The sequence below is a fragment of the Pseudomaricurvus alcaniphilus genome (genome assembly GCF_011440395.1).
Lineage (GTDB): Bacteria > Pseudomonadota > Gammaproteobacteria > Pseudomonadales > Cellvibrionaceae > Pseudomaricurvus > Pseudomaricurvus alcaniphilus.
Genome location: NZ_JAAOIX010000003.1, coordinates 1 through 230,686 on the forward strand (window position 1 = coordinate 1; position 230,686 = coordinate 230,686).

Genomic DNA, 230,686 nt, shown 5'->3' on the forward strand with positions numbered 1-230,686 from the left:
ACCAATCAGGTCGCGTTTAGGCTCTCCGCGCTTTTCGGGTTTTCGCGGACGGATGTTTGAGCGCTAGCGAGTTTCCGGGAGCGCGAAAAGCGCGGAGAGCCTGCGGCCGGTCTGGCGGGGCACACCCACCGGGCCGCCGCGCTACACCTGGTTTATCATTGCTACACTCTCCGGGCCGCCGCGCTACACCGGTTTTTTACGAACGTACGCTTAATTGAACCGGCGCTACTTAAATTGCCTGGTACATTGCCAGCAGCAGCGGGTGCAGGCTTTTTAATTGCTGCCGCGCCGGAACTTCATCGGCACCGTCGTGGCGGGCGCGCAGCAGTGCCAGCATGGCCTGGTTGGCGGGCTCAGTCAGTCTGCTGTCAGGGTGGCTGGGGTCCAGGTGGTGACCGTCGAGATGGTGGATGAGCCCCGGCCGTTTGGCCAGCACAAAGGCCCCGAACCAGGAGCTGGCTAACTCCTGGTCAAGTTTGTCCTCCAGCTCACCGAAATCCTGCCATAAATTGATGGCAGTGGAGCCGCTGTGGACGCGGATGGCTTTTTCGGCGTAATTTGGCGCGTGCTCGAACAGCAAACACCAGTGCAGTAACGCCTGTTCATCTTCCTGCAGGGCGGCACAGGCCTCGGCCATTCGCTCCAGCAGCAGCGGTTGCCGGTACAGTGCCGGTTCGGCTTGCAGTTGCTCGCGCACGGCCTGCCAGTCGGGAATTTGGGCGAGGGCGAAACTGGCGTGCAGCTCCGGCTGTTGCGGGTCAAACACCTGTGGCAGCAGGTTATCAGCCAGCCGCCGCCAGGCGAAGGCGAGGTAATCCCGCGCGGCCACACCGAGAACATCCCGGGCCAATGGTGCGACCTCCTGTTGCAAGCCGGCCAATTCAGCAGCGAGGTGAGCCGGGTCGATGTGCGGGTTGGCCAGCAAGTGCTGGCCGTAGTTGACCAGATCCTGGTAGCTGCCGAGGCGGGCGTGTTCCGAGTTGAGGCGCGTCAACTCCAGTAATTGCTCTGCGGCCCGGTCGAACTGGCGTCCAGCCAGTGCGTCACAGAGCAGGTTTTCCGCAATGACTGCGGCGTTGTCCATAAACAGGTCGAATTGGGGCACGTCCCGGGGTCGCAGCCACTTGCGTGTCAACTGGCGATGCATATCGGCCTGGCGGCTGGCCAGCAAGCGGCCGGGGGACTGCGCGCTCCAGCTGTTAAAGTCCTGCTCTTCGCCGCTGAGACCGAGGGCGTCGCAATGCTCTTGCGCGGCCTGCAGCAGTGTAGCCAGCTGGGCCTGGTCGAGGTGCAGGCTATCGTCCAGATAGGTCTGGTCGCCATAGCGCCAGGCTTCGTAGTGGGCGTAGGGCAGGGTATTTTCCGCCAGCAGCCAGTCAATCAGGCAAAAGTGGCCCTGGCGGCTGAGAAAGCGGTCGATGTCGGCGATGCTTAACATGGGCGGTTGCTCCTTATTCTGCTGGCGGGTGGACGGTTGATAGGGGCTCGGTGGCTTCATCACGGAACAGGGCCAGCAGGTCGTCCAGCTTGAGGGCAAATTGCTCGGCACTGGCCTGGGCCTGTTGATTGACGTGCTGGCTGAGCAGGGCCTTGCGCTGTTGCAGTTCGGCTATTTTTTCCTCGATGGTGTTTTCAGCGATCAGCTTGTAGACAAACACCGGCTTGTCCTGGCCGATGCGGTGGGCGCGATCGCTGGCCTGTTGTTCGGCGCTGCTGTTCCACCAGGGGTCGTAGTGAATCACGGTGTCGGCCCGGGTCAGGTTGAGACCGACACCGCCGGCCTTGAGACTGATCAGGAACACCGGCGCGGCGCCGGTTTGAAAGGCATCCACCAGGGCCTGGCGCTGGCGGGTCTTGCCGGTCAGCATGAAATAGTCGATCCCCCTGTCTTCCAGGTCCCGGGCCAGCAAATCCAGCACGCTGGTGAACTGGGAAAATACCAGGATGCCGCGCTGTTCCGCCACCAGTTCCTCGATCATCTCCATGCAGTGCTGGCGCTTGCTGGAACTGACCTGATGTTCGCCCAGCAACTGCGGGTCGCAGCAGGCCTGGCGCAGGGTCAGCAGGGCGGTCAGAACTAACATTTGCTGTTCACCGGCGTGACTGGTTTCTGCCAGCCGCTCTTGCAGTGCGCGCCAGCCGTCGCTTTTCAGGTCGTCGTAAAAGGCTTGCTGGTCGTCGGCCAGGCTGATGGTTTGGACGATCTCCGTTTTCGCCGGCAGGTCGGTGGCCACTTGATCCTTGCTGCGACGCAGCATAAACGGCGCGATGCGCTGCAGCAGCAATTGCAGCCGGTCGCTGTCGGCCTCCTGTTCGATGGGCTTTTGAAAGTAGCGCTTGAAATCACTGCGAGCGCCGAGGCAGCCGGGCATCAGGAAGTCCAGCAGCGACCAGAGCTCGCCGAGGTGGTTTTCCAGCGGCGTGCCGGACAGGCACAGGCGCTGGTCGCTGTGCAGTTGACGCAGTGCCTGGCTGGCCCGGGTGCGGGGGTTCTTGATCCACTGGGCCTCGTCCAGCACCACCCAGCTCAGGGGCTGTTGCTGCCATTGGGCCAGGTCGTTGACCACGGTGGGGTAGCTGCTGATTACGATATGAAAGTCTTGCAGCTGCGACCAGTGCTGGTGACGCTGGGGGCCGTGGATAACCAGCTGGCGCAAGTGCGGCGCAAAGCGCTGGATTTCCGCGGCCCAGTTGTGCAGCAGGCTGGTGGGGGCGACGATCAGGGCCGGTTTGGCGAGACGCCCCTGGCGCTGCTCAAGGCATAAATGGGTGAGAGCTTGCAGGGTTTTACCCAGCCCCATGTCATCCGCCAGCAGGCCGTTGGCGCCGTGCTGGCGCAGGTGTTGCAGCCACAGCACGCCCTGCCACTGGTAGGGGCGCAACTGGGCCCGAATGCCGCTGTCGCCGGACGGCAGCTGTCGGGGTGGGCGATGCAGTTCTGCTGCCTGCTCCAGCAGGGCTGTATCCCCCTGCCAGCGGGTGTCTTCCGGCAGGTGCCGGGCGAGGCTGTGCAGGCGGCTGATTTGCGCCGTGGGCAGGCAGTAACCACTGCTGTTGTGCCGGCCCTGTTGCAGCTTGCCCTGTTGGATCAGGTCACCGAGCTCTGACATTAGTCCGTTGACTTTATCGGCGGGCAGTAACAGCAGGCGACCATCCGCCAGGCGGCAACTCACTTCTCCGTCGCGGCCGAGGTGGTCCAGCTCGCTCAGCAGGGCCAGCAGGTCGACCGATTCACCCCGGGTCGTGACCTGCACCGCCAGCCGCCACTGCTCGGCACTGTTCCGCTCGACCGCCACCTGCCAGCTGGCGGGAACAATATAGTGATGGCGAAAATCGGCGGCGATGGCAAATTCAAAGCCCAGTGCCTCCAGTGCCGGGCGCGCCTCGATCAGCAGGTCGCGCCAGGCCTGGCCGTCGCGGGCCTGCCAGCTCAGGGGCCGGGAGGCGACGCTGAAAGGCTCGAGGTGGGCTTGCAGTTGCTGCTGCCAGGTTTGCTCTTGCTCTCTGTGGCGAGGGATCAGGTTCAAATGCGTGCCGTCCCAATAGGTCACTGCAGCGCTGTCGCTGCCGACAACTTCGCAGTAGCAATCGCTGCAGTAGCGAAACTGCAACTGCAAGGTGTCTTGCAGTTTGCCGTCCGCGCCGGTCGGCAGACAGCGCAGCACCGGGGTTGCGCTGGCGGCCACGGTTCGCTGCGGCACTTCCCGCGGCAGTGGCAGCTGCAGTGCCTGCCACTGGTCTCGCAGCTGCTGCAGCGCCTGCACAGCCGCCGCGGGCCGGGGCTGGAACCAGGCTTGCGCCAGGGCCAGGGCCGCGGCGCTGTAGGGGTGTTGGCAGGGCCCGAGGCGCCGCTGCGCGGCTTGATAGTAATAGGGCTCGGCGGAGGTCGAACTGGTTACCAGGGCGCCGCCGGCGCTGGCTTGCTCTGGCTGGCGTTGCTGGCCGCCGCTGAGCCGCCATTGCAAGTGCTGGCTGCCGGCGCTGTCGATGCGCCACTGCAGCTCCACCGGTTGTGCTGCTGCCGCGGCCAGTGCAACCCAGTGCTGTGGGGTTTGCTGCATAAAACAGCGTCCAGCGTCGAGCAGACCAGCCAGGTGGGGCCAGCTGGAGGCGGGCGGCAGGGGGCCGCTGCTGTGTTGCAGCCAGTGTTCGTCGGTCGTCACCAGCTGTTGCAAAGCTTCTATGTCGGCGCGATTGAGGAAGGGCGGCGGTGTGTGCAAGTGCGGGCGCTGGATGACATAGGGTTTACCCGGTACCAGCGGCTGGCCCTGGCGAACTTCGGCCAGCACTAAAGACAGCACCAATGTCTGGCTGGCACCGGGCTGGTCGCGGTCGATGCGCAACAGGTAGCAGAGGGCGAGGCTCGGACCGCCTGCTGGCTGCTGCTGTCGGAGCTGGGCAAGAAAACTCATGGGTGTTTGGGGGTCGGCTTCGGCTGGCGTCAGGTAGGCATTGAGGGGAGTGGATTATAGGGGAATCGTCGGCAGAGGGCTAACCGCTGTTGGCCTGGAATCATACTTGCTGACCGTTTGCCCGGGGCAACAGGCGTCGCGGCGAATAAAGGCGGGAAATCCGCCGCCAATGCTTGCCCTTGCTGCGGCGTTGTTAAACAATTGCAAACAGACAAACCCATAGCCCTGCGCGAGAGTGTCGGTAAATACAAGGACCAAACCGTGAGCAACAGCACTAACGACAACAACAATAACAACAATCATGATGCCGACAGCATTGATCCGCAGGCGTTTCGCCAGGCGCTGGGGGCGTTTGCCACAGGCGTCACCATCGTCACTACCCGGGACGCCAACGGCGTGGATGTGGGCTTGACCGCCAACAGCTTTAATTCCGTCTCACTGCAGCCGCCCATGGTGCTCTGGAGCCTGGATAAACAGGCCCTGAGCCTGAAAGCCTTTACCGAGGCGGAGTTTTTTGCCGTGCATATATTGGCGGACAACCAGCAGCCGCTGTCGGACCGGTTTGCCAAAAAGGGCAGCGACAAGTTCGCTGGCCTGGCGCTGACGCGTGGCAAGGGTGGCATTCCCCTGCTGGATGATTGTGCAGCGCGCTTTGAATGCAAGACCGCGTTTAAATACGAGGGGGGCGACCACGAAATATTTGTCGGCGAAGTGGTGGAGTTCGTCAATTTTAACAAGCCGCCTCTGGCGTTTCTGGGCGGCAAATACGCGGTGGCGGTACCGCGGGTGGCGGCCAGCACCGGCGTCGAAGACAAGCGTGAGCTGGACGCGAGTTTTACCCGCGGCTCGCTCAGCTACCTGGTGAGCAATGCCCATTACCTGTTTGACCGCCAGTTGCGCGACATCATGCAGCAGCACAGTCTCAGTCGCGGCCAGTTTTACACCATGTCGCAGTTGGGCAATGAGTCGCCGTTGCAACTCAAGCTGATTCGCGCCAACCTGGATTTTGCCGGTTTAAAGCTGTCGGCGGCAGAAACCCGGGAGCTGGTGGCGAAAAACCTGGTGCAGGAGGTGCCGGACGCGCCGGCCCCTAGCCTGGCGTTGACCGAAACGGGGCGCAAAATGATGATCGAGACCTCGGCGGTGATCAAGGCCATGGATGAAGATGCCCAGGCGGGCATTGGCTACAGCGAAATGCAGTTGTTGCACCAGTTGTTGCGCAAACTGGTGCAAAACCTGATGTCGGGCTCCTCCAGTTGAGGTTGGGGGCCAGGTTCATCGGGTGACGCGCTGGCATCGTACCCGGGCCAGTTAAGGTGCGAGCGGATGGCCGGGTAACCGATACTTCCGGGCAAGGCAGTTGAATTTATGCAACCGGTTGCGAATTTTTCTTTTTCCACTATAATGGGTCGGCAAATTTAAGTTACCGACCCTAAAATAACGCAAATTCAATCTGGCAGCTGCAGCCTTGGCCCTGGGCATAGGGGCGAGCGCAAGCGGTGCGCCGGGAGAGGGAACAGAATGAATAACAACAATAGCGCGAATGCTGGCGCCGACCACTTTGGCCATGTCCGTATGCTCACCTACGCGATGTTTTTTATCTTTGCGGTCACTACCGATGCGGTAGGGGTTATTATCCCGGTGATCATCGAACAATTCTCATTGACCCTGTTGCAGGCCAGTACCTTTCACTATGCGCCCATGATCGCCATCGCCGCGGCTGGTATCGGTCTCGGTTTCCTGGCCGACAAGCTGGGCAGGAAGATTGTTATCCTGCTGGGGCTGGGGCTGTTTTCCCTGGTGTGTATCCTGTTTGCGGTGGGCAGTACCTTTGGTGTTTTCCTGATATTGCTGATCTGCATGGGCATATCGGTAGGTCTGTTTAAAACCGGTGCCCTGGCCCTGATCGGCGATATATCCACGTCCACCAACCAGCACACCAAAACCATGAATTTTGCCGAGGGTTTTTTCGGGGTGGGCGCCATTATCGGGCCGGCGCTGGTGACCTATTTGCTGCGTAATGACGTGGATTGGAAGTACCTGTACGTCATCGCCGGCGTGGTCAGCGTGATGACCCTGTGGCTGGCATCCACGGTCAAGTATCCGAAGAAAATCGTTACCGAGACACACAAAGTGGACTGGCGCTCGTCCATGCGCCTGATGAAAGACGGTCACGCCCTGTTTTTCTCCGCCGGTATCGGGCTCTATGTGATTATCGAGTGTGCGATCTATGTGTGGATGCCGACCCTGTTGTTGGGCTACGACGGCCCGGCCACATTTCTGGCGGCCTATGCCTTGTCCATTTTCTTTATTTTTCGCGCCATTGGTCGTTTCCTGGCGGCCTGGATCCTGAACTTTATCAGCTGGCAGGTGACCCTGGTGCTGTTTAGCGGCACTATCTTTGCGTTCTATTTGATCAGCTCGGTCCAGGGGGTAGAGGCGGCGGTTTGGCTGTTGCCGATCTCCGGCCTGTTTGGCTCGGTGATTTACCCGACCTTGAACTCCAAAGGTATCAGTGGCTTCCACGCTGACCAGCAGGGCGCCGCCGCGGGCCTGATCCTGTTCTTTACCGCGGCCTCGGCGGCCCTGGGGCCATTGATTATGGGGCTGATTGGCGACATCTTCGGCCACGTGTCCTACGGCTTTATGTTTGCCACCGCCTGTACTGCGGTGCTGTTTTTCGGCTGTGTCTACAACTTTATCAAGGATCCTACCGCCCATCGTCTCAAGCTGATGGACCGCGATATCGCTGCGACTATACCGGCCGCAGAGTAAAAGGCAGTCTTCCCGCCCTCCACAATATGCGGGGGGGTGGGCTACTCCCGATTGTCGGCTGGGTGCTGGGTGACAGTGGCCTGCGTGGTTTTTTTCGAGCTTTTGCGCACCACCAGGTTGGTGGGCATGGTAAAGGATTCCACCTCCTGCCCATCGATTAGCTGTAATAATTTTTCCACCAGCAGGCGGCCACCGATTTCCCGGTCCTGGTGAACGGACGTAATGGAAGGGGTGTAGTAACGGGCCAGGGAGATGTCGTCGTAGCCGACGATCGCCACGTCCTTGGGCACGGCAATACCGTGTTCATCCAGGGCGCTGATGGAGGCCATGGCGAGGGCGTCACTGAGCAAAAAGATGCCGTCAAACTTTACCCCCCTGGAGAGCAGCAGCAGGGTTGCATCGTAACCTTCGTTTTTCTGTGAGCCGATACTGATTTCCAGCGCCGGGTTGCGCTCGATGCCGGCGTCTTGCAGGGCGCGCAGGTAGCCCTGGTAGCGCAAATTGCCCTCCGGCACCTCACGGTCACCAATAATGGCGATGTGTTTGCAGCCGCGCTCGATCAGGTGTTGGGTGGCAAGCAGGCCGCCACGCAAATTGTCGCCCCCCACACAGCAATAGTCCTGGTCCTCCATTCTTGCCCCCCACACCACCAATTGCGGGTGGGAGCGGGCGTATTCGTTCAGGCCCTTGTGAATATAGGATTGGCCGATGACGATAATGCCATCGCTGTTGATTTTGCTCAGCCCGCTGGTCTTGTCGGGCAGGTGAAAGTCCACCGCGGAGAGCAGCATCTCGTGCCCCTTTTCCATCAGGCAAACCGATATGCTGCCCAGCAGTTCGAGAAAGAAAGGGTCGGATATTTGCCACTTTGCCGATTCGGCCGAGGGAATGATGACCGTGATGGTCAGGGATTCCTTGAGGCGAAAATTGCGAGCCTGGGTGTTGAGGCGGTAGTTGTACTGTTTCGCCAGTGCCTGGATTTTCTCGCGCGTGGCGGGGTTGATCAGTTCGCTGCCGCTGAGGGCGCGGGACACGGTGGCCTTGGAAACGCCGGCAAGTTTCGCCAGGTCGGACATTTTTACGACGGCTGGTTTTTTGGATTTGGCGGGTGGCGTCTTCATTGGCTCGGCATTCGGTAGTTCTCCTGCCAGATTTTACCGCTTTCGCGGGGAAAAGACCAAGTCTGGATTTTTTACCACAAATATCCACACGATCGCTGCAATAGCAGCTCCCAGGCGCGGTTTTCTCACCAGTCAGTGCAGCCTGGTGATAAAACCGCGCTCGGAGGGCCCGGGCTTACTGCGCGTCTGCGCTCAACCACAGGAACTGGTAGGGCTCCAGCTTCAGCGGCTGGTGCAGGGCACTGGCCAGGTTTATATCGGCGCCAGATGCCAGGTCGCGGGCGCTTTGCGCCGGCGCCAGTTGCTGCAGCAGGGCGGCATCCAGCTGTTGCTCGTGATCGCTGAAATTGCACAGGGCCAGCAGTTTTTGCTGGGCATGACTCTGCCGCAGATAGCCGAAAACGTGGACATTGTTAGTTTGCACGATATGGGTTTTGGCGTCGCCCATGATGGGGTTGGTATTGCGCAGCTGGATCAACTGACGCAGCCCCTGGTGGACCCGGTTTTGCACGGTGCCCGGGGTTTGCGCCAGTTCCACCGCCTGTGCCGTGATGCGCGGGCGGTTGACCCAGCGCTCGTCGTGGCGCTTGTGCTCGTCTTCCTTAAAGCTGTAATCATTGTACATGGCCAGCTCGTCGCCGGCGTAGAGCAGGGCAACCCCGCCAATGCTGAGGATGACGCTGTGGATCAGCAGGATGCGCCGAATGGCCATATCGACCAGGTGTTCGTCTTGTAACTGCTCCGCCAGTTCCAGCCCGGCCAGTGAAGCCAGTGAGCCGCACACCCGGCAATCACCGGTTTCCGGGTTGAACTGGAAGCCCATGCCGGTGGCAAAAGAACCCTCGTGCTGGCCGGTGTAAAAGCGGTTCAGGAACTGGCGATGGTCGTAGCCATTGATACCCAGTGCGGCGGCATCGCCGTCGTCGAAGGTCCAACCGATATCATCGTGGCAGCGGGCGTAGTTGACCCAGCTGCAATCCGGGTGAATGGCAAACCGGTGCGACAGTGACTGGGTCATCAGGCGGGTCTTGCGGGTGGCGAGGCTGTTCCAGATCATGGCCATCAACAGCGGGTTGTAGGACAGCTGGCACTCCTGCGGACTGATGTACTGCACCACGTAGTCGGGGTGGACAATGGCCTCGGACTTGAACACCACGGCCGGCGCTGAAATTTGCAGGCAACTGTTGAAGGCCTGGATCAGCTTGTGGGCGTTGGGCCGGTTTTCGCAGTCGGTGCCCATTTCCTTCCAGATAAAGGCCAGGGCGTCGAGGCGCAGCACATCGCAGCCGACATTGGCGAGGAACAGCATCTCGTCGACGATGGCGGTAAACACGGTGGGGTTGGAGTAGTTCAGGTCCCACTGGAAGTTGTTGAAGGTGGTCCAGACCCACTGGCCGGTTTCCTTCAGCTGGGTAAAACTGCCGCGCCGGACCTGGGGAAAAATTTCGCGCAGGGTTTTCTCGTAGGCGTCGGGTACCGAGCGGTCGTCGTAGATGTAGTAGTAGTCCCTGAACTCCGGGTCACCCTTGCGCGCGGCCTTGGCCCATTCGTGTTCATCGGAGGTGTGGTTGAAGACGAAGTCCATCACCAGGCTGATGCCGGCCTCCTCCAGTTCGTTGGCCAGGTCGCGCAGGTCATCCATGGTGCCAAGGCTGGGGTTGACGGTGCGATAGTCGGACACGGCGTAACCGCCGTCGCTGTCGCCTTCGGGGGACTTGTACAGCGGCATCAGGTGCAGATAGGTAATACCCAGGTCGACGAGGTAGGGAATTTTGGTCTTTAAGTTAACCAGGTCATCGGCCATCAAATCCACGTAGCAGGCCATGCCCACCAGCTTCTCGGACTGGTACCACTGGGGGTCGGCGATGCGCTGCTTGTCTTTCTTTTTCAGTAGCTTGGGGCGCTGCTGGTTACTGCGCACCAGGGTTTGTACCAGCTTGAACAGCTGTTCCTCCATGTCGTCGCGGTACTCGTACACGGTACACAGCAACTCATACAGGCGCGGGAAATGCTGTCCCAGGCGCAGCAAGAACTCGGCGTCGTCATTGGATACTTTTTTGGTTAATTGCAGCCGCTCTACGATCCTGTTCAGGCAGTTCTGGCTGTCTTGTTGAATACTCATAATCTCCCTCGCTTTATTGGTTTTTTATGCTTGCTGTTGTACATATTCGAGTGAACAAATTCGAGTGCGCAAATTCGAGTTACAGGCCCGCATTGCGCAGGTCGTGGTTGCCGTAGGCAAAAGTGAAGGCTTGGGCCGGGCAAAAGTACTTCACTGGGTTTCCCCGCTGGTGTTAGCCGCGGCGAGGGAGTTATCCGTTAGCGCGATGGAAGCGCTCAGGCGCCAGGATTGCAACCGGTTACGCAGAACCCGGCAATAGTTTAGCAGAAGCGCAACCGGTTGCAAGGCCTGTCCGCATTTGTCCGAGTCGGTAGCGAGAGAATTTATGGTAATTCGGGGCGCGGCCGCCTGCCGATGCCGACTGGCATCGGTATTTGGAGGTGAGGCGGCCGCGTTGGAGGTGTTAGAGTTCGTTGCGCCAGGGGGGGTTGGCGCCGGCGCGCGAGACTGTGATGGCTGCCACCTTGGCGCCAAAGTTCAGCGCTTGCTCCGCCGCGGCGCGATCGATCTGGTCGACCTTGTCCTTGGTGAGCAAGCCGGCTTCTTCCAGGTTGGCCAGCACCCCGGCGTTGAAGGTATCGCCGGCGCCCACAGTATCCACCACCTCCACTCGCTGGGAGGGCACGTCCACCTGGCTGCCGTCCGCCAGCCAGGCGCTGGCACCCTGGCTGCCGCGAGTGACAATCACCATGGCGGGGCGCTTGGCCGTGAGCCTGGCTACTTTGTCCGCCAGCCCGTCGTCACCTTTGACCAGCCAGTTCAGGTCTTCGTCGGACACCTTGATAATATTGGCCAGCTGCAGGAACTGCTTGATGCGCGCCCGGTAGGTGGATTCATCGGTAATAAAGGGCGCGCGAATATTCGGGTCGATCACGATCACTCGCTGCCCGGCTTCCCGCTCGGCCAGTGCCAGGTAGGTATCGGCTCCGGGCTCGCTGCAGAGGCTGATGCCGCCAAAGTACAGGGCGTTGTAGCTGGCGGAAATTTGCGGCAACTGGCCAACTCCCAACATGCGCCCGGCGGTGTTCTCATCGTAGAAGGTGTAGCTGGCGTGGCCGTCAGTCAGTTCCACAAAGGCGAGGGTAGTGGGACGATCACTGGTAATGACCAGTGAGGTATCCACTTCGCTGTCTTGCAAGGATTGCAGCAATTGCCGTCCGAACAGGTCGCTGGAGAGGCCGGTTAACATGCCGACTTTTATATGCAGGCGCCCGAGGGCAATGGCGGTGTTGAAGATTGCGCCGCCACTCAATGGTCTGAACAATTGATTGCCCTGGCTGTCGCGGGCGGGAATCATGTCGATAAGGGCTTCGCCGTTACAAAGAATCATTGGGGGTTCTCTTTAATTAGTATAAGTAGTGTGTCGTTGTTGGAGAGTGAGCACAAAAGCGTAGAGTTTGCGTGATAGCCGCCATTTTGCCAAGTTGCATCGAACAATACCACCAGCGCGAGGGTATACCCGGTGGCGATCTTGGGCTGTTCTCTGTGAATACGTTTGCACTCGATTACTCCAGTAATACCCTTCTGGTATATTCTGGTCAAATTTATAATCTGATCATGGCCTGCTCCCGAGAGCTTGTGTACCTTTTTTTCATGCACACCTCTTTATTTTTGGTTTCGTTAGGTGGCATGAAACCGCTGGCTTACAATCAATGCCAATTCACCAGACGACCCATTAACCAAGTAGTGTCCAGTCAAAAACCATGCGGGAGTGTTACCGTTACCCACAGCAATATTTAGCCTGCCATACCAATGTATGTTAATTTTTCATTTTTACGCGTAGAGAGCTAGCACTATGACCATAGAGAACCTCACCCAGTCCGCTATATGGCAGCAGTTAACAGCCCACCAACAGGCGGTTGCGCCATTGCATATGCGCGACCTGTTTGCCGACAACCCCGAGCGTTTCGAGCAGTTTTCCCTGCAGGCGGGTGAATTACTGCTGGATTACTCGAAAAACCGCATCACAGCTGAAACCCTGCCGCTGTTGCTGGAGCTGGCGCGCCAGGCAAACCTGGAAAGCCACCGCGACGCCATGTTCGCGGGCGAGGCCATCAACAATACCGAGCAGCGCTCGGTGCTGCACATCGCCCTGCGCAACCGGTCCGGCCGGGCCATCAATGTGGGCGGCCGCGATGTGATGCCCGATGTGACCGCCGAGCTGGACAAGATGCAGGCCTTCAGTGAGCAAGTGCGCTCCGGTAAGTGGCTCGGCCACACCGGTAAAACCATTACCGATGTGGTCAATATCGGTATTGGCGGTTCCGACCTGGGCCCGGTGATGGCCACCGCGGCACTGAAGGGCTACCAGCACCCGCGTTTGAACATGCACTTTATTTCCAATGTCGACGGCTCCCACTGCGCCGACACCCTGGCCTCCATTGATCCGGAGCGGGTGTTGTTTATCGTCGCCTCCAAGACCTTTACCACTCAGGAGACCATGACCAATGCTCGCTCCGCGCGGCAGTGGCTGTTGGGTCACCTGCAGGATGAAGCCGCCGTGGCCCGGCATTTTGTCGCTGTATCCACCAATGCCCCGGCGGTGCAGGAGTTCGGCATTGGCGCCGACAATATTTTCGGTTTCTGGGATTGGGTCGGCGGCCGCTATTCGCTCTGGTCGGCGGTGGGCTTGCCGATTATCCTCGCCATCGGCATGGACAATTTCAAGGCCCTGCTGCAGGGCGCCCACGACATGGACGAGCATTTCCGCAGTGCGCCGCTGGCGCAAAATATGCCGGTGATCCTGGCGCTGCTGGGCGTCTGGTACCGGAATTTCTTCAAGGCCAATAATCATGCGGTATTGCCTTACAGCCAGCGTCTGCATCGCTTTGCTGCCTATTTGCAGCAGCTGGATATGGAGAGTAACGGCAAGTCCACCCGCCGGGATGGCAGCGCCGTGGCTTGCGAGACCGGGCCGATTATCTGGGGTGAACCCGGCACCAACGGCCAGCATGCCTTTTACCAGCTGATTCACCAGGGCACCGAGTTGATCCCCTGCGATTTCCTGGTGGCCGGCATCAGCGATATCGAGGGTGATTCCCACCACAGTATCCTGCAGGCCAACTTCCTGGCCCAGACCGAAGCCCTGATGAAGGGTAAAAATGAGAGTGAGGTGCGGGCTGAGCTGCAGGCCGCCGGTATCGTCGGCGAGGCCCAGGACAAGTTGGCCCCGCACAAGGTGTTCGAAGGCAATCGCCCCAGCAATTCCATTGTCTATCGGCAATTGACCCCAGCGACTTTGGGCAACCTGATCGCGCTGTACGAGCACAAGGTGTTTGTCCAGGGTGTGATCTGGGATATCAACTCGTTTGACCAGTGGGGCGTAGAACTGGGCAAGCAATTGGCCAGTGTGATCCTGCCGGAGCTGGAGGGGGCGGAGCCGGTCAGCGGTCATGACTCGTCCACCAATGGCCTGGCCAACTGGATCAAGAGTGTCGCTGCCAGCAATTAAGTCCTCCCGGTAAACTTCCAACAGCCGCCACCAGCAGCGCCTGCCAGCGCTGTTGCGGCGGGCTGGTTGCAGAGTATACTGCCGGCCAACCTGCGCTCTTGCGCGGCAGCCGGAATCATCATAATAATCATGTCCAGAGATTCAGACAGGGCCAACGCCACTCCATTGTTGCGGCAGCGCGATCAAGCCCGGCGCCAATGGCATTGGTTGCTGCTGCTTGGCCTGCCACTCGGGGTTGCCGTGGTTGCATTGGCGATAATGCTACCCCTGTTGCAGCCGTCGCTGGCCAGTTTTCTCAGCTCACACCTGCCCTACAGTCTGCTGGGTATCTGCGGTGCAATTTTTGCCAATACCACCGGCGCCGGTGGCGGGGTAGTGTTTATCCCGGCCTTTTCCCAGTTGCAGTTCAGCGATGCCCAGGCGGTGGCGACCAGCTTCGCCATACAGTGCTTCGGCATGACCGCCGGGGCCGTGTGCTGGACTCGCCACGCCCGTGCGCTGCGGCAAAATTCCGTGGTTAAAGCTACCGGTTGGCAGGCGTTTACCGCGCTGGTGCTGGTGTGCAGTGTCGCCTCGTGCCTGGGGATCTGGAGTTTGTACACCGACCTGGCCCCCCACAGCGGTTCCCTGAAGCACAATTTCAGCCTGTTTTCCGTCGTGCTGGGGCTGTTGTTGCTGGCCAGTCTCAGCCTGCGTTTGCCCATTGTGCCGGCGCGCAGGTTGTTGCCACTGGACTGGCTGGCGCTGCTGGCGATCAGTCTCGGCGGCGGTTGGCTGACCGCTTCCCTGTCGGTGGGGGTGGGGGAGCTGGTGGCCACCTACCTGATTTTGCGGCGTTTTGAAATCACTTTGGCGGTCGCCGTGGCGGTGTGTGTATCCGCTGTTACCGTGTGGGCGGCACTGCCCCAGCACCTGTTGTTCAAGCCGGAGATCGCCTGGCATGTGGTGCTGTTTGCCGGCCCCGGTGCGCTGCTGGGTGGCCTGCTGGCGCGGCGTATCGCCTGCTGGTTGCCGGTGCGCAAATTAAAGCTGTTGTTTGCCTGCTGGGTGTTGCTGACCGGACTGCTGGGGTTGCTGGCCGGCTAGTTCGCCGCTCAGCCGCAGTTAACTGACTGTCCGCAAAGTGCTGCAAAAAGTATTCGTCGAAAAAGGTATACCGTTGCGGCAAAGCGCTACGAAATAGCGATAGCAATGCCCATAGCAAGCAGCTGCAGCAATCCCTGTTCGGGAAAAAGCAGCAGCAAAAACCGCAGGCAAAAAAGAGCCGGCTTAACGCCGGCTAAGACTTACAGGATGGAAACTAAATGCTCGTAGGTAACAATTAAGGCTGGTTTGCCTGCCAGACCCGGCCGTACTGCCGGGTCAGCTCTGCCAGGCGCGCCATAGGCAGGCGCTCAAACTCGGCCTGGGTCATGCGCCAGCCCCAGTTACCGGTGTTGACGGCGGGGTCATTGATGCGCGCATCGGCACCCAATACCAGCAAATCCTGGGCCGTGACAATGGCGATGTCGGCTCGTGACGACAAGGTCAGCGCCAGCAGTTGATCGACGATGGTGTCAATATCGTCGCCCTCGTTGGCGTCGATAAAGCGTAGCAGCGAGGCCCGGGTCTGCGGGTCGGCCTGTTCATACCAGGCGCGGCCGGTGGTGTTGTCGTGAGTGCCCAGGTAGACCAGCGCCGCCTGCGGGTGTTTGTCCGGCAGGTAGGGGTTGTCGTCGTTATCGCTGAAGGCGAACTGCAGAATCAGCATGCCGGGCAACTGGTAGTGATCCTTCACCTCCACCACATCCGGGGTAATGATGCCGAGGTCTTCCACCACCACCGGAAAGTGCGGGTAGGCGGCCTTTAGACAGTCGAAAAATTCGTAAGCGGGCACGTCCTGCCAGCTGCCGTTGATGGCGGTTGGCTCGCCGGCGGGCACCTCCCAGTATTGCACCAGGCCGCGAAAGTGGTCGATACGGACGATATCGAAACGCTGGAACAAACCGCCCATGCGCTCAACCCACCATTGGTAGTTGGTGGCCTGCAGGCGCTCCCAGTTGTAGACCGGGTTGTTCCAGAGCTGGCCGGTCGCACTGAAGTAATCCGGCGGCACCCCGGACACCGCTACCGGGCGCTGGTTCTGGTCCAGTTTGAACAGTTCGGCATTGGCCCAGACATCGGCACTCTCGTAGCTGACGTAGATGGGCATATCGCCAAACACCACCAGGCCAAGGCTGTTGCAGTAGGATTTGAGTCGCGTCCACTGGCAATCGAAAAAATATTGCAGCACTTTCTGCACCCGAATTGGCTCGGCCAACTGCTGCCGCGCCTGCTCCAGCGCCGCCGGGTCGCGCTGCCGCAAGGGCGCGGGCCAATCGGCCCAGGAGGCGGCTTGCTGCTGTTGCTGGAGGGCGGTAAACAGGCTGAAGTCGTCCAGCCAGGCGGATTCCCGCGCGCAGAAACTGTGGAAGTCCGGTTGCAGCTCAGCCGCGGCCAGGAATCGGGCCGCAGCCAGCTCCAGCATTGCCAGCTTGAACTTGCGCACCCGCGCAAAGGCCACCTGGGTGGGTGGCAAGTCGGCGGGCACCTCAATTTCAGCGCCTTGCAGCAGACCCTGCTGCAGCAATTGCCGCAAATCGATCAGCAGTGGATTGCCGGCAAAGGCCGAGCTGCTGAAATAGGGCGACTCGCCGGACTGGGGATTGGATGGATTGAGCGGCAGCATTTGCCAGTATTTTTGCCCGGCGGCCTGCAGTTGGTCGGCGAACTCATAGGCCGCCGTGCCCATATCACCAATACCGTGGGCAGAGGGCAGGCAGGACAGGTGCAGCAGTACGCCGCTGGCGCGGCCGCTGAGCAGTTGCTCCGGATTCAGTCCCGACCTTGCCGGGGTTGCTGTGTTGTTTGAACCAAGTGTCATGTTATTAGATTTCCTGCGGGTTAATGATAGGTGAAATGGCGAACTATCGCTCTTTGGGTGCTCGCGGTCTCTAAAGCCTCGGTGGTGCCATTGGCTGCCGTTCAATGCCACAGCAGTCATGTGCTTGCACGTGAGCCTACTCTATGCTGATTAGGAATTTTCTCAATCTGTTCCATACCTATTCATTGCCTGTTGCGCAGCGCTGCAAACCTGAATACGTATGCCTTGCCTTGTTGCAGAATCAAGCGTTTGTGTAGTCTGGACTGCGTAACGATAAGCGCCACACTGCGCTGCCGGAACCTGCAGGTCATTGGTTTTGGACCAGCGGCAGCAATGGTTGCCACTGAGCATTCAGTGGGGCGATGGCGGTAAAATAGAATAATTGGGTTCAGCCGATGAAAAATACGATATCCTGCTCTTGTGGCAAGCATTTTTGCCCTGCGAATAACGACTCTTGCCCTGTCAAGAACGTCTTTTACCCCGTTATTAACAAAATAGGGGTCCCGAAAACCCCAGTTTGGGAGTCTTGTAAAATGTTGGTCCTGTTGTGCACGAACTGGTTGCTGGCCGGCCAGTTGTTGGGCCGAAGTCGCGCATCGTGAGACTTTCTAACGAGGTTGTCGCTGACCTGTTTCGAAGCAGCCGGGTCAATCTGGAGCGATTCGTCCAGAGAAGGCTGCCAGATAATGAGTCGGCGAAGGATATTGCCCAGGATGCGTTCCTGCGTCTGCTGCGCTTTAACAAGGCAGATCAGGTCGATAATCCGGAGGCCTATCTGTTTCGAATTGCTGCAAATCTTATCAGTGAATATTGGTCCAATAAGACCGCGAGAATGCCAATGTCAGGTGAAGTTGATGATTTTGATCTTGTAGGCGACGATGAGCAGTCTCTGGACACGGTGGTGGAGAAGCAGCAACAATTTGACGAGTTACAAAAAGCGCTTGAGCATTTGCCTGAGATCCAAAAAAATGTGTTATTACTGCACCGGCAGCAGGGTTTTACCTACGATGAAATTGCGGCCAAATTGGGTATATCAAGGGATATGGTCAAAAAGCATCTGTCCAAGGCCCTGGTGCGTTGCCGGGATTACCTGATGCTTACCCAGGGAAACTGATGTGGAATTGGCGTGGTAGAGAGCAGCACCAAGCAAACCAATCCTGTAGCGGCAGAGGCGGCTGAATGGTTTGTCACTTTGCGCGATGATATGCCGTTGCCGGAAGTTGAGCGCACTACTCAGGAGCAAGCCTTTCTCGCATGGCTGCAGCGCTCGCCGCAGCATGTGCATGAGTATCTGGAAATAACCAGAATCTGGGGCGATGCCGGCGAGCTGAAAGTACCCAGCCAGCTGGATATAGCGGGTCTTGTGGCGCAATCGGATACTAACGACGACCGGGTTGTCGGGGGCACTACTGCGGCGGTTGCGCAGGCTGCTAACGCAACACCAGCAGAAGGGCGCAAGCCCGTCGCAGACACATACGCCATCCATTCCATGACAGACGCTAAATTAGGCGGCTTGAAGCGAGTTATCTATCCCCTTTACGCACTGGCTGCGGGCCTGCTGCTATTCACTGTTGCAACAACGTTTATGACCGAGAAGCCGCAAACCTATACCACCGGGTTGGGGGAGCAGCGCACCCTGATGCTGGATGACGGTTCAACGGTGATTATGAACACCAGTACGGAGTTGCTGGTGCAACTCGATAACAACCTGCGGCGGGTAGAGTTGCGCCGTGGAGAAGCTTTGTTTGAGGTCGAGTCCCAGGTCAGTCGACCATTTGTGGTAGAAATGGATGTTGGTAGCGGCAGGGCGACGGTGGTGGTGACCGGGACCAAATTCAATGTTCACAAACAACCCCAGCAGGCGTCTGTAAGCTTGCTGGAGGGCAATGTTATGCTGGCGCCTCGAAGTTACCAGCGGTCAATTGTCCTGCCGCCCGAGGCAGAGGTGTCAGCTGACGGCGGCTCTGAAGGTCTCACTGCGATGCAGGCGGGGGTGAACTTGCGAGCTGGCCAGCGGGCGTTGCTGGTGAGCAGAGAGCAAGCTGGCAGTGCTGCTCAGGGCAACAGTGGCGGCCTGGGTATAGAAGTCACGGACAACCTGCCGGTCAAGCAAATGTTGGCCTGGACCGAGGGCAAGCTGGTTTTTGATCAGCAGACTCTGGCGGCCATAACCGAGGAGTTTAATCGTTACAACAGTCGAAAACTGAAAGTCGATAGCCCGACACTGGCGGCGATTGAGTTGAGCGGCGTGTTCGATAGCAAGGATCCCAATTCATTGCTGGAATATCTGCTGAAAGTGCGCGATATTACGATAGAAGTGGGTTCGGATGGCACGCGTATAATTAGAGATAAGCCCGCTTCAAAATAGTCGCTTCGGCTATAAAGGAAAATCGGTGTAACTATTTGTAATTTATAGATATAGCTGGTTGTAATTTATAGATATAGCCAGCTTCTGGATCGTTTAGCGTTAGTTGTAATCAGGCATAGTAAAGTGGCTCTAACCAAACGTCGCGATTGCGGTCGATTCCAGCTGCAGGGTTATTGATTTTTCTGTTGCAATTCGACTGGAGCAATATAATCATTGAGGGGGGCTTTTCTCTTTTAATTTTTGCGCCGAGGCAAGTGATTTTCTCAGCTTAAACAGAATCCTCGGAACCTTGTAGTGAAGAAATCAAGCACATTTACCCGGCTGCTTTTTAGCCTGATGCTGGCATTGGGATGTTCGTTATCGGCGGCAGTGACTGAGGAATTGCCTTCTGCCGAGATCGGCGCACAACCCCTTGCCCGGGCTCTGCGCGCGTTTGCCGAGCAGTTTGATGTGCAAATTGTCTACGCTGCGGAACTGGTGCTGGGGAAACAGTCAGCGACAGCTCGCTGGTCGCTGCAAGACCCGGGTGTAACGGCACTGGATGTGTTACAGCTGTTATTGGCGGATACCGGGCTCGAATACCTGTTGGTCAATAAAAATACTATAGCCCTTCGCAGAGTGATCCGCCCCCCCGCGGAATCTGCAGCGCCCCAAGTCGGTGGTACAGCACCGTCATCACAACAAATAATCGAGAATATTATAGTCACCGGTGTCGGCGGCAATGGTTGGCAGACCCGGTTTGATGCCTCTTATGCGATCAGCGCTATAGAGTCTCAGGCCATAGAAAAGCGGGCTCCGAGAGGGTTGGCGGAGGTGCTGGCGGAAGTCCCGGGGATGTTTGTGGAAAGTTCCGGCGGGGTGCTGGGCAACAACGTTTATTTTCGTGGCCTGCCAAACGACAATTTTCGTTACGTGCGGATTCTGGAAGATGGCCTGCCGACTTTCGAAGAGGGCGCAGGGACTTTTACCAATGCCGATATCTTCAGCCGAATCGATGATACCGTCAAAAACATTGAAATCGTGCGCAGCAGTTCAGCGGCGGTGACCGCATCCAATTCTCCCGGCAGCACAGTAAATATCATTACCCGTAAAGGTACTGTAGCGCCAAAAGGCCAGTTGACACTGGGTATGGGTGAGCATGACTTATACCGCGTGGATTTCCAGTTTTCCGGGCCTGTGACAGAGAATTTGCTTTATCACGTGGGCGGGTTTCAATTGTCGGATGGTGGTACCCGGGATCCGGGCTTTAACGCCAACAGCGGCGGGCAGGTCCGCGCCGGCCTGAATCTGGCGCTGGGTGAGAGTGATGTATACCTGGGTTTCAAACGCATTTCCGACACCAGTACCTTTTACCCGGCGCTGCCGATGGCGAGCAGTCGGCGCGGTCTTGCCGGGCTGGATCCGGGCACGGGATCCATGGTCTCGCAGGAGTTCTCGAACCTGTCTATTTATGATGGCATTGGCAACAAGACCGGTATTTTTGACGTCTCCGATGGTGTGCAAACTCGGGTCAATACCCTGGATTTCTTTTTAGACCGAACGCTGGGCGATTGGCAGCTGAGTAATAAATTACGGCATGTGTCGGGGCACGTGGATTTCAATGCGGTTTTTTCGGGAAGTAATAACTTTGAAGATTTGGATGATGAATTGCTCGCCCTGCAGGCGGAGGCGCCGGCTACGGCAGCGCTTCGGTTCAGCTACCTGAATGGTGACGGGGCCCTGCTGCGCCGTGAACAGTTGCCTAACGGGATCCTGGTTGATCAAGGTATTTGGCAGAGTGTGGTAGAGCTCGATAACCTGATCAATGATTTCCGGTTGGTAAGGCGAGCGGTTCGCGCAGACGGCAGCAGTAATGAAGTCACGCTGGGTCTGTATTACAGCCAGTTTGATCAGGCGCAGGCGTGGAATTGGCAGTCGATTATCAGCGAGGCGAGGCACCGGCCGAGGTTGCTGGACCTGGTCGGCGTCGACAGCAGCGGCCAGCAGACCATTAAGTACACCGATCAGGGTATTTGGAATCATCACAGCAATTTGCAGAAATTCGAGGATGATGTGGTTCACAAGGCGTTGTACTTTATCGATACCTGGCAATTGGACGAAGCCTGGCGCATGGATTTTGGCCTGCGTTACCAGCGTGTCAGCAAACAGGGTAAAGTGGCCCTGACGGAAGAGATAAATCTCGGTGACCCCGCAACCCTTGCCGATAACGTCGTCGCAGTTTTTACTGGCGAGCAGCGACGCTATCGGTTCGCGGATGACGAATTGGCCTGGACTCTCGGGCTAAATTACCGCAGCAGTACGCAGCTTTCGCTGTTTGCACGCTACAGCGAGGCCTTTCGGTTTACCCCTGCGTTTGCCCAGTGGTTCTCTTGCTGCCAGCCAACCGAATCAGGCATTACCTTGCTGGAGCTGGGGCTTAAATACAGCGAGAGTCTCCATTCCGCCTATCTGGTGGTGTTTGCCAACGACTTACCTCGCATTGCCGTTTCCAACCAAAGGGTCGATGCACAGGGCAATATAGTGACGGAAACAGCGGATGCAGCCGCGCAAGCACTGGGGCTGGAGTGGGAGCTGGCATGGCATCCGCAGAATTTTCTGGAACTGCAGTTTAGCGGGTTCTACCAGTCGATTCAGTACGCAGATTTCGCCAGAACCGGGGGCGCGGCGGGCGGTGGCTTGTCTCTGGCGCGGGGGTTCGATGGCAACCAGATCCTGCGCCAGCCCAGGTCGGTGATGACCCTGAGGCCGGTGTGGTATTTCGGTGAAAACAATCATCAGTTGTTTGCCGCATTCCACTATACCGGGCTGCGATACGCGGATGCGGCCAATTCCATAAAGCTTCCGGCCTACTCCACACTCGATATGGGCTTGCTGTTTAATCTAACTGACAGCAGTCAAGTGCAATTACTGGCGACGAATTTGACCGATGAAATTGGTATCACCGAAGGTGCGCCAAGAAGGGGGGCTATAGAGTCTTCAGTGTCAAATATTTTCTACGGGCGGCCAATCTTTGGTCGCGATGTTCGGCTGTCCTTGCGGCTAACGTTTTAGCCGGCCCAGTGGATATTCCCGCTCAAACCTGCCGCCCATTCTTAATCTGGAAGGGGCAATTAATCCGTAAAGGGACAATTAATCCGTGAAGGGACAATCAATTATTGAAGGGACAATCAATCCGTGAAGGGGTAATTGCCTAATGTGCTCCAGAATTTGAATGACACAGTCACTTTCCTCATTTTTTTGCATATTGGGGGTCCCTAAATAATTCAAATAAGCGTCTAGAGGGGAGGTGTTGATGTATTTATGACATCTGTTTGATCCCATGCAGGTTTGGCCGAGGGGCTAATAATAAATTTAATTGAAGCGGTTATTGTTTTTGCGACCAGTTGCAGGCGCACGAGACTGTCAGCCGGGAACAAAATAATAAGTACTCTCTGGAGAACAATCTATGCTGCATAAATTCAGACCCAAGCCTATCTGCCTTGCAGTTGCCTTGGCTGCCACTGCCTCTGGTGTGGCGGTGGCCCAGGATCAGGTCCTGGAAGAAGTGGTGGTATCCGGTATCCGCGGCAGTTTGATGCGAGCCCAGGCGGTATAAATGGACAGCTCGTCCATTGTCGAAGCCATCTCTGCCGAAGACATCGGCAAACTGGCGGATTCCAGTATTGCCGAGTCGCTGGCGCGTTTGCCCGGTTTGGCCGGTGAGCGGCGCAATGGCCGCACCAGTGGTCTATCGGTGCGCGGCTTTAAGGAAGATTATGTCGGTACCACCATGAACGGTCGCGAGTTGCTGGGTATCGGCGACAACCGCGGTGTCGAATACGACCTCTACCCATCTGAAATTATGAGTGGCGCAGTAGTCTACAAGTCTCCGGACGCCACCCTGGCACAGATGGGTATTGGTGGTACGGTTGACCTGCGCACCGCGCGGCCACTGGATTCGGCGCCGACGATCACCATCAACGCCAGTTATGAAATGAACGGCGAGCAATCCAACAACCCCGACTTCGACGATACCGGACATCGCGCGGCGTTGAGTTTCTCCCAGCGTTTTGCCGATGACACTATCGGTGTGGCGCTGGCGCTGGCGACCACCGAATCTCCCACCCAGGAAGAGCGCAACGGTCTCTGGGGCTACACCCAGAACCCGTCGTTCGGCAACAATTTCACGCCGGATGGCATGGATACCGCAGTCCGCTCGACACTGCTGGAGCGCGATACAGCCGCACTGGTATTGCAATTCCGCCCCAATGAGAAGCTGGACATCAAGCTGGATGCGCTCTACATCGACTTTGCCGATACCGGTATTTCCCGCGGCTTTATCGAAGCCCTGCCCACCGCCACCGCCGACACCATAGCCAATGGCGCGGTGACGGCTGGCACGACCGCAGGCTTTCACTCGGTGATTCGCTCGGATCCATTGGAAAAACTCGGTGAACTGAAAAGCTTCGGGGCGAATTTTGATTATCAGCTGGCCGATACCGTGGTAGTGAAGATGGATGTTGCCCACAGCGAGACCACCAAAAATGATTTACGGGCCGAGAGTTACGCCGGTGTCGGCCGTGCCGGATTGTCGACCCAGGGTGACCCCACCACCCGTGAGTGGCAGCTCAACTCCAAGGGCTTGCTGTTTTCCAATAACAGCACCGACTTTGGCGATTTCGATATGATCAAGCTGGCCGGTCCCCAGGCCTGGGGTGGCAGCCTGGCGCCGATTGACGCGCTGCAGGAATCGGTCTCCGGTATTCCGGGCGTCGGTTTTGCCCAGGCCCAGGACGGCTTTGTCAACGAGGCGGTGTTTGAAGAAGAGCTGGATACCTTCCGTCTGGAAGCCGTGGTTGAGCTGAGCCACGACTACATCAAGTCGGTCAACTTCGGCGTGCAGTACTCCGATCGGTTTAAGTCCAAGGACAACACTGGCGCCTTTATCACCGCCAGCACCTGGCCACTGGACGGTGTTATTCCCGAGGAGTTCCGTGAAGGCGTCGCCGATTTGTCGTTTGCCGGGCTGGGCAATGTGGTGGCCTACGACGCACTTTCGATCCTGGACTCTGAAGCCTACCGCTATTGGGATGCCGCCAGCCTGGAGCCCGATCGCCTCGGTGACACCTACACCGTGAGCGAAGAGGTGCTGACGCTGTTTGCCAAGTTTGATTTCGAGACCGATATCCGCGGTGTCAATTTCTTTGGTAACTTCGGCATGCAGATGATCGATTCCGAACAGGAGTCCACGGGCTTCAATGCTCTCACCGGCCCCGATTTGCTGGTGCAGGCGGCCCCAATCAAGGATGGCGACAGCTACCGCCACTGGCTACCGAGCCTGAATATGAACTTTGATTTTGGCGACGGTCACATGGTACGGGCGGCGCTGGCGAAAGTTATCAGCCGGGCGCGCATCGATCACCTGGGCCCAGGTTCCTCCATCAAGTTCCGCAACAACATCTTCAACGTGTTGAGCACCGACCCGGAAGACAGCGCCTGGCAGGCGGTGTCGGGTAATGCCCAGTTGAAGCCGCTGGAAGCCAACCAGTTTGATATCTCCTACGACTGGTACTTCGAAGACGATGGCTACATTTCCGTGGGTTATTTCTACAAGGATCTGGTAAATTGGCACGCCAACGGTCGCGAGATCGTCGATTTCTCGCCGTTTTACATACCGGGCTTTCACCAGGCGGTGGACACCGTGCCAACTACCTGCTGACCCTGAACTACTCCTTCTAAGGAGGATTGCAGTAGTAAACCCCGCTGGCATTTGCCAGTGGGGTTTTGCTTCCATTAGTATCGGTAATACCCGTATCAATGCAAAGATGAATACAATGATAAAAAAAGTGGTTGTAGTCGGCGGTGGCACCGCGGGCTGGATGTCTGCAGCGCTGATGCAACGCGTGCTCGGCAAGCAAGTGACGATCGAACTGGTGGAGTCCGACGCCATTGGCATTGTCGGCGTGGGCGAAGCCACTATCCCGCCAATTCAGCAAGTGAATGCGGTATTGGGTATCGATGAGGCCGAATTCCTGCGCGCTACCAAAGCGACCGTCAAGTTGGCCATCAAGTTTGACAACTGGCGAGTGCCCGGTGAAAGTTATTATCACACTTTTGGCGTGCCCGGGAGAAGCCATGCATTTTGTGATTTCCACCACTACTGGCGCCGTGCGGAAAAGCTTGGCTTGCACAGCAATTTGTGGGACTACGATCTTAATTATCTCTGCTGTGAGCAGGGAGTATTTGCCAAGTTACAAGTCAAGGACCCCATCTGGGATGTCCCTTACGCCTACCATTTTGATTCCGGCCTGTACGGGCAATTCCTGCGCAAAATCAGCGAGGCCAACGGTGTCAAACGCACCGAGGGCATGATTGATAATGTCAGCATAGACCCCGATTCAGGTTTTGTTACCTCCCTGTTACTGCGCGATGGTCGCCAGGTTGAGGGCGATTTCTTTATCGATTGCTCCGGTTTTCGCGGCTTGCTGATACAGAAGTTTCTCGGTACCGGTTACGAAGACTGGAGCCATTGGCTGCCCTGTGACAAGGCTATCGCCGTGCCGTCGGAGCGCTTTGAAAAAACCCTGCCCTATACTCGGTCGATAGCTCATAGCGCCGGTTGGCAGTGGCGTATCCCGCTGCAGCATCGCAATGGCAACGGCCTGGTCTACAGCAGCAATCACTACAGCGACGACGAAGCCGCCAGTATACTGCTGGCGAACCTGGATTCCCCCGCGCTGGGTGAGCCGAAAATGATACCGTTTCGCACCGGAAGGGCCCGCAAACAGTGGCATCGCAACGTCTGTGCCGTCGGCTTGGCCAGCGGTTTTCTGGAACCGCTGGAATCCACCAGCATCTACCTGGTGCAGTCGGCTATTGTGCGGCTGATCAAGCTGTTCCCGCACCAGGGCGTCAGCGACAAACTGGTGACCGAGTACAATGAGCAGGCGCGGATCGAATACGAGACCATCCGCGATTTCATAATCCTTCACTATCACGTTAATGAACGCAACGACAGCCAGTTCTGGCGTGATTTAAGGAGCATGGATGTGCCGCCGCGCTTGCGCGATAAGATCGACCTGTTTCGAGCCAACGGCCTGTTGTTCCAGGACCAGCTGGATATTTTCAAGGATGCCTCCTGGCTGCAGGTTATGTTGGGGCAGGGCATAGTGCCGGAGGATTACCACCCGCTGGCCGATGAACCCGGTGAGCAACAGCTGCAAGAAATGCTGGCCAAGATGGCGGCAAGCAAGCGCCAGCCGCTAGCAAAGTTGCCGCAACACGATGAATTTTTACGTATGTATTGCGGGGCCGGGCAATGAGCCAGGCACCGCACCGGATTGTCATTCTCGGCGGCGGTACCGCCGGCTGGATGGCGGCTAACCTGTTCGCCAACAAGTGGCGCGAGGAGCAGGTAAGCATCAGCCTGGTTGAGTCACCCGATGTCGGAATTATTGGTGTGGGGGAAGGCTCCACTCCCACCCTGAAACGATTCTTCCAAATGCTCGATATTGATGACAAGGAGTGGATGCCACGCTGCAACGCCACCTACAAAGTCAATATTCGCTTCGAGGGTTGGAGTCCTGCCTCCGGGCGGCAAAGTTACAGCCACCCGTTCATATCGCAACTCGATGGCTTTACGCAAAACGATTTCATCATGAACTGCTTGAATCGCCGGCACGGACTCAATGTGCATACGCAGCCCGACGACTTTTTCATTAACGGCGTACTGGCGCAACAGCTTAAAGGCCCACAAACACCGGCAAATTTTCCCTTTCGAATGGAGTATGGCTATCACTTTGATTCCGGGATGCTGGGCAAGTACCTGGCTGAGCGGGCTGTCGAACAGGGTGTGGAGCACATTCAAACCAGGATCGTCGATGTCGAAAAGGCTGCTAGCGGTGATATTGCGGCGCTGACCAACGCCGCCGGAGAGAAGATCGAAGGCGATTTTTTTATCGACTGCTCCGGCTTTGCCTCGGTGCTAATGCAAAAAGCCCTCCGGGTAAAATTCAACAGCTATAAAGACAATTTGTTTAACGATGCCGCTGTGGTCATGCCCACTCCCATTACTGCAAACGTGCCGGTTGAAACCCTGTCCTGTGCACTTTCCAACGGCTGGTGCTGGAAGATTCCGCTGACCAATCGCTATGGCAATGGCTACGTCTACAGCTCGGACTTTATTAGTGCCGATGCCGCAGAAACGGAGCTGAGAACAGTATTGGGTAGTCTGGAAAGTGAGCAGCCGGCACGCCACCTGAAAATGAAGGTTGGCCAACTTGAGAAACACTGGCACCGCAACTGCCTGGGTCTCGGTTTGTCGCAAGGCTTTATCGAGCCTCTCGAGGCCACTGCGCTGCACCTGGTGCAAATCTGTATTGAACTGTTTATCGGCATTTACGAGCGGGAAAAGTTCACCGCTGCAGGCAGGGACGAGTTCAACAATAAAATGACCGGGAGGTTTGAGCGGGTGAGGGATTATATCGTTGCCCACTATAAGCTCAATACCCGCGATGACAGCGAATACTGGAAAGCCAACCGGGATAACAAGGTGCTTTCCGATTCGCTGCTGCATATATTGGATACCTGGTTTCGAATTGGCGATGTCAGCAAAGAAATTGAAAGGCAAAAGATTGAATCAAATTTTAATTCGCTGTCGTGGCATTGCTTATTATCCGGCTATGGTGCTTATCCTCCGCTGGTGCAAAAGCAGCTGGATAAAGTCGATTTTTTCAAGGACCATAAAGTCGAGCAGTTTCTCCAGGGTTGCAGCCTGAATTTCAGCTCGCATCAAGAAAATCTGGCCAATGTCCGGTGATCGCATTGCAAGTCGGCGAACCGGAAGTTCGCAAGTCTCCGGGCATGTCGTTGGTGGCTTTACTTACTGCCTGGATTTAGTGGCGGCCATAGTCGCGAGAATAAATGCACTATTAATGAGAGCTTGAAGAAATGAAAAGAAAACTGGGATTAGCAGCCACGACTCATGGACGTAAATTAATTTCTGGTTTACCGGGCTTACTGTGCCTGTCCGTGGTCGCGGCATTCGTACCCGCCCCCGGCCTCGCTAATCACAGCAGTCAACCCGGGAGCGTGGCCCTGGTCGGCGACTTGCAATCCGAACTGGGCTGTTCTGGCGACTGGCAACCCGAGTGCTTAAATACCGTGCTCGATCTCGAAGACAGCGATCAGGTATGGCAGGCAAGCTTTGTCCTGGCGGCGGGCAACTGGGAATACAAAGCGGCACTGAACGGCAATTGGGATGAAAACTATGGCCGCCACGCCGATCGCAACGGCGCTAATATCCCGTTAAACCTCAACGCTCCGGCAGCGGTCAAGTTCTACTACGACCACCGTAGCCACTGGATTACAGACGACCACAATTCGATCATCGCCACTGCGCCGGGCAGTTACCAGTCGGAATTGGGTTGTCCAGGCGACTGGCAGCCGGAATGCCTGCAGTCCTGGCTGCAAGATGCGGACGGTGATGGTATCTACAGCTTTGCCACCACCGCGATTCCCGCCGGTAACTACACAGTCAAAGTAGCCCACAACGAGAGCTGGGATGAAAACTACGGCGCTGGCGGCGCGCGCAACGGCGCTGATATTGCCTTCTCGGTCCCGGAGAATGGCGACCTGGTGGTCTTCAGCTACGATCCGGTCAGCCACCTGCTGAGCATCGGTGGCGATCTGCCGGTGGGCAATATCGCCGAGGCCAAAGCCTACTGGCTGACGGCAGATACCCTGGCCTGGGACGTACCGGCGGATAGCACTGTGCAATTACACTTCAGCGCCAGCGCCGGCCTGGCAGTCACGCCGGGCGGGTTGACGGGCGGTGACGCCATTTCGCTGACTCGCGACGGCGTGGTCGACGGCGCCAGCGCCAGAAAATTCCGTCACCTTGCCGGCTTGCCGGTGTACCGCATTGGCGCCGGCGACCTGGACCTGGTGCCGCAGATTCTGAAATCCCAGTTTGCCGTCGCCGCAACCGACACGGCTGGTGATGCAGTGGCCGCCACCGGCGTGCAACCGCCCGGTGTGCTGGATGATCTCTACGCCTACGACGGTGAACTCGGTGTCAGCTTTGCCGGCGCCGTGCCCGGCATTCGCGTCTGGGCGCCCACCGCCCGCTCGGTGCGGCTGCACCTGTTTGACGATTCCAACGGCGCTGCCAGCGCCATTCTGCCCATGCATTGGGACGCCGTTACCGGTACCTGGTCGATCGAGGGAGACGCCGACTGGAATCGCAAATACTACCTGTTTGAAGTCGAGGTCTACGCCCGTAATAGCGGGCAGATTGTCACCAACCTGGTCACGGACCCCTATTCCCTGAGTCTTTCCATGGACAGCCGGCGCAGCCAGATTGTCAACCTGGAGGATGCCGACCTCAAGCCTCCCCGCTGGGACCGCTTGCGCAAATCCGATCTCGAAGCTCCGGAGGATGCGGCGATCTACGAATTGCACGTGCGGGATTTCAGTATTGGCGATAAATCGGTGCCGGAAGCCCTGCGCGGCACCTTTGCCGCCTTTAACCTGCGGCACAGTCGCGGCATTCAGCACTTGCGGAGGCTGTCCCGGTCAGGGCTCTCCCATGTGCATTTGCTGCCGGCTTTTGACTGCGCCACCATTCCGGAAGCGCGCAGCTTGCAGTTGACCACGGGGGATCTGGGAGGCTTCGCGCCGGATTCAACCGAACAGCAGGCGGCGGTGGAAACCATTCGCAGCCAGGACGGGTTCAACTGGTGTTATGACCCCTACCATTACACGGCCCCCGAGGGCAGTTATGCCACCGACCCCGACGGCGTCACCCGCATCCGTGAATTCCGGGAGATGGTGGCAGGGTTGAACCGAATCGGCTTGCGGGTGGTCATGGACGTGGTTTACAACCATACCAGCGGCAGTCTGCAGGGAGAAAAGTCGGTGCTGGACAAGATCGTGCCCGATTACTACCACCGATTAAACGCCGCTGGCGTTATCGAGACGAGCAGTTGCTGTGCCAACACCGCCACCGAGCACTACATGATGGAAAAGCTCATGCTCGACTCGCTGCGCACCTGGACCACAGCCTATAAAGTCGATGGCTTTCGGTTCGATATTATGGGTCATCACACCAGGGCCAATATCGAAAAAGCCAGGGACATGCTGCAAGCGTTGACAGCTGCTGAGGACGGTGTCGACGGTGCGAGTATCTACCTCTATGGCGAAGGTTGGAATTTTGGCGAAGTGGCCAACGATGCCCGCTTTGTCCAGGCAACCCAGATCAATATGGGCGACCAGACCGGGGTCGGTTCCTTTAACGACCGCTTGCGGGATGGCGTTCGCGGTGGTGGCCCCTTTGATTCCGGGATCGATCACGTGCGTACCCAGGGATTTATCAATGGCCTGTACACTGATCCCAATGCCGAGAATTCGGGCAGTTGGGAAGAGCGGCAGAAACTGCTAGGCCTCACTGACTGGATTCGCATTGGCCTTGCCGGCAGCTTGCGCGACTTCGCGTTTATCGATGCCCGGGGCAACATGACCAGAGGCTCTGAGCTTCCCTATTTGGGGCAGGGCGGTGCCGGCTATACCAGCGACCCCCAGGAAGTCATTAACTACGCTGCCGCACACGACAACGAGACACTGTTTGACATCAGTCAATACAAGCTGCCTGTCACCACCAGCAGCGCCGATCGGGTGCGGGTGGTCAACCTGGCGAACAGCATTATTGCCCTCAGCCAGGGCGTTCCGTTGTTCCACGCCGGACAGGATATGTTGCGCTCCAAGTCCCTGGACCGCAACAGTTACGACTCGGGTGACTGGTTCAATATGCTCGACTGGACCTACGGCGTCAATGGTTGGGGCCGCGGCTTGCCACCGGAGCGGGACAACGCCAATAACTGGCCGGTGGCTGCACCTTTGCTGGCCGATCCAGACATGGGTGTGGATGTGAGGGATATCCGCCGCGCGGCCAGGCACTTGCGCGAAATGTTGCAGATCCGCAGCAGTTCCGGCTTGTTTCGCCTGCGAACGGCAGCGGATGTCATCGACCAGCTGGCGTTCCACAATACCGGTCCGGACCAGATTCCCGGACTTATTGTCATGAGCCTGGGCGGTGGCAATGGCATTGAAATTGTCGTCTTATTCAACGCCAACGCTCAAGGGCGGGGATTTTATTTCCCGGCCGGCGATGGCGACGCTGGATTTAAACTCCACCCGGTGCAGGAGAAATCCCATGACCGAGTGGTGAGAAGGGCCCGATTTGATTCGCACTCGAGAGTGTTTTATGTGCCAGCGCGAACCACAGCTGTTTTTGTGGCGAAGCAGCACACTGTGAAAAGTCCATAGCGGTCAGTTAACGGCCTGTTAACAAGGAGACAATGAGTACATGAAAGAAATTGGTTCGCCGACAATGCTATTGGGTTTGAACGGGCAGCAGCAATAGGAGCGAATGCTGATGGTTTCCCATAAAATTGATTGCGAGGATTTCTATCAGTGTGCCGGAGTCCGGCAGCTATTACATGTGCTCGATTTGATTCCGGATAGTTTGGTCTGGATCAAAGATTCGGAAAGCAGGATTATCTTTGCCAATCAGTATTTCCTGGAACAGGTGGGCATTGATTCTCTCGATCTTGTCATCGGGCTTAACGATTTTGATTTTGCCCCAAGGGATATCGCCGAGCAATTTATTGCCGATGATAAACGCGTACTGCAAGGCGCGGAGGTAAACGAGCGGCTGGAGTTGAATGTTCTGAAATCTGGCGATTTATGTTGGTTCCTTACATCCAAGCGTCCCATCTACGACAGTAATAACCGAATTCTTGGTACCTATGGAATTTCCCGGCATCTCGAAAAAATATCTTATTCCCTGAAAGCCCTCGATCAACTGCGTGTGCCTATCGATTATATTCGAAAATACTATATGACCCAGATTCAAATTCAGGATCTGGCGGCCATATCCCATCTGTCAGTAAGTGCGCTCGAACGACGTTTCAATAAGTTTCTGAAAAAATCGCCAAAGCGGTTTATCAATGAAATTCGCCTGCAGAACGCTCGCCGCTTGTTGGTCGAGACCTTAGTGCCGATTTCGATTGTCGCCAATGAAAGCGGATTCGATGATCCGGCCTATTTCAGTCGACAATTTTGCAAACATTTTGGCGAATCCCCCTCTGCATACAGGGAGCGGGCAACGTCCCCGTGACGTGGTACAGGGTCCGGATTCATGCTTGATGTAATTGATTGTTGTTACTGGCGGCTGCGCCTATCCCCGTTCGGCTAATACGCCATCTAACAATTAACCGGGCACAGGGGGATTTCTCATTTATCCAGCAATCGCTGATTTTGTCCAAGTCTGCTCAGATTAAATACTAATGGTGAATGGGAGGCGTCGGTATAATGCAATCGATTTCAGTAATTTTGTGCCAGAAATTGTGCACACATTAACGGATTGCAGTGCTCTATTCTTCGGCGCTTATCCTGCGTCGCTGAGTACAACAATATAATGTTGAGATGCTAATAATGATAAATGATTCTGTAACTTACGATGCTATTGTAATCGGCAGTGGCATAAGCGGAGGTTGGGCTGCGAAGGAGCTTTGCGAAAAGGGCTTGACCACATTAGTGCTCGAGCGCGGGCGCAAGGTCGAGCATATAAAAGACTATCACACCGCCATGATGGATCCCTGGGATTTTAAACACCGCAGCTATAACACTCCCGAAGAGTTGGCCAGACAACCCAAGCAAGCCAGAACCGGTTTTGTCACCCGGCCGGAAGGCAAGCATTGGTTCGTGGATGATGTCGATCACCCCTATAACGAAGATAAGCGTTTTGATTGGATACGCGGTTACCACGTAGGTGGCAGATCCATAACCTGGGGGCGGCAAAGTTATCGCATGAGCGAAATGGACTTTGAGGCGAACCTGAAGGATGGTATTGCGGTAGACTGGCCAGTGCGTTACAAGGATATAGAGCCGTGGTACGACTATGTGGAAACTCATATTGGCGTGAGTGGGCAGAATATGGGTTTGCCGCACCTGCCGGATGGCAAATTGTTACCGCCAATGCCTTTGAATTGTGTTGAGGAGCATTTGGCCAGTAGTATCAGTAAGAATTATAAAGGCCGACTGTTAATGCCGGGACGAGCCGCCCATATTACCGGTGATAAAGTTTTTAAAGGCAGGGTGAAATGCCAGTTCAGAGATCGCTGCATCAGAGGTTGTCCATTTGGCGCATATTTCAGTAGCCTGTCTTCGACGCTCCCCTATGCAGCAGAAACCGGCAAAATGACGTTGCGGCCCAATTCCATTGTGCACTCGATTATTTATGATGAGCGGCAAGGCAAGGCAACAGGGGTCAGGGTAATAGATACCGAAACCAAAGAGACCTTTGAGTTTTTTGCCAAGGTCATTTTCTGCTGCGCTTCGGCCATCGCGTCTGCCAGTATTCTACTCAATTCCCGGTCTGACCGCTTCCCCAACGGTATGGGCAATGATAGCGGTGAATTGGGTCACAATATAATGGATCACCACCATCGTGTGGGTGCCTCGGGAACGATTGATGGTTTCGAAGAAAAGTACTACAAAGGCCGCAAGCCCTGCAGTGTTTATGTTCCAAGGTTCAGGAACTTGCCTGGCCAAACTGAGAAAGTTGATTTCATCAGGGGTTATGGTTACCAGGGCAGCGCCAGTCGGGAAAATTGGGAAAGGAGTATCCCGGAATTATCCATAGGGCTCAATCTTAAAGAGCAACTTACCCGCCCCGGTCCCTGGAAAATGGGGCTTTCCGGCTTCGGTGAGGTGCTTCCCCATCACGACAATAAAATGTACCTTGACTATAAACGCACCGATCAATGGGGGCTGCCTACGGTCACCTTTGATTGTGAACTCAAAGACAACGAACTAAAAATGAGAATGGACATGCGCGCCAGTGCTGAAGAAATGTTGACTGTGGCGGGCTTTAAAAATGTAGAAAGTTTTGACGATGGCTCACCGCTCGGGGTGGGCATTCATGAAATGGGTACGGCGCGGATGGGACGGGATCCTAACACGTCGGTACTGAATGGCCACAACCAGGTCCATAGTGTGCCCAATGTATTTGTCACCGATGGCGCTTTTATGACCTCCGCCGCCTGTCAAAACCCATCGCTTAGTTACATGGCGTTCACGGCCAGGGCGGCAGATTATGCTGTAGCACAGCTGAAGAAAGGGGCGTTGTAGGATGAACAGACGTCAACTATTAAAATCCATAACGCTGTCCACCGGTGTAGTCATTGCTGCCGGTACATTTTCGGGATTGTTGCAGGCTGCGACCAAGACTGCCAATGCAGATTGGCTGCCGGTTTTTCTGAATCGTGAAGAAGCGTTTGCTGTTACCCAAATCGCTGATGCAATTATACCCGCCAGTGAAATACCGGGTGCTGTTGATGTGGCAGTACCCCAATTTATCGACTTGTTGTTGAAAGATGTATTTAGCATTCCAGAGCGTGAAAAGTTCAGGCAAGGGCTGCAGGTTTTTCTAAAGCAATACGCGCACCAGTATGGCGCAGCCTTCCATAAAAGCAGCGTGCAATTGCAGCGTCAATTTATCGAGAAAAATTACACTCTGTCACCCGAGTCGACAATAAATGTACTCGAATTGGTCGCAGAAATTGATGCGCCTCGCGGAAGGGAGAATGAGTATTTCCTTTCGAGTTTTCTGGTAACCCAGCGCGAGTTGACCATAAAATCGTACTTTACCTCGGAAAAAATAGCCAAGCAGGTGCTTAGCTATGATCCGATCCCAGGGCGCTATGACCCCTGCATGCCGGTGTCAGAAGTCGGTAATGTCTGGACATTCTAGAGTACAAATTCTTAACAGGTAAAATTCCTAACAGGTAAATCAGCAAGAGGTAATAGCCGCGTGAAAAATAATTACAGCCTATTTTGCAATGTATGTCCCTGGTCCCACTATATCGTTTCATTGGGATTCTTGCTGTTGACGGCGGTGGCCAACGGCGCCGGGACGGCGACCGGGCAAGTAGACCCCCAGGCAACTGAAATTTGGAATTCCGTACCGGTAGTAGTTACTCCTGGCGCTGGCAGTGCACCTCCTTCCGATGCCATCATTTTATTCGATGGCAGCAATCACTCAGCCTGGGAAAAAGGCGTAGGGGCTGCCGATACCTATACTGATTTCGCGGAGTTTCTACAAAAGCTGAAAAAGCCCGGTGATCCAATTGCGTGGGATGTAAAAGACGGTAGCATGACCGTTAAACCCGGTAGTGGCTACATTAAAAGCAAACAGGCGTTCGGGGATGTGCAATTGCATGTCGAGTGGAAAAGCCCGAACAAGCTTTTGAAAGAAGGCCAGGATCGAGGCAATAGCGGCATTTTTCTGCAGGGTTTGTACGAAGTGCAGGTGTTGGATTCCTATCAACACCAAACCTACAGCAACGGCCAGGCTGCAGCGGTCTACAAGCAGGTAAGCCCGCTGGTGAATGCCAGTCTGCCGCCCGGGCAATGGCAAACTTACGATATTATTTTCACCGCACCGGTTTTTGGCAGCACTGGCAATCTGGTTGCGCCGGCCAGGGTTAGCGTCATCCACAACGGGGTACTGGTGCAAAATAATGTCAGTATCTGGGGGCCAACTACCTATAGAGGCGTGCCTTTGTATCGGCAACACCCGGCCAAGTTGCCGCTGGTGCTGCAGGACCACAACGAACTGGTCAGTTTCCGCAATATCTGGTTGAGAGAGCTTTAACTTATCGGTGCATTGCACACGACAATAATTAATGAAGGAAAAGCTTGCTCATGAACAGAGTGGGATATCAATTGAGTTTTATGATGTTTCTCCAGTTTTTTATCTGGGGGAGCTGGTTTGTTACACTGGGTACATTTCTCGCCAGTAACCTGACTGCGTCAGGCGCCCAGATCGGCATGGCCTTTGCCACCCAATCCTGGGGGGCGATTATCGCCCCCTTCGTAATAGGTCTTATTGCCGACCGCTACTTCAACGCCGAAAAAATCTTGGGTGTTCTACACCTTGGGGGTGCCGCGTTGCTCTTTCAAATGCACAATTCCACCGAGTTCGCTACTTTTTACCCCTTCGTTCTCGGTTACATGGTGCTCTACATGCCGACTCTGGCGCTGGTCAATTCAGTAGCCTTTCGGCAGATGTCAGATCCGGCAAAGGAATTCTCTAAAATTCGTGTATGGGGTACTGTTGGCTGGATTGTCGCAGGACTGATGATCAGTTATATGTTCTCCTGGGATTCACGCGCCAGTATTGAGCAGGGATTGCTGCGCAATACATTTTTACTGAGTAGCTGTGCGGCTTTTATCCTGGGTGTTTTCAGTTTTATCTTACCGGCGACTGCGCCAATAGCCAAGGGTAAGGAAAAGCTCAGTCTTGGAGAAATTGTCGGGGCGGATGCTTTTCGGTTACTCAAGGATCGAAATTTTGCGGTATTTTTCATCTCCTCGATCCTGATCTGTATTCCATTGGCCTTTTACTACCAGAACGCTAATCCATTTCTGGCAGAGATTGGCGTCGCCAACCCAACTGGTAAGATGACGCTGGGTCAGATTTCCGAGGTTGGTTTTATGCTGTTGCTGCCAGCATTTTTGCATCGGTTCGGTATCCGGATTACCTTGTTATTCGGTATGCTTGCCTGGGTGATCCGTTACCTGATGTTTGCCTTTGGCGATGCCGGTGACCTGGCATTCACGTTAATCGTCGGTATAGCCTTGCACGGGATTTGCTACGACTTTTTCTTTGTGACGGGCCAGATATACACCAATTCGCAAGCCGGCCAGCGCTTTCAGAGTTCGGCCCAAGGCATGATTACTCTGGCAACCTATGGTCTGGGGATGTTGATTGGTTTTTCAGTCGCCGGTTATATCACCGACAGCTTTGCGGCCGGAGCAACCCATAATTGGCAGAGTATCTGGTTATTTCCCGCAGGTTTTGCCGGGGTTGTTGCGGCGATATTCCTGCTGGCTTTCAAGCGCCAAGCAGTTTCCTCACAGCAAATTGGAGAGCCATAATGCATTCAGACAAGATCAGGCTTGGCCTCATTGGCGGCGGTTCCAATTCCTTTATCGGCGTCGTTCATCGTATTGCCGCCAATATGGGAGAGCGCTACCAGTTGACCGGGGGGGTGTTTGGTTCAGACTACCAACTCAGTAAAGAATTTGCCCAGCAGCGGGGATTGGATCTGTCGCGAACCTATGCGGATCTGGACAGCTTTATCCAAGGTGAGTTGACGCGGCCGGCTTCGGAACGCATCGAAGTGGTTTCCATACTGACACCAAATTTTTTGCACTACCCCATGGCGACACAATTGATCAACGCTGGCTTTCATGTAATCTGCGAAAAGCCTATTACCCTGAGCGCTGCTGAGGCGGAGGAAATCGAGTCGCTGGTGCAGCAAAAGCAAACTGTCTTTGCCTTGACCCATACCTACACCGGTTACCCAATGGTGCGCCAGATGCGGGAAATGATTGCCAATGGTGAAATCGGCAAGGTACAAAAAGTCGACGCTCAATACTACCAGGGCTGGATCAATCCGTTTATCCACGAGGCGGAAAAGCGCACTGCTGTCTGGCGCCTCAATCCCCAAAAATCCGGGCTGAGTTGTTGCATGGGAGATGTCGGTATCCATGCATTCAATCTGGTTGAATACACCACGGGGCTGGAGGTCGAGCGCGTTTTAGGCGATATCGATACGCTCTACGACAACAACCCGCTGGATGTCGATGGCACGGCTTTGTTCCGCACCCGGGAAGGGGTAAGAGGTATTATTCGGGCCAGTCAGATTGCCACCGGCGAGGAGAATAACATCGCTATTGCCGTTTATGGCGACCGGGGCGCCCTGAAATGGGAGCAGGAAAGCCCAACAGTGTTATATCACTTGCGAGAAGACAAGCCGCTTCAGATCTATAAGCCTGGCAACGCTTACAACCACGATTTTACTAGGCAAAGTACCAAAATCGCTCCCGGTCACCCGGAAGGCCTGTTTGATGCCATGGGCAATATATATCAGGGGGCTGCCCAGGCGATTAGAGGCGAGCCCTACTGTGGTGGTGCTTTCCCCGGTGTTAAGGACGGAGTGCGCGGCATGAAGTTTGTCGAGGCGGTGTTGCAATCAAGTCGTGCAGGCCAGGTATGGGTTGAGCTGTAATAGACAGGACGTCACACCGCGGTTAAGCAGAGCTCGCTCGAGTATATCGAGTGTATTAATTTACCGGTAAATTATAGAGGGCAACCAGATGGCGAAGATAAAAGGGCCGGCTATTTTTCTGGCACAGTACAGTGCGGACCAACCGCCGTTTGACAATCTGGAGAGTATTTGTCAATGGGCAGCGGGCCTTGGCTTTCAGGCGGTTCAAATTCCGACCTGGGACAGTCGCCTGTTCAATTTGCAACAAGCGGCGGCCAGTCAGGACTATTGCGACGAAGTTGCCGGTACAGTGGCTGCGGCCGGCCTGCAAATCAGCGAGCTCTCGACCCACCTGCAAGGGCAACAGATTGCGGTGCATCCCGCTTATGAAGCACTGTTTGACGGCTTCGCTCCGCCGGAGTTACGCAATCAGCCCGCTGCCCGTGCCGAGTGGGCCCAACAACAGCTGCTTTACGCAGCTACAGCCAGCCGACGCCTTAACCTGACCGAGCATGTGACCTTTTCCGGTGCCTTGTTGTGGCACACTGTGTATCCGTGGCCGCAACGCCCGACGGGATTGGTGGAGGCTGGTTTTGCCGAATTGGCGCGGCGCTGGCTGCCGGTTTTGAATGCGTTTGACGAAGCCGGGGTCAATGTCTGTTATGAGTTGCACCCCGGCGAGGATCTGTTTGACGGGATCACCTTTGAGCGCTTTCTCGATGCGACCGGGCAGCATGTGCGCGCTAACATTCTCTATGACCCCAGTCATTTTTTGTTGCAGCAATTGGATTACCTGGCGTTTATTGATATCTACCAGCAGCGGATTAAAGCTTTCCATGTCAAGGATGCCGAATTCAATCCATCGGGAAGAGCCGGTGTCTACGGTGGTTACCAGTCGTGGATAGAGCGCCCCGGTCGCTTTCGCTCGTTGGGTGACGGCCAGGTTAATTTCAAGGGCATCTTCAGTAAACTGGCCCAGTGCGCTTATCAGGGCTGGGCCGTGCTGGAATGGGAGTGCTGTCTCAAACATCCCGAGGATGGTGCCCGAGAGGGTGCGGAGTTTATCCGGGAACACCTTATCCGTACGACGGACAAGGCCTTTGACGATTTCGCTACAGTGGAAAAAGACGAGTCACAGATTCGAAAGACATTGGGCCTTTAACGTTTGTTGTACAAGCTCATTTCGGCAGCAGCACTCGATTAGCGAGATGCCAATCTTTTACCGAATGCGCTAACTCGGAAAAAATTAAATATGGGAAATGATTTTTTACTTAGGTGGTTTTCCGGGAGGGCAGTGGAGGTGTTGCCAAACTCGGTTGGTCCAGTTTCTGCTGTTAACTTTGAATTTAAAGGTGACGCAGTGTAAATAATTTGAATTTGGGGGTCCCGAAACTATTCAAAAATGCGTCTATTCGATGCAAGCTAATGCTATTTTCAAATTCACTTTATCCCCTCCGGTTATGGATGGGGTTTAATAATATATTCAATTGAAGTAGTTACAGCTTTTATGATCGGTTGTGTTGAGGCGAAACTTCCAGCCGGTAACGAAATAATAAATTTTATCTGGAGAGGAAATCATGATTCATACATTCAAACGCAAGCCCATCTATCTGGCAATTGCCCTTTCTGCAGCAGCTTCAAGTTTGGCTGTGGCACAAGAGCCAGTGATCGAGGAAGTTGTGGTGTCCGGTATCCGCGGCAGCCTGCAACGCGCCCAGGCGATGAAGATGGACAGCTCGTCGGTGATCGAGGCGATCTCCGCGGAAGATATCGGCAAGCTGCCCGACTCCAGTATCGCCGAGTCGCTGGCGCGGCTGCCGGGCCTGGCGGGCGAACGTCGCAACGGCCGCACCAGTGGCCTGTCGGTGCGCGGTTTCCGAGAGGACTTCGTCGGCACCACTATGAACGGCCGTGAGCTGCTGGGCATTGGTGATAACCGCGGCGTTGAATACGACTTGTACCCGGCCGAGATCATGACCGGAGCGGTGGTCTACAAGGCGCCCGATGCCTCCCTGGCAACGGTCGGCATCGGCGGAACCGTAGATCTGAGGACGGCTCGGCCGCTGCAAGCAAAGGCCGGCCTGACGCTGAATGCCAGTTATGAGCAGAATGACCTCAAATCCCCCAATCCGGATTTCGATGATACCGGCCATCGCTTTGCGCTGGGCTGGACCGAGCAGTTTGCCGATGGCAAGATCGGTATATCGTTGGCGGTCGCCTCAACCGAATCCCCCAGCCAGGAAGAGCAATTCAGCGCCTGGGGTTATTCCGACACGGTCATCACCTCCGGTCCCAATGCCGGCTTTTTTGTCCCGGATGGCATGAGCATCTTCTCCATTTCACGGCTGCTGGAACGGGATACCTTCTCCGGCGTGCTGCAGTTCGCGCCCACGGATAAATTGACCGCCACCGTCGATTATTTAAATATCGACTTTACGGACTCCGGCATTATTCGCGGGTTTATCGAGCAGATGCCGTTCGCTGCCGATGGCAGCGGCGTAATCAGTGCCGCTGACGGCGTAGTTACCTCGGCCATGACCACAGGTTTTGCCTCGGTCATGCGCACCGACCCGTCGGAAAAAACCGGTGACCTGGAGTCCTATGGCGTTAACCTGGATTACGTGCTTAACGACGAATGGCAGCTTACCTTCGATGCGGCCCACAGTGAGACCAGCAAGAGCGACCTGCGAGCGGAAAGTTATGCGGGTCTTGGCGGTCGTCCGAATCATCCGAATCAGGGCGCCCAGACCATCCGTACCTTTGAGTCAGGGGGGGCGGGTTTCCTGATTTCCGACGCCGGCGATGACTTCTCCGACTTCGCTATGATTCAGCTGGCTGGCCCCCAGTCCTGGGGTGGCAGCCTGGCGCCTTTCGGTCAGCCAGGTGGGCCACTGGTCGAACAGGCAGGCTTTCCCGGCGTGGGTTTTGCGCAGGCGCAGGATGGCTTTGCCAACGAGGCCATTTTCGAGGAAGAGCTTGATACCTTTCGTCTCGAGGCGGTCAAGCAGATCGAAGATTCGATCATCACCAAGATCCATTTCGGGATGCGCTACTCCGACCATACCAAGTCCAAGGTTAACTTTGGCGCCTTCCTGACGTCACCCGCGTGGCCTGACCAGGAACTGATTCCGGAGAATGTTCGCGAAGGTGTCGCGGACCTCAGCTGGGCGGGGCTGGGTGGTTACGCAGCCTATGACGCCCTGAGCCTAATCAAGGGCGGTTACTACACCCAGTGGGCCGCAGCCGAACTCGAACCCGATCGCCTCGGGGATACCTATGAGGTGTCCGAGCAGATCTGGAGCGAATTTATCAAGATCGATTTCGAGACGGAATATAACGGTATCCAGATTTTCGGTAACGCCGGCCTGCAGGGCATTCACACCGAGCAGGAAGCCACTGGCTTTAATTCTGTGGTCGTCGACACTCTGTTTGTTGAGGCGACCCCGGTGTCTGACGGTCTGCGCTACTCCAACGTATTACCCAGCCTGAACCTGAATTTTGATTTCGGTGAGGGCCATATGGTGCGGGTTGCGGCGGCCAAGGTCATTAGCCGGCCGCGCATTGACGCCCTGGGGCCGGGTTCGTCGATCAAGTTCAGGAACAATATTGCCGAAGTGCTAAATACGGATCCGGAGAAAGGGCCCTGGTTGTCTACCTCCGGTAACGCTCAGTTGCTACCCTATGAAGCCAACCAGTTTGACCTGTCTTACGAATACTACTTCAGCGATCTGGGTTATGTGGGTGCCACCTATTTCTATAAAGACCTTCTGAACTGGCACAAAAAGGCTACGGAGGTCATCGATTACTCCGAGTACTACATTCCCGGTTACCACGTGGGTGTCGATAGCAACGGCAATATTTTCGATCCGGCTATTTTTACCGGGGTCAACACTTTTCAGCAGGATGGCCTGACCGGTGAAGTGGATGGTATCGAAATCCAAGGCAGCATACCTTTCGGCGATCTTGCCGAGGTGCTGGGTGGCCTGGGCATGGCGCTGTCGGCATCGTTTACTGACGGTGAACTGGATGATGGCTCGCGAGTGCCTGGTCTTTCCGATGAGGTCTATTCGGCGACAGTCTATTACGAACGGGGTGGTTTCGAAGTCCGTGTCGCCTGGACCAAGCGCGGTGATTTCGCCTCTGAGGAGCGTGGTGGCAGCAACACCATTGCCGGGGTTACCCGCAACAGCAGCGAGTTGGTGGATGCCCAGATCAGCTATGATTTCGAGGATTCTAGCAACGAGCACCTGGCGGGCCTGCGGATATCGTTGCAAGCGCAAAACCTCACCGATGAAGATGACACCAATCTGCTCGACACAGGCTTTGTCAGCAAGAATCAGCACTTTGGCTCCAACTACATGCTGAGCGTTAACTATTCGTTCTACTAACACAGGGCGATACCAGCAAGCATCACCGGCGTCCGCCGGTGGTGTTTTTTGTTAGCTGCACTTATCAGCTGTCGTTTTCGGGATTCGTTATTGGGATTATTAATCGGAAGTAGGCACACGACAATCTGAACGAGTGAGCGCTACCCAACTTTGAAAAAACTCAAACTCAGGGAATGGCATCTTGTTGCGCATGCACAATTTATTCACGATTCCTCTATTCTTGCTGCTATCCGTGCTGCTGGTCACTGCCCAGGCGGCGGAACCCTCTAGCCAGCAATTGACCTCACCAGACGGCAGCATTGAAGTCACCGTCGAGGTGCGGGACGCCGGTGTGTACTACAGCGTCCAATACAAAAAGCAAGCGGTTATTCAAGCTTCACGGCTGGGTTTCGATATCCAGGGGCAGCCACAATTGGCGGCTAACCTGGAAGTGACCGATGTACAGCGCAACACCACGCACCAAGCATGGCAGCAGGTCTGGGGTGAGCGGGCCGAGGTGGTGGATCACCACAACCAGCTCAGCATCAGTTTGCAGGAGCGGGAAGGTTTGCAGCGCAAGCTGGAACTGGTTTTCCGTGCCTTTGATGACGGCATCGGCTTTCGCTATCACCTGCCTCAGCAGCCCAATCTGCAGGAATTTGCTATTGAGGATGAACTGACCGAATTTGCCCTGGCGCAGAATTACCACGCCTGGTGGATTCCCGCCTACCGCGACCAGCGCTATGAATACCAGTACCTGAAGTCGGCCCTGAGTTCTATTGATGTGGCCCACACGCCGCTGACCCTGACTGACGACGGAATTGCCATTGCCATTCATGAGGCGGCGCTGGTGGACTACGCCTCGATGACTTTGCGCAACGTATCAGACAACCACAAGACCCTGAAAGCTGACCTGGTACCCTGGGCCGACGGTACCAAAGTCTATGCCAAAACCCCGCTGACCACGCCCTGGCGCACCATCCAGATAGCTTCCCAGGCGGCGGAGCTGATCAACTCGGACTTGATCGTCAACCTCAATGAGCCCAACCGTCTCGGCGATACCTCGGCTTACGTCAAGCCGGGCAAGTACATGGGGGTTTGGTGGGAGATGCATATCGGCAGTAAATCCTGGAGTCCAGGTGCCGACCAGGGGGCGACCACCGAGCGAGTAAAAGAATACATTGATTTTGCCGCCGAACACGATATCGATGGGGTGCTGGTGGAGGGCTGGAACAAGGGCTGGGAAGGTGAGTGGTGGCAGCGCAAACCGACTTTTATTTTCGATGAGCCGGTGGTGGGATTTGATATCCAGGCCGCGGTTGACTACGCCAGCTCGAAAGGTCGCCAGCTGGTTGGTCACCATGAAACCGCTGCCGGCATCGCCCATTACGAAGCGCAAATGGAGCGGGCGTTTGCCTATTATCAAAAGCTCGGTATTCACTCGGTGAAAATGGGCTATGTGGGCACGCGCCTGGAAGGCAAGGAGTGGCACCACGGCCAGTTTATGGTGCGTCACTTTGCCAAAGTGGTGGCAACCGCCGCTAAATACCAAGTGATGGTCAATGCCCACGAAACCATCAAGGACACCGGCTTGCGTCGCACCTACCCCAACCTGATGACGCGCGAATGCGTGCGCGGTATGGAGTATAACGGCGGCAGCCCGGATACCGGTAACCTGCCTAACCATACCGTTATCATTCCGTTTACTCGCGGCCTGGCCGGCCCCACGGATTTTACCCCGGGTATTTTTAATTTTGACTACCAGGAGCACCGACCCTACAACCGCGTACCGACCACTCTGGCCAAGCAGCTGGCACTTTATGTGACGCTCTACAGTCCGCTGCAAATGGCCGCCGACCTGCCGGAAAACTACCAGGGCCACCCAGCCTTCCAGTTTATTGACGATGTACCTACAGATTGGCAAGAGAGCAGGGCGCTGCAAGGTGAGATTGGAGAGTTCCTGGTAATTGCCAGGAAAGATCGCCACAGTGAAGACTGGTACCTGGGGGCGACCAGCAATGAAACCCCCCGCCAGCTGTCGATCAAACTGGATTTTCTCGACGCCGGCCGCTACCAGGCGACGATCTACCGGGACGGCGAGCAGGCCCACTGGCGCACCAATCCGGAAGACTACGTTATTGAGAGCAAGAAAGTAAAAGCGGGGCAGGTCCTGAAGCTGGATTTGAAGCCCGGTGGCGGTGCCGCGGTGCGCTTGCACAGGTTATAGCGCCGCTATGTGCCGGATTTACTGCAGTTACAGGCACGCTAGCGAGCCATTACTGGCCAGTGTATTGCAAGGCGCACTGGTGGAGGTTGCAAGGTGAGTAGTGCGCCGCTGATCCATCTTAACGCCAAGCTGGAAATACGGCGCCAGCCATTGGGTGAACATGACTTTTGTGTTGTGGTGGACAATTTTCTGCAAAATCCCGAGGCGCTGGTGGAATTCGCCGCGGCCAATGGCTCGCACTTCTACAGCACCAGGGGTGGCTACCCGGGGGTGATGTTGAATCTCGCTGCCAAGGTTGTCGATGAGCTGCACCGCTTTATTCGCAGCCAAATGGCCCGGCAATTTGCCATTTTACGCGGTGGTCTGAAGCTCAATACCGGGCTCGCCATGACCGTCCTGCCACCGCAGCAACTGGGCAACTTCCAGCGCATTTGTCACACCGATCCGCGCGCTGCAACGGGGCGGCGCAGTTACGCCGCGCTGGTTTATCTGTTTGCCGACGAGCGACTCGGCGGCACGGCATTTTATCGCTGGAAACGCGCCGACATAGTCAAACAGGCGCTGGCGCTGGAACTGCAGGCCCCTGCTGCGGCCACTGAGTTGCTGGCGCAGCACTGTGCAGCGTTTCGCCAGCCGCCGCAGTATATGACTGGCAGCAACGAACTGGCGGAATTGCTGGCGGTTATCCCGGCGCGCTTTAACCGGATGATTTTTTATTCCGGTGAAGTGCCGCACAGTGGCTATATCGCCGTGCCGGAATTACTGAGCACGAATTTCCGCCAGGGGCGCTTGACCTTGAACAGCTTTGTCAGCGGTTTGCCCGCATAAAGGTGGGCGAGCACGACTAGCATTGCAACGAAAAAACCGCAGGCGATGAAAGCTGGTCCCTGTTGCACACAAAACCATGATAATTACACAAACAAGAGAGAAGCTGATATATGAGCACTATCCCACTGGCCACTCCGCGGGCAGGCGCCAACCGGCGCATGATTCTCGCTATCACCGCGGTCGCCGCGTTGGGCGGCCTGTTATTCGGTTACGACACCGGCGTGATTGGCGGCAGCCAACTCTACTTTACCAAGTACTTCCAGCTGACCCCGGGAGAGCAGGGTTGGGCGGTGAGCAGCGCCATATACGGGTGTTTGTTCGGCGCGCTGCTCAGTGGTTACCTGACCAAGGCCATCAGCCGCAAATACACCCTGATTCTGTCGGCTTTTTTGTTCTTTTTGTCGGCTTGGGGCTCCGGTGTCGCCGACTCGCTCACGGAACTGGTGTTATACCGAATCCTCGGCGGGCTGGGGGTAGGCATGGCGTCCATGGCGGCACCCATGTACATCGCCGAAATCGCACCGCCGAAAGAGCGCGGCCAGATGGTGGCCTATTACCAGTTGGCGGTGGTGATTGGTTTCTTTGTGGTGTTCCTGGCAACTTACTTTATCGGCGGCGGCAACACCGCAGGTATGTCAGCTGAAGAGATCGCCCAATTGCACACCTACAACGTCGAGCGAGGCTGGCGGGTGATGCTCTGGTCCGAACTGCTACCGGCCGGGGCCTTTTTTATCCTGCTGTTTTTTGTGCCGCACACGCCGCGTTGGCTGATGATGAAGGGACGCACCGAGGAGGCAAAGCAGGTGCTGGCAAAGATCACCGATGGGCCGCGGGAAGCGCAACTGGAGTTTGATGATATCGCCCTGTCATTCTCCACTACCCGCAATCACCACCCGGTGACACTGGCGACCAAAGGCATCGCCTTTGTGCTGTTTATGGGCATTATGCTGTCGATTTTTCAACAGGTGAGCGGCATCAACGCCATTCTCTATTACGGCGCCGAAATTTTCAGTAATGCCCTCGGTTACGGCCCGGAAGACGCGCTAAAACAGCAGTTGTGGTTGGGCGCGGTCAACCTGGCGTTCACCTTCGTGGCGATCTTTACCATCGACAAGTGGGGGCGCAAGCCGCTGTTTCTGCTCGGCACCGGGGGGATGGTGGTCGGCCTCAGTGTGCTGGCCTGGACCCTGTACAGCCAGCAAATGGGCGTGGTGTCATTGATTGCGGTGCTGGTATTTATCGGTTCCTTTGCCCTGTCCATGGGGCCGGTGGTGTGGGTGATGTTGGCGGAAATCTTCCCCAATAATATTCGCAGTGTTGCCATGTCCATTGCCGTGGCGGTGCAGTGGCTGTTCAACGCCATCGTCGCCAACAGCTTCCCGGTGATCAATGGCAGCGACCTCAATCAGCAGGCCTTCAATGGCGCATTGCCCTACCTGATTTTTGCCGGCTGTTGCGTGGTCGCCATGATATTTGTCTGGAAGCTGGTGCCGGAGACCAAAGGCAAGACTCTGGAAGAGATGGAAGTGCTGTGGACCGGTGAGAAGGCTGCCTTTCACAGTGCCGAGGAGATCGAGCCCGGACGCTAGGAGCCTGTCGGACTTAGGGTTGCCCTGCTGCGAAAAAGCCGAGTTTGGCCATTTTTTAACCATTTTCTCGTTAAATAGAACCACTATTCGCCTCAAAAATGGTTAAAAACTGACTCAAATCGGACTTTCTCTCGCTACGGGCACCTAAGTCCGACAGGCTCCTAGTTTGCGCACTAACCAATACCTATTGGACTAACCAAAACATAACAGGTAACAACAGCATGAAGCGACTATCACACGTTATATCTTGCGCCCTGCAGCCGTTGCAACTGTTTCAACGCGCATGCCTGCTGCTGCTTCTGCTGGCGTCGCAATTGTACGCCGATGCCGGCCAATACGTGAGCCACCAGTTGGATGGTGCAACCCTGAGCATTACCACCAGCACTGGAAAATTGACCCTCAGTGCGCACGGCGAGAAGGCTTTTGCGGTGCACTTTGTACCCCAGGGCAAGCAGCCTTTCCCGTCTTTTGCACTGCACGGCGAAGCCGCTGGCACCAATGTAAAACGGAAGGTAAAGCTGAAGGACAAGCGCAATCAGCTGCAGCTTGGCAACGGTGAACTCACAGCACTGATCCACAAGAACCCGCTGACGATCGAGTATTTGCACAGGGGCAAACCGCTACTGGCCGAGGCCGCAGGGGTGTTTCAGGGCGAAACTGCAGACGGTGAAGCGGTGAGTGGCTTTCGCTTCAAGCTGGATAAAGATGAAAAGTTGCTGGGCGGTGGCGAGCGGGTGCTGGGGATGGATCGGCGCGGCTATCGCCTGCCGCTCTACAATGAGCCGCACGGTGAATACTCCACTCATTCGGAAAAAATGAACTACGGCTTGCCGGCGGTGATGTCCAGCGACAAATATATTTTGCTGTTCGATAACTCGGCCAAAGGCTGGCTGGATGCGGGCAAAACCGAGAGCGATATACTGTCGTTTGAGGCCGTCGGTGGGCGCCTGGCCTATCTGGTGGTGGCGGGGGACACTTATCCCGAATTGATCGCCAATTACGTTGCCGTAACCGGTCGGCAACCCATGCCACCGCGTTGGTCGCTGGGTTATATCGCCTCCCGCTTTGGTTACCGCAGCGAGCAGGAAGCACGGGATACCCTGGCGAAGTTTGAGCAGCAGGAGTTTCCGGTCGATGCCATTATTTTTGACTTGTACTGGTTCGGCAAGGACATCCAGGGCCATATGGGCAATCTGCAATGGGATCGAGAGGCGTTTCCTGAGCCGGAAAAAATGATGGCCGACTTTGCCAGCAAGGGCATCAAAACCATTCTCATAACCGAACCGTTTATTCTCACCAGTTCCGGCAAGTGGGATGAGGCGGTGGCCAACAAGGCGCTGGCCACCGATGCCGAGGGCAAGCCATTTTCTTTCTCCGAGTTTTACTTCGGCACTACCGGCATTGTCGATATTTTTGATCCCCAGGCAGCAGACTGGTTCTGGAGTATCTATCGCGGTTTGATGGAGCAGGGAGCCAGTGGTTGGTGGTGTGACCTGGCCGAGCCGGAAAAGCACCCGGCTGAAGCCATGCATGTGCTGGGCAGCGCTGACGAAGTGCACAATGCCTATGGCCACGAGTGGGCCAAAGTACTGTTTGAGAACCAGTTGCGGGACTTTCCTGGGCAGCGGCCGTTTATCCTGATTCGCTCCGGCTTCGCCGGCTCCCAGCGCTATGGAATTTTCCCCTGGACCGGCGACGTCAAGCGCGGTTGGGGTGGACTGAAACCGCAGGTGGAGTTGTCGTTGCAAATGGGGCTGTTGGGGCTGGCGTATACCCACTCCGACCTGGGCGGGTTTGTCGGCGATCGACTGGATGAAGAGGCCTATGTGCGCTGGTTACAATACGGCGTGTTCCAGCCCATATACCGGCCCCACGGGATCGAGCCGGTGGCGCCGGAGCCGGTGTTTCACAGCGAAAAAGTCCGGGATATCCTGCGCCAGTATGTGCAGTTGCGCTATCGTATGACGCCTTACAACTACACGCTTGCACACATCAATTCCACCACTGGCATGCCCCTGATGCGACCGCTGTTTTTCAGCGATGAAGACAATCTGGCGCTGATGGATAATGCCCGCAGCTACTTCTGGGGAGACGCTTTTTTTGTATCCCCGATAACCGATCCGTCGGTTTCCCAGGCACGTTTTTACCTGCCCGATGGTGTCTGGTTCGATTTCTGGAACGACCAACGCTACAGCGGCGGCCGCAAGATTACTCGCGATGTCGATCTGTCCACCTTACCGGTACTGGTCAAAGCCGGGGCCTTCGTGCCCATGGTCCAGCAGACAGTCAATGCCGCCAGCTACTCAAGCGCGCAGTTAACCCTGCATTACTACCACGATGCCAGTGTCCGGCGCGCCAGCGGGCAGATGTACGAAGACGATGGCGAGACTTATCAGGCCTATGAGCAGGGTAAGTATGAACTGTTGGAATTCTCTGCCAGCAGTGGCGGCAACGGGTTGACCATCGAGTTACAACGGCAGCAGGGGGAGGCAGGTTACGAGGGCATGCCGGACGCTCGGCGTATGCATCTGGTGCTACACAATATTGAGGCTGAGGCCGAAGTTGAAATGGGTGGTACTAGCGTCAATCCTGTTGGCACCGTCGACGCGCTGGATACACAGCCAAGCGCGAGTTATTACGATCCTGTCGCACGGTTATTGACCATTGCTTTTGACTGGGATCATAAACCGCTGCAGTTGCAGATAGGCAAATAAGTATGAAGGGGATATCAAACAAGGTGACACTTTGCAATGAGGCATCAGCAGGTGACAGTTGCGCTATGGCCGCAGCTCGCTGGTCAGCGTTGCGGGCATTGGGCAATTACCGGGGATGAATACGTTGGCTGCATACGTTTGTAGCAAGCTGCATACGTTTGTAGTCATTGTATAAAAACCCCAGTGGCATAGAATATTTTCCACAACAATACCGAACAGGCAATTAATAATGGATAAGAAACCTGCACTCAGTTTTTGGCAAATCTGGAATATGTGTTTCGGATTTCTCGGCATCCAGTTTGGCTTTGCCCTGCAAAATGCCAATGTCAGCCGAATTTTCCAGACTCTTGGGGCCGATGTCGAACATATTCCCCTGTTGTGGATTGCGGCTCCTGTGACTGGCCTTATTGTGCAGCCAATCATTGGTTACATGAGCGATAAAACCTGGACCTCTCTGGGGCGGCGGCGGCCTTATTTTCTTATCGGCGCCATTTTGACCACATTTGCGCTGGTATTTATGCCCAATTCGCCAAGCCTGTGGATTGCCGCCGGTACGCTGTGGATCCTGGATGCCTCCATCAATATTTCCATGGAACCTTTCCGCGCCTTTGTGGGGGATAACCTGCCGCACAAGCAGCGCACACTGGGTTTCGCCATGCAGAGCTTTTTTATCGGTATCGGCGCGATCATCGCCTCGTTTCTGCCTTATATACTGTTTAATTACGCCGGTATCAGCAACACGGCAGCGGCGGGGGAGGTGCCGGACTCCGTCCGTATTTCCTTCTACCTCGGCGCGGCGGTGCTGTTCCTGGCGGTGGGCTGGACGGTGCTCTTCAGTCGCGAATACTCGCCCGAGCAAATGGCCAGTTTCGAGGAGGAGGTCGAGGCCAGTCAGGAAGTTGCGGCAGCCCACGCTGGCCCGCGCCGCAGTAGCGCGAAGTATTTGCGGGACTCCGCCATTTTACTGGTCGCCGGCGCCGCGCTGTGCCTGTTGATCTACAGCCAGGGCTGGGACAAACAACTCTACATTTTGGCCGGTGGACTGCTGACCTTCGCCCTGTTGCAGTTGATCACCTGGCGGATGGCGATGACCAACAGAACCAGTAACGGCTTGTACGAAATCGTCGATGACCTGTTCCATATGCCCAAGACCATGAAGCAATTGGCGGTGGTGCAGTTTTTTTCCTGGTTTGCCCTGTTTGCCATGTGGATCTACGCCACCGCCGGGGTTGCCGAATATCATTTTGGCAGCTCTGATCCCACCACCCGGGCTTTCAATGACGGCGCTGATTGGGTAGGCGTATTGTTCGGTTCCTATAATGGCTTTGCCGCTCTGGCCGCCATCATCATTCCTGTTATCGCCAATCGCTTTGGCCGCCGTACGTCCCACCTGATTAATCTCTGGTGTGGGGGCGCCGGCATGATCTCCTTTATTTTTATCAAGGACCCGCAGTGGTTGTTGTTGTCCATGGTTGGGGTGGGGATTGCCTGGGCGTCAATATTGTCCGTTCCCTACGCCATTCTCTCCGGAGCCCTGCCGGCCCATAAAATGGGTGTGTACATGGGCATATTTAACTTTTTTATTGTGATACCGCAGATTATGGCCGCCAGTGTTATCGGTTTGCTGGTACGTGTGCTGTTCGATGGCGAGGCTATATACGCGCTTGTTATTGGCGGTGTTTTTCTGTTAATCGGTGGCCTGGTTACCTTGTTTGTTGACGACAGCCACGATCCCGTAGTGGAAGAAGCCAAAGTTTAAGAGGAGCTTGCCTGATGTTTACCTGGTCGAAAAATACACTGTTACTGAGTGCCCTGGCGCTGGTCGCTTGTGGCGAAGATACTCGCCAAACTGCAAGCTTGCAGGAAGCGGGGGATGCCGCTAAACCGCTGCCTGAGTTTGTGGGCACCCGTGAACCGTTTGCCGCCGAGGCCGTTTACTTTGTGGTGACCGACCGCTTTGTCGACGGTGACCCGAACAATAACTTTCCCCAGCAGGGCGGCGACTATCCGAGTTTTGATTTGCCGATCCAGTTTGATGGTGAAGCTGCCGCCAATATCGGTTACTTGGGCGGTGATTTTAAAGGCATCGTTGACCACGCCGACTATATCCGCTCGATGGGATTTACCTCGTTGTGGTTGACGCCCATTGTCGATAACCCGGATCAGCACTTTACCGGTGGTAGCCCCATCACGGCAACTACCGGCGCCGATTTGGGCAAGTCGGGCTACCACGGCTATTGGGGCGTGAACTTCTATCAGCTGGACGAGCACCTGCCGTCACCGGGGCTGGATTTTGCCGGCCTCAGTCAACAGTTACACGACAAGGGTTTGAAGGTTGTCCTGGATATTGTTGCCAATCACGGCTCGCCCTCGTTCAGCATGCCGGTGGACCAGCCTCAGTACGGCGAGATTTACGATCGTGATGGCAAGCTGGTGGCCGATCACAAAAATCTGGAACCCGAGCAGCTGGACTACAGCGATCCACTGCAGCGCTGGTTCCACAAGGAGAAGGATCTGGCGCAGCTGTCCAACCTGGATGAATTCAATCGGGATGTGCGCGAGTACATGATCAACTCCTATCTGTATTGGATCGCCCAGGGTGTGGACGCGATTCGGATTGATACCATTCGCCACGTGGACAATGATTTCTGGAAGGAGATGGCGGACCGCATTCGCGCCCAGTACCCGGGTATGTTCTTCTTCGGCGAGCACTTCAGTTATTCCGCGACGGACGTGGCCCAGCACCAGTTGCCGGAAAATGGCAGCATCAGCGTGCTGGATTTTCCCGGGCAAGAAGCCATGGTTAAGGTATTTGGCAACCCGAACAGCGATTTTGCCGAGTTGCTGGACTATCTGCACCTCAATGACGGCACCTACGTTAATCCCTATGAATTGATGACGTTTTACGACAACCACGATATGCCGCGAATGAATGCCACCGATGGCGGGTTTATTGACGCGCACAACTGGCTGTTCACCTCCCGCGGAATTCCAGTGGTGTATTACGGGTCTGAAACGGGTTTTATGCGCGGTACCGGGGAGCACAAGGGCAATCGCAATTATTTCGGTGCCGAGCGAATTGCCGCGGCGAAAACTCACCCGATTCAAAATGCGCTGGCAGAAGTTGCAAAAATGCGCCAGCAATCGGTGGCCCTGCAGCGAGGCTTACAGGTAAACCTGGATTTCAACGGCAACTCGGCAGCATTCCTGCGGGTCTATCAGTCTGGTGATAAGGCTGAAACGGCACTGGTGCTGTTGAATAAAGGCGATGTGCCTGCGACCGTTGCGGCCGCTGGCCTATTGAATGGCGGCCGGTGGCACAACTTGCAGACCGGCGCCTCGCTGGAGGTCCCATTGCAGGGCAGTATTACCCAGGAGCTGCCCGCCCATTCAGTGAGCATCTGGATCAATCGCGACCCGGTCAGCAATGCTGAATTGTTGGCTCGCTTGGCAGCACTGTAACAAAGCCACTACAGATGCCAGATCATCAGAGGATAACAAACGTGATTAAAAACTCCTTGCTGGGCGCCCTGCTAAGCGGCTGCATCGGCCTCGCGGGTTGCGCTGTCAGCAACACTGCAGCTACAACTGCCCGGGTCGAGCCGGATCCCTACCAGCCGCGGGAGTATGTCGAAATATCTCACCCCGAGTGGAGCAAGAACGCCACGCTGTACCAGGTTAACCTGCGGCAGTACACCCGCGAGGGCACCTTCAAGGCGTTTGAATCCCACCTGCCCAGGCTGAAGGAAATGGGCGTTGATATCCTCTGGTTGATGCCCATCAATCCCATTGGCGAGAAAAATCGCAAGGGCCCGCTGGGCAGCTATTACTCGGTGCGGGATTACTTTGGGGTAAACCCCGAGTTCGGCACTGTCGAGGATTTCAAACACCTGGTGGATACCATTCACTCCATGGGCATGTATGTCATCCTCGACTGGGTAGCCAACCATTCAGCGTGGGACAACCCCCTGGTCACCGAGCACCCGGACTGGTACATCAAAACCCGGGAAGGCAACTTCCAGTCTACCCCGTGGCGCGATTATGACGACATTATCGACTTTGATTACAGCCAGCCAGACCTGCGCAAGTACATGACCGAGGCGCTGAAATACTGGGTTAAGGAACTGGATATCGACGGCTACCGCTGCGACATCGCCAGCTTTATGCCCCTGGAATTCTGGGACAATGCGCGCCGGGAGCTGGACCAGATCAAACCGGTGTTTATGCTGGCAGAAGCCGCGGACCGGGATTTGCACAAGCGCGCGTTTGATATGACCTATTCCTGGTCTCTGTGGGACCATTTGCACGCCATTACCACCCAGGGCAAGAGTCTCAGCGGCTTGACTGAGGGGTATATAGCCGAGCATGTCAGCATCTGGCCGGAAAATGCCTACCGCATGAATTTTATCGACAATCACGATAAAAACTCCTGGGAAGGCACGCAATTTTCCAATTTTGGCGACGGCCTGCTGGCGTCAATCGTCCTCACCGGCACCATTGAGGGCATGCCCATGATGTACACCGGCCAGGAGGCTGGCCTCGATCGCTCGCTCGATTTCTTTGACCGCGATACCGTGGTTTGGCGGGAGCACGAGATCGGCCAGATCTATTCCAAACTTTTCCATCTCAAGCATCGCAACCAGGCGCTTTGGAATGGCAGTTGGGGCGGCACCATGGAACGCATCAAAAATGACCGCATGGACCGGGTAATAGCGTTTTCGCGCCAGAAAAACACTGACAAGGTCATTACCATCGTTAACATGAGCGCTCAGCCAGTGACCGCAACCCTGCAGGAGTCCAATTACCACACCGGGGTTTACACCGAGCTTTTCAGCGGTGCATCCTACCGCATGCAAGCTGACGCAGTGGTGCAGCTCAAACCCTGGGAATACCGGGTCTATGTCAAAGACGCCACGAATAATTGATCTCAGGCTTTCCGTCATTTGAGCGGTGCCATTGCAAGACGCCTTGCGAATGAGTCAACTACCAGCATATTCCTTGCAAGCTCTGCGGCTGCCGAGATGCTTTATAGCTCAAACGGAGCAACTAAATAATGAAATATCAATTCGTCGGGCAATCCGACCTCAGTAGTTCCAGGCTGGTATACGGCTGTATGCGTTTGACCAGCAAGGATTACGCCTCCAGCCGCAAGATGGTGGAGGCGGCGCTGGCGGCAGGTTACAACCATTTCGATCACGCCGATATCTACGGCGGCGGCAGTTGCGAAACTGCCTTCGGCAAGATTTGGCGCGAACTCGGGATGTCTCGAGAAAAAATCATCGTCACCAGCAAGTGTGGCATTCGCCTGGCGAACTCTCCGCAAGCGGGTTATCCCAAACGCTACGATTTTTCCCGGGAGCATATCCTGCACTCGGTGGACGTCTCCCTCTCGAGATTGGACTGCGATTACCTGGATATGCTGCTATTGCACCGGCCGGATTATTTGTTCGATGCCAGTGAGGTGGCCGAGGCCTTCGCTAGCCTGAAGAACAGTGGCAAGGTCAGGCATTTTGGGGTCAGCAATTTCACCACGGCACAGGTGGCATTATTGCACTCGGTGTTGCCCATGCCGTTGCTGGTGCACCAGGTAGAAGTCAATCTCAGCAATCTCAACGCCCTGCACGATGGCACCCTGGAGCAATGCCAGCAACTGAAGATTACCCCGCAAGCCTGGAGCCCGCTGGCTGGCAGTATTCTACCCACTGCCTCCCATGCCCTCGGTGCTGATACTGACCTGCGTTTGCAAGAAGAGTTAGCGGCACAGGCGCAGAAATACGGCGCCGCACCCTGGTTGATCGTGCTGGCGTGGATCCTGCGCCATCCCGCCGGCATCGCCCCGATTATTGGTACCACATCCCCCGCAAGAATTGCCGAATCTGTCGCTGCCCTGGGCATCGACTACCGGCGTGAGGATTGGTATCGCTTGCTGGAGGCGCGCAATGGGAGTGAAGTGCCATGAACCGGTTTACGGCTGTATGGAAAACTGAAAATATTTGCCGCTGGAGTATTGCTCTGCTGGCATTATTGAGTGCAGGCTGTCAGCAGGACTTCCGTGAACGAGATAGTCGTCAACAAGACAATCGCCAACAAGAGTACGGCAAGGAGCAGCAAGCTATCGTAGCGCCAGCATTTGAACAACAGATTCTTGCATTCAGCACTTATGATGGACGCAGGGAAAGTGCCACTTTCAGGGTCGAGCGGGAGGAGGGCGACCTGCGCAGCTATTGGCACAGCACTAGCCAGCCGTTGCGTGACCAGCAGCCCCAGGCCGAAAGCTACCCTGAATACCCAGACCAACCGCGCCTGCGCAGCGGCAGCGTGGCGTTTGATGCCCTGTTCGCCCTGGCGGTGCAGGAAATGCAGCAGGACTCGGTCAGTGAAATCAGGGACGAGGCCTACAATGGCGGCGAGGCTATTGCCTGTGACTGTTTCGAGACCGGGGCAAAATGGCACTATGTCTGGACCCGGGACCTGGCCTATGCGGCCTGGCTCGGGCTGGGGTTTGTCGACCCGCAGCGGGTGCGCAATTCACTGCTGTTCAAGACCTCCAGCCTGCGCCCAGGGGTGAGCAAAGCCGCTGCGGTGGCCGGCAGTGCCGATGGCCTGCAAATTATCCAGGACACGGGCAGCGGCGGGAGCTGGCCCATCAGCAGCGACCGGGTCAGCTGGGCCTATGGCGCCGAAGCGGCACTCAATAGCCTGCCTGAGGCAGCGCGACAGAAGTTTGCCAAACAGGCGCTAGCGGCGCTGGCCAACACGCTGGACAATGACCGCCTCGCGGTCTTTGATCCCGCCAGCGGCTTGTACGGCGGTGAGCAATCCTTTCTCGACTGGCGCGAACAGAGCTACGCCAGCTGGATTCCCGGGCAGCTGGCCAGCATGGCGACCGCCAAGGCTCTGTCCACCAATGTTGGTCACTACCAGGCGCTGCAACTGGCCGTGCGCCTGGCCAAAGAGAACGCCGATAGCGGCAGGGCGGTGCGCTACCAACGCTGGGCGCAGCAGTTGAAGGTCGCCATTAACCGGGAGTTGTGGATCGAGGAGGCGGGGCTCTACAGCAGCCTCACCGCAGCGCATTTCGACTACGCGGTTATGCCTCGCTACGACTGGCTGGGCCAGTCCCTGGCCGTTATCAGCGGAATTGCCGATGCCCGCCAGCGGCAAAAAATACTCGCCAACTATCCCCACGGCCCCATGGGGGCGCCGGTCATTTTTCCGCAGCAGCCGGGCATACCCGTTTACCACAACCGCGCCATCTGGCCGTTTGTCACCGCCTTTGGTTTGCAGGCGGCTATCGGCGTTGACGATTCGGCAAGTGCTAATGCGGCAACGACCAATGTAGCGGTGGCCAATAGCGCCATCGAGACGCTGGTGCGCGGTGCGGCGCTGAATATCTCCAATATGGAGAACCTGGAGTGGCTGTCCGCTGAGCCTCTGTTTAACGATTCCCGCGACCCGGCCCTGAGTGGCCCGGTGATAAACTCCAAGCGACAATTGTGGTCCGTGGCGGCCTACCTGGGCATGGTGGTGAACCGCATCGTTGGCCTCAACGCCGACGCCGATGGCCTGCGCATCGCACCGTATGTGAGCACCTGGCTACGGGATTACCTCGGCGCCAGTCCAGCGATTGAGTTACAGAACCTGAACTGGCAGGGCAAGCGCCTGGATGTGCGGTTGCAGTTGCCGCTGCACACTGCTGGCGAAGGTTATTACGCGGTCGATGAAATCCGCCTTAATGGCGAGTTGATCGGCAACCGCATCACGCTGGAGCAACTGGCGGATGTCAATCAGTTGCAGGTCACCCTGGGTAAAGTGGTTGCCGGTGCCAGCGCCATCACCCGGGTGAACTCCGACCCCCGCGAGTTTGACGAACGGGTCTACGCCCCCTACGAACCACACCTCAGTGTTACCGCCGGCAAGGGCCCGCTGCGTGTAAGCATCACAGATGAGCGCAATAAGGGTGGCGTCTATTATCGCCTGTTTCGCAACGGCAAACAGGTGGCGGACCAGTTGGCCGCCGGGCCGTGGACGGATCCGCATCCCGATCCTTACCAGTCCTGTTACGCCGCGGTAGCGGTGTTCAGGTCTTCCGGTCTGGAGTCCCACCACAGCCAACCGGTTTGTGCCCGGGTGGGCATGGAAATCGGCGTCGGCGATGCCCGTATCAGTAGCAGTGTCGCGCCGCGCCAAGCGGCTGATGGATTGCTGCTGCCGCAGTGGGGCAAGCCCGACGATCAGTTTACGGTAAACGATATCCGTATTGAGCAGGCGGGCTCTTATGCGATTCAGTTGAAGTATCGCAATACCCTGAATGGCATCAATACCGGAATTACCTGCGGGGTGAAGTGGCTGCAGGTGTTTGATAGCAATAATCGCCCGCTGGCGGCAGGCGTGATCCAGTTGCCGCACACGATCCCCGAGGCAGCGGTGGCCAATTTCTCTACGCCGCTGCAGCTTGAGTTGGCGCCCGGGCGCTATCGGTTGGAGTTGAAAGATTTCTACAATATGAGTTATTTGCAGAGCAATGCGACTTATAGTGGTAACAGCGGTGCCGGTGGTTTGAACGGGCCGGTCAATGCGTTTGATATTTACGGGGTGCGATTGTTACCGGTTGTTGAGTAGGCGTGTGTGGTAATAATAAAACGGGATTAGCGCGGCGGCCCGGTGGGTGTGCCCTGCCAGACCGGCCGCAGGCTTTCCGCGCTTTTCGTACTCACTGCCTTTGTTAACAGCTAGCTAGGCGCTTTGCGAAAGTATCCGGTTTGTAAAAGTCTGGATTAGCGCGGCGGCCCGGTGGGTATGCCCCGCCAGACCGGCCGCAGGCTCACCGCACTTTTCGCGCTCCCGGAAACTCGCTACGCTGCGCTTCGCTCAAACATCCGTCCGCGAAAGCCCGAAAAGCGCGGAGAGCCTAAACGCGACCTGATTGGTCTGGCAGGGCACACCCACCGAGCCTTGACCAGGCATCGAGCAAGATTCTGGAAAAAGAAAGAATAAAGATAAAGATAATGAGGTCCTCGTGAGAATCAAATATCTCGATCTTCTGCAGGTTTTGGTGGGCATGACGGGCGTACAATCAGGTCTTGAGCAGATTTCAGTTCTTTAAGTCGAAAGTGAAATCACACTGTTCTTAGAAAGCACAATGTAGTCAGCGGTGGGGGGAGCCCGTTGCGGATCAATCAGGCCATGCTTATCCCCCCGACCACATTTGGGGTAGTCGGCAAGGACTGTCTGAATCCCAATTTTTTGCGCGTCTTTATGCGCAAAAAATGGTTGAGTTTCGCAGCCGCCAAATGTGGTCGGGGGGATATGGCCGATCCGCAATGGGCTCCCCCCACCGATGACGGGCAGATTACCCACATCTCAAAAGTACAGATTACCCACATCTCAAAAGTACAGACTACCGACATCTCGAAAGTACAGACTACCGACATCTCGAAAGTACAGACTACCCATACCTAAAAAGGGCAATTCATCGCAAGTGACCCCGGCAACCCAACTGGATTGTGATAAAGTTTGCCCAATACCCTTTTACTCCTTGTTTATTACTTATTACAGGTATCCGGAACTATGCCCAATATCGACAGAAAATGGTGGAAAGAAGCCGTCGTCTACCAGATTTATCCGCGCAGTTTTAAAGACAGCGATGGGGATGGGGTAGGGGACTTGCGGGGTATTATTGAAAAGCTGGATTACATCAAAAGCCTTGGTGTTGATACGGTGTGGCTGACGCCGGTGTACCCGTCGCCCAACGACGATAACGGCTACGACGTCAGTGATTATTGTGGCATTCACCCCGACTTTGGCAGCATGGCCGATTTCGATGAACTGTTGGAAGGCATGCACGCGCGTGGCATTCGGCTGGTGATGGATATCGTGGTCAACCACAGCAGCGATGAGCACCCCTGGTTTGTGCAGTCGCGCAGCTCCCGGGATAACCCCTATCGCGATTATTATCACTGGTGGCCGGCGGAGAAAGGCAAGCCTAACTATCGATACTCGTTTTTTGATGAGGATAACAATGCCTGGCAGTACGACGCTACCACCGACGCTTATTACCTGCATTATTTCTCCGTCAAACAGCCGGACCTGAATTGGGATAACCCCGAAGTGCGGCGCGAAGTCTATAAACTGATGAATTTTTGGGCGGCCAAGGGGGTGGATGGTTTTCGCCTCGATGCCTTCCAGTTGGTGGCCAAGGACCCGGAGTTTCCGCCGTTGCCGGAGAGCTGTGCAGAGGATATCAAACACGTTATCAGCTACCAGGCCATGGATCCCAAAGTGCACGACTATTTGCAGGAAATGCACCGCGAGGTATTTAGCAAATACGACCTGATGACCGTAGCCGAAGGTGCGGGTAATACCTTTGCTGACGCCCACGCGCTGGTGGACGCCGAGCGCAATGAATTGAATATGGCCTATCATTTTGACGGCGTGCATGTGGGCAGCAGCCTGGCGGGTTACACCCTGGCGGAATTCAGGGATGTCTACACGCGCTGGGAGGAAGCTTTTGCGGAAAAGGGCTGGCTGGCGATCTACCTGGCCAACCACGATGTGCCGCGGATGGTGAGTAAATACGGTAACGACAGCCCGGCGTTGCGCGCGGCGTCGGCCAGCCTGCTCAACACTTTTGTTCTCAGTATGCGGGGTACGCCCTATGTCTACTACGGCGATGAGCTGGGCATGACCAATACGGAGTTTGAGGGTATTGCCGACTTCCAGGACATCGCCGCGCGGAACAGCCATAAAAAAGCGCTCAAGGACGGGGTCGATATGGACACCTTTATGGCGCAGTTGAAACACCTGTCGCGGGACAATTCCCGTACCCCGATGCAATGGGACGCTTCGCCCAACGCCGGTTTTAGCAGTGGCACACCCTGGTTGCGGGTCAACCCCAATCACAGCGAGATTAATGTGGCGGTGCAGGAAAACCATGCGACCAGCCCGCTGAACTATTTTCGCCGCCTGGTGCAGTTGCGCAAGGATCACCCGGTGCTGGTGTACGGCAGCTATCAGTTGTGGCTGCCGGAGCACGAGCAGGTATATGCCTACAGCCGCCGGCTCGACGACGCAGCTGTACTGGTGTTGTTGAATTTTTCCGATGCGGAGGCCAGCGTTGATTTGCCGAATGAGCTGGTGCCGCAGGGTTTGTTGATCAGCAACCTGGCAGCGGCGCTACCGGTCGCGGGCAAGCTGGTGCTGCAGCCTTACCAGGCGATTATCTTCGCTTTATAGAGTTCGAGTTGGGAGGTTGAAAGGGTTTGCCACTGCGGGTATGCCAGCGATAGGTTCAGCGCTACTGTAGCCTGTTGACCGCGCTGCCGCCCGGACCGGGATATTGTCCGGGCGGCAGCGCGGTTAAGGCGGCGACCAGCAGCTTCTGCGGCTCACTTAAACACTGGCTTCTGCGGGTGTCGCCTCTTTGACCAGGTGGTCAAAGGCCGCGACGATGGCGTTGGCAACCTCGTAGGGCGGCGTTGCAAAAAACAGTGACCAGGCGTCGGCGTTGGATTTGCCGCTTGCCGCTGTAGCGACAGCAGAATTATTCTCGCTGTGAATGCGCACTGCGTAACCAATCAGGACATCGAGTACGATATAGCTGTCGAGTTTGAGGGAGGGGTTGGCCCGCAAGATAGCAGCGACCACCTGCAGCGCTTCCAAAACCAGTTGGCGATATTCCGGGGCGTGGATGTGATTCAGCTTGTCCTCGATCAGGAGGGCGAAGTTCTTTTCACCCGGGGTCATGTCGGCGCGGATGATTTTACTTTCCAGGCGGTTCTGGGCGCTGAGGCGATCGCCAATTACGATGCCGGCGCACTGGCCAAACCCTTCCCACACCTGGGCGCAAAACGCTTCGCTCAGGCGAATAACGCCGCCGTGGGCCTTGCGCCAGCCAGCCCAGTCAATATCGGTTTGTTCCCCAGTGGCGCCGGACTCCAACTGCGGGTTGTAGTCGGGGGTAAATTTGATCCTGACCATGTCGCTGTCCTGCAGGGCGACCTGCAAGGATTCGATACTGGCCAAGTGGTTGAGGCTATCACCGGTATTGGTGAGCAACTGGTGCAGGCGCTGCATAAGGTTTTGCGGGTTGAGTTCCAGCAGTTCTTCAAAGGCCTCATCCTCGGTAATGCCTCGCTCCCAGGCCAATTCGCCATTCAGCAACAGCAACAGGTGCCAGCACTGCAGGGTATAGGTGTTTTTGAAGGCCGCCGGATCGACCTTGACCAGCTTGCCGAGCAGCAGCACCAGCTCTTGCAGCAACAGTCGGCCGCGGAGGTCGTCGCCGCCGTAGGTGTTGATGCGCTCCATGATTTCGGCGTTGCCCAGCGGCCTGACGATCAGCACCTCGTCACTGAATGAGCGGCCAACCGCCACCCTTATGCCGCGAATGACCAGCCTGGCGAGTTCATCCTGGAGTCGTTCGTCGTACCAGCCGAGCAGGGCTGCGGTCCGTCGCATCACACCCCACAGGCGCCACTGGGCGGCCTGGTGGTAGAGTTCCTCCGCCAGGTCCCGCAAGTTGCGGCCAGCGGCAGTGCTGGTTTTACTGTCCAGTCGCTCCCAGAGAATGCTGATCAATTCAACCTGGGCGTAGGCGTTGGTGCTGAGTTGCAACTGCTGCAGCAACTCCTCGTCACTGCTCTTGCTCCATAGGTTGATCAGTGATGCAGGCACCCGCTGCGCCGCAGCACGGCTGTTTTTAAGTACGCCTTGCAATGGCTCCGGCTTGGCAAACTCATTTTGCTGAATGGCAAAATCGTGCAGGTAATCGATGTTTTCCCGGCTCGCGGTGGGCAGGTGTTCGGTGATCCGGGCCACACGGGTGGAGACACCGTTACAGTCGCCGGCCTGCAATTCCTGCAGCAGGGCGGTGAGCAATTCATGGCCCGGCGACGATAACATGGCCCGGGTGATCATAAAGCTCAACAGCGGTCGGCCGGGTTTGCGCCAGTTGCGCTGGATATGCCCCAGTTCGGCCCGGATTTGTTCCACCAGGAAATAGTTGTCCAGTTGAAAGTAGGAGTGCCGGGTGTGAATAAACGGTGGCAGGAAGATAACTTGTTCACCGCGCAGGGTATAGATCTGGGAGGTGGTCAGGGTATCCAGTTGCCGCAGCGGTCGCCCGGACAGCGACAGTTTGTCATCGCTGCCCACGCCGGTAAATGCGCGCGCCAGCGCCGAGGAACTGGCGACCTGGATGGGGGCGATTTGCTGGGGGGTTTGCGAGGCAATGCCGAGTTCGTGCAGCATCGCCCTGACTTCGCTGTTCTCTGCCAGCAGGGTGACCAGCAAACGGTTTTTGTGCGGCTGTTCCTGCTGCCAGCGCCGGTCCAACGGGTCGATGTCAGAGGGGTAGAGGTATTTTTCCTGCAGCAGTGAACTGAGAATGCTCAGGCTCTGGGCCCATACCAGTGGTACGTTTTCGTTGGCGAGTCGCGGTTGCGAGTGCGGTGCGGCTTTTTCGGCCTCAATATGTTCCGCTGCCACATAGTAGAGTTCGGGCAACAGTTTCTGCCCGTCCTGCTCCACGAACAGCGGCTCCAGCGCCTGCTGGTAGAAATTCGCTTGCTGCTCGTCCATGCGCATTTGCCCGTCGAGTAGCAGGTAGGTGAAGAACAACGGCCATTCCGACTCGATATCTTCAAACGCCTGCAGCTCACCGGTTTTATAGTAGAGGCGCTCGTGGTCTTCCACCACAGTCTGGTGCCCATCCCGCAGAAATCGCTTGCAGCCATAGCGGCCCTGCAACTTGTCGACGATTTCCTGGCGGGTGCGGTTGACCAGTGCTTCGTTTTCGACGGCGTAAGCGGGGAAGCCGATGATGCTGAGCAGGGCGGCGTCAATCTCTTTGGACGCCGACTCCCTCGGTAAAAGTGCCTCGAGGGTGTCCCGGGCGTTGGCGATGTCATCTTCAACCACGTGAATCACCGAGCTTTCGTTACCTTCAGTGCCGTACAGGTCGAAGCCGCGCATGGCTTCCAGGGCTGCCTTGGCCATGCCTACGGAGCTGGCGTTGATCTCGGCGTTGCCCTCGTTGCTCTTGGCGCCGCGTTCCCACAGGCCAAAATCCGGGGTCAGGTAGGCGCGGCTGATATAGTGCACCAGGTTCTGGACGAAGTTGACCTCCTCCTGGTTAAAAATAATGCGCAGGCCGCTGGCGGTCATTTGGGCCAGCATCAACAGGAAGATCGAGGTGGCATCCAGTTGCAGGTGGCCCCATTCATCGTCGCCAACCACCGGGTCGCCGGTCTGGGTATTGTACTTGGCGTGCAGCGCATCCATGGGGTTGAGGGTGTGCTTGAAAGCTTCGACCTTGTCGCTCTGCTTCATCATGCAGATGAGCAGGCCGCGCATGAGCTTGACCACGCTCTGCTCCAACGCGTAGGCGCGGCCGCTATCGCACTCCGCCCGGCGGTAGGCGATGGCCAGGCCCCAGGGGGCGAGAATACTGTAGACGTTGTCACGCACCCAGGCATCGGTGTAGTCGCCGTGGACTGTGACTGCGGTGCTGGCGGGTAGCAAGCCGGTGATGGGGTTTTGCCGGGTCAGGATAATTGACTGTACGTCGCGGTAGTAGCGGTCCAGGCCCAGCTGTCGCTGTTGCTTCTGCGGGGCCTGCTGTATTGCTTTGCGGTCCATAAATAGACTCCTCACAAACGGGTGGCATCGCCACCGGATGCGCCGATGGTGCGAATTTCCCCGGCGCTGTGCAATGGTTCGTTGCTGAATACGTATTCAGCAGCTGTTCTTGTTTGCGCAGATAATGATCTAATACGCGAGCTTCAGTTGCGCTCTCCAGTAGCCTGGGATCAAACCCGGCCGGGAGGGCGAAGCTGGTTTCTACAGCGTGCTCCTGTGGGTTTAATCTCAGGGCTCCCGGTCGGGTAAATACCTGGCTTTCGGCACTGTTTTCCGAATGTCCGCCAGGGGCGTCTGGAACTTGCCAGCCCGTTAATCATGAAGAGCCCCGGTTCGCTAAACTTCCGCCAGATTTCCCTGGCAAATACTTAATCACGACCATTTTCAAAATGGTCTCCCTTGATTTCGCTCACGGAGGCTGAAGTCGATGTTGTCCAATACTTTAATGTTGGAAATGGTTGGCCTGGTGGCCGGCTTTTGTACCACCCTGAGCTTTCTGCCCCAGGCGTTGCAGGTTATCAAGACGCGCAACACCACCTCCATTTCACTGATGATGTATGTGGTTTTTGTTACCGGCGTGACGCTGTGGATCATCTATGGTGTACTGATATCCAGCCTGCCGCTGCTGATGTGGAATTTCTTTACCCTGTTGCTGGCGGGCACCATTTTGCGTTTGAAGTTGCGTTATGGTTGATCGCGACCCGGTCAGTGCCCCCGCGATAAACACTGCATTGGCTGCGCGCCGGGGGTTAACCTCTTTTGACGGTTGATTATTTTGCCAGTGGGGCGCAGGATTGCCGTTCCACCAGGCGGGGGGTGACAAGTTCGGACTGCACGGTCTCACCCTCGATCAACTGGATCAGCTTTGCCACCAGCAGTTCGCCAGAGCGATGGGTATCCTGGTGCACCGTGGTTAAAGGCGGATACATATAGGACGCGGCGGGGATATCATCAAAGCCCAGTACCGAAATGTCGCGCGGGACTTCCAGCTGGTGTTCCCGCAGGGCGCGAATGGCGCCGATCGCAATCAAGTCGCTGGCACACTGAATGGCAGTGAATTTTTTTCCGGAGCGGAGCAGCTTATGCACTCCTTCACAGCCTTCCTCTTCGAAATTGTAGGCCTCGTGTTGCAGGCCGGGCTCAGGCTCGATGCCCGCCTCGCGCAGTGCCTCCATGTGGCCCTGGTAGCGCAGCATAAATTCCGGGCTGCGCTGGGTGTTGCCACCGATAAAGGCGATCTGCCTGTGGCCCAGTTGAATAAGGTGCTCGGCGCCGGCGCGACCGCCAGCAAAATTGTCGCAACTCAGGGACAGCCCCGGCTGCCCCTCTTCTTTGGGGCCCCAGATAATAAAACGGGCGCCGGCATTATCCAGCTGTTCCAGCTTCTCCCTATAGGTCATATAGTCGCCATAACCGAGCAGGATAATGCCATCAGCGCGGCTGGAGACTTCGTAATCAATGTGCCAGTCTTCGCTGAACTGCTGGAACGAGAGCAGCAGGTCGTAGCCGTGGCCGGAAGAGAAGCGGGTTATGCTGCCCAGCAGCGACAGGAAAAACGGGTTGATATGGGAGTCGTCGGTGGTGGGGTCTTCGAACAGCAGCAGGGCCAGGGTTTTCGAGGATTGCGAGCGCAGTCCGGCGGCGTTCTTGTCGACCCGGTAGTTCAGCTCGCGGGCAATCTCCTGAATTTTTTGCCGGGTTTCGGGGGTCACCAGGGGGCTGTTTCTTAACGCCCGGGAGACTGTGGACTGCGACACGCCAGCGCGGTAGGCAATATCCAGGGATGTGGCTCTGCGCTCTTTCAAAAGGGTTGCCTCCAGAGAAGTGTAATTGTTATCGGCTTTCTTTGGGATTTACTAATTTGGGATTGGTTATAACACCAATGGTTACCGGTTGCATAGTATTGGTGTAAGCTGTCGCGACAGGGGGGTTCAATTTATCAATCATCGATCTGCAGGTCTGGTTCGGGCTGAATTCAGCCCTTAAAAGACGACTTGTCCATGAAAACGTATGCATGTAATTTAATTACACAAAATGTGGATTTGAGCTTCGGGTTGATGCAATATGCGTAATATAATTACATTTGTTGGAGGACGATACAAGGCATGAGCAATCTCAATAGCACGTTGGAGCAGGTGACAGCAGAGATAATTGCCCGCAGCAAGGCTGCCCGAGGCGATTACCTGGATCAGATAAGTGCCAATCAAAAGCAACAGCCGGAGCGCCAGCAACTCAGTTGCGGCAACCTGGCACACGGCTTTGCCGCCTGCGATGAAACGGACAAGGGCCGTATTCGCATGCTGAACGCTTCCAATATCGGCATTGTCACGGCCTACAACGATATGTTGTCCGCCCACCAGCCCTATGCCGATTACCCGGACAAGATCAAAGCCTATGTGCGGGAAATGGGTTGTACCGCCCAGGTGGCGGGTGGTGTGCCGGCCATGTGTGACGGCGTCACCCAGGGCATGCCGGGTATGGAGCTGAGCTTGTTCAGCCGCGATGCCATCGCCCAGGCCACTGCCATTTCCCTGTCCCACCAGATGTTCGACGGGGTCTTGTGCCTGGGGATCTGCGACAAGATCGTACCAGGGCTGCTGATCGGAGCCCTGCGCTTTGGTCATGTACCGGTGATGTTTGTGCCGGCCGGGCCCATGGCTACCGGTATGTCCAACAAGGAAAAGCACCGCATTCGCCAGCTCTATGCTGAGGGCAAGGTGGGTCGCGAGGAATTGCTGGAAGCCGAATCGGCCTCCTATCACAGCGCCGGTACCTGTACCTTCTACGGCACCGCCAACAGCAACCAGATGCTGATGGAAGCTATGGGCTTGCAGCTGCCCGGCGGCTCCTTTGTCAACCCGGATACCCCCTTGCGCGAGGCGCTCACCAAAGAGGCCGCCCAGCACATTACCCGTATTACCCGTCAATCTGGCGATCCGCGGCCACTGGGTGAAGTGGTCGATGAGCGCTCGGTCGTGAACGGTATCGTGGCCCTGTTGGCGTCCGGTGGTTCTACCAATCACGCCATTCACCTGGTGACTATCGCCCGGGCAGCCGGCGTGCTGATTAACTGGACCGACTTCAATACCCTGTCTGGCGCAGTACCGCTGCTGGCCAGGGTCTATCCCAACGGCCAGGCTGACATCAACCATTTCCACGCGGCCGGCGGTACCTCCTATTTATTCCAGGAGCTGATGAGCGCCGGTTTGATGCACGCCGACGCCCGCACCGTGTGGGGCAAGAGCATGGCCGACTTCACCGTTGAGCCCACCCTGCAAGACGACAAGCTGGTCTGGAAAACGGGTGTGAAAGAGAGTCTCGCCCCGGATGTTATTGCCCAGGTGGAGAAGCCGTTTGATAAAGAAGGGGGCTTGCGCCTGCTGCAGGGCAACCTCGGACGCGGGGTGATCAAGATTTCCGCGGTGGCGGAAGAGCACCGGGTGATTGAAGGTCCGGCTGTGGTGCTTGCCAGCCAGCATTCACTGCAGGAGAAATTTGATTCCGGTGAGCTCAACAAGGATTGTGTCGTAATCGTCCGCTTCCAGGGACCAAAGGCCAACGGTATGCCAGAGCTGCACAAGTTGACACCACTGCTGGGTGTGCTGCAGGATCGTGGTTTTAAGGTCGCCCTGGTGACCGATGGCCGCATGTCCGGCGCTTCGGGCAAGGTGCCGGCGGCAATTCATGTATCGCCGGAGGCCGCCGCGGGTGGCATTCTCAACAAGGTGCAAGACGGTGACTGGATTGTGCTGGACGGTAACAAGGGCACGCTGGAGTGTCGGGTCAGCGCCGAGGAATTGGCGGCCAGGCCGGCAGCACAACCAGAAGAGCAGAGCAGCCATGGCGTCGGCCGTGAATTGTTTACCAACTTCCGCCGTATCGTCTCTTCCGCTGAGCAGGGCGCAACCGTTCTGTTCGACTACGACGAGGCTTGAAGCATGAGTGTTCAGCCCTGGAACCTGGTCGCTGATATTGGCGGCACTAATGCGCGCTTTGGAGTGGAGGATTACGCCAGCAGCAAGCTGCAGGAGACCCGGCGTTATTCGGTGTCCGAGCATGCCGAATTCAGCGATGCCCTCAATCACTTCCTCAATGACGTCAAGGAAATGGGTGGCTGGGAAGCGCTGCCCCGGGCCGCTTGTTTCGCGGTTGCTTGCGCGGTGGAAAGCGATGTGGTCCAGTTTACCAACAGCCCCTGGACCATCGATCGACACAAGGTGTCCGAGCAGTTGAACTCGGCCAGGTTGAGCCTGGTGAATGACTTCGTCGCGGTGGGCCACGCGGTCACCGCCTTGAAACCGAAGGATTGGCACCAGATAGGTGGCGGCGCGCCGGTTACCGGTCGTCCCATCGCTATTCTCGGGCCCGGCACCGGCCTTGGTGTGTGTACCCTGGTGCCTATTGGCACCGGCTACAAGGTTATCGAAGGTGAGGGCGGGCACGTGGATTTCGCCCCCACCGACGCCCAGGAAATTGCGGTGTTTGAAATCCTTAACCGGCGCTTTGGCCGGGTTTCCGCCGAGCGTCTGTTGTCCGGGGCGGGCATACTCAATATCTACCAGGCCCTGGCGCAGCTGGCCAACCAGTCGCCGGTGCTCCAGGCACCGGCCGAAGTTACCGCGGCGGCCTTGGAAGGGGTTGATACCCTGGCATTGAAATCCTTGCAAATGTTTTGCCGGACACTCGGCGCCGTGGCGGGTAACCTGGCCCTGACCCTGGGTGCCAAGGGCGGCGTTTATATCGCCGGCGGCATCGTGCCGCGCTTTATCGACTTTCTGGAAGCCAGCGACTTCCGCCACGGATTTGAGAACAAGGGGCGTTTTCGCTCCTACCTGACCACAATACCAACCCGGGTAATCACCAAAGATGATCTTGGTCTTGCCGGTGCGGTTAAAAAACTAAGCATATCGGAGCTATAAATGAGCAGAACTTCTCGGGAAATATTGAAGCTGGCACCTGTGGTACCTGTGATTACCATTCGCGACATCAAGGACGCGGTACCCCTGGCCAAAGCCCTGGTTGCTGGCGGCATTCCGGTGCTGGAAGTGACCCTGCGTACACCCCAGGGGCTGGAGGCCATCCGCCTGATGAAGCAGGAAGTAGAGGGCGCCGTGGTCGGTGCCGGTACGATCGTCAATGAGCGCGACCTGGACAATGCCGTGGAAGCGGGTAGCGAGTTTATCATTACCCCCGGCTTGACCGACAACCTGTTGCGCGCTGGCATGAAGTGTGGTGTTACCTTCCTGCCTGGTATTGCTACCATCAGTGATTTGATGCGCTGCATGGAGCACGGCCTGGATACGCTCAAGTTTTTCCCGGCGGAAGCTGCAGGTGGGGCCAAGACCTTGAAAGCTTTTAGTGGCCCCTTCCCGGATATCCGCTTTTGCCCGACCGGCGGCATCGGCCTGAACAATATCGCCGATTACCTGGCTGTATCTTCGGTGCTCAGTGTCGGTGGCTCCTGGCTGACGCCCGATAACCTGATCAACGCTGGCGACTGGGCTGGAATAACCCGGTTGGCGAAAGAGGCAACGGAAAAAGTTGCCAGCATCAGATCAGCGACTTGATTGGCGGAGCCCAACATGAACAAAAATACTGACCTGGTTTTATTCGGGGCCAAGGGGGATCTCTCGGCCCGCAAGTTGTTTCCAGCACTGTATCACCTGCACTATTGCGGGCTGCTGGACAACGAGCTGCGTATCGTCGCCCTGGCTCGAGAAGATCTGACCACCGAGGCTTTCCTGGAGGAAATCAAGCCCAAGATGGCCTCCTATGTGAATAGCAAACGCTGGACTGAAAAGCACTGGGATAGTTTTGCCAAACGCTTTTTATACCTGAGTATGAATTTTGCCGAGGCGGATTCCTATGCCTCTCTCGCGGACGTGCTCGATGAGCAGCGCACCAGCATCTTTTACCTGGCGACGCCACCGCAACTGTTTGACAATATCTGTGAGCACCTCGGCAACAGCGGTTGCCTGACCAAGAGCAGCCGTATCGTGCTGGAAAAACCCATCGGTCACGACCTGCAGAGCTGTATCGAGGTCAACCAGACCGTGGCGAATTATTTCCAGGAAGAAAATATCTACCGCATCGACCACTACCTCGGCAAGGAAACTGTGCAGAACCTGCTGGTGCTGCGTTTTGCCAACCGCTTTATCAACACCCAGTGGGACCAGAGTTCCATCGACCACGTGCAGATCACCGTGGCGGAAACTGTGGGTATTGAAGGGCGCTGGTCCTATTACGACAAGGTCGGTCAGCTGCGGGACATGGTGCAAAACCACTTGATGCAGTTGTTGTGCCTGGTGGCGATGGAGCCGCCAAACTCAATGACTGCAGATGGCATTCGCGACGAAAAAGTGAAAATACTGCGGGCACTGCGCACCATCGATAGCTCCAGCGTGGCGGAACACGCGGTGCGCGGTCAATACTCGGACGGCTGGTATCGCGGCCAGGCAGTACCTGGCTACCTCGGTGAAGAGGGTTGCGAGCACACCCGCAGTGACACGGAAACCTTTGTTGCCATCAAGGCCCATGTGGACAACTGGCGCTGGGCAGGGGTACCGTTTTACCTGCGCACCGGCAAGCGCATGCATGAAAAAATTACTGAAATCGTTATTACCTTCAAGAGTCTGCCGCACAACATTTTTTCTTCCGGTGAGAATATTCCCAATCGCCTGGTGATTCGCCTGCAGCCTAACGAAGGTATTGAAATGCAGATGTCGTCCAAGCTGCACAGCTTGAAAGACAAGATGGCACTGGTAAAACAGAACCTGAACCTGGACTTTCTCGGCACCTCTGGCAATGACCGCATTCCCGACGCCTATGAACGACTGTTCCTGGATGCCATCAAAGGCGACCAGTCACTGTTTGTCGGCCGCGAAGAAGTGGAAGAGTCCTGGCGCTGGTGCGATGCCCTGATCAAGGCCTGGAATGAGCAGGCGCTGGAAGTGAAAAGTTACCACGCCGGTTCCTGGGGGCCGACCAAGGCCGACTTGTTGATCGAGCGCGACGGCAGGAGTTGGCATGAGTGATTTACTGGTGCGGGAATTTGATTCCCGAGCTGCGCTGGACCAGCAGTTGGCCAGTGAAGTCGCGGCCATTTTAACTAATGCTGTCGACGCACGGGGCAAGGCCAGCCTGGTGGTGTCCGGCGGTTCCACACCATTGAATTTTTTCCAGTTGCTGTCGCAGCAGGATTTGCCCTGGCAATACGTGACCATCACCCTTGCCGATGAGCGCTGGGTGGAGGCCGATCACGCCGATAGCAATCAGCGCCTGGTGCAGGAAAAGCTGTTGCTGAACAAGGCCGCCGCGGCCAGCTTTGTGGCGCTGAAAAATTCGGCAGTTAATGCCGAGGCCGGAGTGGAGCAGTGCGAACGGGATCTGGCGCCATTGGGAAAGTTTGACCTGGTTATTCTGGGTATGGGTGGAGATGGCCACACCGCGTCGCTGTTTCCCTGTTCACAGGAACTGCCACAGGGGCTGGATATGAAATCCGGCCGCACTTGTGTGGCGGTTCAGCCGACCACCGCACCGCACCAACGCATGAGCATGACGCTGCCGCGCCTGCTCGATGCGGCAGAGATTGTTGTGCATATCGCCGGGGCCGATAAAAAAGCGGTGCTGGAGCGAGCGTTGCGGGTGAAAGATCAGGCGCAATTACCCATCAGTGCGGTTCTGCAGCAGCAGCGCACGCCGGTATCGGTTTTTTGGGCTGAGTAGTTCTCTGGTGTGTTTTTCCCGGTTTGCGCGAGCCTATGCTGGCGTCAATTGGTGGTAGAGCTTTGCGCCTGTCAGGCAGGTGTTTCGACCGGCTGCAGCTTGTGCTGCAAACGGCGGTGCACCTGGCCATGGCGATAAACCGGTCCAGAATAATTAATTCAGTTTATGGGGCAGGGCACTGGATGTAATGGGTACTGGACGGCCTTCCCGGCTAGGGTTAATAGCTTCGGTGACAAATAAAAATGGATAGTATTGAAAAGCTCTTGTATCTGAGCGGGGTTTCCGCTGATTATCTGGATTATTCGGGTACTCATCACACAGTCCCTCGCAGCGATCGTGTCCGGGTGTTACGCGCTTGCGGCTACTCGGTAGACAGCAGTGAGGCCGTTGAACAAGCGGTTTATGAGCTGGATGCGAAACCCTGGGAATCCTGGCTGCGCCCGCAGTATATCGTCGTTGAGGGGGCGCTAGCGATTTCGTTCAGTTGCCCCCCGGACCGTCTTGACATGCCGTTCCGCTGGCAGGTGCACTGTGAGTCTGGCGAACAGTTGAGCGCCGAATTCTCACCCTCGGCCTGCCCGGAAACCGGCGACTACCACACCAACTCGCTGCGCTACAGCGCGCGCCAATTGCCCTTGCCGCAACATATACCCCTCGGCTACCACCGCCTCACCCTGGAGTGCGGCGCGCAGAGTCAGGACTGCGAGCTGATCGTCTGCCCGCCTCGCTGTCACGAGCCGCTCGCGGCTGACACCCGCCTCTGGGGGGTGACCTGCCAGCTTTACACCTTGCGCTCAGCGCGCAACTGGGGCGTCGGCGATTTCACTGACTTGATGGAACTGGTTGAGCTCTCCGCGGCCCAGGGCGCACATTTTATTGGCCTCAATCCGCTGCACGCCAGTTGCAGTGATTACCCGGAGCCGGTCAGCCCCTACAGTCCCTCTGATCGACGGTTTCTCAGCCCTTTGTATATCGATCCGGAAGCGGTACCGGACTTCAATAGCAGCAAACTGGTGCGCGAGCGGTTTACTGCTGCCGCTTGCCAGGCAGAACTGGCGCAGTTGCGACAGCAGGAGCTGGTGGATTACGCGGCGGTAAATACCCTCAAGTACCAGTTCTTTGAGCTGATGTACCAGGAGTTTTGCCAGCGCCACCTGGCGGGCAAGACAGAGAGAGCCCGGGACTTTGCCGATTTCGTGCAGCGCAAAGGTGAGCCGCTGCAGGATTTCAGCCGCTACGAAACCACTAGCAACAGTTACGCCAGTGCCGCAGTCAACGAACCTCGCTTTTACAGTTACCTGCAGTGGTTGGCGCATTCCCAGTTGCAGCAGTGCCAGCAGGACTCCCTGGCGGCGGGCATGCAGATCGGCCTGTTGGGTGATCTGGCAGTGGGCTCCGTGGGCAGGGGCTGTGAGGTGGTGGCCAACCCCGATTTATACCTGGCGGACGTCACCATTGGCGCGCCGCCGGACCCGCTGGCGGAAAGCGGGCAGGATTGGGGCTTGCCGGTGGTCAACCCGGTGACCTTGAAAGGCAGCGGCTTTCGCCATTTTATCTCCCTGCTGCGGGCCAATATGGAGAGCTGCGGCGCGCTGCGGATCGATCACGCCATGGCTCTGATGCGCCTTTGGTGGTGTTTGCCAGCCGATGAGCACGGACCAGCGACGGGGCTGTACATTTTTTACCCACTGCAGGATTTGTTAGCCCTGCTGCGGCTGGAGAGTGTGCGCAATCGCTGCCTGATCGTCGGTGAGGATTTGGGGGTAGTGCCTGCCGAATTTCGCACCGCCATGGCTGCCAGCGGTATCTACAGCAACAACCTGCTGTACTTTGAACAGCACAACAACCAGTATTTCAAACCCCCACGGGAACATCAGGCCGATGCACTGCTGATGGTGACCAATCACGACGTCTCGACGCTGGCCGATTGGTGGAACAAGACCGACCTGCAGCGGCGCTTCGAGCTCGGATTGCTGGGGGATGAAAACGATCTGCAGGCCCAATTGCAGTGGCGCGACCAGGAAAAACAAAAGATGTTGAATTGGCTGGCGGAGTCCGATTCCCTGCCAGAGAATCGTGGCGCCACTGAGCTGGAGCCAGTATTCGATTACCCCTTGTGCGAAGCCATTCATCACGTCTGTGCAATGGTCAATTCGCAGCTGTTATTACTGCAGTTGGAAGATTTACAACTGCTGCAATCGCCGGTCAATATTCCCGGCACCTACCGGGAGTACCCCAACTGGCAACGCAAGCAAACCAGTAACACCCGCGATATTTTTTCATTGACTCAGGCACAACAAATACTCCAACTAGTGAGTAAGGGAAGAAAATATGACAACCACTAAAAATACTAAAACAGATAAAAGCAGCAAAGCTGCGACTCCTGCCCAGACCGCCGAGACAACCCCCCAGGCGGCAGCGGCAGACAAAGCCAGTGCGGCCGGCAGTGTAAGCGCTGCAGAAAAAGTGACCGCCAGCAAGACAACCACGGCCAAGCCGAAGGCTGCGCGAGCGACCGCGAAAGCGAAAGCGCCAAAGAAAGCTGCTGCGAAACCGAAAGCGCCAAAGGCGGCTGCCACTGACTTACCGGCGGCTGCGGCGGCCAGCGCCGCGACCACCAAGGTCGAAGCGGCAGCAACCACTACGACGAGCAAAGCCGCGGCCAAACCCAAAGCGCCGAGAAAAACAGCGGCGAAAAAAGCACCCGCAGCCAAGGCTGCAGCGAGCAAAGCACCGGTAGCAAAAGCCGTCGAGAAAAACAGCCCCTTGCTGTCGGCGGCGGAGATTGGCGCTATTGTAAACGGCCAGTATGAAGACATTTTTGGCGTTCTGGGGATGCACGCTAGCAGGGCTGGCAAGGGCGTGGTTATCCGCGCTTTTATACCCGATGCCATGAGTGTGGATATCCTGGAGCGCAACGGCAACAAGGTTGCCGCGCTGAAAAAAATTGACGATGCAGGCCTGTTCGAGGCGTTGCTTGCCGAGCGCGAAGAACGCTTCGATTACACCCTGAGTATCAACCAGTCTGAGACTATCGAAGATCCCTACCGCTTTGGCAGTATCCTCAATGAGGGTGATGTCTACCTGTTTAACGAAGGCACCCACGAGCACAACTATCGCTGGATGGGCGCGCACGGGCGCACTATCGATGGCGTCAAGGGTGTCTGTTTTACCGTCTGGGCCCCTTCGGCCAAGCGCGTTTCCGTGGTTGGCGAGTTTAACGCGTGGGATGGCCGGCGCCATGTGATGCGCAAACACCCGGCCTCCGGAGTCTGGGAAATATTTATTCCCGCAGTGAGCCAGTACGCGCTGTACAAATACGAAATTATTGATGGCGGCGGTCACCTGTTGCCACTGAAGTCGGATCCTTACGCCCGTTCCATGCAGCACCCGCCGGAGACTGCGTCCCGGGTGGTGCTGGATGATAACTTCGGCTGGCAGGACAGCGACTGGATGACCTCGCGGGACAAGGTCGATCCCAGGTCAAAGCCCATCACCATCTATGAAATTCACGCAGGTTCCTGGCGCCGCAAGGCCGAGGAGGGCAACCGCTATCTCAGCTACCACGAGTTGGCTGACGAGTTGATTCCCTATGTGCTGGAAATGGGTTTCACCCACGTACAGTTGATGCCGGTCAGTGAGTTCCCGTTTGACGGTTCCTGGGGCTACCAGCCGGTGGGTATGTTTGCGCCGACAATTCGCTTTGGTACACCGGATGAGTTCCGCTATTTTGTCGATCGCTGTCACCAGCATAATATCGGCGTCCTGCTGGATTGGGTACCGGGACATTTCCCCACCGACCCCCATGGGTTGGGTCGATTCGATGGCACCTGCCTGTACGAGCATATGGACCTGCGCAAGGGCTTCCATCCGGACTGGAACACCCTGATTTACAACTACGGCCGCAAGGAAGTGATCAGCTATTTGCTCAGCAATGCCAACTACTGGCTGGAAGAGTTTCACATCGACGGCTTGCGGGTGGATGCGGTGGCTTCCATGCTGTACCTCGATTACAGCCGCAAAGACGGTGAGTGGATTCCCAATGAGCACGGTGGCCGGGAAAACCTGGAGGCGATTCGCTTCTTGCAAACGGTCAACGAGCGGGTCTGCAAGAATCACCCCGGTGTGCTGATGATCGCGGAAGAGTCCACGGCATGGCCGGGCGTATCCCGACCGGTAGATGGCGGCGGCCTCGGCTTCCACTTCAAGTGGAATATGGGCTGGATGAACGACAGTATCGATTATATGGAGCGCGATCCCATCTATCGCCAGCATCACCACAATGAAATGACGTTCAGTATTGTCTACGCCTGGGATGAGAATTTTGTTCTGTCCCTGAGTCACGACGAAGTAGTGCATGGCAAGGGCTCAATGCTGCACAAGATGCCGGGTGATGACTGGCAGCAGTTTGCCAACCTGCGGGCTTACTACGGCTTTATGTGGGGGCACCCGGGTAAGAAGCTGCTGTTTATGGGCTGTGAATTTGCCCAGCGGGGCGAGTGGAATCATGACTTCAGCCTCGACTGGCATCTGTTGAATGAAGACTGGCACCGGGGCATGCAAACCCTGGTCAAGGACTTGAACAAGGCCTACTGCACCATTCCGGCGCTGTATGAACAGGATTGTTCTCCCCAGGGCTTCCAGTGGTTGCAACTGGAGAATCGCGATCAGTCTATCTTTTCCTGGGTGAGAAAAAGCGAAAATGACAAAAGTGTGGTGGTTGTGATCTGTAACATGACACCGCAAACCCATTTTGGTTACAGGCTGGGTGTGCCCAAGGCGGGTTGGTACAGAGAATGCATCAACTCGGATGCCGGCGAATACGGTGGCAGTGGCCAGGGTAATGCCGGTGGTGCCAATGCAGTCGCTGAAGGCTATGAAGGCCAGCCGTGTTCCATGACCATAACGGTGCCGCCACTGGCGACCGTAATTTTTGAATATCAAGAGTGATTTGAATTTGAGCACAACGATGCGGATGGAAGCGGGTTCAGCAAATGGGCTGGGAGCCATTTACGATGGTGAGGGGACCAACTTTGCGCTTTTTTCGGCTCACGCCGAAGCCGTGGAGTTGTGTCTTTATGACAGTGCCGGGCAACAGGAGCTCGGCCGCTTCCTGTTGCCAGAGAAAACCCACGACGTCTGGCACGGCTATCTGCCCGGCGTCGGGCCGGGTACGACCTATGGCTATCGGGTTTACGGCCCGTTCGAGCCCCACGCGGGCCATCGTTTTAATCCCAATAAACTGTTGACCGATCCCTACGCCAGGGGTTTCCAGGGTGAGTTTAAATTACACCCCTCGAACTATGGCTATCGCGTCGACTCGGACGAGCAGGACCTGAGCCTGGACGTCAACGACAATGCCGCGTATATACCGAAGGCGGTGATTACCAGCCCTGGCAAACAGAGCTACTCCCATGTCAAGGCACTCACGCCCTGGCATCAAAGTGTCATCTATGAGGCCCACGTAAAGGGGTTCACTTGCCTTCACCCCGACGTTCCCGAATCCCTGCGCGGAACCTTTGCGGGTATGGCCCAGCCCCAGGTGATTGATTACCTCAAATCCCTGGGGGTGACGGCGGTGGAGCTGTTACCGGTGCACGCTTTTGTCGACGAGTATTTTCTGCAGGAAAAAGGTTTAACCAACTACTGGGGTTACAATACACTGAACTTCTTTAGCCCCCACGCCCCTTATTTGGGCGGTGCCGGGGCCGAGTCCTTCCGCGAGTTTGTCGACCGCTTTCACCAGGCCGGGCTGGAGGTGATCCTGGATGTGGTCTACAACCACAGTGCCGAGGGCAACCACCTGGGGCCAACCCTCAGCTATCGCGGCATTGATAACGCCTCCTACTACCGGCTTCTGCCCGGTGATCGGCGCTTTTACATCAACGATAGCGGCTGCGGTAACACCCTCAATGTCAACCACCCGCGGGTGATGCAGATGATTATGGACAGTCTGCGTTACTGGGCCGGGGAGATGGGGGTGGATGGTTTCCGCTTTGACCTGGCCGCGGCGCTGGGGCGTGAACCGCAGGGCTTTAACTCGCAGGGCACATTCTTTCAAATGATAGCCCAGGACCCGGTGCTTGCCGGTTGCAAGTTTATTGCCGAGCCCTGGGACCTGGGGCCCGGCGGCTATCAGCTGGGGCACTTCCCGCCCGGTTTTAGCGAGTGGAATGATCGCTACCGGGATACGGTCCGGCGCTTCTGGCGCGGTGATGACGGGCAACTGCCGGAATTAGCGCGACGCCTGCACGGCTCGGGGGATATATTTGAGCACAAAGGGCGCAGGCCCTATGCCAGTATTAACTTTATCACCAGTCACGACGGCTTCACCCTGCGTGACCTGGTGAGCTACAATGAGCGCCACAATGAAGACAACAAGGAAGATAACAACGATGGCCACCGCGGCAACCTCAGTTACAACCACGGCCATGAAGGCGTAACTACCGACCCCGAGATTGAAGAGCTGCGCTGGCGCCAACAACGCAATTTTATTGCCACCCTGATGATTTCCCAGGGCGTACCCATGCTGCTGGCGGGTGACGAATTCGGACGCACCCAGAACGGCAACAATAACGCCTATTGCCAGGATAACCCGATCAACTGGCTCGACTGGGGCAACCTGGATGATAACGCTCAGTCGCTGATTGCCTTTACGCGTAAAATGCTGCACCTGCGGCGCGTGTTTCCGGTGTTACAGGCGAATAAGTATCGCCACTTGCCGGATGATCCCCACGATGACAGTATTCAATGGATCAACAGCGACGGCAAGTTGATGCGCGAGGAGCACTGGCACGAGCGGGATTGTTCTACCCTGGGTTACCTGTTGACCGAAAAGGGCGAACATGCCGATGTGTTGCCACGTTATATGCTGATCCTGTTTCACTCTTCGGACTTACCCATTATCTTCAAATTGCCAAAACATCTCGGCAACAAATGGCGGCGGGTGATCAATACCGCAGCCAAGGATTTTCAGCAAGACAGGAGGGCGGTGGAGGTCCACCACAGTGTCACCCTGGCCCCGAAATCCGTCCAAATCCTTACTGCCGGCGAGGTGCCGGATTAAACTTCGATGTACATAGTATTAAGCGGAATAAACTGGAAAGTACATTAATCGAATTAGATAGAGAGTGTTCATGAAAACCGAAAATCAACCATCCAGGAATTCTCAGATTAAGATCAGTGACGATCTGCGCCGCCATTTCGAATTGACCCTCGGCCGGGACGAGGTGGGCGAATCCCACCACTATTTATACAAGGCTCTGGCTATGACCGTGCGCGACCGGCTGGTGGAGCAGTGGCGCAATACCCGCGAGCGCTATCGCAGTGAAGAACCGAAGCGTATCAACTATCTGTCCCTCGAGTTCCTGATGGGACGCAGTCTCAACAATGCCCTGCTCAACCTGGACATCGAAGACGATGTGCGCGAAGCGCTGACGGCCTACGCCTGCAGCCTGGAGGAAGTGGAGAGCGAAGAGCTGGACGCGGGGCTGGGCAACGGTGGCCTGGGTCGCCTGGCTGCCTGTTTCCTCGACAGTTGTGCCAATCTTGAAATTCCGGTAACTGGCTACGGCATCCGCTACCAGTACGGCATGTTTCACCAGAAAATCAAAAACGGCTACCAGGTAGAGAGCCCCGACCCGTGGCTGCGCAACGGCAATGTTTGGGAAATCGAAAGCCCGGACAGCACTCGGCGGGTGAAATTCTTTGGTCGCAGTGAGTACTACCAGGACGAGCAGGGCAAGCCCAAGGTTCGCTGGGTAGATACCCACGATGTGTTGGCAGTGCCCTATGATGTGCCAATTCCCGGTTACAAAAACAACACTGTCAATACCTTGCGGCTGTGGAAATCTGAAGCCACCGACGAGTTCGACCTGGAGGAGTTTAACGCCGGCAGCTACACCGATGCGGTGGCAGCAAAAAATCAGGCTGAGCAGATTACCATGGTGTTGTACCCTAATGATGCCAGCGAGCAGGGCAAAGAGCTGCGCCTGCGGCAGCAGTATTTTCTCGCCTCTGCCAGTTTGCAGGACGTAATCGGTCGCTGGGTGCGCAGAAACGGCAGGGATTTCAGTCGCTTTGCTGAGAAAAACGGTTTTCAGCTCAACGATACCCACCCGACTATCGCGGTGGCAGAGCTGATGCGGCTGTTGATGGACGAGCACGGTATGGACTGGGACAGTGCCTGGAAAATCACCACCGACACCATGGCCTATACCAACCACACCCTGTTGCCCGAAGCGCTGGAGGCCTGGTCAGTAGGCCTGGTGGGGCAACTGCTGCCGCGCCTGCTGGACATTATTTTCGAGATCAATGCCCGCTTCCTGAAGGAGGTGGCCAAAAAATGGCCTGGCGACAGCGATCGCCTGCAACGCATGTCCATCATTGGCGAAGGCGGGCACAAGAGTGTACGCATGGCCTATCTGGCGCTTGTCGGTAGCCACTCGGTCAATGGCGTGGCCGCCCTGCACACGCAGTTATTGAAGGAGGGGTTGTTCAAGGATTTTTACGAGCTGTGGCCGGAGAAGTTCAACAACAAAACCAACGGCGTCACACCGCGGCGCTGGCTGGCTCATTCCAACCCCGAGCTGCGCCAGTTGCTCAACGATACCATTGGCAATGAGTGGATTATGGAGCTGGATCGGCTGGAGAAGCTCAAGCCATTTGCCAGCAAGCGCAAGTTCACCGAACGTTTTATGGCAGTGAAGCGCAAGAACAAGCAAAAGCTGGCCGAACTGGTGCTGGCCGATTGCGGTGTGGAGTTTGACCCTGACATGCTGTTTGATGTGCAAGTCAAACGCATCCACGAGTACAAGCGCCAGTTGCTGAATGTGCTGCATATCATTCACCTCTACGATCGCATCTGCAAGGGCGATACCGATGGCATGCAGCCGCGCTGTGTATTGATTGGCGGTAAAGCGGCACCCGGCTATGTGATGGCCAAGTCCATTATCAAGCTGATCAACAACGTCGCCAAGGTAGTCAATAGTGACCCGAAAGCCAAAGACTGGTTGCGGGTGGCCTTCTTCCCTGACTATCGCGTCAGCGCCATGGAGATCATCTGTCCTGGCACGGACCTGTCCGAACAGATCTCTACGGCAGGTAAAGAGGCCTCTGGCACCGGTAATATGAAGTTTATGATGAATGGAGCGGTAACTATTGGTACTCTTGATGGCGCCAATATTGAAATCCGCGAAGCCGTTGGTGGCGAAAACTTCTTTCTCTTCGGGATGAATGCCGCCGAAGTGGAAGCGATGCGCAGCCACTACGACCCGCAAGCGGTCATCGCCGCTGATGAGGACTTGAACAAGGTCATGGATATGTTGCGCCGCGGGCACTTTAACCTGTCAGAGGTCGGGGTGTTTGATTCGATCATTGCGGCGATTGAAAGCCCCACCGACCCCTGGATGACCGCAGCCGATTTCAGGTCCTATGTGGATGCCCAGCAGCGCGTGGCCAAGGCCTATGCTGACAAGCACCATTGGGCCGAAATGGCGGTACTCAATACGGCCAGCAGCGGTCGTTTCTCAAGTGATCGCACCATTGCGCAATACCGGGATGAAATCTGGTACAAATAACGGTAAATAAACTTTGATCAAGGAGATAACTCATTTAGTTTGGCAAGGCATTTAGTGCAGCGGCTGTACACGTCCCTGGTGGGTGTGTGCAGCCGTAGCAATTCTAATCTGCAAAAGAGATAAAAAATACGGAGTGCCAACATGCAGGATCAAAACCCGCGTTACGTTAGTCGTCTTACCAAGAATACCTTCGCCCTGGTGCTTGCCGGTGGTCGAGGCTCTCGCCTCTATGAGCTCACCAACTGGCGTGCCAAACCGGCACTCTATTTTGGCGGCAAGTACAGAATCATCGACTTCCCTCTCAATAATTGCATCAATTCCGGTGTGCGCCGGGTCGGTGTGCTGACCCAGTACAAGGCGCACTCGCTGGTACGTCATATACAGCGGGGCTGGAGTCACTTTAAAAAGGAGCTCGGTGAGTTTGTTGAGATCCTGCCCGCATCCCAGCGCTATTCCGCCGATTGGTACCAGGGTACCGCTGACGCGATCTTTCAAAACCTGGATATCATTCGGGCGGAAAAGCCGGAGTATGTACTGATCCTTTCCGGCGACCATATTTACAAGATGGACTATGGCCCGATGCTGGTCAATCATGTGGAAAGCGGCGCAGATATGTCGGTCTGCTGCCTGGAGGTGCCCATCGAGGAAGCCGCCGGCGCCTTTGGCGTCATGCAGGTGAACAGCGATAGTCGGGTCATTGGTTTCAAGGAGAAGCCCGCCCAGCCGGCGCCGATACCAGGGGACGACACCCGCTGCCTGGCCTCCATGGGCAACTACATTTTTAACACCGAGTTCTTGTTCGAACAGCTCAAACTGGATGCGGCCAATAGCAAGTCATCCCACGACTTCGGCAACGATATTTTGCCGGCAATCATCGACAAATTTAACGTGCAGGCCTACCCGTTCCGGGATGAGAAGACCGGAGAAAAGGCCTATTGGCGCGATGTGGGAACTCTGGATTCCTTCTGGGCGGCCAATATGGAGCTTATTGAAACGGTCCCGGACTTTAATGTTTACGACCCGGAGTGGCCGCTGTGGACCTACCAGGAACAGCTACCGCCGGCCAAGTTTGTGTTTGATCTCGATGAGCGCCGCGGTATGGCGGTGGATTCCATGGTGTCCGGCGGTTGTATTATCTCCGGCAGCAAGTTGCGTCGATCGCTGCTGTTTTCCAATGTTCGGGTGCACTCCTATTCCACCATTGAAGAGTCCGTGATCCTGCCGGAAGCGGTTATTGGCCGCAATGTAAAGCTGAAAAAGTGCATTGTGGATCGCTCTTGTAATATCCCGGACGGGATGGAAATTGGCTTCGATATCGACCAGGACAAAGCCAACGGTTTTCGGGTTACCGACAAGGGTGTGGTGCTGGTGACTCGGGGGATGCTGGGCCAGCCCGAAGGCTTCGCCTGATCGGCAGATGGGGCGCCCGCCGCTTTTTATTGAATTAATGACGGTGCTAACGGAGCAGTGGCGGTTTGTCCTGAGTGCCCAGAGTCAGGTTGCTGACAAACGTCAAAGTACTCGACCGCAGAGTTTGATAAGAATCCAAACCCGGACAAGTAGTTATTATTTTAAACGGGCAGCTACCCTGGCGCCTGGTCGTGTTGTGAGCGGCCGACATGCCGCAAGGAAAGCTCCAGATGACAATAGCCCCCTTTGATTGCGGCGCCAATTCAACCTGGCCACAGTGCTGCAATCTGAATTTTTATCCTTAGGGAGAGAGCAATGACTGTTGTAAAGGTCAAAACAACCCCGTTTGCCGGGCAGAAGCCCGGCACCTCAGGTTTGCGCAAAAAAGTTACTGAGTTCAAGCAAGCCGGTTACCTGGAAAACTTTGTGCAGTCGGTCTTCAATGTGCTGGACGACTGCAAGGGCAAGGTGCTGGTTATCGGTGGCGATGGTCGCTACTACAATCGTGAAGCCATTCAGATTATCGTGCGGATGGCGGCAGCCAATGGTTTTGGCCGCCTGATCGTCGGCCAGGGCGGAATCCTGTCCACGCCTGCGGCCTCCTGTGTTATCCGTAAACACCAGGCGGACGGCGGCATCATACTCTCCGCCAGCCACAACCCGGGTGGCCCCGATGAAGACTTCGGGATCAAATTCAACGGCGCCAATGGCGGCCCGGCGACGGAGTCCGTCACCGAGGCCATTTACCAGGGCACTCGCACCATCGATCATTACCTGACCCTGGAGAGTCCGGCCATTGACCTGGACCGGATCGGTACCACTCAAATCGAGGGTGCCCGGGTCGAGGTCATCGATTCAGTCGCCGACTACGCCGACTTGATGGAAACATTGTTCGATTTCGAAAAGATCAGGGCACTGGTTAGCAACAAGCGCTTCCACATGTGCTTTGACGCCATGCATGCGGTTACCGGTCCCTACGCTTTGGAGATTCTGGAGAAGCGCTTGGGGGTTGAGCCCGGCAGCGTCATCCACGCAGTACCACTGGAAGATTTCGGCGGCGGTCACCCCGATCCTAACCTGGTTCACGCCAAAGAACTGGTCGCCAAAATGAATGGCGACGCACCACTGGCTTTCGGCGCCGCCTCCGACGGTGACGGTGATCGCAATATGGTGCTGGGCAGCGGCTTTTACATCAATCCCTGTGACTCGCTGGCAGTGTTGGCGGCCAATGCAACCCTGGTGCCCGGTTATAAGGATGGCTTGCAGGGTGTAGCGCGTTCCATGCCAACCAGTCGCGCGGTTGACCGAGTGGCAGCGCGACTGGATATTCCCTGTTTTGAAACTCCAACTGGCTGGAAGTTTTTTGGCAACCTGATGGACGCCGGCAAGATCACCCTCTGTGGTGAGGAGAGCTTTGGTACCGGTTCCGACCATGTGCGCGAGAAAGACGGTCTCTGGGCGGTGTTGTTCTGGCTCAATATCATCGCCGTTCTTGGCAAGCCGGCGCGTTCGATCGTACGTGAGCACTGGCAGGAGTACGGGCGCGACTACTTCACCCGCCACGATTATGAAAACGTTGATTCCGCCCAGGCCGGTTCAGTGATCGATACCCTGAAAGCCTCACTGGCGGATTTGCCGGGTAAGACGTTTGCGGGCTTTGAAGTGGAGGCGGCCGATGATTTCTCCTATGTTGACCCGGTCGATGGCAGCGAGAGCAAGGCCCAGGGCGTGCGTTTGTTTTTTACCAATGGCTCGCGTGTTGTCATTCGACTCTCCGGTACCGGTACCTCGGGAGCGACAGTGAGAATTTACTGTGATCGTTTTGAAAATGATCCGGGGCTGCTGGGCTCTGATACGCAACGGGCGCTGAGTGGTTTGATCGATGCCATTGAGGAGATTACCAAGTTACGCCAGATAACCGGTCGGCAACGTCCGGATGTCATTACCTGAGCCCCTGGGTTGGATAACAAGCTATGAATATTCTGATGGTGGCTGCAGAAAACGGCGCCTTGGCCGGCGGCAAGGTCGGCGGAATGGGTGATGTCATTCGCGATATACCGCTGGCGTTAACGCGCCAGGGGCATCACGTCGATGTGATAATGCCCGGCTATATGCATTTCTCCAAACTGCCGGGGGCGCACTTGCGGGCCGAAGTGGTTGTGCCGTTTCGGGGGCACCAGGAGCGGGTAAAGGTGTTTGAATTGCCCGCTGCGGAAGATGGTTCCCTGGTGCGCTGCTGGCTGCTCGAACACACCGAATTTGCGGCTGCCGGGGCCGGTAAAATCTACTGTGATGATCCGCCGGACCGGCCGTTTGCCTCGGACGCATCCAAGTTTGCGCTGTTTAGCGTTGCGGTGGCGCAGGCTGTTGTGGATGGTGTGCTGGACGACTATCAGGTTATTCACCTGCACGACTGGCATTCGGCCCTGCTGGCGGTGTTGGCCAGATACCACCCGTACTATGAGGCAATTTCGGCCAAAACCCTGGTCTATACCATCCATAACCTCTCCCTGCAGGGCATCAGGCCGCTGCACGGTGACAGTTCATCCCTGCACTCCTGGTTTCCCGAGCTGGTGTGCGATACCACCCAGCTCAGGGATCCCCGCTACGGTGATTGTATCAATCCGATGCGTGCCGCTATTCGCCTGTGCGACAAGGTGCACGCGGTGTCGCCGGCCTACGCCCATGAAATCCAGCGGCCCAGCGACCGGGAGCGCGGGTTTGTGGGCGGCGAAGGGCTGGAGTCTGACTTGCGCCAGGCGTGCTCCGAGGGTCGCCTGGTGGGTATCCTGAACGGTTGTGAGTACCCGGATGTCGCTGAGTCGGACGCTGGGGAGGAGGGTGCCGATTCCTCTTTGGTGGAAGGCTCGCTACTCTCCGAGGGCTCGTTGCAGGTGCTGAAGCAGCAGGTGTTGCAGTGGATTGCGGCGCAGCAAAGTGTACCCAGCGTGCATTACATCGCCGCTGACCGGATCAACGACTGGCGCCAGGCCTCCCTGCCGGACGACGTTGTGCTGGTGACCTCCGTGGGGCGTCTCACTGACCAGAAGGTGCGCCTGTTGCGTGAGCCTTTAGGAGATGGGCGCAGCGGGCTGGAACATATCCTCGATCGACTGGAGGGCAGGGGGCTGTTGCTGCTGTTGGGCAGTGGCGATCCGGTGTATGAGAGCTTTATTGCCAAAGTCGCGGCAGCCAGGAGTAATCTGTTGTTCCTCAAGGGCTATTCCGAAGACCTGGCGGAGCTCATGTACGCCCATGGTGATTTGTTTTTGATGCCGAGTTCCTTTGAGCCCTGTGGCATCAGCCAGATGCTCGCCATGCGTGCCGGTCAGCCTTGCCTGGTGCACGGTGTGGGAGGCCTGCGCGATACGGTGTCAGATAACCTCACCGGTTTTGTGTTTTCGGGCGATAGTCCTCTGCAGCAGGCGGAGAATATGGTCGAGCGTTTCAGCGAGGCGATCGCGTTGCGCAGCGAGGATCCGGATCAGTGGCAGGGCGTGAGCCAGGCTGCTGGTGCCTGCCGTTTCTACTGGTCTGATGTGGCTGAGCAATACGTGAGCCAGCTTTACGGCGGCTGATTGCCGCCGAATCTTTCCGTTTTCCTAATTACCACCTAAGCTAAGCTTCCTGCAGCCGGCACTATGTTAGGTCTGGCTTCGGGGGCTTGCTTTCAAGACCCTCGACAGCAGGGATGCTGTCGTGGAGCCTCGAGCCCGCCCCGCGAGCGGAGCGAGTGCTTTGGGTGCATGGATGGAACCTGAGCCTGCCCCGCGAGCGCAGCGAGTGCTTTGGGCACGGCGAGTCTTGAAAGCAAGTCCCTGGAGCCAGGCCGGGGGCAAAGCTGCTGTCCCAAGGGCTACAGGGCATATGTTTACTATCGCCGATAGCTGGCTTATTCATAGGCGTAATTAGGTCCGTTTTTGATTTCCCCACTGCTGCCCGGTGCTTATATGGGTCAATTATAGAGGCGCAATTAGAGAGGCGCAGGATTTCCGGTACAAGATTACAGGCAAAAAAATGGGCCCCACAAGAGGCCCAAAGCATGACAAAACACGATAAAGAGGATGGAGCGTAAAACTAAAACTTGCGCAAGCCTCTGTTGGGACAACAGCAATTGCCGGGTCGGGCAGAGGCTTGCGGGTACTGCATTTACTGCTTAACCGTCGGGCCGCGCCTGACGATTAAGCAGGGCCTGGCCAATTAAGCGGTCTTTTTCATGACGGCTTGATTCATCAGGGCGAGGCTGGTATCCAGCATACGGTTGGAGAAGCCCCACTCGTTGTCGTACCAGGACATGATTTTCACCAGGTTGCCTTGCACGCGAGTGTGGCTGCTGTCAAAGTTGCTGGAGAAAGTTGTGTGGTTAAAATCTACTGACACCAGTGGTGCCTCGGTGTAGCTCAGCACGTGGCCCAGTGAGCCTTTGGCTGCCTCCGCCATGATGGCGTTGACCTCTGCAGCGGTGGTGTCCCGCTTGGCAACAAAGGTAAAGTCCACCAGGGATACGTTAATGGTCGGTACGCGCACAGCCATGCCGTCCAGTTTGCCCGCCAGTTCCGGGATCACCAGGCCGATTGCCGCAGCGGCACCGGTTTTGGTTGGGATCATGGAGTGAGTGGCGGAGCGGGCGCGGTAGATATCAGAGTGATAGACGTCGCTCAGGTTCTGGTCGTTGGTGTAAGCGTGCACGGTGGTCATAAAGCCCGTGTCAATGCCCAGTGCGTCGTGCAGGGGCTTGACCACTGGGGCCAGGCAGTTGGTGGTGCAAGAGGCATTGGAAACAATGGTGTCTTCCGGCTTAAGGGAGTTTTCGTTGATACCATACACAACAGTGGCATCCATTCCCTTGCCAGGTGCAGAGACCAGTACTTTTTTGGCGCCAGCGCTCAAGTGTGCGGCGGCCTTGCTGCGCTCGGTAAAGAAGCCGGTGCACTCGCAGACTACGTCGACTTTCAGTTCCTGCCAGGGCAGTTTGGCGGGATCGCGCTCGGACAGTACCCGGATTTTGTCGGTACCGATAATCAGGTGCTCCTGATCGGTCTTGACGGGTAAGTGGAAGCGCCCGTGGACGGTGTCGTACTGGGTCAGGTGAGCGTTGATATTGACGTCACCGAGATCGTTGATTGCAACGATTTGAATGTAGTCGTGCAGTGATGGGCGCTCGTAGAAGGCCCTGAGAATATTTCTGCCAATTCGGCCGTAACCATTAATTGCTATGCGTATCATCAGTTGACTCCTGGGCAGTGAGTGGTTTGTAGGTGTAATTTAGTTACGCAATCTATGGATAATATCGTTTTTAGTCAATATTTATTTGGTTTAAGTTACAATGAATAGGATTTCATTACCAGAAACTGGCGATATTTTAATCTTTTCGCGTTTACAAGCGAAAATTATGAAATAAAATTACATTTTTGGCATACTTATCTCACCCAGAGTTGAACAAGGCCGGTATAGGAGTCCAGATGACACCAGGCGCGACCAATCTTTTGGGCATCATTGCCGATGCGCTGCCCACGCTGAACAAGTCAGAAAAAAAAGTCGCGAGTGTGATTCTTGCTGATCCGGAGAAGGCGACCCAATCCAGTATTGCTGTGCTGGCAGTGGCAGCCGGAGTCAGTGAGCCCAGCGTCAATCGCTTCTGCAAAAAATTTAATGCCAAGGGTTTTCCCGACTTCAAGTTAAAGCTGGCGCAGAGTGTGGTCAGCGGGATTCGCTACGTCAGCCAGAATGTGGCGGCGGAAGACGATGTCGGCTCATACACCGGCAAGATTTTCGACAGCACCATCACCAACCTGGCGCTGGTGCGGGACAAGCTGTGCCTCGACCTTGTGGACCGGGTGGTCGACAAGTTGATCCAGGCGCGGCGCGTCTATTTCTTCGGGCTCGGCGCTTCCAGTGCGGTGGCCAAGGATGCGGAGCACAAGTTTTTTCGCTTTAACCTGCCGGTCTCCTTCCATGAAGATGTATTGATGCAGCGCATGCTGGCCTCGGCGGGCACTACCGGCGATGTGTTTTTTATCATTTCCTATACCGGCAGGACCAGGGAGTTGGTAGAGTCGGCGACCCTGGCGCGGGAGAGCGGAGCGACCGTCATCGGCTTGACCGCGCCGAACTCACCGCTGGCCAAGGTCTGCCACCTGGCGATTGAGGTTGCGGTCCCGGAAAATACAGATGAATATATGCCCATGACTTCGCGCATCGTGCACCTGGTGGTGCTGGATGTGCTGGCCACTGGAGTGACTGTGCGACGGGGTCCGGAATTTCAGCCCTACCTGAAAAAGATCAAGGACAGTCTTAAATCCACCCGCTACGCCACAGATGATTGATTCGGCGTGCCGCTGCTCCTGTTAATGGCAACTGGCTTGCTAATTGCTAACTGCTAATTGCTAATTGCTCTAGCGGCTAGCCACTTGCCACTGCAGTGCTGCCCCTGGCATCGTCGGGGGCTGTTAATCAAAAACTAAAATTCACCAGTCAATTTGCGAGACGATATCTATGAATACCCCGCTTAACTCTACCCTGAGAAGCAACGTCAGTATGCTGGGGCATATTTTGGGAGAAACCATCAGCGAGGCTGCTGGCCCGGAATTCCTGGAGAAAATTGAGACCATCCGCAAAATTTCCAAGTCGGCGCGAGCGGGGGTCGAGGAGGACTGGCTGCGCCTGCGCGAGGTGCTGAGAAACCTCAAACAGGAGGAATTGCTGCCGGTGGCCCGGGCCTTTAGCCAGTTCCTGAACCTGGCCAATATTGCCGATCAGCATCACATCCTGGCGCGCGAGATGGATGGGGAGTACTCCGCCACCCGTACCCTCGACAAAACCTTCGACAGTCTGCAGGAGCTCGGTTGCTCGAAAGAGGCTATCGGCGCGGCAATAGATAACTTGCGCATCGAACTGGTGCTCACGGCCCACCCCACTGAGATTACCCGCCGCTCCCTGATTCACAAGCATGGTGAGATAGATACTTGCCTGGCGCGATTGGAGTTGAAAGGGCTTACCGCTGATGAGCAGGCGGCAATTTCCGAGCGTCTGCGAGAGTTGATCGCCCAGATCTGGCACACCCGGGATTTCCGCAGCAGTCGCCCGACGCCGGTGGATGAAGCCCGCTGGGGTTACGCGGTGATGGAGAATTCCCTTTGGGATGCAGTGCCGGATTTTATGCGCCGGCTGGACGCAACCCTGTTTGAAAACACTGGCCGGCACCTGTCCCTCGATGCCCGGCCGGTCTCTTTTGCCTCCTGGATGGGGGGCGACCGCGACGGCAACCCCAATGTGACCGCCACAGTGACCTCCGAGGTGCTGTTGCTGAGCCGCTGGCAGGCAGCTCATTTGTATATACAAGACCTGGTGCTGTTGATTGAAGAGCTCTCCATGTCGGGCTGTAATGACCGGCTGCGTGAACTGAGCAATGACGCCGGCGAGCCCTACCGGGTGGTATTGCGGTCGCTGCGGGATAAGTTGCGCAACACCCTGGACACGTTGACCTTGCAATTGGTCGGCAAGGACTCGGAGCACACCGATATCGTGCAAACCGAAGCCGAGCTGTGGCAGCCATTGCACGACTGCTACCAGTCGTTGCTGGATTGCGGCATGGCCACCATCGCCAACGGCCGCTTGCTGGACCTGCTGCGCCGGGTGCGTTGTTTTGGCGTGCACCTGTGCGCGCTGGATGTGCGCCAGGATTCGGATCGCCACAGCGCCGTGTGGGGCGAATTGACCCGCTACCTGGAAATTGGCGACTACGAGCAGTGGTCCGAGGAGGAAAAGCAGGCGTTTTTACTGGCGGAACTGGCCAGCAAGCGGCCCCTGATCCCGCAGGGCTGGCAGCCCAGTGCCGATGTCCAGGAGGTGCTGGACACCTGCAATGTTATTGCCGCACAGCCAATTAAAGCGTTTGGCTGCTACACCATTTCCATGGCCCGCCAGCCCTCCGACGTACTGGCGGTAGAGTTGTTGCTAAAGACTGCCGGAGTGCAAGGCAAACTGCAGGTGGTGCCACTGTTTGAAACCCTGGACGACCTCAATCGCGCGGAGGAAGTGGTCACCAAATTGACCTCTATCCCCAGCTATCGCGAGCATCTCGATGGCCGCATGATGGTGATGATCGGCTATTCCGACTCGGCCAAGGATGCCGGGGTGCTGGCCGCTTCCTGGGCCCAGTATCAAGCCCAGGAAGCGCTGCTGCAGGTTTGTGAAAAGGCGCAGATCAAGCTGACCCTGTTTCACGGCCGCGGTGGCACCATCGGTCGCGGTGGCGCGCCAGCTCACGCGGCGCTGTTGTCACAGCCCCCGGGTTCACTCAGCAATGGCTTGCGGGTAACGGAGCAGGGCGAGATGATTCGCACCAAGCTGGGCCTGGCGGGTTTGGCCAGCAAAACCCTGGCTCTCTATACCAGTGCCATTTTGCAGGCCAACCTGGCGGAGCCACCGGTGCCCAACCAGCAGTGGCGCACCCTGATGGACGAGCTGGCCGCCAGTTCCTGCAAACACTATCGGGCGCTGGTGCGCGACAACGAAAATTTTGTCGCCTACTTCCGCCAGGCAACCCCGGAGCAGGAGTTGGCCAAGCTGCCCCTCGGCTCCCGCCCGGCGCGGCGCAAGGCCGGCGGTGGCATTCAATCCCTGCGGGCAATCCCCTGGATTTTTGCCTGGACGCAAAACCGTTTGATGCTGCCGGCCTGGCTTGGGGCCGGCCAGGCGTTTGCGGAGGCCAGCGCCGGCGGCAAGGGCGAATTGCTGCGAGAAATGGCATCCAAGTGGCCATTCTTTGAGACTCGCCTGTCGATGCTGGAAATGGTCTACGCGAAGGCGGATATCCGCTTGTCACGCTTTTACGACCAGCGCCTGGTGGAGGAAAAGTTTGCCGGTATTGGCGAGCAGTTGCGGGAGCAGTTGGGCAAGGACACCGCCACTATTCTGCAGCTATTGAATGAAAAAAACCTGCTCCAGTACCAGACCGCAGCGCGGGAATCCATTGAGTTGCGCAGTATCTATACCGATCCGCTCAATGTATTGCAGGCAGAGCTGCTGGAGCGCTACCGGGCCCAGGCCGATGAAAGTGTTGAGCAGGCCATTATGATCACCATCGCCGGTGTGGCGGCGGGGATGCGCAATACAGGGTAAATCTGTGTGCCTCGAATCATAATTTGCGCGTGTTAGGTTAGGGCAGTGCAGTGTCCCGAAGGGAAGAGGGCTCTGTGCTGCCAGTCCCGGCAGTGATTCTATACAGCGGAGTAAAACATGGGTCAGTCTGAAGTCAGTGATTTTTTGCCTCCCCGGCTCAATACAGCGGCCGGGGCACAGCGGCGGGTGGGAATCGAGATTGAAATGGCCGGAATTGAGGCGGACGCCATCGCCCGCTGCCTGCAGGCTGAATTTGGCGGCAGCATAGAGCGCCACACCCGCTATGAGCTGAGCGTTACCGGCACTGAATTCGGCGATTTCAGCCTGGAGCTGGATTCGGACTTTTTCAAGGAGCTGGAGCAGGATTCCGGCGGGCAACTGTCGAAGTTGATCGGCGGTAGCGATGTCGTCGCGGAAATTGAGAATATCTCTGCGGACGTAGTCGCCGCGGCCGCCGAGCAATTTGTCCCCTGGGAAATTGTCTCGCCACCGATTGCGATTGCGCAGCTGGAGAAGTTTGCCGCTATCACCGGCGAGCTGCGTGCGCTGGGTGCGAAGGGTACCCGGCACGCCGCGCGCTTTGCTTTTGGCGTGCACCTCAATCCGGAACTGCCGGATCTCGATGCCGGTACCATTCTGCGCTATTTGCAGGCCTATGTCTGTTTGTATGACTGGATTGTAGCGCGGGAAAAAATTGATCTGTCGCGGCGGCTGACCCCCTATATCAAACACTTCAAACGCAGTTACATCCAGCAGATTATCGATCCTGGTTACCAGCCGGACCTGGCCACCCTGATAGACGATTACCTGGACGCCAACCCGACGCGCAATCGCAGCCTGGATATGCTGCCCCTGTTTGCCCATCTGGACGAGCAGCGGGTCAGGGCGGTGGTGCAGGACTCGCGGGTCAAGGGCCGGCCGACATTGCACTATCGTCTGCCCAATTGCGACATCGACAACCCCCACTGGACCTTGCTAACCCCTTGGTACCACTGGCTGCAGGTGGAATACCTGGCCAATGACAGCGAACAGCTGGCGACAATTTGCCAGGCTTACCAGCAGGAGTTGACCCGTCTCGGCAGCCGCCTCGACGATAAGTGGCTGGCGCAGTGCCAGAGCTGGGTCGAGTCCTGATCCAACTCCGCCTGCTATCCATGCTCATTGCAAACAAGGTGCTGCTGTTGATATGCGTCCCCTGATCGCGGTTACTGGCCCTCACCGGCGCCTGCGTTTCGGTTGGTGGGCAACCCGGCTGATGCTGCTGCTGTGTGGCTTGCGCGGGGTCTATGTGAGTTCCGGACGGGCGCAGTTAAGCCAGCCGGTGCGGGGGGTGATCATCGGCGGCGGCGACGATATCGAGCCGCAGCACTACGGTGAGTCTGGCGATGCGGGGGTCACCTACGACCCGGAGCGCGATGCCCTGGAGATGGATATTATCCGCCGTGCACTGGCGGCCAGGGTGCCCATTATGGGAATCTGCCGTGGTGCCCAGCTGCTGAACGTGGTGCTGGGCGGCAATCTGTGGCGGGACATTCGGCCGCTGCGCAAGCGCACCCCGAACTACAATACTGCGCGCCCGGTAAAGTGGGTGGAGTTGGCAGGTACCAGCCGGCTCGCCGCTTTTCTCCACCAGCAGCCTGAAACCATGCCCGGCAGCTCGCCCCACAGCGCTGATCACCACTCGGCCCGCAATGTTCGGCTCAAGGTCAATAGCCTGCACAGTCAGGCTATAAATCGGTTGGGCGAGGGGCTGCAATGCATTGGCCGGGACGCCGATGGGTTCATCCAGGCAGTGGAGGCGGAACGGCAGTTTATACTCGGTGTGCAGTGGCACCCGGAATATTTGCCCTACAAGCGCACCCAGCGTTTGCTGTTTGCTCACTTCGCCAGCGCAGTGCGGAAGACGCCCGAAAAGTTGTTGCCTGACGCGGGGCAAGGCGGCGCGGATGAATCCTGAGGTGCCGCGCTCACCATGAGCAGCTATCTGGCCCTGTTTGCCAGCGCGTTTTTGGCGGCCACGGTGTTCCCGTTTTACTCCGAGGTGATTCTCACTTCATTCTTAATCGATGGCTTATCCCCTTACTGGTTATGGTTAGCGGCCACCGTGGGTAATACCCTGGGGGCAGGGGTCAACTGGTGGTTGGGCGGTTACTGTCTTCATTTCAGCGATCGGCGCTGGTTTCCCTTTAAGGAAAAGGGCCTGCAGGGCTCCCAAGCCTGGTTTCAACGCTACGGTAAATGGAGCCTGTTGTTCGCCTGGATGCCCGTGGGAGGGGACGCGCTGACCTTTATTGCCGGCACCATGCGCATCAATTTGCTCACCCTGCTGGTGCTGGCTGGAATCGGCAAGGGCATTCGTTACCTGGTGGTTATCTGGCTGGTGATCTGGTCCAGTGACCTGGTGGTGGCAGGCTTGTAGGCCTTTTTGGGGCTTGCATAACCGTTGCTGCCTGCCACAGTTCATTCCTGGCCCTGATGGGCGTAGAATCGAATCAGGAGGTGCTGCCCATGAACCGTGATTTAACCAGCAAAACCCGCACTGAGCGAGACAGCCTGGGTGACGTCGAGGTGCCAGCCGACGCCCTCTATGGCGCACAAACCCAGCGCGCCATCGACAATTTCCCGGTCAGCGGCCTGGTTATGCCGCGCGCCTTTATCCGCGCTCTGGGACTGATAAAGCAGGCTTGTGCGGCGGTGAACGTGCGCCAGGGTCAACTTGACGACACGATTGGCGCGGCGGTGCAGCAGGCCGCCGCCAGGGTCGCCAGCGGCGAGTACGACAGCCAGTTTCCCATCGATGTTTTCCAGACCGGATCTGGCACCAGTACCAATATGAACGCCAATGAAGTCATTGCGGCGCTGGCGCGCAGGGATGCGGGAGTGGCGGTGCACCCCAACGACCATGTCAATATGAGTCAAAGCTCCAACGATGTGATTCCCAGTTGTATTCATGTCAGCGCGGCGCTGCTGGTTTATGAAGAGTTGTTGCCGGCTCTGCGTCACCTGCACCAGGTGCTGGAAGACAAGGGGCAGCAACTGGCGGCGACTGTGAAAACCGGCCGCACCCACCTGATGGACGCAATGCCGGTCACTATGGGGCAGGAACTGGGTGGCTGGGCCAGCCAGGTCGCGCTGGCGATTGCCCGACTGGAGCAGAGCAGTGTGCGCCTCACCGCGCTGGCCATCGGCGGCACTGCAGTGGGCACCGGTATCAATGCCCAGCCGCAGTTTGGTGAGGGGGTTGCCGCCAGCCTGGCGCAGTTAACCGGTATCCAGTTTGTGGTAAAGGATAACTATTTCGAGGCCCTGAGCTGCCAGGACACAGCGGTGGAAACCAGCGGCCAGCTGAAGACCCTGGCGACCGCACTGCTGAAAATCAGCAACGACCTGCGCTGGATGAACAGCGGCCCGCTCACCGGGTTGGCGGAGATTGAGCTGCCGGCCCTGCAGCCGGGCAGCAGCATCATGCCGGGCAAGGTCAATCCGGTGATTCCCGAAGCGGTGGCCATGGCCTGTGCCCAGGTGACCGGCAATGATGTGACCATTACCCTGGCCGGCCAGAGTGGCAATTTTCAACTCAATGTTATGTTGCCCGTGATCGGCTACAACCTGCTGCAATCCATCCAGATAATGGCCAGCAGTGCGCGGCTGCTGGCAGACAAGGCAATTGCCGGCTTCACGGTCAATGTTGAGCGCCTGGCGGCGGCGCTGGATCGCAACCCGATCCTGGTGACCGCCCTCAATCGCGAGGTGGGCTATGAGAAAGGCGCGGCGATTGCCAAGCAGGCTTACGCGCAGAAGCGCCCGGTACTTGAGGTAGCGCTGGAGCTCACCGACCTGGATGAGGACACTCTCAAACGGCTGCTGGACCCCCGCCTGTTAACCGGGTGTAACTAGCAAAATACCTTCACCGAAGGTCGCAGTGGAGGAATTCCCGGTAATGGCCGGGCCAGAATAGGGCCCGGTTGATGCTCATTTGCACTCAATATTGTCGATTGCAGCTGTTTAAACCCTCTCTCCAGAAGCTCTTTTCTCCTGTTTGCACCGTTCACGCTTGTGCCTGTGGCCGGGTGTTTGCCGTGGGTCACGGCAGCCAGGCTGCGGCGACAGGCAATAAAGATGCAAGCTCGGGTTAGGATAATTGCTGGCTTTAGGGTGGGTTCCTGTCTTAAGCTATCATTCTGCCCTAGGGAAATTTCTTACTCAGGTGCTCTCGCTGGGAGGCAGAAGCTGGTATATTTTTGCTCAAAGTCATGCTGAAACGTTGTTTGAGCACTCTAGTTGTACCTTTCTAGTTTTATTTGTTATTGGTAGCTCATTCTTTCAGTTGGATACCGGATTTATGAAAATTCTGATGAAGCCCGTCTCGCTCAGGGATGCAGAACGCCGCATGGCCAAAGCGGAAACCTATGCGGAATGGGCTGAAGCCGCAAAGTGGCATGACAAGGTTTCCGGCGAGGACCGCTGGAAGCGGACTGAGCGCAGCGACTTGTACGATTACCAGATCATCAAGGCCAGGCTGCAAAAATTGCGCAGTTGCCGCCTCAATGGCGATGACAGGGGGCTGCTGTTTACTCTCAACGAAGGTATTCACGGCAATACCGGCGGCATGGGTAATCGGGCACTGTATAACCACGCCAAATTTGGCAGCAAGAAACTGATTAATGAATACGTGGACGAAGTCGCCAGTGCCCTGCGCTACCTGGCCGAGCTGGAAAGCCCCGATATCAGCTTCGAGGAAAAGCTGGATTTCTTCCATCGCGCCAGCCATTGCTTCGGCCGCACAGCGCTGATGTTGAGTGGTGGAGCGGCCCTCGGCAACTTCCACCTGGGGGTGTTGAAGGCTCTGCTGGAACAAAACCTGATGCCAAAAGTGGTGTCCGGCGCCAGTGCCGGCGCTATATTCGCGGCCATGATCGGGACCAATACCCGTGACCGGCTGGTGGAATTGTTTAAAGTGGAGAACCTGATTACCAGCTCCCGGGAGGAGGCCAATATTTTACGGCGCCTCTGGGATCACGGTTATCGCCCCATCGATCGCGATGACGTGGAGGCGATTATCAATAATGTGGTGCCGGATATGACCTTTGAGGAAGCTTACAAGCTGACCGGGTTGTACATCAATATCACCGTGTCGCCGGCCGAACCACTGCAGAAGGCGCGCTTGCTGAACGCCATTGCGTCGCCCAATGTGCTGGTGCGCAGTGCGGTGCTGGCGTCGGCGGCGGTACCCGGCGCATTTCCCCCGGTAACCCTGATGGCCAAGGATAAGGACGGTACGGTGAAGCCCTACTTGCCGTTGCGCAAGTGGATTGACGGCTCTTTTTCCGATGACCTTCCCGCCCGGCGGCTGGGGCGCCTGTACGGGGTGAATCACTATATTGTCAGCCTCACCAACCCCTTTGTCCTGCCATTCGCCTCCGACCCGGCCCAAAGTGGCGAGTTCCGTCGCACGGTTACCCGGCTTGCCAAGGTTGGCTTGCGTGAATACTCAACCATTATGGGGCGCATAAATCGGCGCTTTTTAAAGCATTTTCCCCGTTTGGAGTCGGCCATGAGTTTGGGTTTTTCGGTGATGGGGCAAAGCTATACCGGCGACATCAATATTATCTATCGGTTTTGGGCCAAGGATCCCCGTCGCCTGATGACGCTGCTTAGCCCGGAAGAGATGATGGAAATAATTCGTGCGGGTGAGCGAGCCACCTGGCCAAAAGTGGAAAATATTCGCATTGCCACCAAAATTGGCCGGGTGCTGGAGGATATTATTGAGGATTACGAACAGCGCGAGCTGTCGCTGGCCCGTATGGGCATGCGTTACCGCAAGAGCCTGCAGCGCGGCAAGGAATTAAGCGTGACTGAACCTGTAGCTGACGAGGGCTGATAATTGTCCTGCCGTTGGTGGTTGGGCGGGCGCGGTGCATGCCGGTTTCGGCACCGGTTTGAGGGGGTAGGGAAGGGCCGCTACAACTGCGGTGATTGCGTTGCACGGGTATCTCTCTATATCATGCACGACCCGTGTATAAGGTTGTAGGGCGATGACTGAAAAATCCCGACCAATTACCATAGCGCAGTACGCTGCCCAGGAGGGGTTGGACTTCCAGGCCCATGCCAATCTGGAGAGTCTGCAGCGGATTTTCACCATTCCCGAATCCAGTGGTGCAACTCTCGCCAAAATCGACGCCGATATCTCCAGCAATCTGGACGGTTTTCTGCACGAACACATCGTGGCGGTGGAGAAAGCGCTGGGTGAAATCGAAACTGCCTTCGCCTCTGCGGCTATCCCCGAGCAACCCTACTACGTATCCGCGTATACCGATTTTATTCTCAAGCACCTGGTAGCCCAGTCTGTGCGTACCTCAGCGCCGGGCTTTATCGGGCACATGACCTCGTCACTGCCGTATTTTATGCTGCCGCTGTCGAAAATTGTCACCGCGCTCAACCAGAACCTGGTCAAAGTGGAGACTTCCAAGGCGTTTACCCCACTGGAGCGCCAGGTGTTGGGCATGTTGCACCAGCTGACGTACGGGGAGAGTGAAGAGTTTTACCAGCGCTGGCTGCACGACTCCAATATTGCCCTGGGAGCATTTTGCTCGGGCGGTACAGTGGCCAATATCACCGCGCTGTGGGTGGCGCGCAACCATATGTTGGGCCGGCAAGCTGTGGCCCGCAAGGGCCTGCACGGTGCCCTGCAGGCCAGCGGCCTGAAAGGCCTGGTGATTCTGGGCTCACGCCGCAGTCACTACTCGGTGGCCAAGGCGGCGGACCTGCTGGGCATCGGTCGCGACAACCTGGTAGCCATTGCCACCGACGAGCGCTATCGGGTTGATGTCGACGAACTGCGCCGCAAAGCCCTGCAGCTCAAGGCGGAGGGTTATGGCATTTTGAGTATCGTCGGTCTCGCCGGCGCCACCGAAACCGGCAGCGTCGATCCACTCGACAAGCTGGCCGCTGTGGCGCGGGAAGTGGGTTGCCATTTTCACGTCGATGCGGCTTGGGGCGGCGCCACCCTGTTTTCCGAAAACTACCGGTCGAGGCTGAAAGGTATCGAGCTGGCCGATTCCGTCACCATTGATGCGCACAAGCAAATGTACGTTCCCATGGGAGTGGGCATGGTGTTGTTTCGAGACCCGCAGCAGGTTTCCAGTATCGAGCATCACGCCGAATACATTATTCGTAAAGGCTCCAAGGACCTGGGCAGCCACACGCTGGAGGGCTCCCGCCCGGGGATGGCGCTGCTGGTGCATGCCGGCCTCAATATTATCGGTAAAAAGGGTTACGAGCTGTTGATCGACCAGGGCATCGACAAAGCCCGGTATTTTGCCGAACTGATCGACCAGCACCCGGACTTTGAGTTGGTGGTGCCGCCGGAGCTCAATATCCTCGGTTATCGCTACGTGCCGAGCAAATTGCAGCGCAAGTTGCAGTTGGCCGACCCGGAGCAGCGCCAGCACATTAACCGCGAACTGGATAAGGCCACCCGGCTGTTGCAAAAGGCGCAGCGGGCCGCCGGCCAGAGTTTTGTGTCGCGCACCCGGGTGGATGCCCAGGCCTACGGCGGTGACGTGCTGACGGTGTTTCGGGTGGTGCTGGCCAACCCCTTGACCACCCACGATGTACTTCGCGCCGTGCTCGAAGAGCAGTTGTTGTTGGCGCAGCGCGACGACGTGCAAGCGCTGCTGGCACCGCTGTGTAAGAATGGCGAGAGTAAGGTTTGTAGCGAGGTAAAATAAGCGCGCCGCGTACCAGAGCGGCGGCGCGCTACTTCTTCTCGGCCCGGGTGTGCTCGAGGCTGTCTTTGATCCGCTTCAACTGCTGGTCCACCTGTGGGCTGCGCTTCAGGGCAAGACCGGTCGCCAGTATATCGATGATGGTCTGGATCATGATGGTGGTAGTCATGGGCACGTAGATGGTCGTGTCTTCCAGCTCGCTGCCGGAGGTTATCACCAGGTCGCACACCGCTGCCAGCGGCGACTTGGGGTCGGTAATGGCCAATACCCTGGCGCCACTGTTCTTGGCGGTGGTGGCGGTCTCGATGGTGGCGTAGGTGCGCCCGGTAAAGGAAATAAACAGGATGACACTGTCTTCGTTGGCGGCCGCCGCGGCCATCCGCTGCTTCAGGTTGTCTTCATAGGCGATGGTGGGGGTGCCGAGGCGAAACAGCTTGTGCTGGGCATCCTGGGCCAGGGAGGCACAGCCGCCCATGCCAAAAATTTCAATGCGTTTGGCGTTGTCCAGGCAGTCGACGGCGCTCTCTATAACCCGGGGATCAAGCTCCTTGCGCAGATAATCGAGGGCCCCCTGGTGGGTGCTGATCAATTTGTTGACGTAGGTGTCGGTATCGTCGTCGATTGCCACGGAGCGGGTGACAAAGGAAGTGTTCTTTGCCAGACTTTGGGCCAGTTGCACTTTGAACTCGGGAAAGCCCTTGCAACCGATGCCCCGGCAGAGGCGGGAAATCATCGGGTCGCTGACCCCCGCGCGGCGCGCCAGTTCGGCGGTGGTGGAGTGCACCACCGCCTCGGGGTCGGCCAGAATAGCCTCGGCGATGCGACGCTCTGATTTGCTCAGGTTATTGAGTTTGTGTTGCAAGCGGGTCAAAATCATGCTGTTCTCGATTTGGTCAACGCTTGACAGCGTTTCGTAGCAAAAAACCGGTAGTAAAAAATTGGTAGAAATATAATAGTATGAGCTCAGTTCTGCGGCGTCGGCGGTAGAGTTGCTCAGCGACCGGGAACGTTGCCGCTGAATCTACCAAATATTTAACTAAATTAAAATAAATTCATTGTTTTGTCATTTTTCAGGCCTTATAATTTAACTTAATTAAATTAGCCGGATTGGGTCACCTGTCTAGCCCGCACAGCTAGAGTAAGACGTTAGAGCTACAGTAAGACGTTAGAGCTAGAGTAAGAAAAGTACCGTTAAGCGAAGTAGTATTGCCGTTGGGTTAGGCATGATCCCCGTTGGTTGAGTAGTAACGCGCAATATCCTCAGTAGCAATAAAATGGATTAGATCGCGGCAATTGCGGCAAAAGTCCCCCGGCGCTTTCACATAGGTCATTCACACGTTTCAACGTTCATGCATTCAATGCAGTCATCGCAATTACAGGAAAGTACTTTGAAAAGACGCACTAAAATTGTTGCAACTCTGGGACCATCCACCGACGCACCTGGTGTTTTGGAAAAGATCATCAAGGCCGGTGTCAATGTGGTGAGGATGAACTTTTCCCACGGCAGCCCCGAAGACCACAAGCTGCGTGTTACCCAGGTCAGGGAGCTGGCAAAGAAATATAAGCGCAGCGTCGCTATTTTAGGCGATTTACAGGGGCCCAAGATCCGGGTCGCCCGTTTTGCCGAGGGTCCAATCCAGCTGGCGGTCGGCGATGTATTTTGCCTCGACTCATCCCTGGCCCGAGACGCCGGCAACCAGAACGAGGTGGGTCTTGACTACGCTCACCTGCCCGATGATGTGGTACCGGAAGACCGACTGTTGCTGGACGACGGCCGGGTGGTTTTGCGAGTCACTGCTATCGACGGGACGCGAATCAGCACCGAAGTAGAGGTGGGCGGCAAGCTCTCCAACAACAAGGGTATCAACAAGCAGGGCGGTGGTTTGTCGGCCGATGCCTTGACCGAGAAAGATTTTCGCGATATTCGCCTGGCGGCTGAGCTGGAAGTAGATTACCTGGCGGTTTCATTTGTGCGCAGTGGCGAAGACCTGGAAAAGGCGCGGGCGCTGTTGCGTGAGGCCGGTGGTGACGCCGGGTTGATTGCCAAGGTCGAGCGCGCCGAAGCAGTGCAGCCGGAAATACTCGACGGTATCATCCGCGCTTCTGATGGCGTGATGGTGGCGCGAGGTGATTTGGGGGTCGAGATTGGTGATGCTGAATTGATCGCCGTGCAGAAGCACATGATTGCCCGTGCGGAAGAATTGAACAAGCCGGTGATCACCGCTACCCAGATGATGGAATCCATGATCGATAGCCCACTTCCGACTCGTGCCGAAGTGTTCGACGTCGCCAACGCGGTGCTGGACGGTACCGACGCCGTGATGTTGAGTGGCGAAACCGCCGCCGGCCAATTCCCGCTGGAAGTAGTCGATGCCATGAATCGGGTCATTATTGGTGCCGAGCGCCAGCCGCAAACCAAAATATCGACCCACCGCTTGCACGAGCATTTCGCGACCATCGATGAAGCCATCGCACTGGCCACTATGTACACAGCCAACCACCTGGATGGCGTAAAGGCAATTATCAGCTTTACCGAAACCGGACGCACACCGCTGTACATGACGCGCATCAGTTCCGGCTTGCCGGTATACGCTTTCACTGATCACGCCCGTACGGAGCAGCGCCTCGCGCTCTATCGTGGGGTTGAGCCGGTGACTTTCGACACTGGCAAGCACCAACCGGAAGATTTAAACCAGGCGGTGGTCAATGAGTTGCTGAGCCGTGGCGTGGTGGCCGAGGGCGACCTGGTAATTATTTCCAAAGGCGATTTCCGCAATGTGCACGGTGGCACCAACACCATGAAAATCGTGCGCGTCGGCGACGCCATTCACTAGGAGCCTGTCGGACTTAGGTGCCCGTAGCGAGAGAAAGTCCGATTTGAGTCAGTTTTTAACCATTTTTGAGGCGAATAGTGGTTCTATTTAACGAGAAAATGGTTAAAAAATGGCCAAACTCGGCTTTTTCGCAGCAGGGCAACCCTAAGTCCGACAGGCTCCTAGGATTGTGGGCTGCGGTGCCGGGTTTGTTGGCTTGGCACCGGGGTGGTGCTGTGCTGCCAATGTTTGACCGTCGGCGGCACTGCAGCGCTGCGGTTGACCCATCGCTCAAAGCCTCGCTCGATACCGGCGGCGGTTGTTTCCCGTTTGATAGCCGTAAATAAAATTTCCGCTTCCCGGTAGTGGTTGCGCAGATAAGCCAGCCACTGCTTTACCCGGTTGCCGAGAAACTTTGTCGGGTAGAGCGGTTTTGTAGTCAGATAGTAGTGAAATAACAAAATCGCCACCTGTTGCCAGCTCATGGGCGAGTATTCTCGCCCGGCGGCAGCGGCTTTTATAGCCAGGGCCAGGTCCGGTCGCGCCAGTATGCCCCTTCCCAGCATAAAGTTCTCGCAGCCGGTTTGCTCGCGGCAGCGCTGATAATCCGCTACGGACCAGATTTCGCCATTGGCTATTACCGGGATGTCGAGGGCTGCGCGTATTTTACCGATGTATTCCCAGTAGGCCGGAGGTTTATAACCGTCGACCTTAGAGCGTGCGTGCACAGTCAGTTCGTTGGCTCCGCCGGCGGCCACTGCCAGGGCGTTGTCCAGGTAGGCGCTGCGATCGGCGTATCCGAGCCGTATTTTCACGGTGACCGGTACCTGCTCTGGCAGCGCCGATCGCACGGCGGCGACGATACCGTAAATCCGTTGCGGGTATTGCAGTAGGCAGGCGCCCCCCTCGCTTTTATTGACCGTTTTCGCCGGGCAGCCAAAGTTCAGGTCGATGGCGCTGGCCCCCAGTGAGGCCGCCACGGCGGCATTGTCGGCCAGCGCCTGAGCATCTCCGCCGAGCAACTGCAGCTTCACCGGGGTCCCGGCCCTGGTGCGACTGTTGTGGTGCAATTCCGGGCAGAGCCGGGTGAATACTCGTTCGGGCAATTGCTGCTGGTTACTCACGCGCACAAATTCGGTGACACAACCATCGAGACCGCCTAGAGTAGTAAGCAGGTCGCGCAAGTGATAGTCGACTACCCCTTCCATAGGGGCGAGAAACAGGCGCATGAAAAAACCGGGGGCTGGTGAAGTTGGCGGCATTGTACCGTAAAGTTCCAATAGGTAGCTGCGCGAGGTTGTAATTATCCCTGCCTGTAGTATTTTTACCAAACCGTGTAGTAAATGAGAAAATTTGCTTACAGGGTAAAGTTCGGGCTAAATTCCACGTCCCTTTTACGGGGGGCGGGGTGGAACCGGCGGGGTGTGCGTGAGGCGACCTGGCACCGGTTTATCCTGGCGGCGTGCGAACTTATCGGTTTGGCGTTGCAGAGCGAATAAAAGTGAGCAATGGGTCCAAGAGACAGATTGCTTTTCCAGTGGCAGCGGATTGGACCCCGCGGCCGGTTTTCAGGAGGTTAACTAACCTATGCAAGAAGAAATTTTGCAACAGGGCGTGGATTTGATGCTGTTTGGCATGGGAACGGTGTTTGTGTTCCTGACCGTGCTGGTGATTGCCACGACGATTATGTCCGGTGTTGTGAGCCGCTTGTTCCCGGACGCTGTCAAGCCGCTGCCGGCTGCTGCAGCGCCCCCCCCTAAAGCGGGGGTTGATCCTAAATTGCAGGCCATCATCAAGGCCGCAATCGAGAAACACCGCTCCCGGCACAAATAAGTTTCTTATTGCACACGAACCACAGATTCTGATCTCCACAGAGAAGGCTTACTCCAATGAGTGAAAACAAAAAACCGCTTGGTATCACTGACGTCGTGTTACGCGATGCGCATCAATCCCTGTTTGCCACCCGTATGCGTCTCGACGATATGCTTCCCATTGCCAGTAAACTGGATGATATTGGTTTCTGGTCGCTGGAAACCTGGGGCGGCGCCACCTTCGATGCCTGTATTCGCTATCTCGGTGAAGACCCCTGGGTTCGGATTCGCGAGCTGAAAAAAGCCATGCCCAAAACCCCCATGCAGATGCTGTTCAGGGGGCAAAATATTCTCGGTTATCGGCATTACGCGGATGATGTGGTGGAAAAGTTTGTCGAACGCTGTGTCGCCAACGGCGTCGATGTGTTTCGCGTGTTCGACGCCATGAACGACATGCGCAATATCGAGACAGCGCTGAAAGCGGTAAAAAAGCAGGGTAAGCACGCCCAGGGCACAATTTCGTATACCATCAGTCCCGTGCACACCATTGATATGTGGGTAGAGCAGGGTAAACGCATCGAAGACATGGGCGCAGACTCCATTGCCATCAAGGATATGGCCGGGTTGCTGAAGCCCTACGTGGGCTTTGAACTGGTCAGCAAGTTGAAAGCCGCCTGTGATATTCCCATCCATATGCAGTGCCACGCTACCACCGGCCTTTCCACAGCGACGGCACTGAAGTGTGTGGAAGCCGGTATCGACAATATCGATACCGCAATTTCTTCCATGTCCATGACCTATGGTCACAGCCCTACTGAAGCTGTGGTGGCCATTCTCCAGGGCACCGAGCGAGACACGGGGCTGGACCTGATCAAACTGGAAGAGATTGCCAACTATTTCCGTGAAGTCAGGAAGAAATACGCCAAGTTTGAAGGCTCATTGCGCGGTATTGACGGACGTATTTTGACTGCCCAGGTACCCGGCGGCATGCTCACCAATATGGAAAGCCAGTTGCGTGACCAGGGTGCGGAAGACAAGTTTGGCGAAGTGCTGGCGGAAATTCCGCGGGTCCGTGAAGACCTTGGCTTTATCCCGTTGGTGACACCCACGTCGCAAATCGTCGGTACCCAGGCGGTGCTGAATGTACTGACCGGAGAGCGTTACAAGTCGATTTCCAAAGAGACCCAGGGAGTGCTAAAGGGTGAATACGGCGCTGCTCCCGCGCCGTACAACGCCGAATTGCAGGCTCGGGTGCTGGATGGTGCCGAGCCGATTACTTGCCGGCCGGCGGATCTGTTGAAACCGGAGATGGACAAGTTGACGCTGGAGCTGAAGCAGCTGGCCGAGGAAAAGGGTATTGCCCTGACGGAGGGCGAGGGCGAGATAGACGACGTCCTGACTTACGCGCTGTTCCCCCAGATTGGCCTCAAGTTCCTGCAGAATCGCGGCAACCCGGACGCCTTCGAGCCGGTGCCTACGGGCAAGGAGAGCGCGCTGGTTACCAACGATGCCGGTGAGGAGGTCTACACCGTGACGGTGGAAGGTGCCAGCTATACGGTAACCGTGTCCAACGGCGGAGACCTGACCGGTATCGCGCCGGTGGGTGGTGCCGCAGCAGCACCGGCTGCCAGCGCCGGTGCTGTTCCCAGCGGGGGTGACCCGCTGCCGGCGCCGCTGGCGGGCAACATCTTCAAGGTACACGCGGTTCCCGGCCAGGCCGTGCAGGAAGGTGATCTGGTGGTGCTGCTGGAAGCCATGAAAATGGAGACTGAAATTCGCGCCAACAAAACCGGCACTATCGCCAGTGTTAACGTCAAGGTCGGCGACTCGGTATCCGTCGGCGACATCTTGCTTACCATCGCTTAGGTCCTGGAGACGCATTAATGGATAATTTAATCGGACTCTGGCAGGACTCGGGCCTGTATTTGATGGCACCGGGCCAACTGGTGATGATTGTCGTTGGCTTGTTGCTATTGTATCTGGCCATCAACAAAAACTTTGAGCCACTGCTGCTGGTGCCCATCGGTTTCGGTGGCATCCTGGCCAATATCCCGGGAGCGGACCTGGCTTTGTCGGCAACCGAGGCGGCCATCAGCAGCGCTAATCCCGAGGTGCTGTCGGCACTGGCCCAGGCCATGGGGCTGGAAGTGTGGGAGACCGCCAAGGACATCAAGTACGCCTTTGAGCACCTCAACGCGGCCGAACACGGCGTGATAGCCAACCTGGTGGCTGACATGGGGTTCAACAACGGCATGCTGTACAACTTCTACTCGGTGGCAATCGCCTCCGGTGTGGCGCCATTAGTGATTTTTATGGGTGTTGGGGCCATGACCGATTTCGGCCCCCTGCTGGCGAACCCCAAGACCCTGTTTCTCGGCGCTGCGGCCCAGTTTGGTATCTTTGCCACGGTGCTGGGAGCCGTGGGCATGAGTTACCTGGGCTGGATGGATTTCAGTGTCGCCGACGCCGCCGCGATCGGCATTATCGGTGGTGCCGATGGCCCCACTGCGATTTATGTGTCCTCCCTGTTAGCGCCGGAATTACTGGGTGCGATCGCCGTCGCCGCCTATTCCTATATGGCACTGGTACCCCTGATTCAGCCGCCGATTATGCGCGCCCTCACCACGGCGGAAGAGCGCAAGATCGTTATGACCCAGTTGCGGACCGTTTCGCGGCGGGAAAAAATTACCTTTCCCGTGGTGGTGCTGATTCTGGTGGCCCTGTTCCTGCCCTCGGCGGCGCCACTGTTGGGCATGTTTTGTTTCGGTAACCTGATGAAGGAATGTGGTGTGGTGGATCGTCTTAGCGACACCGCGCAGCACGCCCTGATCAATATCACCACCATATTCCTCGGGCTATCGGTGGGCTCGAAGCTGGCGGCGGACAAATTCCTGGATCCCAAGACAATGGGTATCCTGGCGCTCGGTATCGTAGCCTTCGGTATTGGTACCGCTATGGGGGTATTGATGGCGAAGCTGATGAACAAGTTCAGCAAGCAGCAGCTAAACCCGTTGATCGGTTCCGCCGGGGTTTCCGCAGTGCCTATGGCGGCGCGGGTATCCAACAAGCTCGGTCTGGAGGCAAACCCGCACAACTTCCTGTTGATGCACGCCATGGGGCCGAACGTGGCCGGGGTTATCGGCTCGGCAGTTGCGGCCGGCGTGATGATTTCCATGGTGCAGGGCATGGGCGGTTAATGGCGGACTGCTGCTAACGAGTACAGCCAGTGATTGCGCCAGCAAAGCTGGCTGCCGAGGTGGACGATCTGCACAAAAAAGCCCTGCCAGCGATGGTGGGGCTTTTTTGTCGCTTGCCGCCTGGTTTGCCACAATAGGACAGGATACTCTCGTGCATACTTCTGACTTGGCCAGCGAATGGGCCCTGCTGCAAAATCAATTTGACAGTTATGAAAAATATTCACTGCTGATCAAGCTGCTGGCTATTGTGCTCACGGCGGCGACCTTTCTCGCCGGACAGCTGGGAGGCTGGCTGCTTTTGCTGTTGCTTATACTGTGGGTGCAGGATGCAATCTGGAAAACCTTCCAGTCGCGTATCGATGCGCGCTTGCTGGTGGTTGAGAATTTGCTCTCCAACAAGCCGCAATTGCACGGCGGAGACAGCCACGCCTGGCAGTTCAACAGCCAATATCAGCAAAATCGACCTTCCTTTGCGGGCCTGCTGCGGGCCTATGCCCGCCAGGCATTGCGACCGACGGTAGCCTTTCCTCACGTGCCCCTGCTACTGGGTGTGGCGTTGTTCCTGCTGCAATAGGCGCGAGCCGAAATAATTGGCAAAACACAGTGCCCGGTGCTATCCATCAGGCGCTGTGAGTGAGACTATTGAAGGGCAGCTGTTGACGAGTTAACTCTATGCGCTGCCGCAAGCCAATGCGCTGGGGGAACCTTCCAGCCGGGGTGCATACGAACCAGGAGGCAATATGCGGCGTTACAAGATTTTGCATCGGACCTATTACAACTTTCCCGAGGTTGTGCAGTTACAGCCTCATACCCTGTTGTTGCGCCCCCGGGAAGGCCACGAGCTGCGCATTGAGTCTTCCAACCTGGATATCAGCCCCAAAGCCACTCTGCGCTGGCGGCGCGACGTCGAGGATAACTCGGTGGCGGTGGCCAGTTTTAGCGAGCCGACCAACCAGCTGAAGATAGAGAGCGAAGTAATTATCCAGCATTACAACGAAGCGCCACTGGATTTTCTGGTCGCCGATTACGCCCGGGATTACCCCTTTGCCTATCAGGCAGAAGATCGCTTTGTGCTGGCGCCTTATTTGGCGATTGCCACGCAGCCGGCGGTCGATACCCTCAAGCCATGGCTGGCAGGGGTTTGGCAGGCGGGTGAGAAAATTGAAACCTACTCGCTGTTGCAGCGCCTCAACAAGACCATCAACCAGTCCCTGACTTATCAGTTGCGGGAGGAGCCCGGGGTGCAGGCGCCGGAGGAAACTCTCGCGCTCGGCAGCGGCTCCTGTCGCGACTCCGCCTATTTGTTTATGGAGGCGGCCCGACGGCTGGGGCTGGCGGCACGCTTCGTCAGTGGATACCTGCACACCCCGCCGTCGGCCACCGATTTTGGCTCGACCCACGCCTGGGCCGAAGTGCTGCTGCCGGGCGCAGGCTGGAAAGGCTTTGACCCCACCATCGGCGAGATGGTGGGGGCCGACCATATTCCCATTGCCGTCGCGCGCTCACCGCAATCGGTGCCGCCAGTGGCGGGTGCCTATGTTGGTGCACCCGGCGCCAGCCTGGATGTGGGGGTCTGGGTAACCGAACTGAAATAGGCTGGCGCGCCGGCGGCCCGCTGCAGGGGAGGGGGCTGATATCAATAATATTTATTTTTCTGTGTGTTAATATTCGCTAACTAAATGCCGAACCCGCCTCGTGCAGGCAGCGGCAACTGCAGCGAGTGGACTATGCGGCTTGATAAAATTGATTTGAACCTGTTTGTTGTCTTCGATGCCATCTACAAGGAGCGCAGCGTGACCAAGGTGGCGTTGCTGCTCAATTTGACCCAGCCAGCGGTCAGTAATGCCCTCAGCCGTTTGCGCCAGACCTTCGACGACCCACTGTTTGTGCGTACCCCCGGGGGTATGGCGCCGACACCTGTGGCGGAGAGTATTGCCAGCGATGTGCGCCAGGCCCTGGCGCTATTACAGCGCAGCGTCGGGGCCAACGCCCGGTTCGACCCGGCCACCTCCGATAAAGTCTTTCGCCTGAGTATGATGGGGCTGGCTGAATCCCTGCTGCTGCCCCGTATTTTGGAAAAGATAAAACCGCTGGCTCCAGCGGTCTCCATCACCAGTTATTACTCCGAGCGCGAGAGCGCCGCCGAGGAGTTGAAGGCCGGTGCCATCGATCTATTGCTCGATGCCCCGCTGGTAAACGCCAAGGAACTGGGCGGCTGTCACTTGGCGCAACTGCCCTATGTGGTGGCCATGCGCCAGGGCCACCCCCTCGCCGGCAGGCCCCTGCAAGTGGCGGATTATTTGGCGGCCGAGCATGTGCATGTGTCCAGCCGGCGCAAGGGCCGCGGGCAAATGGACATCGCCCTGCACAAACTGGGATATAACCGGCGGGTGGTAATGCGGGTGCAGAACTATCTGGTGGCTGCGCGGATCGTGGCGGAAACTGACTTGCTGTGGACGGTGCCCAAGGTGCTGGTGGACAGCTTGCCGCTGCAGAGTTCAGCGTTGCCGTTTGCCGCGGAAATGCTCTACTGGAATCTGTTCTGGCACAAGGGTGCTGACAACGATCCCTCCATCCAGTGGATGAAGGGCGTCATCGAGGCGGTGGTCGAGGAACTGGTTGGCTGACGGCCCAGTCGATAAACCTGGTCGGATTTATTCCAGCTCTGCGGTGGCCAGCGCCATGATATTTGCGGCGCCATCCTTGAGCGCTGCCAGATAGCCCAGGTTGCGAGGCAATACCTGGGTTGCGTAAAACCGGGCAGTGGCGATCTTGCGCCGATAGAACGGGTCCTGGCTGGATTGGTCGAGGTAGCCCTGGGCAATGACTGCAGAGCGAGTCAGGAGCACAGCGCCCATGGTGTTCGCAAACAGCATCATAAAGTTATAGGCCACCGCGCCGGCATCCTCAGGGTGCTTTAAAACCCAGGCCAATGCCTCTTCACACTGGCGGATGGCGGCTGCAGTCTGGTGCTGCAGTTCCTGCAGCCCTTTCCCGGCACCGGCGCTTAGCTGCTGCATTTCACTGATTAAACGCTGCACTTCCTTGCCGCCATCGCGCAGGCATTTGCGGCCGATAAAATCCAGCGCCTGGATGCCGTTAGTGCCTTCGTAGATGGGTAAAATCCTGGCGTCGCGAAAATGCTGGGCCGCACCAGTCTCCTCGATAAAGCCCATGCCGCCATGCACCTGCACCCCGAGGGAGGTCACTTCCATGCCCATCTCCGTGCACCAGCCCTTGACCAGCGGGGTCATGACATCGAGGATGCCGGTATTGGCCTGGCGAATTTGCTCATCGGGATGGCGAAAGCTGCGATCTTCAGCGGCGATGGCATAAAAGGACATGGCGCGACCGGCCTCGGTCAGGGCCCGCATCTGCATCAGCATGCGGCGCACATCCGGGTGGTCGACGATTTTGGCCGGCTCGCTGGCACCGGGGGTAGTCCCCTGGACCCGGTCTTTGGCGTAGGCGAGGGCTTGCTGGAAGGCGCGCTCACTGATAGATACGCCCTGTTGGCCGACCGCCAGCCGGGCTTCATTCATCATGGCGAACATATACACCAGACCCTGGTTTTCCTCGCCCACCAGATAGCCTGTGGCGCCGCCGTTGTCGCCGTATTGCAACACACAAGTGGGGCTGGCGTGGATACCCAGCTTGTGTTCCACCGCTACGGTCTTGAGGTCGTTGCGGGGCCCCGGCGTGCCATCCTCGTTGAGCAGGAACTTGGGCACAATAAACATGGAGATGCCGCGGGTACCCTCCGGTGCGTCCGGGGTGCGGGCCAGCACCAGGTGAATGATGTTGTCGGTCAGTTCATGGTCGCCCCAGGTGATAAAGATTTTTTGGCCGCTGATCAGGTAGTGGTCGCCCTCGGGGATGGCGCGGGTCTTGATTGCACCGAGATCGGTGCCGGCCTGGGGTTCGGTCAGGTTCATGGTGCCCGACCATTTGCCGGTGACCAGGTTGTGCAGGTAGGTGTCTTTTTGCTGCTCGCTGCCATACAGTCCCAGCGCGTGGATAACGCCGTGAGTCAACAGCGGCATCAAACTAAAGCCCATATTGGCGCTCTGCAGCATCTCGCTGATGGCCACGCCCACCAGGTTGGGAAAACCCGATCCGCCATAGCGGGGGTCGGCGTTGAGGCTGATCCAGCCGGACTCCGCCAGTTGCTGGCTGATACCATCCAGCGCCGGCGGTGGCACCACTGTGCCATTGTGCAGCTTGCTGCCCTGTTGATCGGCACTGCGGTTGGTGGGGGCAATCACCTGTTCAAAGAAGCGGGCCGCCTCGGGAATAATGGTTTCGACGATATCGGTGGTGGCCTCTTCAAAGCCGGGCATTTGGCAGTGAGCGTCGTAGTCGAGCAGGTCTTTGAGCAGGAACAGGAATTCCTGTTCAGGTGCTTTATAGTTGTTCATACAGCTACTCCGTAGGTAAAAACAGGCAGTAATATATACTGCGGTTCGACAACGATGGTTTTGTTTCTTCTCCAACGGCCAGTGCGGGGAACCGGGTGCTGCCCCGGCAGATAGCCTATCTGCTGGTTCCGACCATGGGTGGCGGGGTGCGAGAGGCGTATAGCCGGATAACCCGATGGCCAAATAATCAGTATGAGGGCTGGCCGCCCGCCGGGCAATCCACAGCGAGGTCAAATAACATTGAAATCGAGTCAGTCAACCGGGTGAGGTAGTAGCCAATGAACGAATTGACCAGCCATCGGATCCACTGCCCCTACTGCGGCGAAGCCATTACTGTGCTGGTGGATTGCTCGGTGGATGAGCAACACTACATTGAAGATTGCCAGGTGTGCTGCCGGCCAATCAACTTTGATGTCAGTGTCGACCCGGACGGCGACGCCAGTGTGGTGGTTAGTCATGAAAATGAGTAGCTGAGTGGGTGAATGGCGCCCGGCGGCCGAGCGCGGCGGATATGGGGCCGGAGGTGTAAATGGGGGCAGCGTGTAATGGCACTTGCTAAAGTTGCGAACAACCCGGCTAGCCATTCCCGCGCAGGCGGCCATCCAGGGGTTCAGGAGCTGGCGTTATAGGGATCCCGAGCCGCTGGATCCCCGCCTGCGCGGAGATGACGGTCTAAAGTAAGTGCCCGACCCGGTCGGAGTGAAATGGCGTCGGAAATGGAAAGTATCCGTCAGTTATCTGGCGCTTGTTCCGCCTCACGCAGGCGCTCCTGGCGAGCCTGTTCTTCTTCCAGAATGGATTTTATCTCCAGCAGTACACCATCCACATCGGCCGCCTCAGTATTTTCCTCGCAGGTGCCGGTGAGCTCGATATCCGGGTGCAATTCACCGGCCTCATACAGGGCCCAGATCTCGCTGGCGTAGCGGCTCTCCTTGAGTTCCGGCGCAAACTCGCTGTAGTACTTGGTAACCTTGTTGACATCCCGTTCCAGCATTGCGCGGGCGTTGTTATTGGCCGCTGCGTCCACCGCCTGGGGCAGGTCGATAATTACCGGCCCGTAGTCATCCACCAGAATATTGAATTCTGACAGGTCACCGTGGACCAGGCCGGCGCAGAGCATGCGCACGATATCCTGCATCACCGTGGCGTGATCTTCCAGCGCCTGCTCGGCTGACATGCTGACCTCACTCAGGCGCGGAGCGACGTCGCCCTCGCTGTCGGTGACCAGTTCCATCAGCAGCACGCCGTCGACACAGGCGTGGGGTTTGGGAACCCGCACTCCGGCGGCAGCGAGCTTGTAAAGTGCATCCACCTCCGCGTTGTGCCAGGTTTCTTCCTGCTGGCGGCGGCCAAATTTGGAGCCCTTTTCCATGGCCCGGGCGCGACGGCTGTTGCGGGTCTTGCGCCCCTCCTGGTAGAGCGCGGCTTTCTTGAAACTGCGTTTGCTGGCTTCCTTGTAGACTTTGGCGCAGCGAATCTCCGCATGGCAGCGCACCACGAAGACGTCGGCTTCCTTGCCGCTCATCAAGCGGCTGATAACTTCGTCAATGAGACCCTCGTCGAGCAAGGGCTGGAGTCTTTTTGGGATTTTCATGGCGTCTTTGTACAGTATTTGCCCGCTTAATGGAACTGAATCTGCTGCGACGGGGCTGCTGCTCGCCGCTGTGGGGTTCTACCCGGCCCGATTATAAATTGCCGCAAGCCCGGTGGTCGCTGCCGCTGGCATTACTTCTTGAGGTATTGCTTCCTGAAGTGAACAAAAGAAAGCCCCGGCGCCGCTATGAGCTGAGTCAGGGCTATAAAGCCGTAGCTTCTCTACACCTCGTGGGCATCTTTCAGGCGCCTGGAGACCTCGTAAGCGGCGTAGCTGTCGCCTTGCTGGGGACGCTCACCCTTGCCCATGCGAATTTCCAGGATGCTCTCAACGTGGCTGCGGCCGCCGTTGTAGCCGGCGTTGTCGCCAAGGTTGATGCCCATGCTGTAGCGGGTGCCGGGGCGAGTGTAAGTGGTGCAGCCGAGCAGACCGCAGTCGCGCACCACTTCCTGCTGGCGGCTGGCACTGAAGCTGCTGAAGCTGTTGCCACTGAAGCTGCTGCCGCTGTGATGAGTGCGATTGCGCTCGCTTATTTGCTCGCGGTCGACCACCACGAACCAGTCGTAACCCTCCAGCAGGGTCAGTTCGGCGGCGCGCAACAAGGCCATATCCATGGCCTCGGCGGTGTCATTACCGCGGGCCTTGTAGTGGACGCGATAGCGGTCAGTGCTGATGGCGCTCTCCTTGTAACCGAAGCCGGAGCCCTGGGCTCGTTGGTAGGGGTGAGTGCTGCTGCAGGCGGCCAGGCTGACGGTCAGTAGAGCGAAGATAAGGGTTGCAGTTTTCATAGTGAGTTTCCTTGGCTGGTTCGAGTTCATTGTTGCTAGAACAAGTTTCTAACATCAGGGTTGCTGGTTTGGGAGCTCAGTGGCTGGCCATTGCTGCCGGCGTTCCACCGAATTCCCCTGCTGTTAATGGGTTAACGGGTGGCGGAGGCGTTTATTCCAGGAAAAATGAATTATTTTTGCGATTGCGCCGTTGGCTGCTTCCCACGGGAAGAAATGGCCCAGGTGAGCCTGCCGGAACGAGGATGGCGGCGGCGCTGAGCAGCACTGCCTGGGGTGCTGGCCCTCTGCAGTACCGCTGGCGGTAGCTGTGGCAGTGCGGAGATGCCGGAGGTGGGAGGTGATTGAGGGCTAAAAGTGACAGGCTTACAACGAAATGCCCCCGGGGAGTGTGGCACCCCCGGGGGCGTTAACAATGGCGGGGCGCGCTACACCCCGTGGGCGGCTTTCAAGCGCTTGGAAACTTCGTAGGCGTCGTAGCTATCGCCTTCTTCCGGGCGCACACCTTTGCCCAGGCGGATCTCCAGGACGCTTTCGGTTTCGTTGCGACCGCTGCCGTCGCCAACGCTGACCCCCACGTCATACCGGGTGCTGGGGCGAGTGCGAGTAGTGCAGCCGAGCAGGCCGCAGTCGCGCACCACTTCCTGCTGGCGGCTGGCGCCGATACTGCTGCCGGTGTGATGATCGCGGTTGTGCTCAGTCATTTGCTCGCGGTTGACGACCACAAACCAGTCGTAGCCCTGCAGCAGGGTCAGTTCAGCAGCGCGCAGCAGGGCCATGTCCATGGCTTCGGCGGTGTCATTACCGCGAGCCTTGTAGTGGACGCGGTAGCGGTCTGCGCTGAGGGCGGTCTCCTTGTAGCCGTAGCCGGAACCCTGCGCCTGCTTGTAGGGGTGAGTGCTGCTGCAGGCAGCCAGGGTGAGGGTCAGTAGCGCAAATACGAAAGTTGCAGATTTCATGGTGAGACTCCATTAAGGGATTAATTTTTTGTACAGTTGCGGTTATAGGTGGTGATTCACAGACCGGGGTTCAAGGTACGGGCTGCCATTGACTGGCGATGGCCGCGGCTTCCCCGTCGGCATCCAGTGGCCCGCTGGCAATCATGTCGTCCAGTAACTGCTCCAGCACATTGTGTGCGGTTGCTGTCTGGTAACTATCCGCTGTGGTCAAGGGTTGTACCGGGACCGAGTTGCGCAACTGCCAGCCGTCGGCATCGCGACAGGCAATACCCTGTGCGGCGCTGCCGCCCCCGGCACGATAGAATTGACGACAGTATTCGCCGTCGTGGTTGACGAAGCTCAACTGCGGCAATACCTCGCTGCCGTCCGCCAACTGCTGGCGAATACCGCTGCGACCGGTCTCCAGACTGGCAGCCACTTGCTCCCAACTGCCATCCGCGGCGCCGTTCTCGCCGCGCTCGATGTTGATAACCAGACCGATGGCGAGGGCAACGGCGGCGGCTGCGGCCATGGGTCGTTGCAGGGCTCGGCTCGCTCTTCGCCAGAGCGGCAACGCGATGATCTGGGCGGTGGCCCCGGTCGGTGCTGCTGGGGAAAGTGCCAGCTCGGGTATGGGCAGCTGTTCGATGGGGGCGTAGGTATCTCGCACCAACTGGTCGACCATGGCCAGTTCGGCCAGGTGGTCGGCCAGGTGTTCATCTTCTGCCAGGGCACTCCGAACCTGTTCCATCTCGGCTTCTGCTAATTCGGCATCGAGAAATGCACTCAGCATGGTATCGGTAATGTTCATGCGTTTACTCCGGTGGCGTTTAAATTCAGAATCTTGCTGAGGGCGGCGCGGGCGCGAGATAAACGGCTCATGACGGTGCCAGCGGGGATGTCCAGGGTGCTCGCCACCTCCTTGTAGGACAGCCCCTCCAGTGCGACCAGTGATAGAATAGAGCGCTGGTCGTCCGGCAGTTGGCGCATGGCGGCATCGACCTGGCGAATGGTGATCTCGCCGCAGATGGCCCGCTCACCGTCCACTATCTGGCTCTCTTGCAGCTCCGGGTCGGCGGCCGCGTTGAGGCGCACCTTGCGCGAACGGTATTCATCCACCCAGAGGTTGCGGCAGATGCGAAACATCCATTTGGCCAGTTCCACACCCTCAGGGGCCGGACTCCTCAGGACCCGCTCGACGGTGCTTTGCAGCAGGTCGTCAGCATCGTGGGTCGAGCCGGTCAGGGAGTAAGCGAAGCGGCGCACAGCCGGCGCTAACTTTACGATTTCTTCTTGCATAACACTGAATTCCCTTGGTTTTACAGGGTTGACGGTTGGGGCAGGAATATATTCCAGGACAAATGAAATTTTTTTGCGGTTGATCCGTTGATCTTTATATTGATACTGAAAAGCGGAGGCGCAGGTTACCATGAAGATATTGGCAATAACGGTACTATTACTGATTTTTACCCGGCTGCCGGCCCAGGCGCAATTGCTTGGTGGCGGCCTGCTGGATGGTGGCCGGTTACCCACCGGTGGCATCGACGGCAGTTTGCAGCGCGCCCGAAAAGAGGCGGAAAAGAGCACCGCCGCGGCCCGCGATGAGGTCGCCAAACAACAGTTGCCGGCAGCGGAGCTGGCCGCCGACTCCGAAGCTGGAGCGCTGGCCGATACCGCCGGTGAGCTCGCCGCCGGTGTGCAAGAACGCCTGGATAAGGTGTTGTCGGCGCGGCCGATAGCGGACCTGCAGGGCAAGGTGGCATTGACTGAAGTCCGGTTGGCCAACGGCTGGCGCGCGGTCGAGCGGGAGTGGTTACTGCTGGTGGATCCAGACCAATGGCAGGGGTTACAACTGGCCGGGGTGGAAGTGCTGGAGCTGCAGCGTATCGATTCGCTGGGCCTGGCCGTGGCCAGGCTGCGGGTCAGTCCAACGATTGACTCCCTGGCGGAGCTGGAGCAACGCCTGCCGGCCGCTGTTGTTGCCCGGCTGGGGCGCAATCACGTCTATGCCACCCAGGCGTCCACTGGCGCAAGCGCCCCTGTAAACAATCCCGTAAACACGCCCGTAAGCATGCCCGTAAATACCGCCGCGGCCGCAGCCAATGATGGCAGCCTGTGCGCGGAGCCGCTGGAATTGGGCATGATCGATACCGCAGTGAATCTGCAGCATCCGGCGCTGGCGGGGGCACAGGTTGAGCAGCGGGCCTTTTTGCCGGAGTCTATGGGCCAGCCCCAGGCCCACGGCACTGCCGTGGCGGGATTGCTGGCTGGCAGCAGTGCCGAGTTGCAGCCGCTGTTGCCCGCGGTGCGACTAAAGGCCGCTTCGGTATTTTATTCCCGCGATGCCTATGAGCAGGGCGCGACACTGATGCACCTGGTGCAAGCCCTCGGTTGGCTGGCGCAACAGCGGCTGCAAGTCATTAACATGAGCCTGGCGGGGCCGCCCAATGTAATCCTGCAGCGCACCGTGGAATCCCTGGCTGAGCGCAATATTACCCTGGTCGCGGCGGTGGGCAATCAGGGGCCGGCGGCTCCGCCCTTGTATCCGGCGGCTTATCCCGCGGTGGTCGGGGTAACCGCGGTGGACGGGGAACAGCGTATCTATCGCTGGGCCAACCGCGGCGACCAGGTGGACTTTGCAGCCCCGGGGGTTTCCATCGTTACCGCGCGCAGTGACGGTGGCATCGGGCGCGAGTCCGGCACGTCCATGGCGACACCAGTGGTCGCCGCGCACCTGGCCTGTGCGCTCAGTGCGGCGGGGGGCGAGCTGAGTCGGGCAATGGCTGTGCTGCGAGGGCGGGCAACCGATCTGGGCGAGCCGGGCCGCGACTCTGTATTTGGTTACGGCTTGCTGCCGCGCTGACGGCGGCTGGTCAGGCCTCTGCAGTAAAAAAGTGATAGGTGTTCTTGCCGGCGTTTTTCGAGCGATACAGGGCACTGTCGGCAGACTTGATCAGGTCCGCCTGGGTAACACCGTTGGCCGGGTAGGTGCTGATGCCGATGCTGACCCCAACTTCAATGGTATGGCCACAGATGTTTTTAGTCGCTTGCACCTTTTCCAGAATCCTGCTGGCCAGGCCTTCGATACCGTCAAAGTCTTCCATGGTGGTGAGTATGATCATAAATTCATCACCGCCAAAGCGCCCGACCACGTCGGATTCACGCACAGTACTGGTCAGGTCCTTGGCGACACTTTGCAGCAGTGCATCACCTGCCGGGTGTCCGTAACTGTCATTGACCTCTTTGAAGCCGTCGAGGTCCAGGGCCATCAAGGCAAACTCGCGGTTGTTCCTCTGCGCCACCTTGATCGTATCGGCCAGGCACTGGTTGAGGTAGTTGCGGTTGGCCAGGCCGGTCAGTGTGTCGGTGGTGGCCAGCCGCTCGATCTCCAGTTCCCGCAGTTTGCGCGGTGAAATATCGGTGTGGGTGCCGGTCATCCGCCAGGGCAGGTTTTCGGAGTGCCACTCGATGACTTTGCCACGGTCCATCACCCAGACCCAATGGCCATCCTTGTGGCGCATGCGATATTCGCATTCGTAATACTTGCTCGACCCGCTAAAAGCGCGGTTGATGGCCAGCCGGAATGAGGCGTTGTCATCCGGGTGGCAGAGTTGGGTCCAGGATTTGATGGTCAGCGGTTTCAGCTCGTTCAAGTCGTAGCCGATAATCTCGGCCCAACGGGAATTGATAAATATTTCACCGGTATCGATGATCCACTCCCAGGTTCCGACGTCGGTGGCCCGAACAATTTCAGACAATTTTTTGTGGCCTAACTCCAGTTGCCGGGCGGTCACCCGCAGCTGGCGCTCGTAGTTGTTGCGTTCCGTTACGTCGACGATTACGGAATAGGTGAACGTCTTTTTATTGATCAGGATCAGGCCGTTATGTACCTCTACATCGTGAACGCGGCCGTTGGCGGTGCGATGTTTAACTCGCAAAAATTCCCGCCCCTCCTGCGCCGCGGCCAGTCGCTCCTGCTCGAGTTCCGCCTCGTCATTGACGACGATATTGGCCATTCGCAACTGCTTGAATGACTCCAGGTCGTAGCCATAGTAGCGGCAGGCTGCGGGGTTGGCGTTGACAACCCGGCCATCGTCGGGATCGACCATGATTTTAATGGCGGTGTTCTGCTGGAACATCTGCCGATAGATATTTTCCTGCTCCACCAGCAGGTGGGCCATTTCGGCCTCCTTGCGCTGGGTAATGTCCTGAGAAATGCCGATGATACTGGCCACTTCGCCATGCTTGTCGAGGACGGCATTACCCTGTTGGTATAGGACTTTCTCCTCGCCGCTGGCAGTAACCAGGCGGTGTTCCAGCTGGTAACTGCGGCCACCGCCTCTGCACCGCTGCAAGGCCTCGGTTACCTTGTCGCGGTCGTCCGGATGTACCAGTGCCCAGAACTGTTTGCGGTCAAGCTGGTCACTGTTGGGGTCGACCTCCATAATTCGGTATGTCTCCCTGGAGCACCAGAAGTCGTCGTCGGCGAGGTCCCATTGCCAGTGGCCAATATGGGCAATTTTCTCGGCTTCATTGAACAGGCGATTGGTTTCATTAAGCTCTCGGGTGCGATGCTCAACTTCACGTTCCACTTCTGTGGTGTGGCCGGTGACAATGATCATAAACCAGCTCAGGATCGCGGCCAGGATTAGCGCTGCCAGAATAAGGATGTGCACTCCCCAGGGCTGGTAAATAAACACCGAATGGCTGCCCTGGACCAGCAGCCAATGGTAGTTGCCGATGGTGATGGGCGCTGCGCGGCGCAGGGGAAAGGTGCTGGCCTCGGTAAAAGCATGACTGGCAACTGTGCCGCGCCGGGCGCCGCCGCGGTAAAACATTATCTGCTTGCTCGCCTCGGCGGCGGGGTCGATAAGTGCCAGCTCACTCTGGGGCAGTGGCCCGGCACGAAAAGCGCTGTTGGCAAGATTGCCTACTTTCATAATGGCGGTGGCGAAACCGGACAGGTTTGCATCGCCCCCTTGCCCCGGCTCTGTGAATACAGGTAAGTAGATCAGCACCGCGGCCTGGTCTCCCTGTTCCTGTACCAAGGTGATGGGCTTGGTCACCGCTGGCGCGCGCTGGGCGATTGCCCGCTCCAAAGCCTGCCGCCTGGAGGGGTGGGACCAGGTATCGAACCCCAGTGCCCGGATATTGGGTGCCAACGGCTCCACAAAGCTGACCACGGCATGGCGCGCCGCCGGAATAAGCGGCCGGCGACTGTCGTCAGGGCCCTGTTGGTAGGTGTCGAAATCAATCTGCCAGTCACGGTAGAGCTGCTGCATATGGCGGTTGAAGCTAGCCAGTTCTGTTCCCGGGAGTACCGTGTTCCAGGACAGACCGTGCAACCAGGACTCGTTGGCGAGGTTGGCCTGGCTGTAAGCCCGGAATTTCTCCGGCGTCAGCTGGTCGGTAGCGGCGATAAAGCCCGCCAGGCCATGCAGGATACTGATGGCGGCGTCGACTCGAGTTTGCAGCGATTGCGCCAGCAGGTTGGTGTGGTTGTTGAACTCATCGGCCTGGCGAGTCATTTCTATGCGGGTAATGGTGTAACAAAAGCCTGCCGTGATAATGACAATGCAGAGCATGGATGCCAGCAGCTGGCTGCGTTTGGGCAGACGCACGCTGGACAATTTTGGCAGCCAAGGTAACAGCCAGGGGATTGCAACCAATACGCCGACAGAGTCTCCCAGCCACCAGTTAAACCAGTTCCAGGCAAAGTCGGTCACGGGCATGACAGCAAACAGCACCAGGGCGCCGCAACTGAGGGTGGAGTTGACCAGGCAGGCGAGAGGGCCGCCCACCGCGATAAAGCGCAGCACCATTTCGACGCGGTGAAACTTGAATGGAAAGCCCACTGCCTGGCGGCAAAGATATGCACCAACATGTGCCTGCAACGCTGCTCCGGCCGCAATTGTGGCCGGCAAGATAAATTGTTGCAGCAGGTTGCCGGCAGCGCTGGAGATATAGAGGTTGACCAGCAGCGAGCCCAGAAATACACCGGGCAGCGCGGTTCTGCCCCAGAGCAGCGTGGCCCCAAGTGCGACGCCCGAGGCAGGCCAAAACACGGTGGCATAGCCCGGGGGAATGGCCAGCAGTTGGCCCACCATACCCAGCGCAAAGTAGCTTAACGCAACCGCTGCGGTGATCACTACGGGGGAGGTTGCGATCATTGGTTTAGGTACTGGCAATTGGTGTTGATGGTGTTTGCCGTATGATCCCAGCTTGCTGACCTGTTCGAAGACCTGTCGCTGTGCTCAAAAAAAGCCTTCATTGGCCGGGGTTCCTGAACTGAAAGGCGCAATCTGGCGAGCAGGTCGCGATATCTAGCCTTAATACTAGCCAAGCCCAAAAGGTCGCGCAAAGTCGCCTTTGTAAATATCGCTAAAGTTGGCGTTTATATCATTGTGGTTGGCCATATTTGCAACTCTGGCGGCAATTTCGTCGCAATTTCCTGTCCGTATTTTTATCGCAATTGTGGCGCTTGTTGCTGTTGCGGCTGTTATTGCAGGTGCTGTTATTGCAAGTACTGCAGCTGCAATAATCGCTGGCGGCTGTGCTCGGCCAGCTCGGTGGCTCCCTGCAGTGACAGCCACAGCCACTCCAGCAGGCGTACCACCGGCCGAAACTGTTCGATGGCGTGCAGGTCGGAGTCAGGTCCGTAGTGCTGGCTTAACAGTTGCAGGTCGCGCTGATCCAGTTGGCCAAACTCAGCCAGCGAGGCGAGATCAAACCAGGGGGAGTTGATGGCTGCGTATTCCCAGTCGAGCAGCACCAGGGTCGAGTCATGCAGCAGCATATTGCCGGGGTTGAGGTCGTTGTGGCAGAGGCACCGGTCCGGGTAGCTGCGCAAAACCTCGTCCAGCTGGTCGCGCCAGGCACGATAAAAATCGTGGTGCCGCTGTGGCTGGCCCAGTTGGGTCCAGTAAACGTCGCAGTGTTGGAGCAGATCAAAATCGGCCAGGCCCGCTGGTGGCGGCAGGTTATGCAGTTCGCGCAGACCGGTGGCGATGGTGCGTAACTGGCCGGGAGGTGTCCACTGGGGTGCCTCGATATAGGCGCTAACCAGCAGCAGTGAGTTTTGAAACACGACTTGTGGCGCGAGGCCCTTGGCCCAGCGCATTAGTGCCACTTCCTGGTGGACTGGCATGGCCAGCTGTCGGTTGTGACTGTTTTCGACCCGCACCACAAAATAGTCGGTGCTGCCGCGGCTGGAGAGGCCGGAAACCAGGAAACTGCTGTGGCTGCTGCCGCCGCTCAGGGCGTGCACCAGTTCCGGCCGGGTCACCAGGTCGGCGTCCCAATTGACCCAGCTGGATAAAATATCGGCCTCTAGCTCAGCCATAGGCAGGCAGGTTGTGGCGCTGGTAGTGTTTTAACCAGCTGACAAAACCAAATACACAGATTACCAAATAGGCGACAAACAGGAGTGCGGTCAGGTAGAGGCCGCGGTCGAGATACAGGTAGATTGACAGGCCGTCGATAACCAGCCAGTAAATCCAGTTTTCAAGGATTTTCTTGGTCACCATATAGGTGGTGAGTACCGCCCCCCAGGTGGTAAACGAATCGAGGAAGGGCAGGGCGGCGCTGCTGTGGTTTTGCAACAGGTAACCGCTGCACAGGCTAATCAGCAGCACAGCAGTGACGGCGATCCCGTGCTTGCGCAGGGGCCATGTGGAAATGCCCGACTCGTTGCTGGCAGCGCTGGCCACGAGCCGGTATTTCCACTGGTACCAACCGTAAACGGCCATGGCCAGGTAGTACACCTGCAGGGCGGATTCCATCAGCAGACTGACGTCCCAGAACAGGAACAGGTAGATGCCGGTGCTGATAAGCGCCGCATACCAGCAGAGAATGTTCTCGCGCATGGCCAGCAGCAAATAGGCAATGGCCAACACGACCGCGACCAACTCCCAGCCCGACATGGCCTGCCAGGCGGTTTGCAACGCGTCCTGCCAGGCGGACATTTAGAGCGCCTCGTAACCGGGCAGGAACTTGACCACGAAGGCTGCCTTGCCGAGGGTGTCGTGGCTCCATTTCATGGTGTCGCCGAGGAGTTGCATCAGCTCGTCGTAGTCGCCGGTGAGAACGGTGCAGGTGGGAAATGTCTCTCGCTTGACACTGGTGTTGTGCGCCAGTTCGTCGATAAATGCCCGGATGCGCGGGCGGTAGTCTTCCTGCAGCGGGTACATGGTGATTTCAGCACTCAGTTTCATAGTGACCTCAGAAGTTGTAGGTGGCGGTTAGGCCGCAGGTGCGCGGGTCGCCCAGTTGGGTGTAGGCCTGGTCGTCTTCGTAGAATTCGCGCGGGTCGTTGGCAAAGTAGAAGCCGCGCACGGTGTAGTCCTTGTCGGTGAGGTTGCGCCCCCACAGCCGCAGGACCAGATCGCCCAGGGTGTAGGTGATGCTGGCGTGCAGCAGGGCGTAGGACTTGGACTGCTGGTCGTGGCTGTCGGAGTAATAAAAACTGTCGCGACCGTCGAGCTCGATGCGCGCCGCGAGCGCGGAGTTGAGCTGCAGATCGGCTCCAATGTTGAACTGGTAATGGGGCGCGTGCGCCTGGTCGCGGCCGGTTTGGTTGATCAGGGTGTCGCCGTCGAGAATAAAGAAGTCCTCGATTTCAGTGTCCAGCCAACCGATGGCGGCGAACAGGTTGAGCGTATCGATGGGTTGGAAACCGGCTTGCAATTCCAGGCCGCGATTGGTGCCGGCAGCGCCGTTGTCGGTGTAGCCCACAAACAGTGGCCCTTCGTTGTACCAGCCCTTGAGCTGCACGTGGTCGCGCTCCATATGGAAGGCCGCCAGGCGCAGTTGCAAGCGATCCTGCAGGTAATCGCCCTTGAGGCCGACTTCGAAGTTGTGGGCGACTTCGGTGTCAAATACCAGGCGACTGTTGAGAAAGCCAATTACAGCCGGGTCAAAGTTGTTTTGTTCCGCCTTGCCGAGGGCGTCGCCATTGACACCGCCGGTTTTGAATCCCCGAGAGACCAATCCGTAAATCATAGTGTTATCGTCGGCCTGGAATTCCAGGCTGATTTCGCCGCCCCAGAGGGTTTCATCGGGGCTGGCGCTGACACCGCGCAGGTCGTCGTAGTCACTGCTGAAATCTTCGACCCGGATCCCGGTGCTAAGGGTCAAGCGCTCGCTTAAAGGGGCAGCCAGTTCGCCGTACCAGGCGATGCGAGTGCTGTCGTACTGGCTGGCAAAGGTAGTGGGGCTGCCCAGGTCCCAGTCGAAGAATTCCCGTCGCAGATCTTCGCGCTGGTCGATGGCGTAGAGGCCGGTGACCCATTCCAGCTGACCAAACAATTTGCCGTCTTCAGTAGAGATCAGGCGCAGGTCGAATTGCAGCGAATCGCGCTCGCGAAAGTAGGTGTCGGTGCTGGAATACCACCAGTCGAAGCCCCAGTCGTCAGAATCGCAGGCTAAACCCTCGCAAATTTCAGTATTGGTCCAATCCTCGTCGTAGCCGTACTCGACTTCGGTCTGTTCCACCGCCAGGGTGGCATCAACCCGGAAACGGGCGTTGGCGTTCCAGTCGGCGTGCAGTGCCAAGGCATGGGTCTGCTGGGTGTCGACGCCCGGCTGGTCGGACAGGGTGTGGCGGTTGTTGTCGAGGGAGAAGGCATCGTAGCCGTTGTCGACATCGATCAGGGTCAGGGTGGTGTCGAGGGTCAGTCGATCGCTGGCCTGCCACAGCAACTTGCCGCGCAGGGTGAGTTCGTCGCGGTCATTGGTATCGTCGCGGCCGAGATAATCGTTTTCGATAAAGCCGTCGCTGCGGTATTGCTGCACGGCCAGGCGGCCGAGCAGGTCTTGCGCCAGTGGGCCACTCAGCACTGCTGAAGCGACGTAGCTGTCGTAGTTGCCCACGCCGGCACTGACGGACCCCTCGAATTCCTCGGTGGGCTCGTTGGAGCGGATATTGATCATACCCGCCAACGCGTTAGCGCCAAAACGGGTCCCCTGGGGCCCGCGCAGGACTTCCACCTGCTGCACGTCGAGCAGGGTACCGGCGTTGCCCAGGCCGCTGAAGTTGACACCGTCGATCATCAGGCCCACGGAGGGGTTGATGGGATCCACGAACTGGCTGCGCTCACCGATGCCGCGCACCTGGTAGAAGCGACCGCGGGAAGCGCCGGCGGCAAAATTGACATTGGGGGCCAGGTTGAGCAGTTCTTCCAGGTGGCGGGCGTCGCGGGCGATCACCTCGGCGCCGCCGATTACGGTGATGCTGCTGGCAAACTCGGTGTCGGGCACGTCGCGGAAATCGGCTGTGACATTGACAATGGGCAGGGGTTCAGCGGCAAAGGCGCAACTGCAAGCGGCCAGCGCCAGCAGGGCGGGGAAGGTGTGTTTCACGATTGGTCTCCAATTATCATAGAGACCCGGATGCGTGCGTATTAGTAAGGGTGAATACATGGTGCTTTATGTATTTTCCTATCCCTACGCCGGTATTATCCGGATCAGGTTCAAAGGGTCTGCGGCGCGTGCCGCATCTCAGGTGCATTACCCCCCCTTAGGACAGGTCGCCATTCTATGCCCTTCAGCCCCAAGCCTCAATAGAGGGCGGTTGGAATTCGTCGCCAACACTGGCAAGCTTGGGGTGCAGGCAACAACATGGCCGCATCCGGCCCGAGCCATATCCTATTCGAACACATGGAGTAAAATGCACAACCACAAGCACAACCCCAGGCACAATCACAACCAGTCTGAGTCAGAGCAAACCGCAATCGAGCAGGGGCTGGAAAAAATCCTCTCGCCGTTCCAGCAATTTATCAAAAATCAAACTACCAGTAGCCTGGTGCTGATCCTGGCCACCGTGGTTGCGCTGGTGATCGCCAATTCCGGACTCGCATCTCACTACCACGCCTGGCAGCACCTGCCTCTGGGCATAGTTGTGGGTGACTGGTCGCTGGTGATGGGCAGCAAGCACTGGATCAACGATGGTCTGATGACGATTTTCTTCTTCCTGTTGGGGCTGGAAATCAAGCGCGAAATGCTGGTGGGAGAAATCAAACAGGTGCAGGTGTTGGTGCCGGTAATGGCGGCTGCATTGGGGGGGATGCTGGTGCCGGCCGGGATTTATTACGGGTTTAATGCGGGCACCGCCTATGTCCAGGGGTGGGGCATACCCATGGCCACGGATACGGCTTTTGCTATTGGTGTGCTGGCGTTTCTGGGGCGTCGCATCCCGGCGACCGCATTCACCTTTCTGGTCGCCCTCGCCATAATTGATGACCTGGGTGCGATCCTGGTGATAGCACTGTTTTACTCGGATTCTATCAATCTGCTGAATCTGTGGGTTGGTGCGGGGCTGCTGCTACTGCTGATCCTGCTCAATGTCATTGGCGTGCGCAATCCCTGGGTGTACCTGGGAGTTGGAACCCTGCTCTGGGGGGCGATGCTGGGCTCCGGGATTCACGCCACGGTGGCCGGCATCCTGATCGCTGCGACCGTGCCGGCGCGGCCAAAGCGCAAGCCGGGCTGGTTCCTGCAACGGGTCACTGAGTTGGTGAGCAAGTTTGAGCGCCTCGAGCGCCGCAAGGACGGTCCGGGGCCAATGCTGGCCGAGGCCGAGCAGCATGCGGTGTTGGAATCCATGCAGGCGGCGGCGGAGAAAGCCACCACCCCGTTGCGGCGTTGGGAGCGTGTGCTGGAGTATCCGGTGGCGCTGCTGGTGTTACCCATTTTTGCCTTTGCCAACGCCGGTATCGAATTGCACCTGGACGCACTGCAGGAGTCGCAGATCAACTCTGTTGCGTTGGGGGTGGTGCTCGGCCTGGTGCTGGGCAAAGGAGTGGGGATCCCCCTGTTTACCTGGGTGGCGCTGCGTTTGGGACTCGGTCAGCTGCCGGCAGGCTTGCAGATGAGCCATGTGGTGGGACTGGGATTGCTCGGCGGTATCGGCTTCACCATGTCGATGTTTATCAGCAGCATGGGCTTCGAGGAAATGCCGGCGGCGCTAAATACGGCCAAGCTGGGCATTTTGGTGGCGTCCCTGTTGGCCGGATTGGCCGGCTACTTTTGGTTGCGTCGCTGCGGGCAAAAGCTCGCCTAGACGCCACGCCGGTTGGGCGCCAGCGGCTGCAGTTGCCGTGGCGCCGGGTGCCCGGCGCTCTTTTCGCGGTGGCAATGGTCTGCGGGAGACTTTTGGCGCAAGTCGGCCGCTAGCTGGCTGCCTTTGGATTGTCGGTCTCTGTGCTATTAGTCTCAGTGCTATCGGTGCTTGTGCTCTCGATAGGTGTGCTTGCGGTCACAGTATTCTCAGCCCAGCAAAAACTTAGTCGCTTCTTGTCCAGGTCGATACTCTCCAGTTTGACTGTCACCGGTTGGTTCAGCGTGTAGGTGATACTCTCCCGGGTCATTGTCATGCGCAGTTCGTCGAACTTGTGCTGCTTGGGGTCGAGTTTTACAAAACCGGTTATGCCCCAGTCGTCGAGCTTGACCATGACTCCCTGGGAGGTGACGCGAAAAATGTGGCCGGCCAGCGCCTTGTCCTGGTGCTGCTGCATAAAGAGACAGTAGAGCCACTGTTCCAGGTCGCGACTGGCCATGCGGGTGGAGCCGATACGGCTCTGCATGTCGACCAGGTCTTCCGCCGTGAGTGCGGGCGGCTTGGTGCCGGCCAGTATGGCGCGAATGGCGCGATGGTTGTGCAGGTCGTTGTAGCGGCGAATCGGGGAGGTGACCGTGGCGTAATGGTGCATGCCCAGGCCGAGATGGGGCCGGGGTTCCAGGCTCAATTGGCCGGCCTGCAGCATAAGCCGGAAAGCGGCCAGCAGGGTGGCGGCATCCGGCCGCGCCTGCAGCGCCCGAATTAACTCCAGGTAGCCGTCCAGTTGGGACGGGTCGATGCTGGCCAGTTCAGGGTAGTCCGCTTCCAGGGTGGTCTTGATGGCGGCAAGCTTTTCTGGCCGGAAGCCGGCGTGGGTGGAGAATATGCCTGAGTTGGGGTGTTTGACGAACAGTTCGCCCGCGCTGCGGTTGGTGGCCAGCATGGCCTCTTCCACTATCTGCTGGGCGCTATTGCGCGACTGCCGCAGGATTTCTGCAATGTGCAGGTCGGCATCGACGACAATGTCATAATCGTCGCGCTCCTCCATCAGTAGCATATGCTGCCGGCGGAATCCGTTGAGGGCGCTGCTGCAGGCTGCAAGGCATTGCAGCAGGGGCTGGCAGTCTGGGGGGCAGGCCTCATTTTGTTGTTGGTCTAGGTAAGCCGCCACCTGTTGATAGCTGAGCTTATGGCGGGATTTGATCAGCCCAAACTCGAATTGATAGTGTTCGATGGCGCCGCTGTGGCTGACGTCCATATGACATAACAGCACCGGCCGCGGCACTTCGGCCAGCAGGGAAAAAGTATCGTGCGACAGCGCTTCGGGCAGCATGGTGAGGGCGCCGCCGGGCAGGTAAGCGGTGTTGGCGCGCTCGCGGGCGGCCCGGTCAATGGGGCTGTTGGCGGCGATGCTGGCACTGGGGTCGGCCACCGCCACGGTTAAGCGCCAGCCCGACTCGGTCTCTGCAGCGTGCAGGGCATCGTCCATGTCCAGGGTGCTGGCGGAATCGATGGTGACAAATGGCAGGTCGAGTAAATCGCGGCGCTGCTGGTCGCCGGTGAGCCCGGTTGGTGGCGTGTGGGCCAGGGTGTCAGTCAGTTGCTGAACCTCTTTGGGCCAGTGGCAGGGCAGATCGTGCTTGAGGCAGGTGATCTTGTGCTCGATGCCGGGGGTGGAGGGTTTGCCAAGGATTTCCAGGATTTTCGCCTGGCCCTTGCCGTCGGCAAATGGATGGCGAGTGAGTTTGCAGAGCAGGTAATCGCCCGCTCCAGCCTTGCCGCGAGCTTTGGGGGGAATAAACACCCAGCGATTTAATTGCGGCATATCCACCGCGACAAAATGCCCTTTGCCCCGCACGACATATTGGCCCACCAGTTTTTGGGTGGTGGATGAGAGCAATTTATCCAGTACCACTTCGATCTTGCTGCTGCCGTTGGCCACCTTTTTCTCGGTGACGCTGACCTCCACCCGGTCACCGGGCAATACGCGAGCCATCTCGGTGGGTGCCAGGAATGCCTCCCTGCCATCGTCCAGGGTGACGAAGCCAAAGCGCCCCTGACTGCCCCTGACCGTACCGTTAAACAGGTTTTTGTCAGCGCGAATGTCTTGTTTCAATTGTGAGAGTTGCTGCAGGGCGTTGGGATCAAGCATGGAGAGTCGCTGTTCTTCGGTGAAGGTGGGTTGAATGACTGGGGTGAGCCGCGGTTTTGCGGCGCAATCATAGCAAAATAAAAGCGGCTTTGGGGATTAACTGGTGAGAATGACGGCGCTGCCGGCATTAAATGGGAATTGCAACGGGTAACCACAGGGTGAGGCTATTGTTTGCTCTCCGGGTTGTTGTCAATGCTGTTATCTGTGCTGCTATCGCTCGGTGAACTGGCCTGGATAAAAGCGTAATAATCTTCCACCAGGGTGCGTTCGGCCCGGCGTTCGGTGCGCTTGCGGCGCTTGCGGTGATAGAGGTCCAGCGGAATATCCCGGCAGGGATCGCTGTCATAACGTCGGTCTGTTCCCTTGCGACGGTTTACAAAGGTTTTGCCCTTGTCCATAAATCTCCTGAAGCTGCAGTTTGTTGCCGGGGTCGCCGCGGTTGGCTCACTGCCAGTGCCGAGCGAATATTTTAACTCTAGCCCAGGGTTTGGCTTTTTCCATTAGGGTGTTGATTGCGACGCCATATTTTGTTTTTTGCGGCTGGTGCCCGGAAACGGAGTATTGCTGCGAGGCCCAGGCGCTGTTCACGGGTTATAATGGCGTCCTGAAAATGTCATACAACGGTTGGTATTATGGAAACGCAAGCAACTATCACGAACAAATTGACCGAGGCCCTGGCGCCTGACCATCTCGAGGTCATAAATGAGAGCCATATGCACAATGTGCCGGCCGGTTCGGAGTCCCACTTTAAAGTTATTCTGGTGAGCCCGAAATTTGCCCAAGTGACCCGGGTCAAGCGCCACCAGATGGTCTATCAGGTGCTCAGTGAGGAGTTGGCCGGCGGGGTTCACGCGCTGGCCTTGCACACCTATGCACCCGCGGAGTGGGCTGCGGCAGCCGGGGCGCCGGATTCGCCCCGCTGCCTGGGCGGATCGAAAGCCTGAGTGATTGATTTTTTAAGGCTTGGCGGTGTGCAAAAAATGAGCGATCCGGTACAATGCGCGCCTTCGGGCTAGCCTGTTCGGGCTCGGCTCGTGCAGTTGCTGCGGCCGGCTGCGCTGGTCAACCGGTCCCTGCAGGTAAGCCCTGCAGAACCAGCCCCGCAGAACATACTCTGTAAAAAAACCTGTAATCCAAGTCCGGTGAAAGAATAGGTCCATATGAATGCTTGATAGAAAGAATAAGGTCGTGGTTGCCGCGCTCTACAAGTTCGTCAGCCTGCCCGATTACGAAGCCTTGCGCGAGCCGCTATTGGAGTGGTGTCGAGCGGCGGGAGTCAAAGGCACCCTGTTGCTGGCCAGTGAGGGTATCAACGGCACGGTAGCGGGCAGTCGCGCGGCCATCGATGGGCTGCTGGACTATTTGCGCCGCGACCCGCGTTTGGCTGATTTGAGTCACAAGGAATCCCTGCACGAGGAGGTGCCTTTCTACCGCATGAAGGTCAAGTTGAAGCGGGAGATAGTGACTATGGGTGTGGAGGGTATAGACCCCGCGCAGGTAGTGGGTACCTATGTGGAGCCGGCCGCCTGGAATTCGCTGATATCTGATCCCGACGTGGTGGTAGTTGATACCCGCAACGACTACGAGGTGGAATTGGGCAGTTTTGAGGGGGCCGTCAACCCGAAAACCGGGTCTTTTCGCGAGTTTCCCGCTTATGTGGCCGAGCACCTGGACCCGGCCAAGCACAAGAAGGTGGCCATGTTTTGCACCGGTGGCATTCGCTGTGAGAAGTCGACCGCCTACCTCAGGGAGCAGGGGTTTGAGGAGGTTTACCACCTCAAGGGGGGCATCCTGAAATACCTGGAAGAGGTGCCGAAGGAAAACAGCCTCTGGCGGGGTGAGTGCTTTGTATTTGATAACCGGGTCAGTGTTGACCACGACCTGGAGCGAGGCAGCTACGATCTCTGTCACGGTTGCCGGGAGCCTGTCTCTGGGCAGGATAAGTTGAGCGACAAGTATGTCGAGGGCATCACCTGCCCGCGCTGCTATGACCGGCAAACGGACGAGCAGCGGGCGCGATTTGCGGAGCGGCAAAAGCAAATGTTGTTGGCCCGGCAGCGGCAGCAGGTGCACATCGGTGCGCCACCGCCACAGCGGCAGCAGCGTCAAAAACCCTGAGCCGCTGCTGACGAAGTCGCTGGGGCCGCGGTGTTCTGGCGGCGCGGCCCGGGAGCAGGCTGCAAACGAGTGAAATGGGGGGCTGGTGGCAGGCCCTGGTGGTAGTTGAATAGTTGTGAGATGAGAACTGGCTTATATGGATTTTTCCGCTTGGAGTGTTGATCTCCCCAAATGCTGTGCGACCCACAGCAGTGGTTTTCGAATTGAGATAGAAGGCAGCCCGCGTGATCCGAGCGCGGTGCATCCGGGCAAGTTTCCCAGTGGTTTGAGCAGCATCGAGCAGGTCAGGTTGTTGCGCATCGGGCTTGAGGCGATCGCGGAGGCGGCGAAAAAGGGGGGCCGGAAAGCAGCGCCTTCCAGACCTGCGTATACTCCCCCGGCGAACCGGCCCCAGCGCCCCACATTGTCCTTAAAAAAGAAGCCCGGCGCATAGCTGAATCGCTGTTATCGCGCTGCGCATCGCCGCGGTACTGGCGGGCCGGATAACTGCCGCCCAGGTCAACTCTCCGAGCCAATGCCCCAAGCCATTACCCTGAGCCTAAGCCAACGCCTGTTGCACCAGCTTGGCCAGATGGTCGGGCAGTTTTGTTTGCAGAGCCGCGGCATGGCCCTCGGCTGACATTTTCTGCCAGGTTTTGCGGATGATGTCTACGACCTTGTCGTCCGGGTGGCGGCGGGCGAAGTCGTCCAGGTAGTGCTGCAGGAATACCAGGCAAGCGACGTCTTCCATGGTTTGGGTCTCCGCATCCTGCTTGATCCGCTTCTTCTGCAAGATATCCATTACTTTGATTCTGTCTGCCTCGGGATAGCCACATTCGCCCATGAGTTCGGCGGTTGTCTCGGCGTGGAATCTGCCCAGCTCGGTGCGCCAGCGCCGGTAGCCAACCCGATTCATGGGGTAGTCGGTGCGGGCGATCTTCCAGCGCTGGATATGCTGGGCCCGGCAGGCGATCTGCAGGTTTTCCGAGGCATCGGGCTTGAATTGTTGCAGGCATTCACTCATGCGCACGGCGTAAAGATGTTCCTTGGGTACGGTTTTATCATCCACCGGCAGCAGATTGGGGTCTTGCTGGTTCTTCTGGTCTATGGCGGCAAAAATACAATTGAGTCGCGACTGATTCATGGCAGGGTGGTCCTTCAGGTAAGCACGCTGGGCTGTGACGGTAAGATTAACGTGTATCCCGGTCCGGATCCATTGTGGCGTGACTCACACTTATGAGTGGTGGTTTGCTGGCTTTCGGGCCGGATTTGCTGGAAGGCTGGATCGCTTCGCGGGCTGTTTTACTTCCAGCGGCTGGATTGCTGCGCAGCTGGACGGTTTGCGTAAACAGCAAAAACCCGGCAATAGCCGGGTTTTTGTCTGCTGGCGCCGGGGCTGGCTCCCCGGATGCTGGCGTTTGTTATGAGCGCTGCTCAATGGGGACGAAGTCCCGCGGGGTGTAACCGGTGTAGAGCTGGCGAGGACGACCAATCTTGTAGGGGTTGCTGATCATCTCGTGCCAGTGGGCAATCCAGCCAACCGTGCGGCCAGTGGCGAAAATCACGGTGAACATATCGGTGGGGATGCCGATGGCCTTCATGATAATGCCGGAGTAGAAGTCGACGTTTGGATAGAGTTTCTTCTCGATAAAGTATGGATCCTCCAAAGCGATTTGCTCCAGGCGCTTGGCGATCGCCAGCAGCGGATCGTCTTCCAGGCCAAGTTCGGCCAGCACTTCATCGCAGGACTCTTTCATAACCTTGGCGCGCGGATCGAAGTTTTTGTAGACCCGGTGACCGAAGCCCATAAGGCGGAAGGGATCGTTCTTGTCTTTGGCCTTGGCGACGTACTTGTCGATGTTGTCGACACTGCCAATCTCTTCCAGCATGTCCAGTACCGCTTCGTTGGCGCCGCCGTGGGATGGGCCCCACAAGGTGGCGATGCCGGCTGCGATACAGGCGAACGGGTTGGCTCCGGAGGAGCCGGCCAGGCGCACGGTGGAGGTCGACGCGTTCTGCTCGTGGTCGGCGTGCAACAGGAAGATCTTGTCCATGGCACGGGCCAGCACCGGGTTGACTTCCGGGTCATCGCAGGGTGTACCAAACATCATGTGCAGGAAGTTCTCTGCGTAGGACAGCTTGTTGTTGGGGTACATAAACGGCTGCCCGACGTGGTGCTTGTGGCACATGGCAGCGATGGTGGGCATCTTGGCGATCAGGCGATGGGCTGAAATCTTGCGATGTTCGGGGTTATTGATGTCGAGAGAGTCGTGATAGAAGGACGACAGGGCGCCGACAACCCCACACATAATGGCCATGGGGTGGGCATCGCTGCGGAAACCGCGGAAAAAGCGAGCGATATTCTCATGTACCATGGTGTGGTTGGTGATCATGCTGACAAATTGTTCTTTCTGTGCCAGCGTTGGCAGTTCGCCGTTTAACAGCAAGTAGCAGGTTTCGAGGTAGTCGGACTGGTCGGCCAGTTGCTCAATAGGGTAGCCGCCGTGCAGCAGTACGCCATTCTCGCCGTCAATGTAAGTCAGCTTTGACTCGCAGGACCCGGTGGACATAAATCCGGGATCGTAAGTGAAGTATCCCTTGGAGGTGAGGCTGGTGACGTCGATAACGTCGGGGCCTACAGTACCTGAGTGAATGGGTAATTCGATGGGTTCATCCAAACCGTCGACCGAAAGGTGGGCTTTCTTATCAGCCATTACGGACTCCTGTATAAAGTATATAAAAGCTGCACTGCATGACAGTACACGTGTAATAAAGATGCCAGAGCCGCAACACTATAAGCTGCGCCAAGCTATTGTCAATTGATATTGTCCACGATACCCCCCGGACTTTGGTCTGATTGCGCTGGACTGAGCCTGTGGCATGCTATGGCGAAGTGGTGCGCAATTAAGGGGCTCGGTGCACTGTGTTTGTGCACTGGGCAAATGCTGGCCGGTTTGTCGGTTTTTGCCGCCGTTTCGCCGCATTTAAATTGTATTTTCCGAGAACTTCAGTCGATCTTCGCGGTCTTCTGTTGTTTTTTGACAGTCGTCTCTCTATAATTTCGCGCGGCCTGCCTAGTGCCGGATGTGCTGCAAGTTGGCGCAACTGGCAGATCATGACGGCGACTTGTGCAGCATCGCTGCAAACGAAAATGCCCATTCCTGGGGAACAGAAGGTGTGACTTACTCGTGAACAAGAACAGACCTGTAAATCTGGACATTTCCACTATTAAACTTCCTATCACCGCATATATATCGATCTTGCATCGCGTTTCAGGCGTAATCCTGTTCGCCGGTGTGGCGATTTTACTCTGTATGCTCGACTCAAGTCTCGAATCGCCGGAAAGCTTCGCGGCGCTGAAAGAAGGTTTACAGAACCCTGTTTACCAATTTCTGATTTGGGGTACTTTGGCGGCGCTCGCCTTTCACCTGGTCGCTGGTGTTCGCCACCTGATCATGGATATGGGTATTGGTGAAACCCTCCAAGGGGGGCAGGATGGCGCCAAAGTCGCGTTTGTGGTGGCCGGAATATTGATTATTTTAGCGGGAGTTTGGGTATGGTAACTGCAGTAACCAGTTTTGGCCGCAGCGGCCTCTACGATTGGGTCGCCCAGCGTGTTAGTGCGGTGGTACTGGCGGCTTACACACTGTTCCTGGTGGGTTTTATTCTGTTGACTCCGGAAGTGGGCTACGCCGAGTGGAAAGAGCTCTACAGTTACCTTTGGATGCGCGTTTTCAGCCTGCTGGCTCTGCTGTCTATGGTGGCGCATGCCTGGATAGGCCTGTGGGCGGTGTTGACCGATTACCTGACGACCCGTTTGCTGGGTACCAAGGGCACGGTACTGCGCGTTTCAGCGCAACTGCTCATGGGTGTGGTCATTTTGACCTACACCGTATGGGGCATTGAAATTTTGTGGGGATTTTAATTAATGGCTAATATGCGTACGATTTCTTTTGACGGTATTGTTATCGGCGGTGGTGGTGCAGGTATGCGCGCCGCACTGCAACTGGCCCAGTCCGGCTACAAAACAGCAGTAATCACCAAGGTTTTCCCCACTCGCTCCCATACAGTCTCGGCCCAGGGCGGCATCACCTGTGCCATTGCTTCTGATGACCCCAACGACGACTGGCGCTGGCACATGTACGACACCGTCAAAGGGTCGGACTATATTGGTGACCAGGATGCAATCGAATACATGTGTTCAGTTGGCCCGGAAGCGGTGTTTGAACTGGATCACATGGGCCTGCCTTTCTCCCGCACTGAAAATGGCCGTATCTATCAGCGCCCCTTCGGCGGCCAGTCCAAGGACTTTGGCCGCGGCGGCCAGGCGGCTCGCACCTGTGCGGCGGCTGACCGCACCGGTCACGCGCTGTTGCACGCCCTGTACCAGGGTAATGTCAAGAATGACACTGTATTCCTGAACGAGTGGTTTGCCATCGACCTGGTGAAGAACCAGGACGGGGTTGTGACCGGTGTTATCGCCATGAATATTGAAGATGGCGATGTGGTGTATGTGAAGTCCAAGGCCACGGTGCTGGCCACCGGTGGCGCAGGTCGCATCTACGCCTCGACTACCAACGCCCATATCAATACCGGTGACGGTATCGGCATGGCTCTGCGGGCCGGTTTCCCGGTGCAGGATATCGAGATGTGGCAGTTCCACCCGACCGGAATCGCCGGTGCCGGCGTACTGGTAACCGAGGGTTGCCGGGGTGAGGGTGGCTACCTGATCAACAAGGATGGCGAGCGCTTTATGGAGCGCTATGCGCCCAACGCTAAAGACCTCGCTGGCCGCGATGTGGTTGCCCGTTCCATGGTGCTGGAAATTATCGACGGTCGCGGTTGCGGACCGGAGGGCGATCACGTGTTCCTGAAGCTCGATCACCTCGGTGAGGAGACCCTGAATGCCAAGTTGCCCGGTATTCTTGAGCTGTCGCGTACTTTTGCTCACGCCGACCCGGTCAAAGAGCCTATCCCGGTAGTGCCTACGTGCCACTATATGATGGGTGGTATTCCGACCAATATCCACGGTCAGGCCCTGACGGTCGATGCTGACGGTAAAGACAAGATTATCGAAGGTATCTACGCCTGCGGTGAAGTGGCCTGTGTATCAGTGCACGGCGCCAACCGTCTGGGCGGCAACTCGCTGCTGGACCTGGTGGTGTTTGGGCGCGCCTCCGGCCTGTTTATCGAGAAGTCCCTGCGTGAAGGCATCGAGCATCGCGAAGCGTCGGAATCCGATATCGAGCAGGCGATGTCACGCTTGAACCGGGTAAACAATACCAACGACGGCGAAGAGGCTCCGGCCCTGCGCAAAGAGTTGCAGACCATCATGCAAAACCACTTTGGCGTATTCCGCAAAGGCGAGTTTATGCAGGAGGGCATTAAAAAGCTGGCGGATTTGCGTGGTCGCATTGAAAACGTCAAACTGACTGACAAGTCCAGTGCTTTTAACACCGCCCGCATTGAAGCCCTCGAGTTGCAAAACTTGCTGGAAGTGGCTGAAGCAACAGCTATTGCCGCCGAAGTGCGCAAAGAGTCCCGCGGCGCCCACGCGCGCGAAGACTTCCAGGATCGTGATGACGAAAACTGGCTGTGTCACTCCATGTTCTTCCCGGAGGAAAAGAAAGTCGGCAAGCGCGCCGTAAACTTCACCCCGAAGACTATGGAACCCTTTGAGCCCAAGGTTCGTACATACTGATCAGGAGGTAGCTAGTTATGTTGAATGTAGAAGTCTATCGTTACAACCCTGAAACTGACTCTGCCCCGTATATGCAGAGTTACCAAGTTGATACCCAGGGTAAAGACCTGATGGTGCTGGACGTACTGGAGCTGCTCAAGTCGCAGGACTCGAGCCTGGCTTTCCGTCGCTCCTGTCGCGAGGGTGTGTGTGGCTCTGACGGCATGAACATCAACGGCAAGAACGGCCTGGCATGTATCAAGCCATTGTCGGAGTGTGTGGAAAAAAACACTTTGGTGTTGCGCCCGCTGCCAGGTCTGCCGGTGATCCGTGACCTGGTGATCGATATGAGCCTGTTTTACGCCCAGTATCGGAAGATCGATCCGTACCTGCAGAACGATACCCCGGCACCGGCCATAGAACGCTTGCAGTCTCCGGAAGATCGCGCCAAGCTGGACGGGTTGTATGAGTGTATACTCTGTGCCTGCTGCTCCACCAGCTGTCCGTCGTTCTGGTGGAATCCGGACAAGTTTATTGGTCCGGCAGGTCTGTTGCAGGCTTATCGGTTCCTGGTAGATAGTCGCGATACAGCGACAGAAGAGCGACTGGCGAAACTGGATGACCCTTTCAGTGTGTTCCGCTGCCACGGTATTATGAACTGTGTCGCGGTGTGCCCCAAAGGCCTGAACCCTACCAAGGCTATTGGGCATATTCGCAATATGCTGATCCAGAGCGCCACCTGATCTCGGTGCTGCGATAGTTTGCGGGGCGGCGTTGGCACAGGGTCTTCGCCGGAGCTCTATCGGGGCAGCCGGGAGTGCAAGTCAACCGGCCTGGCAAGGCCGGTAACAAGCTCTCAGACTGATGTATCAGGCAGGAGAGGGCGGGTAACAAGAAAATAAAGCTGAGTGCACCTGCGATTAGCGCGTTGCGGTAACCAGGATATGCTCAGAGAAAGAGCGAAACCCTATCCAAAAGATTAGGTTTTTACTGTTGGCAAATCGCTGGTAACAGCGGGGGCAATCGGGTGACACCCGAGCTGGCAGGGTGAGTTCGATAAGCAGGCGCGCTTGCTTTTCACGGGTGCAACACTCCCGCGGAATTTCCGATGTTCTGCAGTGACTGACTTAAGCAGTCGCAGCAGGGAAGATATCGGTCAGACATTCCCGGGGTGTGGGGAGGTGCCCGAATGAATAGAGCGGTGTGTTATCCAACTTGCACTGGAGCTAAGGCCCCTTTTTAAGGTGGGCACAAATGCAAGAAAGCATCATGGAGCAATGGTTGCGGACATCCCATATCTCGGGTGGGAATGCAGCTTACGTTGAAGACCTCTACGATACCTATTTACACGATCCCAATGCCGTACCGACAGAGTGGCGGGATTACTTTGATCAGCTGCCCAGAATCGAGGGCGTGGTTACGCAAGACGTACCCCACTCGGTGGTGCGGGAGCATTTCGAACTGCTCGGCAGAAACCGGGCCCGTCCGGTGGTTGCACCCGGCTCAGGCGGCCCCAGCTTTGAGCACGAAAGCAAACAGATCCACGTTGTTCAATTAATTAGTTCTTACCGTTTCCGCGGCCACCAAAAAGCCAAGCTCGACCCTCTCGGATTGATGGTGCGGGAACAAGTGCCCGACCTGCAATTAGGCTTTCACGGCTTGACCCAGGCGGACCTGGATACGGCATTCCAGACGGCCAACACCTTCTTCGGCAAAGACGAAGCCCCGCTGCGTGAAATTATCGAGGCCCTGGAGCAGACCTACTGCGGCTCAGTTGGCCCGGAAATCATGCATATCACCAATTTCGCTGAAAAGCAGTGGTTGCAGCAGCGCCTCGAAAGCGTGCGCAGCAAACCGGTCTACGACCCTGAGTTCCGCACCCGCATTTTGGAGCGCCTGACCGCAGCCGAGGGTCTGGAGCGCCACCTGGACAGCAAGTTTCCCGGCACCAAGCGCTTTGGTCTGGAAGGTGGCGAAAGCTTTATCCCCCTCCTCGACGGCCTGATTCGCCGGGCGGGCGAGCACGGCGCCAAGGAAATTGTGTTGGGCATGGCCCACCGCGGACGCCTCAATACCCTGGTGAATACCCTGGGTAAAAGAACGGCCGATTTGTTCGAGGAGTTCGAAGGCAAGCGCATCATTGACAGTTCCGGTGACGTTAAATACCACCAGGGCTTTTCTTCCAACGTGATGACCCCGGGCGGTGAAGTACACCTGGCGATGTCTTTCAACCCGTCACACCTGGAAATTGTATCGCCAGTGGTGGAGGGCTCGGTGCGAGCCCGCCAGGACCGTCGCGAGGATCCGCTGGGCAACAAGGTGGTGCCGATTTCCGTGCACGGGGATGCGGCTTTTGCCGGTCAGGGTGTGGTGATGGAAACCTTCCAGATGTCCCAGACCCGCGCCTACGGCACCGGCGGCACCATCCATATTGTTATCAATAACCAGGTTGGCTTTACCACCAGCCGGCGTGAAGATGCCCGCTCTACCGAGTACTGTACGGACGTGGCCAAGGTCATTGAGGCACCGATTTTACACGTCAACGCCGACGATCCGGAAGCCGTGCTGTTTGTTACGCTGCTGGCGATGGACTATCGCTACGAGTTCAAGAAGGATGTGGTCATTGACCTGGTGTGTTACCGCCGTCGCGGTCACAACGAAACCGATGAGCCGTCCGCGACGCAGCCGCTCATGTACAAGGCGATTCGCAATCACAAGACCACCCGTACCCTGTACGCGGAAAAACTGGTCAATGAGGGCGTCCTGAGCCAGGCCGATGCGGACCAGATGGCCACGGATTACCGGGCAGCGCTGGACCGTGGTGAACACGTGGCCCAGGGCCTGGTGAGCGAGCCTGACAAGACCATGTTTGTCGATTGGACTCCCTACATCGGTCACGATTGGTATACGCCAGCGGATACCAGTTATGACCTCAAGGCGTTGCAGGAACTGGCAACCAAAATGTGCGAGATTCCCGACGGCATCCAGGTGCAGCGCCAGGTTACCAAGATTTACGATGATCGCCGCAAGATGGCAGGCGGTGCCCTGCCGATCAACTGGGGTATGGCCGAAACCCTGGCCTACGCCACGCTGTTGACCGACGATGTCCGGGTGCGCCTTACCGGCCAGGATGTTGGCCGCGGTACGTTCTCCCATCGCCACGTGGTTATCCACAACCAAAAGGATGGCTCCAGTTACGAGCCTTTGGCCCACCTGAGCGACGATCAGCGCGAGTTTGATATCTACGACTCGCTGCTCTCGGAAGAGGCGGTATTGGCGTTTGAGTACGGCTACGCCACCACCTCGCCCAACGCGCTGGTGATCTGGGAGGCTCAGTTCGGTGACTTTGCCAACGGGGCCCAGGTGGTTATCGACCAGTTTATTACCAGTGGCGAGCACAAGTGGGGTCGCCTGTGTGGTTTGACCATGTTGTTGCCACACGGTTACGAAGGCCAGGGGCCGGAGCATTCTTCCGCGAGGCTGGAGCGCTTTATGCAATTGTGTGCCGAGCACAATATCCAGGTGTGCATTCCCACAACCCCAGCGCAGGTGTTTCACATGTTGCGTCGCCAGGCCATCCGGCCGATGCGTCGGCCGCTGGTGGTAATGAGCCCGAAATGGATTCTGCGCCACAAGCTTGCTACATCTTCCCTGGAAGAGCTGGCCAACGGCCGTTTCCAGAACGTAATCGGCGAGCAGGAGCTGCAGCCTGAGGGAGTCAAGCGCGCGGTATTATGTAGTGGCAAGGTTTATTACCACCTGCTCGAGGCCCGCATGGAGTCCGGCCAAACCGACGTGGCACTGATTCGGCTGGAGCAGTTGTATCCGTTCCCCAGCGATGAATTGGCAGCAGCATTGCAGCCTTTTAGCAACCTCAAGGAGGTGGTGTGGTGTCAGGAAGAACCTATGAACCAGGGTTGCTGGTACAGCAGTCAGCACCATATGCGTCGCGTAGTCGACACGATTGATAAATCGATGCCGCTGCTCTATGCCGGGCGTGAACCTTCAGCCGCACCTGCGGCAGGTTATATGTCAGTGCACCTGGAAGAGCAGAGCCGGTTTGTTGAGCAGGCGTTGACGGTCAGTTAACTCTCGCCAAATAAAGTTATCACCCCAATATTAGACGACCCGATGGCAAATGAAGCGCGCACAGGTTTAAGCTGGAAATTGCCAAAAGCTAAAGGAACACGAGAATGACTATTGAAATAAAAGCACCTACTTTTCCAGAATCCGTCCAGGATGGCACTATCGCAACCTGGCACAAGCAGCCTGGCGAGGCAGTCAGCCGGGACGAGCTGATTGTTGATATCGAAACCGATAAAGTGGTGCTGGAGGTGGTTGCTCCTGCCGATGGCAGTATCGCTGAAATTCGCAAAGGGGAGGGCGATACCATTCTCAGTAACGAAGTCATTGCCCTGTTTGCTGAAGGTGCAGTGGATGCCGCAGCCGCGGCGGCCCCGGCGGTTGCAGAGACTGTCGAAGCTGGAGCAGCAGACGCGGCCGGAGGCGCAATTGCCAGTCCTTCGGCGCGCAAGCTGGCTGGAGAAAAAGGGATCGACCTGGCCAGTGTCAAGGGTTCTGGCAAGGACGGCCGTATCACCAAGGAAGACGTTGTTAATGCCAGCGCCGCCGCACCGGCACCCGCGGCAGCGCCTGCCGCCAAACCCGCCAGCGCGCCAGCGGCGGTCGCGATTAGCGCCAGCGGTGAGCGCGTTGAAAAGCGTGTACCGATGACCCGTATGCGCAAGCGTATTGCCGAGCGTCTGCTGGAAGCGTCCAGTGGTACCGCTATGTTGACCACATTCAATGAGGTCAACATGGGGCCGGTGATGGAGTTGCGCAAAAAGTACAAGGCGCAGTTTGAAAAATCCCACGATGGAACCCGATTGGGTTTTATGGGCTTTTTCGTCAAGGCCGCAGTGGAAGCATTGCGTCGCTACCCGGCGGTAAACGCATCCATCGACAATGATGATGTTGTCTACCACGGCTACCAGGATATCAGTGTCGCCGTGTCCACCGACAAAGGTCTGGTGGTGCCGGTATTGCGCAGTGCCGAGCACATGAGCCTGGCCGGGGTGGAAAATGCTATTCGCGACTTCGGTGTCCGGGCGCAGCAGGGCAAGTTGAGTATGGAAGAGATGACCGGTGGAACCTTCTCCATTACCAACGGCGGAGTGTTTGGCTCGCTGATGTCAACGCCCATCCTGAATCCACCGCAAACCGCCATCCTGGGTATGCACAAGATTCAGGAACGGCCCATGGCAGTGGACGGTCAAGTGAAGATTTTACCAATGATGTATCTGGCCCTTTCCTACGATCACCGCCTGGTCGATGGCAAGGATGCGGTCCAGTTTTTGGTGGCGATCAAGGATATGATTGAAGATCCTGCTCGCATTTTGTTGGAGCTCTAGGAGACTATCGGCCTCAGGTATCTGTACAGCATTATTTGTAACGCGATTAATTATGGCAGCGCGAGCAGTGCTCGCGAGCTGCCGGGAAAATTAAACTTTAAACCATTTAGGGTGTATTACTATGTCGGATAAATACGATGTGATCGTGATTGGCTCAGGACCTGCGGGTTATGTCGCTGCAATTCGGGCGGCTCAATTGGGCCTGAAGACCGCTTGTATTGAAAAGTGGAAAGACGACAAGGGCAAAGGAATCAATGGCGGAACTTGCCTGAATGTGGGCTGCATCCCCTCCAAGGCACTGCTGGACAGTTCGCACAAGTACCATGAAGCGAAAGACTCCTATTCTGCCCACGGTATTAGCACCGGTAAAATGAGTATTGATGTCCCTGCGATGATTGCCCGCAAGGATAAAGTCGTAAAGCAGATGTCCGGAGGTATTACCGGCCTGTTCCAGGCCAACAAGGTCACCCCTCTGTACGGCACCGGCAAATTGCTGAAAGGGCGCAAGGTTGAGCTCACTGACAACGAAGGCAAACAACAGATACTGGAAGCCGAGAACGTCATCCTGGCGTCGGGCTCAATACCGGTCAATATCCCGGTTGCGCCAGTGGACAACGACGTAATCGTCGACTCCACCGGAGCACTGGAGTTTACCGAAGTGCCCAAGCGACTCGGCGTTATCGGCGCTGGTGTGATCGGCCTTGAGCTTGGCAGCGTCTGGGGTCGACTGGGCTCCAAAGTCGTATGTCTCGAGGCTATGGATGACTTCCTGGCCATTATGGACCAGCAAATTGCCAAGGAAACCCAGAAGATCCTGACCAAGCAAGGGCTCGATATCCGCCTCGGCTGTCGTGTTACCGGTAGCAAAGTGAATGGCAAGGAAGTCGAAGTTACCTACACCGACAAGGCCGGTAAAGAGCAGAAGGAAACTTTTGACAAGCTGATCGTCTGCGTTGGTCGTCGCCCTTTCACTGAAGGCCTGCTGGCCCCCGATAGCGGTGTGAACCTGGATGAGCGCGGCTGTATTTACGTCAATGATCTCTGTTCAACCAATGCACCTGGTGTCTGGGCAATCGGTGACGTGGTGCGTGGTCCGATGCTGGCCCACAAAGGTTCAGAAGAAGGCGTGGTAGTGGCCGAGCGTATAGCCGGGCAGAAGCCGCTGGTGAATTATGATATCATCCCCAACGTTATTTACATCCAGCCGGAAGTCGCCTCCGTAGGTCGCACCGAAGAGCAGGTGAAGGCCGATGGCGAAGAATACAGTGTCGGTACCTTCCCGTTCCTGGCTATCGGCCGGGCCGTGGCTACAGGTGATGCCGACGGCATGGTTAAAATCATCGCAGACGCCAAAACCGACCGGGTATTGGGTTGCCACATTGTGGGCCCAAATGCCTCGGACCTGGTCCAGCAAGTGGCGATCGCGATGGAGTTTGGGGCAACTGCAGAGGATCTCGGCATGACCGTGTTTGGTCACCCGACTTTCTCTGAAGCCGTAAAAGAAGCTGCTTTGGCAGTGAATGGTCATGCCATTCATATGCCGAACAAGAAGAAGCGCAAATAATAAAACTGACAGCGCCGCAGGAGAGATGGCTCGCAGTATGAGTACATCTCGTGCCTGGCAATCCGACTGGTCGGGTTGCCTTATTACAATCAAGCGCCATAGGCGCAAGTGGATGGATAGTAAACATGAACTTGCATGAATATCAGGGCAAACTGTTGTTTGCCGAATACGGCTTGCCTGTCTCCAAAGGCATAGCTGCTGAAACCTCAGCAGAAGCAGTTGCTGCAGCCGATATTATCGGTGGCGGTAAATACGTTGTTAAGGCCCAGGTTCACGCTGGCGGCCGCGGTAAGGCTGGTGGTGTCAAACTGGTCACCTCCAAAACTGAAATCAAAGAGTTTGCTGAAAAGTGGCTGGGCAACAACCTGGTGACCTACCAGACAGACGCTAATGGCCAGCCGGTCAGCCGCATTCTGGTTGAACCCTGCACGGATATTGCCAACGAGTTATACCTCGGTGCTGTAGTCGATCGCTCCAGCCGTCGTATCGTTTTCATGGCCTCCACTGAAGGTGGTGTGGAAATTGAAAAAGTGGCGGAAGAAACTCCTGAGAAAATCCTCAAGGCTACCATCGACCCCCTGACAGGTGCGCAGCCATACCAGGCTCGCGAGCTGGCGTTCAAGCTGGGTCTCGAAGGCAAGCAAATCAAGCAGTTCACCCAGATCTTCCTCGGTCTGGCGAAAATGTTTGAAGAAAAAGACCTGGCCCTGCTGGAGATTAACCCGCTGGTTATTACCCCGGCCGGCGACCTGCACTGTCTCGATGCCAAGGTGATCATCGATGGCAACGCAATTTATCGTCAACCGCAAATCAAGGAAATGCACGATCCTTCCCAAGATGATGCCCGTGAAGCGCATGCGGCCCAGTGGGACCTCAACTACGTGGCCCTGGACGGCAATATCGGCTGTATGGTTAATGGCGCGGGCTTGGCGATGGGTACCATGGATATCGTCAAGCTGCACGGCGGCAACCCTGCCAACTTCCTTGATGTGGGCGGTGGTGCAACCAAAGAGCGTGTTATCGAAGCGTTCAAGATCATTCTCTCCGACGACCGGGTTGAAGCGGTATTGATCAATATCTTCGGTGGTATCGTGCGCTGTGATTTGATTGCCGAAGGTGTTATCGGCGCCGTCGAAGAAGTGGGTGTAAAAGTGCCTGTGGTTGTACGTCTGGAAGGTAACAATGCCGACCTGGGTGCCAAAGTGTTGGCTGACAGCGGTCTGAATATTATTGCTGCGACCAGCTTGACCGATGCTGCAGAGCAAGTTGTTAAAGCGGCTAAAGGTTAATAAGGGGCGAGCAAATGAGCGTATTAATTAACAAAGATACAAAAGTAATCTGCCAGGGTTTCACTGGTTCCCAGGGCACCATGCACTCCGAGCAGTCTATCGCCTACGGCACCCAAATGGTTGGTGGTGTGACTCCGGGTAAGGGCGGCACCACTCATCTGGGCCTGCCAGTATTCAACACCGTTGCGGAAGCGGTAGAGGCCACTGGTGCGGATGCGTCGGTAATTTATGTACCTGCCCCTTTCTGTAAAGATTCTATCCTCGAGGCTGCCAACGGCGGTATCAAGCTGATCGTTTGTATCACTGAACACATTCCAGTTATGGATATGCTGCAGTGCAAGGTTCGCTGTGATGAGCTGGGTGTACGCCTGATTGGTCCTAACTGCCCGGGCGTTATCACTCCCGGTGAGTGCAAGATCGGTATTATGCCAGGTCACATCCACTTGCCAGGCAAGGTGGGTATCGTCTCCCGTTCCGGCACCCTGACCTACGAAGCGGTCAAGCAAACTACCGATTACGGCTTCGGCCAGTCCACTTGCGTGGGTATTGGTGGCGACCCAATTCCGGGCACCAACTTTATCGACGTGCTGGAGTTGTTCGAAAAAGATCCGCAGACCGAAGCCATTGTTATGATCGGTGAAATCGGTGGTTCCGCGGAAGAAGAAGCCGCTGCTTACATCAAGAACAATGTCAGCAAGCCGGTAGTGTCGTACATCGCCGGTGTAACTGCACCTGCAGGTAAGCGCATGGGTCACGCCGGTGCCATCATCTCCGGTGGTAAAGGCACTGCCGATGAGAAGTTTGCTGCACTGGAAGATGCCGGTGTTAAAACCGTACGCTCCCTGGCGGGAATCGGTGAAGCACTGAAAGAAGTGACTGGCTGGTAAGATCGGGGCTGCAAATGCAGCAATCGATGTGATCAGTGATTGACACTCGAAAAGCCCTCTTGGTGACAAGGGGGCTTTTTTTGTGGGTCTAACTTCATCTAATAGTATGAAACCCTGGATCAACTGCAATGATTTTGTGCTTGCACGCATTGACACAGGGCGTTGCTCGGGAAAGGATGTAGAGACTCGACTGGAGTTAAAGCATGGACGCCAGAAAAACCCAACCACAGGATGTGGACACCGCTGCCCGATCGCTATTTTTATTGGCCCAGTACCATCAGGTTGCCACCGATGAGGCCGGGGTACTGCATCAGTTCGCCCAGCCCGGGCAGCCAATGAATGACGGTGATCTGCTCAGGGCGGCCGCCGCCCTTGATTTCAAGGCGCGTAAACACCAGAGTGACTTTGCCGGCTTGAAGAACAAGCTGCTGCCGGCAATTGGCAAAACAAAGGCAGGTGATTATTTCGTCATCGCCCGCGTAACCGTCGCCCAGGCGGGAATAAATACCGGTGCTGCCGAAGCGGAAGCCAGGGCTTTGGTATTTTTTCCGGCGGAGTCATCACCGCGAGAAATTCCACAGTCGGAACTGCAAGCGGACTGGTCTGGTGAGCTTTTCCTCTTCACCAGGCGTGGCGCTGCTGGCACAGGACCGGGCCAGTTTGATATCAGCTGGTTTATTCCGGCGCTGCTGAAATATCGCAAACTGTTTGCCGATGTATTGCTGGCGTCGCTGTTTTTGCAGCTGTTCGCCCTGTTGACGCCGCTGTTTTTCCAGGTGGTGATGGATAAGGTGTTGGTGCACCGCGGATTGACCACGCTGGATGTGCTGGCGTGTGGTTTTTTTGTGGTGTTGGTATTTGAGGCTCTGCTCGGTGCTGTGCGCAACTACGTGTTCTCACACACCACCAACCGGGTCGACGTCGAGTTGGGGGCGAAGCTGTTTCAACATTTGCTGCGCTTGCCCATGGCCTATTTTGAAGCGCGCCAGGTAGGGCAGAGTGCTGCCAGGGTCCGGGAACTGGAAACCATCCGCAATTTTATTACCGGCTCCGCGTTAACCCTGTGTATCGACCTGTTGTTTACCTTCCTGTTTTTTGTCGTTATGTGGTACTACAGCCCCACATTGACGCTGGTGGTACTGGGATCAGTGCCTTTTTTCATAGTTTTATCCCTCCTGATTACCCCGGTATTGCGCCGGCGCCTGGACGAGAAATTCAACTTTGGCGCCCGCAACCAAGCGTTCCTGGTGGAAGCCGTCAACGGTATTGAAACGGTCAAGGCCAGCGCGGTGGAGCCGCAAATGCAGCGCCATTGGGAGGAGCAGTTGGCCGGCTACGTCAACGCCTCATTTCGCGCGCAACACGTGGGCAACCTGTCGGGGCAGGTCGCGGGGCTGATCAGCAAGGTGACTACTCTGCTGATCATCTACCTGGGCGCTTACGCTGTTATGGATGGCAAAATGACCGTGGGTGAACTGGTGGCGTTCAATATGTTGGCGGGCCGGGTCAGCGGGCCAGTGCTGAAACTGGTGCAATTGTGGCAGGAGTTTCAGCAGGCCCGGATTTCCATTGCCCGCCTGGGCGATATTCTCAACACCCCGGCGGAGCCCGGCTTTAATCCCGGTCGCAGCTCCCTGCCCAGGTTGCATGGACGTATTCAGTTGCAGCACGTAAAATTTCGCTATGGTGCAGACAGCCCGCTGGTGCTGGATGATGTGTCGCTGGACATTCGCGCCGGGGAAGTCCTCGGTATCGTCGGTCGCTCCGGTTCCGGTAAAAGCACACTGACCAAACTGGTGCAGCGTTTTTACCTGCCGGAAGCCGGCAGTATTCTGGTCGACGGTGCCAACCTGGGTGTTATCGACACCCAGTGGTTGCGGCAAAATGTCGGCGTGGTATTGCAGGATAACTTTCTCTTCAATCGCAGTATCCGGGCCAATATTGCCCTGGTGAATCCGGGCTTATCCATGCAGCGGGTGGTCGCTGCCGCCAAACTGGCCGGCGCACACGATTTTATCCTGCAGCTGCCGGAAGGCTATGACACCACTGTGGGTGAGCAGGGTTGCAACCTGTCGGGAGGCCAGCGCCAGCGCCTGGCCATTGCCAGGGCCCTGATCAACAACCCTCGAATACTTATCCTGGACGAAGCCACCAGTGCACTGGACTATGAGTCCGAGCGCATTATCCAGGAGAATATGGCGGCTATATGCCAGAACCGTACGGTGCTGATTATCGCCCACCGGCTATCAACGGTGCGTCAGTGCGACCGCATTATCGTAATGGAAAACGGACGGATTATCGAGCAGGGGCGCCATGACGATTTACTGGAGGCCAACGGCTACTACACTCAATTACACAGCTATCAAAATCATACCCCGAGAATCCGGCAGGTATAGGGCGAGCTGACGCGGTTAATTATTGGCCGTTAGTAACGCCCTCACTGAAAGGGCAGTTTGCAGCAAGATCACTCATAAAGGGACATTATGGGAACAATACTTACCCGACTGTATAGGGCGATGTTGCACATCCTGGGAGCTCGGCGCCAGCCTGGGGCGACTGAGTGCGGTCGCGAACAGCTGGATTTTCTTCCGGCTGTATTGCAAATACAGGAGCGCCCGGCCTCACCGGCGGGCCGCTTGCTCGGCTGGAGCTTGATGGCATTATTCAGTATTGCCATTATCTGGGCCTGCCTGGGAGAAGTGGATATTGTGGCTGTAGCTGAGGGCAAGGTGGTGTCTGGCAGTCGTATCAAAGCCATACAGCCGCTGCAAAAAGGCTTGCTGAGGGCGATTCACGTACAAGAAGGCGAGTTCGTGAAGCGGGGCCAGCCATTGATCGAACTGGATCAAACCGTTACCCAGGCAGAGCAAGCACGTTTGGCGGAGGAGTTGCGCTTTACCCGAACAGAGCTTTCGCGCAAGCAATATTTTAGCGCCGCGCAGGCGAAATCCGTAATGTTGATCCAGCGGGGTAATGGTGACGTTGCCGCGGTAGCGGCGCTTGACCGTGTGCTGCCAGCAGATCAGGAGGTACCCCAACGCAGTTTGCTGGAGCAGGAACTGATGGACTACCAGGCCAAAATCAATGCTTACCTCAGTGATGAAAAAGAGTTACAAGCTCAATTACAGGCCAATCTCGCGCAAATCAATATGTTGCAGCAAACCCTGCCCCTGATCGAAAAGCGTTTACAGGCACTGCGGCAGCTGGAGAAAGACAAATTGGTCGCGGAAATGGAGCGTCTCAGTGTAGAGCAGGAGTTTATTGAGCAGCAGCAAGCGCTGTTCGCCTATCGCGCACAGCAGCAACAGCACTCGGCAGCCGTGGAGAGCGCGAGGCAGCGACTCATTGGTTTTCAGTCTGAAATGCAGAAAAATACCTTGCTGGAAATCGATAACCTGGAGCGCAGGATACATTCCCTGAGCCAGGAGTTGGCAAAAGCAAGGGACGTAAATCGCCGTAAAATACTCTACGCCCCGGTGGATGGCCAGGTGCAGCAGCTGGCCATCCACACGGTTGGTGGTGTGGTGACCGAGGCGCAGGTGTTGATGCAACTGGTGCCAGGTAATGACTTCCTGGAGGTGGAAGCGACGCTGGCGAACAAGGATGTGGGTTTTGTCTTCCCCGGACAAACCGCTGAGGTAAAAATCAATACCTTTAATTTTACCCGCTACGGGGTCTTGGAGGCCAAAGTCGTGGGCCTTAGTGCCGATGCCATTGCCGATGAGGTGAAAGGTTTGGTGTATAAATTGCGCTTGCAACTGCAACGCAGTGAATTGCAAATCGATGACAGGCTGGTGACTCTGATCCCTGGAATGGCCGTGACCGCAGAGGTGAAGATTGGTCGGCGTCGGTTGATCGAGTTTGTGCTGTCGCCGCTGCTGAGAAAGGCCAACGAGAGCGCCAGAGAGCGCTGAAAACAGACTTTATATTTCCTAATTACGCCTATGAATAAGCCAGCTATCGGCGATAGTAAACATATACCCTGTAGCCCTTGGGACAGCAGCTTTGCTCCCGGCCTGGCTCCAGGGACTTGCTTTCAAGACTCGCCGTCAACCCATCCATGCACCCAAAGCACTCGCTCCGCTCGCGGGGCGGGCTCGAGGCTCCACGACAGCATCCCTGCTGTCGAGGGTCTTGAAAGCAAGCCCCCGAAGCCAGACCTAACATAGTGCCAACTGCACGACGCTTGGCTTAGGTGGTAATTAGATTATATTTTGCACAGCAGATTTTGATTTATTGCAGAATTAGCAACTATGAAAGGATAAATACCTATGATCGGTTTATTTGTAATAACAGTAACACTGTTGTACCCGATTGCGCTTGTTTATTTTCTTTGGTCCGCAGTCAAATCCAAAGGGGAAAAGAGGCTCGGGATGCTGATGTTGTTCTTTGCGCTGATTTTAATTCCTTTTGGTGATGTACCTTTCAATCTTTATCGTTTTAATAAGTTGTGTGAGAAGGAAGCGGGTATTTTTGTCTATCACAAAGTTGGGTTGCCTCCGGAGTATTTCGTGAAAGAAGGAGAGCCAATACGAAAAATCATCTATCGGGAGAATGGTGGTTCAGGATCTAGAGAAGTAAAGGCAAAAGGAAATGAAATTGATATAGAAAAGCTCAAGGCAAGATATCAAATAGAAGATCATTCGAAAAAAGACATTGTTTCCCGAGGCTATGTTTCCAGCTATACCACAACTGTTATGGATGGAGAAAAACTGTTGGGGAAGGCAGTTACACTTTACGGAGGAGGTGGCTGGTTCTTCAGGAAATTTACCCCTGGAGGAGGTGGTAAAAGTTGTCCTGAAAAAATCCGTAGGCCTGGTTATGTGGATATGCATAAGAAAGTACTCTACGAAATTTTTTATAAAATTACCTAATTTCTACCTAAGCTAAGCTTTCGTGCAGCCGGCACTATGTTAGGTCTGGCTTCGGGGGCTTGCTTTCAAGACCCTCGACAGCAGGGATGCTGTCGTGGAGCCTCCATGGATGGAACCTCGGCGAGTCTTGAAAGCAAGCCCCTGGAGCCAGGCCGGGAGCAAAGCTGCTGTCCCAAGGGCTACAAGGTATATGTTTACTACCGCCGATAGCTGGCTTATTCATAGTCGTAATTAGGTAAAATTAAGAGCTAAAGGAATGAGCTATGACAAAACTTACCGATTTGTTTGATTACTCCAGTCTGGCGATGGCTGCCTACGCAAACGGAGAACTGATGTCAGACTTGAAAGCTGATGGTGTCGAGTTTAGTAATTCTCAGGCTGAAAAATTTTTAAAAAAGTTCGAGCATCAAGAAACATCTCCTGACACATTAACTGGGTTTTCTGGCTCGTTTTATATGGTTAAGGCGGGCGAAAGTTCTGGAAGCTTTGTGTTCACTTTAAGAGGAACTGATGGGAATTTCATCAAGAATCCCGTTGAGTTTTACAAGGACTACATATCAGATCTATCGCTGGGTGTTCTCGGGACCGCAACTCTCCAGATAATGGATATGCTGAATTTTTATTTACAAGCAATTACCCCCGCAAATGAGCAGGTCGCACAGTATCAAATTAACGTGGGCGTCAGTACCTCGGATGCCGGCTTGATGCTAGCGGAAAAGGCCCCCGCCAACGGCCTGGGTATTCCAGGCCTCAATGCAACAACGCCAATAATTGTCACCGGACACTCCCTCGGCGGCCACCTCGCCCAGGCATTTGTGCGCCTGTTCCCGAATATTGTCTCTGCCGCCTACACCTACAATGCACCTGGAATTAATTCCGGTGTGGATGGATTCGATCACCTGGCAGAGATGCTCGGTGCGATTACCGATCCGATAAATGTTACCCCAGGCCCATCTGCTGATGCCCGGGTTACCAATGTGATTGCTGAGCCCGGCGCCGAATTCACGGCTATTGTTGGTGACAATTTGGGTGCCTCTGAAATGCTATTTATTGAGCAGGGCAGGGTGGGCGATATTCTTACCAATCATTCCATCAAGAGCCTAACCGACGCCCTGGCGGTTTATGACATGCTGTCCCGGTTAGACAACAGTTTAACAATCGATGATGCGTCTTCCATTCTCTACGCGGCTTCAAACAAGGCAAGCCAGAGTCTGGAGGGTATCGTCAATTCGGTGGTGTCACTATTGGGCGTTGCTGCGCCCCATATCAATAACAATGATAGGGAGGCGCTCTATACTGTCATCGACACAGTGATCAGTGAAAACCTTGCCGCAGAGTTTAGAGTCCATTCTGTCGCCGCACTGGATAAATCCGTCGCCGAACAGGATTCGCCACTCGGTATGGCGTATCGTCATGCGCTGCGCAATCTCAATCCCTTTGTCATAGTTGGTGGCGATGACCTCTACGCCGCTCATAATCAAAACGGCGAGCTGAATGTCGAGAATTTCAGCGACTATTATCTCCAGGATCGCATTTCACTGCTCGATGCCATTGTGCAACGCAATAGCGATGACGCAGTCCATCCCGACAAGATTAACAACCGAGCGATTCGCTATGTGGATGCGGATGCCGGCGAAGTGTTCGCCGGGGGCAATACCACCGGCCAGGGGGGTACCAACACGGTGGATCCCACAACCGTCGCCAATATTGTTTTTGGTGATGAGTCTGACAATGCTAACCTCTATTGCCTGAGCAAAAATGACCATATCTACGCTGGCGGTGGCAACGATACCCTGACCGGTAATGGCGGTGACGACTACCTGGAAGGCGGGTTCGGCAATGATACTTATATCTATAACTCCGGTGATGGCATGGATGTTATTTACGATATCGGTGGCGCCAATACGGTCAGGGTCAACGGTTCCGATATAGGCACGTTGACCGCCATTGCCGGTGCATCGGCGATGTACCAGCAGCTAGATGCCAGCGGCAACCCGCTCAATGACAATCTGTTTGTAGTCGATGACGGAGATCTCAGGGTGCTGGTGGGCGGTGTCGACACCGCAGCAGATGATGTAATTATTATTGATAATTTCAATGTGGCGGATTCGGCCGTATCCTATGGCATTGAACTGCTGGACCATGCCAATCAAACGGACGACGCCAGTGAGTTCGAACTGGTGTTCGACTCCATGTTTTACATCAACCCTTCGCAACCGGAGTGGACCGACGAAGGTCTGCCAAGCTATTTTTTTCGCTGGGTCGACTCAACCTACAACCAACCTTACCCGGTCGATTACGCCCTTTTTTACGATTGGGTCAATAGTGAAGCTCTCGAGATTCACGCTCATGCGGTGCACGGACTGGCGGTTGACCGCTGGACGGACGGCGGCGATAAAGACGATTTGATTTACGGTCGTTTTGGCGCCTATCAAAGCGGCAATATTGTTCGCCAATCACAGCATGACCTGTTGCGGGGTAAGGACGGCGATGATGTGATTTATGGCGATTACGAGATGGTACCCCGGGATTGGTTTTCCAGTACCAACCTTCTTACCGTTCTGTCTGAGCAACCTGGTGATGACACAATTCTGGGTGGAAGAGGATCGGATGCCATCTACGCCGGTGGTGGCAATGACACGATTTTTGCAACGGATGAATATCGGCTGGGGCGCTATACCTGGGAATACGACCAATCAATTTCGGTGAACTGGGACTGGGATACACGGCAGTTTGGCCATACCGTACTTATGTATAGCGAGAGTGATTTGGAAAATGTGGACGACATGGATGTTGTATTTGCCGGGGACGGAGATGACCAGCTTTATGGCGGCAGCTACGCCGATCAATTGTTCGCGGAGTCGGGCGATGATCAAATTCTGGCCGGTGCCGGTTCGGACCTGGTTGAGGCCGGGCAGGGTAATGATATTGTCTTTGGGGATTCCTACGCCCGCTTTGAAAACGTCAACGCGGTGCCCGAGCCCGATTGGGCGGATATCGCACTGGGCAATAATACCCAGGTCGATACCGAGCTTAAGCTCTGGGAGTACGGCAAGTACATAGTGCCGGATTTTGTTGCCAGCGCGACAGATAGCCTGCAATACGATGACACCATTTGGGGCGGCGACGGCAAGGACGCACTCTTTGGTGAACTTGGCGACGATACTCTGTTGGGCGGGGATGGCAATGATACCCTCTACGGTGACCGGGGTAACGCCTGGCAGGACTACATGCCCATTCAAAGCAGCCGGTATTTTGAAGAGGCCCGGGCGCTGGTAGCAGGCATGTACGGAGCCAACCCGGATTTTCCCACCTACATTAGCTGGAAAGAAGCCTTCGATGGGGCCCCGGGTGAAGTGACCGCTGCACACTTTCAACAGCTCCCGGCAGAATTACACGGTAATGACGTCCTCTACGGTGGCGCTGGCAACGATCAGTTACACGGCAACGGTGGCGATGACTTTCTTGCCGGCGGCAGTGGCAGTGACCGCTATTATTTTCAATCCGACTTTGGCCACGACTGGATATCCAGCGAGGGTGCCGCCGCCGGCGATAGAGACGTGATTGAATTTGCTGCCGATATTAGTGCAGCCTCATTGGCTGCGCGGCGTGCAGGGTCGAACCTGGTTCTGGAAGTAGGGTCGAATACAGTCACCGTGGGTGATTTTTTCCTGGCTGCCGCCAGCGCTCCGACCGTTGCTTTTGCTAGCGGCGAAACACTGGACTACAACGATCTGCTGGTGCTGAGTGCCGCTGCTGAAGTTGCACCTGAACCTGAGGTGAGTCCCGAACCCGGCCCCGCTACCGAAGCAGGGCAGCAGATTGCCGGGACCTCCGGGGACGATGACTTGACCGGTACGAGCGGCGATGACGTCATCGTCGGTGGTGCGGGCAATGATGTACTCAAAGGCGCGGCGGGTGACGATACCTTTGTCGTGCAGGGCGTCAATCAGGGCAGCGATCGAATCATCGGAGGCGGGGGAACAGATACCATTGTCGGCGGCAACGAAGATGACGCCATTAGCCTGGTGCGCTTGCTGGCTACCGACAGTGTGGAAGAAATTGATGGCGAGGCGGGTACCAACTCGGTACTGGGTACAGCCAGTAGCGACAGGCTGGATTTCTCCGCTACCCGGTTGCGCAATATCGACCTCATTGATGGTGGCGCGGGGCACGACAGGATTACCGGTTCCGCGGCCGCGGATGTCATCGTGGGCAACAAGGGTAATGACAAGCTCGAGGGTGGGGCGGGTGCTGACGTCTTCGTCGTCGAGGGAGCGAGACAGGGCACTGATCGAATCATTGGTGGCGGGGGTAAAGATACTATTCGCGGGGGCAGCGGCGACGATGCCATTAGCCTGGTGCGCTTGCTGGCTGCGGACAGTGTGGAGGAAATCGATGGCGGCGAGGGCTATAACATTCTGCTGGGTAGCGCCAGTGGTAATGTGCTGGACTTTTCCGCCAGCCAGTTGCGCCATATTGACCTCATCGACGGGGCCGCGGGCAGCGATCGAATAACCGGTTCGGCTGGCGATGATGTCATTGTGGGCGGCACCGACAACGATCTGCTCAAGGGTGGAGCGGGGAGCGACCGCTTTATTTTCAGGGCTGGAGATGGCAGCGACCGGATTGTATTACCGGCAGTAGCAACAGCAGAGACAGTGGAGGGAGAGATCGATACGCTGGTGTTTGAAGGTGTGGCTGCCGAGCAGTTGTGGTTCAGGCAGAGTGGCATGCATTTATTTATAAACGCCATCGGCTCCGGTGATCAGGTGAAGGTGGTGAACTGGTTTGCCGGGGCTCAGGGTGAGCCGCTTATCCAGGCTCAGGGTCAAACCCTGGACCAGGGAATGCTGGGCCAGCTGATAACAGCAATGGCGGCATTTGATGTTCCCGAGGGCGCCGGCTATGTGCTGCCTGCAGCCACCACTGAGGCGTTGACACCACTGCTGGCTGTGGCCTGGTCCTGATCGACCATAGGGCTGCTTAGGGTTGCTGCGGTGCTATGCACAAGACCGTTGCAGCACTCGAGGCCGGCAGTGAGGCTGCATATTTGGAGATTGGCAATATTAGAGGCTGCCAACATTAGAAGATATTAATGTATTTGAGTAGGTGACACTCTCCCTCAGGGGGGCACCGCTACAGGGCCCTTGTCACTGTTGGGTATCTGCCGCTACCGGCGTTTTGCTTTTCAGGTCGCACATCAGGGGTTGAATTATTCCAGTTAGCCCCCATCTCCATTTCCATCCTGTATCTCCCTAATATCAGATACAACATGAAAACAGATTCATCCGTTGAACAGCCTCGACCTAAATTAGGAGTTTATTAGTAATGACTGTGGAAGCGCATAAAGAAACCCGTGGTTTTCAGACAGAAGCCAAGCAATTACTGCACCTGATGATCCACTCGCTCTATTCCAACCGCGAAATTTTTCTGCGGGAGCTGGTGTCCAATGCTTCGGATGCAGCGGACAAATTGCGTTTTAAGGCGCTGTCAGACGACAGCTTGTACGAGAGTGATTCCGAGCTGGCTATTCGCGTCGAATTTGATAAAGACGCAAAAACCATCACTATTATCGATAACGGCATCGGCATGACCCGTGAAGAAGTGGTGGAAAACCTCGGTACTATCGCCAGGTCAGGTACAGCCCAGTTCCTCCAGTCGCTGTCCGGTGACGAGAAGAAAGACTCGAAACTGATCGGTCAGTTCGGCGTCGGATTCTACTCCGCCTTTATCGTTGCCGATCGTGTCGAAGTGTTTACCCGCAAAGCCGGCACACCGATAACAGAGGGCGTGCACTGGGAGTGCACCGGGGAAGCCGAATTTACCGTCGAAACCGTCGAGAAGAATACCCGCGGCACCACGATTACCCTGCACTTGAAGCCCGATGCTGAAGAATTCGCCGACGGCTGGCGCCTGCGCAGCATTATCAAGAAGTATTCCGACCACATCTCCCTGCCGGTGATTATGAAAAAAGATCCGGTCGGCGAAGATGCCGAGAGCAAGGAGCCGGAAGATGAAACCGTCAACCACGCCACGGCGCTGTGGACTCGCTCGCGCTCCGAAGTCAGCGACGATGAGTACAAGGAGTTTTACAAGCACGTCTCCCACGACTTCGAAGACCCGCTGAGCTGGAGCCACAACCGGGTAGAGGGCAAGCTCGATTACACCAGCCTGCTCTATATCCCCGCCAAGGCCCCGTTTGACCTGTACAACCGGGATGCTTCCCGCGGCCTCAAGCTGTACGTGCAGCGCACCTTTATTATGGACGACGCCGAGCAGTTTTTGCCCATGTACCTGCGTTTCGTCAAGGGTATTGTCGACTCCAATGACCTGTCGTTGAACGTCTCCCGGGAAATCCTGCAAAAGGACCCGAACATCGATGCCATGCGCACTGCCTTGACCAAGCGAGTGCTGGACATGCTTGGTAAGATGGCGAAGAACAACCCGGAAGATTACAGCAAGTTCTGGCAGGCTTTCGGCCAGGTGCTGAAAGAAGGCCCTGCTGAAGACTTCGCCAACCGGGAAAAAATTGCCTCGCTGCTGCGCTTTTCCAGTACCCATACCGATAAGCCAGACCAGGACCAGTCGCTGGATAACTACATCGAGCGCATGAAGGAAGGCCAGGAGAAAATCTACTACGTGGCGGCGGAAAACTTTAATACCGCCAAAAACAGCCCGCATCTGGAGGCCCTGCGCAAGCGCGGTATCGAGGTCCTGCTGCTGTGCGACCGGGTCGACGAGTGGCTGATGAGCCACTTGATGGAGTACAAGGAAAAGCACTTCCAGGATGTCGGTAAGGGTCAGCTGAACCTTGGGGAACTGGATACTGAAGAGGACAAGAAAGCCCAGGAAGAGAGCGCCAAGCAGCACGAGGACCTGGTGAAGCGAGTCAAGGACGTGCTGGACAATCGGGTTGCCGATGTGCGGGTGACCAATCGCCTGACTGAATCGCCCGCCTGTATTGTGGTGGGCGAGCATGATATGGGTGCCCAGATGCGCCGTATCCTGGAGCAGGCCGGCCAGGAACTGCCGGAAACCAAGCCGATCTTCGAGTTGAACCCGGAGCATCCGCTGGTGGACAAGCTGGACCACGAGCAGAATGAAGATCGCTTCGCCGATCTCGCCAATATCCTGTTTGACCAGGCCAGTCTCGCTGAGGGTGGTACCCTGGAGGATCCAGCGGCCTATGTCAGCAAGCTCAACAAGCTGTTGCTGGAACTGAGTAACTGATCCGGTCGCCCGGAAGCAAAATATAGTCGTCCGCAAACAAATGTCCCGTTTGTTTGCGGGGTGTATCTCTCCGCGGTAGCGGAAGAGTGCGCAAAGGCACTGCCAGCAGTGCCTGTTCCAACCCCATTCAACTACACCGCACCCGGCCCCGGGCGCGGTGTAGTCACTTGTGTTTTACGCGTTATTTACCGGAGTGTTTTTGATGGACCAACAACTTAAATCCAACCTGTTGTCGAGCGCCCACTGGATAAGGCTGTTATTTATGCTGTTGTTTGCGCTGCTGGTGCAGGTGGCAGCGGCAGTTATGTGGGTGGTAGTGGTGGTCCAGTTCCTGTTTAATTTAGTGGGTGGCACCAGCAATATTCCGTTGCGTGAGTTTGGCCACAGCCTGTCGGTGTTTATTTTCCAGTGTTGGCAATTCTTGAATTACAATTCCGACGACAAGCCGTTCCCTTTCCAGGACTGGCCAGGCGACTCGTCTGACTAAACCGCCGGGCGGTTGCGAGCGTACACAGCGAGGGAATGCTGATATAGTGGCGTTTAAAGCAACTCCAGACAAAAGATCGGTATGAAACTTTTTATTTTACGGCACGGCGAAGCGGAGAGCTTTGCCTCCCGGGATTCAGAGCGGGCGTTGACCGTCGCCGGGGATGCGCAGACCCGGGCAGTATTGCAGGAGTCTGCGACGGAATTGCAGCAGGTAGGCCGTATTTTCGCCAGCCCCTACAAGCGGGCTCAGCAGACAGCCGGGCTCGCAGCGGAGCAATTAGGCCTCGCGGTGGAAAACTGTGAACTGCTTACCCCGGACAGGGACATCTTACCCTTGATCCGGTTTCTCGATGACAATAGCACCGCCGCCTGCCTGCTGGTGTCCCATCAACCGCTGGTCGGCCGCCTCGTCGACTGGCTCACCGGGGCGCCGAGGGGGCGCTACTTTATGGGAACCAGCGCACTGGCTTGTATCGACGCAGAGGTGCTGGCCCAGTCTTGTGCCACGTTGAACTGGTTGCGACAGCCGGGGGAGTCTGCTCGTGATTGATAAATTGCTGTGTCGCACCTATTGCCGCTTCAAATTAATCTGCAGCCAGTCGCTGCTGGCTGTGCTGGCCTTCCTTGTATCCAGCCACGTGGCGGCACTGGCCCTGGTCACTTACCCCCACGCTACGCTGCTGTTTGAGCAGCGCAAGTCGGTGGACGATTATCGTCTCACGCTCGGCAACCTGAAAAAAATCGACAGTCGCTGGCGTGCCGACCGTGAGCAGCGGCTGACAGGTGATTTGCACAGCCGCACCTTTGAACTCAGCGAGGACAACAGCGCAAAGGAGGTTTTTAACTATTACCGCAAGCAGCTGTTGCAACTGGGTGGACGGGAGCTGTTCTATTGTGAATCGAGAAATTGTGGCAGCAGCAACGCTTGGGCCAATACCCGCTTTCACGTCAAGCAGTTGTATGGCCTGGACAGTGATCAGTACTACTCGTCCTTCGAGATTATTGAGGACAATGACCTGCGCTCCTATGTGGCGCTCTACGCCGTGAGGCGGGGCAATAACCGCAATTACGTGCAGCTGGATGTGTTGCAGACGCGGGAGACGCCGCGGATTTCCAGCTCCGTCGAGGCGATCGAGGAGCGCCTGCGGGAGCAGCAGAGCTTTACCTTTGTGGACGCAATCCTGCCCGATGGCGGTCTGGAAGAAGGGCATTTGAAAAGCCTGCAGGGTCTGCTGCGCCGGCACCGCACCTGGGTGATCGGCCTGGTGGGACACAATTATGCAGCGCAGCCCCTGGCCGAACAGCAGCGCCAGTCGCTGGCCATGGTGGTGGCGATTAAAGAGCAGTTACTGGCCAGTGGCGTGGAGGCTGACAGGGTGCAGGTGTTTGGTCTCGGCGGCCTGGTGCCGGCGGTCAGGTTGGGCAAGCGGGAAGCGCTGTTCCAGGTGGTGCTGATCTCGGGATTGTGACAGCGCGAGGTAGTTGCAGCCAGTTGCGGGAAGTTGTGCGGGCCCGCGTTGACGGGCCGGGAAGGGAGCGGGATTTGCTCAGGATATCAGGGAAAGAAACTCGGTGCGGGTGGCGGCGTTGTCCCGGAAAGCACCCAGCATGGCTGAGGTTTTCATAACAGAATTTTGCTTCTCGACGCCGCGCATCATCATGCACATATGCTTCGCTTCAATGATTACCCCAACTCCCTCGGCTTCAGTAACGTTGCGCACGGTTTCGGCAATTTGCAAGGTCAGCTGCTCCTGAATCTGCAGGCGGCGGGCAAACATATCGACGATTCGGGCAATCTTGGACAGTCCCAACACCTTGCCGGTGGGTATATAAGCGACATGCGCCCTGCCGATAAACGGCAGCATGTGGTGTTCGCACATGGAGTAGAGCTCGATGTCCTTGACGATAATCATTTCGCTGGAATCCGAGGGGAAGAGGGCGTCGTTGACGACCTGCTCCACCGTCTCGCTGTAGCCACGGGTTAAAAACTGCATGGCTTTGGCCGCGCGGGCAGGGGTGTCTTTCAGGCCGGGTCGGTCCAGGTCTTCACCAATTGCTTCAATAATCCTGGCGTATTCTTCTTTCATTGGCGGCAATATCTCTTGCTATAAATGTTTTTTACGAGTGCTTGCAGGCTCTGGTTCGGTGGCCTTCATATAGTAAGTATATATAAGTATCAGGGCGTTGACCGCTGCCTCGCTCGATCAGCAGGCTACCCTACTTGAAGGTTTGCAGGGGGTAAAGTGGTTTTGCATTTCTTTAAAGGACGTATTGCGTCAAAATGGTGCTGGTTTCGACGAAAAACGTTAATATTTGGCGCTTTGTTTGGCCAAACCCCTGATCCGACCTGGAGCAACCCTTGATCGAAAAACGCGAATCACCTGTTGGCGAACTGATCACCATTCGCGACTACCTGCGCTGGGCCACCAGCCGCTTTAACGCTGCACACCTGTTCTTTGGCCACGGCACCGACAACGCCTGGGACGAAGCGGTGCAACTGATCATGCCCAGCTTGCACTTGCCCTGGGACAGCTCGCCGGATTTACTCAATGCCCGCCTCACCAGCGACGAGCGTAAATTGCTGGTGGAACTGATTGAGCGCCGCATCAGCGAGCGTATCCCCGCCGCTTACCTGACCGGCAAGGCCTGGTTTGCCGGGCTGGAATTTTATGTGGATGAGCGGGTGCTGGTGCCGCGCTCGCCACTGGCGGAAATGATTGGCGAGCAGTTTCAGCCCTGGCTCACAGTCTGGCCCGAGCGAGTGCTGGACCTGTGCACCGGCAGTGGCTGTATCGGAATTGCCTGCGCCCGGCAATTTGCCGATGCCGAAGTGATTCTCAGCGATATCGATGCCGGTGCCCTGCAAGTGGCGCAGGCGAATATCGACAAGCACCGCCTCGGCGATCAGGTCAGCGCTGTCCAGTCGGATTTGTTCAGCGGCCTGGTGGGTCAATCGTTTGACTTGATTGTCAGCAATCCACCCTATGTAAACGCCGAGGACCTGGACACTATGCCGGCCGAGTTTCGGGCTGAACCGGCCATCGCTTTGGGCAGTGGTAACGACGGCCTGGCATTTACCCGGCGCCTGTTGCGCGAGGCGCGGGCGCACCTGCGGGATGGCGGGTTGCTGGTGGTGGAAGTGGGCAACAGTTGGCCAGCGCTGGAGGCCGCTTACCCCTCGGTACCCTTTACCTGGGTAGAGTTGGCCGACGGTGGCCACGGTGTTTTCACCCTCAGTGCCGAACAGCTGGATCAGTATGCAGAGGCGCTGCAGGCGTCATAAAAATAAGTTAAAGAAGGCAGGGGGCCGCCAAAATTGGCGTATAATGCCCGGCTTTTATAAGTTGCGTAGCTCGGGCTGAGCGCCGGGTGTGCAGTTGGGCGGGGCAATCGCCTGTGAACTTGGGAATGATTGGTTACTTATGTCTGGAAATACCTTTGGTAAATTGTTCACCGTCACCACCTTCGGGGAAAGTCATGGCCTGGCCCTGGGTGCCATTGTGGACGGCTGTCCCCCGGGGCTGGAATTAACAGAAGAAGATCTGCAGGGTGACCTGGATCGGCGTAAACCGGGCCAGTCCCGTTACACCACCCAGCGGCGCGAGGCGGACCAGGTGAAAATCCTGTCGGGCGTGTTTGAGGGCAAGACTACCGGTACACCCATTGGCTTGTTGATCGAGAACACCGACCAGCGCTCCAGGGACTACGCCAATATCAAGGACATCTACCGGCCCGCCCACGCGGACTACACCTATATGCAAAAGTACGGGGTGCGCGATTACCGCGGCGGCGGTCGTTCCTCGGCCCGGGAGACAGCCATGCGGGTGGCGGCCGGTGCCATCGCCAAAAAATACCTGGCCAGTCGGCACGGCATCCAGGTGCGCGGTTACCTGAGCCAGTTGGGGCCGATCAAGATCGACAGCGTGGATTGGGACGAGATCCACAACAACGCCTTTTTCTGCCCCGATGCCAGCAAGGTTGCCGAGATGGAAACCTATATGCAGGCCTTGAACAAGGAGGGCAACTCCATCGGCGCCAAAATCACGGTCACTGCGACCGGTGTGCCGCCGGGGCTGGGGGAACCGGTGTTTGATCGTCTCGACGCGGAATTGGCCCACGCCCTGATGAGCATTAACGCAGTGAAAGGTGTGGAAATTGGTGCGGGCTTTGCGAGCGTGGAGCAAAAGGGCACCGAGCATCGCGACGAAATGACCCCGGAGGGTTTTCTGTCCAACCAGGCGGGCGGTATTCTCGGTGGCATATCCACCGGCCAGGAGCTGGTTGCCCACCTGGCGCTCAAGCCCACCTCCAGCCTGCATTTGCCCGGGCGCAGCGTCAACGTCAATGGCGAAGCGGTGGAGGTGGTCACCAAGGGGCGGCACGACCCCTGTGTTGGCATTCGCGCCACACCCATTGCCGAGGCGATGATGGCGCTGGTGATTGTTGATCACCTGTTGCGCCACCGCGGCCAGAACGGCGACGTTGAGCATGGCATCCCGGTTATCCCGGGTTAAGTTGCCCGCAGTAAGCTCGCCAGCAGCTCGGGCCGCGGCTAACGGTACAGGCGCCAGATTGTGAATCGGATGCAGGGGTTTGCTTCGGTGCCCGCGTTTGCTGCGGTTCCGTACTGGCGCCTGTCGGGTTTTTATTTCTTCTACTTTGCCCTGCTCGGCGTCATAGTTCCCTACTGGAGCCTGTACCTGCAATCGCTGCAGTTTACGCCGCGCCAAATCGGCATCGTCAGTGCAATTCTTATGGCTTCGCGGGTGATTGCGCCCAATATATGGGGTTGGCTCAGCGAGCGCAGCGGGCGTCGCCTGACGGTAATTCGCGCCGGCGCGCTGTGCGCATGCCTCTCCTTTACGCTACTGTTTTGGCGGACTGATTTTATCTGGGTTTGCGTGGTGGTGGCCGCGTTCAGTTTTTTCTGGAACGCCATTCTGGCGCAATTCGAGGTGGTGACCCTGTCCCACCTGAGCGGGCTCAGCCATTATTACAGCCGCATCCGGCTGTGGGGCTCAATCGGTTTTATCGTGCTGGCTGTGCTGCTGGGCGTCCTCTATCAGTGGTACTCCATTAGTACACTTCCAGTAGTGATCGTTTTGATCCTGACGGCCATCTGGCTCAGCTCGCTGGCGGTGCCGGAGAGTCGGCAGCGCCAGCATGAGCCCGAGCACGGGCAAAAATTCTGGGACAAAATCAATCACTTCCCGGTGGCCTGTTTTTTACTGGCGGCGTTTTTTTTGCAGGTCAGCCATGGCAGTTACTACACCTTTTACAGTATCTACCTGGAGCAGCTGTCCTATTCCCGCACCGCGATCGGCCTGCTCTGGGGGCTGGCGGTGGTGGCCGAGGTGGCGGTGTTCTGGTTTATGCATCATTTGATCCAGCTGCTGGGGCCGCGCACCATCATGCTGGCAACCCTGGCCCTGACCATGTTGCGCTGGTTGCTGATTGGCTATTTTGCCGATTATGCCGGGGTCATCCTGTTTGCCCAGTTGTTACACGCCTTTTCGTTTGGTACCGCCCATGCCGTTTCAATTGAATTGGTGCGGCGTTTCTTTCGCGGTCGACACCAGGGCCAGGGCCAGGCGCTGTTGAGCGCCGTCAGTTTCGGTGCCGGCGGCGCCTGTGGCGCCCTGATCAGTGGTTTTGTCTGGGAGGTCAGTCCGTCGGCGACCTTTGCCATCAGCGCCGTGGCCGCCGGATGTGCGCTGGCGCTGGTCTGGGTGGGGCTGCGGGGCGACGCCTGCGAGAAGCCTGACGTGCTCGAGTAAGGGCTTAGTGAGCGTGTTCCTGCAAGGTCTCAATAAAAGCCCGGGCGGCATTGCTCAGTGTTTTGCGGCGGTGATGAATATAGCCCAGGGTGCGGCTCAAACTGGCTGAGTCGATATCCAGCACCCACAGCTTTTCGTCCAGCATGGTGTTGGGCAGGGCGCCCCAGCCCAGACCGATGGACACCATCATCTTGATCGTTTCCATAAAGTTGGTGGTCATGCCGGTGCGCAGGGTTTGTTGCTGGTTGGCAAACAAGGCGTGTATCAGGCGAGTAGTTTGGGTCGACTGGTCCGGCAAGATGGCCGGGTAATTCGCCAGGTCGGCGAGGCTGGCGCGCTCCGTGTGGCGCAATGGGTGATCCGTGGCCACCACAAAGGAGAGTGGGTCCTGCCATAGCGGCCGGTTACTTATGTCCTCACCGGCAAGGCTGGACAGGGTGACGATACCCAGTTCGGCATCACCGCTGGCAATGGCGTCATAGGCGCGCTCGGAGCCGAGAAAGTCCAGGTCGAGCTCGACCTCGGGGAATCTCCGGGTGAACAGCTTCAGGATCCGGGGTAAATGATGCAGGCCGATGTGATGGCTGGTGGCCAGCTTGAGCTTGCCCCCGACACTGCCCGCAAGGTTGGAAATGGCCAGTTCCGTATCGCTGACACTGCGCAGTATTGCCTGCGCCCTGGGCAGCAGCGCCTGGCCGGCCTCGGTGAGGCTGACGCCCCTTTTAACCCGGTCAATCAGGCGGCAACCGAGCTGTTGTTCCAGTGCCGCAATGCGCTTGCTGACCGCGGGTTGGGTTAAATGCAGCTTGTCCGCGGCATCGGTAAAGCTGCCCAGTTGCACGACGGTGGTGAATGCTTTGAGGTGTTGGGTGTCCATGCGCCTATATTAGATACATTCCAGACAGGAATGCAAACAATAAAAAAGATGAATTTGTCTTATGTTTGGAGGCGGTTTAGACTGCTTCCCAAGGTGGCGGCTGGAGCAGGTTTTTTTGTTCTGGCTGCCCGCACAGTGACCACCAGCGAGGTTTCCAATGGCAGGCAAGACTCTTTACGACAAACTCTGGGATGCCCATCTCGTCAAGCAGCGTGATGACGGCTCGGCCCTAATCTATATCGATCGCCACATTATTCACGAGGTGACCTCGCCCCAGGCGTTTGAGGGGCTGCGCCTCGCCGGCCGCAAACCGTGGCGGCTCGACTCTATCGTCGCGACACCTGATCACAATGTGCCGACCACGGTGAAGGAGCGAGCTTCCGGCGTGGCCGGCATCGAGGATCCGGTTTCCCGCATCCAGGTGCAGACCCTGGACGACAACTGTGATGAATTTGGCATTCTCGAATTCAAGATCAACGATCGGCGCCAGGGCATCGTCCACGTCATTGGCCCGGAAACCGGGGCCTGTCTGCCCGGTATGACCATTGTCTGTGGCGATTCCCACACCGCCACCAACGGCGCGCTGGGTGCGCTGGCCCACGGCATCGGCACCTCGGAAGTGGAACACGTAATGGCCACCCAGTGCCTGGTGGCCAAGAAAATGAAGAATATGCTGATCAAGGTGGACGGCCAGCTGGCCGCCGGGGTCACGGCCAAAGACGTCGTACTGGCGATCATTGCCAAAATCGGTACTGCGGGTGGCACCGGTTACGCCATGGAATTTGGCGGCCAGGTGTTTCGCGATATGTCGATGGAAGGGCGCATGACGGTCTGCAATATGGCCATTGAGGCCGGCGCCCGGGCGGGCATGGTGGCAGTGGACGACACCACCATTGACTACGTCAAGGGCCGTACGTTTGCACCCACCGGGGAGCAGTGGCAGGCGGCGGTGGCCAACTGGCGCGAACTGGTCAGTGATGGGGATGCGGTGTTCGACAAGGTGGTGGAACTGGACGGCAGCAAGATCCAGCCCCAGGTCAGCTGGGGCACTTCCCCGGAAATGGTGCTGCCAGTGGATGCCTGCGTACCCGATCCTGCACAGGTCAAGGACCCGGTGAAAAAGGCCGGTATCGAGCGCGCCTTGCAGTATATGGGCCTCGCGGCCGGGCAAAAAATCACCGACATTCACGTGGACCGGGTCTTTATCGGCTCCTGCACCAATTCGCGTATCGAGGACATCCGCGCTGCCGCTGCCGTCGCCAAGGGCCACAAAGTGGCCGGCTCGGTGATCCAGGCGATGGTGGTGCCGGGGTCCGGCCAGGTCAAAGCCCAGGCTGAGGCTGAGGGGCTCGACCAGGTATTGATCGAGGCCGGGTTTGAATGGCGTGAGCCCGGCTGTTCCATGTGCCTGGCCATGAACGCCGACAAGCTGGGCAACGGCGAGCACTGCGCTTCCACCTCGAACCGCAACTTTGAAGGGCGCCAGGGCTACGGTGGTCGCACCCACCTGGTGAGCCCGGCCATGGCAGCGGCGGCGGCGATCGCCGGTCATTTCGTCAACGTACAGGATTTAAAGGGCACGCAGGCATGAAAAGGTTTACCCAGGTGAAAGGTATTGTGGCGCCGATGGATCGCGCCAACGTCGATACCGATATGATTATTCCGAAGAACTTCCTCAAGTCCATCAAGCGCACGGGCTTTGGCAAGAACCTGTTTGATGAGTTGCGCTACCTCGATGAGGGGCAGCCTGACCAGGACTGCAGCGGGCGGCCACTGAACAAAGAGTTTCCGCTCAACTTTCCCCGCTACCAGGGCGCCAGTATTTTGCTGACACGGGAAAACTTTGGCTGCGGCTCGAGCCGTGAGCACGCCCCCTGGGCGCTGGATGACTACGGCTTTCGCGCCGTAATCGCCCCCAGTTTTGCCGACATCTTCTTCAACAATTCTTTCAAGAATGGCTTGTTGCCCATTGTTTTGGAAGAAAATACGGTTGAGCAGTTGTTTCAGGAGCTGTACGCCAACGAGGGCTATGAGCTGGCCATCGACCTGCAGCAGCAGGTGGTCGTTACCCCGTCGGGAGAGCGCTTCAGCTTCGAGATCGACGAATTTCGCAAGCATTGCCTGTTGCATGGCCTCGACGACATCGGCTTGACCCTGCAGGAAGCCGACGCCATTCGCGCCTATGAGGAGCGCAGAAAGCAGCAGGCCCCCTGGCTTTTTGGTGCGGTTAAGTAACTATCCGGGAGCGGGTCCGGCCCAGGGCCCGCCTGAACAATTCTGCGGCGAGACAGTTTCTGCGCCGAAAAAAATTTGAGGAAACAAAAAACAATGACACGCAATGTATTGGTAATGGAAGGCGACGGGATTGGCGCAGAAATCATTTCAGCTGCCCGCAAGGTGCTCGAGGCCGTGGACAAGCTGGATAATCTCAACCTGAGTTACACGGAAGCCATGCTCGGTGGTGGCGCCTACGACAAATACGGCCACCCCTATCCGGAGGAGACCCGGGTCAAGGCACGGGCGGCAGACGCCATTTTGTTTGGCGCCTTGGGCGGGCCACAATGGGACGGCAAAACCGAGCGCCACCTGCGCCCGGAGGCTGGCTTGCTGGATATCCGTTCCGACCTGGGTCTGTTTGCCAATCTGCGTCCGGCCATTACCTATCCACAATTGGCCGACGCGTCGCCGCTCAAGCCGGAGTTGGTGGCGGGGCTGGATATCCTGATCGTGCGCGAGTTGACCGGTGGCATTTACTTCGGTGAGCCGCGGGGTATCCGCACTTTGGAAAATGGCGAGCGGCAGGGTTTTAATACCGATGTTTACAGTGAATCGGAGATTCGCCGCATCGCCAAGGTGGCGTTTGAGGCGGCGCAGAAGCGTGGCAAGCGGGTCTGCTCAGTGGACAAGGCCAACGTACTGGAAGTGACGGTGCTGTGGCGCGAGATAATGGAAGAGGTCAGCAAGGGCTACCCGGACGTGCAGTTGACCCATATGTATGTGGATAACGCCGCCATGCAATTGGTGATCAATCCCAAGCAGTTCGATGTGATTGTCACTGGCAATTTGTTCGGCGATATCCTCTCGGACGAGGCCTCAATGTTGACCGGTTCCATAGGCATGTTGCCGTCTGCGTCCCTGAACGAAAGCAGCAAGGGTTTTTACGAACCCAGCCACGGCTCGGCTCCGGATATCGCCGGCCAGGGCATTGCCAATCCACTGGCAACCATAATGTCGGCCGCTATGATGCTGCGCTATTCGCTGGACGCCAGTGCTTCCGCCGACCGCATTGAGCGAGCAATTGGCAAGGCACTGGACCAGGGGTTGCGCACGGGCGACATCATGTCGGCGGGTATGCGCCGCGTATCCACGGTCGAGATGACCGACGCGGTACTGGCGGCGCTGGCAGACTAGCGGGTTGGCGACCCGCTCCGGCGCCCTGCAAAGTTGGCGGCAAACCCTGCTATTAGCGCTATGAGCAGGGTGATTGGGTCAAAAAATATGCTATGATTTAGGTCTGTTTCAGTACCTTAGATAAACCGTTAAACACCGAGAGAAAGCGATGCGAGTAGGATTTGTAGGTTGGCGTGGGATGGTGGGCTCCGTGCTTATGGAGCGTATGCTGTCGGAAAATGATTTCGTGGATATCGAGCCGGTATTCTTTACCACTTCAAATGTTGGTGGTGAAGGCCCACAGATTGGCAAGGATATTCCGCCGCTCAAGGATGCCAGCGATATCGCCGAGCTGTCCGCCATGGACGCCATTATCTCCTGCCAGGGTGGTGATTACACCAAAGCGGTTTACCCCGAATTGCGCAAGAGCGGTTGGGAAGGCTACTGGATCGATGCGGCCTCCAGCTTGCGCATGGCCGACGATGCGGTGATCGTCCTCGACCCGGTCAATCACCAGGTGATTACCGAGGCGCTTGCCGGTGGCACGAAAAACTTTATCGGCGGCAACTGCACCGTGAGCCTGATGTTGATGGCCATGGGCGGACTGTTCCGCGAGGGCTTGGTGGAATGGGTTTCGGCCATGACCTACCAGGCCGCCAGCGGCGCTGGCGCCCAGAATATGCGCGAGCTGATCGCCCAGATGGGTGTGCTGCACGACTCCGTGCGGCCGGAGCTGGAAGATCCCGCCAGCGCCATTCTGGACATCGATCGCAAGATCGCCGAAATCATGCGCAGCAGCGATTTTCCCACTGATAAATTTGGTCACCCGCTGGCAGGTAGCCTGCTGCCATTTATCGATACCCAGTTGGCCAACGGCCAGAGCCGCGAAGAGTGGAAGGGTCAGGCGGAAACCAACAAGATTCTCGGCAATCGCAACAACCCGATTGCCATCGACGGCACTTGTGTGCGCATTGGTGCGATGCGCTGCCACAGCCAGGGCCTGACCGTTAAAATGACGCGCGATGTGCCACTGGCGGATGTGGAGGCGATTATTGCCGAAGCTAACTCCTGGGTGCGCGTGGTGCCCAACGATCGCGAGCAGTCGCTGGCTGGTTTGACGCCGACCAAAGTGACCGGGACGCTGTCTGTACCGGTTGGACGTCTGCGCAAAATGAGCATGGGGCCGACCTATCTCAACGCCTTTACTGTGGGTGATCAGTTGCTGTGGGGGGCCGCTGAGCCGCTGCGGCGCATGTTGCGTATCCTGCTCGAGTCCTGACTGTTAAAAGCTCTCCGCCGCTCGGGCGGGGAGCCCTTGCCTTTTATTTTGTTGCCATATTCTTGAGTAACGCCCCATCTGTTCTATCCTGAAAGAGATTGTTCCATGCCGCGCCGTGCCCCTGACACCCTTGTAATACCCGGTGTTGTGTTGTGCACTGCAGCATACGATCGGTTAAGCCCGGTTGCCCAGGCAGGCCGGAGCTGGCGGCTTTATTGATAAAACTCTATTTATAATGAATACTTACGAGGATTAGTGAAAAAGTGCGTAAGCTTTGGCCGCGCCCTGGCGGTCAACGGGGGCCTCGGGCTGGCAGTGGTCGGTGCGTACTCCCGCAATTTCGCTTCCCCGGGGTTTCAGCCAGGCAATGCTCAGTGGGACAATGCTTAGCGGGACAATGCTTAGCGGGACAATGCCCCGTCCGGCAGTGTCGAGCGAGGTTGTGCCAGCAGGGACTATGCCAGTGAGGCAATGTCCAGCAGGACAATGTTTAGCAGGACAATGTTTAGCAGGACAATGTTTAGCAGGACAATGTTTAGCAGGACAATGGTTAGCAGGACAATGTTTAGCACGACACTGTTTATTAACAGGAAAGTGTTTAGTAAAAATTGATTGGTGCGTGAGTGCCCAAACATGCAACATGCAAAAAAGGAAGATTTATGCGTCTCCGTAGGCTGGCATTAGCGGTAGGTCTGGCAAGTGCTTTCAGCACAAGCGTGACCAATGCCCTGGGATTGGGTGAAATCAAGTTATTGTCCAACTTGAATCAGCCGCTGGAAGCAGAAATAAAGTTGTTGCAGGTGAGGGATCTCAGCGAAAACGAAATCCTTGTCAGTCTCGCTTCCAAAGATGAGTTTCAGCGCGCCGGCATAGACCGCCTGTTCCTGCTCACCGATTTGAAGTTCAGTGTGCGCCTCGATGCGCCCACAGGCCCGGTGATTCGGGTCACAACTCGCAATCCGGTACGCGAACCCTATCTGAATTTTTTGCTGGAGAGTCAGTGGCCAAACGGTCGCATTCTGCGCGAATACACCGTCTTGCTGGACTTGCCGGTTTTTGCCGATCAGCGTCCGCAGCCTGTTCAAAGCGCCACCACCACCTCCCCGCGGTCAGCTCAGGGCAGCAGCCGACCGGCGCCAGCGCCATCTCGCGCCGTCAGCTCATCTGCCTCCAGTTCATCTGCGGCCAGTGGCGCCGGCGATGTCTATGGCCCGGTATCAGCCACAGACACGCTCTGGGATATCGCGTTAAAAGTCAGGCCGAGTCGCCAGTACTCGGTGCACAAGACCATGCTTGCCTTGCAGCGGCTTAACCCCGAGGCGTTTATCAACGGCAATATCAATATGCTGCGCCGCGGGCAGGTGTTGCGAATTCCTCGCGCCGCGGATATTGATCAGTACTCCCAGCAACAGGCCCTCAACGAAGTTGCCTTCCAAAACAATCAATGGGCCGGCGAGCAGCCGGAGCAGCCTGCGGCAGCGCAGCTGGATGCCACTGGCCGCAGCAAGCCGGCACCGGCACCGACAGCGGCCATTGAAGGTCGGGTCAAGGTGGCGACAGACACGCCCAGCGGCAATTTGCCCCAGGGCAGTGGCAGTGGGCAAGCGGGCGGCAGCGGTGCGCTGTTGCAGAAAGACCTGGCGGTATCACTGGAAGAGCTGGATCGGGCCAAGCGGGAAAACTCCGACCTGCAGAGTCGCGTGCGCGCCCTTGAAGAGCAGATTAAAACCATGGAGCGGCTGGTCGAGGTGTCCAGTCGCGAATTGCGGGCGCTGCAACTGCAGAGCGAACAGGGCAATCAGCAGGCAGCCGCGCCACTGGCTGGCACAGCTGCAACCGCCCCGGACACGAAGCCTGCCGCAGCACCGGCACGAGTTGACGCCGCTTCCGCCACCGCTGCTGGCGCATCCGGCCAGGGCCGGTCGTGGTTCGATTTTATCACCGACAACATTCTGTATCTCGGCGGTGCCCTGGTGGCGGTGCTGGCAGCGGTGCTGATGCTTCTGCGTCGTCGTGAGGAGGAAGAGGAGCCGGAGCTGGCAATGGCTGCGGCCGCGCCGGTGGCAGGTGTGGCGGTCGCTGGCGGGGAAGAGGACCTGTTGGATGTCGACTTGCCCGACGATGATGACGAAGAGTTACTGGCCGATGAATTGGGATTGGCAGAGGCTGAGCCGCAGAAACCTGTAGCCGCCGAACCGCAGACGGACGATGTGGTAGGTGAAGCGGATATTTACATCGCTTATGGCAAACTGGACCAGGCCAAAGCCATGTTGATGAAGGCTTTGGAGGTCGATCCGGACAATACTGTTGCCCGCCTGAAGCTGATGGAAGTGTTTGCCGAGGCCAATGACCTGCCGGCGTTCGATGAGCAGTACGCACAGATATCGGTTACCGGGGATGAGTCATCAATTGCCCGCGCTGATGACTTGCGCATGCACTTTGAAGATGTGCCGCCATTGGCAGAGGCTGGTGCTGCAGGGCTCGGCGCTGTTGATTTAGGCGCGGAAGACCTGGCCGAGCCGGACGTTGACCTTGATGAAGTCGACCTTGATGAAGTCGACCTTGATGAAGTTGACGTGAATGAAGTCGATCTGGATATAGCCGACTGGAGCAGCGCCACCGATACACCGAAAGAGGGGGCTGCAGCAGCCGCGTCGGCCGCTACAGAGCAGGTAGGCTTTGACGTCGCTGATGACGACTTTGGCAAGGCTGATGACAACTTTGGCGCAGATTTACAAGAGGAATCCTTTCCGGACCTGGCGCTGGACGACGATTTTCTCAACGACACATCTCTCGACGACAGTCTTCTCGATGACAGTGATCTTGGAGACAATGTCCTTGGAGACAATGTTCTTGGAGACAATGTTCTTGGAGACAATGTTCTCGACGACATTACTCCTGAAGACAGTTCTCTTGAAGACTTTTCTCTTGAAGATAAGGTTCTCGACGAGAATGCCCTCGAGCAGGAAATTGCAGATTTCGATTTCGACCTCGAACTGGATGAAGAGGATGCACTGGCGGCGCTGGACGACGGCGAATTGGACAGCCTGGCGCTGGATGACGCCGCGCAAAAGGGTGCCACAGAAGATGATCTCGATTTTGATTTTACCCTGGATGATCTCGACACAGGGGAAGAGGGTTCAGCGGCTGTCAGTACCAATGAATTAGCCGCCAGTAATGACAAGTTTGACCTGGATGCCGAGGAAATTGGTCTCGATTTCGTCGTTGACGGTGAAGTCCAGGATGGTGAAGGCCTGGATAGCGAGGACCTGGATTTCAGTCTCGGCGAGCAGGAGGCAGTGGCGGAGGCGGGCGAGGGTGCAACCGACCTTGAGGATTTCGCCGGGGCGTCGGATGAGAAGCCGGAGTTCGATGCAGGCGATGATGAAGCCGGCTTTGAGCTGGATTTTGAAAGCCTTGAGGGCGGCGGTGACCTGGCTTCTTCTGACCTGAATGATGAATTGCAGTCAGTGCAAGAGCCCGCAGAGCCGGAAATCGAAGCGGACAGCGATTTCGACTTGCAGGCAGAAGTGGATGACATTGACCTGGCTGCCCTGGATGAAGAGCTGGGTGCGCTGTCAGGGCTGGCTGAAGCCGATGAGTCCGCACCGGCCACTGAACTCACCACTGATGACCCTTTTGCCGAACTGGCCGGGGATGAGCTTGTTGGAGAGACTCCTGACCGGGACGCGCTTGACCGGGAGGCGATTGTCCGAGAGGCACAGGACGAGGCGGAGTTGACCGACGACGCATTTGCCGCGCTGGACGAGGAGCTGGAGCTCGAGGGCTTTTCCGACCTGGAAGACGATGTTGCCCCGGAAGGTGATGTTGCCCCGGAAGACGTTGCCGCGGAGTTCGGTGCTGAGTTAGCCGCAGCAGAAGAGGCCAGTGCGGCGACACCGGCAGAGGCAGCACCGGAGCCCTCGGATGACGAGCTCTTCTCGGCCGCGCTGGCGGATTTGCCCTCGCCTGAAGATGTGTTGTCCGGCGAGGAAGACGCGGCTGAAGAGGATGATTTTGATTTTCTCGCCGATACCGATGAGACCGCCACCAAGCTGGATTTGGCTCGGGCCTATATTGATATGGGGGATCACGAGGGCGCCAAAGACATTCTCGACGAAGTGGCCGAAGAGGGCGATGAGCAGCAGCGTCAACAGGCACAGGAGTTGATGTCCAGGCTGGGATGATGCCCGGCGTCCGTGCCGGTTGATCCGGTGGCGGGCGCTGACATCCCACAGCGGCCCGCCTCGCAGCGGCTAATTGTAAACTACCCGCGAAGTTAACAGCGCCGGGTACTGCCAAAACCCCTGGCAGGCCAGGTTATTCTTCGACGGCGCGGGATCGACCCGGCCGCCGGAATATGATTTTTGAAACCCCTTTCTATGTCCAACACTTACCCGCCGGTGCAAAAACCCTATACCCGCAACGCCGAGATTCTGGAACCGTCGGCCTTTCCGGCGGGCATGCACCGGGTGGCGCTGTGTGTCGAGTATAACGGCGCGCATTTTCACGGCTTCCAGCGCCAGGCCAGCGGCGTCGATACGGTCCAGCAGAGTCTGGAAAAAGCCTTGTCCAGTGTCGCTGCCGAACCCATTACCCTGGTCTGCGCCGGGCGCACCGATGCCGGGGTACACGGCACCAATCAAATTATTCACTTCGATACCCTGGCGCAGCGGCCGCTCAAGGCCTGGACCCGCGGGGTCAATGCCCTGCTGCCGGACAGTGTCAGTGTCAAGTGGGCGACGCCAGTGCCGCCATCGTTTCACGCGCGCTTCAGCGCGCGCCAGCGGACCTATCGCTATGTGATCAGCAATACCCCCGCCCGGCCGGCGCTGGCCTGTGAGCAGCTGACCTGGGTGCGGGAGCCGCTGGCGCTCGAGGCAATGCAAGATGCCGCGGTCGCGCTGGTGGGAGAGCACGACTTTAGCTCCTTTCGGGCTTCCCAGTGCCAGGCGCGCAGCCCGGTGCGGCGGGTGCACTACCTGCATATTGCCCGCCGCGGTGAGCTGCTGGTGATCGAAGTGCAGGCCAACGCATTTTTGCACCATATGGTGCGCAATATGGTCGGGGTCCTACTGGCTGTGGGCAGGGGCGAGCAGCCACCGGCCTGGGTGCAGCAGGTGCTGCAGGCCAGGGATCGCCGCCTCGCCGGGGTAACGGCCAAACCCAATGGCCTGCACCTGGTCGCGGTGGCCTATCCCGGCGAATTTCAATTGCCGGACTGCGTGCCCGGCCCGGTGTTTTTCAGTGAGCCGCTGGGCGGCTTTAGCGGCGCCTGACCCGATTGCTGGCAGCGCCAGCAAAAGAGCGGCGCAATTGATCCCTCTACAGCATTTTCAACGTAACTCTGGTAGTATTCGGCGCCTGCAACTGCTGTGGCAATGGGCCAGTGCAGTGTCGTGGTCCTCGTTGCAAGGTGAACTCTGTCAGCTATGTCCTCCTCTTCTACTGACTTCAGCACGCGGGTGAAAATTTGCGGTATTACCAGCGTGCAGGACGCCCTGCAGGCGGTGCAGGCGGGTGCCGATGCCATCGGCCTGGTGTTTTATCCGCCCAGTCCCCGTTGGGTTGACGCGCAAACTGCGCAGCGTATTGCCTGCGCGGTGGGGCCGTTTGTCACTGTGGTAGGGCTGTTTGTGGACGCTGAAGTTGCGGCGGTTGAGTCGATCTTGCAAACCGTACCGCTGCAGGTGTTGCAATTTCATGGCGGCGAGAGCGAGGACTATTGCCGCAGCTTTGGTCGCCCCTACCTGAAGGCCCTGCGCATGAAGCCGGGGCTGGACGTCGACGCCGCCATTGAGCGCTACCCCGGTGCGGTTGGTATCCTGCTGGATGCCTACCGCAAGGGGGTGCCGGGCGGCACCGGCGAGACGTTTGACTGGCAGCGGGTGCCCCGGCGCAGCCAGCGCAATATTGTCCTGGCTGGCGGTTTGAACCCGGACAACGTGCTGGCGGCCCTGGAGCAGACCGATGTCTACGGTGTGGATGTGAGCGGCGGGGTCGAGGCGCAGCCGGGCCGGAAAGATTTTGATAAAGTAGCGACGTTTGTACGTCGTGCCAAGACGGGAAAACTCTGAGCGGAGATAACCAGTGAGTAAAACAACCGAAAGTGCGGCTGTGGATTATTCCCAGTACCCCGATAAGAACGGCCACTTTGGCCCTTATGGTGGACGCTTTGTATCTGAAACCCTGATGCCGGCTCTCGACGAGCTGGAGCAAATGTACAATCGCCTCAAAGATGATCCGGAATTCCGGCGCGAATTTGACTACGATCTGGCGCACTACGTAGGCCGGCCGTCGCCGCTGTATTACGCCGAGCGCTGGAGCAAGCAGGTGGGGGGCGCGCGGATTTTCCTGAAGCGGGAAGACCTGAACCACACCGGCGCTCACAAGGTCAATAACACCATCGGCCAGGCCCTGCTGGCCAAGCACAGTGGCAAGTCCCGCATTATCGCCGAAACCGGCGCCGGCCAGCACGGGGTCGCCTCGGCCACTGTGGCAGCGCGGCTGGGTTTGAAGTGTGAAGTCTTTATGGGCGCTGAAGACGTCAAGCGCCAGTCGCTGAATGTCTACCGCATGAAGCTGCTGGGTGCCACGGTGCACTCGGTGACCTCAGGTTCGCGCACCCTCAAGGATGCCATGAATGAAGCCATGCGCGACTGGGTGACCAACGTCGATGACACCTTCTATATCATTGGCACCGTGGCAGGTCCCCATCCGTACCCGCTGCTGGTGCGGGATTTCCAGTGTGTGATCGGGCGCGAAGCGCGCCAACAATGCCTTGATATGACCGGCAAACTGCCGGACGCCCTGGTCGCCTGCGTCGGTGGCGGTTCCAATGCCATCGGACTGTTTCACCCGTTCCTGGCGGACGACAGCGTCAAGATCTACGGGGTGGAGGCCGGTGGCCACGGGGTCGAGACCGGTGAGCACGCGGCGCCACTGAACGATGGTGTGCCGGGTGTGTTGCACGGCAATCGCACCTACCTGATGGAAGATGAAGACGGCCAGATTATTGAAACCCACTCTGTGTCTGCCGGCCTCGACTACCCGGGCGTCGGTCCTGAACACGCCTGGTTAAAAGATATAGGCCGGGTCAAATACGTGGCCATCAACGACGACGAGGCGATGGCGGCATTTCGCACCCTGACCCGGGTTGAAGGTATTATGCCGGCGCTGGAATCCAGTCACGCCCTGGCCTATGCAGCCAAGCTGGCGGCCACCATGGACCCGGAAGAGGTCATTATCGTCAACCTGTCCGGACGGGGTGACAAGGATATTTTAACCGTCGCGCAACTCGACGGGATTGAGGTGTAGAAGTAAATGAATCGATTGAATGAGCGCCTGGCGCAATTGCGCCAGCAAGGACGCAAGGCCCTGGTGGTGTATATCGTCAATGGCGACCCTGCGCCAGAAGTGACCCTGGAGACCATGCACGCCATGGTAGCGGCCGGCGCAGATATTATTGAACTGGGAGTGCCTTTCTCCGATCCCATGGCTGAGGGGCCAGTGATTGCCCGCGGTCACGAGCGGGCGCTGGAGCACAAGGTCTCTCTGCGCGCGACCATAGAGGTGGTGAGGCAGTTTCGCGCCGTTGACCAGGCTACTCCGGTGGTGCTGATGGGGTACACCAATCCGGTGGAGCGAATGGGGTACGAGGCATTTGCCAGCAGTGCCAGCGCCGCCGGTGTGGATGGCTTGCTGACGGTGGACCTGCCGCCGGAAGAGGCCGGGGCGCTGCACAGTGAGTTGAAAAAAGCGAACATGGAAAACATTTTCCTGTTGGCGCCAACTACCAGCCAGGCTCGAGCAACCAGCATTGTTCGACTGGCCGGTGGCTTTCTCTACTACGTGTCGCTGAAAGGAGTCACCGGGGCCGGGCACCTGGATATCGGTGCGGTCGAGCAAAAGGTGGCGCAGTTGCGCCAGCTGACTGACTTGCCAATTTGTGTGGGTTTCGGTATTAAAGACGCTGCCACCGCCAAGGCCATTGCCAGGTCGGCCGACGGTGCCGTGGTCGGCAGTGTGCTGGTGGATAAGATGGGGTCAATGCAGGGGCAGGGTGCCGCGCAAATCGCCGCCGCCGTGGCCGAATTGATCAAGCCTATCCGCCAAGGGCTCGATGAGCTGTAAATTGCGGCTGGATGGCGACAAGGCAGACACCACAGACTGAGACAGGTGAATTATGAGCTGGATCAATAAGATTGTCCCCAACGTGAAGAAGTCGCAGCGCGAGAGAGGCCAGAGCAAGGTTCCCGAGGGGCTCTGGAAGAAGTGCGTCAAATGTGCAGCGGTACTCTACCGGCCGGAGCTGGAAAAAAACCTGGATGTCTGCCCCAAGTGCGATCACCACATGCGCATTGGCGCTCGTCGCCGCCTGGATGTGTTTCTCGACGAGGACAATCGCACCGAGCTTGGCACCGATATCGAGCCCGTTGATCACCTCAAATTCAAGGACATCAAAAAGTATAAAGACCGCCTCAGCGAAGCCCAGAAAAGCACCGGTGAGAAAGACGCCCTGGTGGCCTTTAAGGGCGAGCTGAAGGGCATGCCGGTGGTGGCGGTGGCTTTTGAATTCAATTTCCACGGTGGCTCCATGGGTTACGCGGTGGGGGAGAAATTTACCCGTGCCGCCCAGCTTGCCCTGGAGGAAGACATTCCCCTGGTCTGTTTCTCCGCCACCGGCGGCGCGCGCATGCAGGAGGCGCTGATATCGCTGATGCAGATGGCCAAAACCAGCGCCGTGATCGAGCGCCTGAAGCAGCAGGGTACCCCGTATATTTCAGTTATGACCGATCCGGTGTATGGCGGCGTGTCCGCCAGCCTGGCGCTGTTGGGCGACATCAATGCCGCCGAACCCGGTGCCCGGGCCGGGTTTGCCGGCCCCAATATTATTGAGCAGACCATTCGCCAGAAGTTACCGAAGGGGTTCCAGCGGGCGGAGTTCCTGCTCGATCACGGTGCCATCGATATGATTATTCCGCGTCACCAGATGCGGGAGCGGGTCGGGGCTCTGTTGGCGAAATTTACTGAGCGGCCGGCCGAGCAGCCCGCCGAGCAGCCGGCGGCCTGAGCGGTGCTGTCGCTGGTGGGGCAGCGCGAGTTGCGACTTGGCTGTGAAGGCCCTTGATTTAGCCCCTCGCCCGGGGCTTTTGTTTTTCTGCCCGGGGAGTTCCCCGCTGGCCCTTGTGATCAGACCCCATGTATGACCAGATTTAACAACCTGCAAGATTGGCTCAACTGGCAAGAGGGATTGCACAGCAGGGCTATTGATCTCGGCCTCGACCGGGTGCGGGCGGTAGCGGCCAAAATGCAGCTGTTACAGCCCGCGGCCAAAATCGTCACTGTAGCCGGCACCAATGGCAAGGGCTCCTGCGTGGCGACCCTGGAGGCGCTGCTGGTGGCGCGAGGGGTGAGCGTGGGAGCCTTTACCTCGCCCCATTTCCATCGCTACAACGAGCGCCTGCGGGTCGATGGCCAGGAACTCAGCGATAGCCTGATCTGCGAATCTTTCCAGCGTATCGATAGCGCTCGCGGTGACATCTCCCTGACCTACTTTGAGTTCGGTGCCCTGGCGGCGCTGGACCTGTTTCGCCGGCAGCGGGTCGAGGTGATGTTGCTGGAAGTGGGGTTAGGGGGGCGGCTGGATGCAGTCAATATACTGGATGCGGATATCGCGGTGGTAACCTCGATCGCCCTCGACCACCAGGACTGGTTGGGGTCGGACCTGCAGCAGATCGGCCGCGAAAAAGCCGGTATCTACCGGCCCGGGCGCTGGGCCATTTGTGCCGACCAGCAGGCGCCCGGCTCGGTAGAGGCGACAGCGAAGCAATTGGGCGCCCGCTGGCTGGCGATGGGTGCCGGGATGCAGATCGATGGCGGTGGCAGCGCGGAGCGCTGGACCTGGCGCGGAATAGATGACAGCGGCAGTCCCTTGCAACTGGCGGACTTGCCGCGCAGCGGGCTGCCGCTGGCCAGCGTGGCGGCGGCACTGCAGGCCTATGTGTTGTTGGGTTACCGCCCTGGCCCGGAGCTGGGGGCAGTACTGGCTGGCGTCACGCTGCCCGGCCGCTCCCAGGTTATCGAGCGCGATGGCGTCAGTTTTATTCTCGATGTGGCCCATAACCCGGCCGCTGCCGGTTACCAGGCGCAGCAATTGGCTGCCACTGGCGGGGCGGGGCGAACCTGGTGCCTGTGCGCGATAATGGCCGATAAGGACCAGCGCGGCATATTTGAGGTACTATTACCCCAGGTGGATGGCTGGCATGTGTGCGACCTGCCCGGTGTGGCCCGGGCGGCCAGTGCCACGGACTTGCTGGCGACGCTGCAGCAAACAGGCGGGCATGGCCAGACTCACCCCAGTGTCGAAGCGGGCTTGCAGAGTCTTCTGGCGACGGTGGAGAGGGGTGATCGAGTGCTGGTGATGGGGTCATTTTTTACCGTGGCCGCGGCGCAGTCGTTTTTTGAATCTGGTTCGCCGGTAAAGGTGTAGGTTGTGGATGAAGGGCTAAAACAGCGATTGATCGGCGCCTTTGTGTTGTTGGCACTGGGGGTTATCTTTGTGCCGGTTTTATTCGAGTCGGACTATCGCAATAAAGTCGACCGCACCACTCAAATACCGCCGGCGCCAGAGGTGGGCAGCGTGGTCATCGCGGAGCCGGAGCCGGTCCCGGAGATAGAGTCGGCGCCACCGCCCGAGCAGATGTACAGCTTGAGCCCCGCCGGGGCGACAGAGGGGCCGGCGGCGGTCCGGGATGAGGCGCCGGGCGCAGCGGCTGCACCAGCCCCGGTGCGGACACCGGACCGGGATATCCTCGACAGCAAAGGGGTCGCCAAGGCCTGGGCCGTGCAAGTTGCCAGTTTTAGCGAGCCGGAGCGAGCGACGGCCCTGCGCGACAAGCTGCTGGATGCCGGACACCCGGCCTTTTCCCGGGCTGGCAGCGGCAACCTGACCCGGGTCTACGTCGGGCCCAAAATTGATCGCCACAAGGCGGAGCAGTTAAAGCAGGAGCTGGACCGGGAGTTGCAGTTGCAAACGATGGTGGTGCGCTTTGCCCCCTGACCCGGTTGGCGTCGCGCCGGCGTTTTTTTGCATTGTTGGCCGTGACATGTGCGTCATCTTTGTTAAAATGCCGCCCTTCGAAACGGGCACCGACCTGAATAGCGTGGACTCATGAACTGGGCAGATTGGATTATCATCGGAATTCTCGCTATTTCCTGCCTGATCGGGTTAAAGCGGGGCCTGGTAAAAGAGGCAATGTCGCTGCTCTGCTGGATCGCGGCCTTTCTGATCGCCTGGACTTTCCACAAATCCCTGGCCACGCTGCTCGGTAACCTGATCGACACCGCATCGGTGCGTCACCTGGTCGCCTTTGCCGGGTTGTTTATTGCAACCCTTATTGTCGGGGCTTTGGTAAACTACCTGATCGGCGAGTTGATTCGAATTACCGGGCTGTCCGGCACTGACCGCTTGTTGGGTATGGTGTTTGGGCTGGCGCGAGGCGGTGCAGTTGTGCTGGCGCTGGTATTGCTGGTACCTATGATAATACCGGTGCAGCAGGACTCCTGGTGGCAGCAGTCCCAGGTCATCCCGCACTTTGTTGCCATGGAGGGTTGGGCCAGTTCCACCTGGAGCCAACTGACAAGCGGGGTCGCAGCCCTGTTCCAGTCCGGCTCTGGTTGAGTAAGTGCCTGTCGCGACACCGGCCTTTGGGCGGGATCCATATTCGTGCAGGCATGTCGCTGTGCCACAAACAGTAGGCGTCGCAGTAGGCGGCTACTAACCAAAGATATACTCGTAACCAAAGATTTACTCGAGTTTTGAGGAAAGACCTATATGTGTGGCATTGTCGGAGTCGTCGGGAAAGGTAACGTCAATTTGCAGCTTTACGATGCGCTTACCATGCTGCAGCATCGGGGCCAGGATGCGGCCGGTATCCTGACCTGTCACGGCAATAAATTTGCGCAGCAGAAATCCAACGGGCTGGTGCGCGACGTGTTTCGCACCCGCCATATGCAGCGGCTGGTGGGGCAGGTGGGTATTGGCCACGTGCGCTACCCCACCGCCGGCAGTTCCGGCCCGGCGCTGGCACAGCCCTTCTACGTCAACTCCCCCTACGGCATCGCCCTGGCCCACAACGGCAACCTGACCAATACGGAACAGGTCAGCGACGATCTCTACCGGGCTGACTTGCGCCATCTCAATACCGATTCCGACTCTGAAGTCCTGCTTAACGTGCTCGCGCAGGAACTGTTGAAAATCAACAAGCTAAAGCCCACCGCCGAGGATTTTTTCAGCGCCATCGGGGCCATGGAGAAACGAATTCGAGGCGGCTACGCCTGCGTAGCGCTGGTCGCTGGCTATGGCTTGCTGGCGTTTCGCGACCCAAACGGCATTCGGCCGCTGGTGTTCGGCAAGCGTGAAACCCCCCAGGGCACCGAGTATATGGTGGCATCGGAAAGTGTGGCTTTCGACGTGGTGGGTTACGAACTGATCCGCGACGTGCAGCCAGGGGAGGCCGTCTACATCACCACCGAGGGTGAATTGCACACCAAGCAGTGCAGTGAGGTGGCAAAGCTCACCCCCTGTATTTTCGAGCACGTCTACTTTGCCCGTCCCGATTCCCTGATGGACGGTATCTCGGTGTATAAGTCGCGCCTGCGCCAGGGCGAGCGATTGGCGGCCACCATTCTGGAGCAAAGGCCGGATCACGATATCGATGTGGTCATTCCCATTCCCGACAGCAGCCGGGTTGCCGGCCAGGCTCTGGCCCATTCGCTGGGGGTCAAGTTCCGCGAGGGGCTGGTGAAAAATCGCTATATCGGCCGCACCTTTATTATGCCCGGCCAGCAACAGCGAAAAAAATCAGTGCGCCAAAAGCTGAACCCGATTCGGCTCGAATTTGAAGGCAAGAACGTGATGTTGGTGGACGACTCTATCGTCCGCGGCACCACCTGCCAGCAAATTATCCAGATGGCGCGGGAAGCCGGTGCCAACAAGGTGTACTTTGCCTCGGCGGCGCCGCCGGTGCGCTATCCAAATGTTTACGGTATCGACATGCCCAGCGCCAGGGAATTGATCGCCCACGGGCGCACGGTGGAAGAGGTGTGCGCGGAAATCGGTGCCGATTGGCTGGTCTACCAGAGCCTGGAAGATTTGATTGCCGCCTCCAGCGAGGGCAACGAGAATGTCACCGAGTTTGATTGCTCGGTCTTTACCGGCGAGTATGTCACCGGCGATGTGGACCAGGCCTATCTGGATCAACTGGATTCGGCACGCAATGATGGCAACAAGCGCAAGTCGGACAAAGCTATTGAGCGGGGCTCCAATGCCCTGATCGGTCTGCACAATGACAACGCTGCAGAAGCGGGATAAGAAGCCGGTTTAATTGATTTGCGAACCTTTCCGGCGGGCGTTGCAGTCTGTCGCTGGAAAGGCGGGTCGCCACTGGTGTCGCTGCAGCGAGCACTGGCGGCGGGAATAACGATGCGGCAGCCCTGGGCTGCCGTTTTTTGCTTTGAGCTGGCCGCAGGGCGGTTGTTACTGGCAGGGCTGGCCGGCAGTAAGGAATCTGGACATGACCGATACAGAAAAAGACCTGTTTCTAAATGCAGGTATCGACACCCTGGCGGTGCGGGCCGGGCAGACCCGCTCCGCGGAAGGGGAGCACAGCGAGCCTATCTACACTACCTCCAGCTATGTGTTTGACTCCGCCGAGGCCGCGGCGGCGCGCTTCAGCGGGGATGACCCGGGCAATGTCTACTCCCGCTACACCAATCCCACGGTGCGCATGTTTGAGGAGCGGATAGCGGCGCTGGAAGGGGGCGAGATGGCGGTGGCGACATCCTCGGGCATGGCGGCCATTCTCTCCACCTGTATGGCGTTATTGCAGGCCGGGGATCACGTGGTCTGCTCGCGCAGCGTGTTCGGTACGACCACCGCCCTGTTCAACCGCTATATGCTGAAGTTCGGGGTCACTACCACCTTCGTCAATCCGGTCGACCTGGAAGAGTGGCGCAGCGCTATTGGTGCCAATACCCGCATGTTGTTTCTGGAAACCCCCTCCAATCCGCTCTGCGATGTGGTGGACTTGCGCGCCCTGGCGGCAATCTCCCGCGCCAGCAACTGCTTGCTGGTGGTGGACAACTGCTTCTGCACGCCAGCATTGCAGAAGCCGCTGCAACTGGGGGCCGATATCGTGGTGCACTCCGCCACTAAATACCTGGACGGCCAGGGGCGCTGTGTCGGCGGGGTGGTGGTCGGGCCGGAAAAACTGCTGCAAGACGTGCTGGTTTTCCTGCGCACCGCGGGCCCCTCCATGAGCCCCTTCAACGCCTGGGTATTTCTCAAAGGCCTGGAGACCTTGCGCCTGCGGATGGATGCGCACTGCGCAAATTCCATGGCGATCGCCAACTGGTTGCAGCAGCAGCCGCAGATTGAAAAAGTGTTTTACGCCGGCCTGCCGCAACACCCGGGCCACCAGGTGGCGGCGCAGCAACAGCGCGGTTTTGGCGCGGTCATGTCGTTCCAGGTCAAGGGTGGCAAGGCAGAGGCGTTCCGCTTTATCAATGCCACCCGCTTGTTGTCGCTCACCGCTAACCTCGGGGACAGCAAATCCACCATCGTGCACCCCGGGACGACCACCCACGGTCGACTCTCAGTGGAGGAAAAGGCCCAGGCAGGCATCACCGACAACCTGATCCGGGTAGCGGTGGGGCTGGAAGATGTGGCGGATATCCAGGCCGACCTGGCCCGCGGAATTGCGGCGCTGTAACAGCCATCCGCAGCTTGCCGCAGCAACTTGCCCGCTCTTGCACTATGCTTCAGTTAAGCGGTTCGAGGAAGACGGAAAAGCGAGTGAGGGCAACGGCGGCGGTGATTCGAGTACAGACCTATGAATGAGTTGGTCGATACCCTGGTGCGTCGGGTCGGCGAGGTGGTGTTGGGCAAGGAGCAGCAAATCAAGCTGGCGCTCACCTGTCTGTTGGCGCGCGGGCACCTGTTGCTGGAAGACCTGCCGGGTATGGGCAAGACCACCCTGGCCCACGCTCTCGCCAATGTGCTCGGCCTGTCCTACAAGCGGGTCCAGTTTACCAGTGACTTGCTGCCTGCCGACATACTCGGTGTGTCGGTATTTGAGCGCAACACTAGCAGTTTCACCTTTCATCCGGGGCCGGTTTTTACCCAATTGCTGCTGGCGGATGAAATCAATCGTACCACTCCGAAAACCCAGAGTGCGCTGCTGGAAGCCATGGCCGAATACCAGGTCACCATCGACGGTGAAACCCGCCAGTTACCGCAACCCTTCTTTGTTATCGCCACCCAGAATCCGAGCAGTCAGTCCGGCACTTTTCCGCTGCCGGAATCCCAGCTGGACCGATTTCTGATGCGGGTCGAATTGGGCTATCCCTCGGCGGCGGCCGAGCTGGCGATTCTCCGGGGCGGCGACACTTCTCGCACAGTCGGCCAGTTGGCCGCGGCCATCACTAACGAGCAACTGTTGGCTATTCAGGCCAGCGTCGATGAGGTTCACGCCAGCGATGCCTTGCTGGCCTATTTGCAGCGCCTGGTGCACTGTACCCGCAGCCTGCCGGAAATCGAGCACGGGCTGTCCACTCGGGGAGCGCTGGCCCTGTTGCGCTGCGCCCGCACCTGGGCCCTGATCCATGGGCGCGGGCATGTGTTACCGGACGACATACAGGCGGTTATGCCGGCGGTGGTCGCGCACCGCTTGCGCAGTGCCGCGGATATGAGCGATGGCAGTGGCTACGCGCTGGTGGAGCAGGTTCTCAATCGGGTGGATGTGCTCGGTCACTGAGCCGCACAGTTGGCTTGAGTTGTACTGTGGCATCCAGCTAAAAAAATAAACGCTGCGGGGATGGAAATATGTCGACTTTTTGCCTATGTATTACTTGGTGTAAAAGAGCCTCGGGTAAAAAGCCTTGGATAAGAACGCGATAACTAATAAACCAGAACAGCAAATGGAGTGGCAGTTGTGATCATTGAAGATTATTTGCGGATACTGGCAAAAAACGACGGTTCGGATTTGTATCTGAGCACAGGGGCGCCGCCGTGCGCCAAATTTCAAGGAGTGCTTAAACCGCTGGGCAAGGAGTCGCTCAAGCCCGGCCAGATCGCCGAGATTGCCAGTGCCATCATGGACAGTGAGCAGCGGGAAAAATTCGAGCATGAGCTGGAAATGAACCTGGCCATGTCGCTGCCGGGAGTCGGTCGCTTTCGGGTCAATATTTTTCGCCAGCGCAATGACGTTTCGATTGTGGCGCGCAATATCGTCACCGAAATTCCCAAGTTCGATGACCTCAAGCTGCCGCCGATTCTCAAGGACGTGGTGGAGGCCAAGCGCGGGCTGATCCTGTTTGTCGGTGGTACCGGTTCCGGCAAGTCCACCTCGCTGGCGGCGCTTATCGATCATCGCAACAGCAGCAGTGGCGGCCACATTATTACCATTGAAGACCCGGTTGAATACGTGCACAAACACAAGAAGTGTATCGTCAACCAGCGCGAAGTCGGCGTCGATACGCGCAGCTTTCACAACGCCCTGATCAACACCCTGCGGCAGGCGCCAGACGTGATCCTGATCGGTGAAATTCGTGACCGGGAGACCATGGAGCACGCCCTGGCGTTTGCCGAGACCGGCCACCTGGCGATTTCCACTCTGCACGCCAACAACGCCAACCAGGCGTTGGAGCGGATCGTCAACCTGTTTCCCCAGGAGCGGCGGGCCCAGTTGCTGCTGGGGCTGGGGCAGAACCTGCGCGCCTTTGTTTCCCAGCGCCTGGTGCCGACGGTGGATGGCAAGCGCTGTGCCGCGGTGGAAGTGTTGCTGGGTACCAAGACCATAGAGGAACTGATCATTCGCGGTGAGTTTGAAAGCATCAAGGAGATTATGGAAAAATCCGAAAATCTCGGTATGCAAACCTTCGACTCGGCGCTGTTTCACCTGTTTAAAGAGGGGCGCATCTCCGAGGAGCAGGCCCTGAAAAATGCGGACTCGGCCAACAACCTGCGCTTGCGCATTAAACTGGATCGCAAAGGCCAAGCCCTCGCCGCGGCGACGGAGGGAGAGGCTGCCGCCAGTCCGGAGGATAAGCCCAGCGAGGGCTTTTCCCTGGCGCTGGAAGAAATAGACGAGGAAGAGGAGCCCAACAAGCCGTTTTAGTCGGCGTGCAAGTCGGCACTTTATTTGCCACTTTAATCGCCGTCCTGGCCACACCGGCGGAGTGGGGCGAGCCAGTGATGAGCCGGGCACTTATTCCAGAGTGATGCCGAGGTTGCTGCAATCCAGCTGCCTGAGCGCCCGCCGGGTCTCCTTGATGATGGTGGCAGTGTCTGCGGGTTGTGTCATTTGCTCGCGCAGCCATTGCTGCATCTGCAGTTCCGCGTCGTAGAGTTCGTGTTGTTGTGTGTCCGGATCAAACGACTCCTGTCCGGATATCACTGCGATAAACTGGGCCACTGTGGCGCGCGACAGGTGGGCGGCGGTGTCGCTGTCGTCAATGCTGTCATCGAGAATCATTTGCAGGGCGCTGGTCAGCAGCAGACAGGCGTCCAGCGCGGGGTAGACGCCGTAGCTGTCTGCGTCGCCCGGCTGCGGGGTAATCTCCTCCAGTTGCGGCAGTGACTTCTCCAGGTTTTTCAGGGAGGTTAACTGGCCGGCCAGGTATTCCCACACCTTGTTGAGGATCTTGCGGTAGAGTTGACCCTGTTGGGGCTCGCCCAGTGACTCGCTGTAGAGCTGAAAGTTGGGGTAGTGGCGCTCACACAGGCCACAGATAAAGCCGATGTTCTGCCAGTGCTGGCGAGCGGCCAATGGTGTCGTCATTGCATTCTCCCGAAAAAACGCCGGTATGGTAGCAGAACTCGGGGGGCTTGGGGGCAGCGGCCACAGGCGGGTGGTAAATCCCAGCGCCCGCTTTGGCCGGCGGGCAAACAGTTAGGGGTAGGGGGTGACGTTGTTGGATCAGCTCGCAGTGAAAACCCGCCTGGCGGAACCCGGATGGCGGCGATTGAGAAATTCGGTGCGACGCTGGATGCTGCGTCGCCTGCGGCCAGTCCGGCAGCTGCGCTTAAGCCGCAAAAACCTGTTTATCTTCCCCAGCAGTGCCGGCTTTGGCTATTTGTTTGTCAACCTGCTGCTGTGGTTGACGGGAACCAACTACGAAAACAATTTGATCCTGGCGACCGCGTTTCTGCAGACGTCCCTGTTTGTGGTTTGTATCCACCACACCTTTTTTAACCTGACCGGCCTGACCCTGGAAGTTGTGCATACGGGTAGCTGCTTGCAGGGCGAAAATGCGGAGCTGGAGTTGAACCTGGCGCGGCCTTCCGGCCGGGGCCGGGAAAATATCCAGTTGGGCTACCGGCGCGAGACCTTGTTAACGCTGGACCTGATCGAGCAGTGCTCGGCGGACGTGAAGCTGTATGTGCCGGGCCTGCGGCGCGGCTGGTGCCCGCCGCCGCGGTTGCTGGTGCAGAGCAGCTTTCCGCTGGGCTTGATTCGCTGCTGGAGCTGGGTGGCGTTCGATATGCCCATGCTGGTGTACCCGAAACCCCTGCCCGGTGGTGACTTGCCGCTGGCCTCCGTGGCGCAGCAGGAGGGGGATTTGATTGCCGAGCAGGGCGCGGAAGACTTTTTTGGTTTCAGGAATTATGTCCCCGGCATGCCCACCCGCCATATCGCCTGGAAACAGTACGCCCGCGGCCAGGCCTTGTACAGTAAGGAGTATGTCACCTACCAGGGGCAGAGCCTGTGGCTGGACTGGGATGCCCTCGAGGGCCTGGGCACTGAGGCGCGCCTGTCGCGCCTGTGCTACTGGGTGCTACAGCTCGGCACTGTCAACCAGCCGCTGGGGCTGCGCCTGCCGGATCAGGAGTTGGCACCGGAGCTCGGTCCGGAACAGCAGCAGAAACTGCTGCGCGCCCTGGCCCTGTATCGATGGCAGCAGGCTGCGGCAGAGGCGGTGGAGTGATGGCGGAGCGCCAACGTTTGCTGCCGCGCAACAGTTTACTGTGGCTGCTGGGGGCGCAGACACTGGCCATGGCGCCGCTGTTGCTGGAGTTGCCAATCTGGTTGACGCTGGTGTGGAGCGGGGTGTTGCTGTGGCGGCTGCTGGAATTTCTCGGCCACTGGCAGATGCCCGGCGGCCTCACCCGAATGACCCTGGTTGCTGTCTGTGTCAGCGGTCTGGTGCTGTCTTTCGGTCGCTTCCTGGGCATGGAACCGATGGTGGCGTTGCTGATCTGCGCGGTGCTGTTGAAGCAGCTGGAAGTGCGCCAGCTGCGCGATGCTATCGTCCTCGTTTACCTGACCTACTTTCTCACCGCGCTGCAATTTCTCTTCTCCCAGACCCTGCTGGCCGGTGTGTTCGGGCTCTTGTGTTTTTGCGTGAATACGGCGGCGCTGCTGGCGATTCACCAGCCCCAGGGACACCAGTTTCCGCTTCGCACCCTGCGCCTGGCGGCGGTATTGCTGTTGCACAGTGTGCCCCTGATGCTGTTGATGTTCCTGGTGATGCCGCGGCTGGGGTCCCTGTGGGCGGTACCCAATCCGGGCCACACGGCGACAACCGGGGTCAGTGACAGCATGGCGCCGGGGGATTTTGTCCGCTTGTCGCGCGCCGGAGGGGTTGCGTTTCGGGCCACTTTCCAGGCCGGCCTGCCCGAACGGGAGGAGCTCTACTGGCGCGGGTTGGTCTTTTCCCGCTTTGATGGCCGGCGCTGGCAGCAGGCAGAGGCGTTTGACTACCTTCGCGATGGCAGCCCGGTGAACTGGCAGAGCGAGCGGCCGGCCCCCTGGCGTCGACTGGCGCAGCCCCGGGGCAGGCCAGTGAGCTATCGCGTGGTTATGGAGCCGAGCCAGCAACCCTGGCTCTACAGTCTCGGCCTGGCCACCGATGTGCGTACCTCGGCTTCACTGCCGCTGGGCTTTACCCGGGACTTTCGCTTGTTGAGTGCCGAGCCGGTGTACCAGCGTCTCGCCTACCAGGTCAACTCGGCGCTGGATTACGCGCTGGAACCCGGCTTTCTACCCAACTGGCGCCGGCGCAATGAGCTGGCGTTGCCGGCCGGTTTCAATCCCCAGTCCCTGGCCCAGGCCCGGCAGTGGCGCCAGCAGTGGCCGGATGCGGATGAGTATATTGCGGGGGTACTGCAGTATTTTCGCGCCCAATTCGTCTATTCGCTGCAGCCACCGGCGCTGGGCCGCGACAGTGTAGATGACTTTCTGTGGCGCACCCGGGAGGGTTTCTGCGAGCACTTTGCCAGCAGTTTCGTGGTGTTGATGCGCGCTGCCGGAATTCCTGCGCGAGTGGTGGCGGGCTATATGGGTGGCGAGTTCAATGAACTGGAAAACTATGTGGTGGTGCACCAGTACGACGCCCACGCCTGGGCCGAGGTCTGGCTGGAGGCGCGCGGCTGGGTGCGGGTCGATCCCACTGCGGCGGTGGCGCCGGAGCGAGTCCGGCAAAGTCTCGGTGACAGCCGCGCCGCGGATATTGAAAGCCTGGTCTCGCTGGGTCGCTATCGTCATATTCAGTGGGTGGCGCAACTGCGCCTGCACTGGGACGCGATCCAGTATCGCTGGGACCGGGCGGTGCTGGGTTTTGATCGCAACAGCCAGAGCCAATTGCTGGAGCGTTGGTTGCGCGGCACCAGCCCGCTGAAGATCGTGCTGCTGGTGTTGATTGGCGGCGGGCTGGCACTGGCTCTGCTGACCCTGCACCTGTGGTGGCAGTCGCGGCCGCCACGGCGCTCGGCCGCACAGCGCTTTTACCAGCGCGCCGAAAGGCTGCTGGCCCGGTATGGGCAACGGCGGGCAGCGGGGGAGAGCGCGGCGGAATTTGCCCGCCGTGTGGCGACGGCGCAGCCCGGCCTGGCGCCGGCGGTGGAGCGAGTCACCGCCTGTGTCGAAGCCATGCTTTACGAGGAGCGACCCGTTTCGGCGTTGCAGCTGAAGCAGGCGCTGGCCGAATTAAAGAGGGCTCTGCGCCGCTCGGGCCTGGTAACGAAGGTTTTGTTGTAAAAATAAGTCAGCTTGCGGTGATAGCGGGTTGGTAGTTGGCAGCCCTTGGGTATCAGTTCTTTTCCCGGTCTGGCTCCGGGGGCTTGCTTTCAAGACTCGCCGAAATTCCGTCCGTGGAGGCTCCACGACAGCATCCATGCTGTCGAGGGTCTTGAAAGCAAGCCCCCGCAGCCAGCCCTGCCGTAATGCGTTGAACGACGTTTGGGTTTTGAAAGACAGCCCCGAAGCCAGGTCTGCTGCCCGAAGCCAGGCTTGGTATTGCGCCGACTCAACGACGCCTGGCTTGGATGGAATTTAAAAAAGAGAGCTGCTCAATCGCTCCTTGAGAAATTGCGGCGCTCTGGGCACAATACAGCGCTGTTTGTAAGCCGTTGATTGCTATCGCAATCCGGCTTTTGGGGGCAGGGGTGATCAATTGCCCGGCAGCAGCGGTTTGCCGGCAGTAACCCTCTTGCAAAGAACCTTTCCGGGGAAAGCTTTGCAGGTGAAATCTTTCTTCGTAAAAATAATAACGGTGCACAGAATGAAAAAGTGGTTAACAGTATTGGGGTTGGCTGGGCTGTCGTCGGTAGCCTGGGCTGGAGACGAATTGAGTGGCGCGAACACGGCCTGGATCCTGACCGCCACCGCGCTGGTGTTATTTATGACCCTGCCCGGCTTGTCGCTGTTCTATGGCGGCCTGGTGCGTACCAAGAACGTTCTCTCGGTGTTGATGCAGTGTTTTTCCATTGCCTGTATTGCCTCGCTGATGTGGTTGGTGTTTGGTTACAGTTTGAGTTTCGGCGAGGGCGGCGCCTGGGTCGGCGATCTGAGCCGGCTGTTTATGAGCGGCATGGGGCGCGACTCTCTTAGTGGCGATATCCCCGAATCCCTGTTTTTTATGTTCCAGATGACCTTTGCCATCATTACCCCGGCTTTGATCGTGGGTGCCTTTGCCGAGCGCATGAAGTTTTCCTCGGTGTTGCTGTTCAGTGCCTTGTGGCTGGTGCTGGTGTATTTCCCGGTGTGTCACTGGGTCTGGGGCGGCGGCTGGTTGGCGGAGATGGGGGTTATGGACTTCGCCGGCGGTATCGTGGTGCATATCACTGCCGGTGTTGCGGCGCTGGTGGCGGCGATCGTTATTGGCAACCGCAGCGGTTTCCCCACCACGGCTATGCCGCCGCACAATATGACCATGACCATCACCGGTGCTGGCATGCTTTGGGTCGGCTGGTTCGGTTTTAATGCCGGTAGTGCCCTGGCCGCCAATGGCGATGCGGCCATGGCCATGACAGTTACCCATATCTCTGCCGCCGCCGGCTCGCTGGCCTGGGTGTGCATGGAGAAGATCAAGTTCGGCAAGCCCAGTGTGCTGGGTATCGTGACCGGTATGGTTGCCGGTCTCGGCACCATTACCCCGGCGTCCGGGTTTGTGGGGCCGGCCGGGGCGATGGTGATCGGCATCAGTGCCGGTATCATTTGCTTTTTTATGACGCAACTGGTCAAACGCACCTGGAAAATCGATGACTCGCTGGATGTGTTTCCGGTGCACGGCATTGGCGGGATTCTCGGCAGCTTGCTGGTGGCCTTTTTCGCTTCTCCGGACATCGGCTTGTTCAGCGGGTTTGGCGCTGCCGCCGACAGCGGCTATTCCATTGGCGGGCAGTTCAAGGTGCAGTTGATTGGTGTGGTGGCAACCCTGGTGTATACCGGTGTGGTTACCTGGGTGGTGCTGAAAGTTGTCGGTGTGCTCACTAACGGTATCCGCGTCAGCCAGGAAGACGAAACCGCCGGCCTCGACCTGGTCAGTCACGAGGAGACTGGTTACAAGTTCTGAGCCTACTTGAGCAGGCGAAAGTCCTGCTCTCCAGTACGCAACCGCACAGTTGGCGCTTTAGGCGTCGGCGGTTGCGGGTCCGGCGGCACGGCCCACAAAACGTATGACGGAGGTCGCCGGGCTCCAGTCTTTTACGCTCTGCTGGCGCGCTGCAGTTGCTGGGAGCGCGTGGCTACATCAATCCCGCCATTTCCGGCATTCCCTTTTTGCACTACCATTGCCGCTTTGCCCAGAGGCCAGTCTTGCACCGCGATTTTATACTCTACCTGCTCGTTATCGGCTTTGCGTCCCTGGCGACCGGCATTCAGCTGGTCCTGATCCCGTGGCTGGCCACTGGCCAGCTGGGGCTCTCCGGCGAGCAAGTGGGCTGGGTCCAGGCGGCCAATTTGATCCCCGGGGCACTGCTGTTGCTGTGGAGCGGCGCCTTTGCCGACCGCCGCGGCAGTGCGGGGTACTTGCCGTGGATCTACCTGGGTATGATGCTGTGCCACCTGGGGATATTGGCAGTGATAGCTGCGGATGCCTTGCTGTTGCCTGTACTGCTGTTTTATGGTGCCCTGCTGGGGGTTGGCTACGCCCTGTTGCAGCCGCTGCGGGATCGCTTGCTGCCGCTGCTGGTCGAGCGCCGTTCCAGCCACACAGTCCAGCACGGAGTGGTTATGGTCAGCATGTGCGTCTACACCTGCCAGGCGCTGGGAGTGGCAGTGGCGGGGCAGATGGATCGGCTGGGCTTGTCACAGGTCCTGCTGCTACAGGGCGTTTGCCTGCTGGCTGCGGCGCTGTTGTGCCGGCCAATATTGCGCGGTTTACCCGCAGCTGTCGCAGCCCCGGCGACAGCTGCGGGCCACTCGCCCGAGCCGGGCATAGGGCGCGGCTTGCGTTATATCCGCCGGCAGCGGGTGCTGCGCCACTTGATCCTGTTGGTGGCTTTTAACGGGTTTACCCACCTCGGGGTTTACCTGGTGGCGATGCCGCTGCTGGTAAGGGATGTCTACGCCGGGGATGCGGCGTTTTTTTCTGTCCTGCAATTGTTGTTCGTGGTCGGCAGTATCGTCTCTGCCGTGGCACTGTTGCGCCGCGGTACGGTGGAGCAACCGGGGCGCTCGCTGTTGTTTTGCCTGCTCTATTCGGGCCTGATCATGCTGGCCCTGGCGGCCCGGCCGACGGCCACCGGCCTGGCGCTGCTGGTGTTTGCCTGGGGTGTGGTGGCCGGGGTGTCAACCAATATGGGCAAGGCCCTGCTGCAACAACAGGTGGCGGATGAGTTTCGTGGCCGGGTGCTTTCGCTCTATTTCCTGGCCCTGCTGGGGAGTGCTCCCCTGGGCGCACTGGCCTGTGGCTACTTGATGCACTGGCACGGCAGCCAGTTTCTTTTTTTATTGAGTGGCTCGGTCAGCCTGCTGCTGTTTGCCGCGTATCTGCGCTCCACCGCCCTGTGGCGGGTGCCGCAACACTAGGCGCGCCCAGCCAGCTGCCCCTCACAGCATTTTGCGAAAAGCCAGCAAACTGGCGGTCACCGCCACATTCAGGGATTCGACCCCGTTATTCATGGGGATGGACAGCAGTTGGTTGCACTGCGCGGCAACCTCGGCGGAAACCCCCTCGGTTTCATTGCCCAGCACAAACACATTGCAACCTTCCCCCGGCAAGTCCGCCAGCTGCGTCGGTGCGTGGGAGGAGAGGCCGTAAATGCGACAGCCCCGTTGCCGAAAGTCAGCCAGCGCCCGGGTCAGGTCCTGGCAGCGCAGGATCGAGGCGCGAAACAGGGTGCCGGCACTGGCTTTGATCACCAGCGCATCCAGTTTGGCGCAGCCATTGTCCGGCAGCAACAGGGCGCGACTGCCGCCGGCACAGACCGAGCGAATGATCATACCGAGGTTTTGCGGGTTGGTGATGCGGTCGAGGGCGATGATGTCGTAGTCGTGGGCGGGAGGGGAGGCGAGAAAATCCCGGTAATCCTGGTAACCGCGGCAGATCAGGTCGACGGCCACCCCCTGGTCCTGTTTGCTGTTGCGGGAGATTCGCGCCAGCGCCTTGCGGTCGTGATACACCAGCTCGGCATTTTTGCTTTTCGCCAGCTCGATTATCTCGTCAATAATGGCCGCCGAGCGGTTGCTGTCGGCCAGGTGCAGCCGGTAGACCCGGGTATTGCTGTCCTGTAATGCTTCCAGCACCGGCTTGCGTCCATAGACGGTCAGCAGCTGGTTAAAAAAGGCTTTTTTCTGCAGGTAGTCGTCGCTGTCTCGATCCTTGGGGCTGTTTTTCAATGTCTTACTCCGCGCTCAATCGGCGCCCAGTATAACGGCTTTAGCCGGGTTTATTGCTGTAAGCCGGGGCCGGCGCGCGCAGCAATTGCTCGATTTTATCCAGCTGCGGGCTGGCGCTGGTGCGCCGGCGGGCTACTTGCAGCGTCTGTAATCCCAGTTGTCGGTAAAGGTTGGCCAGCAATTCCGATTTGCCTGTTAACGCCTGCAGTTGTCGCTCGACCGTGTTGCCGTCGGCGCGAGCAATGGGCCCGGTCAGCGCACGTTGCGGCGATTGCAGCAGGCTGTTGTCCACGGTCTGGTGGACAATGGGCAGCAACATCTTGCTGGCGGTTGCCGCGTCGATGCCGGCGTTGGCGTAGCATTCCAGGCTGGCGTCCAGCAGGGCGACCAGGTAGTTGCAGGCCATGACCGAGGCGGCGTGGTAGTGAATCTTGGTGGCCGCCTCAATGGCAATCAGTTCTGCGCCAATGCCCTTGAACGCGGGTAGCAATCCGGCCAGCGCCACTGGCTCGCCTTCGTAAGCGCAGTAGGTTCCGGCAAACCGGGTGACAGATTCCGCGGGCACGGCAAAAGTGTGCACCGGGTGAATGCTGGCCAAGTGGGCAGTGCTGCCGGCCAGGGGGGCGAGGGTGTCGCTGGCCAGGGAACCACTGCAGTGGAAGACGATGCTGTTGGCGCTGACCAGGCCGCTCTCGGCGAGGCGGGCGGCGGTGGCGGCAATGGCATCGTCCGGTGTGGCCAGCAGCCAGCAGTCGGCAGCCGCCATTGCGGTGAGGTCCGACCGCGGCCGGCCGGCGCCGATAAACTCGCAGGCGCGGCTGGCGCTGGCCGGGCTGGCGGTGACAAGGTCGCGGATCTGGAATTGCTGCTGCTGGTGCCAGAGGCGGGCGAGAGTGCGGCCGAGGTTGCCGCAGCCGATTATATTGAGGGTTAACATAACAGCACCGGGGCGTGGATAAGTGGCCGCTCAGCTACAGCAAATGGCCTTGTAGCGCTGCACTGCGGTGCTCATGCCCAGCGCCAGCGAGTCTACCGTCAGGGCGTGGCCAATGGAGACTTCCAGCAGGCCGGGAAGCCGGCGAAAGCGCGGCAGGTTGAGCAGGTTGAGGTCGTGACCGGCGTTGACGCCGAGGCCGAGGGCGCTGGCGGTTTGCGCCGCCAGGCAGTACTGCTCAAACAGCTCGTCCAGGTTGGGCGCGCGCTGTAAAAATGCCGCGGCGTAGGGCCCGGTATAGAGTTCGATGCGATCGGCTCCCACCTGTTTGGCCAGTTCAATTTGTTCCGGCAGCGGGTCCATAAACAGGCTGACGCGACAACCGAGGGCGTGCAGCTCGGCGATGATCGGTGCCAGCCTGGCGCCGGACTGGATTAAATCAAAGCCGTGATCCGAGGTCAGTTGTTCATCGCTGTCTGGCACCAGGGTGCACTGGTCGGGGCGGCTGCTTTGCACCAATGCCATAAACCCCGGGTAGCTGCCGTGACGGCCGGCAAACGGGTTGCCCTCGACATTGAATTCGATGTCCTTCAGGGGGCGGATCATGTCCGCCAGCTCGGTCACGTCGTGGGGGCGAATGTGGCGCTGGTCGGGGCGGGGGTGAACGGTTATACCGTCGGCCCCGGCATCCAGGCAAATCTGGGCGTGCTGGAGAACGCTGGGGTAATTGCCCTCGCGCGAGTTGCGCAGCAGGGCTATTTTGTTCAGGTTGACGCTGAGCGCCGTAGCGGGCTGGCTGGGCATGGCATACCTTGTCGGTGAGTGGCGGGTTATAGGATTGTGACGGCCAGGATACGCACCGGCAAGTCCGGAGCCTGGTCCTGGTATTTGCCCTGCGGCTCCTCGGTGATTTTCCTGACCACGTCCATGCCTTCGAGTACCTGTCCGAATACGGTGTAGCCGGCTTTGTCCTTGTCCGGGTCCAGGTGTTTGTTGTCCCTGAGGTTGATGTAGAACTGGGAAGTGGCGCTGTCCGGGTCGCCGAGGCGGGCCATAGCCACCGTACCCGTGCGATTGCGCAGGCCATTGCCCGACTCATTGACCACCGGGTCGCGAGTTTCCTTGCGCACGTAGTCAAACGTGAGTCCGCCGCCCTGCACCACAAAACCGGGGATTACCCGGTGGAAGATGGTGCCAACGTAAAATCCCTCGCGGCAGTACTGGAGAAAATTGGCGACAGTGGCTGGTGCCTTGTCGGCAAACAGTTCCAGGGTGATGTTGCCCAGGTCTGTCTTTAACAGGACTCGCGGTGGCGTGCCCGGCGCCACGGTCGCGGCGTCGGCGGCAGCGAAACAATTGCCGCCAAGACTGCAAAAAACCAGTGTCAGGGTGAGCAGGGTGTTGCGTATGCAGGTCATAATATCAGTTTCCTGGCGCTGCCGGGCCCAGTCAAGTTCAGTTGGCCCACTCGGAAAAGCGCTTGCGGCGTCTCAGGTGCGGGGCGGTCAGGGCAATCAGGACACCGAGCAATACCGCCCCGGCTCCGTAGAGAAAAAAGGTGTTGCGAGCGTCGCTCTGCAAGCGCGCGTTCCTGGCCTTGAGGACATCCAACTCTGTTTTCAACAGGTCGTAGTTGTGCAGCATCTCCTTGTGCCGCTGGTGCAAGTTTACCGCGCTCTCTGAAATGCGTTTTAACTCGTCGTATTCCTGCTGCAGTGTGCTGGCTTGTTGCTCGCTCTTTTGCAGGGCCTGGCTTAACTCGTTGCCCTCACCCTTGTACTGCTGCAGTTGCAACTTGAGAGCGGCGTAGTCGCTGCGCAGGGCGGCCAATTCCTTCCTCGCAGCTTCCAGTTGCTCGGCGGCAATGGGGGTGTCGCGAAGGTGTTGGCTGAGCACAAAACCGGTGGTGCCGCCGTTGGTCCTGACCTCGACCCATTCACTGTTCGGGTCGGGTGACAGCAGTGTCAGGCTGGTGCCCGTTTTCAGGTTGGCAATGATGCGATACTGGTTGCCCTCGCCGCTGCGCAGCGGCAGGTACATGGAGTCGGCAACCCAAACCTTTTGTTCCGCAAGGCCGGTTTGAGCGAAGCCTAGCAGTATTGTAAGGGCAAACAGAACGGGAAAAATTTTCACTCGCAATTCCTGGGTAATCAAGTTTGAGCGGGTCGAGCAGTGGACATAATTGCCGCTCGGTTCTTTTCTGTAAATAAAGCCATCGCGGTGGCAGTGACATTCATGGCAGGACCACCTTGTAGGGTTTGACGGTTACCTGCGCGTAGGCACCCGCGGCGACGTATGGGTCTTCGTCGGCCCACTGGCGGGCCGCCTGCAGCGAATCAAATTCGGCCACCACCAGGCTGCCGGTAAAGCCGGCTTCACCCGGATCTTCACTGTCGATGGCCGGGTGCGGGCCGGCAACCAGCAAACGCCCCTCCTGCTTGAGTGCTTCCAGGCGAGCAATGTGGGCGGCGCGGGCCGGCTTGCGCAGTGGCAAGCTGTCGTCGACGTCCTGGCTAATAATGGCATAGAACATAGTGTACAGATTTCCAAAGAGGGTGTGGTCAGACAGGGTTATTGGTGGATCAGGATGTCATCCAGATCGAGATGGGTGAGTACCTTAATTTTTTTGAACAGGTAAAACAATGCAAACATCATCACCGCGGTGGCCGGTATGGCGATCACCGGAAAGCTGAGGGCGGTCATTTTTCCCAATTCGGCGTTGAACTGCTCTGTGCCGGGCGGGCTCACCAGCAGATATTTGGCCAGGCCGTAATTCAGGGCCGAGGACAGGAAGAACGACATGGCCACCAGGTAGGAGGCGTTCTTCAGGGCGGCATTAAACTCTACTTCAGTGCCCTCTCGGGCCAGGGCCTGGGCAACCTTGTCGATCTGCAGGATTTTATCGTTGTAGAGAAATGTGCGCACCAGCGGATAGCGGGTTTTCAGTGAGATCAGGGTGGCCAGTCCAAACAGGGCGGGAATGCCTGCTTCCTTAAAGGCGATATATTTGGGATCCAGTTCCAGCAAGCTAATGCCACCGGTAAGAAAGATGCTGATGACGCCGAGCGCGGAAAACAGGTTCAATTTGCCCGTGCGGCGAAAGTCGTTCAACCCGTAGAGAATGGGAAACGCAAGGGCGATTACAATGCTCCACTTGGTGCCGAGATAGTTGTCACCACTGAACTTGGTGAGGATGACGGTGGGAATAATTATGTTCAACAACAGGTTCAACAACAGGCTTTCGCGCTTGGGTTGATTGGCAGTTTGGGTCATGGATGGGCTCGAGGGTAACAACGGGACTGGCGTGCCAGCTTGTTGGTGGTTATAGGGTTGATGGATAAATCGTTGATAGTTAAATGGTTAAACCGGCCGATTAATGCCAACGGCTTAAGCTCAATGGGCCTTTTGGCCCGCACAAGCGGCAATAATTCATGGCGAATCGCCATGGCAGCTGCCATTATAGCCACTTCCCGGCACTAATGGCGCTAATCGATAAAAAGGACAGTCCTTTGTTTGACCTTCATTCTCACAGTCTTCATTCAGATGGTATTTTACGTCCTCAGGCGGTGGTGTCGAGAGCAAAAGAGAATGGTGTGACAACTTTGGCAATTACCGATCACGATAGCATCAGTGGCCTGGCGGAAGCCAGGGTCGCAGCAGCAGCCCTCGATATGCAATTCATCAATGGTATCGAGCTGTCCTGCTTGTGGGATGGGGTGGGTGTGCACGTGGTGGGGCTGAATTTCGACACTGGCAGCGACGTGCTGCTGGCTGCCATCGAGGAACAGGGCCAGGCGCGAGTGGCGCGTGCGGCGATGATTGCCGAGCGATTGGCGCGGCTGGGAATTGCCGACGCCCTGGCTGGCGCGCAGGAGATTGCCGGCATTGGCGCCATCGGTCGGCCCCACTTTGCCCAATTGCTGGTCAATCGCGGCCTGGTGCCGAACACCAGCGCGGCGTTCAAGCGCTATCTGGGGGCGGGTAAGCCCGGCGATGTTAAACAGCTGTGGCCTCCTGTAGCCCGGGCGGTGGAGTGGATCAATGCCGCGGGCGGCGTGGCAGTGCTGGCGCACCCGGAAAAATACAAAATGACGCGCTCCAAGCTGCGGCGTTTACTGACCGAGTTCCGGGCCGCAGGCGGACAGGCGATGGAGGTGGTCAGTGGTCGGCAGGCGCCGGATGTGACCAGGTCGATGGCGCAGTTGGCCGCTGAGTTCGGTTTGTACGCCTCCTGTGGTAGCGACTTTCACGACCCCGCGCAGGCCTGGCAGGATCTCGGCCGCTTCGAACCCCTGCCCGCCAGCTGTGAGCCGGTATGGACTTGCTGGGCCTGAGTCGACTTTACGGCGTCTACTTAGTGGTCAAAAGACGCTGGTTAGTGGTCAAAAGACGCTGGTTGGTCAAATGGCGTTAAATAAGCAAATATTGGCGCTATCGCTAATTTCCCGGTTGTGCCGCAGCTTTTCCCGCGCTATTGTCGCGGCACAATTACGATTCAATTTTGCGGCCAACTGCCCCGGGGTTATGGCCGATATCGAGGACAATAGTGGCCCAGTTTTTCCAGATTCATCCAGAGAACCCGCAAGCCCGCCTGATCAGGCAGGCGGTTGATATTATTCGCGCCGGAGGACTGGTGGCTTACCCCACGGATTCCGCCTATGCGCTGGGCTGCCACATCGGTGATAAAACCGCGCTGGATCGTATTCGCGGGATTCGCAAGCTGGATAAGAACCACAATTTTACCCTGGTCTGTCGCGACCTGTCTGAATTGGCCACCTACGCTCGAGTCGACAACCAGACCTTCCGCCTGCTCAAAGTTCACACGCCGGGGCCGTTTACTTTTATCCTCGAGGCGACCTCCGAAGTGCCCAAACGCATGCTTCACCCCAAGCGCAAAACCATCGGCATGCGCGTGCCCAACAACCCCATTGCGCTGGCGCTGCTGGAGGAGTTGGGGGAGCCGTTGATGACCAGTTCGCTGCTGCTGCCGGGGGAAGAGTACCCGCTGACCGACCCCTACGATATTCGCGAGACCCTGCAACACCAGCTCGACCTGGTTATCGATGGCGGCTATTGCGGCCTGGACCCGACCACGGTGATCGATTTGACCGGGGATGCCCCGGAGCTGGTGCGGCAGGGGCTGGGTGATGCCAGTGACTTTCTCTCCTGAGTGCAAAGCGCGTGCGTTTCTGCTGTCTTGACTTGCCATAACTCGCTATAATCCGCGGTTTGCTGCCAGTTAATCCCCGCGCCTGTCCACCGCTGTCGGCTACTCGCCGCCAGTTCTCTATGGGTCGCTTGTCGATCGGGGCGATTGCCGTTGCCCGGCGCTGCCCGGGCGACGCATGGTCCGGAGAGCAGATAAATCAGCGCCGCGCCGGAAGCAGAATTGTACATAAGTGCGGAATTGCAGAACACTCATAAAGGTATTGCCGTGAACAGTGAGGCTGAGGCCATTATCCAGGACGAGACAGACGCCCGGCAGGCCGCCGACCCGGCGCCGTCAACTGCAGATAATGCCAGTAGTGACGCTGGCAGCAGTGGCCAGGGCAAGGCCCCGCGCCAGGCTGAAATGCCGTTTGCCATCGTGCATGGCAAGGCGTTTACCCAGCTGCCCAAGGATCTCTATATTCCGCCGGACGCACTGGAAGTCATTCTCGAGGCGTTCGAAGGGCCGCTGGACCTGTTGCTCTACCTGATCCGCCGGCAAAACATTGATATCCTCGATATCAATGTGTCCCAGATCACCCATCAGTATGTCCGCTATGTGGAGCTGATGGAGGCCATGCAGTTTGAGCTGGCGGCGGAATACCTGGTGATGGCGGCGATGCTGGCGGAAATAAAGTCGCGCATGCTGCTGCCGCGCAGCAGTGAAGAAGTCGAGGACGAAGAGGACCCCCGGGCCCAATTGATTCGTCGGCTGCAGGAGTACGAGCGCTTCAAGCAGGCGGCTGAAGATATCGACCAGATACCGCGGCTCGGACGCGAGATTCACCAGGCCAACGCCCTGGCGCCGGATCGCAATTTGACCCGGCCGGATCCGGAGGTGGATATCCGCGAGCTGCTGCTGGCGCTGGGTGAAGTGTTGCGGCGCGCTGACATGTTTGAGAGTCACCACGTCGAAAAGGAAAAGCTATCTACCCGCGAGCGCATGGCGCAGGTGCTGGATACCTTGAAAGGCAGGCAGTTCGTACCTTTTGTCAGTTTGTTTATCGTCGCTGAGGGGCGGCTCGGTGTGGTGGTGACGTTTCTGGCGGTTATGGAACTGATCAAGGAACAGTTGGTGGAAATTGTGCAAAGTGAAAGCTTTGGTCCCATTCATGTCAAGGCTCGAAGCTAGTGCAGTGTGCCAGGCGAGAGGTAACTGCAGGTAAGAATGAATATTGACAGAGACAAATTGCGGCAAATCATCGAAGGCGCACTGCTGGCGGCGGGGCAGCCCCTGTCCCGCGAGCGGCTGCTGCTATTGTTTGAAGGCGACGACGAAGTGCCGGAGAAAGACGATATACAGTCGGTGCTGGAAGATATCCAGGCCGATTGTCGCGACCGCGGTTACGAACTGGCCGAGGTGGCCAGTGGCTGGCGCTTTCAGGTAAGGGCGGAAACCGCTCCCTGGGTGAATCGCCTGTGGGAGGAGAAGCCGCAAAAGTATTCCCGTGCCCTGCTGGAAACCCTGGCCCTGATTGCCTATCGCCAGCCTATTACTCGCGGCGATATCGAGGAAATTCGCGGGGTGGCGGTCAGCTCCCACATTATCAAGACCCTGGTGGAGAGGGAGTGGGTCAAGGTGGTGGGGCAGCGCGATGTTCCCGGTCGCCCGTCCCTGTACGCTACCACCCGGCACTTTCTGGACTATTTCAACCTGAAGAGCCTGGATGAGCTGCCGACCCTGAGTGAAATCAGGGATCTGGATGAGCTCAACAGTGAACTGGATCTGCAAATAGAAAGTTCCCTGGCTGATAATTCGCCGGCGCCAAAAGTGCAGCCGGAAATGGATTCGGAAGAGGACAGTGCTGGCGACGATACCGCCGGTGCCGATACTGCCGGTGACGATACCGCCGGCGCTGGCGAAGAAGACACCAGCAACACCGGGGAGGGCGCCAGCACTAACGAAAATAGTGCCGATACCGGTGAAAGAAAGGCTCCCCCGGGTGAGAGCACTGCTGCAGCGATCAACGCTTTGGCACCAACTGCCGATAACGGCTAAGAGTTTGACGTAACGCCACTATGCAAAAAGATGAAAAAATTCAAAAGGTTCTGGCCAGGACGGGGGCGGGATCACGCCGCGAAATGGAAAAGGTTATCGCTGAGGGCCGGGTCAAGGTTAACGGCGAGGTCGCGAAACTTGGTGACCGGGTAGCAGAGGGGGATATTCTGCAGCTCGACGGCAAGCGCATCAAAGTGCAGTCGGAAGAGAAGAGTGCCGTGCGGGTGTTGCTGTATAACAAGCCAGAGGGGGAAATCTGTTCCCGCTCTGATCCGGAAGGCCGCCGCACGGTTTACGAGCGCTTGCCAAAAGTCAGCGGTGAGCGCTGGATCTCGGTCGGGCGCCTGGATTTCAACACCAGCGGATTGTTGCTGTTTACCAATGACGGAGAGCTGGCCAACAAGCTGATGCATCCGTCCAGCATGATCGACCGCGAGTACCTGGTGCGAATCCAGGGTGATGTCGACGACGACATGAAGAAAAGGTTGCGCGACGGTGTGCTGCTTGAGGATGGCGTGGCGCGCTTCACCGATATCGTTGACGGCGCGGGAGAAGGGCGCAACCGCTGGTTCTACTGCGTGGTCATGGAGGGGCGCAATCGCGAAGTGCGGCGTTTGTGGGAGTCCCAGGGGGTCAAGGTTAGCCGCCTGAAGCGCGTGCGCTACGGCAATATTTTTATTCCCTCCCATGTGCGCGTGGGGCAGTGGATTGAGCTCAACGACAAGGAGATCGCCGACCTGTGCCTGACCGCAGGAGTGGAAGCGCCCAAGCCGGCGCCGTCGTCGCGGCAAAAAACTGTGGATCAGGAGCGGCACCAGCGCCGCCTGCGGGCGGGCAAGGGCAGTCGGCCCCGGCGCAATCGTTAGCCAGTTTAGGTTCTAGTTGGCGATTACCACCCGGTTGCGGCCGTCGCGCTTGGCCTGGTAGAGGGCGCTGTCGCCGCGTCGAAACAAATCCTCGCCCTTTTCACCGCGGCGCCAGCTACTGACACCGATGCTGGCGGTGATGCGAATACAGGTCGGTTCAGTGCCAATTATCAAGTCTTCAATTTGACTGCGCACTCGCTCGGCGATGACCGCTGCGCCTTCGGCGTCGGTTTTGTTGAGCAACAGCACAAACTCCTCACCACCGTAACGAAACGTGAGGTCGGTGGTGCGTGCAATTGTGCGAATGGTGCTGGCCAGCAGGCGCAGTACATCGTCGCCACTGCTGTGGCCGTAGTTATCATTGATGCTTTTAAAGTGGTCGACGTCGATCACCAGCATGGACAGCGGCTGCCGGTGGCGGCGGGCGAGGCTGATCTCGCGCGCCAGCGCTTCCTCCATGGCCTGGCGATTGCCGACGCAGGTGAGGGGGTCCAGCAGCGAAGTAAGTACCGCCTGGCGGTAGAGCAGGGCGTTGCGCAACGGAAAGATCAAGGTCGACAACAGGTTTTCCAGGGCCGCGATTTCCAGCTTGTTGAAGCGTTTGCGGCGGCTGAAGGTGATGTTCCCCATATCCTGCTGCGGGGTCTGCAGGCGGTAGTTGAGGGTTTGCGCACATTCCATGCCGAGCTGGACCCGGCTCTCTGAGGCGCCGTTGCCGTATACCAGGCCGCCAACCGGCACTATGGCCCGGGCGTGCTCGAGAAAAATTTCCAGCACAGTGGTCAGGTCGAGGCTGGTTTGCAGCGCCTGGGTAAGCCGGATGCGGGCTGCAGCGTGTTCTTCATAGCTCGCCGGATTGGTTAAGATGGCTATGTTGTCTTTCGCCGAGACGGCGTTGTTTCCATTGCCAGCGGTTATCGCCATAATTCTGTCCTGGCCATTGGGCATTATCTGCCGGTGAGTTGGGGCGCTTTGAAATCTGTTACAGGGTCGATTGCGAAATGTGTGCCAATTGCAGAAGATATTAATAACTTCTTATAAATCAATAGGTTAATATTGTTGAGAATATTTTCATGGCGCAGGTGACAAGAAGTCGACGGCTCGAGCGGCAACTCCGCAGGCAACTTCTTGCCGCCGGCAACTTCTTGACGTACTCGCAGTGACTGTCGCAACAAAGCCGCAGTGACTGTTGCAACAAAGCTGCAGCACCCGTTTTAACCAGGTCGCAGTGGCCGGGCTCCGGGGCAGGGCGGGAGAAGCTAACAGGTGGTATTTTACTTTGCCGGTGCAGTGGGATTTTGGGGGCCAGCCGCAGCGCTGTCGCTGCCGGTTTTGCTGCTGTGTGTGCTGAAGGCCCCCTGGCGACAGCTGTGGGCCCGCGGCGAACGGCTCAACTTGTGGCTGGCGGCGATCGTTGCCCTGGCGCTGTTCTGGCAATTACAGGTGAGTGTACGCGGCCTGTTGGGTTTGCACCCCCTGCTGCTGATGGCGCTGACCATGGTGTTTGGAGCGGCTTTGGCGATATTGGCGGCGACCCTGGCGCTGCTGGCAGGTTGCTGGCTTTTTTCCGGCCTATGGCTGGCGCTGCCGCCCCAATGCCTGTTAAACATTATTTTACCGGCTGGCGCTGCGGTCTGTGTTTTGTGGGCCATCGACCGGGTTCCGCAGCGCAACCTGTTTGTTTATATGCTCGGCGGCGGCTTTTTCGGGGCGATGCTGACGGTGCAAGTGATGGCTTTGGCAAGCCTGGCTTATGTCTGGCTGTTGGGCCCCGGCCCCCTGCTGGTGCAGGTTGTGGATTACTACTACCTGACCCTGTTGATGATGTTCCCCGAGGGTTTTATCAATGGCGCCGTGATTACCGTGTTGACCGTGCTTAAGCCAGAACTGGTCAAGACCTACGATGACCGGGCGTATCTTGATCAGTGAACTCCTCATTATCGTCGCCCATAAGGGCAATATTCTCATCGCACAGCGGCAGGGTAATAATGACCGACAGCCCGCCGGCGCGATTGATTTCCGCCTTGATGGTGCCGCCGTGCAGTTCCACCGTGCGCTTGGCTATGGCCAGGCCCAGTCCGTAGCCGCCTTTTGTGCGGCAGCGGGCTTCGTCGGTACGAAAGAACGGTTCGAAGATGGCATCCAGGTGTTTCGGGTCGATGCCCGGGCCACGATCGGCGATGGTGATCCGACAGTAACCGTTGGCTGTCCTGCTCATGCATACATTAATGGTCGAGTTCTGGGGGGTGTAGCGGATAGCGTTGCGCAGGACATTGTCAAAGACGCTGGCCAGGGTGGTGGAGCGGGTTTGAATCAGCGCTTCCTTGAGATCGTCTTTGCGGATTAGTGAAATATTCTTGGTCTTGAGATCGCTCTCGGAGACTTCGATAATTACTGACACCAGGCTGCAAATTTCCACTACGTCATCCAGCTCCCAGCTGTCCTGGTCAGTAAGGGGCAGCGACAGGATATTGGAAATTACATCGTTGAGGTAATCCGCCGAGCGTTTGATGCGGTCCAGCTCACCGGTAATTTCGCTGTTGGCTCGCTGCTGGGCGATGGCCAGTGCAACTTGCAGGCGGGCCAGAGGGGTGCGCAACTCGTGGGAGACATCCTTGATCAGGCGGCGCTGTTCTTCCATGGTGCGCTGTAATTTAACCACCATATTATCGAACGCCCGACCCAGCTCAGCCATTTCCCCGGGGCGATTGCAAAATTCTTCCGCGACCCGGGTATCCCAGTTGCCGCGGGCGATTTGCTGGGTCGCCTCCTTGAGCTTCTGGATGTCGCGGGTAATAAAGCGGGCCAGGTAAAAACAGGCCGCGCCACTGATAATCACGCTCAGCAGCAGGATATGCCAGAAGTTATTGAAATAGAGCATCCAGCGCAGAAAGGCGTCGTGGGGAGAGATGACCACCAGTCGCAACTGGGCGCCGTCACTGAGAGTAAAGTGGCGGCCGAACATGCTGTCCTGGCCCTGGATCGATCTCAGCGACGGCGCGCTGGAGTTAATTTGGGGCAGGAATTGCTTCACGCTGGCGGGAATGTCCCGGTCGAGCAGATCGTTACCGTTGTCATCGATAATATAGAAGTAGCGCGAGGCCCAGGCGGGCATGCGCTGCAAGCCTTCCTTGACCGTGTGGTAATCGTAGTTGACCGCATCGCTGACAATCTCGCGCAACAGGCGCCCGCCGGCTCCTCCCTGCCTGTCGCTCTCGCTGTGGCTTATGTGCTTGTCGGGCCCCAGCCCCAGAAAGTGGACAATCAGGTTGGAGCCCAGCAGGGTTAATATGGTAACCAGCCAGAAGACCAGGAAAATCTTTACGTATGTACGGCTGATGAAGGGCACAGTCTCAGGTCACCTCGGGCGGGCTACTGTCGCGTCAGCATATAGCCGGCGCCACGGATATTGATGATAAGGTCTTTGTTGGCGCCCAGTTTGGACAGCTTTTTACGAATATTGCTGACGTGAACGTCAATGCTGCGGTCGTAGGGAGTCAGCTTCCGGTTCAGGGCATTTTCGGTCAGGGATTCCTTGCTGATAACTTCTCCCGCCTCTCTCATCAGCAGTTCGAGCACGGTAAATTCCGCCCCGGTGAGCGGGATAGCGGCATCGTTGAAAAAGGCCGTGCGGCTTTTGGTGTGCAGCTTTAAGCCGTCAACTTGCAGCTCATCTGGCAGTGGCGGCGGGGTGTCGGCGTTGTCACTGCGGCGCAGGATAGCGCGCAGCCGGGCCACCAGTTCACGGGGGTTGCAGGGTTTGGGTAAATAATCATCCGCACCCATCTCCAGGCCGACGATGCGGTCGACGGTTTCACCCTTGGCGGTGAGCATCAGTACCGGTGTGCGCTGCTGCTCGCGTATCTTGCGCAAGGCCTCCAGGCCGTTGACTACCGGCATCATGATGTCCAGCACAATGACATCGAAGCTGCTGCGGTTGGCGAGCTCCACGCCGCTGCCGCCATCGTGTGCCAGGCTGACCTCAAAACCTTCTGTTTGCAGGTACTCTTTCAGCAACAGGCAGAGTTCCTGGTCATCGTCAACGAGCAGTAGTTTATTGGTAGCCATTGTCTTTCCGCTATCGGTATTTGTGCCTTGCAGGAGTGATTGAGTGCGCGCCAGTCGGCGACAGCGGGCGGAGTTTGCATGACTCCAGCGCGCGTGTCACGAGCAGAGGCCTCGCTATAACTATTCTTTACCCATTATTAAGCTGCAATCGGGTGGCGACAACCGCTTTTTCAATTTTCACGAAAATGTATTTGGTGCCAATAAAGCCGCTGCTGGCGCGATCATGGGTGGTAATGGTTGCAATAGTTTGGTTAAGTAGCCGGGGTCCACTAGGAGCCTGTCGGACTTAGGGTTGCCCTGCTGCGAAAAAGCCGAGTTTGGCCATTTTTTAACCATTTTCTCGTTAAATAGAACCACTATTCGCCTCAAAAATGGTTAAAAACTGACTCAAATCGGACTTTCTCTCGCTACGGGCACCTAAGTCCGACAGGCTCCTAGGATGGAGATCGTCATCAGGACAGTTACATGAAACAAAATGTACATTTTTTGAAAATAAGGAAATATTAAGACTATGAAAAATAATCGTTACTTTGCGGCCGTTAAAAGCAGGCTGTTGCAAGTGTTTTTGCCCTCTACAGTGTTCAGCCTGGCGGCTCTGCCAAGCGTGGCGCTGGCAGGGGAGCATTGCGATGCTATCGGGCAGGTGAGTGGTTGGGTGAAAACCGTTAACCTGAACGAAACCACCCAGAGCGGCTTTGTCAAACTCAAAATCCGGGTGGGAGGGGAAGTTTTTTTCAAGCGAACGGGGGTGATTATTGGTGAAACCACCAGCCAGAGCATTGATCCCAATACCGGCTTGCCGGTAACCACGCTGGATCACAGCATGTTTTTTGGCTCACTGATACGCTTGCAGACTAGCAATGACCAGGCGGTACTGGTGCCCACCGGCAAGCTGGAGGGCGGTATACCCGGTGCCTACTGTGAATTTAATGTCACCGAAACCATCTCCGAGGCCGCGGGTACACGCCGGCTCAGGTCGCTGTCGAATGATCGACACAATATTACCGCGGAGGGTGTGGTCAGCTTTTGCTCCGACAACAACAGCAACGAATATGCCCTCTCCGGTACTGTGTGCCTGGACTGAGCTGGCTTTTCCGAGAGACACAACGGGTGAGGGCAGTTTTGCTGTAAAAAGTGTCGGCGCACAAAGATGTTGTTTTCAGCGACTATTATCCTGTAGAGCAGGAACTTTGCCCCGGCGCAGGCGCCTAACAGGTGCAGAGAGTATTTTTCGAGAGTCTTCATGGTGGCCTCGAAAAGGTGAACGATTACTCTCCCGTTAGTGACCCTCCGCCCGGCCAGCGTTCGTGCGCTAGTGCGAACACGCGATTCCCCCAAGTCGCAGGCCGGGCTTTTTTTTGCCTCGTTTTATCCCCCTGGTTTTTACCCCCGCCCCCTCATTGATCGATTCTCATAACCGGCGTGCGCCTGCGTCTTCGACGGCACCCCCCGGGTCTCATCCCTTGCGCCTCCTGGAGAGAACTGGGAGAATTGGCGCCCGGTTTGAAATGATACGTTTGAGGCAGTTCTGTGGCAGTTATTGGCCTGTTTTTTGGCAGCGACGAAGGCAACACCGAGACCGTGGCGGCGCGTATACAGCAGCGCTTTGGGGAGGAGTGGGTGGATGTCTACGATATCGCCGACGTGACCCAATTGGAGTTTGCCGATTACGACAAAATAATCCTCGCTATACCCACCTGGGACTTTGGCCAGATCCAGTCTGACTGGGAAGAGTTCTGGGGTGATGTCAGCGACATTGATTTTACCGGCAAGACGGTGGCGCTGGTGGGCCTGGGGGACCAGTTTGGCTATGGCGATTACTTCCTCGATGCCATGGGCATGCTGCACGATGTGATCGTCGCCAGGGGGGCTGAAATTGTCGGCCTGTGGCCGACGTCGGGCTACGAGTTTGATGCCTCCAAGGCGGTTACCGCCGACGGTGACTATTTTGTCGGTTTGGGTATCGATGAAGACCAGCAGGAAGACCTGACTGCCGGGCGCCTGAACCGCTGGTGCCAACAGGTGGCGAGGGAGTTTGAGCTCGATATCGAGCCGCTTGAACTGGATGACTGACTGAGGGGCGAGACGCTGCCATCATCCAGGCATAAGAAGCGTCGACATCGGCCCGGTCCGGCTTCCTGTATACAGCTGTGATCAGGCTTCGGCGATCACTACAGCGCGCAGCGGTGCCGGGTGTCCCTCAGCGGTGAGTTCGGGGTTGTGCGGGTCGAGAAATTGCGGCAGTGAGTGAAACTTCATCCACTCGGTGGAGCGCTGTTCCTCAACGCTGGTGCGGGTGCAATCCACCAGGCGCGGATTGTTGAAGCCGCACTTGCGCATCCAGGATAACAGGGTGTCGCAACTGGGCAGAAACCAGACGTTGTTCATCATGCAGTAGCGCCCCTCCGGTACCAGTACCTCCCCCAAGCCGCCCTCAATCACCAGGGTTTCCAGCACCACTTGTCCGCCGGGCTTGAGGCTGGCCTTGAGTTCTCGCAAATGATCCATGGGCGAGCGCCGGTGGTAGAGCACACCCATGGAGAAGGTAGTGTCAAAGGCTTGCAGTGCCGGCGGCAATGCCTCGATGCCCACGGGGAGCAATTCTACCGGTGCGGCGCCGATAAAGTGCTTGAGCATATAAAACTGCACCACAAAGCGCGGCGAGGGGTCGATGCCAATGACCTGGCGCGCACCTTCTCCCAGCATGCGCCAGCAGTGATAACCGTTGCCGCAGCCGACATCGAGCACAGTCCTGCCTTGCAGCGGGGCCAGGTGGGGTAATACCCGCTCCCACTTCCAGTCCGAGCGCCACTCGGTATCGATGTGGATGCCGTGAATACGGTAGGGGCCTTTGCGCCAAGGGATCAGCGCCTGCAGGCAGGCGCGAATCTGCTCGCGCTGCGCTTCATTTATGGCCACCGTCGATCCCAGTTCAACGCCGCTCTGCAGTTCCACCTGGTCGGTGGTCACGGTGGGCAACTGCTCCAGTGCCTGCAGCCATTGCGGCAGATCCCCAAAGCGCTCGGCGCTCAGGCAGCGTTCGATTTGCTCCGGCAGTGTCGCCAGCCAGGGTTCGAGGGCCGTGCCCGGTAGCGATTGCAGGAAGGAGGTGTAGTCAATGGTGGCCATGGTTGGGGTTACTTGACAGCGATAAGGGAGGCAAAATTAAAACACTGGAACCAGACGTCGCAACTGGCAAAGCCGGCGCTCTTGAGGCGGCGGCGGTGCGCGTCCAGGGTCTCGGGTATCAGCACATTTTCCAGGGCCGAGCGCTTGCGGGAGACTTCAAGTTCACTGTAGCCGTTGGCACGCTTGAAGTTGTGGTGCAGCTCTATCATCAGTTGATGGTGGTGAGGGTCGTCAAAAGAGACTTTTTCCGACAGGATAAGTACCCCGCCAGGCAACAAGCCCCGGTAGATCGCGGCAAGGATCTGCTGGCGTCGATCGGGCTGGATAAATTGCAGGGTAAAATTCAGCACCACCACTGAGGCCCGCTCAATGGCCACCTCTTGCAGGTCGCTGCACAGCACCTGCACCGGTACTTCGCCGCTGTCGGCGGCAATGATTGCGCGACACTGTGCCACCATGGGCTCGGAATTATCCACCGCAACGATCGCACAGTCAGCGGCCTGGATTCGATGGCGCATGGCCAGGGTCGCGGCCCCCAGCGAACAACCCAGGTCGTAGCAGCGGCTGCCACTGCTGGCGTAGCGCTCTGCCAGGTTGCCGATCATGCTGATAATGGTGGTGTAGCCGGGTACTGAACGCTTGATCATGTCCGGAAACACCTCCACCACCTTTTGGTCGAACTGAAACCCGCCGGTCTGGTTGAGCGGGTCGGAGAACAGTTTGTCGGGTTTGGTTGGGGCAGGCATGAGTTGATCCAGTGTGGTTTCGGCGGCAGGATACTCGTCTTTGGGGCGATTGTGAACCGGGCGCCTTCGGGCCGATGCTATATGGTCTATTCTGTTAGGAACGATAGGGATAGACACGGATTTGGGCAGAATGGCAGTTTCTCAATACGCCGCGCTGAAAATACTGGTGGTGGATGATTTTCACAGCTTTCGGGCCACCCTCGGCCGGCTGCTGGCGGAGTTTGGCTGCGACGATGTAACCACGGTTATGAACGGTCCGCAGGCACTGGCCGCGTGTCGCAAGCACAAGTTTGATGTGGTCCTGTGCGACTACAACCTGGGAGAGGGGCCCAACGGCCAGCAGGTGTTGGAAGAGTTGCGCCAGCGCAACCTGCTCGCCCGCGACAGCTTGTTTTTACTGGTCTCCGCCGAGTCGAGCCAGGCGATTGTGCTCTCCGCCTACGACTACTCGCCCGATGCCTATCTCACCAAGCCCATTAACGGCAAGAGCCTGCAGCAGCGCCTGGATCGCCTGCTGCGCCAACGCGACGCTATGGCGCCGATATACGCGCGCCTGGCGGCGGGCAAGATTGACGCCGCCATTGGGCTGGCCGAGCAGGCCATTGCCGCCGGCAGCCGCTACAGTTATGCCTGCCAGCGCCTGTTGGGCAACCTGTATATGCAGCAGGACCGGATCAGCGAGGCGGAAAAATTATACACCGGGGTGTTGGAAATGCGGCCGCTGGACTGGGCCCAGGTGGGGTTGGCCCAGGTCAAACGGGCTCAGGGTGACCTGCCAACGGCCATCCAATGGCTGCAGCGAATTATCGATGACAACCCCTTCTGCCTGCCAGCTTACGATGCCCTGGCGGAGGTTTATCGGCAGCTGGGGGAAGCGGATAAAACCCAGCAGGTCATGCAAGCGGCAGTGGCGGTATCGCCGCTGTCCATTCTCCGCCAGGCAGAATTGGCCCATACCGCCGCCGCTAATCGCGATCTGGAGGTGGCTTCCCGGGCCTATGGGCGCTGTGTAAAACTGGGTGAGAATTCCTGTCACGATCACCAGGATAATCACCTCCAGTACGGTCGCGTCACCGCCGCATGGATTCGCGAGAGCCAGTTGCCTAATGCGCTGGATTTGGCCAAGGACGGGTTGCGGGTGCTGGGCAATGTGCCCAGGCGGTTTGAACTGGGTGCGGTCCAGCGCCAGCAGGTGTCGCTGCTCGAGTGCCAGCTGCTCAGCGCCCGGGGGGAGGACAAGAGCGCCCAGGAACTGCTCAAGGATGTGGAGGAAAACATAGAGCTTCCCGGGGACAGCCTCGATTTACAGCTGGACCTGGTGGCCACGCTAAAGACGCTGCGACTGGATGAGCGTGCCGAGCAAGTGCTGAAGTCGCTGGTGGAACAGTACTGTGGTGACCAGCCGGCCCTGCAGCGGATTGACCTGTGGCTGGAGGAGCCGGTCAGTGAGCGCAACCGCAAACTGGTGGCCGAGCTCAATCGCGAGGGTATCGGCTTCTACGATGCCAACAACTACGCCAGGGCGCTGGACAGCTTCAAACGTGCCTGCCGCTTGTTTCCCCATCACCCGGGAGTGCAGCTGAATTTGCTGCAGGCACTGGTGGCGGATATGAAGCAACACGGCTGTAGTGGCGAGGGCATGGAATTGTCCGCCAGTCTCTGCCAGCGCATTCAGCAGACGGTCCAGCCGGGAGGAGAGGAGTTCAATCGATTCAAACAGTTACAGCAGGTTATTAAGCAGCTGCATTAATTTGGCTGAGGCCTGTCAGGGGAGGCAAAAATGAGCGCATATGAAATCGACGATTTTTCACTGGTGCTGGCTTCCAGCGTGCACGATATGAAAAACTCACTGGGCATGCTGCTCGATACCCTGCAGCAGGTGGTCGAGGCGACCCCGCCCCGGGACGACGGGCAGGCGCGCCAGTTTGCCACCCTGCAGTACGAGGCGGCACGTATCAACACCGAGCTGGTGCAGCTGCTGGCCGTCTATCGAATGCAAAACCGGAGCTTGCCGGTACAGGTGGACCAGCATTTCCTGATCGATGTGCTGGAGGAACAGGTGGCGCGCAATGATATGCTGTGCCAGACCCGCAAGCTGAGCCTGGAGGTGGACTGTGACGAAGACCTGGCCTGGTATTTTGATGCCGAGCTGGTGGGTGGCGTGGTCAATAACATCCTGGTAAACAGCGCTCGTTACAGCCGGGAGAAGATCTTGCTGCGAGCGCTTGTCGAGCAGCAGCAACTGGTTATTACCATCGCCGACGACGGCGCCGGTTACCCCCCGGCGATGCTGGAAAACAGCGGCCAGGACAGCGCCGCCGGGGTCAATTTTGCCGCCGGCAATACGCATCTGGGCCTGTTTTTTGCCCGGCGGGTGGCCAACATGCACCGGCGCGGGGAAATGTCGGGTAGAATTCAGTTGAGTAATGGCGGCCCACTGGGTGGCGGCGTTTTTACCCTGATCCTGCCGTGAGTCGGCTCCCGCTAACCTGCCTGGCAGAAACAGCATGAAAATATCCAATCAGGTTGATTTGCCTGATGACGAGATCGAAATGACCGCCATTCGCTCCCAGGGGGCCGGCGGGCAGAACGTCAATAAAGTCTCCTCCGCGATTCACCTGCGCTTTGATATTGTCGCCTCCTCACTGCCAGACTTTTACAAGGAGCAGCTGTTGCGGCTGGCCGATAGTCGTATCTCCAGCCAGGGGGTGGTGGTGATCAAGGCCCAGCAGTATCGCACCCAGGAAAAGAACCGCGCCGATGCATTGGAGCGGCTGCAGGCGTTGATCCAGTCGGTGGCGGTGCAGCGCAAGAAGCGGTTGCCTACCCGGCCGTCGCGATCGGCGCGGAGCAAGCGCACCGATCAAAAGAAGCAGCGTGGCCAGGTGAAGAAACTGCGGGGCAAAGTGGATTTCTGACCGGCCGGGGCGTTTGGCAGTGGCCGTCTGCAGGGTTCAGGATTCAGGTATTTGGATTTGCAGCAGGTCAGCAGGCAAACACGTAAACACCTAAACGGATAAAAGAGAAGCAGGGGCCGGCAGATGCCAGGGTTTGGGCGAGGAATTGCGGTTGTGTTGGTCAGCTGCGTTGTAATCCTTGGGGTGTGTTTTGCCCTGTTCAGTTCTGGTCTGTTAAGTTCTGCCCCGTTTGGCGGGGCATTGTATCGCTACCTTGACCAGGCCCTGTTTGGTATCCGCTCGGGGCCGCTGGTGCAGCAACTGCCTGCTGGCTACGATCGCTACGCGCCGCGCCAGGCCTACAGCGGACCGCACCCCTCGCAGCGGCCGTTTGCGGTTGATGCCGAGGCATTTCCGGTGGATCTGGGGGCAGTCGGCCCTATCGACACCAGCCTCGGGCCCCCGCAATACCCCTTTGCCTGCGATAGCCAAGCGTCGGGGTTGGGGCAGCCGCTGGTGGACAACCAGCAGGGGGCCGGGGTCGCGGTGACCGACAGCGCCGGCAAGATCATTGGTTACAGCAAGGATTGCCAGGTACCGGCTCGCGCCGAGTATTTTTACGCGGTCCAGGGCAGCGATCAGTTCCAGCCGCTGCCCGCCGGCGAGTTGCCCGGGGATATGACCTGGATCGAGCGCGATGGGCAGCGCATTCCCTTTGTCATCCGCCTCGAGCGGGGTACCATCAACCGCTTTATCTACGCCATCGCCGTGCTGCAAAACCCGAATCTGCCGGTAGCCACGGCCGACCCGAGTTACTGGAATGGCCGCCTGTTGTATTTTTTTCGCGGCGGTGTCGGGATTGGCAAGGTGCAGGGCAAGGTTACCGCCAATACCATCGGTGAGCGCCGGCACCAGGACCTGGCCGAGGGTTACGCCGTGGCCTTCAGCAGCGGCACCCATACCCGCAATCACTACGACGTCGTGCGCGCCGGCCATACTGCGGCCATGGTTGTGGCCCAGTTTCGCGGCCGTTACGGCGCGCCGGAGCTGACCCTGGGCCTGGGCGAATCCGGTGGCGCCGTGCTGCAATATCTCACCGCGCAAAACCATCCGGGCCTGCTGGACGGCCTCATCACCGGCTACTCCTATCCGGATATGATTACCCAGACCATTTGGGTGCTCGACTGCGACCTGCTGGAATATTATTTTGACGTTACCGCGGCGGACCAGCCGCGCTGGCAGAAGCAGGAAGAGCGCACCCTGATCGAGGGCCTGACCGCCGACAGTAACCTGCCGAATCGCTTTGCCAATGTCGACAAGTGGATGCGCCGGCTGTCGCTGCGCCCACCGCTGGCGCCGGGCTCCACCGAGTGTGCCCGCGGCTGGCGCGGCCTTACCGCGATGACCAATAATCCCCACTTTTACCATCGCGCGCTGCGCTTTTCGCCCGGGGTCCGGGCCGGCGAGCGCTTCAGTCACTGGCATGACCTGAAGTGGGTTTATGGCGTCGACGAGAGTGGTTATGCGCGCCGAACCTTTGACAATACCGGGGTGCAGTACGGGTTGAAAGCGCTGCGCAGCGGCAGGATCAGTCCGGCCGAGTTTCTCCATCTGAACGCCAATATCGGCGCCTGGAAAGCCCCTGCGGATATGGCGCCGGAGCGCCTGTGGGTATTGAGCGAGGAGCGCAGTTTCAGCGCTTTCTCCCTCTGGAGTGACCACAATATGCGCAAGACTCCCGGCGGGGCGACGCCGCTGTCAGTGTTTCAAAATAATGCCATCGACCAGGTGCGGGTGGCGCCGCGCAACCGCGGCAGCCTCGAGGCCATCGCCGCCGCCTATCGCAGTGGCCAGGTGTTTGTGGGGGATATCGATGTGCCGGTGATCGATGTGCGCCACTACCTCGATGACCGGCTCGATATGCACCACTCCTTCGCCTCGTTATCGGCGCGTCTGCGTATCGCGGCGGCCAGGGGCAAGAGCGATAATATGCTGGTATGGGTGGCGGATCCGGCTTTTAATCCGGCCCAAAAGGCGCGCGACCTGCTGGTCGACTGGTTGCAAAACGGCAAGCCGGCAGCGGCCGTGGACACCTGTTTCGATGCCGGGGGCAATACCATTGCCGCCGGTGAGGGCGTCTGGGATGGCGATTGGAACGGCCGGCCCCAAGGGCCCTGCCTGCAGCGCTATCCGGCCCATGAAACCTCTCGCAATGTGGCCGGTGCACCGCTGGCCGGCGACCTGTTTAGCTGTGCCTTGATCCCGGTTGCGGTGGCACTGGAGCGCGATTTTTACGCGCCGCTGGATATGTCCCCCTACCGGCAGATACTGGAAAAGGTGTTTGCCGACGGGGTGTGCGACTACACCCTGGGTGACCTGGGCCGGCCAGAGGCAATAAAAAACCCCGCCAGCGGTAACTGGCGGGGTTAATCAGAAAGTGCCTTGCCCCTAACCGAAGTTGGCGGGGCAGTGGCGGGCGGACGCCTTACTTGCGAGCGGCCTCTTTCTTTTCTTTTTCCTTGGCGATGATCTCTTCAGAGACCTGCGCCGGGCACGGCATATAGTGGGAGAACTCCATGGAGAACTGGCCGCGACCGGAAGTCATGGTGCGCAGGTGACCGATGTAGCCAAACATCTCTGACAGCGGTACGTCAGCCTTGACGCGCACGCCAGTGGCGCCTGGCTCCTGGTCCTTGATCATGCCACGACGACGGTTGAGGTCACCGATTACATCACCGACGTGATCTTCCGGGGTGAATACGTCGACCTTCATGATCGGCTCCAGCAGCTGTGGGCCGGCCTTGGGCATGGACTGGCGGAAAGCACCCTTGGCAGCGATTTCAAAGGCGATGGCCGAGGAGTCAACGGCGTGGTAGCTACCGTCGTACAGCTCAACTTCAACGTCCAGCACCGGGAAGCCGGCCAGCGGGCCTTCCTGCATCATGCTGCCAAAGCCTTTCTCGATGGCGGGGAAGAATTCTTTCGGTACGTTACCGCCGACCACTGTAGAGGCGAACTTGAAGCCGGAGCCGGGCTCACCGGGACGGATGCGGTAATCGATCTTACCAAATTGACCGGAACCACCAGACTGCTTCTTGTGGGTGTAGCTGTCTTCGATGGCCTTGGTGATGGTTTCGCGGTAGGCCACCTGCGGCTTGCCAACCACCAGTTCAACACCGTAGGTACGCTTCAGGATGTCGACCTTGATGTCCAGGTGCAATTCGCCCATACCCTTGAGGATGGTCTCGCCACTGTCTTCGTCGGTCTCGACCCGGAAGGATGGATCTTCAGCCACCATTTTACCGATAGCGATACCCATTTTCTCGGCGCCGCCCTTGTCTTTCGGTGCCACGGCGATGGAGATAACCGGCTCGGGGAAGATCATTGGCTCGAGGGTGCAGGGGTGCTTGGGATCACACAGGGTGTGACCGGTCTGCACGTTCTTCATGCCGACCACGGCGATGATGTCACCGGCCTGGGCGCGGCTGATCTCGGTGCGGTCATTGGCGTGCATCTCTACCATGCGGCCGATACGCTCGGTCTTGCCGGTAAAGGAGTTGAGGATGGTCATGCCTTTTTCCAGTACCCCGGAGTAAATACGGATAAAGGTCAGGGCGCCGAAGCGGTCGTCCATGATTTTGAACGCCAGTGCGCGCAGCGGCTCAGAGGCGGACACCTTGGCGACTTCACCGGTAGGCTCACCGGTTTCGCTGTCGGTCAGTTCCTGTGGATCGACTTCGGTAGGGGCCGGCAGGTAGTCAACAACCGCGTCCAGCACCAGCTGGATGCCCTTGTTTTTAAAGGCCGAGCCACAGTAAGTGGGGAAGAAGTCCAGCTTGCGGGTACCTTCGCGGATGCAGCGCTTCAGGTCTTCAATGGAGGGCTCTTCGCCTTCCATATAGGCCATCATCAGATCATCGTCCTGCTCGACAGCAGTTTCGATCAGCATTTCGCGATACTCGGCAGCCTTCTCGACCAGGTCAGCGGGGATGTCGGTGATTTCGTAGTTCTCGGGCAGGCCGGTGTCGTCCCAGATATAGGCTTTTTGGGACAGGACGTCGACAACGCCTTTGAATTCTTCTTCAATGCCGATGGGCAGGGTCATCACCAGCGGGTTGGCGCCCAGTACTTTTTTGACCTGGGCCACAACGCGGTAGAAGTCTGCACCCATACGGTCCATCTTGTTGACGAAGATGATGCGCGAAACTTCAGATTCGTTGGCGTAGCGCCAGTTGGTTTCGGACTGGGGCTCAACACCGCCGGAACCGCAGAATACGCCGACACCGCCGTCCAGTACTTTCAGGGAGCGGTACACTTCAACGGTAAAGTCAACGTGCCCGGGCGTATCGATGATGTTCATGCGGTGATCTTTCCAGAAACAGGTAGTCGCCGCTGATTGAATGGTAATACCGCGCTCGGCTTCCTGCTCCATGAAGTCGGTGGTGGCTGCGCCATCGTGAACTTCACCGGTCTTGTGAATCTTGCCGGTCAGCTTGAGGATACGTTCGGTAGTGGTGGTTTTACCGGCGTCGACGTGAGCGAAGATGCCGATATTTCTGTACTTGGATAAGTCTGTCATTAGTGTTTCTCGATAAGCCAGGGCCAAAATTGCGCGGTAGTATACAGGGTTTTGGCAGTCGTATAGAAGGGCAATTGCAATAATAAAGAGGCAATTGCCGCAAAAGCCTGGGAATCCAGGGCGGACGCAGCATTTTATAGAGCGCGGATAACTATTTACAGTCTTTTTGCAGTGATTGCCCGGAATCTTGTTTAGCGGCCGGCGTAGGCGCTGCGCACTTCCTCGGCGATGAGTTCGATTCCGCGTTTGACCGAAGCCGGGTTCTGGGCATAGGACACCCGTATACACTCGTGTTTGTGTGGCCAGGCGTCATCGATACCGACGAAAAAGCCATCCCCGGGCACCACCAGCACGCCCTTTGCCTTCAGGCGTTCATAGAGTTGCTGGCTGCCGATGGGCAGGTCCTTAAACCAGAGCCAGAGAAAGATTGCGCCCTCGGGTTTGTGAATATGGCAGGGCAAGCCCTGCAGGGCAGCGCGTAGCCAGTCCACGGTTTGCACCACTGCCTGGCGATAATAGGGCGCCACGTGCTGGCGCGAGAGGGTGAGAATCTGGTCGTTCTCCAGCAGCTGTTTACCGATGGCCGGGCCGAGATTGCCACAGGCCAGGCTGACGATGGTGTTGGCGTTGGCAAAGGCCTGCACCAGCTCTTCTGCTGCCACCACGATGCCGGTGCGGGCCCCGGGCAGGCCCAGCTTGGACAGGCTCAGTACCAGCACTGTGTTGTCGTTCCAGTGGCAGCTGGCTTCACTGAAAATAATGCCGGGGAAGGGCAGGCCGTAGGCGCCGTCGATGATCAGCGGCATATTGTGCTGCCGTGCCAACTCGTCCAGGTGGGCCATTTCGCTGTCGGTGAGGACATTGCCGGTGGGGTTGGTCGGCCGCGATACGCAGAATGCGGCGCTGGTTTCATCGACCTGCAGGTGGGAGAAGTCGACGTGGTATTTGAACAGCTGGTCGTCCAGCAGTTCGATGCTGGGTCGGGTCGCGGTGAAGAAGCCCTCGCTAATGCCGACGTCTTTGTAGCCGAGGTATTCCGGTGCCAGCGGCAGGTGGATCGATTTGTGGCTGCCGTCGGGCATGGCACCGGCGAGCAGGTTGTAGAGAATAAAGAAGGCGGGCTGGCTGCCGTTGGAGACCGCGATATTGGCGGCGGTTACCGGCCAGCCAAACTGCTTGTGTAAAAACCGCGCTACCGCGTGGCGAAACTCCGTGTCGCCCTGGGGCTGCTGGTAGATGCCAAACAGCGCCTTGCGCTCGGCCGGATTGGCAAGCAGGGTTTCCAGGTGCTGCTGGAAGACGTGCTCCACGGCGGGCAGGTGGGCCGGGTTGCCGCCACCCATAAAGATCATGTCGGGGTTTTCCCGCAGCGCATTGCCCAGGTCTTCCATCAGGTTGCCGATGGAAGAGCTGCCGCCAAATTTGGTGCCGAACGAGGAGAAGTTCATAGTCTGCTGTGCGAAGAGTCGAGGACCCAGTTTAACACAGGCGCTGCGCCTCAGGGCCAGTGTGACAGTTGGCTGGCGCCGCTCGCAGTTGGCAGGTGGAGAGGCAAGCCGGGCCGGGAGCGTTCGCAATCCGTCCCGGAAACGGGTAACTTTTCACAGTGTGACTTTTCATTGTGTGACTTTGACTGTTTCTAACCACACGGTTTCCAACCGGTCGCTCGGCGACGCGCAAAAGAGGAACAAGAGATATGCGCAAGGCATTGACCCTCGACAATTTTATGGACGGCCTCAAGCGGCGCAACCCGCGCGAGCCGGAATTCCACCAGGCTGTTTACGAAGTGGCAAAATCGCTTGTCCCGTTTATCAGGAAACACCCTGAATACCGCCACGCCCAGATCCTGGAACGCATGACCCAGCCCGACCGGGTGATCAGTTTTCGTGTCTGTTGGCATGATGACAAGGCCAACATCCGCACCAACCAGGGTTTTCGCATCCAGTTCAATAACGCCATCGGGCCCTACAAGGGCGGTTTGCGTTTCCACCGCGACCTCAACCTCAGTGTGTTGAAGTTTCTCGGTTTCGAGCAGACCTTTAAAAACAGCCTGACCACCCTGCCGCTGGGGGCCGCCAAAGGTGGTGCGGACTTTAACCCGAAAGGCAAGTCGGACAATGAGGTGATGCGCTTCTGCCAGGCTTATATGACCGAGTTGGCCCGCTATCTCGGCCCCCATGTGGATGTGCCCGCCGGTGATGGCGGTGTGGGCAGTCGCGAAATCGCCTACCTTTTCGGCCAGTACAAGCGCCTGACCCACCAATTCGACGGCGCCCTGACCGGCAAGCCGATACCACTGGGGGGCAGCCTGGTGCGCAGCGAGGCCACTGGCTATGGCTGTGCCTATTTTATGATGCAGGTGCTGGAGCACCGCCAGCAAACCATCGAGGGCAAGACTTGTGTGCTGTCCGGGGCGGGCAATGTGGCCCTGTTCTGTGCCGAAAAGTTGATCGAGTCCGGTGCCCGGGTGGTGTCCCTGTCGGATACTTCCGGTTTCGTTCACGCTGCCGACGGTCTGACCCGGGAACAGCTCAGGGAAATAAAAGAGCACAAATTGCAGCGGCGCGAGCCACTGGCGAAATTGGGTAAGCAATTGAAGTTGAAGTTTCACAAGGGCAAGCAGCCCTGGGGGCTGGACTGCGAGTTGGCCTTTCCCTGTGCCAGCCAGAACGAAATCGGAGTCGAGGAGGCGAAACAACTGGTTAAAAGTGGCTGCCAGGCGCTGGCAGAGGGGGCCAATATGCCCGTCACGCCGGACGCCTATGAGGTGTTTGCCGATGCCGGTGTGGTGTTTGTCCCCGGTAAAGCCGCCAATGCCGGCGGCGTTGCGGTCTCGGGCCTGGAAATGTCCCAGAATCGGGTGGGTATGCACTGGACCGCCGCCGAGGTCGACCAACATTTGCGCGACATCATGGCCAAAATTCACGAGCAGTGCCTCGAGCACTCACCGGGTCGCTCAAAGTCGGTGGACTATGTCCGCGGCGCCAATATCGCCGGTTTTATCAAGGTGGCCGATGCTATGCTGGCCTATGGTGTGGTTTGAAACAGGCGCCGCGTTCGTTGAGCAGGCGACGCATTATTGAGGGAGGGGTGTTGCCGTGCCGGAACTGAAAACTGTGGCGCTGTTTTTTGTTACCGCGCTGGCGGAGATCCTCGGTTGTTACTTGCCCTATCTCTGGCTCCGGGAGGGGCGCTCGGTGTGGTTGCTGCTGCCCGGTGCATTGTGCCTGGCAGCTTTTGCCTGGCTGTTGTCCCTGCATCCCACCGCGGCGGGACGGGTGTACGCCGCTTATGGCGGTGTCTATGTGTGTGCCGCAATTCTCTGGTTGTGGCTGGTGGACGAGGTGCGCCCGAGCCCGTGGGATCTGCTGGGGGCGGCGGTGGCCTTGGCCGGGATGGCTATTATTATGTTCGCCCCGCGTCATCTCTAACATCCCAGCCGCTTTTAATATCTCCGCCACAGTCCGCACCATGGCTTTCATTGGCCCCGCTACGACTATAGACCTATAGACATCCATTCCGGGTGCTGGCAAGGTGCGCGCCTGCCGGAGTCGTCGTTATGATTCTGGCTGCAGGGTCACGCTGGCGTCATAACAATTAGCATCACAACAATCGGCATCATAACAATCAGCCCACGGCGTGAAGGATTTAACCTGGCTGCAGACGCGCTGCGCTGGTGCGGCTATTTTATTGAGATATTGATGGTATGTTGAACACCGTGCTCGCCGGGCTGGCGGTTCTGGCCCTGTTGTGTATTATTTTTGAAGAAGTCATTCACATCAACAAGGCCAAAACCACGCTGTTTTTGGGTTGCCTGTCCTGGTTACTGCTGTTTATGGCAGCGGATTCAGCGCAGCACCAGCACCTGATCGGCGAGCGGCTGGATGAGAATCTGCTGGAAATTGCCAGCCTCTGGTTGTTTCTCATGTCGACCATGACCTTTGTCGCCTATCTCAATGCCAAGGGCATGATCCAGGTGTTGGTGCAAAGGGTGATCCCATCCCGTCTATCGCAGCGGCAGTTGCTGTTGCTGGTGGCGGTGTTTGCGCTGCTGTTGTCGGCGATCTGTGACAATGTAACGGCCACCCTGGTAAGCCTGGGGCTGGTGCAATCGTTCAGGCTGGAGACGGCGGTGCGGCTGAAAATGGCAGCGCTGGTGGTATTTGCGGTGAACTCCGGTGGAGTGGCGCTGATTACCGGGGATGTGACTACCCTGATGATTTTCCTGGCTGGCCACGTGGGTATGGTGCAGCTGTTGACCCTGTTGCTGCCTTCCGCCGTGAGTGTGCTGTTGCTGGTGGCACTGTTCAGCTTTGGCTTGCGTGGCCAGGTGACCATGGAAAAAGTGGAGCTGCAATTTAACCGGGTGGATATTGCCATCCTGGTGATTTTCTTCGCCACCATCCTCCTTACCATGCTGTTTAATGTGCTCTTTGGGGTGCCGCCGGTGTTGACCTTTCTCAGCGGTTTGTCGCTGATGTTCCTGGTGGGGCGGGCGATCGTCACTGATAACGAACAAACCCGTATTCTCGAATATATTCGCCAGATCGAATACGACACCTTGTTGTTTTTTCTCGGCATACTGTTGCTGGTGGGCATGCTCAAGGAGATCCAGGTGCTGGCCAGTATCGCCAGCCTGTACGCCCAGTTCGATCCGCAGTACTCCAATTTCTTCGCCGGTGCGGCCTCGGCACTGCTGGACAATGTGCCCCTGACCTCGGCCCTGCTGAAAGCCTCGCCCGAACTGCTCACTCCCGATTGGCTGGGCCTAACCTATGCGGTGGGCGTGGGCGGCTCGCTGCTGGCTATCGGCTCGGCGGCGGGCATTATTGTAATGAGCAAGGTGGAGGGGCTGACATTTACCTCCTACCTGAAGTACTTTCCCGCGTTGTTGATCGCCTATTCCGGGGGTTATGTGCTGACCTTGCTGCTGGCCAATTATCTGTTTTAGCGGTCGCTGCCTTGAGCCCGCCGGGCTGCGGTTTTACCGTTGTCGGCGCCGTCGCAGGCGCGTTTATTGACTGCCTCATAAGCTAGTGTATTGTGGCAATAATATTACCAACGGCAGGAGCAGAGTCAGGAGCAGGCTATGGCAAGAATAACCGCCAATGGAGTGGACATAGAGTACGAAAGCTTCGGCAGTGAAGAGGCGCCCGCGGTGTTGCTTATCGTCGGGCTCGGGCAGCAGCTGACCCAATTGCCGGAAAGTTTGTGCCAGATGCTGGTAGCGCAGGGCTATCGGGTGGTGCGCTTCGACAACCGGGACGCGGGCCTGTCGACCCACTTCAATGCAGCGGGGTTGCCCAACGTCAAGCGGGTGATGCTGGCAAAAACCTTTGGTCTGCGTCCCAAAACCCCTTATACACTGCTCGATATGGCCGCCGATGCAGCCGCCCTGCTGGACGGCCTGGGTATTGCCGCGGCCCATCTGGCCGGCGCCTCCATGGGCGGGATGATTGCGCAACTGGCTGCCGCTCATTACCCCGACAAGGTGTTGTCCCTGACCTCGATTATGTCTACCACCGGCAACCGCCGGGTCGGCCGGCCATCACCCAAAGCGGCCAAGGCACTGTTGTTGCCCTCGGCTGCGCCGGGGGACATCCACAGCATCGTCGAGCGCGGCATGAAAATCAGAAAGGTATTCAACGGCTCCGGTTACCCGCTGGATGAAGAGCAATTGCGCAGGTCCCTTGCCGGGGCGGCCCAGCGCGCTTACAACCCCGCTGGCGTTGCCAGGCAGTTGGCGGCCTCACTGGCCTGTGGCGACCGACGCAACCTGCTGCGCAAGCTCAAGATCCCGGCAACCGTGGTGCACGGTGAAGAGGACCCGCTGATCCCGTTGGAGTGCGGTCTGGAGACGGCGTACAACATTCCCGGTGCGCGCCTGGTGACAATTCCGGGGCTGGGACACGAGTTCCCGGAAGCGGCGATGCCGATTTTCGCCGACGCTATCCACTCCGCGGCGCAGCGCGCAACTCCCCCGTAGACCCTTTTACAGAACCTGTTCGGGTGCAGAACCTGTCTCTGCCGGGAGCGCGCGCGCCAGGTTCCAGGCCTGTGCCAGCCAGCCTAATTCCTGCGTCTCGCAAGCAACCAGACCAGCACCATGCCACAAGCCATGACCGGCAGAATGGGCAGCAGGTGGTATTTGAGGGCATGGGCGGGCGCGTACATGCAGGCCAGTTGCATCAGCCAGGCGGGCAGGGCGCCGGCACAGAGACCGAGCAGGGCGCCGGTGCGCAGCGGTTCCAGTACCAGCAGGCGGCGCATGGCAAATGCACCCAACAGCAGCGGCGGCAGGGCGTAGAGCAATACTTCCAGGTTGCAGTGGGCCCGCGCGCCGGCGCTCGAAGGCTGCAGTGCCGGCCAGTAGCGGCCGGCCGCCAGCATGGCGACCCACGAGCCGAGCAGCAGCAAGGCGACCAGGGTGAGGCCCGGGCGGCCCGGATAACCGGGTATGGCCCAATTAAACGCCAGCCGGGCGAGGCTGCCAATGGCGATCAGGCCGAGCAGGTTTTCCAGCAGGAATTGTGGCTCCGTTGCCAGTTGCAGGTGCCAGCCGGGGCGAAAAGGGTCTGCCAGCCACAGGCAGGCGCTAACGAAAGTCATTGCCAGCAATAGCCAGGCCCCCGCTAAGCGGCCGCTTTGGCCGGGGCTCTGCACCGGGGTCAATTCAGCTACCAGTGAATTGATGAGGTGATCGCGATCCCGGGTCATAAGGCTATCTTCTCCCGTGCCAGTTGCTTGCGGGTACGCGCCAGGGCGCGAAAAACCCGTACTTTCATGGCGGTTTTGGATATGCCCGACCAGGCGGCTGCTTCCGCAATGGAAAAGCCAGCGTACTTGGTCAGGGTCAGGGCCTCCCGGTCATCCGGGCTCATGCGCGCCAGCAGGCGTACCGCATCCAGCTTGACAGCGTGGTTTTCCTCGTAGCTGGCTTCCGCCGCTGCAGTACTCAGGTCGATGCTCTGTCGGCCGCCCGAAGAGCGCTGGCTGCGCAGAAAGTCAATGGAGCGGTTGCGTACCAGGGCAAACAGCCAGGGTCGAAATGGCCGTTTCGGGTCATAGCTGTGGCGGCCCTTGTGGATCGCCAGCAAACATTCCTGCAGCATGTCCTCCAGCCAGTTGGCGCGGCCAAAGCGCACCAGCAAGTACTTGTAAATTACATCCCCCAGCTCGGTCAGCAGTTGATTGTATGCGCCCTTGTCGCCGCGATGGGCGAGCGCCATCAGGCCGGCCCAGTGGCGCTCGTCCTGGGCCCACTTTTTTTGGTTGCCAATATCAATGTCAATATCAATGTCTATTTTCATTGGTCCATGGCGCTAACTGTCCCGTGGCAATGTCGCGACGACAGCTGTGGCGTAGCCATTGCTGTCGCGCGATCGACTATAGCTGTTTTCGCCGCTGGCGAGGAACAAACCAGCAACGTTTTCACGCAGCCTGCTCAGTCGTGGGGGTTTTGCAGGCGCTTGACAGTGATCCTGGCCACCGGGTTGTTCCAGTCGTAATGGGCCGGTTTTAGCACCTCGCCGCCGTCCATGTCCATATCCCCGAGATCGTGGAAACCGTTGCTGACGTGGACAAAGCCCTCGTCGGAGTCGCTCGGCTCGGACACTCCCTGGCCCTCACAGCGAGGCCCGGGTATGTTGGCGCAGGCCTGGTCGTTGGCCTCACTGCCGGCGTCATAGGCGAGGGCATAATACACCTGCGTACCCTTGTTTGGCAGGGTGACCCCATCCAGTGCCACGAAGGTGTCGTTGGTAGGGATGAGCATGGCGGCCAGGCTCAGCTTGGGGGTGCGCTTGCTGGCCCTGATGATCACCGACGCGCTCTGTCCCGGCGGCAACAGGCCGGCAATGGTTTTCACCTGTGCTACCCCTTGCGGGAAGTCCTCCAGTACCTCGGTCAGTGGTCCGGTCATGCCGGCCTCGGCCAATATCGCCAGCTCCTCGCTGGCCGCTGCACCTATTTCAAGCAGCGCGATACGGTGGTTGTGGGTTGCGACCAGCACCGGGGTAAAGGTCTGGGCTGGCGTCAGGTTGGTAATGGTGAGCCGGTAGCGCAGATTTTTGCCGGCCTGATCATGATTTGCATTGGCGAGAGAGACGGCCAGGGCCAGGCAGGCTGCGGCGCACAGTTTAAAAACGTTCATAGGTTTCTCCAGGTGTTAAATTCCAGGTGGGTGTAGAAATCACGGCAGCTACCGGACCGAATACGTGAGCCAGTGCGCAAAGGTTACAATTAATTACTGTGAAAATTTAGCCGCCCATGGGCGATAGCAGTATGATGGTGTGATAACCCGTGTCTGCTGCAGCCCCGGCTCGATATTCAGGTCTCATAACTATTCCTAATTACGCCTATGAATAAGCCAGCTATCGGCGATAGTAAACATATACCCTATAGCCCTTGGGACAGCAGCTTTGCTCCCGGCCTGGCTCCAGGGGCTTGCTTTCAAGACTCGCCGAGGTTCCATCCATGGAGGCTCCACGACAGCATCCCTGCTGTCGAGGGTCTTGAAAGCAAGCCCCCGAAGCCAGACCTAACATAGTGCCGGCTGCACGAAAGCTTAACTTAGGTAGTAATTAGGTAACTATTAGAGAGGGTGCCGTGTTTCAGGAGGTTGGTCGTCAGTTACAACGATGGTCACAACGCCTCGTAAATGCCTATGCCCGTCTTTCGGTGGTATACAAGCTGGCGCTGACATCCTGGTTGGTGTTGGTGGTGGGTACTGTGCTGCTGTTGCTGGTGGTGGTCAACTACCAGCGACAGTTGCTCAATATTCAAATCGAATCCCTCGGTAATATCATCGCCAGCCAGTTTGCCGCCAGCGTGACCGAGCCGCTCTTCACCGGCGACAGCATGGCACTGGAGGTGCTGACGGTTAACCTGGTCAAAGATCCGAGGGTTCGAGCGGCCCGGATTGTGGATCACAAGGGTGAGGTTGTGGTGCGGGTGGGTCGTTTTGTAGCCCCGGCGGCCTATACACCTGCGCCGCATCCGGCTGGTCAGGTTATTGTGGCGAAGGGTGCGGTTGTTGTCACCAGTCCGGTGGTTTTTAACGAGGTGAGCGCCGGCGAGGTGGTGGTTGAATTTATCACCCTGGATGTCCGGCGCAGTTTTGAGTGGATGCTGCAAACCATCGTCTCGGTGGCGCTCGCCATGATGCTGATTCTGATGCTGTGCGCGTTTGTTTTCAGTCGGCACCTGTCGCGACCCATTACCTCCCTGGTTGAGGCTACCGAAAAAATTGGTGCCGGCGATTACGATATTGAGGTGCCATCCGGCCGGGAAGATGAAATTGGCCGCCTGGCAGATGCGGTGCAGCAGATGGCGACGGGCTTGCAGCACAAGCGCCGGGTCGAAAGCCTGCTCAACAGGGTGGTGGCGGCGGACGTGGCCAAAGCCTTGTTGATGGACACCGGGGCGGTGAATGGTGGCAGCGAAAAAGTTGAAGTGTCGGTGTTGTTTGTTGATATCGTCGGCTTTACCGCAATGACGGAGCGTCACTCTCCGGACGAGATCGTCACGTTGCTGAACGAGTATTTTGGCTATTTTACCCTGTGCAGCCAGTTGTTCTTTGGTACTGTGGACAAGTTTATTGGCGACTGTGCGATGATTATCTTTGGTGCTCCCCGGCACAGCAATGATCATCGCTTTCAGGCCCTGGGCTGTGCAGTGGCGATACAGCGCTTGCTGGAAGAGTTGAATCGGCGCCGCCGCGACACCGGGCACGAGCACATCCGGGTGCGCATCGGGATTAACTCCGGCGAAGTCATGGCGGGTACTGTGGGAGCGCAGCAGCGAATGGAATATACCGTTATTGGCGACACGGTAAACCTTGCCTCCCGCCTCACTGCGCTGGCGGAACCGGGTTCAATTTTGGTTGGCGAGGCCACGATCCAGCATCCGTCGCTGGCGGGCAGGGCGATTTACCGCAGCCTCGGCGAGTTCTCGGTAAAAGGCAAATTGGCGATGACCCGGGCGGTAGAGGTCATTAATATTGCGCCCGATTATGCCAATATAATCGACAACCTGATTGAAGATATTTTGCACTGAAGGTTGCTCATACAATTGCAGGTTTGACTGAACCCCACAGATGGAACGCCGGACACCAACAAGGATCTCCCTCGTAAACCTGCGCAACATATAAATAGTGCCTGCCGCGGGCTATTGCGGCAGGTGTGAGGGTAGACTCTGTTGATACAGTTATTGCGTCTGCTGGCGTTCATCCTGATGGTTAGTGGTTTGCAGGGTTGCAGCTCGCTGGCTCGCACGCCGGTCACGGCCGCTGATTTTCAGGCGGCGGTGGCGGCAGAAGACTTTCGCACTGCCGCAAGTGTGCTCGAACGG

General features: G+C 57.6%; 168 protein-coding genes and 1 riboswitch (1 of these 169 cut by a window edge). Of the genes, 122 read left to right on the plus strand and 46 right to left on the minus strand.

The genetic code is table 11. From position 1 onward, the window contains the following. Nucleotides 1-229: 229 nt before the first annotated feature. Both G8764_RS08530 and G8764_RS08535 read right to left on the minus strand, forming a co-directional pair. The gene (locus tag G8764_RS08530) at nucleotides 230-1,438 is read right to left on the minus strand and encodes a hypothetical protein (RefSeq protein WP_166164166.1); all 1,209 of its coding nucleotides are present in this window, start codon (nucleotides 1,436-1,438) and stop codon (nucleotides 230-232) included. A gap of 13 nt (nucleotides 1,439-1,451) precedes the next feature. After that, nucleotides 1,452-4,412, minus strand: a complete 2,961-nt coding sequence (locus tag G8764_RS08535) for a DEAD/DEAH box helicase (RefSeq protein WP_166164167.1) — start codon at nucleotides 4,410-4,412, stop codon at nucleotides 1,452-1,454. 201 nt (nucleotides 4,413-4,613) lie between these two features. Here G8764_RS08535 and G8764_RS08540 point away from each other — a divergent pair, with 201 nt between their 5' ends. Both G8764_RS08540 and G8764_RS08545 read left to right on the plus strand, forming a co-directional pair. Then, entirely contained in the window at nucleotides 4,614-5,672 is a 1,059-nt protein-coding gene (locus tag G8764_RS08540) for a flavin reductase (protein WP_166164169.1), read from the plus strand. Between the two features lie 261 nt (nucleotides 5,673-5,933). After that, the gene (locus G8764_RS08545; RefSeq protein ID WP_166164170.1) at nucleotides 5,934-7,187 is read left to right on the plus strand and encodes an MFS transporter; all 1,254 of its coding nucleotides are present in this window, start codon (nucleotides 5,934-5,936) and stop codon (nucleotides 7,185-7,187) included. Nucleotides 7,188-7,228: 41 nt separating this feature from the next. Here G8764_RS08545 and G8764_RS08550 read toward each other — a convergent pair whose 3' ends face one another. The 3 genes from G8764_RS08550 to G8764_RS08560 all read right to left on the minus strand — a co-directional run bounded on the left by G8764_RS08550 (nucleotide 7,229) and on the right by G8764_RS08560 (nucleotide 11,760). Next, entirely contained in the window at nucleotides 7,229-8,308 is a 1,080-nt protein-coding gene (locus tag G8764_RS08550; protein ID WP_166164172.1) for a LacI family DNA-binding transcriptional regulator, read from the minus strand. A gap of 175 nt (nucleotides 8,309-8,483) precedes the next feature. Then, nucleotides 8,484-10,430, minus strand: coding sequence for an amylosucrase (locus G8764_RS08555; RefSeq protein ID WP_166164173.1), 1,947 nt, complete (start codon nucleotides 10,428-10,430; stop codon nucleotides 8,484-8,486). Nucleotides 10,431-10,833: 403 nt separating this feature from the next. Beyond that, on the minus strand, nucleotides 10,834-11,760 hold the full coding sequence (locus G8764_RS08560; protein WP_166164175.1) for a carbohydrate kinase family protein: 927 nt from the start codon (nucleotides 11,758-11,760) through the stop codon (nucleotides 10,834-10,836). 465 nt (nucleotides 11,761-12,225) lie between these two features. Between G8764_RS08560 and pgi the strand changes: the two genes are divergently transcribed. Next, nucleotides 12,226-13,881, plus strand: coding sequence for a glucose-6-phosphate isomerase (gene pgi, locus G8764_RS08565; RefSeq protein ID WP_207951791.1), 1,656 nt, complete (start codon nucleotides 12,226-12,228; stop codon nucleotides 13,879-13,881). A 129-nt stretch (nucleotides 13,882-14,010) separates the two neighbouring features. Continuing rightward, the gene (locus tag G8764_RS08570) at nucleotides 14,011-14,967 is read left to right on the plus strand and encodes a TSUP family transporter (protein WP_166164177.1); all 957 of its coding nucleotides are present in this window, start codon (nucleotides 14,011-14,013) and stop codon (nucleotides 14,965-14,967) included. A gap of 235 nt (nucleotides 14,968-15,202) precedes the next feature. Here the strand turns inward: G8764_RS08570 and malQ (G8764_RS08575) are convergent, their stop codons facing one another. Further along, nucleotides 15,203-16,783 carry a 4-alpha-glucanotransferase gene (gene malQ, locus G8764_RS08575; protein WP_166164178.1) on the minus strand — a complete coding sequence of 527 codons (1,581 nt, stop codon included), beginning with the start codon at nucleotides 16,781-16,783 and terminating at the stop codon, nucleotides 15,203-15,205. Between the two features lie 547 nt (nucleotides 16,784-17,330). On the opposite strand from malQ (G8764_RS08575), the gene G8764_RS08580 reads away from it, so the two are divergent. The 26 genes from G8764_RS08580 to G8764_RS08705 all read left to right on the plus strand — a co-directional run bounded on the left by G8764_RS08580 (nucleotide 17,331) and on the right by G8764_RS08705 (nucleotide 61,208). Continuing rightward, nucleotides 17,331-17,897, plus strand: coding sequence for a sigma-70 family RNA polymerase sigma factor (locus G8764_RS08580; protein WP_166164180.1), 567 nt, complete (start codon nucleotides 17,331-17,333; stop codon nucleotides 17,895-17,897). Nucleotides 17,898-17,909: 12 nt separating this feature from the next. Continuing rightward, nucleotides 17,910-19,151 carry a FecR domain-containing protein gene (locus G8764_RS22925; protein WP_166164182.1) on the plus strand — a complete coding sequence of 414 codons (1,242 nt, stop codon included), beginning with the start codon at nucleotides 17,910-17,912 and terminating at the stop codon, nucleotides 19,149-19,151. Between the two features lie 294 nt (nucleotides 19,152-19,445). Continuing rightward, nucleotides 19,446-22,202, plus strand: a complete 2,757-nt coding sequence (locus G8764_RS08590; RefSeq protein WP_166164183.1) for a TonB-dependent receptor domain-containing protein — start codon at nucleotides 19,446-19,448, stop codon at nucleotides 22,200-22,202. A gap of 394 nt (nucleotides 22,203-22,596) precedes the next feature. Further along, on the plus strand, nucleotides 22,597-22,746 hold the full coding sequence (locus tag G8764_RS08595; RefSeq protein WP_166164185.1) for a hypothetical protein: 150 nt from the start codon (nucleotides 22,597-22,599) through the stop codon (nucleotides 22,744-22,746). Further along, the gene (locus G8764_RS08600; protein WP_166164187.1) at nucleotides 22,747-24,849 is read left to right on the plus strand and encodes a TonB-dependent receptor; all 2,103 of its coding nucleotides are present in this window, start codon (nucleotides 22,747-22,749) and stop codon (nucleotides 24,847-24,849) included. Nucleotides 24,850-24,964: 115 nt separating this feature from the next. Then, entirely contained in the window at nucleotides 24,965-26,452 is a 1,488-nt protein-coding gene (locus G8764_RS08605; RefSeq protein WP_341806341.1) for a tryptophan halogenase family protein, read from the plus strand. Beyond that, a complete protein-coding gene (locus tag G8764_RS08610; protein ID WP_166164190.1) occupies nucleotides 26,449-27,948 on the plus strand; it encodes a tryptophan halogenase family protein in 1,500 nt (499 codons plus the stop codon). Before G8764_RS08605 ends, G8764_RS08610 begins: the two co-directional genes overlap by 4 nt. A gap of 131 nt (nucleotides 27,949-28,079) precedes the next feature. Continuing rightward, nucleotides 28,080-31,454: a pullulanase-type alpha-1,6-glucosidase gene (gene pulA / locus G8764_RS08615; RefSeq protein WP_166164192.1), complete on the plus strand. Its 3,375-nt coding sequence runs from the start codon at nucleotides 28,080-28,082 to the stop codon at nucleotides 31,452-31,454. Nucleotides 31,455-31,557: 103 nt separating this feature from the next. Then, nucleotides 31,558-32,307, plus strand: a complete 750-nt coding sequence (locus tag G8764_RS08620; RefSeq protein ID WP_166164193.1) for a helix-turn-helix domain-containing protein — start codon at nucleotides 31,558-31,560, stop codon at nucleotides 32,305-32,307. Nucleotides 32,308-32,624: 317 nt separating this feature from the next. Further along, complete coding sequence (locus G8764_RS08625) at nucleotides 32,625-34,322, plus strand: GMC oxidoreductase (RefSeq protein WP_166164195.1); 1,698 nt, start codon at nucleotides 32,625-32,627, stop codon at nucleotides 34,320-34,322. Nucleotide 34,323: 1 nt separating this feature from the next. Beyond that, the gene (locus G8764_RS08630) at nucleotides 34,324-34,944 is read left to right on the plus strand and encodes a gluconate 2-dehydrogenase subunit 3 family protein (RefSeq protein WP_166164197.1); all 621 of its coding nucleotides are present in this window, start codon (nucleotides 34,324-34,326) and stop codon (nucleotides 34,942-34,944) included. A 60-nt stretch (nucleotides 34,945-35,004) separates the two neighbouring features. Continuing rightward, nucleotides 35,005-35,847, plus strand: coding sequence for a 3-keto-disaccharide hydrolase (locus tag G8764_RS08635; RefSeq protein WP_341806342.1), 843 nt, complete (start codon nucleotides 35,005-35,007; stop codon nucleotides 35,845-35,847). A gap of 50 nt (nucleotides 35,848-35,897) precedes the next feature. Continuing rightward, nucleotides 35,898-37,133, plus strand: coding sequence for a nucleoside permease (locus G8764_RS08640; RefSeq protein ID WP_166164198.1), 1,236 nt, complete (start codon nucleotides 35,898-35,900; stop codon nucleotides 37,131-37,133). Then, complete coding sequence (locus G8764_RS08645) at nucleotides 37,133-38,269, plus strand: Gfo/Idh/MocA family protein (protein WP_166164200.1); 1,137 nt, start codon at nucleotides 37,133-37,135, stop codon at nucleotides 38,267-38,269. The genes G8764_RS08640 and G8764_RS08645 overlap by 1 nt, the downstream gene beginning before the upstream one ends. An 88-nt stretch (nucleotides 38,270-38,357) precedes the next feature. Then, nucleotides 38,358-39,410 carry a sugar phosphate isomerase/epimerase family protein gene (locus tag G8764_RS08650; RefSeq protein ID WP_166164202.1) on the plus strand — a complete coding sequence of 351 codons (1,053 nt, stop codon included), beginning with the start codon at nucleotides 38,358-38,360 and terminating at the stop codon, nucleotides 39,408-39,410. Between the two features lie 415 nt (nucleotides 39,411-39,825). Continuing rightward, nucleotides 39,826-42,636: a TonB-dependent receptor gene (locus G8764_RS08655; protein ID WP_166164204.1), complete on the plus strand. Its 2,811-nt coding sequence runs from the start codon at nucleotides 39,826-39,828 to the stop codon at nucleotides 42,634-42,636. A gap of 190 nt (nucleotides 42,637-42,826) precedes the next feature. Further along, the gene (locus G8764_RS08660; RefSeq protein ID WP_166164206.1) at nucleotides 42,827-44,842 is read left to right on the plus strand and encodes a glycoside hydrolase family 97 protein; all 2,016 of its coding nucleotides are present in this window, start codon (nucleotides 42,827-42,829) and stop codon (nucleotides 44,840-44,842) included. A 93-nt stretch (nucleotides 44,843-44,935) separates the two neighbouring features. Then, entirely contained in the window at nucleotides 44,936-45,670 is a 735-nt protein-coding gene (locus tag G8764_RS08665; protein WP_166164208.1) for a DUF6445 family protein, read from the plus strand. A 110-nt stretch (nucleotides 45,671-45,780) separates the two neighbouring features. Beyond that, nucleotides 45,781-47,259 carry a sugar porter family MFS transporter gene (locus tag G8764_RS08670; protein WP_166164210.1) on the plus strand — a complete coding sequence of 493 codons (1,479 nt, stop codon included), beginning with the start codon at nucleotides 45,781-45,783 and terminating at the stop codon, nucleotides 47,257-47,259. Nucleotides 47,260-47,480: 221 nt separating this feature from the next. Next, on the plus strand, nucleotides 47,481-49,973 hold the full coding sequence (locus G8764_RS08675; protein ID WP_166164212.1) for a TIM-barrel domain-containing protein: 2,493 nt from the start codon (nucleotides 47,481-47,483) through the stop codon (nucleotides 49,971-49,973). Nucleotides 49,974-50,202: 229 nt separating this feature from the next. Further along, complete coding sequence (locus G8764_RS08680; protein WP_166164214.1) at nucleotides 50,203-51,732, plus strand: MFS transporter; 1,530 nt, start codon at nucleotides 50,203-50,205, stop codon at nucleotides 51,730-51,732. 14 nt (nucleotides 51,733-51,746) lie between these two features. Continuing rightward, complete coding sequence (locus G8764_RS08685) at nucleotides 51,747-53,435, plus strand: alpha-amylase family glycosyl hydrolase (protein WP_166164216.1); 1,689 nt, start codon at nucleotides 51,747-51,749, stop codon at nucleotides 53,433-53,435. 41 nt (nucleotides 53,436-53,476) lie between these two features. Next, on the plus strand, nucleotides 53,477-54,898 hold the full coding sequence (locus G8764_RS08690) for an alpha-amylase family glycosyl hydrolase (protein WP_341806343.1): 1,422 nt from the start codon (nucleotides 53,477-53,479) through the stop codon (nucleotides 54,896-54,898). A gap of 128 nt (nucleotides 54,899-55,026) precedes the next feature. Then, on the plus strand, nucleotides 55,027-55,932 hold the full coding sequence (locus G8764_RS08695) for an aldo/keto reductase (RefSeq protein WP_166164220.1): 906 nt from the start codon (nucleotides 55,027-55,029) through the stop codon (nucleotides 55,930-55,932). Then, nucleotides 55,929-58,595: a glucosidase family protein gene (locus tag G8764_RS08700; protein ID WP_166164222.1), complete on the plus strand. Its 2,667-nt coding sequence runs from the start codon at nucleotides 55,929-55,931 to the stop codon at nucleotides 58,593-58,595. The genes G8764_RS08695 and G8764_RS08700 overlap by 4 nt, the downstream gene beginning before the upstream one ends. Nucleotides 58,596-59,543: 948 nt before the next feature. Then, nucleotides 59,544-61,208 (plus strand): glycoside hydrolase family 13 protein, encoded by a 1,665-nt coding sequence (locus tag G8764_RS08705; RefSeq protein WP_166164224.1) that lies wholly within the window; start codon nucleotides 59,544-59,546, stop codon nucleotides 61,206-61,208. Nucleotides 61,209-61,364: 156 nt separating this feature from the next. On the opposite strand, the gene G8764_RS08710 is transcribed toward G8764_RS08705, so the two are convergent. Further along, entirely contained in the window at nucleotides 61,365-64,613 is a 3,249-nt protein-coding gene (locus G8764_RS08710; protein WP_166164226.1) for a phosphorylase b kinase regulatory subunit alpha/beta, read from the minus strand. Nucleotides 64,614-65,040: 427 nt separating this feature from the next. On the opposite strand from G8764_RS08710, the gene G8764_RS08715 reads away from it, so the two are divergent. Then, complete coding sequence (locus tag G8764_RS08715) at nucleotides 65,041-65,307, plus strand: SemiSWEET transporter (RefSeq protein ID WP_166164228.1); 267 nt, start codon at nucleotides 65,041-65,043, stop codon at nucleotides 65,305-65,307. Nucleotides 65,308-65,383: 76 nt separating this feature from the next. On the opposite strand, the gene G8764_RS08720 is transcribed toward G8764_RS08715, so the two are convergent. Then, the gene (locus tag G8764_RS08720; RefSeq protein ID WP_166164230.1) at nucleotides 65,384-66,418 is read right to left on the minus strand and encodes a LacI family DNA-binding transcriptional regulator; all 1,035 of its coding nucleotides are present in this window, start codon (nucleotides 66,416-66,418) and stop codon (nucleotides 65,384-65,386) included. A 300-nt stretch (nucleotides 66,419-66,718) separates the two neighbouring features. Between G8764_RS08720 and edd the strand changes: the two genes are divergently transcribed. The 12 genes from edd to G8764_RS08780 all read left to right on the plus strand — a co-directional run bounded on the left by edd (nucleotide 66,719) and on the right by G8764_RS08780 (nucleotide 86,904). After that, nucleotides 66,719-68,548 (plus strand): phosphogluconate dehydratase, encoded by a 1,830-nt coding sequence (edd, locus tag G8764_RS08725; RefSeq protein WP_166164232.1) that lies wholly within the window; start codon nucleotides 66,719-66,721, stop codon nucleotides 68,546-68,548. A gap of 3 nt (nucleotides 68,549-68,551) precedes the next feature. Continuing rightward, nucleotides 68,552-69,532: a glucokinase gene (gene glk, locus G8764_RS08730; RefSeq protein WP_166164234.1), complete on the plus strand. Its 981-nt coding sequence runs from the start codon at nucleotides 68,552-68,554 to the stop codon at nucleotides 69,530-69,532. Further along, a complete protein-coding gene (locus G8764_RS08735; RefSeq protein WP_166164236.1) occupies nucleotides 69,533-70,180 on the plus strand; it encodes a bifunctional 4-hydroxy-2-oxoglutarate aldolase/2-dehydro-3-deoxy-phosphogluconate aldolase in 648 nt (215 codons plus the stop codon). It abuts the gene before it with no gap. Nucleotides 70,181-70,195: 15 nt separating this feature from the next. Further along, on the plus strand, nucleotides 70,196-71,647 hold the full coding sequence (gene zwf / locus G8764_RS08740) for a glucose-6-phosphate dehydrogenase (protein ID WP_166164238.1): 1,452 nt from the start codon (nucleotides 70,196-70,198) through the stop codon (nucleotides 71,645-71,647). After that, complete coding sequence (pgl, locus tag G8764_RS08745) at nucleotides 71,640-72,338, plus strand: 6-phosphogluconolactonase (protein ID WP_166164240.1); 699 nt, start codon at nucleotides 71,640-71,642, stop codon at nucleotides 72,336-72,338. Before zwf ends, pgl begins: the two co-directional genes overlap by 8 nt. A gap of 242 nt (nucleotides 72,339-72,580) precedes the next feature. Continuing rightward, nucleotides 72,581-74,683 carry a 4-alpha-glucanotransferase gene (gene malQ / locus G8764_RS08750; RefSeq protein WP_166164242.1) on the plus strand — a complete coding sequence of 701 codons (2,103 nt, stop codon included), beginning with the start codon at nucleotides 72,581-72,583 and terminating at the stop codon, nucleotides 74,681-74,683. Further along, nucleotides 74,670-77,288 carry a 1,4-alpha-glucan branching protein GlgB gene (glgB, locus tag G8764_RS08755; protein ID WP_243748692.1) on the plus strand — a complete coding sequence of 873 codons (2,619 nt, stop codon included), beginning with the start codon at nucleotides 74,670-74,672 and terminating at the stop codon, nucleotides 77,286-77,288. Before malQ (G8764_RS08750) ends, glgB begins: the two co-directional genes overlap by 14 nt. 7 nt (nucleotides 77,289-77,295) lie before the next feature. Beyond that, a complete protein-coding gene (glgX, locus tag G8764_RS08760; protein ID WP_207951793.1) occupies nucleotides 77,296-79,404 on the plus strand; it encodes a glycogen debranching protein GlgX in 2,109 nt (702 codons plus the stop codon). 70 nt (nucleotides 79,405-79,474) lie between these two features. Continuing rightward, a complete protein-coding gene (locus tag G8764_RS08765) occupies nucleotides 79,475-81,916 on the plus strand; it encodes a glycogen/starch/alpha-glucan phosphorylase (protein WP_166164244.1) in 2,442 nt (813 codons plus the stop codon). 141 nt (nucleotides 81,917-82,057) lie between these two features. After that, nucleotides 82,058-83,326, plus strand: coding sequence for a glucose-1-phosphate adenylyltransferase (gene glgC / locus G8764_RS08770; RefSeq protein WP_166164246.1), 1,269 nt, complete (start codon nucleotides 82,058-82,060; stop codon nucleotides 83,324-83,326). Between the two features lie 315 nt (nucleotides 83,327-83,641). After that, entirely contained in the window at nucleotides 83,642-85,276 is a 1,635-nt protein-coding gene (locus G8764_RS08775) for an alpha-D-glucose phosphate-specific phosphoglucomutase (RefSeq protein WP_166164248.1), read from the plus strand. A 23-nt stretch (nucleotides 85,277-85,299) separates the two neighbouring features. Next, nucleotides 85,300-86,904, plus strand: a complete 1,605-nt coding sequence (locus tag G8764_RS08780; RefSeq protein ID WP_166164250.1) for a glycogen synthase — start codon at nucleotides 85,300-85,302, stop codon at nucleotides 86,902-86,904. A gap of 622 nt (nucleotides 86,905-87,526) precedes the next feature. On the opposite strand, the gene gap is transcribed toward G8764_RS08780, so the two are convergent. Continuing rightward, the gene (gap, locus tag G8764_RS08785; protein ID WP_207951794.1) at nucleotides 87,527-88,552 is read right to left on the minus strand and encodes a type I glyceraldehyde-3-phosphate dehydrogenase; all 1,026 of its coding nucleotides are present in this window, start codon (nucleotides 88,550-88,552) and stop codon (nucleotides 87,527-87,529) included. A gap of 236 nt (nucleotides 88,553-88,788) precedes the next feature. Here gap and hexR (G8764_RS08790) point away from each other — a divergent pair, with 236 nt between their 5' ends. The 8 genes from hexR (G8764_RS08790) (at nucleotide 88,789) to panP (ending at nucleotide 100,179) form a co-directional block, all read left to right on the plus strand. Then, nucleotides 88,789-89,652 carry a transcriptional regulator HexR gene (hexR, locus tag G8764_RS08790; protein ID WP_166164252.1) on the plus strand — a complete coding sequence of 288 codons (864 nt, stop codon included), beginning with the start codon at nucleotides 88,789-88,791 and terminating at the stop codon, nucleotides 89,650-89,652. Nucleotides 89,653-89,821: 169 nt separating this feature from the next. Continuing rightward, complete coding sequence (ppc, locus tag G8764_RS08795; protein ID WP_166164253.1) at nucleotides 89,822-92,449, plus strand: phosphoenolpyruvate carboxylase; 2,628 nt, start codon at nucleotides 89,822-89,824, stop codon at nucleotides 92,447-92,449. A 117-nt stretch (nucleotides 92,450-92,566) separates the two neighbouring features. Continuing rightward, complete coding sequence (locus G8764_RS08800; RefSeq protein WP_166164254.1) at nucleotides 92,567-93,583, plus strand: amidoligase family protein; 1,017 nt, start codon at nucleotides 92,567-92,569, stop codon at nucleotides 93,581-93,583. Between the two features lie 52 nt (nucleotides 93,584-93,635). Continuing rightward, nucleotides 93,636-94,406 (plus strand): gamma-glutamyl-gamma-aminobutyrate hydrolase family protein, encoded by a 771-nt coding sequence (locus G8764_RS08805; protein WP_166164255.1) that lies wholly within the window; start codon nucleotides 93,636-93,638, stop codon nucleotides 94,404-94,406. Nucleotides 94,407-94,421: 15 nt separating this feature from the next. Continuing rightward, entirely contained in the window at nucleotides 94,422-94,868 is a 447-nt protein-coding gene (locus tag G8764_RS08810) for a YqaA family protein (RefSeq protein WP_166164256.1), read from the plus strand. 89 nt (nucleotides 94,869-94,957) lie between these two features. After that, the gene (locus G8764_RS08815) at nucleotides 94,958-96,346 is read left to right on the plus strand and encodes a class II fumarate hydratase (protein WP_166164257.1); all 1,389 of its coding nucleotides are present in this window, start codon (nucleotides 94,958-94,960) and stop codon (nucleotides 96,344-96,346) included. A gap of 445 nt (nucleotides 96,347-96,791) precedes the next feature. Then, on the plus strand, nucleotides 96,792-98,330 hold the full coding sequence (locus tag G8764_RS08820; RefSeq protein ID WP_166164258.1) for a DUF3336 domain-containing protein: 1,539 nt from the start codon (nucleotides 96,792-96,794) through the stop codon (nucleotides 98,328-98,330). Nucleotides 98,331-98,484: 154 nt separating this feature from the next. Then, on the plus strand, nucleotides 98,485-100,179 hold the full coding sequence (gene panP, locus G8764_RS08825) for a pyridoxal-dependent aspartate 1-decarboxylase PanP (RefSeq protein WP_166164259.1): 1,695 nt from the start codon (nucleotides 98,485-98,487) through the stop codon (nucleotides 100,177-100,179). A 28-nt stretch (nucleotides 100,180-100,207) separates the two neighbouring features. Here the strand turns inward: panP and hexR (G8764_RS08830) are convergent, their stop codons facing one another. After that, nucleotides 100,208-101,053, minus strand: a complete 846-nt coding sequence (gene hexR / locus G8764_RS08830; protein WP_166164260.1) for a transcriptional regulator HexR — start codon at nucleotides 101,051-101,053, stop codon at nucleotides 100,208-100,210. A gap of 511 nt (nucleotides 101,054-101,564) precedes the next feature. Here hexR (G8764_RS08830) and pyk point away from each other — a divergent pair. Further along, entirely contained in the window at nucleotides 101,565-103,010 is a 1,446-nt protein-coding gene (gene pyk, locus G8764_RS08835) for a pyruvate kinase (RefSeq protein WP_166164261.1), read from the plus strand. 161 nt (nucleotides 103,011-103,171) lie between these two features. Here pyk and G8764_RS08840 read toward each other — a convergent pair whose 3' ends face one another. After that, nucleotides 103,172-104,218 (minus strand): tRNA dihydrouridine synthase, encoded by a 1,047-nt coding sequence (locus tag G8764_RS08840; protein WP_166164262.1) that lies wholly within the window; start codon nucleotides 104,216-104,218, stop codon nucleotides 103,172-103,174. 358 nt (nucleotides 104,219-104,576) lie between these two features. Here G8764_RS08840 and G8764_RS08845 point away from each other — a divergent pair, with 358 nt between their 5' ends. From G8764_RS08845 to G8764_RS08870, 6 genes are all read left to right on the plus strand, one after another. Beyond that, nucleotides 104,577-104,822 carry an OadG family protein gene (locus G8764_RS08845; RefSeq protein WP_166164263.1) on the plus strand — a complete coding sequence of 82 codons (246 nt, stop codon included), beginning with the start codon at nucleotides 104,577-104,579 and terminating at the stop codon, nucleotides 104,820-104,822. Nucleotides 104,823-104,878: 56 nt separating this feature from the next. Continuing rightward, nucleotides 104,879-106,666 (plus strand): sodium-extruding oxaloacetate decarboxylase subunit alpha, encoded by a 1,788-nt coding sequence (gene oadA, locus G8764_RS08850; RefSeq protein WP_166164264.1) that lies wholly within the window; start codon nucleotides 104,879-104,881, stop codon nucleotides 106,664-106,666. A 17-nt stretch (nucleotides 106,667-106,683) separates the two neighbouring features. Then, the gene (locus tag G8764_RS08855) at nucleotides 106,684-107,997 is read left to right on the plus strand and encodes a sodium ion-translocating decarboxylase subunit beta (protein ID WP_166164265.1); all 1,314 of its coding nucleotides are present in this window, start codon (nucleotides 106,684-106,686) and stop codon (nucleotides 107,995-107,997) included. Between the two features lie 151 nt (nucleotides 107,998-108,148). Continuing rightward, complete coding sequence (locus G8764_RS08860) at nucleotides 108,149-108,571, plus strand: hypothetical protein (RefSeq protein WP_166164266.1); 423 nt, start codon at nucleotides 108,149-108,151, stop codon at nucleotides 108,569-108,571. Between the two features lie 166 nt (nucleotides 108,572-108,737). Further along, a complete protein-coding gene (locus G8764_RS08865) occupies nucleotides 108,738-109,592 on the plus strand; it encodes a transglutaminase family protein (protein WP_166164267.1) in 855 nt (284 codons plus the stop codon). A 132-nt stretch (nucleotides 109,593-109,724) separates the two neighbouring features. Further along, the gene (locus tag G8764_RS08870) at nucleotides 109,725-110,624 is read left to right on the plus strand and encodes a LysR family transcriptional regulator (RefSeq protein ID WP_166164268.1); all 900 of its coding nucleotides are present in this window, start codon (nucleotides 109,725-109,727) and stop codon (nucleotides 110,622-110,624) included. A gap of 27 nt (nucleotides 110,625-110,651) precedes the next feature. Here G8764_RS08870 and G8764_RS08875 read toward each other — a convergent pair whose 3' ends face one another. Further along, nucleotides 110,652-112,415 carry an acyl-CoA dehydrogenase family protein gene (locus tag G8764_RS08875; RefSeq protein ID WP_166164269.1) on the minus strand — a complete coding sequence of 588 codons (1,764 nt, stop codon included), beginning with the start codon at nucleotides 112,413-112,415 and terminating at the stop codon, nucleotides 110,652-110,654. 278 nt (nucleotides 112,416-112,693) lie between these two features. On the opposite strand from G8764_RS08875, the gene G8764_RS08880 reads away from it, so the two are divergent. Beyond that, a complete protein-coding gene (locus G8764_RS08880; RefSeq protein ID WP_166164270.1) occupies nucleotides 112,694-112,885 on the plus strand; it encodes a CPXCG motif-containing cysteine-rich protein in 192 nt (63 codons plus the stop codon). Nucleotides 112,886-113,145: 260 nt separating this feature from the next. Here the strand turns inward: G8764_RS08880 and G8764_RS08885 are convergent, their stop codons facing one another. The 5 genes from G8764_RS08885 to G8764_RS08905 all read right to left on the minus strand — a co-directional run bounded on the left by G8764_RS08885 (nucleotide 113,146) and on the right by G8764_RS08905 (nucleotide 117,031). Next, complete coding sequence (locus G8764_RS08885; RefSeq protein WP_166164271.1) at nucleotides 113,146-114,009, minus strand: PA4780 family RIO1-like protein kinase; 864 nt, start codon at nucleotides 114,007-114,009, stop codon at nucleotides 113,146-113,148. Nucleotides 114,010-114,230: 221 nt separating this feature from the next. Then, nucleotides 114,231-114,797 (minus strand): CC0125/CC1285 family lipoprotein, encoded by a 567-nt coding sequence (locus G8764_RS08890; protein WP_166164272.1) that lies wholly within the window; start codon nucleotides 114,795-114,797, stop codon nucleotides 114,231-114,233. 425 nt (nucleotides 114,798-115,222) lie between these two features. Continuing rightward, a complete protein-coding gene (locus G8764_RS08895; RefSeq protein WP_166164273.1) occupies nucleotides 115,223-115,753 on the minus strand; it encodes a CC0125/CC1285 family lipoprotein in 531 nt (176 codons plus the stop codon). A gap of 70 nt (nucleotides 115,754-115,823) precedes the next feature. Further along, nucleotides 115,824-116,543: a hypothetical protein gene (locus G8764_RS08900; RefSeq protein WP_166164274.1), complete on the minus strand. Its 720-nt coding sequence runs from the start codon at nucleotides 116,541-116,543 to the stop codon at nucleotides 115,824-115,826. Beyond that, a complete protein-coding gene (locus G8764_RS08905) occupies nucleotides 116,540-117,031 on the minus strand; it encodes an RNA polymerase sigma factor (RefSeq protein WP_166164275.1) in 492 nt (163 codons plus the stop codon). The genes G8764_RS08900 and G8764_RS08905 overlap by 4 nt, the downstream gene beginning before the upstream one ends. Before the next feature lie 130 nt (nucleotides 117,032-117,161). On the opposite strand from G8764_RS08905, the gene G8764_RS08910 reads away from it, so the two are divergent. After that, nucleotides 117,162-118,595, plus strand: a complete 1,434-nt coding sequence (locus tag G8764_RS08910) for a S8 family serine peptidase (protein WP_166164276.1) — start codon at nucleotides 117,162-117,164, stop codon at nucleotides 118,593-118,595. Between the two features lie 10 nt (nucleotides 118,596-118,605). Here the strand turns inward: G8764_RS08910 and G8764_RS08915 are convergent, their stop codons facing one another. The 5 genes from G8764_RS08915 to G8764_RS08935 all read right to left on the minus strand — a co-directional run bounded on the left by G8764_RS08915 (nucleotide 118,606) and on the right by G8764_RS08935 (nucleotide 126,091). Continuing rightward, the gene (locus G8764_RS08915) at nucleotides 118,606-121,902 is read right to left on the minus strand and encodes a sensor domain-containing diguanylate cyclase (RefSeq protein ID WP_166164277.1); all 3,297 of its coding nucleotides are present in this window, start codon (nucleotides 121,900-121,902) and stop codon (nucleotides 118,606-118,608) included. Between the two features lie 344 nt (nucleotides 121,903-122,246). Next, nucleotides 122,247-123,074 (minus strand): phosphotransferase, encoded by an 828-nt coding sequence (locus G8764_RS08920; RefSeq protein ID WP_166164278.1) that lies wholly within the window; start codon nucleotides 123,072-123,074, stop codon nucleotides 122,247-122,249. Further along, nucleotides 123,067-123,696 carry a nicotinamide riboside transporter PnuC gene (pnuC, locus tag G8764_RS08925; RefSeq protein ID WP_166164279.1) on the minus strand — a complete coding sequence of 210 codons (630 nt, stop codon included), beginning with the start codon at nucleotides 123,694-123,696 and terminating at the stop codon, nucleotides 123,067-123,069. Before pnuC ends, G8764_RS08920 begins: the two co-directional genes overlap by 8 nt. Next, entirely contained in the window at nucleotides 123,697-123,945 is a 249-nt protein-coding gene (locus tag G8764_RS08930; RefSeq protein ID WP_166164280.1) for a hypothetical protein, read from the minus strand. It abuts the gene before it with no gap. Between the two features lie 7 nt (nucleotides 123,946-123,952). Continuing rightward, nucleotides 123,953-126,091, minus strand: a complete 2,139-nt coding sequence (locus G8764_RS08935; RefSeq protein WP_166164281.1) for a TonB-dependent receptor domain-containing protein — start codon at nucleotides 126,089-126,091, stop codon at nucleotides 123,953-123,955. Nucleotides 126,092-126,155: 64 nt separating this feature from the next. Further along, a riboswitch (TPP riboswitch) is annotated at nucleotides 126,156-126,259 on the minus strand. A gap of 139 nt (nucleotides 126,260-126,398) precedes the next feature. On the opposite strand from G8764_RS08935, the gene nhaA reads away from it, so the two are divergent. Continuing rightward, the gene (gene nhaA, locus G8764_RS08940; protein ID WP_166164282.1) at nucleotides 126,399-127,790 is read left to right on the plus strand and encodes a Na+/H+ antiporter NhaA; all 1,392 of its coding nucleotides are present in this window, start codon (nucleotides 126,399-126,401) and stop codon (nucleotides 127,788-127,790) included. A 109-nt stretch (nucleotides 127,791-127,899) separates the two neighbouring features. Here the strand turns inward: nhaA and G8764_RS08945 are convergent, their stop codons facing one another. Continuing rightward, nucleotides 127,900-129,939, minus strand: coding sequence for a VacB/RNase II family 3'-5' exoribonuclease (locus G8764_RS08945; RefSeq protein WP_166164283.1), 2,040 nt, complete (start codon nucleotides 129,937-129,939; stop codon nucleotides 127,900-127,902). A gap of 164 nt (nucleotides 129,940-130,103) precedes the next feature. Continuing rightward, nucleotides 130,104-130,337: a hypothetical protein gene (locus G8764_RS08950; RefSeq protein WP_166164164.1), complete on the minus strand. Its 234-nt coding sequence runs from the start codon at nucleotides 130,335-130,337 to the stop codon at nucleotides 130,104-130,106. Between the two features lie 234 nt (nucleotides 130,338-130,571). Here G8764_RS08950 and G8764_RS08955 point away from each other — a divergent pair, with 234 nt between their 5' ends. Together G8764_RS08955 and trhO are read left to right on the plus strand one after the other, a co-directional pair. Beyond that, a complete protein-coding gene (locus G8764_RS08955) occupies nucleotides 130,572-130,883 on the plus strand; it encodes a BolA family protein (RefSeq protein ID WP_166164284.1) in 312 nt (103 codons plus the stop codon). Nucleotides 130,884-131,103: 220 nt separating this feature from the next. Beyond that, nucleotides 131,104-132,057, plus strand: a complete 954-nt coding sequence (gene trhO / locus G8764_RS08960; RefSeq protein WP_166164285.1) for an oxygen-dependent tRNA uridine(34) hydroxylase TrhO — start codon at nucleotides 131,104-131,106, stop codon at nucleotides 132,055-132,057. A gap of 538 nt (nucleotides 132,058-132,595) precedes the next feature. Here the strand turns inward: trhO and G8764_RS08965 are convergent. Further along, the gene (locus G8764_RS08965) at nucleotides 132,596-133,180 is read right to left on the minus strand and encodes a DUF4202 domain-containing protein (protein WP_166164286.1); all 585 of its coding nucleotides are present in this window, start codon (nucleotides 133,178-133,180) and stop codon (nucleotides 132,596-132,598) included. Between the two features lie 277 nt (nucleotides 133,181-133,457). Then, a complete protein-coding gene (gltA, locus tag G8764_RS08970; protein ID WP_166164287.1) occupies nucleotides 133,458-134,750 on the minus strand; it encodes a citrate synthase in 1,293 nt (430 codons plus the stop codon). Nucleotides 134,751-135,224: 474 nt separating this feature from the next. On the opposite strand from gltA, the gene sdhC reads away from it, so the two are divergent. The 17 genes from sdhC to G8764_RS09055 all read left to right on the plus strand — a co-directional run bounded on the left by sdhC (nucleotide 135,225) and on the right by G8764_RS09055 (nucleotide 160,932). Continuing rightward, nucleotides 135,225-135,599, plus strand: a complete 375-nt coding sequence (gene sdhC, locus G8764_RS08975) for a succinate dehydrogenase, cytochrome b556 subunit (protein WP_166164288.1) — start codon at nucleotides 135,225-135,227, stop codon at nucleotides 135,597-135,599. Beyond that, on the plus strand, nucleotides 135,593-135,961 hold the full coding sequence (sdhD, locus tag G8764_RS08980; RefSeq protein ID WP_166164289.1) for a succinate dehydrogenase, hydrophobic membrane anchor protein: 369 nt from the start codon (nucleotides 135,593-135,595) through the stop codon (nucleotides 135,959-135,961). The genes sdhC and sdhD overlap by 7 nt, the downstream gene beginning before the upstream one ends. A 3-nt stretch (nucleotides 135,962-135,964) precedes the next feature. After that, the gene (gene sdhA, locus G8764_RS08985) at nucleotides 135,965-137,737 is read left to right on the plus strand and encodes a succinate dehydrogenase flavoprotein subunit (RefSeq protein ID WP_166164290.1); all 1,773 of its coding nucleotides are present in this window, start codon (nucleotides 135,965-135,967) and stop codon (nucleotides 137,735-137,737) included. 17 nt (nucleotides 137,738-137,754) lie between these two features. Then, nucleotides 137,755-138,459 (plus strand): succinate dehydrogenase iron-sulfur subunit, encoded by a 705-nt coding sequence (locus G8764_RS08990; protein WP_166164291.1) that lies wholly within the window; start codon nucleotides 137,755-137,757, stop codon nucleotides 138,457-138,459. 511 nt (nucleotides 138,460-138,970) lie between these two features. Then, a complete protein-coding gene (locus G8764_RS08995) occupies nucleotides 138,971-141,805 on the plus strand; it encodes a 2-oxoglutarate dehydrogenase E1 component (RefSeq protein WP_166164292.1) in 2,835 nt (944 codons plus the stop codon). Between the two features lie 104 nt (nucleotides 141,806-141,909). Next, on the plus strand, nucleotides 141,910-143,127 hold the full coding sequence (odhB, locus tag G8764_RS09000; protein ID WP_166164293.1) for a 2-oxoglutarate dehydrogenase complex dihydrolipoyllysine-residue succinyltransferase: 1,218 nt from the start codon (nucleotides 141,910-141,912) through the stop codon (nucleotides 143,125-143,127). 121 nt (nucleotides 143,128-143,248) lie between these two features. Then, a complete protein-coding gene (gene lpdA, locus G8764_RS09005) occupies nucleotides 143,249-144,691 on the plus strand; it encodes a dihydrolipoyl dehydrogenase (protein ID WP_166164294.1) in 1,443 nt (480 codons plus the stop codon). Nucleotides 144,692-144,816: 125 nt separating this feature from the next. Further along, the gene (gene sucC, locus G8764_RS09010) at nucleotides 144,817-145,980 is read left to right on the plus strand and encodes an ADP-forming succinate--CoA ligase subunit beta (protein WP_166164295.1); all 1,164 of its coding nucleotides are present in this window, start codon (nucleotides 144,817-144,819) and stop codon (nucleotides 145,978-145,980) included. 14 nt (nucleotides 145,981-145,994) lie between these two features. Beyond that, on the plus strand, nucleotides 145,995-146,867 hold the full coding sequence (sucD, locus tag G8764_RS09015) for a succinate--CoA ligase subunit alpha (protein ID WP_166164296.1): 873 nt from the start codon (nucleotides 145,995-145,997) through the stop codon (nucleotides 146,865-146,867). A gap of 203 nt (nucleotides 146,868-147,070) precedes the next feature. After that, nucleotides 147,071-149,263, plus strand: a complete 2,193-nt coding sequence (locus G8764_RS09020) for a type I secretion system permease/ATPase (RefSeq protein ID WP_166164297.1) — start codon at nucleotides 147,071-147,073, stop codon at nucleotides 149,261-149,263. A gap of 120 nt (nucleotides 149,264-149,383) precedes the next feature. Next, complete coding sequence (locus G8764_RS09025) at nucleotides 149,384-150,781, plus strand: HlyD family type I secretion periplasmic adaptor subunit (protein WP_279538431.1); 1,398 nt, start codon at nucleotides 149,384-149,386, stop codon at nucleotides 150,779-150,781. Between the two features lie 357 nt (nucleotides 150,782-151,138). Further along, nucleotides 151,139-151,741: a hypothetical protein gene (locus G8764_RS09030; RefSeq protein ID WP_166164299.1), complete on the plus strand. Its 603-nt coding sequence runs from the start codon at nucleotides 151,139-151,141 to the stop codon at nucleotides 151,739-151,741. A gap of 608 nt (nucleotides 151,742-152,349) precedes the next feature. Next, complete coding sequence (locus G8764_RS22765) at nucleotides 152,350-156,711, plus strand: hypothetical protein (protein WP_279538427.1); 4,362 nt, start codon at nucleotides 152,350-152,352, stop codon at nucleotides 156,709-156,711. A gap of 361 nt (nucleotides 156,712-157,072) precedes the next feature. After that, nucleotides 157,073-158,974, plus strand: a complete 1,902-nt coding sequence (gene htpG, locus G8764_RS09040; RefSeq protein ID WP_166164301.1) for a molecular chaperone HtpG — start codon at nucleotides 157,073-157,075, stop codon at nucleotides 158,972-158,974. A gap of 202 nt (nucleotides 158,975-159,176) precedes the next feature. Then, nucleotides 159,177-159,461, plus strand: coding sequence for a DUF4389 domain-containing protein (locus G8764_RS09045; RefSeq protein WP_166164302.1), 285 nt, complete (start codon nucleotides 159,177-159,179; stop codon nucleotides 159,459-159,461). A gap of 81 nt (nucleotides 159,462-159,542) precedes the next feature. Beyond that, entirely contained in the window at nucleotides 159,543-160,013 is a 471-nt protein-coding gene (gene sixA / locus G8764_RS09050) for a phosphohistidine phosphatase SixA (protein ID WP_166164303.1), read from the plus strand. Next, nucleotides 160,006-160,932: a DUF4892 domain-containing protein gene (locus G8764_RS09055; protein WP_166164304.1), complete on the plus strand. Its 927-nt coding sequence runs from the start codon at nucleotides 160,006-160,008 to the stop codon at nucleotides 160,930-160,932. Before sixA ends, G8764_RS09055 begins: the two co-directional genes overlap by 8 nt. A gap of 78 nt (nucleotides 160,933-161,010) precedes the next feature. Here the strand turns inward: G8764_RS09055 and folE are convergent, their stop codons facing one another. Continuing rightward, nucleotides 161,011-161,550: a GTP cyclohydrolase I FolE gene (folE, locus tag G8764_RS09060; protein WP_166164305.1), complete on the minus strand. Its 540-nt coding sequence runs from the start codon at nucleotides 161,548-161,550 to the stop codon at nucleotides 161,011-161,013. Between the two features lie 272 nt (nucleotides 161,551-161,822). Between folE and prmB the strand changes: the two genes are divergently transcribed. The 3 genes from prmB to G8764_RS09075 all read left to right on the plus strand — a co-directional run bounded on the left by prmB (nucleotide 161,823) and on the right by G8764_RS09075 (nucleotide 165,240). Further along, nucleotides 161,823-162,746 carry a 50S ribosomal protein L3 N(5)-glutamine methyltransferase gene (gene prmB / locus G8764_RS09065; protein ID WP_207951796.1) on the plus strand — a complete coding sequence of 308 codons (924 nt, stop codon included), beginning with the start codon at nucleotides 161,823-161,825 and terminating at the stop codon, nucleotides 162,744-162,746. 139 nt (nucleotides 162,747-162,885) lie between these two features. Then, the gene (aroC, locus tag G8764_RS09070; RefSeq protein WP_166164306.1) at nucleotides 162,886-163,977 is read left to right on the plus strand and encodes a chorismate synthase; all 1,092 of its coding nucleotides are present in this window, start codon (nucleotides 162,886-162,888) and stop codon (nucleotides 163,975-163,977) included. Nucleotides 163,978-164,046: 69 nt separating this feature from the next. Continuing rightward, nucleotides 164,047-165,240, plus strand: a complete 1,194-nt coding sequence (locus tag G8764_RS09075) for an MFS transporter (protein WP_166164517.1) — start codon at nucleotides 164,047-164,049, stop codon at nucleotides 165,238-165,240. A 4-nt stretch (nucleotides 165,241-165,244) separates the two neighbouring features. Here the strand turns inward: G8764_RS09075 and G8764_RS09080 are convergent, their stop codons facing one another. Continuing rightward, nucleotides 165,245-166,117 carry a LysR family transcriptional regulator gene (locus G8764_RS09080; RefSeq protein WP_166164307.1) on the minus strand — a complete coding sequence of 291 codons (873 nt, stop codon included), beginning with the start codon at nucleotides 166,115-166,117 and terminating at the stop codon, nucleotides 165,245-165,247. A gap of 157 nt (nucleotides 166,118-166,274) precedes the next feature. Between G8764_RS09080 and leuC the strand changes: the two genes are divergently transcribed. The 17 genes from leuC to G8764_RS09165 all read left to right on the plus strand — a co-directional run bounded on the left by leuC (nucleotide 166,275) and on the right by G8764_RS09165 (nucleotide 187,966). Further along, complete coding sequence (leuC, locus tag G8764_RS09085) at nucleotides 166,275-167,708, plus strand: 3-isopropylmalate dehydratase large subunit (RefSeq protein WP_166164308.1); 1,434 nt, start codon at nucleotides 166,275-166,277, stop codon at nucleotides 167,706-167,708. Further along, nucleotides 167,705-168,352 (plus strand): 3-isopropylmalate dehydratase small subunit, encoded by a 648-nt coding sequence (leuD, locus tag G8764_RS09090; RefSeq protein ID WP_166164309.1) that lies wholly within the window; start codon nucleotides 167,705-167,707, stop codon nucleotides 168,350-168,352. Before leuC ends, leuD begins: the two co-directional genes overlap by 4 nt. 93 nt (nucleotides 168,353-168,445) lie before the next feature. Continuing rightward, nucleotides 168,446-169,528: a 3-isopropylmalate dehydrogenase gene (gene leuB, locus G8764_RS09095; RefSeq protein ID WP_166164310.1), complete on the plus strand. Its 1,083-nt coding sequence runs from the start codon at nucleotides 168,446-168,448 to the stop codon at nucleotides 169,526-169,528. 148 nt (nucleotides 169,529-169,676) lie between these two features. Further along, on the plus strand, nucleotides 169,677-170,786 hold the full coding sequence (asd, locus tag G8764_RS09100) for an aspartate-semialdehyde dehydrogenase (protein WP_166164311.1): 1,110 nt from the start codon (nucleotides 169,677-169,679) through the stop codon (nucleotides 170,784-170,786). A 659-nt stretch (nucleotides 170,787-171,445) separates the two neighbouring features. Then, the gene (locus G8764_RS09105) at nucleotides 171,446-174,973 is read left to right on the plus strand and encodes a FimV/HubP family polar landmark protein (RefSeq protein ID WP_166164312.1); all 3,528 of its coding nucleotides are present in this window, start codon (nucleotides 171,446-171,448) and stop codon (nucleotides 174,971-174,973) included. A gap of 195 nt (nucleotides 174,974-175,168) precedes the next feature. After that, complete coding sequence (gene truA / locus G8764_RS09110) at nucleotides 175,169-176,065, plus strand: tRNA pseudouridine(38-40) synthase TruA (RefSeq protein WP_166164518.1); 897 nt, start codon at nucleotides 175,169-175,171, stop codon at nucleotides 176,063-176,065. Nucleotides 176,066-176,218: 153 nt separating this feature from the next. Further along, a complete protein-coding gene (locus G8764_RS09115; protein WP_166164313.1) occupies nucleotides 176,219-176,863 on the plus strand; it encodes a phosphoribosylanthranilate isomerase in 645 nt (214 codons plus the stop codon). Between the two features lie 13 nt (nucleotides 176,864-176,876). Next, entirely contained in the window at nucleotides 176,877-178,103 is a 1,227-nt protein-coding gene (gene trpB / locus G8764_RS09120; protein ID WP_166164314.1) for a tryptophan synthase subunit beta, read from the plus strand. Nucleotides 178,104-178,109: 6 nt separating this feature from the next. Further along, nucleotides 178,110-178,919, plus strand: a complete 810-nt coding sequence (trpA, locus tag G8764_RS09125) for a tryptophan synthase subunit alpha (protein ID WP_166164315.1) — start codon at nucleotides 178,110-178,112, stop codon at nucleotides 178,917-178,919. Between the two features lie 52 nt (nucleotides 178,920-178,971). Continuing rightward, on the plus strand, nucleotides 178,972-179,859 hold the full coding sequence (gene accD / locus G8764_RS09130; RefSeq protein ID WP_166164316.1) for an acetyl-CoA carboxylase, carboxyltransferase subunit beta: 888 nt from the start codon (nucleotides 178,972-178,974) through the stop codon (nucleotides 179,857-179,859). Between the two features lie 132 nt (nucleotides 179,860-179,991). Continuing rightward, nucleotides 179,992-181,278: a bifunctional tetrahydrofolate synthase/dihydrofolate synthase gene (gene folC, locus G8764_RS09135; protein WP_166164317.1), complete on the plus strand. Its 1,287-nt coding sequence runs from the start codon at nucleotides 179,992-179,994 to the stop codon at nucleotides 181,276-181,278. Nucleotides 181,279-181,281: 3 nt separating this feature from the next. Beyond that, nucleotides 181,282-181,848, plus strand: coding sequence for an SPOR domain-containing protein (locus tag G8764_RS22930; protein WP_166164318.1), 567 nt, complete (start codon nucleotides 181,282-181,284; stop codon nucleotides 181,846-181,848). Nucleotides 181,849-181,959: 111 nt separating this feature from the next. Beyond that, a complete protein-coding gene (locus G8764_RS09145) occupies nucleotides 181,960-182,469 on the plus strand; it encodes a CvpA family protein (RefSeq protein ID WP_166164319.1) in 510 nt (169 codons plus the stop codon). A 153-nt stretch (nucleotides 182,470-182,622) separates the two neighbouring features. Further along, a complete protein-coding gene (gene purF / locus G8764_RS09150; RefSeq protein ID WP_166164320.1) occupies nucleotides 182,623-184,161 on the plus strand; it encodes an amidophosphoribosyltransferase in 1,539 nt (512 codons plus the stop codon). Between the two features lie 202 nt (nucleotides 184,162-184,363). Next, nucleotides 184,364-185,560, plus strand: a complete 1,197-nt coding sequence (locus tag G8764_RS09155; RefSeq protein WP_166164321.1) for an O-succinylhomoserine sulfhydrylase — start codon at nucleotides 184,364-184,366, stop codon at nucleotides 185,558-185,560. Between the two features lie 120 nt (nucleotides 185,561-185,680). Next, entirely contained in the window at nucleotides 185,681-186,604 is a 924-nt protein-coding gene (locus G8764_RS09160; protein ID WP_166164322.1) for an AAA family ATPase, read from the plus strand. 177 nt (nucleotides 186,605-186,781) lie between these two features. Further along, on the plus strand, nucleotides 186,782-187,966 hold the full coding sequence (locus G8764_RS09165) for a PilT/PilU family type 4a pilus ATPase (protein ID WP_166164323.1): 1,185 nt from the start codon (nucleotides 186,782-186,784) through the stop codon (nucleotides 187,964-187,966). 90 nt (nucleotides 187,967-188,056) lie between these two features. On the opposite strand, the gene G8764_RS09170 is transcribed toward G8764_RS09165, so the two are convergent. Beyond that, nucleotides 188,057-188,629: a DUF416 family protein gene (locus G8764_RS09170; RefSeq protein ID WP_166164324.1), complete on the minus strand. Its 573-nt coding sequence runs from the start codon at nucleotides 188,627-188,629 to the stop codon at nucleotides 188,057-188,059. A 124-nt stretch (nucleotides 188,630-188,753) separates the two neighbouring features. On the opposite strand from G8764_RS09170, the gene G8764_RS09175 reads away from it, so the two are divergent. From G8764_RS09175 to G8764_RS09190, 4 genes are all read left to right on the plus strand, one after another. After that, complete coding sequence (locus G8764_RS09175) at nucleotides 188,754-189,776, plus strand: DUF58 domain-containing protein (protein WP_166164325.1); 1,023 nt, start codon at nucleotides 188,754-188,756, stop codon at nucleotides 189,774-189,776. Further along, nucleotides 189,776-191,827, plus strand: coding sequence for a transglutaminase TgpA family protein (locus tag G8764_RS09180; RefSeq protein ID WP_166164326.1), 2,052 nt, complete (start codon nucleotides 189,776-189,778; stop codon nucleotides 191,825-191,827). The genes G8764_RS09175 and G8764_RS09180 overlap by 1 nt, the downstream gene beginning before the upstream one ends. Nucleotides 191,828-192,350: 523 nt before the next feature. Then, a complete protein-coding gene (locus tag G8764_RS09185; RefSeq protein WP_166164327.1) occupies nucleotides 192,351-193,643 on the plus strand; it encodes an ammonium transporter in 1,293 nt (430 codons plus the stop codon). Between the two features lie 155 nt (nucleotides 193,644-193,798). Further along, a complete protein-coding gene (locus tag G8764_RS09190; RefSeq protein WP_166164328.1) occupies nucleotides 193,799-195,100 on the plus strand; it encodes an MFS transporter in 1,302 nt (433 codons plus the stop codon). A 21-nt stretch (nucleotides 195,101-195,121) separates the two neighbouring features. On the opposite strand, the gene G8764_RS09195 is transcribed toward G8764_RS09190, so the two are convergent. The 7 genes from G8764_RS09195 to G8764_RS09225 all read right to left on the minus strand — a co-directional run bounded on the left by G8764_RS09195 (nucleotide 195,122) and on the right by G8764_RS09225 (nucleotide 200,117). Then, nucleotides 195,122-195,910 carry a TrmH family RNA methyltransferase gene (locus G8764_RS09195; protein ID WP_166164329.1) on the minus strand — a complete coding sequence of 263 codons (789 nt, stop codon included), beginning with the start codon at nucleotides 195,908-195,910 and terminating at the stop codon, nucleotides 195,122-195,124. 40 nt (nucleotides 195,911-195,950) lie between these two features. Then, complete coding sequence (locus G8764_RS09200; protein ID WP_166164330.1) at nucleotides 195,951-196,847, minus strand: Rossmann-like and DUF2520 domain-containing protein; 897 nt, start codon at nucleotides 196,845-196,847, stop codon at nucleotides 195,951-195,953. Between the two features lie 30 nt (nucleotides 196,848-196,877). Beyond that, nucleotides 196,878-197,648, minus strand: coding sequence for a pyridoxine 5'-phosphate synthase (locus G8764_RS09205; RefSeq protein WP_166164331.1), 771 nt, complete (start codon nucleotides 197,646-197,648; stop codon nucleotides 196,878-196,880). A 26-nt stretch (nucleotides 197,649-197,674) separates the two neighbouring features. Next, a complete protein-coding gene (locus G8764_RS09210) occupies nucleotides 197,675-198,262 on the minus strand; it encodes a peptidylprolyl isomerase (RefSeq protein WP_166164332.1) in 588 nt (195 codons plus the stop codon). A 37-nt stretch (nucleotides 198,263-198,299) separates the two neighbouring features. Beyond that, nucleotides 198,300-198,977: a TIGR04211 family SH3 domain-containing protein gene (locus G8764_RS09215; RefSeq protein WP_166164333.1), complete on the minus strand. Its 678-nt coding sequence runs from the start codon at nucleotides 198,975-198,977 to the stop codon at nucleotides 198,300-198,302. Between the two features lie 100 nt (nucleotides 198,978-199,077). Then, the gene (locus G8764_RS09220) at nucleotides 199,078-199,377 is read right to left on the minus strand and encodes a YciI family protein (RefSeq protein ID WP_166164334.1); all 300 of its coding nucleotides are present in this window, start codon (nucleotides 199,375-199,377) and stop codon (nucleotides 199,078-199,080) included. Between the two features lie 38 nt (nucleotides 199,378-199,415). Continuing rightward, on the minus strand, nucleotides 199,416-200,117 hold the full coding sequence (locus G8764_RS09225) for a VC0807 family protein (RefSeq protein WP_166164335.1): 702 nt from the start codon (nucleotides 200,115-200,117) through the stop codon (nucleotides 199,416-199,418). Between the two features lie 206 nt (nucleotides 200,118-200,323). Here G8764_RS09225 and G8764_RS09230 point away from each other — a divergent pair, with 206 nt between their 5' ends. The 5 genes from G8764_RS09230 to rluB all read left to right on the plus strand — a co-directional run bounded on the left by G8764_RS09230 (nucleotide 200,324) and on the right by rluB (nucleotide 204,917). Beyond that, nucleotides 200,324-201,178 (plus strand): PHP domain-containing protein, encoded by an 855-nt coding sequence (locus tag G8764_RS09230; RefSeq protein ID WP_166164519.1) that lies wholly within the window; start codon nucleotides 200,324-200,326, stop codon nucleotides 201,176-201,178. A gap of 212 nt (nucleotides 201,179-201,390) precedes the next feature. Beyond that, nucleotides 201,391-202,014, plus strand: coding sequence for an L-threonylcarbamoyladenylate synthase (locus tag G8764_RS09235; protein ID WP_166164336.1), 624 nt, complete (start codon nucleotides 201,391-201,393; stop codon nucleotides 202,012-202,014). Between the two features lie 264 nt (nucleotides 202,015-202,278). Further along, nucleotides 202,279-203,184, plus strand: a complete 906-nt coding sequence (locus tag G8764_RS09240) for a segregation and condensation protein A (RefSeq protein WP_341806347.1) — start codon at nucleotides 202,279-202,281, stop codon at nucleotides 203,182-203,184. A gap of 36 nt (nucleotides 203,185-203,220) precedes the next feature. Next, on the plus strand, nucleotides 203,221-204,051 hold the full coding sequence (gene scpB / locus G8764_RS09245; protein WP_243748695.1) for an SMC-Scp complex subunit ScpB: 831 nt from the start codon (nucleotides 203,221-203,223) through the stop codon (nucleotides 204,049-204,051). A 20-nt stretch (nucleotides 204,052-204,071) separates the two neighbouring features. After that, the gene (gene rluB, locus G8764_RS09250; protein WP_166164337.1) at nucleotides 204,072-204,917 is read left to right on the plus strand and encodes a 23S rRNA pseudouridine(2605) synthase RluB; all 846 of its coding nucleotides are present in this window, start codon (nucleotides 204,072-204,074) and stop codon (nucleotides 204,915-204,917) included. A gap of 12 nt (nucleotides 204,918-204,929) precedes the next feature. On the opposite strand, the gene G8764_RS09255 is transcribed toward rluB, so the two are convergent. Then, nucleotides 204,930-205,841, minus strand: coding sequence for a GGDEF domain-containing protein (locus G8764_RS09255; protein WP_166164338.1), 912 nt, complete (start codon nucleotides 205,839-205,841; stop codon nucleotides 204,930-204,932). Nucleotides 205,842-206,183: 342 nt separating this feature from the next. On the opposite strand from G8764_RS09255, the gene G8764_RS09260 reads away from it, so the two are divergent. After that, nucleotides 206,184-206,846, plus strand: a complete 663-nt coding sequence (locus G8764_RS09260) for an energy-coupling factor ABC transporter permease (protein WP_166164339.1) — start codon at nucleotides 206,184-206,186, stop codon at nucleotides 206,844-206,846. Here the strand turns inward: G8764_RS09260 and G8764_RS09265 are convergent. Both G8764_RS09265 and G8764_RS09270 read right to left on the minus strand, forming a co-directional pair. After that, complete coding sequence (locus G8764_RS09265) at nucleotides 206,809-208,266, minus strand: ATP-binding protein (protein WP_166164340.1); 1,458 nt, start codon at nucleotides 208,264-208,266, stop codon at nucleotides 206,809-206,811. The genes G8764_RS09260 and G8764_RS09265 overlap by 38 nt on opposite strands. Before the next feature lie 23 nt (nucleotides 208,267-208,289). After that, on the minus strand, nucleotides 208,290-208,985 hold the full coding sequence (locus G8764_RS09270) for a response regulator transcription factor (protein WP_166164341.1): 696 nt from the start codon (nucleotides 208,983-208,985) through the stop codon (nucleotides 208,290-208,292). 511 nt (nucleotides 208,986-209,496) lie between these two features. Here G8764_RS09270 and G8764_RS09275 point away from each other — a divergent pair. Both G8764_RS09275 and G8764_RS09280 read left to right on the plus strand, forming a co-directional pair. Next, entirely contained in the window at nucleotides 209,497-210,069 is a 573-nt protein-coding gene (locus tag G8764_RS09275; RefSeq protein ID WP_166164342.1) for a hypothetical protein, read from the plus strand. Nucleotides 210,070-210,515: 446 nt separating this feature from the next. Further along, entirely contained in the window at nucleotides 210,516-211,058 is a 543-nt protein-coding gene (locus tag G8764_RS09280; protein ID WP_166164343.1) for a flavodoxin, read from the plus strand. A gap of 81 nt (nucleotides 211,059-211,139) precedes the next feature. Here G8764_RS09280 and cmoB read toward each other — a convergent pair whose 3' ends face one another. Both cmoB and cmoA read right to left on the minus strand, forming a co-directional pair. Further along, entirely contained in the window at nucleotides 211,140-212,114 is a 975-nt protein-coding gene (gene cmoB, locus G8764_RS09285) for a tRNA 5-methoxyuridine(34)/uridine 5-oxyacetic acid(34) synthase CmoB (protein ID WP_166164344.1), read from the minus strand. Nucleotides 212,115-212,122: 8 nt separating this feature from the next. Further along, on the minus strand, nucleotides 212,123-212,860 hold the full coding sequence (gene cmoA, locus G8764_RS09290; RefSeq protein WP_166164345.1) for a carboxy-S-adenosyl-L-methionine synthase CmoA: 738 nt from the start codon (nucleotides 212,858-212,860) through the stop codon (nucleotides 212,123-212,125). Nucleotides 212,861-212,990: 130 nt separating this feature from the next. Between cmoA and G8764_RS09295 the strand changes: the two genes are divergently transcribed. From G8764_RS09295 to G8764_RS09310, 4 genes are all read left to right on the plus strand, one after another. Continuing rightward, nucleotides 212,991-214,610 (plus strand): tetratricopeptide repeat-containing response regulator, encoded by a 1,620-nt coding sequence (locus tag G8764_RS09295; RefSeq protein WP_166164346.1) that lies wholly within the window; start codon nucleotides 212,991-212,993, stop codon nucleotides 214,608-214,610. Between the two features lie 30 nt (nucleotides 214,611-214,640). Next, entirely contained in the window at nucleotides 214,641-215,333 is a 693-nt protein-coding gene (locus G8764_RS09300; protein ID WP_166164347.1) for a sensor histidine kinase, read from the plus strand. Nucleotides 215,334-215,367: 34 nt separating this feature from the next. Continuing rightward, entirely contained in the window at nucleotides 215,368-215,778 is a 411-nt protein-coding gene (arfB, locus tag G8764_RS09305; protein ID WP_166164348.1) for an alternative ribosome rescue aminoacyl-tRNA hydrolase ArfB, read from the plus strand. 240 nt (nucleotides 215,779-216,018) lie between these two features. After that, the gene (locus tag G8764_RS09310; protein ID WP_166164349.1) at nucleotides 216,019-218,187 is read left to right on the plus strand and encodes a DUF6351 family protein; all 2,169 of its coding nucleotides are present in this window, start codon (nucleotides 216,019-216,021) and stop codon (nucleotides 218,185-218,187) included. Between the two features lie 55 nt (nucleotides 218,188-218,242). On the opposite strand, the gene fusA is transcribed toward G8764_RS09310, so the two are convergent. After that, a complete protein-coding gene (gene fusA, locus G8764_RS09315; protein ID WP_166164350.1) occupies nucleotides 218,243-220,336 on the minus strand; it encodes an elongation factor G in 2,094 nt (697 codons plus the stop codon). Nucleotides 220,337-220,527: 191 nt separating this feature from the next. Continuing rightward, the gene (locus tag G8764_RS09320) at nucleotides 220,528-221,784 is read right to left on the minus strand and encodes a valine--pyruvate transaminase (protein WP_166164351.1); all 1,257 of its coding nucleotides are present in this window, start codon (nucleotides 221,782-221,784) and stop codon (nucleotides 220,528-220,530) included. A 248-nt stretch (nucleotides 221,785-222,032) separates the two neighbouring features. On the opposite strand from G8764_RS09320, the gene gdhA reads away from it, so the two are divergent. From gdhA to G8764_RS09340, 4 genes are all read left to right on the plus strand, one after another. After that, nucleotides 222,033-223,379 carry an NADP-specific glutamate dehydrogenase gene (gdhA, locus tag G8764_RS09325; protein WP_166164352.1) on the plus strand — a complete coding sequence of 449 codons (1,347 nt, stop codon included), beginning with the start codon at nucleotides 222,033-222,035 and terminating at the stop codon, nucleotides 223,377-223,379. Between the two features lie 55 nt (nucleotides 223,380-223,434). Then, entirely contained in the window at nucleotides 223,435-223,767 is a 333-nt protein-coding gene (locus tag G8764_RS09330) for a YnfA family protein (RefSeq protein WP_166164353.1), read from the plus strand. A 275-nt stretch (nucleotides 223,768-224,042) separates the two neighbouring features. Then, a complete protein-coding gene (gene nhaD / locus G8764_RS09335; protein WP_166164354.1) occupies nucleotides 224,043-225,287 on the plus strand; it encodes a sodium:proton antiporter NhaD in 1,245 nt (414 codons plus the stop codon). A gap of 138 nt (nucleotides 225,288-225,425) precedes the next feature. Then, nucleotides 225,426-226,322, plus strand: coding sequence for an alpha/beta hydrolase (locus tag G8764_RS09340; protein ID WP_166164355.1), 897 nt, complete (start codon nucleotides 225,426-225,428; stop codon nucleotides 226,320-226,322). Between the two features lie 83 nt (nucleotides 226,323-226,405). On the opposite strand, the gene G8764_RS09345 is transcribed toward G8764_RS09340, so the two are convergent. The 3 genes from G8764_RS09345 to G8764_RS09355 form a co-directional block, all read right to left on the minus strand. Continuing rightward, a complete protein-coding gene (locus G8764_RS09345; protein ID WP_166164356.1) occupies nucleotides 226,406-227,053 on the minus strand; it encodes an NrsF family protein in 648 nt (215 codons plus the stop codon). Then, nucleotides 227,050-227,646, minus strand: coding sequence for a sigma-70 family RNA polymerase sigma factor (locus G8764_RS09350; protein ID WP_166164357.1), 597 nt, complete (start codon nucleotides 227,644-227,646; stop codon nucleotides 227,050-227,052). Before G8764_RS09350 ends, G8764_RS09345 begins: the two co-directional genes overlap by 4 nt. Nucleotides 227,647-227,780: 134 nt before the next feature. Then, nucleotides 227,781-228,488, minus strand: coding sequence for a spondin domain-containing protein (locus G8764_RS09355; protein ID WP_166164358.1), 708 nt, complete (start codon nucleotides 228,486-228,488; stop codon nucleotides 227,781-227,783). A 455-nt stretch (nucleotides 228,489-228,943) separates the two neighbouring features. On the opposite strand from G8764_RS09355, the gene G8764_RS22935 reads away from it, so the two are divergent. Both G8764_RS22935 and G8764_RS09365 read left to right on the plus strand, forming a co-directional pair. Next, nucleotides 228,944-230,392 carry an adenylate/guanylate cyclase domain-containing protein gene (locus G8764_RS22935; RefSeq protein WP_166164359.1) on the plus strand — a complete coding sequence of 483 codons (1,449 nt, stop codon included), beginning with the start codon at nucleotides 228,944-228,946 and terminating at the stop codon, nucleotides 230,390-230,392. Nucleotides 230,393-230,533: 141 nt separating this feature from the next. After that, nucleotides 230,534-230,686, plus strand: partial view of a hypothetical protein gene (locus G8764_RS09365; protein ID WP_166164360.1) — the beginning only. It continues 969 nt past the right edge of the window; the window shows 153 of its 1,122 coding nt (coding positions 1-153); it begins with the start codon at nucleotides 230,534-230,536; its stop codon lies off the right edge, out of view.

Excerpts from the sequence above, each read along its gene's own strand:
- G8764_RS08945 (WP_166164283.1), bottom strand. The coding sequence starts at position 129,939 with ATGCTTGATCCCAACGCCCTGCAGCAACTCTCACAATTGAAACAAGAC.
- G8764_RS09075 (WP_166164517.1), top strand. The coding sequence starts at position 164,047 with ATGCAGGGGTTTGCTTCGGTGCCCGCGTTTGCTGCGGTTCCGTACTGG.
- G8764_RS09080 (WP_166164307.1), bottom strand. The coding sequence starts at position 166,117 with ATGGACACCCAACACCTCAAAGCATTCACCACCGTCGTGCAACTGGGC.
- G8764_RS08810 (WP_166164256.1), top strand. The coding sequence starts at position 94,422 with ATGAGCAGCTATCTGGCCCTGTTTGCCAGCGCGTTTTTGGCGGCCACG.
- G8764_RS09180 (WP_166164326.1), top strand. The coding sequence starts at position 189,776 with ATGGCGGAGCGCCAACGTTTGCTGCCGCGCAACAGTTTACTGTGGCTG.
- G8764_RS09160 (WP_166164322.1), top strand. The coding sequence starts at position 185,681 with ATGAATGAGTTGGTCGATACCCTGGTGCGTCGGGTCGGCGAGGTGGTG.
- G8764_RS09270 (WP_166164341.1), bottom strand. The coding sequence starts at position 208,985 with ATGGCTACCAATAAACTACTGCTCGTTGACGATGACCAGGAACTCTGC.
- G8764_RS08600 (WP_166164187.1), top strand. The coding sequence starts at position 22,747 with ATGGACAGCTCGTCCATTGTCGAAGCCATCTCTGCCGAAGACATCGGC.
- pnuC (WP_166164279.1), bottom strand. The coding sequence starts at position 123,696 with ATGTCCGCCTGGCAGGACGCGTTGCAAACCGCCTGGCAGGCCATGTCG.
- G8764_RS09295 (WP_166164346.1), top strand. The coding sequence starts at position 212,991 with ATGGCAGTTTCTCAATACGCCGCGCTGAAAATACTGGTGGTGGATGAT.
- scpB (WP_243748695.1), top strand. The coding sequence starts at position 203,221 with ATGAATATTGACAGAGACAAATTGCGGCAAATCATCGAAGGCGCACTG.
- G8764_RS08530 (WP_166164166.1), bottom strand. The coding sequence starts at position 1,438 with ATGTTAAGCATCGCCGACATCGACCGCTTTCTCAGCCGCCAGGGCCAC.
- ppc (WP_166164253.1), top strand. The coding sequence starts at position 89,822 with ATGAATACCCCGCTTAACTCTACCCTGAGAAGCAACGTCAGTATGCTG.
- malQ (WP_166164178.1), bottom strand. The coding sequence starts at position 16,783 with ATGACACTTGGTTCAAACAACACAGCAACCCCGGCAAGGTCGGGACTG.
- pulA (WP_166164192.1), top strand. The coding sequence starts at position 28,080 with ATGAAAAGAAAACTGGGATTAGCAGCCACGACTCATGGACGTAAATTA.
- arfB (WP_166164348.1), top strand. The coding sequence starts at position 215,368 with ATGAAAATATCCAATCAGGTTGATTTGCCTGATGACGAGATCGAAATG.
- G8764_RS08705 (WP_166164224.1), top strand. The coding sequence starts at position 59,544 with ATGCCCAATATCGACAGAAAATGGTGGAAAGAAGCCGTCGTCTACCAG.
- G8764_RS08765 (WP_166164244.1), top strand. The coding sequence starts at position 79,475 with ATGAAAACCGAAAATCAACCATCCAGGAATTCTCAGATTAAGATCAGT.
- G8764_RS09275 (WP_166164342.1), top strand. The coding sequence starts at position 209,497 with ATGAAAAATAATCGTTACTTTGCGGCCGTTAAAAGCAGGCTGTTGCAA.
- G8764_RS08870 (WP_166164268.1), top strand. The coding sequence starts at position 109,725 with ATGCGGCTTGATAAAATTGATTTGAACCTGTTTGTTGTCTTCGATGCC.
- zwf (WP_166164238.1), top strand. The coding sequence starts at position 70,196 with ATGAACAAAAATACTGACCTGGTTTTATTCGGGGCCAAGGGGGATCTC.
- nhaA (WP_166164282.1), top strand. The coding sequence starts at position 126,399 with ATGCACAACCACAAGCACAACCCCAGGCACAATCACAACCAGTCTGAG.
- G8764_RS09200 (WP_166164330.1), bottom strand. The coding sequence starts at position 196,847 with ATGTTAACCCTCAATATAATCGGCTGCGGCAACCTCGGCCGCACTCTC.
- G8764_RS08815 (WP_166164257.1), top strand. The coding sequence starts at position 94,958 with ATGAACCGTGATTTAACCAGCAAAACCCGCACTGAGCGAGACAGCCTG.
- glgC (WP_166164246.1), top strand. The coding sequence starts at position 82,058 with ATGCAGGATCAAAACCCGCGTTACGTTAGTCGTCTTACCAAGAATACC.
- truA (WP_166164518.1), top strand. The coding sequence starts at position 175,169 with ATGTCCAACACTTACCCGCCGGTGCAAAAACCCTATACCCGCAACGCC.
- sdhA (WP_166164290.1), top strand. The coding sequence starts at position 135,965 with ATGGCTAATATGCGTACGATTTCTTTTGACGGTATTGTTATCGGCGGT.
- asd (WP_166164311.1), top strand. The coding sequence starts at position 169,677 with ATGCGAGTAGGATTTGTAGGTTGGCGTGGGATGGTGGGCTCCGTGCTT.
- G8764_RS08675 (WP_166164212.1), top strand. The coding sequence starts at position 47,481 with ATGAAGCGACTATCACACGTTATATCTTGCGCCCTGCAGCCGTTGCAA.
- G8764_RS08660 (WP_166164206.1), top strand. The coding sequence starts at position 42,827 with ATGCACAATTTATTCACGATTCCTCTATTCTTGCTGCTATCCGTGCTG.
- leuC (WP_166164308.1), top strand. The coding sequence starts at position 166,275 with ATGGCAGGCAAGACTCTTTACGACAAACTCTGGGATGCCCATCTCGTC.
- G8764_RS09230 (WP_166164519.1), top strand. The coding sequence starts at position 200,324 with ATGGCGCTAATCGATAAAAAGGACAGTCCTTTGTTTGACCTTCATTCT.
- G8764_RS08620 (WP_166164193.1), top strand. The coding sequence starts at position 31,558 with ATGCTGATGGTTTCCCATAAAATTGATTGCGAGGATTTCTATCAGTGT.
- G8764_RS08700 (WP_166164222.1), top strand. The coding sequence starts at position 55,929 with ATGAACCGGTTTACGGCTGTATGGAAAACTGAAAATATTTGCCGCTGG.
- G8764_RS09025 (WP_279538431.1), top strand. The coding sequence starts at position 149,384 with ATGTTGCACATCCTGGGAGCTCGGCGCCAGCCTGGGGCGACTGAGTGC.
- G8764_RS08735 (WP_166164236.1), top strand. The coding sequence starts at position 69,533 with ATGAGCAGAACTTCTCGGGAAATATTGAAGCTGGCACCTGTGGTACCT.
- G8764_RS08560 (WP_166164175.1), bottom strand. The coding sequence starts at position 11,760 with ATGATTCTTTGTAACGGCGAAGCCCTTATCGACATGATTCCCGCCCGC.
- purF (WP_166164320.1), top strand. The coding sequence starts at position 182,623 with ATGTGTGGCATTGTCGGAGTCGTCGGGAAAGGTAACGTCAATTTGCAG.
- sucD (WP_166164296.1), top strand. The coding sequence starts at position 145,995 with ATGAGCGTATTAATTAACAAAGATACAAAAGTAATCTGCCAGGGTTTC.
- G8764_RS09345 (WP_166164356.1), bottom strand. The coding sequence starts at position 227,053 with ATGACCCGGGATCGCGATCACCTCATCAATTCACTGGTAGCTGAATTG.
- G8764_RS08550 (WP_166164172.1), bottom strand. The coding sequence starts at position 8,308 with ATGAAGACGCCACCCGCCAAATCCAAAAAACCAGCCGTCGTAAAAATG.
- gltA (WP_166164287.1), bottom strand. The coding sequence starts at position 134,750 with ATGGCTGATAAGAAAGCCCACCTTTCGGTCGACGGTTTGGATGAACCC.
- G8764_RS08840 (WP_166164262.1), bottom strand. The coding sequence starts at position 104,218 with ATGCGCCTGTTTCTCGCCCCTATGGAAGGGGTAGTCGACTATCACTTG.
- G8764_RS09155 (WP_166164321.1), top strand. The coding sequence starts at position 184,364 with ATGACCGATACAGAAAAAGACCTGTTTCTAAATGCAGGTATCGACACC.
- sdhD (WP_166164289.1), top strand. The coding sequence starts at position 135,593 with ATGGTAACTGCAGTAACCAGTTTTGGCCGCAGCGGCCTCTACGATTGG.
- G8764_RS09320 (WP_166164351.1), bottom strand. The coding sequence starts at position 221,784 with ATGAACTTCTCCTCGTTCGGCACCAAATTTGGCGGCAGCTCTTCCATC.
- glgB (WP_243748692.1), top strand. The coding sequence starts at position 74,670 with ATGACAACCACTAAAAATACTAAAACAGATAAAAGCAGCAAAGCTGCG.
- G8764_RS08595 (WP_166164185.1), top strand. The coding sequence starts at position 22,597 with ATGCTGCATAAATTCAGACCCAAGCCTATCTGCCTTGCAGTTGCCTTG.
- edd (WP_166164232.1), top strand. The coding sequence starts at position 66,719 with ATGAGCAATCTCAATAGCACGTTGGAGCAGGTGACAGCAGAGATAATT.
- G8764_RS08625 (WP_166164195.1), top strand. The coding sequence starts at position 32,625 with ATGATAAATGATTCTGTAACTTACGATGCTATTGTAATCGGCAGTGGC.
- panP (WP_166164259.1), top strand. The coding sequence starts at position 98,485 with ATGACTGAAAAATCCCGACCAATTACCATAGCGCAGTACGCTGCCCAG.
- pgi (WP_207951791.1), top strand. The coding sequence starts at position 12,226 with ATGACCATAGAGAACCTCACCCAGTCCGCTATATGGCAGCAGTTAACA.
- G8764_RS22765 (WP_279538427.1), top strand. The coding sequence starts at position 152,350 with ATGCTGAATTTTTATTTACAAGCAATTACCCCCGCAAATGAGCAGGTC.
- cmoB (WP_166164344.1), bottom strand. The coding sequence starts at position 212,114 with ATGGCCACCATTGACTACACCTCCTTCCTGCAATCGCTACCGGGCACG.
- G8764_RS08545 (WP_166164170.1), top strand. The coding sequence starts at position 5,934 with ATGAATAACAACAATAGCGCGAATGCTGGCGCCGACCACTTTGGCCAT.
- G8764_RS09045 (WP_166164302.1), top strand. The coding sequence starts at position 159,177 with ATGGACCAACAACTTAAATCCAACCTGTTGTCGAGCGCCCACTGGATA.
- G8764_RS08995 (WP_166164292.1), top strand. The coding sequence starts at position 138,971 with ATGCAAGAAAGCATCATGGAGCAATGGTTGCGGACATCCCATATCTCG.
- nhaD (WP_166164354.1), top strand. The coding sequence starts at position 224,043 with ATGTTGAACACCGTGCTCGCCGGGCTGGCGGTTCTGGCCCTGTTGTGT.
- G8764_RS08535 (WP_166164167.1), bottom strand. The coding sequence starts at position 4,412 with ATGAGTTTTCTTGCCCAGCTCCGACAGCAGCAGCCAGCAGGCGGTCCG.
- G8764_RS09170 (WP_166164324.1), bottom strand. The coding sequence starts at position 188,629 with ATGACGACACCATTGGCCGCTCGCCAGCACTGGCAGAACATCGGCTTT.
- G8764_RS08895 (WP_166164273.1), bottom strand. The coding sequence starts at position 115,753 with ATGAAATCTGCAACTTTCGTATTTGCGCTACTGACCCTCACCCTGGCT.
- G8764_RS09020 (WP_166164297.1), top strand. The coding sequence starts at position 147,071 with ATGGACGCCAGAAAAACCCAACCACAGGATGTGGACACCGCTGCCCGA.
- G8764_RS09225 (WP_166164335.1), bottom strand. The coding sequence starts at position 200,117 with ATGACCCAAACTGCCAATCAACCCAAGCGCGAAAGCCTGTTGTTGAAC.
- G8764_RS09340 (WP_166164355.1), top strand. The coding sequence starts at position 225,426 with ATGGCAAGAATAACCGCCAATGGAGTGGACATAGAGTACGAAAGCTTC.
- malQ (WP_166164242.1), top strand. The coding sequence starts at position 72,581 with ATGGATAGTATTGAAAAGCTCTTGTATCTGAGCGGGGTTTCCGCTGAT.
- G8764_RS08905 (WP_166164275.1), bottom strand. The coding sequence starts at position 117,031 with ATGCAAGAAGAAATCGTAAAGTTAGCGCCGGCTGTGCGCCGCTTCGCT.
- glk (WP_166164234.1), top strand. The coding sequence starts at position 68,552 with ATGAGTGTTCAGCCCTGGAACCTGGTCGCTGATATTGGCGGCACTAAT.
- G8764_RS08915 (WP_166164277.1), bottom strand. The coding sequence starts at position 121,902 with ATGATCGCAACCTCCCCCGTAGTGATCACCGCAGCGGTTGCGTTAAGC.
- G8764_RS08965 (WP_166164286.1), bottom strand. The coding sequence starts at position 133,180 with ATGAATCAGTCGCGACTCAATTGTATTTTTGCCGCCATAGACCAGAAG.
- G8764_RS08990 (WP_166164291.1), top strand. The coding sequence starts at position 137,755 with ATGTTGAATGTAGAAGTCTATCGTTACAACCCTGAAACTGACTCTGCC.
- accD (WP_166164316.1), top strand. The coding sequence starts at position 178,972 with ATGAGCTGGATCAATAAGATTGTCCCCAACGTGAAGAAGTCGCAGCGC.
- G8764_RS09220 (WP_166164334.1), bottom strand. The coding sequence starts at position 199,377 with ATGTTCTATGCCATTATTAGCCAGGACGTCGACGACAGCTTGCCACTG.
- G8764_RS09210 (WP_166164332.1), bottom strand. The coding sequence starts at position 198,262 with ATGACCTGCATACGCAACACCCTGCTCACCCTGACACTGGTTTTTTGC.
- G8764_RS08650 (WP_166164202.1), top strand. The coding sequence starts at position 38,358 with ATGGCGAAGATAAAAGGGCCGGCTATTTTTCTGGCACAGTACAGTGCG.
- oadA (WP_166164264.1), top strand. The coding sequence starts at position 104,879 with ATGAGTGAAAACAAAAAACCGCTTGGTATCACTGACGTCGTGTTACGC.
- rluB (WP_166164337.1), top strand. The coding sequence starts at position 204,072 with ATGCAAAAAGATGAAAAAATTCAAAAGGTTCTGGCCAGGACGGGGGCG.
- G8764_RS08950 (WP_166164164.1), bottom strand. The coding sequence starts at position 130,337 with ATGGACAAGGGCAAAACCTTTGTAAACCGTCGCAAGGGAACAGACCGA.
- G8764_RS08605 (WP_341806341.1), top strand. The coding sequence starts at position 24,965 with ATGATAAAAAAAGTGGTTGTAGTCGGCGGTGGCACCGCGGGCTGGATG.
- G8764_RS08805 (WP_166164255.1), top strand. The coding sequence starts at position 93,636 with ATGCGTCCCCTGATCGCGGTTACTGGCCCTCACCGGCGCCTGCGTTTC.
- G8764_RS08655 (WP_166164204.1), top strand. The coding sequence starts at position 39,826 with ATGATTCATACATTCAAACGCAAGCCCATCTATCTGGCAATTGCCCTT.
- G8764_RS08775 (WP_166164248.1), top strand. The coding sequence starts at position 83,642 with ATGACTGTTGTAAAGGTCAAAACAACCCCGTTTGCCGGGCAGAAGCCC.
- G8764_RS08955 (WP_166164284.1), top strand. The coding sequence starts at position 130,572 with ATGGAAACGCAAGCAACTATCACGAACAAATTGACCGAGGCCCTGGCG.
- G8764_RS08630 (WP_166164197.1), top strand. The coding sequence starts at position 34,324 with ATGAACAGACGTCAACTATTAAAATCCATAACGCTGTCCACCGGTGTA.
- G8764_RS08880 (WP_166164270.1), top strand. The coding sequence starts at position 112,694 with ATGAACGAATTGACCAGCCATCGGATCCACTGCCCCTACTGCGGCGAA.
- G8764_RS08670 (WP_166164210.1), top strand. The coding sequence starts at position 45,781 with ATGAGCACTATCCCACTGGCCACTCCGCGGGCAGGCGCCAACCGGCGC.
- G8764_RS08885 (WP_166164271.1), bottom strand. The coding sequence starts at position 114,009 with ATGAAAATCCCAAAAAGACTCCAGCCCTTGCTCGACGAGGGTCTCATT.
- leuB (WP_166164310.1), top strand. The coding sequence starts at position 168,446 with ATGACACGCAATGTATTGGTAATGGAAGGCGACGGGATTGGCGCAGAA.
- cmoA (WP_166164345.1), bottom strand. The coding sequence starts at position 212,860 with ATGCCTGCCCCAACCAAACCCGACAAACTGTTCTCCGACCCGCTCAAC.
- G8764_RS09145 (WP_166164319.1), top strand. The coding sequence starts at position 181,960 with ATGAACTGGGCAGATTGGATTATCATCGGAATTCTCGCTATTTCCTGC.
- trhO (WP_166164285.1), top strand. The coding sequence starts at position 131,104 with ATGCTTGATAGAAAGAATAAGGTCGTGGTTGCCGCGCTCTACAAGTTC.
- G8764_RS08645 (WP_166164200.1), top strand. The coding sequence starts at position 37,133 with ATGCATTCAGACAAGATCAGGCTTGGCCTCATTGGCGGCGGTTCCAAT.
- gap (WP_207951794.1), bottom strand. The coding sequence starts at position 88,552 with ATGATACGCATAGCAATTAATGGTTACGGCCGAATTGGCAGAAATATT.
- sucC (WP_166164295.1), top strand. The coding sequence starts at position 144,817 with ATGAACTTGCATGAATATCAGGGCAAACTGTTGTTTGCCGAATACGGC.
- hexR (WP_166164252.1), top strand. The coding sequence starts at position 88,789 with ATGACACCAGGCGCGACCAATCTTTTGGGCATCATTGCCGATGCGCTG.
- G8764_RS08640 (WP_166164198.1), top strand. The coding sequence starts at position 35,898 with ATGAACAGAGTGGGATATCAATTGAGTTTTATGATGTTTCTCCAGTTT.
- odhB (WP_166164293.1), top strand. The coding sequence starts at position 141,910 with ATGACTATTGAAATAAAAGCACCTACTTTTCCAGAATCCGTCCAGGAT.
- G8764_RS08875 (WP_166164269.1), bottom strand. The coding sequence starts at position 112,415 with ATGAACAACTATAAAGCACCTGAACAGGAATTCCTGTTCCTGCTCAAA.
- G8764_RS09115 (WP_166164313.1), top strand. The coding sequence starts at position 176,219 with ATGTCCTCCTCTTCTACTGACTTCAGCACGCGGGTGAAAATTTGCGGT.
- folE (WP_166164305.1), bottom strand. The coding sequence starts at position 161,550 with ATGAAAGAAGAATACGCCAGGATTATTGAAGCAATTGGTGAAGACCTG.
- G8764_RS08820 (WP_166164258.1), top strand. The coding sequence starts at position 96,792 with ATGAAAATTCTGATGAAGCCCGTCTCGCTCAGGGATGCAGAACGCCGC.
- gdhA (WP_166164352.1), top strand. The coding sequence starts at position 222,033 with ATGCGCAAGGCATTGACCCTCGACAATTTTATGGACGGCCTCAAGCGG.
- G8764_RS09300 (WP_166164347.1), top strand. The coding sequence starts at position 214,641 with ATGAGCGCATATGAAATCGACGATTTTTCACTGGTGCTGGCTTCCAGC.
- lpdA (WP_166164294.1), top strand. The coding sequence starts at position 143,249 with ATGTCGGATAAATACGATGTGATCGTGATTGGCTCAGGACCTGCGGGT.
- htpG (WP_166164301.1), top strand. The coding sequence starts at position 157,073 with ATGACTGTGGAAGCGCATAAAGAAACCCGTGGTTTTCAGACAGAAGCC.
- folC (WP_166164317.1), top strand. The coding sequence starts at position 179,992 with ATGACCAGATTTAACAACCTGCAAGATTGGCTCAACTGGCAAGAGGGA.
- G8764_RS08695 (WP_166164220.1), top strand. The coding sequence starts at position 55,027 with ATGAAATATCAATTCGTCGGGCAATCCGACCTCAGTAGTTCCAGGCTG.
- G8764_RS08930 (WP_166164280.1), bottom strand. The coding sequence starts at position 123,945 with ATGAAACTGAGTGCTGAAATCACCATGTACCCGCTGCAGGAAGACTAC.
- hexR (WP_166164260.1), bottom strand. The coding sequence starts at position 101,053 with ATGATTTTGACCCGCTTGCAACACAAACTCAATAACCTGAGCAAATCA.
- G8764_RS08845 (WP_166164263.1), top strand. The coding sequence starts at position 104,577 with ATGCAAGAAGAAATTTTGCAACAGGGCGTGGATTTGATGCTGTTTGGC.
- G8764_RS09105 (WP_166164312.1), top strand. The coding sequence starts at position 171,446 with ATGCGTCTCCGTAGGCTGGCATTAGCGGTAGGTCTGGCAAGTGCTTTC.
- G8764_RS09350 (WP_166164357.1), bottom strand. The coding sequence starts at position 227,646 with ATGAAAATAGACATTGATATTGACATTGATATTGGCAACCAAAAAAAG.
- leuD (WP_166164309.1), top strand. The coding sequence starts at position 167,705 with ATGAAAAGGTTTACCCAGGTGAAAGGTATTGTGGCGCCGATGGATCGC.
- G8764_RS08890 (WP_166164272.1), bottom strand. The coding sequence starts at position 114,797 with ATGAAAACTGCAACCCTTATCTTCGCTCTACTGACCGTCAGCCTGGCC.
- G8764_RS08710 (WP_166164226.1), bottom strand. The coding sequence starts at position 64,613 with ATGGACCGCAAAGCAATACAGCAGGCCCCGCAGAAGCAACAGCGACAG.
- G8764_RS08570 (WP_166164177.1), top strand. The coding sequence starts at position 14,011 with ATGTCCAGAGATTCAGACAGGGCCAACGCCACTCCATTGTTGCGGCAG.
- G8764_RS09185 (WP_166164327.1), top strand. The coding sequence starts at position 192,351 with ATGAAAAAGTGGTTAACAGTATTGGGGTTGGCTGGGCTGTCGTCGGTA.
- G8764_RS08610 (WP_166164190.1), top strand. The coding sequence starts at position 26,449 with ATGAGCCAGGCACCGCACCGGATTGTCATTCTCGGCGGCGGTACCGCC.
- G8764_RS09355 (WP_166164358.1), bottom strand. The coding sequence starts at position 228,488 with ATGAACGTTTTTAAACTGTGCGCCGCAGCCTGCCTGGCCCTGGCCGTC.
- G8764_RS09255 (WP_166164338.1), bottom strand. The coding sequence starts at position 205,841 with ATGGCGATAACCGCTGGCAATGGAAACAACGCCGTCTCGGCGAAAGAC.
- G8764_RS08920 (WP_166164278.1), bottom strand. The coding sequence starts at position 123,074 with ATGGCTGAGCTAGAGGCCGATATTTTATCCAGCTGGGTCAATTGGGAC.
- G8764_RS08680 (WP_166164214.1), top strand. The coding sequence starts at position 50,203 with ATGGATAAGAAACCTGCACTCAGTTTTTGGCAAATCTGGAATATGTGT.
- G8764_RS08715 (WP_166164228.1), top strand. The coding sequence starts at position 65,041 with ATGTTGTCCAATACTTTAATGTTGGAAATGGTTGGCCTGGTGGCCGGC.
- G8764_RS08800 (WP_166164254.1), top strand. The coding sequence starts at position 92,567 with ATGGGTCAGTCTGAAGTCAGTGATTTTTTGCCTCCCCGGCTCAATACA.
- G8764_RS08685 (WP_166164216.1), top strand. The coding sequence starts at position 51,747 with ATGTTTACCTGGTCGAAAAATACACTGTTACTGAGTGCCCTGGCGCTG.
- G8764_RS08555 (WP_166164173.1), bottom strand. The coding sequence starts at position 10,430 with ATGAGTATTCAACAAGACAGCCAGAACTGCCTGAACAGGATCGTAGAG.
- trpA (WP_166164315.1), top strand. The coding sequence starts at position 178,110 with ATGAATCGATTGAATGAGCGCCTGGCGCAATTGCGCCAGCAAGGACGC.
- sixA (WP_166164303.1), top strand. The coding sequence starts at position 159,543 with ATGAAACTTTTTATTTTACGGCACGGCGAAGCGGAGAGCTTTGCCTCC.
- G8764_RS08910 (WP_166164276.1), top strand. The coding sequence starts at position 117,162 with ATGAAGATATTGGCAATAACGGTACTATTACTGATTTTTACCCGGCTG.
- G8764_RS08865 (WP_166164267.1), top strand. The coding sequence starts at position 108,738 with ATGCGGCGTTACAAGATTTTGCATCGGACCTATTACAACTTTCCCGAG.
- G8764_RS08900 (WP_166164274.1), bottom strand. The coding sequence starts at position 116,543 with ATGAACATTACCGATACCATGCTGAGTGCATTTCTCGATGCCGAATTA.
- G8764_RS08855 (WP_166164265.1), top strand. The coding sequence starts at position 106,684 with ATGGATAATTTAATCGGACTCTGGCAGGACTCGGGCCTGTATTTGATG.
- G8764_RS09205 (WP_166164331.1), bottom strand. The coding sequence starts at position 197,648 with ATGCCCAGCCAGCCCGCTACGGCGCTCAGCGTCAACCTGAACAAAATA.
- aroC (WP_166164306.1), top strand. The coding sequence starts at position 162,886 with ATGTCTGGAAATACCTTTGGTAAATTGTTCACCGTCACCACCTTCGGG.
- G8764_RS09030 (WP_166164299.1), top strand. The coding sequence starts at position 151,139 with ATGATCGGTTTATTTGTAATAACAGTAACACTGTTGTACCCGATTGCG.
- pgl (WP_166164240.1), top strand. The coding sequence starts at position 71,640 with ATGAGTGATTTACTGGTGCGGGAATTTGATTCCCGAGCTGCGCTGGAC.
- G8764_RS08780 (WP_166164250.1), top strand. The coding sequence starts at position 85,300 with ATGAATATTCTGATGGTGGCTGCAGAAAACGGCGCCTTGGCCGGCGGC.
- fusA (WP_166164350.1), bottom strand. The coding sequence starts at position 220,336 with ATGACAGACTTATCCAAGTACAGAAATATCGGCATCTTCGCTCACGTC.